At 64.0% G+C, this 230,686-nt stretch carries 144 protein-coding genes, 3 tRNA genes and 45 pseudogenes (1 of these 192 only partly in view); 90 read left to right on the plus strand and 102 right to left on the minus strand.

Annotated features, from left to right (window positions below):
• From OG462_RS00825 to OG462_RS00850, 6 genes and pseudogenes are all read left to right on the plus strand, one after another.
• Positions 1–554: the 3' portion of a tetratricopeptide repeat protein gene (locus OG462_RS00825; protein ID WP_406053614.1), read on the plus strand. 415 nt of this gene lie to the left of the window's left edge; the window shows 554 of its 969 coding nt (coding positions 416–969); its start codon lies beyond the left edge, outside the window; it ends in the stop codon at positions 552–554.
• A gap of 253 nt (positions 555–807) precedes the next feature.
• Positions 808–1,056, plus strand: coding sequence for a transposase (locus OG462_RS00830; RefSeq protein WP_406053615.1), 249 nt, complete (start codon positions 808–810; stop codon positions 1,054–1,056).
• Between the two features lie 177 nt (positions 1,057–1,233).
• Positions 1,234–1,306, plus strand: a tRNA-Arg gene (locus OG462_RS00835).
• A 140-nt stretch (positions 1,307–1,446) separates the two neighbouring features.
• Positions 1,447–1,697 (plus strand): annotated as a pseudogene (locus OG462_RS00840) (integrase core domain-containing protein); the annotation flags it as partial.
• Positions 1,698–3,323: 1,626 nt separating this feature from the next.
• The gene (locus OG462_RS00845) at positions 3,324–4,193 is read left to right on the plus strand and encodes a lanthionine synthetase LanC family protein (RefSeq protein WP_406066287.1); all 870 of its coding nucleotides are present in this window, start codon (positions 3,324–3,326) and stop codon (positions 4,191–4,193) included.
• 168 nt (positions 4,194–4,361) lie between these two features.
• Positions 4,362–4,595: pseudogene (locus tag OG462_RS00850) on the plus strand (IS5/IS1182 family transposase); the annotation flags it as partial.
• 128 nt (positions 4,596–4,723) lie between these two features.
• Here the strand turns inward: OG462_RS00850 and OG462_RS00855 are convergent.
• Positions 4,724–4,876: pseudogene (locus OG462_RS00855) on the minus strand (IS5/IS1182 family transposase); the annotation flags it as partial.
• A gap of 649 nt (positions 4,877–5,525) precedes the next feature.
• Here OG462_RS00855 and OG462_RS00860 point away from each other — a divergent pair.
• Together OG462_RS00860 and OG462_RS00865 are read left to right on the plus strand one after the other, a co-directional pair.
• Complete coding sequence (locus tag OG462_RS00860; protein WP_406053617.1) at positions 5,526–5,834, plus strand: transposase; 309 nt, start codon at positions 5,526–5,528, stop codon at positions 5,832–5,834.
• Entirely contained in the window at positions 5,831–6,703 is an 873-nt protein-coding gene (locus tag OG462_RS00865) for an IS3 family transposase (RefSeq protein WP_406053619.1), read from the plus strand. Before OG462_RS00860 ends, OG462_RS00865 begins: the two co-directional genes overlap by 4 nt.
• An 82-nt stretch (positions 6,704–6,785) precedes the next feature.
• On the opposite strand, the gene OG462_RS00870 is transcribed toward OG462_RS00865, so the two are convergent.
• The 6 genes from OG462_RS00870 to OG462_RS00895 form a co-directional block, all read right to left on the minus strand.
• Positions 6,786–7,634 carry an IS5 family transposase gene (locus OG462_RS00870; protein ID WP_406066288.1) on the minus strand — a complete coding sequence of 283 codons (849 nt, stop codon included), beginning with the start codon at positions 7,632–7,634 and terminating at the stop codon, positions 6,786–6,788.
• 219 nt (positions 7,635–7,853) lie between these two features.
• Complete coding sequence (locus tag OG462_RS00875) at positions 7,854–8,216, minus strand: transposase (RefSeq protein ID WP_406053621.1); 363 nt, start codon at positions 8,214–8,216, stop codon at positions 7,854–7,856.
• A 530-nt stretch (positions 8,217–8,746) separates the two neighbouring features.
• Positions 8,747–8,833, minus strand: a tRNA-Leu gene (locus tag OG462_RS00880).
• 719 nt (positions 8,834–9,552) lie between these two features.
• Positions 9,553–9,780: a hypothetical protein gene (locus tag OG462_RS00885; RefSeq protein ID WP_406053623.1), complete on the minus strand. Its 228-nt coding sequence runs from the start codon at positions 9,778–9,780 to the stop codon at positions 9,553–9,555.
• A gap of 1,763 nt (positions 9,781–11,543) precedes the next feature.
• Entirely contained in the window at positions 11,544–12,152 is a 609-nt protein-coding gene (locus OG462_RS00890) for a transposase (RefSeq protein WP_406066281.1), read from the minus strand.
• Positions 12,038–12,598: a winged helix-turn-helix domain-containing protein gene (locus OG462_RS00895; RefSeq protein ID WP_266977486.1), complete on the minus strand. Its 561-nt coding sequence runs from the start codon at positions 12,596–12,598 to the stop codon at positions 12,038–12,040. Before OG462_RS00895 ends, OG462_RS00890 begins: the two co-directional genes overlap by 115 nt.
• Positions 12,599–13,089: 491 nt before the next feature.
• Here OG462_RS00895 and OG462_RS00900 point away from each other — a divergent pair, with 491 nt between their 5' ends.
• The 4 genes and pseudogenes from OG462_RS00900 to OG462_RS00915 all read left to right on the plus strand — a co-directional run bounded on the left by OG462_RS00900 (position 13,090) and on the right by OG462_RS00915 (position 15,734).
• Positions 13,090–14,130, plus strand: a complete 1,041-nt coding sequence (locus OG462_RS00900) for a 4-hydroxy-3-methylbut-2-enyl diphosphate reductase (protein WP_406053625.1) — start codon at positions 13,090–13,092, stop codon at positions 14,128–14,130.
• Positions 14,131–14,462: 332 nt separating this feature from the next.
• Positions 14,463–14,510, plus strand: a pseudogene (locus tag OG462_RS00905) (hypothetical protein); the annotation flags it as partial.
• Between the two features lie 154 nt (positions 14,511–14,664).
• Positions 14,665–14,830, plus strand: a pseudogene (locus tag OG462_RS00910) (transposase); the annotation flags it as partial.
• A 154-nt stretch (positions 14,831–14,984) separates the two neighbouring features.
• Positions 14,985–15,734, plus strand: a complete 750-nt coding sequence (locus OG462_RS00915) for an IS5 family transposase (protein WP_406053627.1) — start codon at positions 14,985–14,987, stop codon at positions 15,732–15,734.
• On the opposite strand, the gene OG462_RS00920 is transcribed toward OG462_RS00915, so the two are convergent.
• Positions 15,712–16,461, minus strand: a complete 750-nt coding sequence (locus OG462_RS00920) for a transposase family protein (RefSeq protein ID WP_406053629.1) — start codon at positions 16,459–16,461, stop codon at positions 15,712–15,714. The two genes, OG462_RS00915 and OG462_RS00920, sit on opposite strands and share 23 nt — an antisense overlap.
• 127 nt (positions 16,462–16,588) lie before the next feature.
• Positions 16,589–17,338 (minus strand): transposase family protein, encoded by a 750-nt coding sequence (locus OG462_RS00925; protein ID WP_406053631.1) that lies wholly within the window; start codon positions 17,336–17,338, stop codon positions 16,589–16,591.
• 909 nt (positions 17,339–18,247) lie between these two features.
• On the opposite strand from OG462_RS00925, the gene OG462_RS00930 reads away from it, so the two are divergent.
• From OG462_RS00930 to OG462_RS00945, 4 genes are all read left to right on the plus strand, one after another.
• A complete protein-coding gene (locus OG462_RS00930) occupies positions 18,248–18,655 on the plus strand; it encodes an ATP-binding protein (RefSeq protein ID WP_406066290.1) in 408 nt (135 codons plus the stop codon).
• 550 nt (positions 18,656–19,205) lie between these two features.
• A complete protein-coding gene (locus OG462_RS00935) occupies positions 19,206–19,892 on the plus strand; it encodes a FadR/GntR family transcriptional regulator (protein ID WP_406053633.1) in 687 nt (228 codons plus the stop codon).
• Positions 19,889–21,274 carry a hypothetical protein gene (locus OG462_RS00940; RefSeq protein ID WP_406053635.1) on the plus strand — a complete coding sequence of 462 codons (1,386 nt, stop codon included), beginning with the start codon at positions 19,889–19,891 and terminating at the stop codon, positions 21,272–21,274. The genes OG462_RS00935 and OG462_RS00940 overlap by 4 nt, the downstream gene beginning before the upstream one ends.
• A gap of 266 nt (positions 21,275–21,540) precedes the next feature.
• The gene (locus tag OG462_RS00945; RefSeq protein WP_406053636.1) at positions 21,541–23,124 is read left to right on the plus strand and encodes a GMC family oxidoreductase N-terminal domain-containing protein; all 1,584 of its coding nucleotides are present in this window, start codon (positions 21,541–21,543) and stop codon (positions 23,122–23,124) included.
• Here the strand turns inward: OG462_RS00945 and OG462_RS00950 are convergent.
• From OG462_RS00950 to OG462_RS00960, 3 genes and pseudogenes are all read right to left on the minus strand, one after another.
• Positions 23,116–23,373 (minus strand): annotated as a pseudogene (locus OG462_RS00950) (hypothetical protein); the annotation flags it as partial. The gene OG462_RS00945 and the pseudogene OG462_RS00950 overlap by 9 nt on opposite strands.
• A 12-nt stretch (positions 23,374–23,385) precedes the next feature.
• Entirely contained in the window at positions 23,386–23,532 is a 147-nt protein-coding gene (locus tag OG462_RS00955) for a hypothetical protein (RefSeq protein ID WP_406053638.1), read from the minus strand.
• A gap of 240 nt (positions 23,533–23,772) precedes the next feature.
• The gene (locus tag OG462_RS00960) at positions 23,773–24,294 is read right to left on the minus strand and encodes a hypothetical protein (protein WP_406053640.1); all 522 of its coding nucleotides are present in this window, start codon (positions 24,292–24,294) and stop codon (positions 23,773–23,775) included.
• A 1,191-nt stretch (positions 24,295–25,485) separates the two neighbouring features.
• Here OG462_RS00960 and OG462_RS00965 point away from each other — a divergent pair.
• The 4 genes from OG462_RS00965 to OG462_RS00980 all read left to right on the plus strand — a co-directional run bounded on the left by OG462_RS00965 (position 25,486) and on the right by OG462_RS00980 (position 30,866).
• Entirely contained in the window at positions 25,486–25,845 is a 360-nt protein-coding gene (locus tag OG462_RS00965) for a hypothetical protein (protein ID WP_406053642.1), read from the plus strand.
• Positions 25,846–27,128: 1,283 nt separating this feature from the next.
• A complete protein-coding gene (locus OG462_RS00970) occupies positions 27,129–27,923 on the plus strand; it encodes a 3-oxoacyl-[acyl-carrier-protein] synthase III C-terminal domain-containing protein (RefSeq protein WP_406053644.1) in 795 nt (264 codons plus the stop codon).
• 92 nt (positions 27,924–28,015) lie between these two features.
• Positions 28,016–29,059 carry an aminotransferase class I/II-fold pyridoxal phosphate-dependent enzyme gene (locus OG462_RS00975; RefSeq protein WP_406053646.1) on the plus strand — a complete coding sequence of 348 codons (1,044 nt, stop codon included), beginning with the start codon at positions 28,016–28,018 and terminating at the stop codon, positions 29,057–29,059.
• 97 nt (positions 29,060–29,156) lie between these two features.
• Complete coding sequence (locus tag OG462_RS00980) at positions 29,157–30,866, plus strand: thiamine pyrophosphate-binding protein (protein WP_406053648.1); 1,710 nt, start codon at positions 29,157–29,159, stop codon at positions 30,864–30,866.
• Between the two features lie 268 nt (positions 30,867–31,134).
• Here OG462_RS00980 and OG462_RS00985 read toward each other — a convergent pair whose 3' ends face one another.
• Both OG462_RS00985 and OG462_RS00990 read right to left on the minus strand, forming a co-directional pair.
• Positions 31,135–33,813 (minus strand): LuxR C-terminal-related transcriptional regulator, encoded by a 2,679-nt coding sequence (locus OG462_RS00985; RefSeq protein ID WP_406053650.1) that lies wholly within the window; start codon positions 33,811–33,813, stop codon positions 31,135–31,137.
• 771 nt (positions 33,814–34,584) lie between these two features.
• Complete coding sequence (locus tag OG462_RS00990; RefSeq protein WP_406053652.1) at positions 34,585–34,761, minus strand: hypothetical protein; 177 nt, start codon at positions 34,759–34,761, stop codon at positions 34,585–34,587.
• 922 nt (positions 34,762–35,683) lie between these two features.
• Here OG462_RS00990 and OG462_RS00995 point away from each other — a divergent pair.
• The 3 genes from OG462_RS00995 (at position 35,684) to OG462_RS01005 (ending at position 40,436) form a co-directional block, all read left to right on the plus strand.
• A complete protein-coding gene (locus tag OG462_RS00995; protein WP_406053654.1) occupies positions 35,684–37,429 on the plus strand; it encodes an ABC transporter ATP-binding protein in 1,746 nt (581 codons plus the stop codon).
• A 173-nt stretch (positions 37,430–37,602) separates the two neighbouring features.
• A complete protein-coding gene (locus tag OG462_RS01000) occupies positions 37,603–38,649 on the plus strand; it encodes a lanthionine synthetase LanC family protein (RefSeq protein ID WP_406053656.1) in 1,047 nt (348 codons plus the stop codon).
• The gene (locus OG462_RS01005; RefSeq protein ID WP_406053658.1) at positions 38,613–40,436 is read left to right on the plus strand and encodes an alpha/beta hydrolase family protein; all 1,824 of its coding nucleotides are present in this window, start codon (positions 38,613–38,615) and stop codon (positions 40,434–40,436) included. The genes OG462_RS01000 and OG462_RS01005 overlap by 37 nt, the downstream gene beginning before the upstream one ends.
• A gap of 461 nt (positions 40,437–40,897) precedes the next feature.
• Here the strand turns inward: OG462_RS01005 and OG462_RS01010 are convergent, their stop codons facing one another.
• Genes OG462_RS01010 through OG462_RS01020 form a run of 3 tightly spaced genes read right to left on the minus strand, consistent with a single transcriptional unit; the run spans position 40,898 to position 43,535 of the window.
• Positions 40,898–42,487 (minus strand): GMC family oxidoreductase N-terminal domain-containing protein, encoded by a 1,590-nt coding sequence (locus OG462_RS01010; RefSeq protein ID WP_406053660.1) that lies wholly within the window; start codon positions 42,485–42,487, stop codon positions 40,898–40,900.
• Positions 42,484–43,113, minus strand: coding sequence for a DUF5987 family protein (locus tag OG462_RS01015; protein WP_406053662.1), 630 nt, complete (start codon positions 43,111–43,113; stop codon positions 42,484–42,486). The genes OG462_RS01010 and OG462_RS01015 overlap by 4 nt, the downstream gene beginning before the upstream one ends.
• Before the next feature lie 29 nt (positions 43,114–43,142).
• A complete protein-coding gene (locus tag OG462_RS01020) occupies positions 43,143–43,535 on the minus strand; it encodes a hypothetical protein (protein ID WP_406053663.1) in 393 nt (130 codons plus the stop codon).
• Positions 43,536–45,978: 2,443 nt separating this feature from the next.
• Here OG462_RS01020 and OG462_RS01025 point away from each other — a divergent pair.
• Together OG462_RS01025 and OG462_RS01030 are read left to right on the plus strand one after the other, a co-directional pair.
• Positions 45,979–46,332: a transposase family protein gene (locus tag OG462_RS01025; protein WP_406053665.1), complete on the plus strand. Its 354-nt coding sequence runs from the start codon at positions 45,979–45,981 to the stop codon at positions 46,330–46,332.
• Positions 46,333–47,168: 836 nt separating this feature from the next.
• Positions 47,169–47,555 carry an ATP-binding protein gene (locus OG462_RS01030; protein WP_406053667.1) on the plus strand — a complete coding sequence of 129 codons (387 nt, stop codon included), beginning with the start codon at positions 47,169–47,171 and terminating at the stop codon, positions 47,553–47,555.
• A gap of 326 nt (positions 47,556–47,881) precedes the next feature.
• On the opposite strand, the gene OG462_RS01035 is transcribed toward OG462_RS01030, so the two are convergent.
• The 6 genes from OG462_RS01035 to OG462_RS01060 all read right to left on the minus strand — a co-directional run bounded on the left by OG462_RS01035 (position 47,882) and on the right by OG462_RS01060 (position 55,583).
• A complete protein-coding gene (locus OG462_RS01035) occupies positions 47,882–48,214 on the minus strand; it encodes an STAS domain-containing protein (protein WP_406053669.1) in 333 nt (110 codons plus the stop codon).
• Between the two features lie 1,135 nt (positions 48,215–49,349).
• A complete protein-coding gene (locus OG462_RS01040; RefSeq protein ID WP_406053671.1) occupies positions 49,350–49,769 on the minus strand; it encodes a hypothetical protein in 420 nt (139 codons plus the stop codon).
• Positions 49,770–49,854: 85 nt separating this feature from the next.
• Positions 49,855–51,072, minus strand: a complete 1,218-nt coding sequence (locus tag OG462_RS01045) for an IS110 family transposase (RefSeq protein ID WP_406053581.1) — start codon at positions 51,070–51,072, stop codon at positions 49,855–49,857.
• 1,258 nt (positions 51,073–52,330) lie between these two features.
• Positions 52,331–53,566 (minus strand): ABC transporter permease, encoded by a 1,236-nt coding sequence (locus OG462_RS01050; protein WP_406053673.1) that lies wholly within the window; start codon positions 53,564–53,566, stop codon positions 52,331–52,333.
• Positions 53,563–54,255, minus strand: a complete 693-nt coding sequence (locus OG462_RS01055) for an ABC transporter ATP-binding protein (RefSeq protein ID WP_406053675.1) — start codon at positions 54,253–54,255, stop codon at positions 53,563–53,565. Before OG462_RS01055 ends, OG462_RS01050 begins: the two co-directional genes overlap by 4 nt.
• Entirely contained in the window at positions 54,252–55,583 is a 1,332-nt protein-coding gene (locus OG462_RS01060; protein ID WP_406053677.1) for a peptidoglycan-binding protein, read from the minus strand. The genes OG462_RS01055 and OG462_RS01060 overlap by 4 nt, the downstream gene beginning before the upstream one ends.
• A gap of 974 nt (positions 55,584–56,557) precedes the next feature.
• Here OG462_RS01060 and OG462_RS01065 point away from each other — a divergent pair.
• Positions 56,558–57,424, plus strand: a complete 867-nt coding sequence (locus tag OG462_RS01065) for a hypothetical protein (RefSeq protein WP_406053679.1) — start codon at positions 56,558–56,560, stop codon at positions 57,422–57,424.
• Positions 57,425–57,809: 385 nt separating this feature from the next.
• Here OG462_RS01065 and OG462_RS01070 read toward each other — a convergent pair whose 3' ends face one another.
• From OG462_RS01070 to OG462_RS01080, 3 genes and pseudogenes are all read right to left on the minus strand, one after another.
• Positions 57,810–58,013 carry a hypothetical protein gene (locus tag OG462_RS01070; RefSeq protein WP_406053681.1) on the minus strand — a complete coding sequence of 68 codons (204 nt, stop codon included), beginning with the start codon at positions 58,011–58,013 and terminating at the stop codon, positions 57,810–57,812.
• Between the two features lie 181 nt (positions 58,014–58,194).
• Positions 58,195–58,999 (minus strand): annotated as a pseudogene (locus OG462_RS01075) (transposase family protein).
• Between the two features lie 78 nt (positions 59,000–59,077).
• Positions 59,078–59,359, minus strand: a pseudogene (locus OG462_RS01080) (IS701 family transposase); the annotation flags it as partial.
• A gap of 518 nt (positions 59,360–59,877) precedes the next feature.
• Between OG462_RS01080 and OG462_RS01085 the strand changes: the two are divergent.
• The gene (locus OG462_RS01085) at positions 59,878–62,442 is read left to right on the plus strand and encodes a LuxR C-terminal-related transcriptional regulator (protein ID WP_406053683.1); all 2,565 of its coding nucleotides are present in this window, start codon (positions 59,878–59,880) and stop codon (positions 62,440–62,442) included.
• Positions 62,443–62,629: 187 nt separating this feature from the next.
• Here the strand turns inward: OG462_RS01085 and OG462_RS01090 are convergent, their stop codons facing one another.
• Positions 62,630–62,878, minus strand: coding sequence for a transposase (locus OG462_RS01090; RefSeq protein ID WP_406053684.1), 249 nt, complete (start codon positions 62,876–62,878; stop codon positions 62,630–62,632).
• Positions 62,879–63,311: 433 nt separating this feature from the next.
• On the opposite strand from OG462_RS01090, the gene OG462_RS01095 reads away from it, so the two are divergent.
• Positions 63,312–64,061, plus strand: a complete 750-nt coding sequence (locus OG462_RS01095) for a transposase family protein (RefSeq protein ID WP_406053686.1) — start codon at positions 63,312–63,314, stop codon at positions 64,059–64,061.
• Positions 64,062–64,067: 6 nt separating this feature from the next.
• On the opposite strand, the gene OG462_RS01100 is transcribed toward OG462_RS01095, so the two are convergent.
• From OG462_RS01100 to OG462_RS01110, 3 genes are all read right to left on the minus strand, one after another.
• Complete coding sequence (locus OG462_RS01100) at positions 64,068–64,283, minus strand: transposase family protein (RefSeq protein WP_406053688.1); 216 nt, start codon at positions 64,281–64,283, stop codon at positions 64,068–64,070.
• Positions 64,284–64,358: 75 nt separating this feature from the next.
• Positions 64,359–65,030 carry a HEAT repeat domain-containing protein gene (locus OG462_RS01105; RefSeq protein ID WP_406053690.1) on the minus strand — a complete coding sequence of 224 codons (672 nt, stop codon included), beginning with the start codon at positions 65,028–65,030 and terminating at the stop codon, positions 64,359–64,361.
• 100 nt (positions 65,031–65,130) lie between these two features.
• Positions 65,131–67,794, minus strand: coding sequence for a LuxR C-terminal-related transcriptional regulator (locus tag OG462_RS01110; protein ID WP_406053692.1), 2,664 nt, complete (start codon positions 67,792–67,794; stop codon positions 65,131–65,133).
• 526 nt (positions 67,795–68,320) lie between these two features.
• On the opposite strand from OG462_RS01110, the pseudogene OG462_RS01115 reads away from it, so the two are divergent.
• A pseudogene (locus OG462_RS01115) lies at positions 68,321–68,539 on the plus strand (IS5/IS1182 family transposase); the annotation flags it as partial.
• A gap of 73 nt (positions 68,540–68,612) precedes the next feature.
• Here OG462_RS01115 and OG462_RS01120 read toward each other — a convergent pair.
• Positions 68,613–69,100 (minus strand): annotated as a pseudogene (locus OG462_RS01120) (transposase); the annotation flags it as partial.
• Positions 69,101–69,728: 628 nt separating this feature from the next.
• On the opposite strand from OG462_RS01120, the gene OG462_RS01125 reads away from it, so the two are divergent.
• Positions 69,729–72,347 (plus strand): LuxR C-terminal-related transcriptional regulator, encoded by a 2,619-nt coding sequence (locus OG462_RS01125; protein WP_406066292.1) that lies wholly within the window; start codon positions 69,729–69,731, stop codon positions 72,345–72,347.
• A 7-nt stretch (positions 72,348–72,354) separates the two neighbouring features.
• On the opposite strand, the pseudogene OG462_RS01130 reads toward OG462_RS01125, so the two are convergent.
• Positions 72,355–72,899 (minus strand): annotated as a pseudogene (locus OG462_RS01130) (transposase family protein); the annotation flags it as partial.
• Between the two features lie 204 nt (positions 72,900–73,103).
• Here OG462_RS01130 and OG462_RS01135 point away from each other — a divergent pair.
• A pseudogene (locus OG462_RS01135) lies at positions 73,104–73,908 on the plus strand (transposase family protein).
• Positions 73,909–74,502: 594 nt separating this feature from the next.
• Positions 74,503–74,706 carry a transposase family protein gene (locus OG462_RS01140; protein ID WP_406066294.1) on the plus strand — a complete coding sequence of 68 codons (204 nt, stop codon included), beginning with the start codon at positions 74,503–74,505 and terminating at the stop codon, positions 74,704–74,706.
• Between the two features lie 274 nt (positions 74,707–74,980).
• Here the strand turns inward: OG462_RS01140 and OG462_RS01145 are convergent.
• Positions 74,981–75,195 (minus strand): annotated as a pseudogene (locus tag OG462_RS01145) (IS30 family transposase); the annotation flags it as partial.
• Positions 75,196–75,313: 118 nt separating this feature from the next.
• Between OG462_RS01145 and OG462_RS01150 the strand changes: the two are divergent.
• From OG462_RS01150 to OG462_RS01175, 6 genes and pseudogenes are all read left to right on the plus strand, one after another.
• Positions 75,314–75,763 (plus strand): hypothetical protein, encoded by a 450-nt coding sequence (locus OG462_RS01150; protein ID WP_406066919.1) that lies wholly within the window; start codon positions 75,314–75,316, stop codon positions 75,761–75,763.
• 1,189 nt (positions 75,764–76,952) lie between these two features.
• Complete coding sequence (locus OG462_RS01155) at positions 76,953–78,656, plus strand: alkaline phosphatase D family protein (protein WP_406053694.1); 1,704 nt, start codon at positions 76,953–76,955, stop codon at positions 78,654–78,656.
• Between the two features lie 272 nt (positions 78,657–78,928).
• Complete coding sequence (locus OG462_RS01160) at positions 78,929–79,321, plus strand: DUF6632 domain-containing protein (RefSeq protein WP_406053696.1); 393 nt, start codon at positions 78,929–78,931, stop codon at positions 79,319–79,321.
• An 849-nt stretch (positions 79,322–80,170) separates the two neighbouring features.
• Positions 80,171–80,550, plus strand: a pseudogene (locus OG462_RS01165) (transposase); the annotation flags it as partial.
• A gap of 388 nt (positions 80,551–80,938) precedes the next feature.
• Positions 80,939–81,854, plus strand: a pseudogene (locus OG462_RS01170) (transposase family protein).
• Between the two features lie 1,343 nt (positions 81,855–83,197).
• Entirely contained in the window at positions 83,198–83,530 is a 333-nt protein-coding gene (locus OG462_RS01175; RefSeq protein ID WP_406053698.1) for an Lsr2 family protein, read from the plus strand.
• A 1,287-nt stretch (positions 83,531–84,817) separates the two neighbouring features.
• On the opposite strand, the gene OG462_RS01180 is transcribed toward OG462_RS01175, so the two are convergent.
• The 15 genes and pseudogenes from OG462_RS01180 to OG462_RS01250 all read right to left on the minus strand — a co-directional run bounded on the left by OG462_RS01180 (position 84,818) and on the right by OG462_RS01250 (position 104,868).
• Complete coding sequence (locus tag OG462_RS01180; RefSeq protein ID WP_406053700.1) at positions 84,818–85,615, minus strand: ABC transporter ATP-binding protein; 798 nt, start codon at positions 85,613–85,615, stop codon at positions 84,818–84,820.
• 9 nt (positions 85,616–85,624) lie between these two features.
• Positions 85,625–86,617, minus strand: coding sequence for an ABC transporter ATP-binding protein (locus tag OG462_RS01185; RefSeq protein ID WP_406053701.1), 993 nt, complete (start codon positions 86,615–86,617; stop codon positions 85,625–85,627).
• A complete protein-coding gene (locus OG462_RS01190; protein WP_406053703.1) occupies positions 86,614–87,462 on the minus strand; it encodes an ABC transporter permease in 849 nt (282 codons plus the stop codon). The genes OG462_RS01185 and OG462_RS01190 overlap by 4 nt, the downstream gene beginning before the upstream one ends.
• A gap of 141 nt (positions 87,463–87,603) precedes the next feature.
• Positions 87,604–88,557 carry an ABC transporter permease gene (locus OG462_RS01195; protein ID WP_406053705.1) on the minus strand — a complete coding sequence of 318 codons (954 nt, stop codon included), beginning with the start codon at positions 88,555–88,557 and terminating at the stop codon, positions 87,604–87,606.
• 14 nt (positions 88,558–88,571) lie between these two features.
• Positions 88,572–90,449 carry an ABC transporter substrate-binding protein gene (locus OG462_RS01200; RefSeq protein ID WP_406053707.1) on the minus strand — a complete coding sequence of 626 codons (1,878 nt, stop codon included), beginning with the start codon at positions 90,447–90,449 and terminating at the stop codon, positions 88,572–88,574.
• Positions 90,450–90,473: 24 nt separating this feature from the next.
• Positions 90,474–92,435: a S9 family peptidase gene (locus OG462_RS01205; protein ID WP_406053709.1), complete on the minus strand. Its 1,962-nt coding sequence runs from the start codon at positions 92,433–92,435 to the stop codon at positions 90,474–90,476.
• A 271-nt stretch (positions 92,436–92,706) separates the two neighbouring features.
• Positions 92,707–93,000, minus strand: a pseudogene (locus OG462_RS01210) (IS5/IS1182 family transposase); the annotation flags it as partial.
• 18 nt (positions 93,001–93,018) lie between these two features.
• Positions 93,019–94,220 (minus strand): IS3 family transposase gene (locus tag OG462_RS01215; protein ID WP_406053589.1). Its coding sequence is split into 2 segments (ribosomal slippage): positions 93,019–93,935 and positions 93,935–94,220, totalling 1,203 coding nucleotides; the frame shifts between segments, so codons are not numbered across the junction.
• 65 nt (positions 94,221–94,285) lie between these two features.
• Positions 94,286–94,858: pseudogene (locus OG462_RS01220) on the minus strand (IS5/IS1182 family transposase); the annotation flags it as partial.
• Positions 94,859–96,570: 1,712 nt separating this feature from the next.
• On the minus strand, positions 96,571–96,894 hold the full coding sequence (locus OG462_RS01225) for a transposase (protein ID WP_406053711.1): 324 nt from the start codon (positions 96,892–96,894) through the stop codon (positions 96,571–96,573).
• A 1,303-nt stretch (positions 96,895–98,197) separates the two neighbouring features.
• Positions 98,198–98,415: pseudogene (locus OG462_RS01230) on the minus strand (transposase); the annotation flags it as partial.
• Between the two features lie 39 nt (positions 98,416–98,454).
• Complete coding sequence (locus tag OG462_RS01235) at positions 98,455–98,976, minus strand: GNAT family N-acetyltransferase (protein ID WP_406053713.1); 522 nt, start codon at positions 98,974–98,976, stop codon at positions 98,455–98,457.
• A gap of 448 nt (positions 98,977–99,424) precedes the next feature.
• On the minus strand, positions 99,425–102,736 hold the full coding sequence (locus OG462_RS01240) for a S8 family serine peptidase (protein ID WP_406053715.1): 3,312 nt from the start codon (positions 102,734–102,736) through the stop codon (positions 99,425–99,427).
• 607 nt (positions 102,737–103,343) lie between these two features.
• Positions 103,344–104,020, minus strand: a pseudogene (locus OG462_RS01245) (transposase family protein); the annotation flags it as partial.
• A gap of 96 nt (positions 104,021–104,116) precedes the next feature.
• Positions 104,117–104,868 (minus strand): annotated as a pseudogene (locus OG462_RS01250) (transposase family protein).
• Positions 104,869–105,666: 798 nt separating this feature from the next.
• On the opposite strand from OG462_RS01250, the gene OG462_RS01255 reads away from it, so the two are divergent.
• Positions 105,667–107,286, plus strand: coding sequence for a GMC oxidoreductase (locus OG462_RS01255; RefSeq protein WP_406053717.1), 1,620 nt, complete (start codon positions 105,667–105,669; stop codon positions 107,284–107,286).
• Positions 107,287–107,444: 158 nt separating this feature from the next.
• Here OG462_RS01255 and OG462_RS01260 read toward each other — a convergent pair.
• Together OG462_RS01260 and OG462_RS01265 are read right to left on the minus strand one after the other, a co-directional pair.
• Positions 107,445–107,526, minus strand: a tRNA-Leu gene (locus tag OG462_RS01260).
• A gap of 143 nt (positions 107,527–107,669) precedes the next feature.
• Positions 107,670–108,068, minus strand: coding sequence for a hypothetical protein (locus OG462_RS01265; RefSeq protein ID WP_406053719.1), 399 nt, complete (start codon positions 108,066–108,068; stop codon positions 107,670–107,672).
• A 1,603-nt stretch (positions 108,069–109,671) separates the two neighbouring features.
• Between OG462_RS01265 and OG462_RS01270 the strand changes: the two are divergent.
• Positions 109,672–109,761, plus strand: a pseudogene (locus OG462_RS01270) (IS200/IS605 family transposase); the annotation flags it as partial.
• A 243-nt stretch (positions 109,762–110,004) separates the two neighbouring features.
• On the opposite strand, the gene OG462_RS01275 reads toward OG462_RS01270, so the two are convergent.
• Positions 110,005–110,592 (minus strand): hypothetical protein, encoded by a 588-nt coding sequence (locus tag OG462_RS01275; protein ID WP_406053721.1) that lies wholly within the window; start codon positions 110,590–110,592, stop codon positions 110,005–110,007.
• A gap of 837 nt (positions 110,593–111,429) precedes the next feature.
• Here OG462_RS01275 and OG462_RS01280 point away from each other — a divergent pair.
• Both OG462_RS01280 and OG462_RS01285 read left to right on the plus strand, forming a co-directional pair.
• Positions 111,430–111,931 (plus strand): annotated as a pseudogene (locus OG462_RS01280) (transposase); the annotation flags it as partial.
• 30 nt (positions 111,932–111,961) lie between these two features.
• A pseudogene (locus OG462_RS01285) lies at positions 111,962–112,105 on the plus strand (IS5/IS1182 family transposase); the annotation flags it as partial.
• On the opposite strand, the pseudogene OG462_RS01290 reads toward OG462_RS01285, so the two are convergent.
• The 4 genes and pseudogenes from OG462_RS01290 to OG462_RS01305 form a co-directional block, all read right to left on the minus strand.
• A pseudogene (locus OG462_RS01290) lies at positions 112,092–112,402 on the minus strand (transposase); the annotation flags it as partial. The pseudogenes OG462_RS01285 and OG462_RS01290 overlap by 14 nt on opposite strands.
• A 75-nt stretch (positions 112,403–112,477) precedes the next feature.
• A pseudogene (locus OG462_RS01295) lies at positions 112,478–113,265 on the minus strand (transposase family protein); the annotation flags it as partial.
• A 1,202-nt stretch (positions 113,266–114,467) separates the two neighbouring features.
• Complete coding sequence (locus tag OG462_RS01300; RefSeq protein WP_406053723.1) at positions 114,468–115,355, minus strand: alpha/beta fold hydrolase; 888 nt, start codon at positions 115,353–115,355, stop codon at positions 114,468–114,470.
• Positions 115,356–116,033: 678 nt separating this feature from the next.
• On the minus strand, positions 116,034–118,397 hold the full coding sequence (locus tag OG462_RS01305; protein ID WP_406066296.1) for a lamin tail domain-containing protein: 2,364 nt from the start codon (positions 118,395–118,397) through the stop codon (positions 116,034–116,036).
• Positions 118,398–119,561: 1,164 nt separating this feature from the next.
• Here OG462_RS01305 and OG462_RS01310 point away from each other — a divergent pair.
• Positions 119,562–121,094 (plus strand): phytoene desaturase family protein, encoded by a 1,533-nt coding sequence (locus tag OG462_RS01310; RefSeq protein WP_406053725.1) that lies wholly within the window; start codon positions 119,562–119,564, stop codon positions 121,092–121,094.
• 282 nt (positions 121,095–121,376) lie between these two features.
• Positions 121,377–122,124: pseudogene (locus OG462_RS01315) on the plus strand (transposase family protein).
• Positions 122,125–122,815: 691 nt separating this feature from the next.
• Here OG462_RS01315 and OG462_RS01320 read toward each other — a convergent pair.
• Positions 122,816–123,379 (minus strand): EF-hand domain-containing protein, encoded by a 564-nt coding sequence (locus OG462_RS01320; RefSeq protein ID WP_406053727.1) that lies wholly within the window; start codon positions 123,377–123,379, stop codon positions 122,816–122,818.
• 1,033 nt (positions 123,380–124,412) lie between these two features.
• On the opposite strand from OG462_RS01320, the gene OG462_RS01325 reads away from it, so the two are divergent.
• The 4 genes from OG462_RS01325 (at position 124,413) to OG462_RS01340 (ending at position 129,509) form a co-directional block, all read left to right on the plus strand.
• Entirely contained in the window at positions 124,413–125,972 is a 1,560-nt protein-coding gene (locus OG462_RS01325) for a S8 family peptidase (RefSeq protein WP_406053729.1), read from the plus strand.
• Positions 125,973–126,470: 498 nt separating this feature from the next.
• Positions 126,471–128,057 carry a S8 family serine peptidase gene (locus OG462_RS01330; RefSeq protein WP_406053731.1) on the plus strand — a complete coding sequence of 529 codons (1,587 nt, stop codon included), beginning with the start codon at positions 126,471–126,473 and terminating at the stop codon, positions 128,055–128,057.
• A 267-nt stretch (positions 128,058–128,324) separates the two neighbouring features.
• A protein-coding gene (locus tag OG462_RS01335; RefSeq protein WP_406066283.1) for an IS5 family transposase occupies positions 128,325–129,232 on the plus strand; the annotation gives its coding sequence in 2 pieces (ribosomal slippage) (positions 128,325–128,670 and positions 128,670–129,232; 909 coding nt in all).
• Between the two features lie 22 nt (positions 129,233–129,254).
• A complete protein-coding gene (locus OG462_RS01340) occupies positions 129,255–129,509 on the plus strand; it encodes a hypothetical protein (RefSeq protein ID WP_406053732.1) in 255 nt (84 codons plus the stop codon).
• A 213-nt stretch (positions 129,510–129,722) separates the two neighbouring features.
• Here the strand turns inward: OG462_RS01340 and OG462_RS01345 are convergent, their stop codons facing one another.
• The 4 genes and pseudogenes from OG462_RS01345 to OG462_RS01360 form a co-directional block, all read right to left on the minus strand.
• The gene (locus OG462_RS01345) at positions 129,723–129,857 is read right to left on the minus strand and encodes a thiocillin family RiPP (RefSeq protein ID WP_406053734.1); all 135 of its coding nucleotides are present in this window, start codon (positions 129,855–129,857) and stop codon (positions 129,723–129,725) included.
• A gap of 270 nt (positions 129,858–130,127) precedes the next feature.
• Positions 130,128–130,877, minus strand: a complete 750-nt coding sequence (locus OG462_RS01350) for a transposase family protein (RefSeq protein WP_406053736.1) — start codon at positions 130,875–130,877, stop codon at positions 130,128–130,130.
• A gap of 1,384 nt (positions 130,878–132,261) precedes the next feature.
• Positions 132,262–132,516 (minus strand): annotated as a pseudogene (locus OG462_RS01355) (helix-turn-helix domain-containing protein); the annotation flags it as partial.
• Between the two features lie 114 nt (positions 132,517–132,630).
• Entirely contained in the window at positions 132,631–133,155 is a 525-nt protein-coding gene (locus OG462_RS01360; protein ID WP_406053738.1) for a transposase, read from the minus strand.
• Between OG462_RS01360 and OG462_RS01365 the strand changes: the two genes are divergently transcribed.
• A complete protein-coding gene (locus tag OG462_RS01365; protein WP_406066920.1) occupies positions 133,135–133,323 on the plus strand; it encodes a hypothetical protein in 189 nt (62 codons plus the stop codon). The two genes, OG462_RS01360 and OG462_RS01365, sit on opposite strands and share 21 nt — an antisense overlap.
• A gap of 650 nt (positions 133,324–133,973) precedes the next feature.
• Here OG462_RS01365 and OG462_RS01370 read toward each other — a convergent pair.
• A pseudogene (locus OG462_RS01370) lies at positions 133,974–134,072 on the minus strand (hypothetical protein); the annotation flags it as partial.
• Between the two features lie 348 nt (positions 134,073–134,420).
• On the opposite strand from OG462_RS01370, the gene OG462_RS01375 reads away from it, so the two are divergent.
• From OG462_RS01375 to OG462_RS01450, 16 genes and pseudogenes are all read left to right on the plus strand, one after another.
• Positions 134,421–134,681, plus strand: a complete 261-nt coding sequence (locus OG462_RS01375; RefSeq protein ID WP_406053740.1) for a DDE-type integrase/transposase/recombinase — start codon at positions 134,421–134,423, stop codon at positions 134,679–134,681.
• Between the two features lie 532 nt (positions 134,682–135,213).
• A pseudogene (locus OG462_RS01380) lies at positions 135,214–135,502 on the plus strand (ISAzo13 family transposase); the annotation flags it as partial.
• 193 nt (positions 135,503–135,695) lie between these two features.
• A complete protein-coding gene (locus tag OG462_RS01385) occupies positions 135,696–135,869 on the plus strand; it encodes a hypothetical protein (protein ID WP_406066921.1) in 174 nt (57 codons plus the stop codon).
• A 445-nt stretch (positions 135,870–136,314) separates the two neighbouring features.
• Positions 136,315–137,667 (plus strand): YcaO-like family protein, encoded by a 1,353-nt coding sequence (locus OG462_RS01390; protein WP_406053742.1) that lies wholly within the window; start codon positions 136,315–136,317, stop codon positions 137,665–137,667.
• A 12-nt stretch (positions 137,668–137,679) separates the two neighbouring features.
• Positions 137,680–138,309 (plus strand): TOMM precursor leader peptide-binding protein, encoded by a 630-nt coding sequence (locus OG462_RS01395; protein ID WP_406053744.1) that lies wholly within the window; start codon positions 137,680–137,682, stop codon positions 138,307–138,309.
• Between the two features lie 10 nt (positions 138,310–138,319).
• Positions 138,320–139,906 (plus strand): hypothetical protein, encoded by a 1,587-nt coding sequence (locus tag OG462_RS01400; RefSeq protein ID WP_406053746.1) that lies wholly within the window; start codon positions 138,320–138,322, stop codon positions 139,904–139,906.
• 110 nt (positions 139,907–140,016) lie between these two features.
• Positions 140,017–140,646, plus strand: coding sequence for a nitroreductase family protein (locus tag OG462_RS01405; RefSeq protein ID WP_406053748.1), 630 nt, complete (start codon positions 140,017–140,019; stop codon positions 140,644–140,646).
• Between the two features lie 29 nt (positions 140,647–140,675).
• Entirely contained in the window at positions 140,676–140,882 is a 207-nt protein-coding gene (locus OG462_RS01410; protein WP_406066298.1) for a thiocillin family RiPP, read from the plus strand.
• A gap of 36 nt (positions 140,883–140,918) precedes the next feature.
• On the plus strand, positions 140,919–141,116 hold the full coding sequence (locus OG462_RS01415) for a thiocillin family RiPP (RefSeq protein WP_406053749.1): 198 nt from the start codon (positions 140,919–140,921) through the stop codon (positions 141,114–141,116).
• Positions 141,117–141,172: 56 nt separating this feature from the next.
• Positions 141,173–141,373, plus strand: a complete 201-nt coding sequence (locus OG462_RS01420) for a thiocillin family RiPP (protein WP_406053751.1) — start codon at positions 141,173–141,175, stop codon at positions 141,371–141,373.
• A gap of 6 nt (positions 141,374–141,379) precedes the next feature.
• Positions 141,380–141,571 (plus strand): thiocillin family RiPP, encoded by a 192-nt coding sequence (locus OG462_RS01425; protein WP_406053753.1) that lies wholly within the window; start codon positions 141,380–141,382, stop codon positions 141,569–141,571.
• Positions 141,572–141,875: 304 nt separating this feature from the next.
• On the plus strand, positions 141,876–142,910 hold the full coding sequence (locus tag OG462_RS01430; protein WP_406053754.1) for a PqqD family peptide modification chaperone: 1,035 nt from the start codon (positions 141,876–141,878) through the stop codon (positions 142,908–142,910).
• Positions 142,911–142,933: 23 nt separating this feature from the next.
• Positions 142,934–145,315, plus strand: coding sequence for a hypothetical protein (locus tag OG462_RS01435; RefSeq protein ID WP_406053756.1), 2,382 nt, complete (start codon positions 142,934–142,936; stop codon positions 145,313–145,315).
• Between the two features lies 1 nt (position 145,316).
• Positions 145,317–146,156, plus strand: a complete 840-nt coding sequence (locus tag OG462_RS01440) for a lantibiotic dehydratase C-terminal domain-containing protein (protein ID WP_406053758.1) — start codon at positions 145,317–145,319, stop codon at positions 146,154–146,156.
• 110 nt (positions 146,157–146,266) lie between these two features.
• On the plus strand, positions 146,267–147,259 hold the full coding sequence (locus tag OG462_RS01445) for an ABC transporter ATP-binding protein (protein WP_406053760.1): 993 nt from the start codon (positions 146,267–146,269) through the stop codon (positions 147,257–147,259).
• Between the two features lie 20 nt (positions 147,260–147,279).
• Positions 147,280–148,017: an ABC transporter permease gene (locus tag OG462_RS01450; protein ID WP_406053762.1), complete on the plus strand. Its 738-nt coding sequence runs from the start codon at positions 147,280–147,282 to the stop codon at positions 148,015–148,017.
• Positions 148,018–148,546: 529 nt separating this feature from the next.
• Here the strand turns inward: OG462_RS01450 and OG462_RS01455 are convergent.
• The gene (locus OG462_RS01455; protein ID WP_406066300.1) at positions 148,547–149,353 is read right to left on the minus strand and encodes a transposase family protein; all 807 of its coding nucleotides are present in this window, start codon (positions 149,351–149,353) and stop codon (positions 148,547–148,549) included.
• A gap of 936 nt (positions 149,354–150,289) precedes the next feature.
• On the opposite strand from OG462_RS01455, the gene OG462_RS01460 reads away from it, so the two are divergent.
• The gene (locus tag OG462_RS01460; RefSeq protein WP_406053764.1) at positions 150,290–152,965 is read left to right on the plus strand and encodes a LuxR C-terminal-related transcriptional regulator; all 2,676 of its coding nucleotides are present in this window, start codon (positions 150,290–150,292) and stop codon (positions 152,963–152,965) included.
• Between the two features lie 174 nt (positions 152,966–153,139).
• On the opposite strand, the pseudogene OG462_RS01465 reads toward OG462_RS01460, so the two are convergent.
• A pseudogene (locus OG462_RS01465) lies at positions 153,140–153,328 on the minus strand (transposase); the annotation flags it as partial.
• 1,578 nt (positions 153,329–154,906) lie between these two features.
• Positions 154,907–155,602: a 5,6-dimethylbenzimidazole synthase gene (gene bluB, locus OG462_RS01470; protein ID WP_406053766.1), complete on the minus strand. Its 696-nt coding sequence runs from the start codon at positions 155,600–155,602 to the stop codon at positions 154,907–154,909.
• Positions 155,603–156,294: 692 nt separating this feature from the next.
• On the opposite strand from bluB, the gene OG462_RS01475 reads away from it, so the two are divergent.
• The 5 genes from OG462_RS01475 (at position 156,295) to ssuE (ending at position 159,931) form a co-directional block, all read left to right on the plus strand.
• Positions 156,295–156,786 carry a riboflavin kinase gene (locus OG462_RS01475; RefSeq protein ID WP_406053768.1) on the plus strand — a complete coding sequence of 164 codons (492 nt, stop codon included), beginning with the start codon at positions 156,295–156,297 and terminating at the stop codon, positions 156,784–156,786.
• A 143-nt stretch (positions 156,787–156,929) separates the two neighbouring features.
• On the plus strand, positions 156,930–157,538 hold the full coding sequence (locus OG462_RS01480) for a riboflavin synthase (RefSeq protein ID WP_406053770.1): 609 nt from the start codon (positions 156,930–156,932) through the stop codon (positions 157,536–157,538).
• Complete coding sequence (locus OG462_RS01485) at positions 157,535–158,803, plus strand: bifunctional 3,4-dihydroxy-2-butanone-4-phosphate synthase/GTP cyclohydrolase II (RefSeq protein ID WP_406053772.1); 1,269 nt, start codon at positions 157,535–157,537, stop codon at positions 158,801–158,803. The genes OG462_RS01480 and OG462_RS01485 overlap by 4 nt, the downstream gene beginning before the upstream one ends.
• Before the next feature lie 45 nt (positions 158,804–158,848).
• Positions 158,849–159,325 (plus strand): 6,7-dimethyl-8-ribityllumazine synthase, encoded by a 477-nt coding sequence (gene ribH, locus OG462_RS01490; RefSeq protein WP_406053774.1) that lies wholly within the window; start codon positions 158,849–158,851, stop codon positions 159,323–159,325.
• 12 nt (positions 159,326–159,337) lie between these two features.
• Positions 159,338–159,931: an NADPH-dependent FMN reductase gene (ssuE, locus tag OG462_RS01495; protein WP_406053776.1), complete on the plus strand. Its 594-nt coding sequence runs from the start codon at positions 159,338–159,340 to the stop codon at positions 159,929–159,931.
• Between the two features lie 558 nt (positions 159,932–160,489).
• Here ssuE and OG462_RS01500 read toward each other — a convergent pair.
• The 3 genes from OG462_RS01500 to lanL all read right to left on the minus strand — a co-directional run bounded on the left by OG462_RS01500 (position 160,490) and on the right by lanL (position 168,143).
• A complete protein-coding gene (locus OG462_RS01500; RefSeq protein ID WP_406053778.1) occupies positions 160,490–163,171 on the minus strand; it encodes a LuxR C-terminal-related transcriptional regulator in 2,682 nt (893 codons plus the stop codon).
• A 498-nt stretch (positions 163,172–163,669) separates the two neighbouring features.
• Positions 163,670–164,701 carry a hypothetical protein gene (locus OG462_RS01505; RefSeq protein WP_406053780.1) on the minus strand — a complete coding sequence of 344 codons (1,032 nt, stop codon included), beginning with the start codon at positions 164,699–164,701 and terminating at the stop codon, positions 163,670–163,672.
• 712 nt (positions 164,702–165,413) lie between these two features.
• On the minus strand, positions 165,414–168,143 hold the full coding sequence (lanL, locus tag OG462_RS01510; protein WP_406053782.1) for a class IV lanthionine synthetase LanL: 2,730 nt from the start codon (positions 168,141–168,143) through the stop codon (positions 165,414–165,416).
• A 286-nt stretch (positions 168,144–168,429) separates the two neighbouring features.
• Between lanL and OG462_RS01515 the strand changes: the two are divergent.
• A pseudogene (locus OG462_RS01515) lies at positions 168,430–168,880 on the plus strand (enoyl-CoA hydratase-related protein); the annotation flags it as partial.
• Positions 168,881–169,649: 769 nt separating this feature from the next.
• The gene (locus OG462_RS01520) at positions 169,650–171,245 is read left to right on the plus strand and encodes an MFS transporter (RefSeq protein WP_406053783.1); all 1,596 of its coding nucleotides are present in this window, start codon (positions 169,650–169,652) and stop codon (positions 171,243–171,245) included.
• Positions 171,246–172,732: 1,487 nt separating this feature from the next.
• On the opposite strand, the gene OG462_RS01525 is transcribed toward OG462_RS01520, so the two are convergent.
• Both OG462_RS01525 and OG462_RS01530 read right to left on the minus strand, forming a co-directional pair.
• On the minus strand, positions 172,733–174,016 hold the full coding sequence (locus OG462_RS01525; RefSeq protein ID WP_406053785.1) for a PhoH family protein: 1,284 nt from the start codon (positions 174,014–174,016) through the stop codon (positions 172,733–172,735).
• A gap of 838 nt (positions 174,017–174,854) precedes the next feature.
• Positions 174,855–175,478 carry a hypothetical protein gene (locus OG462_RS01530; protein ID WP_406053787.1) on the minus strand — a complete coding sequence of 208 codons (624 nt, stop codon included), beginning with the start codon at positions 175,476–175,478 and terminating at the stop codon, positions 174,855–174,857.
• Positions 175,479–176,585: 1,107 nt separating this feature from the next.
• Between OG462_RS01530 and OG462_RS01535 the strand changes: the two genes are divergently transcribed.
• Positions 176,586–176,867 carry a putative quinol monooxygenase gene (locus OG462_RS01535; RefSeq protein WP_406053789.1) on the plus strand — a complete coding sequence of 94 codons (282 nt, stop codon included), beginning with the start codon at positions 176,586–176,588 and terminating at the stop codon, positions 176,865–176,867.
• A gap of 724 nt (positions 176,868–177,591) precedes the next feature.
• On the opposite strand, the gene OG462_RS01540 is transcribed toward OG462_RS01535, so the two are convergent.
• A complete protein-coding gene (locus OG462_RS01540; RefSeq protein ID WP_406066302.1) occupies positions 177,592–177,804 on the minus strand; it encodes a transposase family protein in 213 nt (70 codons plus the stop codon).
• A gap of 1,151 nt (positions 177,805–178,955) precedes the next feature.
• Between OG462_RS01540 and OG462_RS01545 the strand changes: the two genes are divergently transcribed.
• Positions 178,956–180,920, plus strand: coding sequence for an anthranilate synthase family protein (locus OG462_RS01545; protein WP_406053791.1), 1,965 nt, complete (start codon positions 178,956–178,958; stop codon positions 180,918–180,920).
• Positions 180,921–181,012: 92 nt separating this feature from the next.
• Positions 181,013–181,996 carry an anthranilate phosphoribosyltransferase gene (gene trpD / locus OG462_RS01550; RefSeq protein ID WP_406053793.1) on the plus strand — a complete coding sequence of 328 codons (984 nt, stop codon included), beginning with the start codon at positions 181,013–181,015 and terminating at the stop codon, positions 181,994–181,996.
• 1,292 nt (positions 181,997–183,288) lie between these two features.
• Here trpD and OG462_RS01555 read toward each other — a convergent pair.
• The 4 genes and pseudogenes from OG462_RS01555 to OG462_RS01570 all read right to left on the minus strand — a co-directional run bounded on the left by OG462_RS01555 (position 183,289) and on the right by OG462_RS01570 (position 185,304).
• A complete protein-coding gene (locus OG462_RS01555; RefSeq protein WP_406066304.1) occupies positions 183,289–183,723 on the minus strand; it encodes a DUF6892 domain-containing protein in 435 nt (144 codons plus the stop codon).
• 147 nt (positions 183,724–183,870) lie between these two features.
• Positions 183,871–184,170: pseudogene (locus OG462_RS01560) on the minus strand (Tn3 family transposase); the annotation flags it as partial.
• Positions 184,130–184,383 (minus strand): annotated as a pseudogene (locus OG462_RS01565) (Tn3 family transposase); the annotation flags it as partial. The pseudogenes OG462_RS01560 and OG462_RS01565, both read right to left, overlap by 41 nt.
• Before the next feature lie 249 nt (positions 184,384–184,632).
• The gene (locus OG462_RS01570; protein ID WP_406053795.1) at positions 184,633–185,304 is read right to left on the minus strand and encodes an enoyl-CoA hydratase-related protein; all 672 of its coding nucleotides are present in this window, start codon (positions 185,302–185,304) and stop codon (positions 184,633–184,635) included.
• 77 nt (positions 185,305–185,381) lie between these two features.
• Here OG462_RS01570 and OG462_RS01575 point away from each other — a divergent pair, with 77 nt between their 5' ends.
• Complete coding sequence (locus OG462_RS01575; protein ID WP_406053796.1) at positions 185,382–185,576, plus strand: hypothetical protein; 195 nt, start codon at positions 185,382–185,384, stop codon at positions 185,574–185,576.
• An 814-nt stretch (positions 185,577–186,390) separates the two neighbouring features.
• Here OG462_RS01575 and OG462_RS01580 read toward each other — a convergent pair.
• The 4 genes from OG462_RS01580 to OG462_RS01595 form a co-directional block, all read right to left on the minus strand.
• The gene (locus tag OG462_RS01580) at positions 186,391–187,500 is read right to left on the minus strand and encodes an alpha/beta hydrolase-fold protein (RefSeq protein WP_406053798.1); all 1,110 of its coding nucleotides are present in this window, start codon (positions 187,498–187,500) and stop codon (positions 186,391–186,393) included.
• A gap of 775 nt (positions 187,501–188,275) precedes the next feature.
• Positions 188,276–189,223, minus strand: a complete 948-nt coding sequence (locus OG462_RS01585) for a sterol desaturase family protein (RefSeq protein WP_406053800.1) — start codon at positions 189,221–189,223, stop codon at positions 188,276–188,278.
• Between the two features lie 874 nt (positions 189,224–190,097).
• A complete protein-coding gene (locus tag OG462_RS01590) occupies positions 190,098–190,265 on the minus strand; it encodes a hypothetical protein (protein ID WP_406053802.1) in 168 nt (55 codons plus the stop codon).
• A 296-nt stretch (positions 190,266–190,561) separates the two neighbouring features.
• Complete coding sequence (locus tag OG462_RS01595; RefSeq protein WP_406053804.1) at positions 190,562–191,620, minus strand: TIGR03617 family F420-dependent LLM class oxidoreductase; 1,059 nt, start codon at positions 191,618–191,620, stop codon at positions 190,562–190,564.
• Between the two features lie 514 nt (positions 191,621–192,134).
• Here OG462_RS01595 and OG462_RS01600 point away from each other — a divergent pair.
• A pseudogene (locus OG462_RS01600) lies at positions 192,135–192,362 on the plus strand (transposase); the annotation flags it as partial.
• Positions 192,363–192,664: 302 nt separating this feature from the next.
• On the opposite strand, the gene OG462_RS01605 reads toward OG462_RS01600, so the two are convergent.
• The 12 genes and pseudogenes from OG462_RS01605 to OG462_RS01660 form a co-directional block, all read right to left on the minus strand.
• Positions 192,665–192,847, minus strand: a complete 183-nt coding sequence (locus tag OG462_RS01605; protein WP_406053806.1) for a hypothetical protein — start codon at positions 192,845–192,847, stop codon at positions 192,665–192,667.
• A 352-nt stretch (positions 192,848–193,199) separates the two neighbouring features.
• Positions 193,200–193,994 (minus strand): ABC transporter permease, encoded by a 795-nt coding sequence (locus OG462_RS01610; protein WP_406053808.1) that lies wholly within the window; start codon positions 193,992–193,994, stop codon positions 193,200–193,202.
• A complete protein-coding gene (locus OG462_RS01615) occupies positions 193,994–194,929 on the minus strand; it encodes an ABC transporter permease (RefSeq protein ID WP_406053810.1) in 936 nt (311 codons plus the stop codon). The genes OG462_RS01610 and OG462_RS01615 overlap by 1 nt, the downstream gene beginning before the upstream one ends.
• Positions 194,926–196,074, minus strand: a complete 1,149-nt coding sequence (locus OG462_RS01620) for an ABC transporter ATP-binding protein (RefSeq protein ID WP_406053812.1) — start codon at positions 196,072–196,074, stop codon at positions 194,926–194,928. Before OG462_RS01620 ends, OG462_RS01615 begins: the two co-directional genes overlap by 4 nt.
• 80 nt (positions 196,075–196,154) lie before the next feature.
• On the minus strand, positions 196,155–197,402 hold the full coding sequence (locus OG462_RS01625) for a PotD/PotF family extracellular solute-binding protein (protein WP_406053814.1): 1,248 nt from the start codon (positions 197,400–197,402) through the stop codon (positions 196,155–196,157).
• A 459-nt stretch (positions 197,403–197,861) separates the two neighbouring features.
• Positions 197,862–198,437, minus strand: a pseudogene (locus tag OG462_RS01630) (IS5/IS1182 family transposase); the annotation flags it as partial.
• Between the two features lie 308 nt (positions 198,438–198,745).
• Positions 198,746–199,171, minus strand: coding sequence for a peptidase inhibitor family I36 protein (locus OG462_RS01635; RefSeq protein ID WP_406053816.1), 426 nt, complete (start codon positions 199,169–199,171; stop codon positions 198,746–198,748).
• Between the two features lie 1,288 nt (positions 199,172–200,459).
• Positions 200,460–201,677: an IS110 family transposase gene (locus tag OG462_RS01640; RefSeq protein ID WP_406053818.1), complete on the minus strand. Its 1,218-nt coding sequence runs from the start codon at positions 201,675–201,677 to the stop codon at positions 200,460–200,462.
• 635 nt (positions 201,678–202,312) lie between these two features.
• Entirely contained in the window at positions 202,313–202,963 is a 651-nt protein-coding gene (locus OG462_RS01645) for a class I SAM-dependent methyltransferase (protein ID WP_406053820.1), read from the minus strand.
• A complete protein-coding gene (locus OG462_RS01650) occupies positions 202,948–203,628 on the minus strand; it encodes a non-canonical purine NTP pyrophosphatase (RefSeq protein WP_406053822.1) in 681 nt (226 codons plus the stop codon). Before OG462_RS01650 ends, OG462_RS01645 begins: the two co-directional genes overlap by 16 nt.
• A gap of 2 nt (positions 203,629–203,630) precedes the next feature.
• Positions 203,631–204,668: a hypothetical protein gene (locus OG462_RS01655; RefSeq protein ID WP_406053825.1), complete on the minus strand. Its 1,038-nt coding sequence runs from the start codon at positions 204,666–204,668 to the stop codon at positions 203,631–203,633.
• 45 nt (positions 204,669–204,713) lie between these two features.
• Positions 204,714–205,316: a TIGR00730 family Rossman fold protein gene (locus OG462_RS01660; protein WP_406053827.1), complete on the minus strand. Its 603-nt coding sequence runs from the start codon at positions 205,314–205,316 to the stop codon at positions 204,714–204,716.
• Between the two features lie 1,098 nt (positions 205,317–206,414).
• Here OG462_RS01660 and OG462_RS01665 point away from each other — a divergent pair.
• The 4 genes and pseudogenes from OG462_RS01665 to OG462_RS01680 all read left to right on the plus strand — a co-directional run bounded on the left by OG462_RS01665 (position 206,415) and on the right by OG462_RS01680 (position 212,777).
• Positions 206,415–208,160, plus strand: a complete 1,746-nt coding sequence (locus tag OG462_RS01665) for a 2-isopropylmalate synthase (RefSeq protein WP_406053829.1) — start codon at positions 206,415–206,417, stop codon at positions 208,158–208,160.
• Positions 208,157–209,917 carry a thiamine pyrophosphate-binding protein gene (locus OG462_RS01670; RefSeq protein ID WP_406053831.1) on the plus strand — a complete coding sequence of 587 codons (1,761 nt, stop codon included), beginning with the start codon at positions 208,157–208,159 and terminating at the stop codon, positions 209,915–209,917. The genes OG462_RS01665 and OG462_RS01670 overlap by 4 nt, the downstream gene beginning before the upstream one ends.
• 4 nt (positions 209,918–209,921) lie before the next feature.
• Positions 209,922–210,986 carry a hypothetical protein gene (locus OG462_RS01675; RefSeq protein ID WP_406053833.1) on the plus strand — a complete coding sequence of 355 codons (1,065 nt, stop codon included), beginning with the start codon at positions 209,922–209,924 and terminating at the stop codon, positions 210,984–210,986.
• A gap of 601 nt (positions 210,987–211,587) precedes the next feature.
• Positions 211,588–212,777, plus strand: a pseudogene (locus OG462_RS01680) (dihydrofolate reductase family protein).
• A 612-nt stretch (positions 212,778–213,389) separates the two neighbouring features.
• Here OG462_RS01680 and OG462_RS01685 read toward each other — a convergent pair.
• A complete protein-coding gene (locus OG462_RS01685) occupies positions 213,390–213,641 on the minus strand; it encodes a hypothetical protein (RefSeq protein WP_406053835.1) in 252 nt (83 codons plus the stop codon).
• Positions 213,642–213,786: 145 nt separating this feature from the next.
• On the minus strand, positions 213,787–213,981 hold the full coding sequence (locus OG462_RS01690) for a hypothetical protein (RefSeq protein ID WP_406053837.1): 195 nt from the start codon (positions 213,979–213,981) through the stop codon (positions 213,787–213,789).
• Between the two features lie 1,277 nt (positions 213,982–215,258).
• Between OG462_RS01690 and OG462_RS01695 the strand changes: the two are divergent.
• Positions 215,259–215,781, plus strand: a pseudogene (locus OG462_RS01695) (winged helix-turn-helix domain-containing protein).
• Positions 215,667–216,275 (plus strand): transposase, encoded by a 609-nt coding sequence (locus tag OG462_RS01700; RefSeq protein WP_406066281.1) that lies wholly within the window; start codon positions 215,667–215,669, stop codon positions 216,273–216,275. The pseudogene OG462_RS01695 and the gene OG462_RS01700 overlap by 115 nt, the downstream one beginning before the upstream one ends.
• Positions 216,276–216,291: 16 nt before the next feature.
• On the opposite strand, the pseudogene OG462_RS01705 reads toward OG462_RS01700, so the two are convergent.
• Positions 216,292–216,468, minus strand: a pseudogene (locus OG462_RS01705) (transposase); the annotation flags it as partial.
• 228 nt (positions 216,469–216,696) lie between these two features.
• On the opposite strand from OG462_RS01705, the gene OG462_RS01710 reads away from it, so the two are divergent.
• Positions 216,697–217,899, plus strand: a complete 1,203-nt coding sequence (locus OG462_RS01710) for an IS110 family transposase (protein ID WP_406053839.1) — start codon at positions 216,697–216,699, stop codon at positions 217,897–217,899.
• A gap of 24 nt (positions 217,900–217,923) precedes the next feature.
• On the opposite strand, the pseudogene OG462_RS01715 reads toward OG462_RS01710, so the two are convergent.
• Positions 217,924–218,256 (minus strand): annotated as a pseudogene (locus OG462_RS01715) (transposase); the annotation flags it as partial.
• Between the two features lie 76 nt (positions 218,257–218,332).
• Between OG462_RS01715 and OG462_RS01720 the strand changes: the two are divergent.
• Positions 218,333–218,797: pseudogene (locus OG462_RS01720) on the plus strand (transposase); the annotation flags it as partial.
• Positions 218,798–218,799: 2 nt separating this feature from the next.
• Here the strand turns inward: OG462_RS01720 and tatA are convergent.
• Positions 218,800–218,946 (minus strand): annotated as a pseudogene (tatA, locus tag OG462_RS01725) (Sec-independent protein translocase subunit TatA); the annotation flags it as partial.
• Between the two features lie 1,139 nt (positions 218,947–220,085).
• Entirely contained in the window at positions 220,086–221,135 is a 1,050-nt protein-coding gene (locus tag OG462_RS01730; RefSeq protein WP_406053841.1) for an IS630 family transposase, read from the minus strand.
• A gap of 137 nt (positions 221,136–221,272) precedes the next feature.
• Here OG462_RS01730 and OG462_RS01735 point away from each other — a divergent pair, with 137 nt between their 5' ends.
• Together OG462_RS01735 and OG462_RS01740 are read left to right on the plus strand one after the other, a co-directional pair.
• Entirely contained in the window at positions 221,273–221,830 is a 558-nt protein-coding gene (locus OG462_RS01735; protein WP_406053843.1) for a transposase family protein, read from the plus strand.
• Positions 221,831–223,658: 1,828 nt separating this feature from the next.
• A complete protein-coding gene (locus OG462_RS01740; RefSeq protein ID WP_406053844.1) occupies positions 223,659–224,597 on the plus strand; it encodes a transglycosylase family protein in 939 nt (312 codons plus the stop codon).
• 631 nt (positions 224,598–225,228) lie between these two features.
• Here OG462_RS01740 and OG462_RS01745 read toward each other — a convergent pair.
• The 5 genes and pseudogenes from OG462_RS01745 to OG462_RS01765 form a co-directional block, all read right to left on the minus strand.
• The gene (locus tag OG462_RS01745) at positions 225,229–225,738 is read right to left on the minus strand and encodes a hypothetical protein (RefSeq protein WP_406053846.1); all 510 of its coding nucleotides are present in this window, start codon (positions 225,736–225,738) and stop codon (positions 225,229–225,231) included.
• On the minus strand, positions 225,738–226,004 hold the full coding sequence (locus OG462_RS01750) for a twin-arginine translocation signal domain-containing protein (RefSeq protein WP_406053848.1): 267 nt from the start codon (positions 226,002–226,004) through the stop codon (positions 225,738–225,740). Before OG462_RS01750 ends, OG462_RS01745 begins: the two co-directional genes overlap by 1 nt.
• A 323-nt stretch (positions 226,005–226,327) precedes the next feature.
• Positions 226,328–227,133 (minus strand): annotated as a pseudogene (locus tag OG462_RS01755) (transposase family protein).
• A gap of 216 nt (positions 227,134–227,349) precedes the next feature.
• Positions 227,350–228,021: pseudogene (locus OG462_RS01760) on the minus strand (transposase family protein); the annotation flags it as partial.
• 94 nt (positions 228,022–228,115) lie between these two features.
• Positions 228,116–228,319 (minus strand): annotated as a pseudogene (locus OG462_RS01765) (IS5/IS1182 family transposase); the annotation flags it as partial.
• A gap of 46 nt (positions 228,320–228,365) precedes the next feature.
• On the opposite strand from OG462_RS01765, the pseudogene OG462_RS01770 reads away from it, so the two are divergent.
• Both OG462_RS01770 and OG462_RS01775 read left to right on the plus strand, forming a co-directional pair.
• A pseudogene (locus OG462_RS01770) lies at positions 228,366–228,493 on the plus strand (IS5/IS1182 family transposase); the annotation flags it as partial.
• Between the two features lie 492 nt (positions 228,494–228,985).
• Positions 228,986–229,618 carry an HPP family protein gene (locus OG462_RS01775; RefSeq protein ID WP_406053850.1) on the plus strand — a complete coding sequence of 211 codons (633 nt, stop codon included), beginning with the start codon at positions 228,986–228,988 and terminating at the stop codon, positions 229,616–229,618.
• A gap of 77 nt (positions 229,619–229,695) precedes the next feature.
• On the opposite strand, the gene OG462_RS01780 is transcribed toward OG462_RS01775, so the two are convergent.
• Positions 229,696–230,043, minus strand: a complete 348-nt coding sequence (locus OG462_RS01780; RefSeq protein WP_406053851.1) for an acyl carrier protein — start codon at positions 230,041–230,043, stop codon at positions 229,696–229,698.
• Between the last annotated feature and the right edge of the window lie 643 nt (positions 230,044–230,686).

Genomic DNA, 230,686 nt, shown 5'->3' on the forward strand with positions numbered 1-230,686 from the left:
AGCATGATGCTGTGGCGACGGTGTACCACAACCTCGGTGGACTGGAGCACAGTCGCGGCCATCCGGAGACAGGTGAGCCGTGGTCCGCGTTGTCGGTGGAGATCCGCCAGAGTCTGCACGGTCCCGACCATCCACTGGTGGCCGCCGATATCGCCGCCTGGGCTCCTCTGCTTGCCGGCTGCGGTCGTCTGGACGAGGCAGAAATGCAATTGCGTCGGGCACTGAAGATCTTCGAGGCTGCCGGGGACGACTACGAGAGAGCAGTGACACTGCACAATCTTGCGGCGTTGGAGCAGCGTCGAGGCGCGGTTCGAGAGGCTCTTGCCGACAACGTCCAGGCCTTGACCATCAAGCTGCGGCTACTGGGGGGCGGGCATCCTGAAATTGCGATGACGCTGGTGAACCTCGGAGGTCTCCTGTACCGCACCTTCGACGAACCGGACCGGGCCCGGCGATACCTCAAACACGCGGTTCACATCCTCGTCCCGCAAGTCGGTCCAGACCATCCCACGCTTCTCAAGGCCCGCCGAACCCTGGACTCCCTGCCATGCTGATGAGCCCACACTGGCGACCGGCCGCCACGAAGGTCGAGGTGGGTCGAGAAAGCCCACGGCAGGGTGCCGGTGCCCCGGCATCGGCTGGTGTTCGTCGACCGGGTCGGCGTCACGCTGATTCGTCTGCGGCATGACCTGCCACATGCAATGCTCGGGCTGCGGTTGGGCGTCGGCCGTTCCGCCCTAGTCGAAGCAGACGATCACGGATCGTGCCATGGAAGGGACGGGCGCGGTCACTCACTGGCCTATCCACATGGCCTTGGCGGTCACAGCCGAAGGTCACCGCGACATTCTCGGTTTTGCGGCCGTCGGCGAGGGCGCCAAGCGTTGGCTCCGTGTCCTGACCGAGCTGAAGAGCCGCGGCGTCGGAGATGTCCTCATGCTTGTTTGCGACGGCCTGAAGAGCCGGCCGACGCGGTTGGCCAGGTCCCGCCTGGGACCGTCACGCAAACGTTCGCCGTCCACCCCTTGCGGGTCTTGTCGCGCCAGCCGTCAGGCGTAGGACAAGACCGCCGAAAGCGTTGAAGCCGGTCTGCACCACTCCGACCGAGGGCGTGACGACAGCCCTTTCCTGGAATTGTGAGAGGAATGGGGAGGGAGTATCGACCGCGTACCGTGGCGCTCGGCGGATGTGACTGAGGTATAAGCCACCAGGATCAGCCGCTCGACCACCCAACCGGCCCCCGTAGCTCAGTGGATAGAGCAGGTGCCTTCTAAGCACTTGGCCGCAGGTTCGAGTCCTGCCGGGGGCGCACGACGGAAGACCCTCCTTCGGGAGGGGTCTTTTTGCTGGTCAGAGGTAGTTCTCGGCCGAGGGCGGAGGCGCCAGGGAGAGGGCCTCGGATGGCTGGATCTGTCCGGCTGAAACCCAAGCAGGTCCTTCGCCTAAGCCTGCAGGTCAGCCGGGGTGAGGCAGAGCATGGGCGCGACCGGATCCAGCGCTGACAACGCGCTCGCGGAGTCCTTCAACGCCGCCTTCAAACGACGACGCTCCAAGGCCGCACGAGCTGGCCCAGCGAGCGCACGGCCCGCCTCGACGCATTTCGATGGCTCCACCGCTACAACACCCGCCGACGCCACTCACACCTCGGACACCGCAGCCCCACCGCCTACGAAACCGCAACCGCAACAACATCAACTACGCTGACCAAAGCCGCACAACCCGTGTCCAGGCTTCGGGGTCAAGGCCCCATAGCGCCTGGCCATGACAAGCTGACACCGAAACCAGCAGCGATCTGTCAAGGGTGTCCTGTTTCCGCAGGTAGACCAGCGTGCAGCGAGCCCGGTCGTATGGACACCTGGAGGTGGTGACGATGGCGATCACGTCGCTGGAGGGCCGACAGGTCTCGGAGCGAGCTCCTCGCTGGCATCGCATCCGGCAGACAGGAGGACCCAGGGTGTCTCCGCAGTTCAGACAAGGCGTGGTGGCCGACTAATCCAGCGGCATGCCCCGTTCGTCATGCCCTGTCAACGCTCTGCGACCAGCCCAAAACCGTACGGCACAACGGAAGCGGCTCCAGGAAGCTCATGGGGTAGCAGATGCTCTTCTCGGCGATCCAACTCTGTGAGAATAATAAAGAAGGTGACATTCACCGACTCAATCACTCTCGACCCTGATCATATAACTGGAGCGCTAATGCCTCAAATTGAGGACTTGCAACTTCTCCCGGAGACCGAACCAGTCGAGGTCGGGCTCAACAAGCAGCCTTGCTGGCCAAATTTCACCACGCCCAGCGGCGGTTCTCCGTGTTGCCTACCATACACCTGTGACCAGTGGCAAACTACGCCGAGCGGGCGCGACTGCCTAGTCGTTAAGTAGCCCCGGACCCTCGGAAGTAGGCTTGGTTCGCAGAGGGCTGTCTGCGAACCAATCCCGTTCACTCCTTCTTTGAGGGATTGAAGATGTCGTTCGGCAGATTTATGGAAAAGGTGAAACCATCTCAAAAGCCTGATGGTTCCGCTCGCCATGTCCATTCATACTCGCGGCTCGTGGCTCTGGGCCTCCCGTGCTCGGCTCATGAGCTGGATGGGCGTTGCGCTTCTCTTACGCCTGAAGGTCACCTCACTCCCGACCAGGCGACGCTTCCGTTACGGTCAGCCAGCCTCTGCTGGAACGTAACGGAAGCGTCGCAATTAACGAAGTTTACACACCGCCGGTGCAGAGCTTTCGTCGCCCGTATCAGAGTCAGATGATTACTTCAGGGCCTGCTCTGTGTCGGTGAAACTTGCTCGGCAGAACTGATTCAGCTGCTCGGCATAGCTGGCAATCGCCTCCTGGCAGGCGTCAGTCCCCGGCAGCGGAGAGGCTTCTCGTGCTCTTTCCCCCCGCTCGCCGCAGCTCTGTTTCGGCATCACACGCGGAGGACTGATATGCGGCCCGAACTCGCCACCAGCGCTGCCCAGATTGCCGCCGCAGTGGCCGGACGGCTAGCCGACCCGCAGCAAGTGCTGCTGCGGACCCATCCCGTGCCGGCGCACATAGCGCTACCTGGCTGCGCTCTGCTGGCTGCGCGCTATACACAGAGCGATCCTCACGCCGCGGGGTCCGTCGCGGCCCTGATGCGTACCGTTCTCGGAGAATTGCCCGCGGGGCCGAACAATGTGTTTCAAGGGAGCATCGGCGCCCTGACCACAGCACTCATTCTCGGGAAGACGTCAGACGTCCAGCTGCAGTCTTTTGCTGACTCTGGCAGTGGGTGGCTGAGCCGCTACGTGATCGAACTGTCCGACCAAGCACGGAAACGTACTGTGGACGACGCCTCCGCCGGGATGCTCATCGAGGAGTACGACGCTGTAAGCGGCCTGGCTGGCTTAGGCCGTACCTTGCTTCGTGCCTGGGCTGCCGGACACACGGGAGCCGAACCGGGCATCGCGGCGGCACTACAGAGTGTGACATGGTTGTTGTCTCCGCCTGTCAGACAGATGCCCCACTGGTGGCTGCCCCACGGCGTTCGCAGCCACTTCGCCCCTCAGGCACCTTCCGGAGGCGCGAGTACAGGCATGGCGCACGGAGTGGCCGGGCCGCTTGCCTTCCTGTGTATCGCCCTGGACAGCGGATTCGAGGCCGTAGGAACGCGAGAGTCCGTGAACTATGCGGCCTACTGGCTGCTCGAGCACCGAGTCCCGGGAACCTGGCAATGGCCTCGAGAAGTGAGCGGTGACCGACTGCGGACCGGGGTGGAAGATTCCACTCCGAGCGTGGCCAACGATCGCTGGTGCAACGGTTCATCGGGTATAGCCAGTGCCTTGTACATGGCCGGACGGGCCCTTGGCGATCCCGTGCTTGTCGAGTCCGGAGTCAGTGCACTGTCGGCGCTTGCAGATAAGCCCGTCTCCGACTGGGGCGCCTACGGGCCGCACGTGTGCTGCGGCTATGCCGGCATCCTCCGCTGTGCGGTGAGTATGATGCGAAGCACCTCTGATCCACGCCTGCACGCAGTCACCGAGCAGGCCGCCGAATGCCTTGTGCGACTTTGGGACCCGGACACCCCCTTCGGCTTCCGGCACCTGGCGACCTCGGGAACGGAAATCCAAGGGATGTCCGACCTGCTCTACGGAGCATCCGGTATTGCCCTTGCCCTCCACGATTTCGCCACCGAAGAAGACTCATTGTGGCCATCCCTGCTGCTCCTTAGTTAGCGATTCAGCTAGGGTCTCCTGAGAATTTAGAAAAATGCAACGATGCCCAACTACCTGATCACTTCAGAATGACTTTCGCTCGGGGGTTTGACAGTTGGGCCAACGGTCAGCGGAGTTCTGCAGGTTTCAGATAATCTCGTGTCGGATGCCACAGCCTGCACGAGGTCTCTCCTGCCAGAACTCCGCAAGACGGGCCTGCTGGACATGGACGACGGCTGGCATGGCAGAGCCCTCAAAGAGGAGCGCACACCGGCCCTTCGCTGGTCGACCGCGGTCGACCAGGCAGCAAGCACCACCTGATCACCGACCGGCACACGACTCCCTTCGCAGCGTCGCTGACCAGTGGAAACTTGGCATGACGTCACCCGGCTGATGCCCTTGCGGGACGCGATACCCCGCATCTGAGGCCACCAGGGACGACTTCACCACACCCCGGCCGACCGCGGTTAGGACTGCGACAAAACCGACGCCTGTTCCGCGCCCGCGACATCAGACCTCATACCGTGCCCCATGTGGCGATGCAGGCGTTTTTAGTGGCAGAGAGTGGCGGCGATGCCGAGGAAGGCGAGGTAGCTGGCTGGGGTGAGTTCGTAGCGGATGTTGAGGCGGTGGTAGCCGGTCAGCCAGGGGGTCCGCTCGGTGAACCGGCGATGTCGGCTGAGGCGTTCCTTCAACTCGATGCCTTAGCGGGCGATGCGGGGGGATGTGCTTGGGGCGGAGCCATCTGGTCGTGATTCGTTTGGAGTCCCGCGACCATCAGCTTCAGGGCATTGCTGTCGTGGACGTTGCCAGCGGAGCTGCCACGACAGGGGCAGTCCTGTGCGGTCCCGCAGGGCAGGCACTTCGGACCGGGCCTTCCCCCGGTCCGCGAAGCTCGGACTTGTGCGTTCGTCGCCCTTCTCGCCCCGGGCGTGGGCTGAGTCGAGGACCGCTCGGGACAGATCGAGCAGGCCTGCGTCGTCGAGTCGGCGCAGAACCGCTTCGTGGAGCCGGCCCTCGCTCCGGCCCGCTACCAGATCAGGAACGGGCGATGGACGGTGAACTCCGACATGCCGAAGCAGGGTGGCAGAGCCTGCCAGGAGCTCCGACCAGGCACATAGACGATCGCGGCGAACAGCGTCCTATGAGGGTGCCCTGCGTCCTGCCGCCCTGCGGTCGCACCCGAGCGGGCAGGATCAACGGCTCCGTGGTCTCCCAGAAACCGTCCGAATAATCCAAGGCCGAGAGTCCCCACCCATGACCAGTCCAACGACTCACCGACGCGGTGGGCTTGATCCGCTTTGACGGACATCGGAGATCAGGGGCTTGGGCCCCGGAAGGATGATGTTCATCATGGAGAGCATGGGGAAGAAGAAGGCGCGTCCTCGGCGCTCGTTCACGTGGGAGTTCAAGGCCGAGATCGTCGAGCTGGGCCGGCGGGGTGACCGCTCGGTCGGTCAGGTCGCCAAGGACTTCGACCTGACCGAGACCGCGGTCCGCGACTGGGTCCGCCAGGCCCAGGTCGACGCCGGTGAACGTGACGGCCTGACCAGCAGCGAACGCGAGGAACTGGCGGCTCTGCGGCGGGAGAACCGCCGCTTGCGCGAGGACGTCGACATCCTCAAGCGTGCGACGGCTTTCTTCGCGACGGAGACCCGGTGAACGTGGACCCGTTCACCGAGGCGGAGAAAACAGCAGGTCACACCGTCAAACGGACGTGTGAACTCCTCAAGGTCTCCCGGACCGCCTACTACGCCCGCCGCAACGGCACCCCCGGCCCCCGTTCGGTGAGAGACGCCGAGCTGACCGAACAGATCACAGCCGTCCACCAGCAGTCCCGCGGCACCTATGGCGCCCCGCGCGTCCACGCTGTCCTCCAGCGTGAAGGAGCCGGCTGCGGGCGGCGCCGGGTCGCCCGTCTGATGCGACAGGCCGGCCTGACCGGCCGGCACCGCAGGCGCCGCCACCGCACCACCGTTCCCGACCCGCACACGGTGACCCGGCCTGACCTGGTGCTTCGCGACTTCCAGCCCGACCCCGCCGCGATCGACACCCGCTGGTGCGGGGACATCACCTACCTCGCCACCGACGAGGGCTGGCTCTACCTCGCCACCGTCATCGACATCGCCTCCCGCCGCGTCGTCGGCTGGGCCACCGCCGACCACCTGCGGACCGAACTCGTCGCCGACGCCCTCACGGCCGCCTGCCGAACCCGCCGCCCGGCCAGCCCGGTGATCTTCCATTCCGACCGCGGCTGCCAATACACCAGCAGTGAACTCGCCACCCTGGCAACAGATTTCGGCATCAGGCTGTCAGTCGGACGCACTGGCCAATGCTGGGACAACGCCCTCGCCGAATCGTTCTTCTCCACCCTCAAGAACGAGCTCGGCGACAGCCGGCCATGGCCCAGCCGGGCCGCAGCCCACACCGCGATATTCGAGTGGACCGAGAGCTGGTACAACTTGCACCGACTCCACAGCAGCCTCGGCTACCGCAGCCCCGCCGAATACGAGACCGCCTTGGCGGCCTGACCAACACACCAAAGGTGTCCGTCAAAGCGGAACAAGCTCACCACCTACTGGCGGACGCTCTCAGAGGGTGTTCGGTACTGCTTTAGGCTGCCGCGGGGGGTTTCGGGCGGAGATATTGCCCGGTTTTGTTCGGGCTGGCGGTCAACCGGTTGGCCATGGAGTTCACCATGGACCAGTGGATCATTGACCGGGACCGGGTCGGCAAGGCTTCGTAGTCGCGGTGCAGGCGGCGGTACCGGCTCATGATCCCGAAAGTCTGCTCCCCACGCCATCGGACTTTCTGGACCACGAAGCCCTTCTGCTCCGCATCACGTGAGACGACTTCCACATCGATGCCAAGGTCCGAGGCGTGCGCGATCATTTTTGCCTTGTATCCGGCGTCCACCCAGGCTTTCGTCACGGTGGGCAACTTTGTGGCGAGTTCGTCGGCGGCGAGTTTGCCGCCGTTGGTGTCCTGCACGCCGGCGGCGGTGACGATCAGGACCAGGAGGAGCCCGAGGGTGTCAGTGGCGATGTGCCGCTTACGGCCCTTGACCCTCTTGCCTCCGTCGTATCCCTGCGTGGCCTCCGGTGCGTTCGGTGATGCCTTCACCGTCTGGGCGTCGATCACTGCGGCTGTGGGCAGGATCCGGCGGCCCTTCTTCTTCCGTAACTGTTCACGGAGCGTGTCGTGGATCTCCTCTGTAGTGCCGTCCGCCTCCCACGCCTGGAAGTAGCCGTAGACCGTCGTGTGAGGCGGCAGATCATGAGGCAGATACCGCCACGCGATCCCTGTTCGGGCGACATAGAGGATCGCATTGACGACCTCACGCAGGTCGGTAGTGGGTTCCCGGCCCTCGACCCGAGCAGCCCGCCACTGCAGAAGCAGCGGCTCGACCAGTTCCCACTGGTCGTCCTTCAAGTCCGAGGGATACGCACGTCGTTCGGTCACCACATAGTCAATACAGCCCCGAAGCGCTACCCGCTACGAGATCATAAAGACACGTCCATCTCGCCTCAGCGTAGATCGGGCGGATAGGGAGATACCGCTACCGAACACCCTCTGAGAGCGAGCTGGTTGCAGAGCGCTGATGAGACATGACGAACGGTACATACCGCTGGTTAGCTTGTTTATAGGACCTTCTCCGCCCTGCGGAGACGAGAAGCTTGATCATGCTCTGCACGTAGGCATGGGCAGCGCCCTCGCTGATCCGGAAGCCTGTGGGGTGCGTATCTCGTAGCGGATCCGGAGGCGCTTGAACTGGTGGAGCCAGCCGAAGGTCCGCTCGACGACCCATCGTGTCCTGCCCAGACCGGAGCCGCGCGTGACCCCCCGATGGGCGATCTTGGGCGTGATGCCGCGACCCGCAGGAGGCGGCGGTACTTGTCTGAGTCGTAGCCGAGGCCGGCGAACAGCCAGCCCAGTCTGTGCCTCGGTCGCCCGCGAACCCCGCGGATGCGGGGTATCGCATTGAGCAGCGGCATCGACTGGGGTGTGGCATGCCTGTCGGTGATCAGACGGTGTCTGCTGCACGGGCAGGCGGGGTCGATGTGCGTAAATCCCGCGTGCGCCCCCTTCCGGAGGCCCTGACGTGGGAGCCGTCGACCGCGGCGTCGTTCATGTCCGGCAGACCGGCCGCCCGCAGTTCTGCCGGAAGGACGTCGTGCAGACGGGTCCGGACACGGCCTCGGTCCAGCCCCCGCGGCTGCCGCCAGACCGCCATCCTGCCGCAGCCGGTCCTGTCCGTGTATGCACATCGGCCCGGCTCACGCCCCTGCAGAGGGCACGAACGATCACACGGAGAGTTGCCAGGTCGTCCACAGGCGGGCGGCCGGGGACACCTGCGGCATCTCGATGGGGAGGAGCGGGGCCACACGGCCCCACAGGCGGCAGGCACAAGATCATCCGGAATCGCCAGACTCCGCCGCCACCCGCGCCAAGACCCTGAACCGAACTCATTCTAAATGATCAGTTTTAACGGCAGGAACTCACCCGGCGCTCCAACGAACTGCGGCGCCCTATGCGATGTTCCGTGGTGCCGCACGAGATCGACAGTGCTTGGTTGGTAGGAGTGGAGGGAATCGAACCCTCACGTCGCAATGGACACCGGGACTTGAAGCCGGCGCGTCTGCCAGTTCCGCCACACTCCTATGAACCTTCACCAGGGTAGGCCACCTGACGAAGCCACGCACGTCTGCGAGCCGGTTGATCTCACGAGCACTGCCCGTGAAGCCGCAACGCCCCGTCTGTCAATCTGTGCTTTTGATGCGGTCGGCCTGGCGGAAACGAGTGCCGCCCCGCGGAGGTGGACACGTCCTGCGCTCGCAGTATCCCGACGGTGTCGAACAGGAGGTCTACGGATTCCTCCTCGTCCACCACGCACTGCGCGACGTCGTCTTGCACCACGCGGCATCCGAGGCCGGCTTCGATCCCGACCGGATCTCCTTCACTCGCACCTCAACGCTGCCCGCCGCCACGTCACCGCACAGGCGGCGCCTTCCCCCCTCGCAACTCCACCAAGCCCTGACCCACACCATCCGTGAGCTGCTCGAACGACTCCTCCCGCCCCGCAGACAACGCTCCAACCCCCGTGTCATCAAACGCAAGATGGTCAACTGGCACCTCAAACACACCGACCACCGCAACCCACCCCCTACCACCGACTCACACCGTCACACTGGTGCCACCCGCCAATTGACCAACAGGCGCCTGAAACCCCTTAAATCACCGGTATTGGGTCTTAAGAGGCTGGATCTCTGGTCTCGTCGCGCCATAGGGGGCGATAGGTTCCGTTGCACTCATTACTGCTGAGTGCGAAGGATGGCATGCGCGTCGTGCGTGCGAATCGCGCGCAAGCTTCCAACCTGTGTCAATGATCTCCGCGGACCTCAAGCCAGGCGGCCGGCCCGTACACCACCTCGATGCGGTGTCTCTCCTGCACGTGGCCGTTCTGATCGGCAGAACTCGTCCGGGAATGCACGAGCAGCGCACCATTGTCGCGAAGCTCGTAGAAGTACCGCAGCGAGTTTCCATTCGAACTTTCGTCCGACCAGGTAACGCTTTGTCTCTCACCGATGAGCCTGATCACTACAGTCATGCTTCAAATCTAAGGCCTGATCGGTGGCTCAGCCGTACTCGCGGCGCCGCTTTGGGCAGCGCCAGATCTTCGGCGACGCTCGCGGGATGACGATGCAGGAAGAGCCCGGGTCGGGCATGCCGAGGCCTGAGTAGCCAGTGCTGAGACTGTCGATGTGTCGGGTGGAGCTTGGGACAGCTCGGTCGAGTGTGCGGCGGTCGGACTACGCCGAGTGCAAATGAGGCCGCCCCCTCGCGTTCCGGTAGTCAGTTGGTTCAGACGGCGAGGGCGGCTCGAGGGGGGCGAAAAGGGGATGAGAATTGCAGCGGTGTGTTTGTGGCCTCGATTGCGGGGCCAGGAAGCGCCCTCGCCGTTCGATCATGCCAGAGTTCAAGGCCGAGATCTCCGACCTGTGCCGGCAGGGAGACCGTTCGGTCGGTGTCGCGAAGGACTTCGGCCTGGCCGAGCATCCTCAGACGTGCGACAGCCTGCTTCGCAACGGAGTCCCGGTCAACCGAGGCGGAGGATCCGCCTGCCGCGAACGGTGGGCCGGGCACTACGGTGGGACGCGAAGGACTCCGTGTGTGGTGCGGAGCTCAGACACCCCCACACCGGCGGTCTTCGCCATGATCAAGAACCAGCCCTGTTGAGAACGGTCGTGATCAATACAGTCGGCAAGCCCAGTCCTCGGCATACGCGCCTGCCTTCGCTGGGACGCCGCGGCGCCTGGGAGTGCGATAGCCCGAGTGCCCTCCTTGCTCAAGGCGTGAGCGATTGTCTAGCTCCTGACCTGGGGGAGGCGGCAGCGCCGAAGAAGACGAGCAGGATCATCTGGCGGCACCAAGCTATGCGCGAGGCATGGCTGAGTGGGTGCTCCGCAGCAGCCCGGGCAATCTGCGCTTTGCACCAGCCAGTGATGTCGGTGCCGAGCATGTGCAGTACCTCGCGGCGAATGGAGTCCGGCTGAGGCATGTCGTGGGGGCGCAATGAGGTACAGAAGAGAGCTGCGGAAAGGGCTGTGAGTACGTCCTCACCGATCACGGTGCCAGCCGGAGTACTGAGTTGTATCGACTTACCCACCATAAAATCACCTCCCAAGGTCATCAACTGAGATCAAAGCACGTGGTCGCTTTGTCCAAGTTGCCCTATTTCATCGTCTTGGCAGATGCGGCGCTCCACTTGAGTAACTGCTACCTGTTTCGTTCGCCACACGATCGAGAGCGTGCGGCAGTTGCCACAGCCCTGATTGCCGAGGGGGACACGAGACGGGGCCGTACAACCGTTCGGCCTTGAAGGTGTCGCGCTTCAGGCGCATGGATCTTGGCCTTGGCCTGCCCGTGGTGGGGCGGGTGACATGCCGGTCCCGCTACCTTCGACCGACTCCTGGCCCACTCCGGAACAGGGTGGAGGTCGCCCGGTTGGTCGCGATCGAGCTCACGGCCGTGTGAGCCCCACGGCACACGGCCAAAGTGGACTCCAAGAGCGCAGGCTCGCGCGTCCCACGACGGTTTGAGCAGTACATTCCGCCTCGTATGAGTCGGCCGAGGGCCCCTCGGCCGACTCATACGCTGCTGGCAACTGCGACGCTGCACCCGGACCGCGATCGGCACCGGGCCCGTGAGCGCCGCCGGCCGCTAGGGAAGGCCCTCGGCGCAATCTGCGCACACGTTGCGGAGGATGCCTGACGCCCGCAGTTGCCAAGCCCGCATCAGCCAGCTTGGGACCCGAGGCTACGACGCCTCAACGTAGTGACAATCTTGCAGAACGTTACTGACGTCAGCTCGTCAGGGTGATAGTTGCTCGACGAGGGTCAAGCCGGTCCCCGCTATGAAGCCGTCGAGGGTGTGGGACCGGTATTGAAGGCGTTTGAGCCTGTTACGGACAAGGGCTTCGAGCTGGTCGAGGGCCATGACGGCGAGGTTGGCGAGGCTGCGTTTGACGTGGGCCCATACCCACTCGACGGGGTTGAGGTCGGGCGAGTAGGCGGGCAGCAGGAACACCGTCAGCCATGCCCGCTCGGCCACGAGGGCCTGCATCCTGCGGGACACGTGGGTGTTCAACCGGTCCCAGACCAGCACGATTGGTGCCCCGACCAGCTGGTGGACACCGTCGATCAGCGCGATGAAGTCCCGCTCGCCCATACTGCGACGGGCACTTTTCCCCGCGGGATGACTCCGCAGGCGGTGACACAGCCGGGTCCGGGAACCCGGCCGCATTGCAATCAGCCCGGCCACTGACAGCCGGCCCGAACGGCGGCCGCTGATGGTGACAACCGGGGTCACTCCGCGCCGGCCCCAGGTCCGTCCCCGCGGCGGCCTGCGGGTGAACCCGGCTTCGTCCTCGAAGCAGACGTAGCCCCCGCAGGCCGCCCTCGCCCTTTTACCTCCGCCCAGGTCGCCTCCTTCCATACGGCGACAGCCTGCTCATCGCGCTCCGCGACCCGCCGGGCGGGCACCTGCGGGCTGAAGCCCAGCCGGTGCATCAGCCGGGTCGCACCCGAGACGCTGTAGGAGACATGGAACTTCCTGCCGATCAGCGTGGCCACCCGCGAGGCGGTCCACACCTGGTCCTCCACCCAGCCATGCGCGGCCGGCCCCTGCTCCAGATACGCGGCCAGCTTCTCCAAAGACCGCGGGGACAGCCGGCACCGCGACCCGCTCGGACCACGGGAGGCCAGCGCCTGAACACCGCCATCCCGCCACAACTGGTGCCACTGATAAGCCGACTTCACACTCACCCGCAGCCGCCGTGCGACTTCCGACGGCTTGATCTGCTGCTCGAACAGTTCAGCCGCCTGCATCCGAACCGTCTCCCGACGCCGGCGCCCCGTCGGCGTCAGCCCGCCCCCATCTGCATATCTCACACCTCACGGATACAGCCACCCGCCTTCACCCGTCAGGGACTTCACACAGATTCACCCCGACGAGCTGAAGTCAGTAACCGACGCCCCGACCGGCCCCGGAGCTTCGACGAAACCCTCCACCGGCGATGCAGCGCGTGGAACCCCACCCTCACCGCCTCAAGCAACGGCGTGGGCACCGTCACCAATCACGACAGGCACCCAGACCGCCACCCTGGCCAACCGACCCATGATCTACAGCACGCTTCAGCGGCTCACTTGTTCACCTTGGATGATTGGTAGCTGGGTATCGAATGCTCTGTCCGTCGAGAAGGCGCACCTATGTCATGAAGGCTGGTCTCACCGCGTTCTCTCTCCCACTTTTCGGGAAGTCGCTTCAGCTCTCGCGATCCACGTCTTCCCGATCATTTTCGCGGAGCATTGTCTGTTCGGGAGGACGCGACGGCGGACCAAGGAAGAAGGTTCACAAGATGGCCGATGGAGTCGTTGCTGCCGATCCGGCGGACGCAAGCAGCCCAACCTCGCGTCAAAAGAAGGACGGTCGCCGTGTCCTGCTCGCGGCTCCGCGTGGCTTCTGCGCAGGTGTCGACCGTGCGGTAACCACGGTTGAGAAGGCGCTCGAGCTATACGGAGCTCCAATCTATGTCCGCAGGCAGATTGTGCACAACAAGCACGTAGTGCATGCTCTGGAGCAGCGGGGAGCGATCTTCGTTGAAGAGATTGAAGATATTCCCGAGGATTCCATCGTCATCACCTCCGCACATGGTGTCGCTCCATCGGTTCACCAGGCGGCGAAGCGTTCCCAGCTCGCCACCATCGACGCCACCTGCCCCTTGGTAACCAAGGTCCACAATGAGGCGCGGCGCTACGCCGAGGACGGCTACGACATCCTTCTCATTGGCCAGGAGGGGCACGACGAGGTGCTCGGCACGCTGGGGCAGGTGCCTGAGCATATTCATTTAGTCAGTGAAGCGGGTGATGCCGTGCATGTGAGCGTTCGGGACGAGCGTAAGGTTGTTTGGCTATCGCAAACCACGTTGTCCATGGATGAAACTGAAAAAACCGTTACCCAGTTGAAGCGACTCTTTCCGTTGCTGGAGAGCCCACCCAGCGACGACATCTGTTACGCAGCTCAGAACCGTCAGGGAGCAGTCAGGAGGATGGCTCCAGAATGTGACTTGGTGATCGTGATTGGTTCCAAGGATTCGCATAACTCCAGTCGCTTGGTCACAGTTGCTTTGGAATATGGCGCCGGGGCAGCCTACTTGGTGGACTGTGCCGAGGAGGTAGAAGAGGACTGGCTGAGGGGAGCGAGCGCTGTCGGTGTGACGAGTGGTGCCTCAGTTCCAGAATTCCTTGTGGGTGGCGTGTTGAAATGGCTTGCGGAGCGCGGTTACGACGAGGTCGACATAGTGCGCACTGCTACCGAGTCTCAGAAGTTCGCATTTCCGCGTGAGCTAGGGCGGAGCAGGGATGAACTGCTCCGCGCGGCCCATGGGGAGACGGTGTAACTCCGATCATGGAAGAGTGCACCGGTGACAAGCGAGAACATAGCCAGTCCGTCCGGGGTGGCGGCTGCGTCGGCGGGCGTGGATGACCGGTTCATGAACGAGCCCGTGGCCCGGGCTTGGGGCCTGTAACTGACGGGTGAGGGCGCCCTGTTTCAGCAGCCGGCCAAACTGCTGATCGAGTCCGCCCTCGAAGGTGAGATGACTGATCACCTCAGCTATGACTGGCATGACACGGCCGGGGAGAATGGCGGCAGCTCGAGGGGTGGCAAGCCGTCGGCGCCAAGCACTGGCTGCGCGTGCTGGCGGAGTTGAAGAACAGGAGCGTTGAGGATGTGTTGATGCTGGTCTTCGGCGGCTCGAAGGGTCTTCCCGACGTGGTCGGCGAGGTCTGGCCCAGGACCGTCCTCCAGAACCGTGTGGTCCACCTGATGCGGGCGTCGTCCGGGGCAGGACCGGGACAAGATCGCCAAGGACCGGAAGCCGGTCTGTGCCGATCGAGGACCTGCGACCACCCGCTCCCTCAAGTTCAAGCTCCGAATCGCCCACACCCGGTGGGTGATCGAGCGGACCAATGCCCTGGCTCACCGGATACCGTCGGCTCAACCACCGCTACGAACGCCAACCCCGCAACTACCTAGCCTTCCTTGGCCTCGCCGCCGCCCTCGGCTGCTACAAACGGCTTCTCCACCTCACCACATAGGACACGGCCTTAGAGGGTGTTCGGTAGCGGTATCCCCCTATCCGCCCGATCTACGCTGAGGCGAGATGGACGTGTCTTCATGATCTCGTAGCGGGTAGCGCTTCGGGGCTGTATTGACTATGTGGTGACCGAACGACGTGCGTATCCCTCGGACTTGAAGGACGACCAGTGGGAACTGGTCGAGCCGCTGCTTCTGCAGTGGCGGGCTGCTCGGGTCGAGGGCCGGGAACCCACTACCGACCTGCGTGAGGTCGTCAATGCGATCCTCTATGTCGCCCGAACAGGGATCGCGTGGCGGTATCTGCCTCATGATCTGCCGCCTCACACGACGGTCTACGGCTACTTCCAGGCGTGGGAGGCGGACGGCACTACAGAGGAGATCCACGACACGCTCCGTGAACAGTTACGGAAGAAGAAGGGCCGCCGGATCCTGCCCACAGCCGCAGTGATCGACGCCCAGACGGTGAAGGCATCACCGAACGCACCGGAGGCCACGCAGGGATACGACGGAGGCAAGAGGGTCAAGGGCCGTAAGCAGCACATCGCCACTGACACCCTCGGGCTCCTCCTGGTCCTGATCGTCACCGCCGCCGGCGTGCAGGACACCAACGGCGGCAAACTCGCCGCCGACGAACTCGCCACAAAGTTGCCCACCGTGACGAAAGCCTGGGTGGACGCCGGATACAAGGCAAAAATGATCGCGCACGCCTCGGACCTTGGCATCGATGTGGAAGTCGTCTCACGTGATGCGGAGCAGAAGGGCTTCGTGGTCCAGAAAGTCCGATGGCGTGTGGAGCAGACTTTCGGGATCATGAGCCGGTACCGCCGCCTGCACCGCGACTACGAAGCTTTGCCGACCCGGTCCCGGTCAATGAGCATTTTCAGCGTTGCCTCTCCAGGGTGAGGACCGCGGCGGCGATGTCCGTCGTGCGGTTCGGGCTGCAGCGGCTCCGGCGGAAGATCCGCCAGGACTTCAGGCGGGCGACGCCTCGTTCGACAGGAGCGCGGGCCTGGGCGAGTGCCCGGTTCAGCGTCCGTTCGGTCGGTGACAGTTCGCCGTTGGGCGGGCGGCGGATGGCGGTGGTGACCCAGGAGCCTGCGCCGATGTAGGCGCGGTCGGCGACGATCGGGACGCCCTGGCGTTCGCAGATTCGGATGATGCGGTGGGTGCGTGCGGCGGTCAGATCGTGAGCGCGGCCCGGCAAGGCCGACGAGATCCACAGAAGCTGGCCCTGGGGATCGGTGACTATCTGCACGTTCACGCCGTGGCGCCGGTGCTTGTGGGAGTAATCGGCGCGTGCGTCGCCCAGGCGGTCGCACTCGCTGAGGGTGCCGTCCAGGAGCACGTAGTCCGGGTCGTGCTCGCGCAGGGTCTTGAGCAGGCCCGGCGCCCGGTCGGCGAGGAGCCGCACGACGGCGGTGGTGTAGGCGTGGGCGGTGCCTACGGATATGCCGAACCCGGCGGCGATCTGCGCGAGAGTGTCGTGCTTGCGCAGGTAGGCGAGAGCGACGAGGGCGCGCTTGTGCGGCGGGAGCTTGCAGCGGCGGTCACCCTCACGGGTGACGATAAGCATCGTGACCCACTCGACCAGCGCATGAGGCAGGTCGAGTGCGGCAGGATAGGGAACCAACAGGGCTCCTGGGCCGGCAGGTTGAGACTTCGAACACCTCACCCAACGGCCCGGGAGCCCTGTCCGTTGCGGGCGCCAAGGTCATCACCCGATCGGTGGCCACGCTGAAAATGCTCAGTGAGCGTTTTCAACGTTGCCTCTCCAGGGTGAGGACAGCTTTGGCGATGACGGTCATGCGGTTGGGGCTGATGCGGGATCTGCGGAAGATCTGCCATGACTTCAGTCGTGCCATGCCGCGTTCGACCGGTGCCCTTGCCGCGGCCAGGGCCCGGTTGACGGTGCGCTGGGTGAGGGTGAGTTCGCCGCCCGGTGGGCGTTTGAGTCCGGTGGTGACCCAGGGGCCGGCGCCCTGGTAGGCGCGGTCGGCGAGGACCGGGACGCCCTGGCGTTCGCAGATCCGGATGATGCGGTGGGTGCGGGCCGCGGTCAGGTCGTGGGTGCGGCCCGGCAGTGCGGGCGAGATCCACAGCACCTCGCCGGCGGGGTCGGTGACGACCTGGACGTTCACGCCGTGCCGGCGGTGCTTGGCCGAGTAATCGGCTCGGCTGTCGCCGACGCGGTCGCACTCGGCGAGGGTCCCGTCCAGGAGGACGAACTCCGGATCATGCTCGCGCAGCGTCTTGAGCAGGCCCGGGGCCCGTTCGGCAAGCAGGCCGGTCACGGCGGTGACATACGCGTGGGCGGTGCCGACGGATATCCCGAACCCGGACGCGATCCGGGCGAGGGTGTCGTGGCGGCGCAGGTACACCAGAGCGACGAGCGCACGCTGGTGCGGCGGGAGCTTGCACCGCCGGTCACCCTCACGGGTGACGACGAGCATCGTGACCCACTCGACCAGGGCATGCGGGAGGTCGAGTGCGGCAGGATAGGGAACCAACGAGGCTCCTGTGCCGGTGGGTTGAGACTTCGAACACCTCCCCCAACGGCACGGGAGCCTTGTCCGTTGCGGCCCCCCACCTCAACCTCACCGGCGTCACCCGATCAGTGGCCACACTGAAAACGCTCAATGATCCACTGGTCCATGGTCAACTCCATGGCCAACCGGTTGACCGCCAGCCCGAACAAAACCGGGCAATATCTCCGCCCGAAACCCCCCGCGACAGCCTAAAGCAGTACCGAACACCCTCTCAGAGCGTACAGATGGAAGAGGCTCTTGGAATACCGGCGCTGAGGCGTGTCCAGCTGTTCACGCGCGGGACGTGGTGGAGTAGCGGCCACCCAAGCGGGCACCGAAACCTCGTGTTCGAATCGACCCTGCGAGACGGCTCCACTCACCCCAGTGGACTACTCGCCGTGGGCTGTCTCCAGATGGCGGAGACAGCCCACATCTACGACTGAGGCGCCCGCGCGAGAACGTCAACTCGATGTCGAGGAGCAACCACTCGCCTTCCTCGCGGATCCGCCACTTCTGATGTATGTGCGATCAGGGTCGTCACTCCCTCCACACGTAGGCGGTTTCGTCGATTCAAGGCCAACCACACATGGAGGAGGCACCCGCGGAGCTTTCTGCATGGTCTGGCGTCGCCTGCCCGTACGTACCGAAGGTCGCAGCCGAAACGTACCCTTTCAGCTAGTTGTGTAGCGGCTACTCAGGCAGACGAGTGGCTGGCGGGAAAAGATAGGTACGGTCGGGGACAGGCGAGATTCCTGTCGCTGTTCAGCACAGCCACCACGCCGCCCTCCGGAGGTGATCATCGTGCATAAAGCCAGCGAACCCGGCCAACACAGCGTGGATAGCGATCCACTCACCGGTAGCAGTCTCCTGAGTCACGTTCCCACGTCACGTATGGCAACTGAAGTCGGTCACGGTGACGGTGTACATGAGATTCTCGAACACCGTCCCGACACTGTGGCAGTTGCTCGCGGCACCGCGCAACGGCTGTTGGAGAACTGGCAGGTGAGTAGGGATTGCGTCGAGGCAGTGGTACTGGTCGTGTCCGAATTGGTCACCAACGCCATTGAGCATGCCCTCCCGCCGGTTGTGCTCCACCTCCGCCAGGATTGCGACGATCGGGTATGGGTCGGAGTGAGCGACGGTGGTCCAGCCATGCATGCTGGCCCCTGGACTGCCTCCTGCGCGGACGATGAACACGGCCGTGGTCTCAAGATCGTCGCTGCACTCGCCGAAACACACGGCACGCACACCCACTCCGCCGGTACCACCACCCACTGGGCCAGGATCATCACAGGCTGACCCGTATGCCCCCGCCCCGACCCCCTGACAGAACGGGGCGGCTGCCTACATCACACGGACGCCGCGCGATAGACCCCGCAAAGGGACGGCCCCCCTGTCGCAACCGGTCCCATTCCCTTGTCTGCAGGTGAGGTACCGGCCGCGTCGCCCCGCCCCTGATTTGAGCCTCCGTGGGCCGAAGCCTTGGCGGCTTCACCGCGCGACGCGAATGCGCCGGCAGCTCAGCGAACGTGCCGAACCATCCGTGACCGGCGGCCCGATGATGAGGCCGGAGCCCGTCCGGAATCGTGGCATCCAACCCCAGCCATGCGACAGCCACGGCCCGCCTCGCGCAGGGCGGTGGCAATGGACGCACTCGGCAATCAGGTCGGCCACCCAGCCGGAGGCAAGCCCCTGTCTCCGGCTGCGGGTAGTGGGCATCCGTATTCGCAGGCATCGATCACCTGACAGGTGCCATCCGCTGAGGGCGGTATGGCTGAACGTCTTGACCCTCCCACGCTCTACTGGTTCAGTGGCTGAGCCACTGAACCAGTAGAGCGTGGGAGGAAGCATGGAGGCCCTGTCTCGGCGAACAATCGTCGATGAACTGGAGAACCGGCTGAGGGACGACATCATCGTCGGGTGTCACCCGGTGGGGAGTCTCTTGCCACCTGAGCGGGAACTGGCCCGCAGTTACGGCGTGACCAGAACTACACTCAAGCACGCTTTCGGTCGGCTCGTGCAGGCTGGCCTGCTCGAGACTCGCCACGGGGTAGGTACTCGCGTGCGTGACTACCTTCGGCTCGGCGGGGCCGACTTGCTGCCGGTACTAGTTCGGCACGGCAGCGACTGGCTTGGCGATGTGTTTGAGGTCCGTCGCACCATCGGAGCGCTGATCGCCGAGCGCGCGGCTGTCCGGGCAACACCCCAACAAGTAGCAGAGCTGCACTCGTTGCTCAAGTCAGTCGCTGAGGCAGACGAGACGGCGGCAGTCCAGCTGGCCGACGTGGAGGTCCACAGGGCCCTTGCTCGTGCAACGGGCAACCGCGTCTACCTGCTGCTGACCAATACTCTCTTCCAAGCGTACCTGCCGTTGCGGGCGGCCCTGTCAAGACCGTTCATCGACGCGCAGGCCGCGCATGATCGCCTTGCCGGTGTCATCGCGGCCGTCGCAGCAGGCGATCCGGTCGCGGCCAAGTCCGAAGCAGAATCGTATCTCACCGCTACGGAACGCATCATGTGGGAGTGCCTGCGGTGAGGACGACAACGCGCTTCTCAGAGACGATGCTCGGCACGGTCTCACTCGACGGGCATGAACGATCCATACGCCTGGACCTGGATGTGGAGACCGACGAGCTGCTCAGGCCCTGGCGGACGGTTCACGCCAAGGCGAAGGGCAGAATTCGTGTCACGGGTCTCACCGACGACTCAACAGTCACCGCAGATCTGGAAATCTCACCATTGAAGCGACGTAGGATCCGCTACCGCCTCTCGTTCAATGCCGGAGGGCGGCGCCTGACCCTTGACGGATGGAAATCGGTGACGGCACTGCGTCCGGTGGCGTCGATGACAACACTTCCCTTCACTCTCCACGAGGAAGACGGCACCCGTGCAGGCACTGGAACGCTGCGCTTCCCCCTGAGTACGAGTCTTGTTCCCTTCCTGAGGAGCTTCCGTTTCCCGCGCCAGGCGGCGCAAGTCGCAGTCCACAGTGCCCCGCGGTGGAACGGAGAAAACGGGCGGACGGAGGTCTGGTACACCACCCTGACCGACCCTCTGACTGGAACTGGAATCTGGCTGCACCACGAAGTCGTTGCACCCACCGACGGCAGCCCTCCCTTCGCACACGGCTGGGTTGCAGCCTTTCCCAGGAGCCGGCCCCCCCAGTACGCCCGCTTTGGGCCCCAGCCATGGGGCAAACCGCGCGACGGTTTTCTCACCGACGACGTTCATGCGCTGCCCGACCGGCTGGCAGGGGCTGTAGAGGACTTCTCCTGGGAACTGACGGAACATGGTACCCAGGCACCGCTGTTCACCTTCCCCGCCTGGTCCTGGCGTCACGCCCTGCTCCCAGCCGCCCAGATGCTCCCCTCAGGCCGCTCCACCTATACCGGCACCTTCCGATTCGGCACCACCACTCTGTCCCTTACGGATGCGCCCGGCGCGTCGGCCCGCATCTACGGCCATGGAAACGCCCGTAGGTGGTCATGGCTGCACGCTGATCTCGGCGACGGAGACGTACTCGAGGTCGTAGCAGCCACCTCCATGCGCCCATTGCTTCGCAGCTTGCCACCCATGGTGTTTCTGCGACTGCGTCGCGGCACCACCATCTGGCCACGGCGAGCGGAGCGAACCGCCGTCGGTTGGGCCGGATGGCGCAGGTTCCGCGCCGACCTGGGACTCCCCAGCTGGACCGTGACCGGACGGGCAGGTCTGCGCCGCATCCGGGTCGAGGTCACGCAACCGGCACAACACACCCTGAGCCTCAAGTACGAGGACCCCGACGGCAGCATCGCCGTGTGCAGCAACAGCGAACGCTCCGACGCCCGCATCGTCCTCGAACAATGGCGAGGGGGCTGGCGTACTGAGGCCGAGTGGACACTCAACGGCACTGCGCACGCGGAAGTTGGCCACCGATGAACCTCGCCCCCCTGGTCCGCGCAGTGCTGGGGGACGACCCCAGCCTTCCCTGGACAGCCAGCGTCCCTCACCGCCTCGAGGCGGTAGCAGCCGCGATGCCTCCCGCCATGCGACTGGCCCTACGCAGCGCCGCAGCCGCTGTTGACGTCTACGCGATCGCCCGCACAGGGCGGCGCACCAGCACGCTCCCGGCAGCACAACTCGACCGATTGCTCGCGACTTTGGCCACCAGGCCCACGACAGCCGCGCTGCTGGACGCCGTGAAAATGCCCGTCCTGTTGGCAGCCGGCACCGAGCGGATGCTGGCTCTGGGCAATGGTCAGCAGACCACAGTCGTGTCTCGTCCAGACCCCTACCTGGATTGCACTCCCGCACAAGACTGGCCGTCGCGAAGCACTGCAGACGCAGTCGTTGTCGGTTCCGGAGCCGGCGGTGCCGCCGCCGCGCGTACCCTCGCACAAGCAGGCATGCGCGTGGTCATTGTCGAGGAGGGAGAACATCACACCACCGCATCGTTTGCTCAACAGACTCCATTGGACCGCTTTACCCAGCTCTACCGAGATGGCGGCGCGACCATCGCCTATGGAAGACCGCCGCTCCTCCTTCCCTACGGCCGCGCCGTAGGGGGCACCACCATCATCAATTCCGGCACCTGCTATCGCACACCGGAGCACGTTCTGCGACGCTGGAGCAGAACCTACGGTTTCCGGCTGGCAGATGACATGGAGTCCCGTCTTACCGAGGTCGAAAGCGACTTGCGGGTGGGGGTGCAGCCTGCCGATGTCCTAGGGCGTAACGGGCAATTGTCTCTTCTTGGAGCCAAGCGGCTCGGATGGCAGGCCGCACCGCTGCGGCGCAACGCGTCAGGGTGTGCCGGATCCTGCCAGTGCGTGGTGGGCTGCCCCACAGGCGCCAAGCAGAGTATGCAGGTCTCGATCCTGCCGGAAGCCTGTTCGGCGGGAGCCAGAATCGTCACGCGAGCCAGAGCACTGCACCTGCTTGTCGACGCCGATCGGCCTGGCGGCCCACGGGCTGCCGGTGTGAGGGTACGCCGCGCGGACGGGACCGACCTGGAGATCCTTTCTCCCCTGGTTGTCGTCGCGGCCGGAGCACTGCAGACGCCGCCGTTGCTGCGCCGCTCCGGCCTGGGCAGCCACCCACGAGTCGGCCGCAATCTCAGTGTTCATCCCGCTATCAGCGTTGCAGGCCGTTTCAGTGAACCTGTCCTGGCGTCGAAGGGAGTACTACAGAGCACTGGGATCGAGGAGTGGCACAGCCAGGGAATCCTCCTGGAAGCAACTGCGGCTCCACCGGGCATGGGCAGCTTCGTCCTTCCCGGTGCAGGCGCGGAGCTGCGGCGCGAACTCCTCGAGTCGGACCATCTCGCCACCCTGGGCGCTATGATCGCCGACCGACCGAGCGGTCGAGTCCTGGGGCGCTCCAAGGCGCACGTCTTCTACGACCTTGACCCGCACGACGGCAGACGACTCATCGCAGCTCTGCGTGCAGCCGGCACCGTGCTCTTCGCAGCCGGCGCAGACGAAGTCCTCACCGGAATTCCCGCAGCAGCGCCTGTCAAATCCCTGCACGAGTTGGAGGAGCTCCTTGACCACACCCGGCCCCGGCAGCTCCATCTGTCCGCTTTCCACCCCACAGGCACTGTCGCTGCAGGCGCCCAAGATCAGCTGTCGCCTGCAGATCCGCAAGGCCGCCTTCGTGGGGTTCGCGGTGTCCTGATCAGTGACGCTTCGGTGCTCCCCAGCTGCCCCGAAGTCAATCCGCAGTTGTCCATCATGGCCGCATCGCTCGCCATCACCCGAAACTGGCTCAGTACGCAGGCGTCAACTTGAGCCGGTCCTAAGGGACCGGGCTTGGAGGTAGCGCCCAACTGGCTGTTGGGTGGGTTCCTCCGTCCAGGCACCCCGCCTTGGGGTGGCAGGGACGCGTGATTCACTCCCCGCAGTCCACACGGTCTCGCCCTTGCGGGCGATGTTGTGGGAGGCGTTGTCGTCCACGTACAGGACGATCACGCAGGACCGGCACGTGAACGATGCCTGTGGATGGCGGTCGAGCCGGTTGATGTGCCCACGCTCGGAGCACTGTTGGCTGGTCTACGCCGGATCAACGTACACCAACGGCACTCCGTGGTTGACGTTGTCGGAGTGCCGGGCCTCCTTGCGGGAGCGCTTCTTGAGGAGGCGTTTCGCGGACTTGGTTCTCTTGGCCTGGGGCTTCTTCGCGAGGAGTTCCCCGGGCACATCCGCAAGGACCTGTGGGGCTCACACTTCTGATCGCCGTCCTGATTCGCCGCGTCCCGCGGCGGCGCACCGCTCGCCGTGGTGAAGGAGTACATCGAGAACCAGTAGCGTCCCGGCTGAGGTCAACAGTGTGGACCCGTGGGGGCCGTGCGGGCCAGAGAAGCGAGTCCTCCCGGGCCCCGTTCAACGGCCCCAAAGCTCACGGATCAACGGAGAAGCAAGAGTGGTAGGCCTGCGCCTCTACGGAACTAGCGTCTCCTCATACAAGCCAACCCTCGGAGAGGTCAGAGCATTCAGTGTCTCAGCCAGGTTATTTTGAATGCGCTCGCTCAACGCGAGCACACTCCTCCCAGGAAGAAGATCGTCAAACTTGGTTGCTTCGAGAACGGCTACGAAGGTGCGGCATGCTGCAGCGACCCATGTCGCATAACCGTCCCTAGCAGGACCGGATGTCTCTTCCTCATCAATGGCCTGCAGTGCTTGAAGCAGCCAACCCGAGGTGGTGTGGTCTCCGACCACCGGAGCCATCTTCTGATCGATGAGCTCCCGAATGCCCTGGTGGTAACAGCGGGCAAGAGGTTCCGGAGGCGGCGGAGAAAAGCCTAGTTGCGCAATCGCCCTCAGCATCAACCGAGCCCAGCCGCGGAACTCTTCTCGGTCCTTCTCGGAGTCTTCGAGCTGTACGGCTTGGGAGTGGACGCGCGCCAATACCGCTGCGCACCTCTCAACCGTCCCCATGTTGTGTGTGCCGGATGTTCGCATCTACTGACCTCCGCAGCCGTACCCCCGACTACCTGTGTTCGTCCATCGTCGGAGCCGACACCCGGAAAGTGCGTGAGCAGTACCTACTCACTCACAAATCAGACAAATGGACTCTCGTCTTGAGATCGATCAATCCGCGACACGGTACCTGACGCACAGCCTGTGCCGAGAGCACCGCCACGCACGTTGCGGCAGAACATGCAATGGGCCTGGCGGCGCCGTGGTGTCTGCCCATGGCCGACCTCGTACTACTGATTGCCGCCCATCACGCACGGACTCCCACGGTGCGCCATCTCGCACATCCGTTCGGTGGCCTGCCGGGTGATCAAGCGGCTGCGGCCACTGCTCGCAAGCGAGCCGGTTTCCCGGCTCACCGACACAGTCGACGGCCTGTGGATCGTGGACGGACACGCCCTCTGTGAACGTTCGAGCCTCACTCGATGCTGACACCAGACTCGACGTCACTGAGGTCGGCTGATCCCGTGCTTACGAGCTCGCGCATGGTTGACAGCGATGCGTCGAGGGGCGCGGTTTCGCCGGGTATTTCGCCCACCTGCCGCGAGGGTGAGGGGCTGCTTGTGTGACAGCAGACCGGCATTGGCTTGGACGGCGTAGGTCGCGTGCTCGCGGCGGCACTGATGGTGAGCGGATGTTCGCCAGTTCTTGAGGTGTGCGATGCCGTGCTCGCCCCCGATCCGGCGGGAGGAGTGAGCCTTGGGCTGATGGTGGTGCATCTCCTCGTACCAGTCGGGGGCCTGCTTGAACTTGCGGTGTGCCGGCGTCACGACGTGGCCGCCAGTCTGGGTCCCGCTCTGACTGGGCATCTCCGCGCAGCTGGCCGGCCGGGCCGGGCTGCAGAACAGCAGCCTTCCGTCGGCGTCAGTGACGGCCATGGACGTCACAGCGTTCTGTATTGTCCTTGCCGGCTATGTACTTCTCCCGGTTCTTGCGTCCCACAGCGGCTGCGGACCCTGACCTCTGTGCCGTTGATGATGCCGTTCTGCCCGCTTGCGCCGAGACCGTCGACGGCCTTGGCGAGTCGACGGAGCCGGACGCCGGGGCGATCACGCGGCCCCGCGCAACGCGAGCAGCGGCCGCACCTCACCGACTGCACGCGTGATCCTGGAACGATCGACACCGGACCAGCAGGCCAGCACATCATGAGCGGCACCGTGGCAAAGGTGGACGAGCGTGGCCGTCAGCATCAGCGAAGACCAGCTGGTGCTTCGCGTCGGCGCCTGCTGCCGGGCGCCGTGGTCGCGACGCGAGCCCATCCTGATGCCGTCCATGCCACAACGGGCCAAGCTCGGCGACGAGTTCAGCGACCACGTCGGGCGTCAGCCCCGTGTTCTGTCGACTCCTGACGATCGTCGCACTGCCCAGTTCCCCACCGCACAGGCCATGATCACCGCCTCGGCGCACGCTGCTGGCGCCAAGTTCCTCGCGGCCGCAGAAGGGGATGTAAGGCGCTTCGGAACTGCCGATCGTCCGGCCGGCCTCGCCGGGTCGCCCTGGTGCCCCGAGACTGGGGCAATGTCAGCAGCAACCTGACCGCCCCTGGTGCTCCCGCCGCGGCCGGCAGCGCGTCTTCTACGCATCCGCGCTGATCAGCATCCGCGGCTGCGAAGCATTGCAGCGTTCCTAGGAACCCGAGCGGCCCGAAGGCCAGCGGAATGCCTGGCTGTTCTCGCGCTGACCCGGAGAACGGTAAACGTCTTGTGCGCCGTGACGCGTGACGGACGTCGCCATACCTTCTACTCGGGCCGGAGCGTTTTGAGTCGCGTCAGGAACGGTGCCGGTGAGTACAGCCAGCCGATGCGCTCGGCGAACCGCCGGGGGGATGGCATCGTCGATCGCTCCTATGCCAGGGCCCGTATCTCCAACCTCGCGGCCTCCATGGCACTCCGCCGTGAGGCTCGGCGAACACCGGAAGGTCGGTCGCCGCTCAATCGCAGCCCTCACCGAGTCCGGGCCGCTCGACCGCAGCGCGACCTTTGATCACAGACGAAGCATCTCGGCCTCTCCTCCGCCTTCAGGGCTCTTCAGCCGATCAGGGGGACAACTCTGCGGAGTCCAGGGGGCCGGCCCTCACTAGAGCAGCGGCGCTCGCCTGCACAGTGGACACCGCTCACCCCACACCTGGTAACCACTTGCACCGGCACACGATGGACAAGCCCACTCAGGCTCTTCTCTACCGGCTGACCCGCTCGTGCGCGCACCACGCCGTCCGAAGTCACCCTGCTCAGAGCACATCGCCCCTCCCGGCTTCTCATGTCTCCGCCTGCCTTGAGGGAAACCTGAGTAGTTCCTACTGCTGCAGTGACCGCATAGTCCGGAGAGAGTTTAATCTGAGGAATAATCGACTCTTTCCTGATGTAGCGAACAAAGGAGAAACGATGCGTTCCTTCGACCACTTGCCATACCGATTCAAACCGATACCAGAGGTCATCGAATCTACGACCTGTACAGCGCGCCGAAGCGAAACGATCCGATTTCATGTGCAATTGGGTTAGAATCATCTTCAAATCCAAACCCTCCCCGCATTGCGCCCCACCAGCAATGTCGAACAATGACCTGATCGAGTAACCTCCGGATTCTACTACCGACAAGATGCTACCCTCACCCGGCTCGATAGAACATCGACTGGCACCGCGACCCTTCTCAGGAATTCAATGCATCACGCCCGCATCATCGGAACCGGATCCTACATCCCCAGAAATAGGGTAGACGGCCCCGTATCGCATTCAACTAGCCGACTAAAAGATTCGCTTTCCGACGCATTCGAGGACTCAAACAGACGACACTATGCGTCACCGGACGAAACGTCGGTATACATGGGAGCCCGGGCGGCGCAACGCGCCCTCGAAGACGCAGATGTAAGTCCCACCGACATCGATCTCATTCTCTACTGGTCATTCGTTGCGGATTCCGAGACACCAAACGATGGCACGCGGATTGCCATGGAGATCGGCGCCAGTCAAGCCGCGTGCATCGCCGCAGAAATGGGGCTCAGCGCCACCTCTCTGGCATTGATATGCATGGCTTCAAGCTTTATCGAAAGTGGAACATTCGATCGGGTCCTTGTTGTCACTGTGGCCAACTGGGCAAACAGAGCATTCGAAAAAGGGACGGACATTGGCCCCGTGGGAGACGGAGCCGGAGCGCTGGTGCTCTCCCGAGGAGTTGAACGCTCTCTGCTCGGTATGAAACACGTTAGAGAGCCTCGCTACATCGACGTGATCAGCGCCAGCTCTTCATTGGCCACCGGGCGCCCGGAGTACCTCACAGCGAACAAGGTTGCGGATTTCGATAAGTTCGCAGCTCAAGCACCCGTCTTGTTTCTGAATGACTTCTTAAATGAGCACCAGATCTCACCTGAGGATCTCACCTGGTTCCTCCCTCATCAAACAACTGATCGCATGTGCCGCCACTGGGGCGAATCTCTTGGATTTCACGAGAATCAGCTACTCACCACCTTCCACGAACACGGCACACTCGCAGCGGCGAGCATCCCGATCGTGCTCGATCATTTCCGACGAGAAGTACCTGTAGTCAATGAAGGGGACACGCTCCTTCTGTTCGCGGCTGGCGCTGGGTTCAATATGATTGCCATGCTATGGAGACTTTAAAAGCATGCCACTGACCCATCAACGACAGTCCCGAGATATTTCAGTTCGAAACGAGCACAATGCATAATCAATTTCGCCCCGAAATAAGCAATATGCCTTCCTATCGCCCCATCCCCAACCCGAAGGAACTGGCAAACACTCACGGCCTAGGCAGGGTTGTCAAGCTTGACACAAACGAGGTGCCTTTTGGGCCGCTTCCTGGCATCACGGAAACGGTCGCCAGGGTCGCTGACGACGCTCGCCTATATCCCGACTTGTCAAACACTGCCCTCATTACGCAACTAGCCAGGCAATATGAAATCGATCCATCCACTGTCGCGGTGGGGAATGGCTCGGTAGCCTTGATCGAAGCCCTGATCAAGGGAATCACTCGGCCAGGCGAAGAGGTTCTGCACTCGCAGCCTGCATTCGAGGCATACCCACTGGTCACTACGGTGGCTGGAGCCGTTTCGGTCACAGCCCCTCGCAACAAGCACGCACATGACCTTGATGCATTGCTGACAGCAGTCACAAGCCGGACTCGAATCATCATTATCTGTAATCCCAGCAATCCCACAGGGACGTATATTCCATTGGAGGAATTCGAAAGATTCCTCGACCTGGTGCCCCGCAATATCCTGGTCATCGCGGATGAGGCATACATTGAATTTGTCACACCGCCGCCTCAGCGAGATAGCACCACTCTTCCGGCGAAACATCCCAACTTGGTCGTAATGCGGTCATTCTCGAAGGCCTGGGGACTGGCTGCCCTCCGCGTTGGATGGCTCTGTGCCCACCGTACCGTCACTGCCAATATCCGCAAGTGCATCACTCCATTCTCAGTCAATGCTGTCGCTCAGGCAGCGGCTATTGCGGCCTTGCACCAAGCTCCTGAGATGCGTCGTCGCGCAGCGCAAATCGCCCTGGAACGTGACTCAATGATCAAGGAGCTTCGCCGGCTGCTGCCTGGGATACCGGACTCGCAAGGAAACTTCTTCTGGATGCCTCTGGGACCACTCTCTGCCCGTTTTGCCTCATCGTGCGAGCAGCAGGGGTATGTAGTGCGTTCCTTCGGAGACTACGGCGTGCGCGTAACAATTGGCCTTCCGGAAGACAACGTCGGGTTCCTGCGCGTCGCAGAGGACTTGCTCAACTAGACCGAGCGCAGCCGCTGCAGCGCCTTTCAATCAAAAAGGCTGCGCCAACAAGAGAGTGAACACAGTGCGTCCCCTCAACGTTCCGAAGGAAGAACCGGTGTCGAACTATCCAAACCTGCTCATCGACGTAGCCATGCACCACCTCAAAAATCAGGGCATCACTACGGTGTTCGGAATTCCCGGCGGTCTGATACATCCGTTCTTCGACAGAGTCGAGCAGGACGAAGAATTCTCGGTTGTCGTGGCCCGCCATGAAGGTGGTGCTGCTTTCATGGCTGATGGATACGCTCGGGCGAGTGGAAGAATTGCCGTGGCTGCCGCCACATCAGGTCCGGGCGCTACCAACCTACTGACTGGTGTGGCGGCTGCCTTTGCGGACGGTGTACCTATGCTTGTGATAACTGGACAGGCTCCGAGCCATACCTTGGGCAGGGGTGCGGCTCAAGAAACGGCACGTGAAGATATCGATATCGTCGGGATTTTTGGTCCAGTGACCAAGTACTCCGCTATGGTGCCGTCGCCTGCACAGTTCTCTCGTCATTTTCGGCGGGCCATCACCCTGGCTCTGAGCGGCCGTCCGGGCCCCGTACATCTGAATGTGCCGGTCGACTTCTGGCAACAGCCAGTTGACGAGCCCCTCGTGGCAAGCACCGCGATAGAACCCTCGCGGCCTGTGGATCTTCCTGCGGTCGAGCTGGCTGCAGCTTTTCTGACTCAAGCACAGCGCACCGTCGTCCTCGTCGGGTCGGGTGCTTCGTCGCTCGGAGCCAGGCGCCTAGTGGAAGAGGTGGCCACTCACCTTGGCGCTCCCACGGCCACCACACCACGTGCGAAGGGGGTGTTTCCAGAAGATCATCCGCTTTCCCTGGGGGTCTGCGGTCTGGCAGGCAGTCCAGCCGCGCAATCGGCCCTCGTGGAAGATTCCGTCGACACCTTACTCGTTGTTGGCGCGTCTATGAACGAAACTACTACATTTAACTGGCACGCCGGAATTGGACATGAACGCCGCATCATTCAACTCGATATCGACCCGGCACGCATAGGTCGAAATTACCCCGTGGATATTGCCCTGGTGGGCGACACCGAAGCGACACTCGCAGAGCTGTTGAAGCGTCTCCAAGCACATGACAGTTCCCCTCAGCCGGCCACATCTGCGATCCCGGGTAGCAGAAGCATCCCGGAGATTGTCAATGTATCCGAAGGCTCGTCTGCCGCAGAACTCGGTCCGGCTGTTTGGCGTGCCGAATTGAATCACGCACTACCATCGGATGCCATCGTCTTCTCCGACATCGGCGGACACATGCTTTTCAATCTGCGACACCTGCAGATGCGAAATGATCAACGCTTCATTCTTAACATGGGATTCGGGTCAATGGGACACGGCACAGTGGCCCCTATTGGGGCTTCCTTGGGGTGTCCGGGAACACCGATTATCGCAATCGTGGGTGACGCGTGCTTCACGATGAACGGAATGGATCTGTTGACGGCCCGTGAATATGACATCCCCGTTGTGTGGATCGTGGAGAACAACCAGGGGCACGGAATCTCCTATCATGGCAGCAAACTCGTGAACGGTGGGCGCGCCATGCAATGCATCGTGAACAATAAGCGGATCAGCGCGGCAGCCATTGCCGGTGCCATGGGGATCCCAGTGTGGGAAGTTGATCAGCCAGGTCAGATCGGCCACGTCCTCAGAGAGGCGATCACCGTTTCGGGGCCAACGGTGATCGAAGTTCACGTGGATGCAGAAATCTCTCCCCCGCTGGCTGAACGTGCCAAAACCGTTGCGGGATTCAGAAACGACTGACCCTGGCCGGCGCTCGCCTTCTCCTCGCCGTGCGCAAATTTTAGAAGCGGAGCCTGCGACAACTGCCACGCCGGCAACGGACCGCGCCCGGGTGCCCCTCACTTCCAGCGATTTGAGGGGCCGGTCCGTTGCCGGCGTCCGATGGTCAAGACTCCAGTGGATGGAGTTGCGCCGACTTCGCAGTGCCAGGTGCCTTGGTTAAGGCCAGTCGAGGTCGGGCTGAGGAGCGCGGCGGTGCAATCTTCTGCCAGCTGCAGCTGACCGTCGGTCACAAGCGTAGAACCCGCCGCAGGTCTCGCCGGTTCGTGATACCCAGCTTGGTAAAGGCGCGCTGCAAATGGTTTTCCACGGTTCGTGCAGACAAACTCAGCATCTCAGCGATTTCCTTGCTTGTGAGGCTGCCTGCAGCCAACTGAGCGATCTCTCGTTCACGTGCTGTCAGTGCTGCAGTTGCTTCTGTCAACCCCAGAAGAGGTGTGCGGGCCCCATTGCATCGTCCGGAGACGATTGCGGCGCGGTTCCGCGCTGCAGCGGCCATTCGGGACTCGCCCAGACGACGAAGCGTCGTGGCTGCAGCAGCAGCGGCTTCTGCAGCCAGAAGATCCGCGCCGAGATCCTCGAGTTGATCAGCGGCAGCCATTAGTTCGTCTGGATCGTTGGCTGCCAGAGCTGAGGCGAAGTGAGCCCGTGCTGGCGTGAACGCTCCATCGCAGAATTCTGCCAGCTCAGAAAGCCGTCCGGTCGCCTCCCTAGCGCCACCGAGTCGGGCCAGATCCGTCAGGAGTAGAATCTCAGATGTGAAGAAATGCCCGGCGCGGGCTCTGGCTACAGCTTTCGTGAGCACTCGTCTGGCATCTGCCGTCTGTCCACGGGCTGCCAGTATCCACGCTTCTCCCAGAAACTCTTCCCCAGTGAGCCACCCCGTCGTGGGGTATGCGCGGGTGTCCGGCGGGGATGATTCTGTAGTGCTGAAGTCGCCGAGCACTGCCGCCGTCGCTGCCAGGTACGACAGGGTCAGCGGTAGTGCCCTGAGGTGCTGGCTTTCCCGTGCAGGAGCCAGCGCTTCTGAAAACCATCGGTGAGCCACTCCTGGATGACCTGCTTGCCATTCTGCTCGTCCTGTCAAGAACGCGGTCCAGATTCGTGGCTCTGTTGTGCCAGCAGTGGCCATCAACGCGCGGAACGTCTGCTCCCCCGTTGCGATGCTTTCGGTAAGCATGCCGGATTCTGTCCACGCATGATGAATCAGCTGCGTTGCAGGATGAGGCACGGGGCGCTTTTCCTTGTAGGCTCTTACATGAATGTCATGGGCGTGTTTTCCCCAGGTCATTGCTTCGGCGGTGCGCCCGACTGCAGTAAGCGCGATGGTCTTCATGAGTGCGCCGAGGAGCCAAGTGCTGCAGTCGTGGCTGGTTTCGGCTTCTCTTTCCATGTGTTCTTCGAGGAGCTTCAATCCATGATCCGGCTGGCCTGAGATGACCCGAACGTAGCCTTCGATGATCCGCAGTGTTCGTTGGCCCGAGAGGTTAGTGACATGCAGCAGGGCACTGTCTACGACCTCCAGCGTCTTCTCGGTCTCCTGTCCGAGCCAGAAGAGGTTCATAATACGAGCTAGCGCGACCTCCAGCCTTTCTTGCTCGTCGGCAGCATGTGCGTCACCAACAGAGAGCACACTCTCCGCGGATTGCCATCTCCCAAGTTCGGTCAGTGCGTGGCCAAGGAGAACTCGAGTCGATGTCGTGTGCCTTGCATCGGGCAGGGCCTCCAGGAGAGCGACCGCCTGGGGGTAGTCGTGCGCGTGAAAGCTCAAGGTGGCTGCCTGGATCAGGAGATCAGGATCTACGCTTTCGGACGCGTTCAGTCTCCAGATGGCAATGCGAAGGAGATCTTCTCGTCTCTGGGCACCCAGCGCTTCCTTTCGTTGTGCTTGGCCCCGGAGAAGGTTCCGGCGCCGAAGGACGGAAGTGTTCTTGAGGAGCACTTCTCCGTACAGCGGATGAACGAGGGTTACGGCCGTCCGACTCCGATATTCCATCGTGCGGATCAGCCCTGCCTTCTCCAGTTTGTTGAGCTCTGCCGGTGACGTCACGCATTCTGCATCGTCCAACGTCAGCGGCCCGCACAGCGCAAGTAGCTCCAGCACAGGCCGTTCCTTCGGGCCGGCGGCTGCCAGGCGGAACTCGACCAACTCAGTCAGTGTCGGGAGGACCGAGAGTGATGTAGCGGACAGGCGCCACACTTCTCCGTCATGAACGAGGCTTCCGGTGTCCATGGCTCCGCGTACTAGTTCACGCAGGTACAGGAGATTCCCGCCCGATCTTGCATGCAGCCGTTGCGCGGTGCGCCGGCCCACCGGCCCTCCGAGCACGGCCTTGAGGAGCTGCTCGCTCTCCTTCTGTTTCAGCTCGGACAAATTTACCCGGTGCACGGAGGCGCCAAGGCAGAGTGCTTTGACCGCGTCGCTCGTGGGTTCTCCGGCACGAACAGTGGCGATCAGTCGCACCAACTCGTCGTCCATCAGCTGCCGCAACAGCGTCGCGGTTGTCGCGTCCAGCAGGTGCAGGTCGTCCACCCACAGGATGACTCGGCGAGTGCGCCTCTTCAGACCGGCGGCTACATCTGCCGATGCTGAAACCGGGTCATTGAGGTCGATGCCGTCCGGGACGAGATGTGCGATTGCGCCCAGCGGCATTGCCGCAGCAGCTGCGCTTGCTACAGCGTGAGCGCCTTGGAATCCGGCGCGCACTGCGCTTGCCAGGCACTCTTCGGCCAGCCGTGACTTGCCGACACCTGATGGCCCGCACACTACAAACCCGTAGCTCCGCCGTGCTGCCAGCGTCTCGGCGAAGGCGTTCAGCTGCGTTTGTCTGCCGACGAAAGGCCACCGAGTGAGGTCGGCAGACCTCGCAGAGCCGTCTGTTCCTGCAGCCCCGATCAGACTACTCACTACTTGCTACCTCACTAGAAGCCGTCTGCTGCCCGCCAGTTCGCTGAGAGTCCAGGCGGCCACTGTCGGCATTTTTAATGACAATGTGCACACTCAATTGCTCGCCGGTGTGTCAATGCCTACCGGGATATGAGTAGGTCGACGTGAGTACTCACTACTCCACTCAATTACCTCTCGGCCAAGGCCCCGTCGCGGACCGAAAACCGAGATCCACCTCGGCACAGACAGGCGCTGCCGCCCGCGTTCACATGGTCATGGCCCGGATGCAGATGCCCTGGCCCAGCGGCCGGGCCCGGGACCACTCCCGAACCATGCAGGCTGATGGGCCTTCTGTCGGTATCGGCGTCTGCCTGGCGTCGTCGGCGCCTGTGGTGAACGTAGGCTTGCCCCGCCCCGCCGGGCGCGGCGGCACCTTCTGGTCAGCTCACCGCTATGAACGAAGCCGCAAGTCGATGCCCGCGCTACCTGTTGACGTTTTCAGGGCGAGGCCGGTGGGTTGATGGCCAGGCTGGTGGCGGTGGGGCAGGCGTCGACCACGCGGGGCGGGGCTGGATCCTGCGTAACTCGCGGCGGAGCTTGCGGTCGAGGTCGTCGGGTACGGCGAAGGCAGTGTCGCTTGGGCACGATTCGCCAGACGGCTTCGACGGGGTTCGGGTCGGGCGCGTCGGCAGTCGATGGTGGTGAACCGGTCGTGTTCGGCGTCGTACGGCTGCAGCCCGGCGGCCGGATGGGTGTTGAGATTGTCTGTCCCAGACCACAACGATCGGGCCGTCAGGCATGGATGTGTGCCCCGCACCAGGAGGTCGCGATGGTCTTGCAGGAGAAGCACTTGCGTGCGCCCTTGAATAGAAGATGGGTGCGGGGTCGGTCGATGAGCCGGCTCTTCTCGCCGGGTTTGTAGCTGCACAGGTCGGAGACCGAGGTCAGGCGGCGGAACCTGCCACGCACGCGGATGACGGGAGTGTGTCGTGTCCAGAGTTCCACCGCGTACTCGTCACGCTCCAGGGCTCCGCGGGCGGGTGCCTGCCAGGGGGCAGTCGTGCCGTTTTAGCAGCCGCCGCACCGTTGCCGCCGGCAGACCCACCTGCGGCCGCGGCGGTCACGGTCTCAAGCCGGAACAGGGGCCGGCGTTCGTCGTCGAAGCCGTGCGCTGCCGGGGCCTTTGCCGAGTTTCTCCTCCAGCACGCCGAACCAGGCATCGGCGACGTCCGGGGGGCGCCCGACCCACGGAACACCGGCCCTCCATCCCACCCTCGCGCCAGGCACGACGCTGGCGTTCTGCCGACCGCACACTCACCCGCAGATCCTCCGCGATCACCGCAGTCATCTCACTCACTGCGAACCGCCTGCCGGCCTGAAGCCGGCTCTTCTTGCGAAACGCCCGACGCTCCGTGGCGAGGCTCCCACCCTTCGTATATCTCACCCAGTCGGCACGTGGCAGGGACCATGACGGGTCACGACTGACGGCGGCCCGAAGACCTCAGTGAAGGGTCGAGAAAGCGGTTGTCATCCTGTGTCTGGACGGTGTCCTGCGGACTCGCACCCGGCAGCGGCGGCCAGTGCAGGTAGTTGATACTCATGCCCCCGGTCACGGCGCGGACCGAGAATGGCTGTCTTGTCGATCAATGGACGCCCCGAGCGAACGGCCGCCGATGGCAACCGCGCCAGGCGCATGCTGACCATGGGAACGAGGTACCGCGTGGCGCACGATCCGCTGTACGGGTCCGGTATACGGATGAACGGAGCGTGGGTATCCCACGTCTCGGCTGCGTCAGAAGTTGGCTTCTGGACGACAGCGAGAGCCTTGCCGTCGTTGGCTCGGTTTGCGCTCCGGACCTCCTGGCGCGCTGATCGAAGGGCCTTTCTCGCAGTGGGCCTTGCCCAGGTGGTGCAAGCAGCGGTGAGCGCATTTGGTCTGTTAGCCGTCAACAAAGTGCTGATCGGGTTGCTGGCCGCCGGCCCCACGCCGGAACGTGTGCGAGCAGCTGTGCCGGCGCTGCTGGTGGTCGGCCTTGTCCTTGCTGTGGGTTCACTGACGCGTGCGCTGGCCACGGCTGCGCAGGGCACGCTCGCACCGAAGGTTCAGCGGGCTGCAGAGCAGAGAATGCTGGAGCACGCTGCGCGAGTCGAGCTCTCTGTGCTTGAGGACGGAGCGTTCCAACGCTCGTTGGCCGGCGCCAAGCTTGGTGTGACTGCCACCCAGCAACTGACCTCCAGCGTGCTGTCGTCAGCCGGGGCCATGCTCAGTGTCGCGGCCATGGCCAGCGCGGTGTCTATGATGCATCCACTCCTTGTACCGCTCCTGCTCCTGGCCGTCATCCCGCAGGCCTGGAAAGCAGTCACCACTGCGCGTTGGGAGTACCTCTCCGCAATGAAGTGGATGAACCAAAGCCGACAGAAGAGCGTCCTCGCAGAAGTTCTCACGGCACAAGGTGCTCCGGCCGAAGAGGTAAGGGTGCACGGGCTGGCCGACTTCCTGCTGGGCCACTATCGCCGGCTGGCAGGCGCCCTGGAGGGCGAGCGTTCTCGGCTGGCGAAGCGCCAGGCCGTGGTGGGAGTCATCGCCGATGCCGCAGGTGGGATTGCACGTGTGCTGACGTACGTTGCGTTGGGGTGGCTCCTGGTGACAGGCGCAGTACCGCTGGCTACAGCTGCCACGGCAGTCATTGCGATCACGCGAGTGACAGGACAGTTGACCTCCCTTTTGCTGCAGTTCAACGACCTCTACACACATGGGCTGTTTGTTGCGGACTACACCAGGACGATGGACCAGGCAGCTACCCACGCCATACCGGTAGATGGCCGGGAAGTGTCTGAGTACCCCTCGCACATCGCTGTTCGGAATGTTCAGTTCACGTATCCGGGCAGTGAGAAGCCGGCTGTACAGGGGGTCGATCTGGAGCTGCGCCGGGGTGAGATCATCGCGCTGGTGGGCGTCAACGGAAGCGGCAAGAGCACTCTGGCGCGACTCCTTGCCGGACTGCACCAGCCGGAGCAGGGCTCCATCACCTGGGACGGAGTGGATGTCAGCAGCCTGAACCGCGCTTCGCTGTTCTCTCGGGTGGCGTGGATCGGGCAGGATTTCCATCGCTGGCCGTTCACTGCTCGGCTCAACGCCACGCTCGGACGGCCAGGAACCGACAATGAGGAAGCCCGTTTGGCTGCTGCTGCGAGCTTCGCGGAGGCAGATGAGATCGTGGCCGGTCTCCCCGAGAAGTGGGACACCCTACTGGCTCGAGAATTCGAGGGTGGAGTCAATCTCTCCGGCGGGCAGTGGCAGCGCATGGCCCTGGCCCGAGGGCACTTCCGGGATGCTCAGATCCTGATCTGCGACGAGCCGACAGCTGCTCTCGATCCTCTGACCGAGATAGAGACTTTCGACAAACTGATGCGTCTCGCCAGCAATGGCCAGACGGTCGTACTGATCACGCACAGGCTTGGCTCGATTCGATACGCCGACCGGATCTATCACCTCGACGAGGGTCGTCTCACAGAAGCCGGCACTTACGATCAACTCATGTCCCTTGGTGGATCCTTTGCCCGTATGTACCAGGCGCAACGTCACCAGTACAGTCTCCCGGCCCAGAATTCCCCTCGGCAGGAAAGCCAGGCGTGACCACTGCTGAAAGAGCCAAGTATGTATCTGCCGATGTAGCAGAGCGCGTCAGGGTCACCGCACGTGTCTTGGACCTGACACAGAGGCCGATTCCTGTACATGTGTCTCTGCCGGGCTGCGCAATGCTCGCCGCCAGGTTTGCTTTCGGAAGCCCTCAGTTCGCAGAGTCCGCCGTGGAGCATCTGCGCACGATCACGCAGGTGTTGCCTGCGCATCCAAGCAATCTGTTCCGAGGTGTGACTGGAGCGATCAGTACCGCTCTCATCGTCAATGCAATGACAGGCGATCCTCGGCTGCGACCGCTCCTCCTTTCGGGCACAGCTCGGCTGAGCGACCAGGCCGAGAGTCTCGCGGAGCGATGCAGGGTGCAGCGCCGCGGCGGTGGCCGGCATCTGGCGGTCGCGGACTACGACGCTGTCAGCGGCCTGGCCGGTCTGGGACGGATGCTCTTGCTCGGACTCCACAGTGGCTACTCCCCGGCCGAGCCCGGACTTCAAGCTGCACTCGAGGTGCTCACCGAATTACTCACAGGCTTGGATGACCGCATGTCAGGTCTATGGGCGTCCTCGAGGCAGGATTCCCGCCGGGGCGAGGCGGAGCTGGGTATGGCCCGCGGGGTCTCAGGTCCCCTGGCATTTCTCTCCACTGCCTTGTCTAAAGGCAACTACGTAAAGGGTCAGCACGACGTCATCCGTTCCACAGCCGAATGGCTTCTCGCCCAGCGCTATGCCGGGACCTGGACGTGGCCCGCGAGCGTCGGCCGTGGCCATCCGGTTGGCTCGCCCGCTCCGGATCACCGCTGGTGCGCCGGGTCGACGGGGATTGCGACAGCCATTCATCTTGCAGGCAGGGCATTGAATGATCAACCTCTCGTCGACGCAGGAATCGGGGCACTCGTCTCGCTCGACGCATCCCCTCGAGGCCACTGGGCGGTGAGCGGGCCTGCACTGTGCTGTGGCTACAGCGGCGTGCTCCAGGCCGCGCTGACTGTGATGAGTCGAGACCCTGACCCCCGGCTCAAGCGCCTGGCCGATTCGGCCGCCGAGGGTGCACTGGACTACTGGAACCCCCGCACCACGTTCGGGTTCCCTCAGTTCCGCCAGTCCGGAGCCTTGGACTCACCGGAGTTCCTCGACGGCGCGTCGGGAATCGCGCTGGCCCTGTACGACTACGCACACGGAGTATGCTCCTCATGGTCAGCTCTTCTCCTGTTCCGCTAGAGAATGGCGCATCTCTCTCCGCCGATGGGGCTCTCGTTGAGTCCGGGCATCCCGACACGTCACGTGGCGCCTTCCGGTTCTCGCCCAACGGCAGGCACAGCGTGTGCCTGCTGCTCTCCGGCGAGCGATGGATGATCGAGCGTTGGAGTATTGGGGAACCGGTTCGAAGCTGGCCGCTCAGCGTGCCGGCTGCAGGCTTTGCCCAGGTGGGCGTCGACGATGCCGGGACCATCACTGTGCTCACGCCGAATGGCAGCCAGCACGAGCTGCTGCGGATACCTGCTCTCCATGAGGGCACCATCCAGGGGCCGGGGCAGGTTGTTCCGGCTCTCATTTGTCAGCTTGCCCAAGGCGCACCAGGACTCGCCATGAGCTACACAGACCTTGGCACCATCGTATGGAAACTCAGCACGGACGGGCCGCCGTCTCCACTGATCACCACGCATGGCACGCTCAAGGGTGGTCTCTCTCTGGAACCGTCGGGGCGCCACGTCGCCTTCAACCGGCTAAGCCGTGACGACCACGGTGAGCCTGTCTGCCTCGACACGGACACGGGAATCCTGTCCCCCTTGGTACCAGATCAGCAAGGAGTGCAGATCCTCCTCACCCAGCCGGGCAGAAGCCAGTTATTGCTGGCCGTCGGACTCCCCGAACGGCCGAGGCTGGCCACCGCACAACTCGACCCGATCCTGCTCATTGCGCAGAACATCGTGCTTTTGCCACCGCATGTCAACGATCTCGACGCCGTTATTCGTCCGGTGGCCTTCGACACGCTCGGCTCTGCGCTGTACCTGGCGGTCGACCGTGGGGTGCGTTCCTGTATGATCCGCCATCGGCTCGCAAACGGCTTCCAGGAGCAGGTGCCGATGCCTCTCGGGGTGGTGACTGCAAGCGGTGCCTGCCACGACGGAGTTCTGCGTTTCCCTGTCTCCACGCCCGTCCGTCAGCTCACACTCGCCACAGTCAGCGATGCATCGGCACGTCGGGCCCGCCTCGCCGTGCAGCCTGCCGGCGAATCGGTCCCCTGTCTCTCCGTCAGGACCGAATCGTTCTCCACGCCCGCGGGGTCGGTGGAAGCACTCGTCTACGGGGAATCATGGACCACCGCGCACCGGGTGGTTATCGCCCTTCATGGTGGACCCGAGGCTCATTGGCAGGCCGCCTTCAATCCATCGCTTGTGCACCTTGCCAACTGCGGCTTCACCGTGATCGCTGTCAACCAACGCGGAAGCACGGGGTACGGGCATCGACATCAGACGGCCATTCAAGACGCTTGGGGCGGGCCGGATCTGGCAGACATCCACTACATCGCCGACCACATCGCCACCATGCGTCGGCCTCACCGCGAAAACCGGCTGATGATCTACGGCACGAGTTACGGGGCGTTCCTGGCGCTGCTCACAGCCTCCACGCAGCCCGCCCGATGGTCGCATTGTGTGGCTGTGGCGCCCTTTCTCAGCGGCAAGCGTCTCTACTCCGAGGCCACGACGCCCGTCCGTAACCTGCTGAACCGTCTCGGAGGTCGTACCGAGATCACCGATCGCATCGGCTCTCGTGACCTGCTACGGACCGCTCAGGCGCTGCGCGCAAAAATCCTCTTGGTCCACGGCACCGCAGATTCTATTGTCCCGATATCTCAGAGTCGCACACTCCATCAGCAGCTCATCGACCTCCGATATGGCGCTGATCTGGAGTTCATCGAGGCACCTGATGCCGGGCACAGTCCCCTGCTCGATCAGAACGGGCGCTCGATCAACCATCGGATAGCCGACTTCCTCGGCCGATGACCACTCGGGTTCCGGAGACAGAATGGCAGTGCTCTTCGGACGTCCGAGCCTTCGACACCATCGCTGGAAAGGCCATCTCCCCTCTGCACCCCGACACCGGGCGGTGGAGTTCAAGAAGTTCCTCGCCAAGATCGATCGAGAGGTTTCCCGACGGCCTCGACGTCCACCTGCTGTGTGATAACTACGCCACCCACAAGACCCCGGCAATCCGCTCCTTCCTGGACCGCCACACCGGCATCAGAGCCATCAACAGAGACAACAGCAGTTATACAATCGGCTGGCAACATCCTCCGCCCACTGCTCTCCATCCCCTCCCCTTCCGCCCAGGCTGTGCTGGGAGGACGGGGCCCGAGCAGTCCCAGAGCGTGCGGAGCAAGACGGACAGCGGTTCGCCCCAGCTGCTTCGCAACTCCCCTTACGCTGGCTTCTCGTCTCTCCGTGTCTCACAGGGGCATGCACTCTTATCTCGCTGGCAAGGTGGCAAGGTAGCGGACAGCGACACCGGCCTCGGCCGTCCGGTCTGTGATCACGGGACTCGCGCGCTCGGCCAACGCAGCGATGGTCAGAGACGGGTTGACGGTCAGGGAAGCGGGCACGGCCGACCCGTCTGTGACGAAGATTCCGGGGCATCCGCGCAGTTCGTGATTGGCGTTCAGTGCACTGGTCGCGGGGTTGTCGCCGATGCGCACCGATCCCAGTGGATGGGCCGTGACGGTGCCGGCTACCTGCTCGCTCCAGGGGCGCGCTCGACCGAGTCCGTCCTTCTCCACGATCTGTCGGAGTGCATCATCTGCGACACTCCACGAGTGCCGCGTGCGGAAAGTGGGGTGATACCGCATGGTGCCCTTCCCCAGTCCTGGAGCCAGGCGAGTGAAGCCTCCCGTGACAGGCGGCGAGCCGAAGGTTCCCTCATTGTCGTCTTCGGTCATCGCCAGGAGGGTGAGCCACGACTGCCAGCGAGCGCGCATGTCACGTTTAGCGATCCCGAACCAGCCCGGCGAACCTGCCGCCTGCGCAAGCAGGTTCGTCAGCGGTGGGAAGTATATCTGTTGAAGGGTGAATCGCTCGAATTCTGGAGCGTCCGGGTTCAGGTAGTCATAGGTCGCAGCAGTGATAGGACGCCCAATGGGCAATGCCTGGTAGGCCATGTCATCAGATCGGGACAGCCCCAGAAGAGAGCGCACCCTGCCTTCGTCGATGTCGGCGACGCTGACTCGGTCGCCGTTTCCCGAGAAGTACTTGCCTACGGCAGCCGGCACTCCACCCAGGAACAATGACGAGCGCTGCAGAATCACCGGGGTGCCGACTGCCCCTGCAGCCAGGACGACCACCTTCGCATGAATGACACCTGACTCGACGGTGCAAGTGTAGTCATCGCCATCCAGGACCGTATAGCCGACCGCGTACCGATAGCCGGGAACGTATGACGGTGTAAGGAGTTGGACCTCATGGAGCGGGCGCACAACGGCACCGTGCGACTCCGCCGCCGGTAGGTAGTTCAAAAGCATCGAGCGTTTGGCATCGAACCGACAACCGGACAGCATCCAGTTACAGTTGGTACAGGCCGTAAGATCTACCGCCAGCGGGACAGGATTGCAGGTGTGTCCGGCTCGCTGGCAGGCGGCTGCGAACACGCCACCGGCATAGGAGACATCGTTCCAGTTCGCACGAGCCACGGGAAGCGCCTCCTCGACCCGGTCATACCAGGGGTCCAGAGTGGTGCGCGTCAGCTTGGCAGGCCAAATGCGTTGTCCGATACTGCCACGCCGTTCGAAAGCCAGTGCTGGAGCGCGCAAGGAAGCTGCGAAGTAGACGACACTGCCTCCACCTACACAGTTGCCAGCGAGCACGGAAACGCCGTCCCCTTGGATCACGTCGACGATCCGATTGAACTTACCGAGCTCCATGGACTGTTCGAATTGCCCTGCCGTCAGGCGAGGGCCACGCTCCAGGATCGTGACTCGCGCACCGCCGGCCGCAAGATGATATGCAGGGATCGCGCCGCCGAATCCACTACCTACTACCAGGACATCTGTCGTCTGCTGGTTCATGCCGGGCTTCCTGAAGCGGTCGTCTTCGGATGGAGATCTGCGAGGGCCCTGCCGTAGGAGAACTGAGAGAACCTCCAGAGCCCGTCCGTGTCCGGCGGCGGGAAGCCCAACCAGGCGAGCCCCGAGTGATGCTGCTCGACGGCCGCAGAGGTGTCGAGGTGGCTGGCACTGTCGAAGGCCAGACTTGTCAGAAGGCTCAGCATCTGCCAGATCTGTCGATCTAGGTCGTTGGCGTCGAACAAGCTGCTGACTAGCGCTGTGCGGTGGGCGAATGACAACCCGACGAAGGCCGGTCGAGTCACCGGCAGCCAGATCAGGCGGATCGCCGCATAGGCGGTTGCTCGTGTATTGAGCAGTGCGGCGATGCCCGGCAAGAAGGGGAACAGGGGCAGGTCGGGAGACTGCAGTACCTGCACGGCGCCCGCCTGCACCGCCCCGGGCCCTTGCACCACACCTGCGATCGGCACGTCCCCAGAGAAGCGGCGCTCTCCAGGGACGAGGGTGTCGGCGAAGGCCTCCAAGGTCTGCACCGTCCAATTCGTTTCGTTGACGGCCGCAGCAGCGGGCAGCCAAGAGGCCGGCTGCCCGACCGAGATGCCGACTGCAGCCGTCAACGCTTTGATCACCGCCCGGCGGTCCAACGGGGGCACTGCTGTCACCCCGTCGCTGCGCAGTAGAGATCCATCGGCAAGTCCACCGTCATACCGCTCTCCCCAGAGGTCCTGCCGTAGTCATCGAGGGCATCGGCAAGTTGCGGGAAGCGCGGGCGGAGGGCCAGAACGGCATCACCGATGCCGACCGCCTGACCTTGTACCTTGAAGTTCGTCAGTCGTGCGCCGCCGCGCCGCGCCCGCTTGTCCCACCAGTACTGGCCATCCCAGGTCACCCAGGGGACGGCCCCCGAGGTGGACTGAACACTCCAGTGGTCTTTCTGGTAGTAGCGACAGGTGATCGAGGCCACGGCGAATCGGGATGGTTCGGCCAGCAGAAACTGGGTCGCCCCACCGTTGTCGATCGTGATGTCACGCTTGCTGTACTCGATGCACAACGGATCAGCGAACATCAGTCGCCAGGACGGGCGTTCCCCCTCCCCGAACCTGTGCCATTCGCATGCGCTGGCAAACCCAGGCTCGACGAAGGGCCCTACGTGATCCTCAGATGAAACCGGCAGAGTGTGTGTGGTCGAAGCACCGGACGCGGTGCTGGGAATGAGCGCAGCACATGTCCCTAGAACAAGGGACACTACTGAAGTACGTATGCGCAGCGAAGACATGAGACCTCCCGAAGCGGAGCGGGACAACAATGACTCAGGAACGCCAGTGTCGTGACGTCACGAGGCGTCAGGACCAGCACACAGAGGATGCAGTAACCTACCGTCGGGTACAAGAGGCGGAGCAGTGAGTCATGCACAGATGATGCGATGACTGGGTCCGTCCACTTCATCTCTGCCCCTCAGTCAGATCCCCTGGGACTGGGTGTCAGGCACCGCGGCGTGACAAGGGCGGCGTTCGGGTACGGTCGTCGCCACAGTCGTGGTCGGAGCCTCGCTACGCTCAAGAGGGCCCGAGTACCTGCGTGGGCACCGAGGAGGGCACCGCGTGCAGCGGGCAGAGGCTGGCGCGAGCATAAGGTGGCGGTTCCCGTTCGACCTGCACATCGTGAGGATCGGAGAGCTTTCGCGGCCATGCATTCCCCAGGTCCGGGGGCGACCACGCGGTAGCAGACTGGCTCGGGTTCGAGGACGGTGCCGGGCAGACCGGTGACGGTGCGGCTGGTGTCCGGGCGGTCGTCTTGCCGGCGGTCGTGGTCACGCGAGATCGGTGACTTGACCGTGCGGGTGCGAACGCGTGGCCGCCTGAGTGAGAGGAGCTGGGCCAGGATCCGCTAGCCGATGGCGCCGGTCGTGCCGTGTCCGGTGATGCCTGTGGCCTGGACGACCAGATCCCGGGCGGTGGTGAAGCCGCAGCGGTCCGGGGCAGTGCCCGGCCGGGCTCAGCGACATCCGCCATGACCATGCGCAGGGCCCCGGTAGAGCGGGAGCATGGCCCACACATCGCCTGCTCGACGCCGCCAGAGCGGAGCACGTCGGCCGGTCAGCGAGTGTGCCGCAGCGCGAAGTAGGCGGACTCGTGATCCCACCGCCGACGGCAGAGGGCGACAAGAGGTCCGGCAGGGTGGCGTCGGTCAATGCGGTGGCGAGGCGGTAGGAGCTGGTGAACGAGGTGCCGTCCTTGCAGATCGCAGTGACGGTGACAGTCACTTCGACGATGCGGGCCGCGAGGGACCGCGGAGGGACAGGTAGGAGTCGGCCAAGGAACTGGGCGCCGGTACCGGTACCGGCCACGAAGGCAAGGGCGTCGAAACCCTTGCCTCATAAGGCTGAGCTCGTCGGGGCGCATGGCGCTGCAGCTGGCGAGCGTAGTCAGTCTCGCCCACGTCGGTGAGGCCGGACACCGCGCCGATCAGGGCCCGGATGCCGGTCTCGCCGAGGTATTCGACTCCGCCCTCGGGTAGCCGCCGCGGCTCTGCGACCCCACCCAGTCCACATTCCTGTCACTCTCGGGGACCTTGATGGAGCTGGAGCCGTTGAAGGAGACCGTGTGGAACGGTCCGGTCCACGCCGCGTATCGTCGGCCGGGCAAGCGGCCCAACAAGTACGTCGAACAGGATCCGCATCGGCCCGGCACCGATGTGGCGACGCAGTTCACGCAGGGGCGGCCTACGCGGTCGGCCATACGGCCTCCGGCCCTGCTTCGAGGGGGCGGACCGCGGCCTCTTCCACCCCGGCATCGGTGATGGTCCGCGGAACCGCGGCGGTGACTCGTCCGGCAAGCCACCGAGCCGGTCCCGCAGAACCGGGTCCACCACCTAGCCACCGTCTTACGCTCGATACCCAACCGCGCAGCAAGCGCCGTGTTGTTCCATCCCCACGCACGCGCCAGCACGCTGGGCCGGGCCTTGGGCGATTGAGAGAGCTGGACTGGCAACACCCTCTGAAGACTCTCACCTACATCACATAGAGTTACATTTGAGACCCATATGCCGACACGGCGTGACGTAAGTAGCGTCTGCTCAGGACTGCGAGGGGAAACCCTAGCAGCATAGCGATCAATAAGCGGGCAAACCGGGCATTCTGCCGGCCAATACCGACACTCGCCCTGGAGGATGAGATGGCTCTTCTTTGCAGCATCCGCAACACAGCCGCTTGTCCGTGCCTCTTCCGGCAACGCACAATCGATACGCTCTTCGGTCTCCTGATCGCCTCCGAGCGCAAGGCGCAGCATCCGCCGACCCCCTCGCGGCCCGTTAGGCAAAGGAACCCGCTGAACCGGGACGACTAAGGGCTCGCAGAGAATAAACTTGCGTGTTTTAGGCCTTGACACAGCAGGTCAGCGCGTTGCTCGTCCGCGTGTTGTTCTTCTGCGAGCCCTAACGAGTTCGTGCACGGTAAGCGGTGTGACGTCGGGCTTCGGGTGGTTGATCATGGTCGGGTGGTGGGGACCGTGACTCGTGCAGTGATCGTCAGCAATCGCCGGATCACGGGGCTGTCGGCCGATGTGATCGCTGAACTCATCACCGAGTTAGACCCGTTGTGGCATGAGTGTCACCAGGCCAAACTGACCTCTCGGCCGCGGAAGCGTGCTGCGGGCGCCGGTGCGAAGCACCGGTTCGTGTTCGCCGGCCGGCTTCTGGCCGCCCTCGTCCATCTCCGTCACGGTGCCACTCATGACGTGCTGGCCTGCTGGTTCGGAGTCGACCACTCCACCATCACCCGGGCCATCGGCGAGATACGGCCGTTGCCCGCCGAGCGGGGGTGCCCGATCAGCCCCGGCGTCCTGCTGTGAACACTGGCCGAAGTCATCGGCCACCTCGGCGTCAGTGGGCAGACCGGGATCATCGACGGCACCGGGATCCGGGTCCGCCGGCTGCTGGACGCAAGGACCGGGACACGTTCATCTCTGGGAAGAACGAGCAGAACGCCGTCAGGACCATGGTCCTCACCGACCAGAACGGGCGGATGCTGTTCTGCAGCCCGGCCAGGTCGGGCGCTGCGCGGACATCGCCCATGCCCGCCAGCTGGGCCTGGTCAAGATCCTGGTGGACGGCCCAGCCGTCGATGCGGGGTTGGTAGTACCTCGGCAATGAGTTCAGCGATCACATCGGGTGTCAGCCCCGTGATCCGCCAGATCCCGATAGTCGCTGCACACAGCACGATCTCGTCAGACGCACAGGCAGCCAAAGCCGTCGACTACCCACTGAAACCGACCTGCTACGCCGCGCATCTCAGACGTGGCATCCATTTCAGGGATACACGGCCGGAGCTTACGCACGGTCAAGATGGAAGGGTAGAGCGTTCGACAGGTGTTACGGCGGAACGAGTACCAGGTGCTCTGGCGAGGGGTGTCACCCCGGGCTGATCATCGGGCTGTCTACTCTATCAGCTACCCGACTCGCATCGGGTGCCCCAGCAGGCATCCCCACATGCGCCGACATCTGATTGGCGGATCGCCGGTAGCGTCAGCAAGGAGAGAACGGGCATGGCCTTTCCACCTGCACGCAAGGACCCAGGAGCCGGGTCTCGTGCGAACCATCTGCCTCTCCGGGCCGGTCACCGCAACATCCGCCCGCCGGATCCTGACCGCCTCGGCTCGAAGCTCGAGTATCACGGACTGTTGTACAGATGACCACCGTGACCGACTGGAGCGCCCTGTGGCACCTTCCTCCATCAGTTGACGCCGCTCCTGCCTCTCGGCGTCTTGTTCGCCCGCACCTGCGCCGATGGAAGCTCGACGCCGAACTAGTCAGCGCCGTATGCCTACTTGTTGGTGAGCTTGTCGCCCACGCCGTACATCACGTCGGGCATCCGATACGGCTGCAGCTAGTCTACGCCGATGGTGGAATCACCGTTATTCTCCACCACACCGGCCCTCCGGCGGCGACGCCCCTAACACCGGACGCCGGGGCCGGCTCCTACCGGCTGCAGCTGGTCTCCGCGCTAGCAGATAGTTTCGCAGTCAGCAGCAGCTCGCTCGGCACGTTCGCCGTGGCCCACCTCCACAAGCAGTAGATCCCTCACCAGAGCGTCCGTTCTTCCTGATGAAGGGAAACACCGATGCATGCATGCTCCGCCTTCGATGCCAGGTGCTGCGTGTGCGATCTGCCAGCACACGACGTCACGATTCTCTTTCTCACGCTGATCGAGTCGAACTACAGCGTGCTCGAGGATCGGAGACTGCGGCAAATCGTCAGGACTTCCCCTCGCCACAGCTCCAAGCCACATAGCCCCGACAGCGGCCACCCCACGGATACATGAGCCCGAATTGGCCGGTCAATGGAGAACTGCTTGATGATCACGGTCTGGTTACGGACCGCGTGGAAGGGGTGGCTCCCCCTTCAGCTCAGAGCCATCGGCGGGAGCCAAGGCGAGGCGGATCCAAGCCAGGCCACGGTTCTCCGGACATTGGGATGGATCCCGACAAGGCACAGGGCGACATGGGATGCTTGGGCCAGGTCAGAGATACGCCGCAGCGCTCGAAGTCCCGCCTCGTCACAGAACGTGACGTTCGCCAGATCCAGATGGAGGCAGCGCGCGTCGCTCAGAGGTACAGACACCGCCGCACTGTCGACCAGCGGGGCAGTAGCCATGTCGAGCTCCCCGGTCAGCCGCAGAAGCACTGTGTCCCCACGTCGCAGGCTGCGGATCCGCAGCAGTTCATCAGGTAGCACAGCTACCTCCGGAAACCCTTCGGACAGAAACCTTGGCCTGACACCTCTCGTATCTCAGACAGGAAGACACCAGAGTCCTTCCAGGGTAATGGCGTGCATCAAAACACTGCGCGCCCAGTCTCACTGGGTTCACCAGCCGGTTTCGACCATAAGGCCTGACCGTCTCGCGTGCCGAGGCGAAACCCAGAGCATTCCACCCATGCCTCAATTCCAGGGTCAGGAGACCGCATCGGCTTATGCCGAAGTATCGCTCGCATTGTCAGTCGCGCCTTCCGCCCGGCCTCGCTGTCCGCAGCGGCCGCTGATGGACCCGTCTGTGCTCACCACCACACACGACTGGCTGAAACCTGGGGCAGGTGCATGAGGCGGGTGGCGCAGTCGACGAGGGTGTCGATCGCGGATGCCTGCGCCTTTCCGGCGATGAGGTCTCCGTGCCGGTAACACCAGCTACCTAGATCAGATGCCCTCCTGGTGGAGGGCTCGGCAGACGGTCTCGAGGCACAGGTTCATTGTCGGCTCACCGGGATGGATGCAGGCGAGGTGGCGGGTGATCTGCTGCGGTGACCAGTCTTGCCCCAGCTTGGCGTTGACGAGGTCACGCAGCTCGGAGCCGGTCCGGAGCTTCTCCGGCTTGGGCCGGCATCTGCGCACAGTGGCCCAGCGGGCAGCCGCTGCTGCTTTCAGGCCGCCTCTGCGCAGTTCAAAGTGCTTCTTCGGCGCCGACAAAAGCCCACGACCCGGCGGACAACTCAGCATGCCGCTTCCGACAAGGGGTGCATTCTCACGCACTCCAGCTGGCCTGCGCCGCATCGAGACGTAGGCGGGGCATCACTCGCGGCATGATCCAAATCCACTGGGTTCCAGATCAGCCCTACGCACTCCCGCCGGAGGGGAGCCTCGGGTGTGTGCAGATAGGGGGACGGTCGCAGCGTGACGGAACCTCCGGCCGCCGACAGTCGGAGGTTCCGCCATGCCCGAGGAAGCGAAGGGATAGGGCCTGCCCGACAGGCGAACGCGGACAGGACGGCCGGCTTCACAGAGGGGTAGTTTCACCAACCGAGCAACGTGGCTTCCCCTCACACGTTGCCACCCCGAAACACTGCCGAGAGGTGGGGGGCACCGCCCCGGCAGGACCTCATTTGATCATCAGGCATAACCGGCATCGCGAGTAGGCGCTACTCAATTGAGGTCGGCAGGTCGCGTCCTCCGGAGGATCGGGGACGGTAAAGAAAACGGTGTAACTCCGATCATGGAGGGTTGCGCCTGTGACCAGCGAGAACACGGTCAAGGCGCCCGAAGGTGGGGCCGTGCCGGCGGGCGTGGATGGCCGGTTCCCGAACGAGCCCGGACCCGGGCCGAGGGCCTTCAGCCGACGAGTGCGGGCGGTCTGCTCCAGCAGCTGACGAAGCGGCTGCTGGAGTCGGCTCTCGAGGGGGAGAGGACAGACCCTGTCGGTGAAGTCCGGCACGATCCGGCCGGGGAAGAACGGCGGCAACTCGAGAAACGGCAAACGCTCCAAGCCGTCGTCACCCGTCGCCGTCGCGTCGATCCTCATCGCCCTGAACACCGCGGGGTGGGGTGCCTCTATGTCCTTCGTCAAGGCATCCCTGTCGGGTTTGGGGTGATTCGGCTTGTTGGGGTCATGCTGCGAGTTCGACGTCCGCGGGCGGGCGGGATTCGTAGAAGGTGCCGTCGCGGAGCATGGCGAACAGGACGCTGATGCGGTGGCGGGCGAGGCGGAGGAGGGCTTGGGTGTGGGTTTTGCCGCGGGCGCGTTGCTTGTCGTAGTAGGTGCGGGAGGCGGGATCGGCGTTCATGCAGGCGAAGGCGGAGAGGAACATGGCGCGTTTGAGCTGCCAGTTTCCGCCTCGGGGCGCGTGTTCGCCGTGGATCGAGGTCCCCGACGACTTCGTCGTGGGTGCGAGTCCGGCGTAGGAGGCCAGGTGGGCGGCGCTCGGGAAGCTGGTGCCGTCGCCGACGGTGACCAGCAGGACGGCGGCGGTCCTGACGCCGACGCCGGGCATCGACGTCAGGACCTTGGAAAGAGGGTGGGCCTCCAGCAGGCTGTTGATCTGGGCTTCCATCGCCCGGCGCTGGGTGTGGACGGCGGCGAGCTGGCTGGCCAGGGAAGGGATCACGATGTCCAGAGTGCCGGTCCCGGGCACCACCACGGTCTGCTCGTCCAGAGCGTCGAAGACCTCGTCGACCAGCCGTGCGGCCATGCGCGGGGCCTTGGGGCGGATCAGCTCGACGAGTCTGCGGCGTCCGGCTTTGCGCAGGGCGGCCGGGGAGCCGTAGCGCTCCAGCAGCCAGGTCACGGCCTGGTGGTCCAGGCGCGGCCCGAGGACGCGTTCCAGGCTGGGGTGGAACTGGGTGAGCAGGCCGCGTATCCGGTTGGAGGTGCGGGTGGCCTCGGCGGCGAGGTCCTGGCCGAAGCCGGTCAGCACGGTCAGCTCGGCGGTGATCTCGTCGGTGAGTTCCAGCGAACGCAGGGTGTGCGGCATCGTCCGCGCGGCGTCCGCGATCACGGCCGCGTCCTTCGCGTCGGTCTTGGCCTCGCCGGGGTAGAGGTCGGCGATCCGGCGCATGGCCAGGCCGGGCAGGTAGGCGACGCGGCAGCCGGCGTCGCGGGCGACGGTCAGCGGCAGGGCGCCGATGGAGGCGGGCTGGTCCACGATGACCAGGACGGTGCCGAACTTTGCGGTCAGCTTCTCGAAGACGGCCCGCAGCTTCGGCTCGCTGTTGGGCAGCGGCTTGTCGAAGACCTTCTTCCCGGCCGGGGTCAGTCCGTGGCCGTGGTGAGCGGACTTGCCGACGTCCAGGCCGAGGAACACGCCCACGTCTTCGATCTCGAACATCGCTCCCTTTCAAGGGTGTTGGCGGTACCGGCCTCGGCTCGGGTGTCGTGCTCGCGCATCCACGTTATGCAGACCTGCCGCCCGCGAACCGTCCGGCATTGCGCCGGACTGGGCGGTGGCCGGACCTCTGATCAGCGTCTCCGACGAACACCCCCGGACCCGGTGACACCACCCCCCAGGTCATGCCTTCGACAGGGGGACACAGTCATGCCGGACCCGGAGGCCAGCGGCCCTCTTGCAGGACCGCGAAGAACATAACGGGGAGAGAGAGATCGCGGCACGAACTCTTACGGGCCTGGAGCGCCCCGGACCGGGCGACCGGACCCGCGGCCCGGACCGTGAGTGACGCCCTGGCCGAGGACACCGTCCGGACGCTGGCCACCATCACCAAAGGGGCAGGAAAGCGTCTGCTGGCCCCAGAGGGGCTTTACGGCACAAAATGCTGGCCCTCATCGCCCGAAGCCAGCTTCGGAGCCGTCGACCGCGCCATGGGGGCCCTCGGACTGGCCAGCGTGGTGCGAGGGAAGAAACCCAGAACTACCGTCCCCAACCCAGTCGGCAGCCTGGCTGCGTACCTGCTGAACAGGGACTCCACCGCGCCGACCGCGGCCCAGAAGCGGATCGCCGACTTCACCTACCTCGCGTTCATCGTGGACTGCTTCTCCCACCAGACCGTGGGCTGGCACGCTTTCCGTGAAGCGGAACGTGGAGCTGGTCGACGCGCCGCTCAGGTCGCCGCGATCACGAGGGCACCCGTGCCGGCGGGACCAGCTCACATGCCACTCGGTCGCAATATACGAGCGTACGGTTCAACATCTCCGGCCCGAGGGCATCAGTCCCTCGGTCGGAAGCGCCCGCCACGCCGGACGCCGCCGAGGGCTTCTCCTGGCCGGTCGACGCCGCCTGCGAAGGACGAGCCCTGGCCGTCTCGAGCAACCTCCACCCGTCCGGTTTCGACGAGATCACGCCCATGACCCTCGCCGCTGCGGGCGTCGACCGGCTCCTCCGCCACGCTCACATCGTGGTCACCGATTCGCTCCGGGGAGAACTGAGAAGCTATTGAAACCAGTTGAGCAGTCTCAGCTTTCGCAGATCCGCATGTCGGCGGTGATCCAGTAGCACGGTGTCGTGGACAGCTGGCGGCCAGCGAGAGGGGCGGTGGCGACGGAGGCCGGGTATCTCGTCTGCGGGGGATGATCGATTTACCGCAAGTTCGAGGGCCTCCTTTCTCCCGCGCGAGTCTACGCGGGACCAAGGTTCAGCGGCGCAGGGCTTCTACTGGCTGGATCTGCGAGGCTCGCAGTGCCGGGTACAAGCCGGCCACGATACCTGTGAGCAGTCCGATTCCGGGGGCTGCTGCTACGGTCAGGGGGTGGATCACCGGTGTCCAATCGCGGGCTACAGCGACTGCGACAACCGTCATCGTTCCCAGGCTCGTACCCACGATGCCACCGAGTGTGCCCAGCGCAGCAGACTCGGCCAGGAATTGGGCGACGATGTGGTGGGCTCGTGCCCCCAACGCACGGCGCAGCCCGATCTCGCCGGTCCGCTCCAGTACGGCGACGAGCGTGGTGTTGGCGATTCCGACCGCGCCAATGATCAGGCAGATCGTGGCGAGGAGGAGGAACAGCTGGCTGAGGTCGTTGTTCACCCCGCTTCTCAGGCTGCGTGGGTCCGGGGGTGGGGTCGCTTTCAGGTACTCCGGGTGGTCAGGGCGCAATGCGATCGGTACCTGCTGGGCAACCTGCGTCGCTGCGCCGATCTTGGTGGATATCAGCATGCTGGCGGGTTCGTCGCGTGGTGGTCCCCAGATCGCCTCGGCCGTAGCCCTCGGTATGGCTACGGATAGCAGCAGTTCGGCCTTGCGTTCGACGTCATCGACTATTCCGATGACGGTGAACGGTTGCTCGCCGATGAAGACAGCTGGTTGGGCGGTCAGGGTGGTGATGCCGAGCTGAGCAGCGACGGCCGACCCGATGACCGCTACTTGCTCGGCTCGCCGCTCATGGAAGTCGTCGTAGATCCGCCCCTGTTGGAGATGGGGGACGGCAGCGCGAAAGGCTCCCGCCGACACCGCCATGACGCTGGTTGTCTCACCGCTGTCGGAGGTAGCGGCCAGCGATGGCCTCACGGCAGTGCGGGTGTCCGTCCTTACTGTCCAGAAGACTCCTGCCTCGCGTACGCCCGGCAACCTTGCGACTCGATCGTCGGCGTCTATCGGAAAGGCGGGATCGGCAAACTGGTTGACCTTCTTCGCCACGTCCTCGACAGTCACTTCGGTTGCCGTGAGTACCGAGAACCTTGTGTCGATCTGCGAGGAGGCGGTCGCTGTAAGTCCCAGGATCGCGACGAATGCGCCAACGCCCAAGACTGTGCCTAATGCTGTCAGAATCGCCCGGGCGGGCCGCTGCAGAATCCCTGTAAGTGCCTCGGACATGAGGTCACGCAGGGTGATGGTAGATGGCTTCCGCTTGGCTGCCGTTGATCGCCTCATGTGGCAGCCCTTTCATATAGAGCTCCGTCGCGGATTGAGATGGTTCGATCGCCGTGCTCGGCGACCGTCTGGTCATGGGTGATGACCACAATCGTCATGCCGTCCGCGTGAAGTTCGTCAAGTAGTGCCAGGACTGCCTCAGCGCTGGCCGAATCGAGGTTACCGGTCGGCTCGTCGCACAGCAGCAGTGAGGGCGTGGCCGCCACCGCACGGGCTATGGCGACACGTTGTCGCTCGCCTCCGGAGAGTCTGGACGAGAGGGCTCCCATCCGGTGGGCGAGCCCGACCCGTATCAGGGCTTCACGGGCGCGACAGATGCGATCAGCACGGGGAACTCCGCTGTACATCATGCCGAGCGCCACGTTCTCTTCAGCGGTGCGGTGGGGCATCAGGTGGAAGGATTGGAAGACAAAGCCGATGCGCTGGCCCCGCAGGGCTGTACGTTCTGATTCCTTGAGAGCTGCTGTGTCGATGCCGTCGAAATGATAGGAACCGTGGGTAAGGGTATCCAGCAAACCTGCGATGTTGAGGAATGTCGACTTACCGGAGCCGGATGGGCCGACCACGGTGACGAACTCGCCTCGCTCGATGGTCAGGTTGCACTGTCTCAGCGCCACGACAGGAGGTGGGCCAGCGTACGTCAGACCGACCTGCCGTAATTCGATCACAGGTGGATGCTGGGTGCTCACTTGCCGTCCTCCCCCGTTGTGTCGCCCCTGTCGGCCCCGACGACCACCTCGTCGCCCTCTCGCAGGGTCTCGCCGGCTGAAGGAGACACGGCTATGAAGCCGTCGCCCGACGTGCTTGCTTTCACGACGACGCGCCGCTGCGCGCCGCTGTCCTCCACGACGGTGACAACGCTCTTGCCGTCGGCGCTGGAGGAAATTGCGGACACAGGCACCACGAGGGCCTTGGCCACGGTGGAGGCAGCTTCGACCGTGACCCGCACGTCCTGGCCGGTGAGCGAGCTGGCGATGGCCTGGTTGGGGCGAACGACCATCAGGTATCCACCAGTCTGCTCCGGCGTGCCCGCGTCGCCGTTTCCGCTGTCCGCGTCTTGCCCCTTACCGCTTGCGAGCCGCGTGTTCCCAACTGATACGACGGTGGCTTCCACGTCGTCACCGCTGGACTCCGACAGAACGTGTGCCTTCTGTCCTGCTCTCACCAGATCCTTCTGGTAATTCTGCAGATAGCCGTGTACGACAAGTTCGCCAGAGGACAGGGTGAGTGCAGTATTCGCGACTGCGGCTCCCACCGATGTTGAGACCTGCGTCACCTGTGCCGGAAACTCTCTCACGTAGACGACCTCAGCAGCAGGCAGCATAGGGCCGGAGCTATCACGGAGCTTTGCGAGTTGTCTACGTGCCTTCGCGAGGTCCTCGCCGGCACGGCCGGCGTTCTTGTGCAGATCCCCATCCGGCGTGCTCGCATTCTGGCCAAGAGCGTCCTTCGCGTCCTCCAGGGCGCGCTCAGCAGCGACGACGCCGTCCTCGGCAGCCTCTAGCTGGTCTGCACTCTCAGAGTTGGAGGGGATGGGCTTGTAACCGATCGAATCGTAGAAGGAGTTCAGCGCGCGCTTCGTTCCTGCACCAAAGGTTCCCAGTCCGTCCGAGCCGTACGAATGTCCAAGCATGGACAGGGCCTGCTGCAGCTGTTTCACGTCCTTGCCGACGGTTCCCGGGCTGATGTCTCGGTATGCGGGTAGGCTGCCCTTCAGCACGAAGACAGGTCGCCCCGAGACCTCCAGCACTACCTGACCGGCATTAACTCGACCGCCCATTCGTATCGGCATTCTGGTTGTGACCGGCCGTCCCCCTTCGTTGCCTGCGCCAGTGGGATTCACAAGCACAGATTGACCAGCCGTAACAGTGCCGCGAAGAATCACCGAATCCGTCAGTAGCCGGTGCTCGACCCTCGCCGTTATGACGCCGGGGGGTGGGGCGTCAGTGTCGAGCGCGACCTGGGCGGGAGACTTCACAAGGAACGAGGCAGCCACGCCCGCGGCCGCGAGCAGCATGCCTCCCCCAGCAACTGCGGCGACCCATCGTCGCCGTGTTGCCAGCAGGGATGACCGCCCATTCCTGCGCACCGTAACGTCACTGTGCTCGGCAGCGGCAGACACTCCGCCAGCTTCCTCTACAGAATGGTCGTACATTCACAGTCTCCCTACAGGTGAAACACTCAACCGATCAGCAAGCAGTCACATTGGTCACCCGTCCGCACTTTTGCGCTCGCCCCCAGCAATACTGGAAGCCGCACATCTCGAAGCCACAGACCAATTCTTCAATCCGCGAGCAAATAGATGCGAAATCCGTCATCAACCCGATCGAATCGGATGACCATTTCGTGCGAACTGATGATGCTGCCGACCCAGCCGAGCGAGGTACAGGAAGGGCGCTCTTCGCCTGCACGGCAAGCGCAACAATGCAGGAAGTCTCCGCCTCGGAGAGCGAACTCGATCGATAGCACTCATGCGGTGACCCGGTATATCCGGACGCCCTGGAATCCCTATCGGACATCCTCGGACAATTAAACCACTGCCACCGCGACGACCAGTGGGTACTTAGTACTCAAACGCCGATCATCCAATCGCGATCATGAGCGCTGGCACTGACCCTCGCGGGTCGTCCGATCCTGGAGCGCCGGCAGTCAATCGCCCAGGCGTGCAGCCCTCCCAGCCGGGCTGCCCTCACACCAAGCAACTACTACTCTGCCTGGCTGGCGACGGATCTGAGAAACTCTCATAGCACACTCTGGAGAATTGCAATACCTCACATCACCTCTGGGGCCGCCTCCAAGATACACAAAACACCGGGGCCGAAACAGGTGTATGGATTCTAAAACTCTCCGTAGGCATGGCCTCGCGAAGAACTTAAGCCTCCAGCTTCTACACCTGCATGTGAGGCCCGGTCGCGGACGGTTTGCCATGAGTAGCCACCGGTGAATCGAAGCGGTTCCACCGGCGCGTTGGCAACAGAAGGAGAAACATAGATGAGGATCGGAAGACCAACTGCTGCACTTTCGGTGCTTCTGGCCACTGCGTGTGGTGCAGCCGAAACCGGCGATTCACCGCCTCCTATCGGCGAGGTCAAAAAGGTGATGTCCGCAAACGACATCTCCCTGCCTCTAGACGCCTATGACCTTACTTCCGAGGAACGGAGCGCTCTTCAGCAGGTATACGACCTCATGGGTACTGCGTGTATGAAAGAAAAGGGCTTTAAGGTTACTATGCCCGAGCGTCGCCCAGAGGACGCGGAATCCATCTACGGCCGACGCTATTTCATCATCAACATGGCCGAAGCAGAACGATACGGATATCGACCGTCGAGAATGATGGAGAAAAAGGAGAAGCAATCTCCTTCAGGTCTCGAGTCGAAAGCCGCCTTGACCGCCTGGCTCGGGCATGACCCTGACGATGAAAGCCAAGACCCGAACTCCGGGAAGGGATGCGGAGCAGCCGCGCACTCGATCCTGGAAGAGGGTGTAGGGCAGGACTCGGATGTGGTGATACATGAGCTGAGCGCCGAATCCTGGCATAGGAGCGAGGAAGACAGCCGTATGCAGAAGGTCTTCAAGGCGTGGAGCTCCTGCATGGCGAAATATGGATTTGAGTACACAACCCCGATCCAGTCCAACAATGATAAGCGCTGGCAGCAGAAGGTTGTATCCGATCTTGAAATAGCGACCGCGAAGGCTGATATTTCATGCAAGCAGAAGACCAACCTTCCGGGAATGTGGCTCGCTTTGGAGAGTGCATATCAGAAGCGTGCGATAGAAACGCATTCAGAGGCTCTTCGCATCAGGCGTGAGGCCTGGGACAAGCGGATGAGGAACGCTCACAAGGCGCTCGGCGGCTAACCACGGACTCCGAGCGCGAGCGCGTCTAGAGTTACACTCCGGCAAGGTTGATCAAGGGGTCCACGAGTCGGTCGATGAAGGTCGGCTCGTGGGCTTCGCGCCGGCTCCCACCGAGGGGCCATGGCGTGGGAGGGGTACCTCAATTCCCCCTCCGCACATAATGCCTGCCTCCGCGGCCATCGCAACGGTTGCAAATGAACGTGAGCCCGGAGGGATGCCAGATCCGAGTGATCGCCGCTCTCCCAAAAGGTCCCCCACACCGCGCGGGCCATCCACGAGCACGTACCGCTGCATCACTGCCAGCCTGGGCTTGTTCGAATGCGTCAGGCGGCGCCGGGTCCCTGAGCTCTTCTTCAGCGTTGCTTCTCCAGGGTGTGACGGGAGTCTATTGGGGCTGGCGCGTGCCTTTCGGAAGGATCTGCCAGACCTTGAGGCGTCCAAGGCTCATGTCAATGCTCCCGCTGATCCGGAACCCGGCAGGGATCAGGGCCAGAGTGTCGTACTTGTGCAGGTACACCGGCGTCACGAGAGCCGCCGGGAGGCCGGCAGCTTGAACCGGCAGCCACCCCTCACGGGTGACGATCAGCATCGTGACACACGCCACGAGAGAATGCGCAAGCTTCAGTTCGGCAGGACACGCCACCAACCAGGCTCCTTGGCGCACGAGTTGAGATGTCAAATCTCTGCTCAACCGCCCGGGAGTTGTCCGTCACGAGCCCTCGCCGGCCACCCCGTCAGTGCCCAACTCGAAGAAGCTCACTGAGGCGTTTTCATCCTGAATAGCTGCAGGTCAGCAGGGTGTGGATGGCCTGAACGATGGTGCTGATGCGGCGGGTGGAGCATCTGGCTCGCCGGAGCAGTCTCCAGGACTTCAGCTGGGCGAAGGCGCGTTCGCCGGGGGCGCGGAGCCGGGCGTGGTCGTGGTTGAACTGCTGGTAGTGGGCGGGCTGTTCGCGGTGGCGGTAGTAGGGGGTGCGGACGGTGGCGCCGGCGCCTTGGTAGGCGCGGTCCGCGAGGACGAGGATGTGCCTGGTGAGGCAGGCCTGGGTGATGCCGTGGGCACGGGCGGCGGTCAGGTCGTGGGTGCGTCCCGGCGTGGCCCGGGAGAACCAGAGCGGTGTGCCGTCCGGCCGGGCGATGACCTGGACGTTCATGCCGTGCTGCTTGTGCTTCTGTGAGTAGTACGCTCGTCCGCCGCGATTCGGTCGGTGGCGATCAGGGTGCCGTCGACGATGACGAAGTCGCCCTCGCCCAGCCCGGTCAGGGCCTCGTGCAGGCCCGGCGCCCACGCCGCGAGGACGTCCAGGGTCTCGTCGACGTAGCGCCAGGCCGTCGCGGTCGAGACGCCGAACCCGGCCGCGAGCTGGGCGAACGTCTCGTTCTTCCGCAGATGGGCCAGGACGAGCAGCGCCTGCTTGAAGCAACCGAGCCGTCTCCACGGCGAGTTCAGTTCACGCCTTCGGGCGTAGATGAGCCAGGAGACATGCTCGACGAGCTCGTACGGGACGTCGGGCATGGAAGGATATAGAACCAACAGGGCCCCTCGGTCGCCGGTGTGATGAGTGAGATCACCACGCAAACGACCAGGGGCCCTGCCCCGTCACACCCCCGCCCACCAGGTCATTCCACCCTCCCGGCACAGGATGAAAACACCTCACTGAGATGCTCGACGGCGCACCCACGCGTGTCGTCGAGGACTTTCCCGGCATTCCGAGCCAATCTGTTCATAGTCGGCCGGTGGATCCGGTCTGGACTCGCATGACCGGCCTCCTGCGCCAGAGCCCAGCCCTTCCTCCGCCCCAACCCAGCGATCAAGGCGTGCATATATGCCATCGCCGACTCGCGAAGCTCAAACCTGGCGAAACGGTACACGAACCGCTCATGCAGAGCCTTCAGTTCACCAGCCCACGACCGGCATCGCCGCGACCCGCCGATGAACAGATCAACGACCCACCTGCCCGACCGGCACGGCAGACCGTTCCAGTATCAGCAGCAAGCTGAGCACCAGGGAGTCGCCTTGAGTGACCCATGTCAGCGCCACCGCGCAGGCTCGCATGTAACTATAAGTGATGCCCCGACCACATATGAATGAGTATCAATTACTCATGGATCTCTACTGCAGTGCGCACAGGCTCTGTTGTGCGGTATCGGGCCAGAACCCCCGTCTGGCACGGGAGCCGCGGCGAGCCTGCCGCACACCAATAGGCGTGGTGTGCGGCAGCGCGCGTGATCTGGCCGCCGCTACATGGCCAGATCGAGGATGCTGAAGACTGAAGAGGGTTAGGGAGCTGAGAAAGTTGGATCCGGCCCGACGTGGCGAAGTGTCGACAACGGTCGGAGTGCCCCTGTCGTCTCGCAGTCCTGCAGGCCCTACCTCAATTGGTAGGTGCGCACCGCAGGCCCACTCGGCCATCGGCGGTGGCGAGGGCTCTTTTGCACTACCCGCGCAGGAAGTGGAGTTGGTAGGGCGCCAGGTCGAGTTGGCCAGGCTTGTACGCTTGCTTGCCCAGCGCAGTCACCATAGCGGCGTACTGCTGGCTGGCGCCTCAGGTACAGGTAAGACCCGACTGGCGGCGGAAGCGCTTCGGGAACTTGGGTCGGAGATCGAAGTCGTTCCGGTGGTGGCGGCTTGGCCAGACCGTGATCGTCTCACCGAGGAAGAGCGATTCCAGCAGACCCCATCGGAAGCACATGCCAATGGCCTGCCAGCGTGGGAGCTCAGGCAAGCACTTGAATCGATCCGTAACCGGCAGCGCAGTGTCGTGCTCTTGATCGATGATGCTCACCTGCTTGAACCAGCCGCAGCCGCTCTCGTCCTCGAGCTGGCCCAGCGGCGTTCCGTTCGCATGCTGTTGACCCTGAACACCGACGAACCTGCTCCCATGGCGATCACTACGCTATGGAAGGATGACCACCTGCACCGGATGGACATCGGACCGTTGAATGTCACCGCCACGCGTCGCCTGGTTGCTGCACTCTCCGGACGGCGCCTGGCACACAAGACGGCAGCATCGCTCGCCCGGCTGGCGCAGGGAAACCCTCAGCTCCTGCGTGAGCTGATTCGGGCAGCAACGAAGCATCACCTTTTCGAGCCCTCGCCGGCAGGCTGGACCCTGTCCGGCCAGATTCCCCTTTCTGTGCCGCTGTGTGAACTGCTCACGCGAAAGATCAGCCGTCTGCGCCCAGACGCCTTGGAGGTCCTTGAGCGTGTAGTGGTCGCCGAGCCTGTGCCGCTCCCTCGACTAGAGGCCGTCGCTACCCAGGACAGCCTGCTCAACCTGGAGGACGAAGGGTTCATCCGTGTGACCCCCTCAGCATCACTGGGGCTTCACACAGCACCGTTGGTCGAGGTGGCTCATCCCTTGATCGGCTATGCAATCGACCACACTCTTCCTGTTCTACGCCGGCGCGCCCATCTCGAAGCATGGCTCAAGGCGTACCCAGCGCTGGAGCAGTGCGCAGGGCAGGACGCCGTCACTGTTGCCAGCTGGATGCTGGAGACAGGAACGCCTATCTGCTCAGACGAACTGTTGCGGGCTGCCCAGTGTGCAGAAGAGGTCCAGGATCTGGATGGTGCATCCCTTCTGACTGCAGCCGCCTGGAGCATCTCCCCGTCTCCCAAGACGGCTGCTGCGCATGCACGTGCGCTCATCGCACTCGCGGACTTCACCACTGCCGCAGAGGTGCTGGACGCTGCTGAGGCTACCGTCTCGCCAAATTGGGAACTCACGGCTGCTCGGGCCCGTAGTTGCCTTCTTCAGGGACGTTTCGACGCCGCTGAGTCCGTGATCGCCCGCCTTCCAGAAGATCAACGACGCCTCTACATGGGGATGGCTGCCTACTTTCAGGGGGCGATTGGCACTGCCCTCGAGCTGTGCCGACCCCTGGTCGAAGATCCGACGTCCGATCAATACCTGGAGGCCGCGATCTTCTATATGGCTTCCTTGCTCCACGCCGGCCGTCCCCAGGACGCCTTAACGATCTACAAACGGCTCCCCGCCAGCCCCGAGAAGCGGAGGTTTTTCCACGGGGACTCGCTCAAACAGATCTACGCTGTCATGATTGCCGACCTGGGCCAGCTCAGTGACGCCGTCGCTCATCTCACACAGGCCCATCGCAGTGCTGTCAGGGACGGCCGGGCCCGCATTGATGCCCAGCGTGGCCTTGCCCTTGGTGCTGTCCTACTGGAGAGAGGCCGACCTCGCGAGGCATTGAACCTGCTCACCTTTCATCCTTCCTACCAGGTCGGGTGGCAGCTTTGGCATGACCGAGCCCGCACCCTGAGGACACTCGCCACAGTGACGCTCGGTCGAAATAACGAGGTAGACCTGCCGGAAGAAAATCCCAGCCACTTCCTGATCTTCCAGCAAGTCGCCCAGGCATGGATCAGTTCGCTTGACGGCAATCGAGAACGCTCTGCCGCAATCCTCATCCGTGCCGCCGAAACTGCCGTGAAACAAGGAGCGTACGCGCATGTAGCCATCGCAGTGCATGAGATGGCACGCATCGGCGTGGCCGCAGAATCTAGTCCGTACTGGCAGACGCAACTACAAGGGGCATACCTCAACGCCCGCATCAACTATGCTCGCGGCCTCGCCACAGATAACATCGCGATGCTGCGACGGGCGGCCGAAGCCTTCGCCAACAGTGGGGCCGAACTCTACGGAGCAGAAGCATATGCTGAACTCTCTCGTTTGCTGCGTCGAACCGGTCAGGGGAGGGCAGCCACTGCAGCGACCCGGCGTGCGCAGGAGCTCGCAGAGCGATGTGAGGGAGCGAAGACGCCAGCGCTGTGGCTGTTGAGTTCCAGCGAGCCGCTCACTTCGCGAGAGCAAGAACTCGTCACGCTCGTTGCTCAAGGACACAGCGACAAAGAGATCGCGCAGCAGCTCACCCTGTCGGTCCGCACCGTGAGTAACCATCTCTACCGGGTGTATCGAAAACTGGGAATCACCAATCGCCGTGCACTCCAGCAGCAGGTCGGCCTTGCGCCGCGTAGCCCCGGTTCGGAGGAATAGGGCTGCTTCCCTCGGATCGTCGGATCGCCGGGCCCTAAGGGCTCGCAGAGAATAAACTTGCGTGTTTTAGGCCTTGACACAGCAGGTCAGCGCGTTGCTCGTCCGCGTGTTGTTCTTCTGCGAGCCCTAACGAGCTCGTGCATGGTTGGCCGCTGGTGCCTGGTGAGGTCTGGTTCCGCTCCGGTGTTCACATTCGCTGACCAGCCATGAGGATGGTGGTCTGTTGGTGCGACAGCAGCCCGGCGATGGCTTGGATGGTGTCGGTCATGTGCTCGCAGCAGCCGTGGTGGCGAGCGAGGGCTCGCCAGTTCTTCAGGTGCGCGATGCCGTGCTTGACGCGGATGCGGCGGGAGGAGTGAGCTTTACGCTGCCGTTCGTGCATCTCCTCGTACCGGTCCGGAGCGTTCTTCTTGAAATTGCGGTGCGGCGGCGCCACGACTCGACCGCCCTCTGGGCACCGAGTCCCTGATAGCCCGCGTCGGCCAGGACCTCCACGGCGGGCCCGTCGGCAAGGAGCTTGACCAGGCCTAACCGTCGGCCATGAGTGATGTCGGCACAGCTCGCCGGCTCGGCCGGGCTGTCGGAACAGAAGCCTGTCGGCGGCGTCCGTGACGACCATGGACTTCACGACGTTCTGCTTGCCTTGCCGGAGATGAACTACTCCCGGCCCTTGCGCCCCGCTGCGGGTCTGCGGACCCGGATCTCGGTGCCGTCGATGATCCCGGTCTGCCCGCTCGCGCCGAGATGCTCAATGAGCATTTTCAGCGTGGCCACCGATCGGGTGATGACCTTGGCGCCCGCAACGGACAGGGCTCCCGGGCCGTTGGGTGAGGTGTTCGAAGTCTCAACCTGCCGGCCCAGGAGCCCTGTTGGTTCCCTATCCTGCCGCACTCGACCTGCCTCATGCGCTGGTCGAGTGGGTCACGATGCTTATCGTCACCCGTGAGGGTGACCGCCGCTGCAAGCTCCCGCCGCACAAGCGCGCCCTCGTCGCTCTCGCCTACCTGCGCAAGCACGACACTCTCGCGCAGATCGCCGCCGGGTTCGGCATATCCGTAGGCACCGCCCACGCCTACACCACCGCCGTCGTGCGGCTCCTCGCCGACCGGGCGCCGGGCCTGCTCAAGACCCTGCGCGAGCACGACCCGGACTACGTGCTCCTGGACGGCACCCTCAGCGAGTGCGACCGCCTGGGCGACGCACGCGCCGATTACTCCCACAAGCACCGGCGCCACGGCGTGAACGTGCAGATAGTCACCGATCCCCAAGGCCAGCTTCTGTGGATCTCGCCGGCCTTGCCGGGCCGCGCTCACGATCTGACCGCCGCACGCACCCACCGCATCATCCGAATCTGCGAACGCCAGGGCGTCCCGATCGTCGCCGACCGCGCCTACATCGGCGCAGGCTCCTGGGTCACCACCGCCATCCGCCGCCCGCCCAACGGCGAACTGTCACCGACCGAACGGACGCTGAACCGGGCACTCGCCCAGGCCCGCGCTCCTGTCGAACGAGGCGTCGCCCGCCTGAAGTCCTGGCGGATCTTCCGCCGGAGCCGCTGCAGCCCGAACCGCACGACGGACATCGCCGCCGCGGTCCTCACCCTGGAGAGGCAACGCTGAAAATGCTCAATGACCTCGGCAAGGGTGAGGAGCTTGACGCCGGGCGCGATGGTGCACCCCTTTCGGGGAGCAGCGGCCGCACCTCACCGATCGCACGCGTGAGGTGCACCGGTCGATACCGAACCAGCAGGCCAGTACGTCATGGGTGGCACCGTGGCGAAGCTGAACGAGAGTGGCCAGCAGCCGATCGACGACTAGCTTGCGCTTCGCCCCTGCGCCCACTGGCCGGTGCCGAGGCAAGCACGGCCTGATGCCGTTTGTGGCACAACGGGCCGACCTTGGCAACGAGTTGCGCGATCACCTCGGGCGACAGCCTCGATTTCGTCGAGCGGAGAGACGCTTCGCGATCGGTGTACGTTTCACGAGTTCAGCGCGGACCTTGAGCGGGACAGCCGGGTCTTCCAGGAGGGACAGGTAGAGGCTGTGGGCACGCCTCGGGTCTCGGCGTTCCAGCCACCGGGCCGCTTCCCGCCTGATCGACTCCTCTTCGTCGGTCACCGCAGTTGCGAGAGCCTGCAAGGACGCAAGGTCAGACCGACGACCCAGACCTCCGACCGCTCGTGCGCGTGTCTGCTGGTCCGAGTGTTTGACGAAGGGAGCCAGCAGGGCGGTTACCTGCGGTAGATGGATGGAGTCGAGAATCATGACCTCCAATGTCGGGCTGCTCCCCAGACGCACCCGGCCAGCTTCGAACTCTTCTAGGTACACAGCAGGGAAAGTGGTCGCCAGCTCGGCTAGCAAGGTTGCCCAGGCGTCGACGATCGGGCGGTCCTCGCGAGATCTCAGGGCAAGGGTGATGGTTTCCGAAGCTGCGCCCTCGTAGTAGATATGAATTGCCCGACGTAGTGCCTTCGGACCTAACTCGGCCAGCCTTCGCATGCTGTCCGTGGTCTCATGTGCGAGCCAGCGGGCGATGGCCTGGTCGGAGTCTGCTTCGGCGGGTTGAACATGGTGTTCTTCTGGGCTCATGCTTGACAGGATACGTGGGCAGTGTTCTATGCAGCAGGCTAGAACGGGTTCGACTCCGATGCATCTCGTTGGCATCGGTGGTGGCGTGAGCGGGCGCCGGCTACGGAGATCGCCGGTATTTGACATTCATCGCAGCAGCCAATTCTTGTCTCGTCGATACGCCGAGTTTCGTATATGCGTGATGAAGGTGGTTGTCGACGGTGCGGACTGAAAGCGTCAACTTCTGTGCTATTTCCCTACTCGTGCTTCCTGTGGCAGCAAGCATCGCTACCTCTTTTTCCTTTCCGGTAAGAGGTGCGGTCTCCTCTGCCAGCCCAAGGAGTGGGGTGCGCGCCCCCTTGCAGCGTTCGGTGATGGACGTCGCTTTATGGCTCGCTGCGGTGGCTCTCCGTCCTTCTCCTCTACTGCGAAATATGGCCGCCGCCGCTGCCGCAGCCTCGGCAGCCATGACATCGACCCTAAGATCAGCAAGCTCTTGCGCGACCAAAAGGAGTTGCTCCGGGTCGTCTGCCGCCAAGGCCTGGGCGAAATGAGCACGACATTGGGTGAGTAGTCCGTCGGATATTTCTGCCAGCTCTGCGAGGCGCTGCGACACTTCTCTTGCTCCGCCGAGGCGTGCTATATCGGCGAGGATCAGCGCTTCAGAAGACACGTGTCCGGTGTCACGGGAATATCTGGCTGCTTCGGTCAGAACTTGACGGGCGCCAGAAATGTTTCCTTGAGCTGCCAGGATCCACGCTTCCCCGAGTCGCTCTTCTCCTGCGAGAAGCCCAAGAACAGGATACTTCTTGTTCTGGTCGTGTACAGATACCGCTGCCTCGTAATGTCCCAATGCTGCGGTAGCTGCTGCCAGTCCGGAAGCTGCAAGGCGAATAGAAAGTATTGAGTTTTGATTCCTCGAGTTAGCCAGGGCTTCTGCATAGAGAGTACGCGCTTCTGCGTAATGTCCCGCCACGAGCTCGTTTCGAGCCGACCAGAACGACAGCCAAAGATAAGGAACGGCGGCCTTGTCTTGAATTGATTGATGCATGGCGCTCCGGGCCATGGACCGGGCCTCCTCTATCCTCGCTCCTTCACACAGGGCTGCTGTCCATGCTACAAAATGGGTCGTTGGGTGGTAGAAACGAACCGAGTTGCTTGTGTGAAAATCGTATGCGCCTTGGGACAGCTCGACAGCATCGGCGATCCGGCCGAGAAACACGAGTCCGTTCGCCTTTGCCGCAATTGCGTGCGTCCATGCGTCGGCGGCAACTGGCCCTTGCTCTGCGCTTTGAAGATCTGTAAGGTCCTGTATTTCCCTGACACCCCGTCGGGGGTCGCCTGTCAGGGCCCGTATGGCACCGTCGGTTACATCTATAATCCTTCGCCCAAGTGCGCTCTTTATCGTCAGTCGCGCATCTTCAGTGACTCGTAGTGCATCCTCCGATCGGCCACTAATAAACAGATTCAAGGCCCTCGTCCGAACTGCCATGATTTTTTCCGGTTCGCTGGCAGCTGATTCGTCCGCCAGCGTCAGTGCTGTTTCAGCGTCACCGAATCGCTGCAGGTTCGAGTATGCCTCGCCCAAGATGAGGCGCGTCTCTGTGCTGTGGTGCGTGTCAGGCACGGCTTCGAGCAAGGCGACCACACTCTGGTAGTCGTAGGCGTGTCTGGCCAAAGTGGCGGCCCGGACAAGGAGGCCGGGCTCGGCAGAACCCGTCGCCGCCAGCCGCCAGGTCGCTATGTGCAGGAGGTCTTCGCGACGCCGTGCGCCGTGGCCCTCGGCTCGGGCTACTTGTTGCGTGAGCACTTCACTGCGCCGCATGTAGGGGATCGTGCTGCGCAGGACCTCCCCGTACAGCGGATGGGCCAACTGCACGGTCGTCCGCCGACGGGCGGTGACAACTTCGACCAGTCCTGTTTCTTCCAAGTCGGCCAGTATTTCCAGCGAGACCACGGCAAGGGCGTCGGTCAGGGATACAGGTTCGCAGAGCGCGAGCAACTCCAATACTGGCCGGGTGTGCAGGCCCTGGGCTGCCAGTCTGGCTCCGATCAGCTCTGTCAGTTTCGGCGTTCTGATCGACCCGTTGCCAGTCAGTTCCCAGATCTCCCCGTCGCTTGCGAGAGTTCCTGAGTGCAGTGCCCCGAGAACCAATTCTCGCAGGTACAGTGCGTTGCCGTCGCTGGCGTTGTGCAATTGGTGCAACGTACGGTGCCCTACCGGCCCGCCTAGCGCAGCCTGCAGGACGGCGTCCGTCTGTTCCCGGCTAAATCGCGCCAGATCGATCCGGTCTATGCCATCGCCACCGGCCAGGGCCTTCACAGGGTCGCTGATCGGTTCCTCGGAGCGAACGGTGGCTATCAGCTTTACCACGCGAGCGTCGAGCAGCTGTCGCAGAAGTACCGCAGACGCAGCGTCTAGCAAGTGGAGGTCGTCCACCCAGAGCACCCAACGCCATCGGCGTTGCGGCCCCGCGAGAGCCGTGGCGACCTGAGCGAATCCCTTTACTGGATCGGACAGGTCAACCCCGTCCGGAATCAGGTGCGCGATCGCACCCAATGGGACTGCTGCAGCGGAGGCAGAAGCCGTCGCACGGAAGCCCTTCGAACCATCGCGAACTGCAAAGGCCAGGCATCCCTCGGCAAGCCGAGACTTGCCCACGCCGGCCGGCCCGGAGATCAGCACTCCCTGGCAGCGGCCACTCGACCATGCCGCCGCGAAAGCCTCCAGATCATGATCCCGTCCAGCGAGCGGCCACTGCGACGCCCGGTCTTTCATATCCATGGCAGCTCCTGCGGCAGTCGGGCTGGCGATGGTGGTGCAGAGCCAACGCGTACGTTCAGGCCTAGCGGCCGTCGCCTGGGAGCGGTTCGCGGCCTCGAGACCATAGTGACCAGGGGGCGATGTGCAGGCCGCTGTCGCTGATGCGGGCATAGGCGCGATTGATAGAGACACGGAGGGATGCAGGCTGACGGGTGGGGACTGTGTGAATGATGGTGCTGGCGGTCCGCCAACGGAGAGGCAGGGACGGCCAGGCTTGATGCCGTGAGGTGAAGGGCGCTGGACGCAGGCTCCACGCGTCGGTCGAGCGCATGCTCTCCGCCTGGGGCGGTGCCACCGCTGAGGTGTAGGTACCGAATGCAGGGAATCGAGATCGTCATCGGGATCACTGCCTGTCCGAGCCGGCGCTGGTCAGTCGGCTCTAGCTTTTCCAATGCACTGCGGTCGAGCACGCGGCCTCTGGGTAGATGTTACTCGCATTGCAGGAAGGCGAAGTGTGACCTGCGACTGCATGGGTCCTGCAGGTCGTGACGCTGTTGCAGTGCTTGCGGGTCGGGCTCGCAGCGCGGCGGAGACAGTGTTCCGCCGCGTCTCAATGACGCGATATAGCCCCTCGGGGCCGCAAGCCGGTGAGCCGGACGATCATGCCCTTGGCCGGTCGCGTGGCGGCCTGACGACGAAGGTCCATCTGGCTGCCGATGCCGGCCTGGCATTTGTGTTCGCACCTGGCCAGGCCGGGGATGCATCAGCGATGCTGTGGGCTTCCCTCTAACATAGGCCGTTGCTTGTGCTGGGCGAAGGCGTCGAGGGTCGCCAGATAAAAACTCTCTGAGCCGGGAGCGAAGTTTGTTGTGGGCCTGACCGCGGGGCCAGACGGCGTCCTGATGGGCCGGGGCGAGCGCGGCGACGGCCTGGACGAGCTCGGAGTCCGCTGGCAGCGGGCGGTGGACGGCCATGTCGGTTCGCAGGAGATTGGCCAGGGCCGCGGCGTCGGTGGCGTCCGACTTCTTGCGCGCGACGGAGTGGCGGTCCCGATAATGGGCGACCGCCAGTGGATTGATCGCGAGGACTGCTCGGCCGGTGGCCCGCAGACACGCGACAACAGTCCGCGTGACGTCTTGATCGCCACCGGAATGGGGGTGTCCTCGCTACTGCCGTGCCCGGCCAGCAGAGCAAACCCCGCGGCATCGTCGCTGATCCGCGCCTTTGCGGGCTGCCGCCTACTCGCATCGACCAGTGCGATGTCGTGGTGAGCTCCGGCCCAGCCCACCCCGCAGAACACTGGCGCCGGCAACCCGGTGATCTCCATCCGATCCTCCTTAGTGACAACTCTCTTCCCAGGCCAGAGCCTGCGCAGGGTGCGCGTACTCCCTAGTGGAAGTGCTCAAGACACGTCATCCCGCCAGGCGTTCGCAACCCCAGCGAGTCGCGCGGTCCGCGGTTCGCGCCAGAGCTGCAAGCTCAAGGCAGAGGTGAACCGTGCAACCAGCTCTTACTACGAGCAGCCAAGCGCCCGAGAGCGGCAGACGGACCGTCCCGCAGTAGCAGGACCCTTTCGAAGCTCATGCAGAACGCACGGCACCTGATTTCGAACACTCCGCCCGGACTGCTGGCGCGAGCCGGCCTCGTCCCAGCTGGCTGCGCCCGCGCAGGTGGGGGAACAGGCGAGTCATGGCCCGCGGGCCTTTCGAGCCTCGCCGGGGGGTGGTGTGCGTGAGCGTTAGCCCGGCCCACGGGCGGCAGCGACGCGGTCACGGCCATGCGACATCAAAGCCCCGACCTGCGATCCGATCACTGGAGAGATGCCTCCGGACCAAAGGGCATATAGGTCTATTCCTAGGCGTTTGCGGTAGACCGGTGCATACTATGCACCTACCCGATATATGGTTGTGCTGGTGGGCTGGTGAAGTGTGTCCCGCTTGGAGGTTGTCGTGGTGGTGCGGCAGCGTTTGGCGCGATGGCCGTTGGTTGGACGCGAGGCCGAGTTGGGCGTGCTCGAGGTGGCCTGGTCTAAACCACGGTGCCCGGGCGTGGTGATCCATGGAGCGGCTGGGGTGGGAAAGTCCCGTCTTGCCGAAGAGTTTTTCGCTCAGATGGTGCGTTCGGGATGGCAGGGCGGCAGGGTGACGGCGTCTGCGGCCGCTGCGGGCGTGCCACTGGGAGCGATCGCTCACCTGATTCCGGCAGGGGTGGATCTCGCTGACCCAGGCCACGGGTTTGCCGAGGTCGTGCGGGTGATGAGGGCAGGCGGCCGCCAGCGGGTGGTTCTGGTCAACGATCTGCACTTGCTCGACGCTGCGTCGGCGGTCCTGTTGCGCGAAATGCTGGAGGCCGGAGTGCTGCGGCTGGTCGGGACGGTACGCAGCGGAACCAGGATGAGTGAGGCTGGCGAGGCCCTGTGCAGTGTCGGGGGGATGTGCGGCATAGAGCTCGGTGCGCTCGATCGCGACGGTATCGGGGCGGTTCTGCGGGCGGCTCTGGGAGGCGCTGTAGGGCGCCAAACAGTGCACGAGCTGTTCGCCGCTTCGGCGGGCAACCTGCTGTATCTGAGGGAATTGGTGACAGGCGCGCTGGAAGCCGGCACTCTGTCGAGCGACGGGGAGATCTGGGAGCTGGCCGGAGGCCGCAGTGCGGGAACGCCGAAACTGACCGAACTGATCAGTACGAGGCTGACTGCAGCTGGCCCGGATGCACGGCCGGTCCTTGAGTTGATCGCCGAATGCGAGCCGCTGTCCCTTGCCGACGCCACAGCAGTCGCCACTAGCGAGCTTGTTGCAAGACTCGAGGATGAGGGGCTGGTCTATCTCAGCCACGACGCGCATCGAACAACCATTGCACTTGCTCACCCATTGTACGGAGAGGTTTTGCGAGCGGGCACTCCTATGCTGCGGCGCCGGGCACTGCTGCTGAACCAGGTCCAGAGGGTCGAGGCTCACGGCGCTCGACGACACGATGATCCGTTGCGGATTGCCACATGGCGACTGGCAGCCACGGGCACCGCAGACGCCGAGCAACTGGTCCTTGCTGCCAGCCTTGCCCGCCACGCCCACGACTATGAGCAGGTCGTATCGCTCCTGCAAGCCTTGCCTGCAAGACAGCACACCACGGCTACTCGCCTGCTCTACGGCGAAGCCCACTATGAACTGAATGACTTCACTCGGGCCGAAGACGTCTTCGCAGATGCCGCTGAGCATACGACGAGCGATGAGGAAGCACTCGCGATCGTCATGGAGCGCACGCAGAATCTCTTCTGGGGCCTGGGCAAGGTGCATGAGGCAATGAAGATTAATGAGGCTGCCGAGGCCAGCGTCAGTCATCCAGTCATGCAAAACGTGCTGGCCATCAACCATGGGGCCATGCAGATCTTTGCCGGGGATCCAGTGGCAGGGTTGGGATTCCTCGACGGTGTCGAGGAATTCCCCGACATCCGCGCTCGCACCTATGGGATGGCACTCAAGGTGGTTGGTCTGGGTGACGTAGGCCGATCAGCAGAGGCAGTGGAGTTGGGGGAACGCGCTTACATCGAGCATGCCTCTGCTGATCCTGAGGTCGTCGTTCACCATTCGACGGCTCAGCTGCCAGGGCTCATCGAGGCGTACACAGGACTTGGGGAGCTGAGTCGTGCACGGCTCCTTGCCGAGCAGGGCTTGGAAGCAGCGGTGGATACAAGGACAAGAACGTCGTTGCTCTACGTACTGGCTGGCACGGATTGGTTGACTGGCGATCTGGGCGAGGCGAGGCGCTCGTTCGCCGAGGTCAGCCGCCTAGCAAGAGACCGCAACACTTGGTTGTTGCGGTCTGCGGCATCTGGATTGGCTGCTTGTTCGGCACTCCTCGGCGACATTCCAGCCGCTGAATCCGCCATCGCAGACCTTGAGGCATACGCTCAGTTCTCTCATCTGGCCGCCGAAGAATGCTCCGGTAAGGCTTGGATACTTGGTGCTCGTGGGCACGCTGCCGAGGCGCGAGCCACGTTGCACGAAGGAGCGAGCACGGCTAGAAAATCCGGCCGCCTCATCTCCGAAGCACGACTGCTGACCGACATTGCTCGCCTCGGTGGTGCAGCTGAAGTCGCTGATCGGCTTGCAGAGTTGGCTGAGATCTGTGTCGGCCGCCTCTCTGCCGCACGAGCCGCCTTCGCTGCCGCCCTCGCTGCAAGTGACTCCTCTGGCCTCAATAAGGCAGCACATAAATTTGGTGAAATCGGGGCAAATCTTCTCGCTGCCGAAGCGAGTAACGCAGCCGCGGTAGCCTTGCAACAGCAGGGACAATCGAGACAGGCCGCCGCCGCAACGAATCAAGCCAAGACATACGCGGCCCTCTGTCCGGGGGTTCATACACCCCTACTGACATTCGCAGATGCCGCCATACCGCTGACTCCGCGCGAGCGTGAGATCGCAGTGCTCGCCGCCTCAGGCAACTCCAGTAAGGCGATCGCCGACTCGCTCCAGCTCTCGATTCGCACCGTCAACAACCATCTCCAGCATGCCTACACCAAGCTCTCTGTCACCACTCGCCAGGAGCTCGTCAAGGCAATGAAGACGCAATCACAGTGAACCTCTTTCATCCCGAATAGCCGCAGGTCGCTAGGGTTTGTATGGCTTGGAGGGTGCGGCTGATGTGTCGGGTGAGCGGTGGGCTCTGTGCATGAGGTGCCAGGTTTCGGTTGGGTGAAGGTCCGTTCGCCGGGAGCGTGTGGTCGGGCATGATCGCGGTTGAACGGTTGGTGATGCTCGGGCTGTTCGCGATGGTGGTGGCACGGGGTGCGCAAGGCGGCGCCGGCGCCTTGGTGGGAGCGGTCGGAGGCGATGGGGTGGGCCAGGGCCTCGGTCAGATCATGGGTGCGGCCGGGTGCCGCGCGGGAGAAGGCAGAGCGGTGTGCCGTCCGGGCGGGCTTTACCTGCAGGTTCATACCGTGCTTGCGATGTTTCATCGGGCAGTACGGATCGTCCGTGCGGATCCGGTCGGTGGGAATCAGGGGAGCCGTCGAAGACGACGTGATCGCTCTCATCCGGGCCGACGAGGGCCTCCCGCAGGGTCGGCGCCCACGCTGCGAGAACGTCTAGGATCTCGTCGGCATACCGCCAGGCGGCGGCCTGGGATAGACCCGGGATCCGGGACCAGCAGGGGCTCCTCGGCTGCCGGTGTGCTGAGTGGGGCCCTCCTCGTCACCCCACCCGCTGACCAGCCCACTTTCCGCCAGCCAGGATGAAAGATGAAAGAGGTTCAGTGAGGTGTTTTCATCCTGTGCCGGGAGGGTGGAATGACCTGGTGGGCGGGGGTGTGACGGGGCAGGGCCCCTGGTCGTTTGCGTGGTGATCTCACTCATCACACCGGCGACCGAGGGGCCCTGTTGGTTCCGCATCCTTCCATGCTCGACGTCCCGTACGAGCTCGTCGAGCATGTCTCCTGGCTTATCTTCGCCCGAAGGCGTGAACTGAACTCGCCGTGGAGACGGCTCGGTTGCTTCAAGCAGGCGCTGCTCGTCCTGGCCCATCTGCGGAAGAACGAGACGTTCGCCCAGCTCGCGGCCGGGTTCGGCGTCTCGACCGCGACGGCCTGGCGCTACGTCGACGAGACCCTGGACGTCCTCGCGGCGTGGGCGCCGGGCCTGCACGAGGCCCTGACCGGGCTGGGCGAGGGCGACTTCGTCATCGTCGACGGCACCCTGATCGCCACCGACCGAATCGCGGCGGACGAGCGTACTACTCACAGAAGCACAAGCAGCACGGCATGAACGTCCAGGTCATCGCCCGGCCGGACGGCACACCGCTCTGGTTCTCCCGGGCCACGCCGGGACGCACCCACGACCTGACCGCCGCCCGTGCCCACGGCATCACCCAGGCCTGCCTCACCAGGCACATCCTCGTACTCGCGGACCGCGCCTACCAAGGCGCCGGCGCCACCGTCCGCACCCCCTACTACCGCCACCGCGAACAGCCCGCCCACTACCAGCAGTTCAACCACGACCACGCCCGGCTCCGCGCCCCCGGCGAACGCGCCTTCGCCCAGCTGAAGTCCTGGAGACTGCTCCGGCGAGCCAGATGCTCCACCCGCCGCATCAGCACCATCGTTCAGGCCATCCACACCCTGCTGACCTGCAGCTATTCAGGATGAAAACGCCTCAGTGAACATTTTCAGCGGTGAGTCTCCAGGGTGAGGATGGTTCTGGGGGTTGACGTGCGCCTATTGGGGGCTGAGTCAGGCTAGGTAAAGATCTTGCATCCGCGCGATGGCTCTTTCGCCGGGCCGCCTCGGGTGGGAGCAGGCCCGGTTTCAGATCTCTGTTTGATGGTGAGGTCCTTGCCAGGCTCCTGTGACGGAAAGCCGTCATATCGTCGACCGCTCCCTGGCAGGCCTTTCCGGTAGATCACGGGGCTTTCGCCTGCGGTGATTGCTGAACTCGTCTCCGAGGTCAGCCCGTTGTGGCAGGAACGGCATCAGGTCGGGCTCGCCCCGGCGAGACGTCGGGCCTTGGATGGGTAATCATGGGCAGGTGGTGGAAACACGACTCGCGCAGTGGTCATCAGCAACCGCCGGGTCACGGGTCTGTCGGCCCACGTGGTTGCTGAACTCATCGCCGAGGCGGGTCCGTTGTGACATGCGTGTCACCAGGACAGGCCTGACTCTCGGCCTCGGAAGCGGGCCGAGGGCGCCGGTGCGAAGCACCCGGCTGGTGTTCATCGACCGGCTCCTGACCACCTCGTTCATCTGCGTCACGGCACCACGCACGATGTGCTGGCCTGCTGGTTCAGTGTGGACCGCTCCACCATCACCCGCGCCATCGGCGACGTGCGGCCCCTGCTTGCCCAGCGGGGGGTGCACCGTCAGTCCCGGGGTGCGGCTGCGGACGCTGGCCGTGGTCGTCGAGCACCTCGGTGCGAGCGGGAAGACCGGCAACATCGACGGCACTGAGACCCGGGGCCGGCGGCCTGCCGCCCCGGACGTAAAGACCGGGACAGGTTCGTCTCCGGGAAGAACAAGCAGAAGGCCGTCAAGGCCCCGCCTCGGACGCCTTGCCAGGCTGACTGCTCTCATCGTCGGCTGGCACGCTTCGGCCAAGCAGGGTCTGAGGCTGGTCGACCTGCCCCCGGGGAGTGACGCTGTGGTGTCGCAGCCACGAATGCACCCCTGCCCGCCAGGCGGGACCAGCTCATCCGCCACAGCGATGCCAGATCGCGATCCGGACTCAACCGGTCGTTTGCAACACCCGCTTCTTGGATCGAGAGCGGGTGTTCGTGAGGGCTTCGGCGGGTGCCTTCCATCCGAGGGTTCGCGGGGCTGGCAGTTGAGGGCGAAGGCAACGGCCTCGAGGTCGTCCGCCTGCCACGGGGGCAGGTCCGTGCCCTTCGCGAAGTACTGCCGCGCCAGCCCGTTCGTGTTCTCGTTCGTGCCGCGGTCCCAGGCCAGCGACAGGTGCAGGTCGAAGAGCTTGATCGAAGACGAGTACTCCGTGCTCACGCGGTAAGAGAGTTCCAGCATTATCTTGAGGTGTTGGCCAACAAACCAGGGGATTGGGAGCATGAAAAAGAGAAGGATCATTCCGGCACTGCTCACCTCGGCGATAGCAGCTGGGGCGTTTATCGGAGCTACCGCTGGAAACGCTCAGGCGGCTAGCGGAACTTCATGCAGCAGCTGGACAATTAACCAAAACGTCTGGATGCGTGGCTGCATTCAGTGGTCGGGGACCACCGCGGATCGTGCCTACACCGAGGTGGAAAATAGATCAGGATCTTCCAAAGAGGTTGCCATTACGGCGACCCTCCGGGATGACGACGGAAACCAACTTGCTTACAAGCGCGAAGTGAAAGCACTCGCGATTAATGCTTCAACAAAGGTCTATACCGTCTGGGTTGACGACTTCACCTGGGGCCCCGAAAAGGCTTCAGGATCTACCTCGGTCCGGTACTCCTGGATGGAAAGCTTCCCAACCCCCTTTGCCACCGGGTGGGCATTCGAGCCCTGGTACTGATTGGGCACACCAAGTGCCTCGGGTGGCGAAAATGACCGCCAGTTGGATTAAATTGAAATTAATCCACTCAGACTTCATCTTAGCTGCCGTTGACCGATCCACGGAATCATAAGCCGCTCACTACTACAGGGAGCTCAACGGGGCGAGCAATTCCCACTCCTGATTAGTAAGTTCAATACGGCGTATCATGCCACCATGATCCACCATCGAACGAGCTTGTCAGAGGTGGACCCTTACTGACACGGAGCGCACTGTGCTGTCATTTGAGGTTCCAGGATTTCACCAATAGCCGTCGCCGATGTGAACTGAGCGATCGACTTGCGAGACGGACATGCTGTGGAACTCCTCTTGCCACACCGATCGCAGCGGTCAACGACAACCGAGGGCTGATGCGCAGCCACTCCAATCGCACTTCTGCCGACGGGAAGAACTAGGGTGCGGAGTACTCACGCCGAAAGCAACCCGACCTGCCACTATTGCAGCAGTGCCGAGTCCGGGCATCGCCGTTGCTGAGGCAGGTCTCCGTCTTCCGGTGTAGAACCTCCACTGGCATTCGGGCGTCACCGATGAGCCATCTAGCCACAAATCCGTAAATGAAGTATATCGCGAGCGAATAGGGACTATCATGCCAGAAATTGCCAACCTAGAGATGCTTCCCAGCGAAGAAGTGGGACTGTCCGCCCATCCCGGGTGTGGCTTCTTCACACTCGTAAAGACGCTCTGCGGCGCATCAGCCACGCAGTGTCGCGACACGGACTACACCCACTGCGACACCGATTACACAACGCCGTCCGGTGCTGAAACCTGCTAGACCGACTAGTTGCCGGCAGTCACCGGGCACACGGTGACCTTTCCACGTCCAGTGCCCGGTGACACCCGGCGGAGTCCGCGATGCCACGGGAACGTTTGCCGCCGTGGATGATACGGCGGACTGATCGACAAGTGTTCGATGAAAAGACTTCCGCGCCAAGGCTTTCGCTAGTTCCTGTTGGATAAACGCTCGCACCATCGCATGCGTCCACGCCAACACCCTGCTGCCCTAAGCATCAACAACTTGGCCGACCGGTTGACTGAGATCCCTCTTGATCCTCCTGTCCGACCGGGTCAATCGTCGGAATCTCCTGCCTGGCCGAAGCCGGCTGATGAGCGGGAGCAGCCGCTGCGGGTATGAGCAATTTGCCGAAAGCGCATGAGTAGGGTGTACTCATGCCGATCCGGTTACCTACTGGTAATTTCTGCGCCTGTGACGCATACCACACAGAATTCGGCGAAGCCCACTCGGCGCTCGGTCGTGAAAGCCGCCACGGGAGTCGCGCTCGTGTCCTGCGCAACCGCTCCCGGCGTTGCCCATGCGACCTATACGGCTCCGGTGTTCCTGCATGGCGTCGCCTCCGGCGACCCGTTGCCCGATGGCATCATGCTGTGGACCAGGGTCACCCCGACACCAGATTCTATTCCAGGCTCAGGACGGGGCCCTGCCGCCGTCGTGGACTGGAGCGTAGCGACTGACCGTCAGTTCACTCACATCGTGGCCTCCGGCTCGGTAAACACAGGGCCTGAGGCCGATCACACGGTCAAGATCGATGTTCGAGGTCTCGCGCCCGCGACCACATATTGGTTCCGCTTCCGCATGCAGGGAGCGGAGTCTCCCGTGGGCCGGACCCGCACGGCCCCGGCCATCGATGCGATGGTCGATCGGATTCGTCTTGGTGTGGTGTCGTGCGCCAACTGGGAGGCCGGCTACTTCTCCCCGTACAGGCACTTGGAGGCACGTGGTGACCTTGATGCTGTGCTCTTCCTCGGCGACTACATCTACGAGTACGCCTCAGGCGAGTACACCGCCCGAGATCAAGTGGTCCGGCCACACCAGCCCTCGCACGAGATCGTCAGCCTTGCCGACTATCGTCTGAGACACGGCACTTACAAGACCGATCCAGACCTTCAGCGTCTGCATGCCTCGCTGCCCGCCATCGCAATTTGGGATGATCACGAGTTCGCGAACAACGCTACTGCGGAGGGAGCCGAGAACCATCAACCCGCTTCCGAGGGCGACTGGTCAACACGCATGGCGGCTGCCAAGAAGGCGTACTTCGAGTGGATGCCAGTCCGGCAGTCCGTCGCAGGCACGACCTATCGCTGGATTCGCTATGGAAGGCTGGCAGACATCGCCCTGCTGGATCTTCGCTCTTTCCGCTCTGCGGAAGGTGACTGGGGTCCAGGAAGTGATGTGGACGCTCCCGATCGGACAATCACCGGCAGAACCCAGATGGAGTGGCTCAAGTCCGGTCTGACTCAGTCCAATAGCGTCTGGCGTCTCGTCGGCAACTCCGTCATGATGTCACCCGTCCAGTTCCTCTCTCTGCCAGCATATCTGGCGCGTCCCCTGGCGAAGCTCCTGGGTCTTCCGCAGGAAGGCTTGGCGGTCAACACCGACCAATGGGACGGCTACACGGCCGATCGCCGTGAGCTTCTCGGACATCTCAAGAAGTTCGGAATCCAGAACACGGTCTTCCTGACAGGTGACATCCACTCTGCATGGGCGAGTGATGTGCCTTTCGAAGCAGCCACGTATCCCTTCTCTGACTCTGTGGCCACTGAGTTCGTTGTCACTTCGGTGACGTCCGACAACATCGACGACATCCTGAAGGTGCCGCCCCACACTGTGTCTCTTGTGGGCACCACTGCTTTGCGGGCAGCCAACCGTCATCTGAAGTGGGTCGACCTCGACTCCCACGGCTTTGGAGTCCTGGATGTTTCCGCCGAGCGTGCCCAAATGGACTACTACGTCCTCTCCGATCGCACCGATCCCAACGCGACGGCAACCTGGGATCGTTCCTACCGGACTCTCCACGGAACCCAGAAGTTGGAGCGGGTGAAAACACCACCGCGTTGACCCGTGTGCTGGTCGCGCCTGAGACGGCGCGACCAGCCGCTATCCGGTGTCTGTTCCACAAACCGATCTTCTGGGACTCGAACCCGGCTGGTCAGACCTGATCCATGCCAAGCCGATCGCTCCAGGTCACGAACCAGGTTAGTCGGCCAGTATCGAAGTGGCTGGGCATCCAGTAGGACTGCCGAGTTCAGCTCATACCTCACAAGAGCGCGGAGGAAAGAATGGGTAGTCGCCTAGAAGGCACTGCGATACCAAGGGAGTCATGCATAGCCATGACGGTGGCAGGACTTGGCTACGCCGTCTTCTACCCGGTACTGGTGATCTCCGCCACACCGGGGTGGGTGTGGGGCGAACCTCACAGAATGCCAGCCTTCGAGCACATGCTTTTCGCCATCTACGTCCCCCTGGGCTTCTTCCTCGTCTGGGGGGCGCGGGACCCGCTGCGCTACAGGCCACTCGTCGACTACGTCATCGCGTCCAACCTCTTGCACGCCACGGCCATGCTCCTCTCCGCCTCAGCCGATCACTCGGAGCATGAACATCTGCTGGCCTGGGGAGACGTGGCCGGAACATACGCAGGTGCCATCGTCCTACTCGCGGGGCATCCGACCCACGGGATAGCAAGCTACCTTCGTCGGCGTCGTACCTCGACATCAGCAGGCTGAGTCCCAGCCTGCTGGCTTCCAATCAGCGGTGCGCGGGGTCTTCGAGGAAATCGACAAGACCGTCCGCCACGGCCGTGTGTGCCCGCCCCGGCCGGGAAGTGTCCTGGACACTGCGGACCAGCGCGCCTGCATACATCAGATGCCCGGCCGTGGCCCGCGACGCAGGCTGCCAGGTCGGATACCTGCCCGGACTCGCATTGGGCGGATCGCGGCCGGAGCTGACTGTCGAGATCACCGCTGAACCGAGCGTGCTGACCGGCTTCGGCCGAGGCGGCCCGCTCCTCGTCTTGAGCGGGCTCAGAGCCCACGATTGGATCACCCCGCCGTCACCTGGCTCCTCGAGCAACGGACCGGTTGCTCGGTTGCTCCTTCGGTTCTAGCGCTTGTCGCTACATTCTTTGATCATGATGGGTGGGTTGATCGCGAGGCGTGGTCGGTCTTCCCCAAGATGCCTCTGTACTGTCGGCCGACCCGGCCGCGGTGGATCCCCTCTTGATGAATTCGATGTCGTCGAGATCACACACACCGCCCGGTCCGATCCGCTCGTCGACATGCTCCCCCACGTCGTCACAGACCGCATCCGCGTCCCAGACCACCAAAGCCCGTCCCAAGCTCGTGGCCTACGCGACGCGACGAACACCCCGCACGTGAGTTCAACAGACTCTGGAAACCATCCGGGATGCGATGACCTGTGTATTCGGCCAGCTGCCAACCGTTCTTCCGTGCCACCCGCCAGCAGACCCCGCAGATAGTCGCGCCGCCAGTGCGGATCAGCCTAGGCGAACCGGCCCGCCACCTGTACGAACACGGCGTCCGACTCCGCAGCCCACACCTGGACCTCAGCCATCCATGTGGGCTGGGATTGTTCCGGATGGTTTGCTGGAGAATACGGAGCCGTTGATCCTGCCTTCTCGGGTACGGCCGCAGGGCGGCGGTACGCAGGACACGCCTGATGAGGCGCTGTTCGCCGCCATCGTCTGCGTGCTGGTCGGCGGGTGTGCCTGGGGGCGCTGCCACCCGGTTCGGCGTCTTGAGGCCGACCGTGCATCGCCGGTTCCCGATCTGGTCGCGGGCCGGCGTGGGGGGCCGACTCCACGAAGCGGTCCTGCGCCGACTCGAGGACGCCGGCCTTCTCGACGTGACCCAGACCGTGCTCTACTACGGCCCACGTCAACGAAGCCGCATTCGGTGGTGGACCTGCCGCCGCTGCGAGAGCAGGGCCGGGCGCCGTCACGGTCCTGGACCGAGGCCGCCATGACCGGTACGACCAAGAGCAGGCTGAGGGCGTCGACCGCGGTATGCCGCTTGCGGCCCCACCTTCTTGTCGGCGTCCCACCCTCGGTTGACGACGGCGGCGGTCTCGGGCGGCGCGGACCGACTACGAGCCGGTCACGGTTGCGCTCGGCTCGTTGACGCGTCCCACCTTGCGATGAAGGCGATCACGGAGTGCGTCCTGGAGGTCGTCGAGGTGCTGCGTGCGCTCCCACTACACAAAGAAGGCATACACGGTGGAATGCTGTGGGAAGTCGACCGGCAGAGCCCGCCGCTTACGAGCTGGTGCGTGATTGCGGGTGAGGCGTCCGTGCTGGTGGGTGGCATGATCCGAGTGTGGCGATCATGGTCAGTCGGACGGTGCTCGTGCATCGGTTGTTCACGGGCGTCTCCCGGCTTCATCTCGCTTGCTTGGTCGCGGAGTTGGACGGCCCGTGGCAGGCCGGTGCCGAGGGCCGTCGTCATGAGGCACGCGGCGGGGCCAGGAAGCGGGCCGCGGGTGCCGGCGCCCGGTACCAGTTGGTGTTTGCCGACCGGCTGGTCGCCACTCTGATCCATCTGCGGCACGATCTCCCGCACTCGGTCCTTGCTCTGCTGTCCAGTGCCGGCCGTTCCACTGTCACCCGGGCCATCGGGGAAATACGGACGGCTCCGGCCGAGCGGGGATGTGCGGTCCCCGGCCGTCCTGGCCTGCGGCTGCGGACCCTGGCCGATGCGTTCGGCTATGCCCAGGCCGAGGGCACAAAGCTGTTTCTGGACGCCACCGAAATCCAGGTCCGCCGCCCCTTGGCCGGCCGCGGCGGACGCGGCGCGTTCGTCTCAGGGAAGACGAAGCAGAACACGATGAAGGCCACCGTCATCGCAGACCACCAGGGCCGCACATTGTGGACCGATGCCCTGCGGCCAGGGCGGATGCATGACGCGACTGCCACGCGCAACGAAGGCATCAGTGTCTGTTTCCAGCACTTCCCCGATGTGGAGGTTTCTCCTGAACGACGGATGTCCGGGCCTCCGCCGCGACCACCCCGGCCAGGCGATCACCCCACCCAGAAAGCCAAACAAGGTCGCCCTCCCGCACGTGTATGCCGCCCGAGAGGAAGCCCGGCACCAACACTCATCGAAACGCATCACCGTCAAGCACGCACTCGCCGACCACAAACGCTGGAAGCAGCTGACCCGCTGGACCCACCGGCGCGAGACTCTGCCCGACACCTGCCGGGCCATCGCCGACCTCGTCTCCGGCCGCACCGCCAACGCCTGACCACGACCTCGATCAGGCAGACACGGCTCCACCTCTATCACGCACCAGCTCGTTAGAACTGCTACCGAATGACTGCAGGCGCCGCCGGCAGATGAGTGAGCAAGCGAGGCTGAGGAAGGCCTCGTGGATTTCGACGCGTACTTCCCAGCGGATCCGTGGTCGGCGGAACCGGTAGAGATGGGCGAACGTTTGCTCGACGATCCAGCGGTCGGTGCCGAGACCGGATCCGCAAGGGACACCACGTCGGGCGATGACGGGCTTCACGCCCAGGGCCCGGGCCAGACGCTCGCGTATGGGAGAGCCCTCGACCGTCGGACGTGAGGGGTCCAGACCGTTCGCTCCGCGGAGCCGAGCGAGAAGGGCCTCGGGCAGCCGTGGCGCCAGCCTCGGGCCACTCGGCCAGACGCCGCCGACAGGTCAGGCCCGATCCGAAAACCAATTCCTGCGGGAGGCGTTCCCACACGATCCCGGCATACAGGACGAACAGGTGCTGCCCTGGAACACCAGTCGGCCCGGATGCCACATCCGCCCCGGATGACAAACCCCACGCTTCACCCTCGACAATGAGCGATCCGATCACCGCCGAGATCCCATCATCCACTTCCCACGGCTTCCGCCAAGCCACCCCGCAGATCCAGATCAAAGATCTCAGAGCCATCCAACCAGCCGAAAGATCATTTCGTTAGGGGTCGTTACGCCCGTTGCCCACCACATGCCGGGACAGCATCGACGATTTTCCGCCGGCGGCGCTCCTCCCGAGCGCCCGCCTCGCCCCCATCGACAGGCAGGCAGCAATAGCTCGATGAACCGCCACTCGACATCCGTCATGTCGACGAATAGCGCCACCTACGAGTAGGTGAGGCGGCACCGCGGCCGACGCGACGTGCCGGTCGCGGACAGCACGGAGAGGCAACCTAGTTGGCGTCGTCGGCTGAGAACGGTAGAGCACCACTACGAGGCTCCTTCTGGTTCGCAACCGCTGTTGTCACGGAAGCCTGCTGCGTTCGCGGAGCTTCAATCTGCGATGTCGACTCGAGCCATCCGGCAGGACTTCGAAACACGCCCTACCAGCCACCTGGTTACCGCTAGGTGGTTTCCTCCGACCCATCGGAACGCATTACCGGGCCATCCGGCACATCACGTATCATTCGCGGGATAACCGATAAAAGGCGCTCCTCGCGCTCAGCCCTCAAGGTGACCATCGGTAACCGTGCTCTAAATCCGGACCGGTGTTTGGCGTAGAGTCCTGATTCTCTGGCACACAGGACCCTTTCGTATCACACTCTTCGAGTCTCCTCTTCCCTCGAGGTTTCATTGCGCGACAGAAGGTGTACTCTGCCCTTATGGCACAGAAGCACGTGACGATTTATATCGACGACCTGACCGGACAGGAAACGCAGGAGGGCTCGACCCACACGTTTGCGCTCAATGGAGTGCAATACGAGATCGACCTCTCTCCGGACAGCTACGACCAGTTGCTCGATGCCTTGGGCCCGTACCTGAAGTCGGGCCGAAGGGTGCGCGGTAAGGCGAGGAAGCTCACTTCCCCTCGCAACCAGGTAGAGGGGCCGTCCACCGCCGAGATCCGTGAATGGGCCAGGCAGAACGGCTTCGAGGTCAACGAGCGCGGTCGAGTGCCCGCCGAAGTGCGCGAGGCGTACGAAGCAGCGCACTGAAACACCCTCTTGTTCCACTCCGGCGTAGATTCGAGAGCTCCTGGGCCGGCCCGTTGAAGTTACGGGTCGTTCCTCCCAGATCAACGCGTTGGTGGGAGTCCCGAGTAATCTGGGCTCCCACCAACACACCGGTCGATAGGTGAGCATTTGAACCTAGGTCACTTATCGGGTGGGGGTGGAGTGGGCTGAGCCCCACGGATGTTGAGTGAGGTGTTCGGCCTCCGCTCTTCATCGGTGGGGCTCTGTGGCTGCTTGCACGCTGCTGATCGTCGCCCGTGAGGGTGACCGCAGGTTCAAGCTGCCGCCGTCCCGGTGTGCTCTGGCCGGCTGGTGTACCTGCGCAGGAACGACACGCACATCGCCGTCGGGTCCGGCATCGGTGCGGGCGCCGCTCGCCTGCATCCGTATGGTCATAGCGCTTCCGGCCGGCCGGGAGTACCACGCCTGACCGCAGCGTTGAGCAAGCACCGCAGGCACGGCGTGACCCTTCAGGCCATCACCGCTCCAGACGGGACATTCGTGTGGATCTCACTCGAGGTGCCGGGCCGGCCCATGATCCGGCCGGGGCCCGTTAGCACCGGATCACCGCCACCTGTACCCGGCTCGACGTCCCCGTCCTGGCCGGCAAGGCGCACCAGGGAGCCGGAGACGGTGCCGCGTCGCACAAGGCCCGGCAAGGACCCCGCCATCGCGCAGAAATGCGCCGCCCGGGCACACTCCCGCCCGAGACAGCCGGTGGACAGAGCGACCGCCCGGATCAAGACCTCCCGCGTCCCCAGAAAAACACCCTGCACCCCCGACAACCTCACATCAATCGCCAAGGCCGTCCCCACCCCGACGACTCACCGGCTGAAAATCCCCGGCGTACGCCCGCCGAGGCTGGCGACCAAGGTGAGCGGCTGCTGTGGTCTCGCTCCCTGCAGGGGTTCGCGCCGCGGTTGCCCGTCTCGATTCTCGCGGGGCACGTCCTGTCGAAGCGCGGGCCAGTACGACACTTCGTCGGGCACCTCAATGGCTCGGTGGTCGTGGGCCACATTGCCTACGCCACACCTCGGCGGCGTTCACGGCTCGATCCGGCCTCAGGCCCTATCAGTGATCACGCTGAGGCTACCCAGTGCCGGCCGACGAGTCGCCGGGAAGTTTCCATTACTCTGCGTACTGCAGAATGAGCCCCGGCAGATACCAGGTGAAGCACCCATGAGTCGATTGCTCCCATAGCGCTCTGCTGCGGTTGCAGATCCGCTCGTGTGGCATCCTGATCAGAGTCGGGATTGTGTTGAGGTCTGCTCAACCGTGTCGCAGCGGCCGTGGCATGGCTGCCAGAAGCGCGCGCGTGTACGACGCCTGAGGATCTTTCAGTACCGCCTCGGTTGCACCGCATTCGACGAGCTGCCCTTGATGTAGGACAGCCAACCGGTCGCAGAGGGCCCATGCGAGTCCGACATCATGCGTGATGAAGAGCAGGCCTATCCCGTGATCTGAGCGGAGTTGCTTGAGTACCTGCAGTACTTGGCTGCGGACCGAGACGTCCAGCGCGGATACCGGCTCGTCACACACGAGTGCCTGAGGACCCAGCGCGAGGGCTGCGGCGATGACCACTCGTTGCCGTTGCCCCCCGGAGAGTTGATGCGGGTGGCAATGCCAGTAGCGGTCAGCGGGGGTGAGTCCGCTCTGTTCCAGCGCAGCGACCGCAAGGGCTGTTCGTTCCAGTCCTGGTGTGCCGATCCGATGGATGTCCAGTCCCTCCGTTACCTGTTGCCCGACGGTGCGGCGCGGGTTCAAGGATTGATATGGGTCCTGGAAGATCATCTGTACATCGCGGCGGAAGGAGCGGGCGGCCAGTGCTCTGCTCAGGGGTTGTCCCTGATAGGTCACGTCGCCTGTAGTCGGTTGTTGCAGCCCGACGAGGGTCCGCCCGAGTGTGGTCTTACCGCTGCCTGAACCTCCGAGCAATCCGAGGATTTCTCCCTTGTTCCACTGGATGTCGATGTCGGCTAGGCCTGTAACGGTGCCGGAGGCTGTGCGTGCGACGTACTCGACACCGAGGCCGTGCGTTTCGAACAGAGGGCGGTCTGCGCTGAGCATGTCGAGGTCCTATCTCGGGCGGTGGCAGCGTGCCGTGTGGTGTGGTGTCACGCCCTCGTGGAAGGCTGGCTCCGTGGTAGTGCACAGGGTGTCGGCCCGGTGGCAGCGGGGGGCGAACGCACAGCCGGCGCCTCGTGGTTCAAGGGGGCTTGGGGGGTGGCCTGGGATGGGAGTCGGTATCTGTCGGACAGGGCCAAAAGTCGGCAGCGCTGCCAGGAGACGCTCGGTGTAGGGGTGCCGGGGGTTCGTGTATACGTGATGGGGCGCCCCTTGTTCGACGACTTGTCCTGCGTACATCACGGTGATGTCGTCGCACACCTCGCTCAGCAGCGAGAGGTCGTGTGAGATGAGCAGAAGGGAGAGCCCGAGGTCTTTCCGTAGCTCGTGCAGCAGGTCGAGGATCTGGCGTTGAGTGATGACGTCCAGGGCCGTGGTCGGTTCGTCTCCGATGATGAGGTCGGGACGGCAGGCCAGGGCGAGGGCGATCATGAGTCGTTGCCGTTGCCCTCCGGAGAATTGGTGAGGGTAGTCCCGGGCCCGGGCGGGGTTGAGGTGGACTTGCTGCAGGAGTTCGCCGACTCGTTGGTTCGTCTCGGGGCGGTCCAGTTCCGGTTCGTGGGTCTGGATGGCTTCGTGGATCTGCTCGCCGACGCGCATGACGGGGTCGAGGGCGTTCATCGCGCCTTGGAAGATCATGGAGATGCGTCTCCAGCGGATCGAGCGCATGCCTCGTGGGGAGAGTGTGTGCAATGGGCGGGGGCCGGCAGGGGTGGCGAGGTGGATCTCTCCCGCTGTCCGATGCAGTCCTGGCGGGAGAAGGCCCATGATGGCGAGTGCTGTGGTGGACTTCCCGCAGCCTGATTCGCCTGCGAGTCCGTGGACTCGGCCCTTTTGGATGTCGAGGTCTATGTCATTGACGAGGGTGGCTCCGGGGACGGTTCTGCTGGTGATGGTCAGCCCGCGGATGGAGAGCAGGGTCTCGGTTGCGCCGGGTCGGTTCATTTTTGTTCTCCCAGCCGAGGATCGATGCGGTGCTCGATGGCGTGTCCGACGAGTGAGAATGCGAGGACTACGAGGGCGATGCACAGGCCTGGTGGGAGGAAGTAGGTCCAGGCACCTGATGTCAGAGCACCTGCGCTTTGCGCGGATTCGAGCATTCCTCCCCAGGAGTATCGGTTGGGGTCTCCGAGGCCGAGGAAGGAGAGCGTTGACTCGGTCAGGATGGCGAGCGAGACGTAGATGACGGAGTTGGCGAGTACGAGGGGCAGTAGATTGGGGATGAGCTGTTGGCGGATTACGCGTAGGTGGCTGGCTCCCAGGACGCGTGATCGTTCCACGTAGGCACGGCTCTTGAGGGAGAGGGCTTCGGCTCGGACGATGCGCGAGGTGCCGGCCCAGCCGAAGACGCCTATCACGGCTATCAGGACGCCTGTTTGCCCAAGGGGTACGGAGGATGCCCGGTTGCCGAGCAGGGCGGCGGCCAGGACGGCTACGGGAATGAGAGGAAGGACGAGGAACCAGTCGTCGAGCATGCTCAGCGCACGGTCCATGGCGCCGCCGAACCAGGCCGAGGCTATGCCGACGGCGGTTCCTATGACGGTGGATACGAACGCGGCGGCGAGTCCCACGAGCATGGATGCTTGTGATCCCAGAAGGAGTTGGGACAGGACGTCGCGGCCGTTCTCATCGGTGCCGAGCCAGTAGTGTGCCGATGGTCCGGTAAGGATCTCGCTTGAGAACGACGATGCCGCGTTCGGGTCTTGCGGCGCGAGTATGGGGGCCAGGAGGGCCATCACGCCGAACAGAAGCAGGATGATTCCGCCTATTGCTCCGCGTGCGTCGCGCATCACTGACAGAGTGGCTGGGGCCATCCTTCCGATGGGTCCTCGTCGATTCGCAGTAAGGATCTTTTGGGCTGTGGCGCGTTGCTCTTCCGTGAAGGTAAGGAGCTGACGGGGTTCTGAGGATTCGCTCATGGCAGTCTCCGGTCAGTTCCTGATGCGGGGGTCGAGACGGCTGTAGATGAGGTCAGTGGCCACGTTCATGAGGATGACCATTGCTGAGGAGAGCAGGAACAGGCCCTGAAGCAGGGGATAGTCCTTGCCTTGGATGGCTTGCATCGTGAGAGTTCCGATGCCTGGCCAGGAGAAAAGCGCTTCTACTGTGATGGCGCCGCCGAGGACGAAGCCGAGGTTGAGTCCGATGACGGTGACGACAGGGAGGAGGGCGTTGCGCAGGATGTGGCGTCGCCTGATGGTTCGTGGTGGGAGGCCGATTGCTCTGGCTGTGAGTATGTGGTCCTCTTGCATGGCTGTGACGACGGAGCTGCGCATGTTCACGGAGTACTGGGCCAGTAGCCCGAGGGTCAGTGTCGTGATCGGTAGTACGGCGTGTTTTGCGATGTCGACTGCGTGTGCCATGCCCTTTGCGGTTGATCCTGGTTCCGTGGCGTGGCCGGTCGGTAGGAGAGGGATGGCCTGGGCGAAGGCGACGATCAGCAGCATGCCGAGCCAGAAGACGGGTATCGCGTACAGGACCACGGAGCTCTGCGTGAGCAGGGTGTCCTGTGTTCGCCCGCGCTTCCAACCCGCGTGGAGACCGATCCAGGGGCCGATGAGGGACGCGAGCACGGTGGCTACACCGACGATGAGCAGGGTGTCGGGGAGTGCATCGATGAGTTCTTCGACTACGGGCCGGTTGGTGACGAAGGAGCGTCCGAGATCGCCGGAGAGGGTGTCCGCCACATAGTGCTTGAACTGAATCCACTGGCTCTGGTCGAGGCCGCGTTGCTCGATGATGGCGTCTTGTGCCGCTTTCGACAGCTTGGGGTTGCGCGCGAGGTCCTGCTTGGGGTCACCGACGGCGCGGAAGAGAAAGAAGTTGAAGCAGAGAACGAAGGCCAGGGTGCTGCCTGCGGTGAGCAACTTTTTCAACATGTTCATGGCGCTCGCCTTTCTCAGTCCTCATCGGTCCAGTCGCGCAGGTGACTTACTGACGGCTTCCTGCGTCGTCCTAGGATGAATCCGACGCCCGCTGCTGCCGCAACGAGCACCGCTACCGAGGGGAGCGACAGTTGCCGGGGGCCCGCATTCGGGCGCTGGCTCTTCGCGCTTGCCGTGTCGGGTCCTGGCCGCAGGTGAGTCAGCTGCAGCCAGTTCGTTCCGAAGGGCGATCCGTTCGGCTGCGGTGATGTGAGGTATCCGTGCCATGTGTCGTTGCGGGTGAGGGTGAGGCTGTGTGAGTAGACCGTGGGGATGTAGGGCAGGTCCTTCATGGCGATCTTCTCCGCCTCGTGCATGGCGGACATGCGTTCTGCGGGGTCTGTGCTCTTCAGGGCTTTCAGGGAAACGCGGTCATAGGCGGGGTTGGAGTAGAAGGAGTCCTGCCAGGTGCTGTCTGTGCGGAGGACTTCGAAGTTGAAGTCCGGGGTACCGATGTCTCCGGACCATGCCCAGTAGAAGGCGTCGAAGGTGGGCGCGTAGTGGTCATCGTCCTTGCCCGGTGCGTAGATGGCATTGTTGAGGGCGTCTTCGGTGACGACGGCCATGTCGATGGTGATGCCCAGGTCTGCTGCCCAGGCACGGATGCGACGTACGGCATTCTGGTCCTGGTCTTCGGTTGATCGCACCATCATCTCGAAGCGTGCGGGTGTGCCGCCCTTGGTGCATGGATGCCGGGTGCAGTCCCAGCCGCCGGCCTTCAGGATGTCTCGCGCCTTGGCAGGGTCGTACTGGTAGCCGATCTCTGCGTCGCGAGAGTGGTCTTTGAAGTATCGCGAGTAGTAAGGGGAAATCAGTCCGTAGGCAGGGGGGTTCTGGCCGCCGTAAACCGTGCGGGAGAGGGCTTCGCGGTCGATGCCCCATGCGATGGCCTGCCGGATAGCGGGATCCTGCACTACGGAGACCTTTGCCCCCTTGCCCGGTCCTGAACATGCCCCGGCTCCCTTGGGCGGGCAGGAGTTGAAGGCTATTTCGGAGAACCCGGGGGATGCAGCACCCCAGACCTTGATGTCCTTGGCCGTCTTGAGCTGTTCCACCCATCGGCTGTTGCCCTCGGAGACCATGTCGAGGCCCTTGAGCTTCAGATCGCGCAGTGCGGCCTCGCCGTCGTCATAGTGGACGAAGAGCACGCGCTTCATCTGAGGTTTCTCGCCACGGAAAGTTGGATTGGGGACAAGTTCCGTGGTGCCGTTTTTGTTCCATTTCTTGATGCTGAACGGTGCCGTGGTCACGCTGGGAAGTGGTACCGGCGCCTTGTCGATCTTGTCGATGGGCACGCTGGCGAAGATGTGCTTCGGAAGGATCGGAATGAAGACGGAGTCGAGTCGTGCGTCCGGTTCCGTCAGGCTGAGGCGCACGGTGAGGGGGGTGGGTGTGGCGATTTCACGGACGCTGGTCGTGTACCCGCTGAGCATGTTGGTCTCGTTGGTACGTACTGCGTCGTAGGTCCACTTGACGTCCGCGCTCGTAAAGGGCTTCCCGTCGGACCAGGTGACACCGGATCTGAGTTTGAACGTCCACGTCTTGCCGTCCGGGGAGAGCGAGTAGGACTCGGCAAGCGAGTGCTCCAGGTCTGGGCGACCGTCCAGGGTGCGGTAGTTCAGCAGGAGGTCATAAGACAGTTGGGAGACGGTGTTGGCGATGATGTTCTGCTGCCCCAGAGGGTTGATGCTGTCGATCGGTTGTTCGTGGCCGATGCGGTAGTCCCCTGTTGACGGCGTTGTGGCGAGCGACTCGGCGGGGATCACGTAGTTCGCGCCTACGGTGAGGCCGATCGCGGCGGCAAGCGGAGCGGTGAGCCGAATGAGTCGGTGCAGGCTGAAGGATGCGGGCATGGCGTGTGCGGGCCTTCCTGTCTTTCAGGTGCGATGAAGCGGCAGATGGCGGCGGAACCAGTCCATGACGCGTCGATGACGGTCGACGCGCCGGTCCAGCCGTGCCGTGCCTTGCATCAGGTGGTCGGATTCCGGGTAGAGCACATAGGCGACATGCCGGCTCAGGCGGCGTAGCGCGATGAACATCTGCTCGTTGTCCGCGGGGGGGCATCGGAGATCGTCCTCGGCCTGCAGGATGAGGAGCGGGGTGTTCAGGTGTTCGGCATGGCGCAACGGCGAGGCCCTCCACAGGCGGGCTGCTCCTTCTTCGCTGGTCGGGTCGCCCAGCCCTGCGGCTTCTGCGTACGTGGGGCCGGTGTCGCAGGCGCTCCACGCCGTGATCTGATTGCTGACCCCGTTCTCCGCGACGGCCGCGGCAAAGCGAGGGCTGGTGGCGGCAAGCCAATAGGTGAGGAAGCCGCCGTACGACGCTCCGCACACACCGATGCGGCCGTGCTCGGCAAGACCTGTCTCGATGAGGTGGTCCAGCACGGCGTGAGCGTCGGCGGCGTCGACTTCTCCCCAAGCACCGTGCAAGCTGCCGGCCCAGTGACGGCCCTGGTCAAGGGATCCTCTCAGGTTCGGCATGGCCACTCGGTAGCCGGCAGAGGCCAGAATCATCGCTTCCAAAGTGGGATACATGCCCCACTGGAGCGTCGGACCGCCGTGGAGGGCCAGGACGAGCGGCACCGCTGTCCGGTCCACCAGACCGGGAGGCTCTGCAAGGTAGACGGTGATGCTTCCGGCCGGGCCCGGCACTTGTCTGCGTTCCACAGTAGGAAGCACGTAGCGGTCCAGCCAGAGCGAGCCGTGCTGGGTCAGACGGCGAGATCCTGAGCCCTCCAGGGCGTAGACCTCCGGTGCGCAAAGAGCTCCTTGCACCAGTACGGCGACAGTGCGCCCACCGTGCTCCGCTATGGAAGACACCTGGCATCCATAGCGGGCGTCCAGCAGGCGTTCCCCGCTGCTGAGGCGGACAGGAAGCACATCGCCGCCAATGCTGACCGTGGTGACATCCGCCGAGTCGTCGCCATCGGTCCACCAGTCGTGCAGATCGCTCTCACCGCCGAGCTCGCCGACCCAGAGGTCCGCCACGGAGTCGCCGAGCAATGGCACATGACTCAGGTCGGGCAAGATCCGGTACGCCTGTGAGGGCTCGGCTGAACGCGGGGCAGCGACGTCGTGACCGATCGCGACGATGCTGCCATCAGCCGCGAGATGATAGCGCCGCACTCCCCCAGCCAGGAATGTGACTTGCTCCCACTCCTGTGTGCCTTGCGGCCCCGGCTGCAGCTTGTGCACCTGGGGGCACGGCGCAATGTCTGCGTCCTCCCGCAGGTCGGCCAGAACATGGATCACACCGTCACGGTCAACGCGTGGACGAGATAGGAACTCGGGGCCGAACGTCAGCTGACGCGCTGAGGTGGAGTCGGCACTCACAGGCACTCGGTGCACATGGAACGGGCGCAGCCTCAGCCCTTCCCCGTCAAAGCGCCAGTTCGAACGCTCGATCACACGACAGACCACACCGTAGCTGTCTTTGGCATCCGCGTCCGCTGACGGTGGCGCGGCCGCCACTTCGAATGGAGAATCCACGTCCTGAGCGAGTACGGCGAGCCACCGCCCGTCAGGGGACCAGTCGAAATCGCGGACTCCTCCGGGAAGGGCAGTGAGTTGATGCCTGCTGCCGGTCTCCAACGACACCACGTCCACCTGTGCCGGAAGATCACCGTCATCAGAGATGAACGCCACCGATCCACCGCCTGGCGCGATCCGGGGGTGGGTGTCGATGGAAGGACCGTCCGTGAGCCGACGGGGTTCCCCTCCGTCATAGTCCACTGCCCACAGATCGATGCGATCCAAGCCGTCACGGATCTCCCGGCGCGTGTACACGACCGTGCCTTGGCCGTCACCGGAGACGTGCAGGGCAATCTGCCCAATCGCCACCTGCTCCTTGAGCGCGTCAGGAGACAATAGACGGGGCGGAGCCGTGGGAACACCCACCATGGAGCAACCTTCCGATGAATCACGTGGCATGCGCACCGGTGCGGTATCACTGACGCAGGCCGGTGCCTTGGAGCAGACCACGTTCGGCACAACAAAGGCCGCTTCCTGAAACCCGTCAGCTTGAACAGGGCTGCCGGCGCAGGTTCCAAATATGCGATGAGTCCCGGCGCTTCTTCATGAGCAGCCGGTACTTAGAGCGTCCGCCAGTAGGTCATCGGATGCGGGGTGTGCGGGGTCGTGTGTCCCATCGGTAGTGGGTCCAGGCCTTGCGGATCGGGTGGCGGATGGTGACGAATATGCAGGCCAGGGCGATGTAGAACCCGATCGCGGCTTTGCGTCGCTCGGTGCAGCGGCGGAGTTTCCCGAAGCTGTTCAGCCAGGAGTTCGTCCGCTCGACGGCCCAGCGTCCACCGGCCTGGATAGGGACCTTCATTCCGCGGCGAGTGATCCGGGCGTCGATGCCGCGTTCGGCCAGGTCGTCGCGGACGGGCCGGGGGCCTTGACCCCGAATACTGGACACGGGTTATGCGGCTTGGGCCAGCGTAGTTGATGGTGTTGTGGCTGCTGTTTCGTAGGCGATGGGGCTGCGGTGTCCAAGGCGGGAGTGACGGCGCCGGGTGTTGTAGCGGTGGAGCCACCGGAATGCGTCGAGGCGGGCTTCGCGCTCGCTGGGCCAGGACTTTCTGCCTTGGAGTGTTTCCCGTTTGAAGGCTGCGTTGAAGGACTCGGCGAGTGCGTTGTCCGCGCTGGACCCGATCGTGCCCATGCTCTGGATCACCCCTGCTGACCTGCAGGCTTCGGCGAATGCCCGACTCACGTATTGCGCGCCGTGGTCGGTGTGCATGATCGCACCGGCGAGGCTGCCGCGGGTTCGCTGGGCGGCGGCCAGGGCGTCGGTGACGAGCTCGGTTCGCATGTGCTCCGCGAGTGCCCAGCCGGCCAGACGCCGTGAGGCGAGGTCGATGACGGTGGCCAGATACAAGAACTTCCCGCCTTCCAAAGGGAGATACGTGATGTCACCGACGTACTTACTGTTCACCGTGTCGGCCGTGAAGTCCCGTTTGATCATGTCGGGGGTCTTCGCGGCCGCCTCGTCCGGGATCGTGGTGCGGTGTCTGCGACGCAGCCGCACTCCTTGCAGATTGATGCTTCGCATCACGCGGGCGATCCGCTTGTGGTTGACATGTTCGCCGTCCGCGCGGAGCTCGGCGGTGATCCTGGGAACGCCGTAGGTGCCATCCGATTCGAGGTGCACGGCCCGTATCCGGGCTGCGAGGCGGGCGTCGGCCGCCTGGCGGGCGGCCCGGTCGGGGGCTGTCGCGCGCCAGTGGTAGAAGCTGGAGCGGGCGATACAGAGGATGGTGCACAGCCGCTTCACGCCGAAGCGGCGCTGATGGTCGGCGACGAACTGGAAGCGGTTCACCAGCGCGTCTCCCCGGCGAAATACTTCGCCGCCTTCCGCAGGATCTCGCGTTCCTCCTCCAGCTCACGGACCTTCTTGCGCAAAGCGGCGTTCTCCGCCTCCAGGGGCACCGGTGGCCGGGCCGGTTCCTCCGCCCGGTGACCGCGGGGACGGCTCGCGCCGCCCGCCCGGATCCAGTTGCGCAGCGTCTCGGGGTTGATCCCCAGATCAGCGGCGATCTGCCTGATCGTCGCTCCGGGCCGCGACTGGTACAGCGCGACAGCGTCCGCCTTGAACTCCGGCGGATAGTTCTTCATGACCACGAGATGTCCGTCCTCAGATCCACAGGATCCAGTCTCTCGTGTGTCCAAGATCAGGGGTCAAGGCCCCGGTAGTCGTAGCCGGCGTCCAGACCCAGCCGCGGGTGTTCCGGCAAGGGGCCCAGGACGTTCCCAAGGCCGCGGTAGGCGTCCAGAATGGCTGGCAGCAAGGTGTGATCGCGGATGTTCGCGGGCGCCGGCTCGGTGACGAGCGGTATGCCCTGCGCTTCGGTCAACTGCGAGCGTTTGAGGCCCTGTTTGCCGCGGTCGACCGGGCTTCTTCCCGCGCACTCGCCGCCGGCGGGCGCCTTGGTGATGCATCCGTCCGCGATGAGATGATCGAGTTCGAGGCCGATCATGCGGTCGTAGGCGGACAGGACCAGCAGCCGAAGTTGTTCCATCACCCCGAGTGCGATCCATTCGTCTCTGCGCCGGCGCAGCGTGGTGGCAGAGCAGCGGCCATCGGCCACCCGTTCGTATCCGCAGCCGAACACGAGCACTTGCACCAGGCGGTCGAAGACGACCTCGTCTGCAATCCGGGGGTTGTGACAGCCGAGCGGATGATGGTCCTCACGGGCAGGCAACAGTGCCAGGAACTGGTCGCGGACTGGTTTGAGCAGGCATGATGGAACAGCAGGCACGGACACCCCGAGTGATCATGAAGCGTGAAGAACTCCATGATCGGGGACCGTGCCTGCACCACTTCACCCACCTACTGGCGGACGCTCTTATACAACCCCTGAGTGAAATGATCTTCGGGCTGGGTGGGTGGCTCTCAGAGCGTTGATCCGGTCGTGTGGGGTGCGCCGGCGTAGGCAGTGGGACGTCGATGACACGTGTGGGCGGTGATCGAGCCGCTGTTGCCGAGGCGTAGCGGCTCGGTTCGTCATCCTGGGCCGAAGCCGCATCCGGACCGGCTGGTATTGCAGCATCCTGTTCGTGCTGCACGCAGGGATCATGTGGAAGCGCCTTCCGCAGGAGCTGGGCTTCGGTTCGGGCATGACCTGCCGGGGCGTCTGGCCGAGTGGCCTGAAGCCGACGGTTGGCCGCGGTTGCACGAGACTCTCCTGGCCCGGCTGTGCGGAGCGGATGTTCCTGACTGCTCGCGCGCAGTGAGCTTCTTCAGCGGTCACTCCAGAGGATGAGTGGCTGGCTGAGGTTGACTGCCCTCTGAGCTGCGGCAGCGCAAAGCTCTCGTGGGCCCAATCGTCACCCGATCGGTGGCCACTCTGAAGAAGCTCAGTGAGTCAACTCCTGCATACACGCGGCAGAGAGGGGGATCCAAGAGAGGGCGAAGCCCTGTCGACCGGGCAGGACGGCAGCAAGTATCACCTGGTCGCTATGCCTCAGGCAATCCGCCTGCGGTCACGCCCACCGGAGGGAACCGCACCGCCGTCACGCAGTTCATCCCTTGCTCCAGGCAGCGTCCCACCGGTCCGTGGCAACTTCGGCCGCCCGCGGCGACGGCCCGACCCGTGTCAGGCGACCGTGGCCACGACAGGCACCGTCGCCCGGCATGGGCCCTGGACGTGAAACGCGTCCATGCCGGACGTGGCGTCTCACACGGATCCGGGCCCGGCGCCCGCCAGCAGGTCGGCGAGCACGCCACCGCCCCAGAAGCCTCGCCCGCTCACCTGCTGGCGACTCCAGAAGGGCTGCATGGAAGAGCGGTATAACTCCGGTCATGGAGCGGGCACCGCGTCGACGGGCGTGGATGGCCGGTTCATGAACGAACTCGTGGCCCGGGCTCAGGCCGAGGGCTTGCAGCTGACGGATGAGGGAGGCCTGCCCAGGCAGCCGCCAGGGCGTGTGTTGGAGTCTGCTCTCGAGGGGAGATGAGCGATCCTCTCGGCTGTGACCGGCCGGCTCCGGCAGCCAAGAACGGCGGCAAATCCAGGAACGACAAGCGGTCCAAGCAACCAGGCCTGAGCTGGCGATTGCCCGCGCAGGCCTGGCAAAGACACAACTCTATGCGTGGATGCTCATGAGCCACTTGAATCCCTGGACAGTCACCCGCCCGTTACGTGGATGATGTAGCCAGTCGTAGGCCTTGGCGGGTCAAGCTCGTCGCCCGCGACTACAGCGCTTCGAAGATCCCCCTTGGCGGATGAGGCGACGGCAAACCCGGAAAGAGCAGCAAGCGCGATCCCTGCCGCTATCCCCATACTGGTGATCCTTAATTGAATACGCAATTTCATTCCTTACCTATTGCCCTGCACACTGCTCCTACAGCGGTTCCTACCGTGAGGCGGCAATGCCCATGGGTCGATTAGCTCGTATGAATTATCTTGACAAAACATAGACAATCTCCCGAGCAGTGAGTACTCAATTTCATCAGTCAGGCGCAGCAGCTTCATGATCCATGCAATCTGTTCGCCCCATTTTCCACCGGCCTAGAGCTCTGCCGTCGCTGCTCCGGCCACCCCGCCAGGGCATGTTCGGCGGGTGGTTGCCGGTGGCGGTGGGCGTCTTGCCTGCCAGGGGCGGTCGCGGCCTGATGACAAGAGGCCGCCTGGAGGTCGTGGGAGCGAATGGTCAGGATCCGGCCTGCTTTGGCTTTGGTGCACCGCTCGCGCGGATAGCACCCGCTGCACAGGTCCCTGAAGGCTGCTTTGCGCTGGTGGTGCTGTCCGCCGGGGTCCGGCAGCGGGACTGTGTGCCCTTGGGAACAGGTCACGGTGGCGGCGACGGCGAAGCAGCCGGTGCCTGACCCGCTCCAGCACCTGGCGGGCGTTGCCGGTGAGGCAGGCGATGTCGCCGAAGGCGTGAACCGGCTCGTCCTCCTCGGCGAGCAGATCCAGGCGACAGCGGCCTCTTGGTGTTCCGGCCCGGCTCCGGGAGCGAGAGCAACGGCGGTGAACGGGCCGGTCTCGGGCTCGACGGCGAGGTGGGCCTTGTATCCGTCCTGCTGATGGGATTGAGTCTTGCGACGTGGCGGGCTTCGGGATCGACCGTGGAGACCATGCGGCCCGGGGCGGTGGCCCGGGCCCCAGCGCCCGTCGCGGCCGTCCGGAGTCCCTCAGCCGGTTCGACGCCCTGCCCGGCGGCCGGGATGCCCACCGCGTTCGCGGCTTTCTCGCCGAGCCGCTTCTCGGGCAGCTGTCCCGCCCGAGCAGCCGCAGTGCATCCGTGACATGGGATTCCACCAGCGCGGTGCGGGCCTGGGCGTCGTTCCAGGCGCTGCGGGGTTTGCCCGGCTCGGTGTAGTCGTGGGCGGTGCACTGCAGGCCGCGGCCCGGCCAGCTGCCGGGACTTCCCGGATGGCCGCCCGGATAGCGGCGATGCACTCGGATTGAGCTTGTCCTGGGACTCGGCCTTCAGTTCCAGATCGGCCGCCATCTTGACTCGCCGCGGTCGACGGAACCGCTCCCCGGGATCGCTGATGGGCCAAGCCGGCGTCATAGACGCCGTTGTCATGACGACGGCTGTTGCAGCGCAGCCCGCGCCTGGCCGTCGACGGCGCCCGTCCGAGCCGCCCGGTTATCTCGCGGACGCCCAGGCCGCGCTCGTGCAGGGTGGCGATCCCATTGCCTGCCAGCAGCGAGAGGCAGCGGTCCGAACGGAATGCTCCGGAGGGGGGCCGGCGGGACACCGCCGCTCTCCTCCCTCCAACGGCAGCTGGTCTTCCTGCCAATCCCGAGCTGCCTGCGCGCCTTGACCGTGCCCTTACCCGACGCCAGCAGCCGCCAGTACTCAGCCTCAGGGGCCGGCCTCCGCTTCCTTCCCCGCCCCGCCATCGACGCACCCATCATGATCAAAGAGTGCTACGACAAGCGTCAGAGCCCGAGAGCCCCGGGAGGGGGCAAGATGAAAGAGTCGTTGACAACACCGCCGCCCGTGACCTCGCGCAAGTCGAGCAGCATTTCAGCCAACGTGCCCGCCGGGTCGTCGGAGACCGCACCCCGGCCGAGGCATGAGACGCTGGCCAAGCGACTCACCTACTGCTGATTCGAAACGATCACTGGAAACCGCCCCTTGCCGAGCGGGCGCGCCTGCCATTCGGCCACGCCCTCCATCACCGAATCCGTGATCGTCGAGATGGTCTGCTTGGAGACCTCGGCTCCCTGGACGTCTGGCGGAGGTGCGGAGATCTCGCTGCGGGTCAGGCCCCTCGCCGCGAGCGACAGGATAATTCGTCAACGCCGGTCAGCCGGTGTTGGCGCTTCTTGACGATCTGCGGCTCGAAGGTGCCTTCGCGCTACGGTCCCTCGGGCCGACCAAACAACCGCCACATCGCTCAGTGCCCAGGCGCATTGCTGGGAAGCGTCGTGGCAGATGCTGGCATCCGATTCCCGTGCGCTGGCTGAGAATTCCACGCGAACCTGTGGGCGAGCAGGCTCCGCCCTGTGTCGACGAATCCGCGCTGGGCATAGTAGTCGAACAAGTGCCGAACGTCACTTCCATTCGGGGCGATTACCAACTCGACTGCGCTGCAGCCATGCGCAGAGGACCAACGCAAGGAGTCCTTGATCAGCTGACTACCGTAGCCGCGTCCGCGAATGTTTGGCGTCACGTAGAGGTCCTGGAGCTCAGCTACCAGTCCTCCTTCGAGCCCCAAGGTCGTCGTGGTGATCGCGAACCCTAGGATGTCATCACCTTTGGCCTGAACCGCCACTCGAGCGATGGATGAACCGACCAAGACGGCGAGGTTGGCGCGAAGGGTGGATTCCGGTGTGGTGAATCCACCTTCTTCGTAGAACGCGATGGCAAGTTCCAAGACGGACGGAAGATCGTCAAGGACAGCAGTGCGTACAGCCACGGTTCTAAGTCTCCTTTGAAGTGCCACGGGGCGCTTGCCGCTGCCGATTGGTGAGCTCGCCCCGTTCCAGCCAGGGTCGGCGCGAGAAACTGCGTCCCGGGAGTGGGCATGGCGGCGGGGCCTGCGCGCATTAGAGGCTATAGGGCTCTCACCTCGCACAATGGAGTAGCGGTACCCATGCTAAGCCGGGGTGCAGCTCTCACTTCGTGATCTGCACGAAGCAATCCATGGTGGCGCAAATCGCTGAGCGCCCTGACAACAGTCGAGGGCGCTAGATGCGAGAGACAGCTCTGGCCCGCCCGCCTACGCGGAGGCCTCCAGTTGAGCAAGGCAAGGCGGGTGAAGCCGTGCTCAGAATGGCGCCATGCTGGACGCGCCCACTCTGCGGCAACGTGCGCGGGTGGGCACCCGGTAGCCCAGATGCCCACCCTTGCTATACGCAACGCTCCTACGGCGTGACCTTTTCGATCACGACGTGACCCGTGCCAGCGGGCGTGCCATGGGCGTTGAGCAGCTGAACCTCGCCGAAGAACCGGCGTCCTTCGGGGGCGGGGGCGGCTGCAACCACATCGGCAGCTAGCTGGGCTGTTGCACCGTTCGCGAGCACTACGGGCTGCGCATCGTCGACGTTGACGCTGCCGAGAGAGGGCGCGAAGTACACGTCCTGGTAGTCGAACTCCGTCGAACCAGCCGGTACGGCATAGCCCACCACACGGATCGTGTATGTGCCGGCAGCGGGGTTGTCGATGCTGACGGACTCCTCCGAGTCGCCGTCCGCGGACTGTCCCACCAACGTGTCGCCCAGCCAGAGCTCAAGGTCGAGGTCGGCCGCGGCATCCGAGACACCGCCGATGGAGACATCCAGCCTCTCGACGCCGCTCGCGAGAGTGACGGCCGTCTCCTGGGTCTCCTGGTCCTCGATCGATGGACGGGTGACCTTCGCCGAGCCCAGCGGGCCGCCCCTCAGCTTGCCGTTGATGCCGGCGAATCCGTTGCTGACCGTCCACTGGACCTGAGTCGGTGCACCGACGTGAACCTCGGAGAGGGTCTGCACAGCGGGGTCGAAAGCGGCGCCGAGCAGTGTGACGTCAATTCTGAACGGGTTGTCCAGCAGCGGGGATGTGCGGCGGGACTCGACCTCGATCTCCCAGACTCCCGGCTGCGGGTCGCTGTAGGAGCGCTGGTCGGGACGGCAGGTGTTCTCTGGGTTGGTGTAGTTCGGGTAGCAGTTGATCGTGGCGCTGTCCTCGACGCCCACACCGTACGGATGAATGGAGATGAAACGGGTCTGGCTGCTGTCCTTCAGCCCGCCGAGGGCAACCTCCAGAGTCTTGGCGCCCTCCGGAACGGTCACGAAGTACGACTTGTGGCTGTTGCGCTGCACGGAACTGGAGGCCGAGAAGGAGTACCCGGGCTTGGTCAGCTTCTCCGAGACGACAACGGTAGCGAGAACCTGCTTGTCCACACCGGCGGTGGTGGTGTCGTCCAGTTCCAGGATGGCGCTGCGAACTCCCGAAAGAAGTGGGTGCGCACCGACCTTGACGGTGACCGGCGTGTTCAGAGGGAGCTCCACGGAAGGCGCACCGAGCAGCCTGAAGGTGCCGTCGTTGTACTTCCAGCGCATCTCATGACGAACCGGACGGTCCGGCCCGGTCGTGCGGACGACCGTGACGTTGTACGTCTTCTTCTGCCGGACCTTCAGACCGCCCTCGCGATCGTAGATACCGGTACCAAAGCCAGGAGTCTGCAGGAACTCGTCGATCGCGGTGTCGACCGGTGCCATGACCTTGTACTCGTGCGCCGTGGCATGATCCTCTACCGCCGCCCAGGCTCCGACGACGTTGATCAGCCCAGAGCCCTGCTCATGCGCCTTTGCCCCGACGATCCTCTTCGCAGTGCTTGTGAGTGCCGTGCGCAGATCTGCGGGCGAGAGCTCCATACCACGCTGCTTGGCAGCAGAGAGCAGCAGCGCGCTCGCACCAGCGGCCTGAGGCGAGGACATCGAGGTTCCCTGAAGCATGCCGTACCCGGCCGGGAGCTGGTAGCCGGCCTCCTTCACCGGCGCGCCGGGGAGCCAGGTCTGGATGGTGTTGACCGCAGCACCGGGTGCCGTGAGGGTCGGGGTGAAGCCGCCGTCCTCGCGCGGCCCGCGCGAGGAGAAGGGGAACATGGCGTACGAATTCGTCACGACCGAACCGTAGTTGGCGGCCCACGTCTCCTTGGAGACCGCAGCGCCGACGGAGATCACCTTGTCGGCGAGGCCGGGGTCCCCGATCGTGTTGAGACCAGGCCCCTCGTTCCCGGCCGAGATGACCAGCTGAACGCCGTAGGTGTCAATGAGCCGGGAGTAGAGCTCAGCGCGCGCGTTGTTGCCGTCGTTCAGCGCGGGCAGACCGCCGATCGACATGTTGACGATGTCGACACCGCGATTGATGACCAGATCGGCCATGCCCTCGGTGAGTGCGACGTTGGTGCAGCCACCGCTCCACGAGCAGGCGCGGGACGAAACAAGCTTGGCACCGGGTGCGGCGCCGTTCATCTTCCCGCCGAACAGGCCCTTGGCGGCGGTGATGCCGGCCACGTGAGTGCCGTGCTCGGATTCGATGATGCCGACGTTGACGAAGTCGGCCTTCTTGCCCACCCAGGTGCCGCCGAGCGGGTCCATCGGGACGTCCTTGCGGATTTCAATGACGAACGGGATCCGCTCGGCCACCGGGGTCGCCGGGTTGTCCGTGCCGAAGTAGCCGACCTGGTACCCGTCCTTGTACGGCTTCATCGGCACGTTGTCCGTGAAGTCGCCGTTCTGGTCGGTGTCGACCCGTACCGTCCCCGCAGCCGGATCGTAGAGCATGCCGAACCGGTCAGAGGTGTCTCCGTCCCGGTTGACGTCGCCCGCCATGTCACCGGTGGCTGTTATCGATTCACTGAACCGACTGAACTGGTACGAACCGGCAGGGGCCTTCCAGGAAGTGCCTGATGCCGTGAACGTCGGGCCCGTGACAGGCGTTGTTTGAGCCCGCCACGTCCCGTCGTTGTCGGTGATCGGGTCCGTGGCAGTTACCCAGTCGACGATCTTACGCTCGCCGGTGGTGGTCTGCTGCAGGGCAGGGTGGCCCAGATCGACGCCGGAATCCAGGATGCCGATGGTCACGCCGCGGCCGTCGTATCCGGGGTGGCTCTTGACGAACTCCACCGCTCCAGTTTCGAAGGACGGGTTGTAGGGGTTCGCTGCAGGCGTGTCCTTGCCAGGGGCCGGAGAACCGGCTACCGGCAAGGCCAGGAGGGCGTTCTTGGCCCGGTCCGCAGCCGGCGTCGGATCGTCCAGCTCGATCTCGTGGCTGAGGTCGATGCCGTGGACAGCCGAGAGTTTGACAGCCGCCTTGATCGCGGCTTTCGCGCCCTCGGTCGGTAGCGTGGCGCGAACGTAACCGAGCTTGTCATAAACCTGGCCTACGGAACCTCCCTTCACTGCGTCAAGCTGCGCGGCGACCGCCGCAGTGGAACCGGGCGCGGTCGCGACCATCAAGGTGACGGTCTTTTCGCCCTTGGCTTCCGCCTGCGCCAGTAGATCCGCGTCAGCCTTCCCCAGCTTGTCGGATACCGCCTTGAACGGGACGGATCCTGACGGGGCGTCGACTGCTGCAATTGAGAACGCGGGAGTGACGCCGGCGCCGACCAAAGCGGCAACAAGGCTTGCCGCGGCTGCCACAAAACCGCGGCGCCGCCGCCGGGTTATGGATTCCTGGGGTTCGGGGGTCATGTGCATCCCTGCATGTAATGAGAGAACCGGAATCGGTATCGGACGACGGCACCCTTGCCTATCCGTCTTCCCGACAGAAGCCCGTGCGGCAGTACTTGAGTAGCAACTACCCAAGCCGTCTGCGTGGCGCGTTGTCTCCGGCCGTGGATCACGACTGGTGGACGCACAGCGAATCGAGGTCTGTGGCGGGCTTGAAGGACGCATCAGATCGCAGTTTCACCCGTAATCGTCAGGTTGGAACCCTTGTGCATGCCCGCTTTGAAACGCGGCCGTCGGCGAGTCAAGGTCAGCGCTCAAGCGGCGTGACTTTGAACACAGCCCTCGGTAGATGTGGGTTTACACCCAGCCGGTCACGGGGCGCGGCCTGCACCTGCTGTCAGCCTGAGAAGCAGAGTGAGGCGAAACGGCGGGAGACCACTGAGCCGTTTCAGCCGGTGAGTCGTCGGGGTGGGGACGGTCTTGGCGATTGAGCTTCTTCAGCGGTCACTCCAGAGGATGAGTGGCTGGCTGAGGTTGACTGCCCTCTGAGCTGCGGCAGCGCAAAGCTCTCGTGGGCCCAATCGTCACCCGATCGGTGGCCACTCTGAAGAAGCTCATTGATGTGAGGTTGTCGGGGGTGCAGGGTGTCTTTACGGGGGACGCGGGAGGTCTTGGTCGGGGCGGTCGCTCTGTCCACCGGCCGTCTCAGGCGGGAGTGTGCCCGGGCGGCGCATCTCTGCGCGATCGCGGGGTCCTTGCCGGGCCTTGTGCGACGCGGCACCGGCACCGTCTCCGGCTCCCTGGTACGCCTTGCCGGCCAGGACGGGGATGCCGAGCCGGGTACAGGTGGCGGTGATCCGGTGCCAACGGGCCCCGGCCGGATCATGGGCCGGCCCGGCACCTCGAGTGAGATCCACACGAATGTCCCGTCTGGAGCGGTGATGGCCTGAAGGGTCACGCCGTGCCTGCGGTGCTTGCCCGAATCATCGCCCCGGTCACACCCGGCGAGCGTCCCGTCGGGCAGGACATACCGGGGGTTGACGGGTCTCAACGCTGCGGTCAGGCGTGGCGCTCCCGGCCGGCCGGAAGCGCCACGACCATACGGATGCAGGCGTGAGCAGCGCCCGCACCGATGCCGGACCCGACGGCGATGTGCGTTCGTCCTGCGCAGGTACACCAGTCGGCCAGAGCACACCGGGACGGCGGCAGCTTGCACCTGCGGTCGCCCTCACGGGTGACGATCAGCAGCGTGCCCCACTCCACAAGGACCTGCGGGACGTCGAGTGAGTACGACACGACAAGCAACCACAGATCCCCACCGATGAAGAGCCGAGGCCAAACACCTCACTCAACATCCGTGGGGCTCAGCCCACTCCACCCCCACCCGATCAGTGAGCATTTTCAGCGTTGCCTCTCCAGGGTGAGGACCGCGGCGGCGATGTCCGTCGTGCGGTTCGGGCTGCAGCGGCTCCGGCGGAAGATCCGCCAGGACTTCAGGCGGGCGACGCCTCGTTCGACAGGAGCGCGGGCCTGGGCGAGTGCCCGGTTCAGCGTCCGTTCGGTCGGTGACAGTTCGCCGTTGGGCGGGCGGCGGATGGCGGTGGTGACCCAGGAGCCTGCGCCGATGTAGGCGCGGTCGGCGACGATCGGGACGCCCTGGCGTTCGCAGATTCGGATGATGCGGTGGGTGCGTGCGGCGGTCAGATCGTGAGCGCGGCCCGGCAAGGCCGGCATGAGATCCACAGAAGCTGGCCTTGGGGATCGGTGACTATCTGCACGTTCACGCCGTGGCGCCGGTGCTTGTGGGAGTAATCGGCGCGTGCGTCGCCCAGGCGGTCGCACTCGCTGAGGGTGCCGTCCAGGAGCACGTAGTCCGGGTCGTGCTCGCGCAGGGTCTTGAGCAGGCCCGGCGCCCGGTCGGCGAGGAGCCGCACGACGGCGGTGGTGTAGGCGTGGGCGGTGCCTACGGATATGCCGAACCCGGCGGCGATCTGCGCGAGAGTGTCGTGCTTGCGCAGGTAGGCGAGAGCGACGAGGGCGCGCTTGTGCGGCGGGAGCTTGCAGCGGCGGTCACCCTCACGGGTGACGATAAGCATCGTGACCCACTCGACCAGCGCATGAGGCAGGTCGAGTGCGGCAGGATAGGGAACCAACAGGGCTCCTGGGCCGGCAGGTTGAGACTTCGAACACCTCACCCAACGGCCCGGGAGCCCTGTCCGTTGCGGGCGCCAAGGTCATCACCCGATCGGTGGCCACGCTGAAAATGCTCAGTGACCAAATCGAAAATTCTCACTGCGTGGGCCCGTGTCGCTACTTGAGCGAGAGAATTGCGCGATGGATGGAGGCCGGACGGTAAGTGGTGATCCGAAGCACCTGAGATGCGCCGGGCTTGCAATACTGCAGAAATGCCTGGCATCGCAGTCCGCACCGTGGTGGAGATCCGGCGGCTCGCGCAGGCGATGCCCCGTGAGGCGGCAGCCGTCAGCTCCACAAGATCGTCCGGCCCCTGACGTCGCCGTTCGTCAGCATAACCACTAAATCACTGAGCTTCTTCAGAGTGGCCACCGATCGGGTGACGATTGGGCCCACGAGAGCTTTGCGCTGCCGCAGCTCAGAGGGCAGTCAACCTCAGCCAGCCACTCATCCTCTGGAGTGACCGCTGAAGAAGCTCACTGAGCCGAATTTATTGTGATGATCGGCAAGAGCATTTTCAGCTCGATGATCCACGGAAGTGCTTGCAGCGGCAGACGGGGGCTGTGAGCCCGAAGGGGCGGTAGTTGGCCGGCGCCAACTCACCGCGATTGGCTCAGACCTGCTGCGTGACACGCTTCTCCTGCGGGCAACGGTCTCGATGTGTTCGGGGAGCGAGAGTTCGACGCGGAACGCTCATCGGGTATCCGCTCAAGTCCCAGAGGTTGCCGGAGCGCCCATCTGGCACCCATGCTCCGCACATGACAAACTATCTGACGAGACGTCACATGCTAGGTGTTGGCGCTCTCCAGGCGGCCTCGGCATTCGGGTTCACTCGTATCGGCCTTACCGCGGCAGCTGCGGTGGAGCCTGAGGCGACCCAGTACGCTCCCGCTGTCGTCGTCGGCTCTGGCTACGGTGCAGCAGTTGCCGCGCTTCGCCTCGGCGAGGCAGGCGTCGAGACACTGGTCCTCGAGATGGGCCGTCTCTGGAACACGGCAGGCCCGGACGGGAAGGTCTTCTGCGCCACCCGAACACCCGATCGTCGTTCCATGTGGTTCCGTACTCGCACCGAGGCGCCCCTCGCCACTTTCCTGTGGCTGGATGTCGTCAACAAGGACATCAACCCCTATCCAGGAGTCCTCGATCGTGTCCGCTACTCCGACATGTCTGTGTTCATGGGCCGTGGTGTGGGAGGGGGATCACTTGTCAACGGCGGCATGGCGGTGACCCCGAAGCGCTCATATTTCTCCGAAGTGCTGCCTCAGGTCAATGCTGCACAGATGTATGAGACCTGGTTCCCCAAAGCGCGCCAAATGCTGGGCGTCAATACCGTGGATCCGTCATGGTTCAACTCCACGAATTGGTATCGCTTCTCACGCGTCTCCCGCAAGCATGCAGAGAGAGCAGGGCTAAATACTGTCTTTGTCCCCAGCGTCTACGACTTTGCTTACATGCAGCGCGAGGCGGCGGGCCTTGCGGTCAAATCTGCCCTCGCCGGCGAGGTCATCTATGGCAACAATCATGGTAAGCGCAGCCTCGATAAGACGTACCTGGCTGCGGCTCTGGGCACTGGAAATGTCACGATCCGGACCATGAGTCGAGTCAGAGGTGTGCGGAGAGAGCCAGACGGTACCTATGTACTGACTGTCGACCGGACTGACGACCATGGACGGGTCGTGGCCACTACCGAAGTCGGCTGTCGTCAGTTGTTTCTCGGCGCGGGAAGCCTCGGGACTACCGAGATTCTTCTGCGTGCACGCGACAGGGGCACTCTGCCTGACCTGAGCCTGGAGGTTGGCCGAGGGTGGGGAGGCAACGGCAACGTCATGACTGCCCGTGCTAACCATCTCTGGGACACGGTAGGAAAGAACCAAGCGACGATGCCTGTCATGGGCATTGACGACTGGTCAAATCCCACACACCCGGTATTCGCAGAGATTGCGCCTCTACCGATGGGGTTCGAGCACTGGATCAGCCTTTACCTTGCTATCACAAAGAACCCTGAACGAGGCACTATCGCTTACGATTCTGCATCCGACACCGCAAGACTGCAATGGCGTCGGTCCCAGAATCAACCGTCCGTAACCGCTGCAAAGTCGCTTTTCGACCGCATCAACCGAGCGAACGCAACTATTTACCGGTACGATCTGTTTGGCGAGAATAAGACTTTCGCCGATGATTTTACCTATCACCCTCTGGGTGGTTGTGTCCTCGGCCGTGCGACCGACAATTATGGCCGCGTCAAAGGGTCGCCGCGGCTGTACGTGACCGACGGGTCACTCATCCCAGGTTCCCTCGGAGTGAACCCGTTTGTCACGATCACTGCTCTCGCCGAACGGAATATGGCGAGAGTTCTGGCGCAAGACGAAATGGACTGACGCCAGCACTCCGAGCTGCTGCAGATGCCGGGTACGAGCGAGATCCGCTTGAATCCGCTCTACGCGATCCGTTCCCGAGCCGCATGCGAAATGACCGGTGAATCGAGATGTTCGATGCCCCGCAGCGTCGTAGTGGCGCTGCGGGGCGCCATGCACAGTGAGCAAGATGGGATTCGAACCCACACGTCTCGAGGACTGCGGATTTTAAGTCCGCCGCGTCTGCCTTTCCGCCACTTGCCCAAGCTTTTCCCAACATGAGCCCTCGCATGCGACGGCTCATGAGCAGTCAGTGCTTACTTAGCCCTTCCTCGATGCCTGAGAGCCTGTTGGCTGCCAGCACGACCGGAATGCCGGTGCCGGCGTCTGTAAGTTCCACCAAAGGCTCAGGCAGTGCGGTCCCGTCTCGCGGCTCGGCGTGACGGGCCTCCGGTCGAGCAAATACCCATGTAGTCCACTGCGGTGGGCGAGGCCGTGTAGTACGCGCGGACGACACCAGCCTCGGCCAGCCCGTCCTGGCAGCGTGGGCACGGGCGGGCAAGGAGAGAGGCCCCGTCGGAAGCAACCCGAGCAACGTAGATGATCGCCCCGGCGGCGTGGCGCACTCGCCTGAGGACAGCCTCTTCCGCATGGAATGTGGCATGCCGGAAATCGATCATCGGGTCATTGCGGCGAAGGTTTGGTGAGGCTGCCATAACACGCCGTCCTGCCACCAGTACTGCCCCCACCCTGTGGCGGCAGTCGGAACGCAGAGCCTGGCGTATTGCCAGATCGATCATTGACATGGCGATGCGGACGTCCGTTCTGCAGTGACAGCGGATACGTTCCTTGCCACAGTGATCTGGCCTGCCGTCCTGGCGCCTGAGTAGTCACTACTTGGACAATTCCGACGAATCGTACGTCTAGGATGCGACCATGCGCTTCTCTTGCCTCGGCATCACGGTCGTGTCCGAGACGCCGACGAGGAGCCCTGCGAGCTTGCCTACCCGCTTTCGCCCTCACGTGGTCCGAGTCGAGATCGAGCAGGCCGACGTCGTCGAGGCGGGCGGGATCTCCTTGCACAGTCGGCTCTGCGCTCTGGCCCGCCGCCGGATCAGGAACCGCGGCAAGCCAGCGATGCCAAGACTTGGAAGCGGGACGACGGAGCCCGTCAGCAGCCGGACACCAACACGTGGGTGATCTCGGCGAACGACGCTCGCCAGAGGTGTTCCACCTTCCAACACCCCGCGGCCACCTAATCCCGTATGCCGATCTGAACGATCACCTCACGAGGTAGAGCCCGGCCCTGCTCCGCTCTTCGCCCGCTTGGTGGCTTCGGTCCCTTGAGCGCATGCGGGCTGCCAACCACCCAGTCGGCTGGAAGTCTCTGCAGATTCAGCGCCCGACCGGCGGGGCGTAGACAGAGCGCAGGCTTGTCCCCGGACTCGGCAACGAACCTGCCCAAGGCCGCGGTCCGGGATCTCCCGAGCCCAGGCTCTTGGCCGAGACAGCACCTGGCTGACCTTGAAGGAAAGGGCCGACCCAAGTGCAGGTCGGGATCCCAGTGAGGTGTGCATGCCAGGCTGTTAGTGACCTGGGTCAGAGCGGCGGCATTGAGCCGTGGCCTTGTCGAGGATTTTCGTCAGCTGCCTTCCTCCAGGCGAACGGCCGCGGCTGGTCTTTCCGGTCAGCGAGCGAGGCCCGGATGTCACGCTCGAGCGCTCGGAGCCGTGAACTCCATGCCTGAGCCTCTTCTGAGTGAGCTCGGCGAATCACCGCTCGACCAGGTTCAGCCACGAGGCACTCTTGGGCGTGAAAGTGCAGATGGAACCCGCCGATGCGCCATGTCAGTGACTCTTGGGCTGACGGTGCCTGTCCCTGCTGAACGCAAGAGGATCGCGACGCTACGCAAGCGCCGCCTGGGCATAGGCGAGGTCGCTTCCCGTTTAGGCAGGACTCCGTAGGCAGGCGAAACTCAGGCTCGATGCGGAGCTTCGTTCCGAGGTCCAGGGCCAAGCTCGACCTGGAGTGGGGCCCCGAGCAGATCGTCGGCCACCTGGCACGCGCTGTCGCCGGAGAATCCAGAACGGCACCTGTGCCAACGAGCCATCCATGGTGGGAGTGGCTGAGCGTCTCGGATATCGAATCGGTGGCGGATGCCCCGCTGGCCGCAGTCGACGGCCCAGGCCCTCCAACCCGTTCGACAATAGTCCGCATGCCCCGAAGAGGTTCAGCCTGGCCCGGCCGGAGCCACTCCCGTTTGGAGAACCTACCTTCGCCATCAACTTGACCCGGCCCTGAAGGGCCGGGCTTGGAGGTAGTGCCCAACTGGCTGCTGGGTGAGCTCCAGACACCCCTATGGGGTGGCAGGGACACCACATCCGCAAGTACCTATGAGGCGCACACTTCTGGTCCCCGTCCTGCTTCGCGGCCTCCTGCGGCGGTGCGCCGCTCGCGGTGGTGCAGGAGTACATCGAGAATCAGAAGCGCCCCGGCTGAGGTCGACGGTGATGACCCGTGCGCCAGTGCGGGTCACAGCAGCCCAGAGAAGCGATTCCTCCCGGGCCTGAAGGCCCGGGGTTCCTCGCTAGGACCCGCTGAAAGCCCCCGCTCCCGGAAGACTCAGGCCAGCGGATTCCTCTCGGCCCGCACTCATGCTCGGGCCTTCTGGCCAGTCTGGGTCTCCCGATAGCGGAAGTTCGAATAATCACTCGCTTCCAACAGCGAAGATGTCGGATGCGATCAGGACTGAGTCACCGACATCCCGTCGATGATTGAGTAGAAAACAGACTTCTGCTGCTTAGTCCGCGAAGCTTCACTCTTGGCCACCAGGTTCTCGAGAGTGTTGCGCACCACAGCGATGCTGACATTGCGCTCGGGGTGAGCCTCCGAAACCGCAGCAGCGACCTCGGCTGCGGACCGCGGCCCCTCGTGCTCGGCCAGATGCATGCTGACAAGCTCACGAAGAGGCAGGCTGCCATCCGCGCGACGGTACTTGGCCCGCTTCTTGGGGGAGCCCGTCTCCTTGACGGGGTTTCCTGCGCCGTTGACTGCCGAAGCCGGCGCGCGGCCACCCTCGGCAGGCTTGACGTGCCCGTTGCTTCCGTTGGCTTCACCGTCCCTGCCTGCGGCTGAGAGCGAGTTCGAGAGGGACTGCTCCATGTGTACGAGCAGTGTGTGGTCGTTCTGGAGAGCCAGCAACTGATCCTTGAGTGCGGTCAGTTGCGAGCTGATCTCTTCCTGCTCTCGAGTGTTGCGCTCCAAGTCCGCGGCGATCTGCGTGGCGTAGTGCGACTTGATTCCGATGGCGTCGGCGGAGAACTTGGGCATGATGGCCGCTCCCTGGTAGACGTGATGACAGGTAGATGCTACTCACATTCTCTACCAGACGCTTTACTGTTGTTCCACCGAACTGCAGAGATTCGCTGGGCGCACCTACCTCGGCGCGCTCTGAAACACCTTCAGCGTGGCTCTCGCCGTCACCGAAGACCGGTCCCCAAGGCTCCGTCGCTGAAGTCCATGGGGTCTCTACGGCTCGGCATTGGCTGAGGTGAGGAGCTTGGGGCTCTGCATGGCCAAGACGTCCCGGATCTAGGCACTGGACCGCTCTCAGGCGGCCCTGCCGAGGATGCCGGGCATGCCCGAGCGGCGCATCCACGACCATCCGAGGCCCGGTGGGCACCAACCTCTTCGCGGCCCTCAGCATCGCCGATGGCACCGTCATCCGTGAACTCCACCGCCATCGAGTTCAAGAAGTTCCTGGTGAACGCGGATCAAGCGGACCCGCGACCTTGACGTGCACCTGGTCTGAGACGACTATGCCACCCACAACATATGGAGATCAGAACGTGGCTGGCCAAGCATCCCCCACTTCCGCATCCGCTTCACGCCCCCATGGATCGTCCTGGATCAGCCAGGTCGAGCGGTGGATTCGGCCTACTGACCTACAAGCTCATCCGCCGTGGTGTCCACACCTCGATGCAGCCACTCAAAGATTCCATCCGGGTTTGGATCGAGACCAGGAACCAGGACCCGAAGCTCTTCACCTGGACAAAGTCCGCCGAGGGGATCCTCAAATTCCTCACCAAGATCACCCCAGCAGCCACCGATATCCAGACGCAGGCTTTAGACCGTGCCCCATGTAGTGAGGCGGTCGTTGAAACCGACATAGGGCGGGGTACGTGGAGTTGGATTGTTCCGGACGGGCTGTGGGAGATCAGCGAGCCGTTGCACCCACCCTCTCGGATGCGGCCACAGGGTGGCGGAATACGGGACACACCTGATGAGGCACTGTTCGCCGCGATCATCTACGTGTTGGTGTCCGGCTGCGCCTGGCGGCCACGCTTCGGTATGTCGAAGTCGACAGCCCATCGCCGGTTCCTGATCTGGTCGCGGGCCCGCGTGAGGGGCCGACTCCACGAGGAGATCCTGCACCGCCTCGGCCACGCCGGCCTGCCCGCCTCTCCCGTGCGGTCCTCGACTCCGCACACGGCCGGGCGAAAGAAAGGGGGCAAACTCACAGGTCCGTCCGAGCCCCGTGAACCTGGGCAAGCCGGGTACCAGGACGCACCTCCTGCCGGACGCGAACGGACTGCCCCTCCTCATCAACGTCCCGGCCGCCAGTATCCACGACAGCCAAGCTCTGAAGCTCATGGCGCTTGGTCACCAACCGGGACGCGCCCTGCGACATACTCCAACTCGGAAATGACTCCGCGGCAAACGCACCGGTGTCCCCACCGCCTGCAAGGGCGCCGAGTCATCAGAACGGCTCGGACGCCGCGGCCGGGCGATCGAGCGGACCATGTCCCGGCCCACCGGCCACCGCCGCCTCAACCACCGCTGGTTCTGTCTGGCAAACGATCTCGGGTGGGTTCGCGGAGCCAGAGGATGAGCGAGGCGAGGTGGACTCCGGCTTTGTACCAAGTGGCCATTTTGCCGAAGCGGGTGGCGATCGCGCGGAACTGCTTGAGACGGCCGAAGCAACATTCGATTACGTTGCGGGCCCCTGTAGAGCTCTCGGTCGAAGGCCGGCGGCCTGCCCGCGCAGTATCCGATTGGCCTTCTGGTCCGACCGCTCCGGGATCACCGTCCGGATGCCCCGACCGCGCAGGGACTGACGGATCGCCCTGGACGAGTACGCCTAATGGGAGGCGAAGGCTGGCGGATGTTGGCCTTCGTGGGCGCGAGTGGAGCCTTTGAGTATGCCCGGGCCTGAGACGCTGATACGTCGGGACGAGTGCTGGTGGCGGGCTTGCAGGCGGGCTTCGTGGAGGGGTGGGCTGGTCTTGTTGGCTTTCCTGGGTGGTGTGATGGCCTGACCGGGGTGGTCGCGTCTGAGGCCGGAATAGCCGTCGTCCAGGAGTGCTTCCTCGTCGGGAAAGTGCTGATAGCAGACGGCGATGCCTTCACTGCGTGTGGCGGTCGCGTCATGCATGCGCCCTGGCCGCAGGGCATCGGTCCAGAGCATGCGCCCCCGGGCGTCGGCAATAACTATGGCTTTCACCGTGTTCTGCCTCTTCTATCCCGGGACGGATGCGCGCCTGCCGCCGCAGCCGGCTGCGGGCTGGCGGACCCCGGACTTCGGTAGCGTCCAGACGCAGCTCGACACCCTCGGCCTGGGCATAGGCGAACACGTCAGCCAGGGCCCGGAGCCGCAGCCCAGGACGGTCGGGGACCGTGCATCCACGCTCGGCGAGAAGCCCGCGTATCTCACCGGTCGCGCGGGTGATCGTGGAACGGCCGACACCGGACAGCAGACCCAGGACCGCGTGCGGCAGATCGTGCCGCAGACGGATCAGCGTGGCCACCAGCCGGTCGACGGACACCAGCTGGTTCTGGGCGCCGGAACCTGCCACACGCTTCCTGACACCACCGCGTACTTCGTGACGACGCCCCTCGGCCACGGCCTGCCACGGACCAGCCAACTCCTCAAGCAGAGAAACGAGATGGCGCCGGGAGATCCCCCGTGAACACCCGATGCGCGAGAACCATCCGGTTGACCATGATCGCCACATCCCGATCATGCCACCACGCAGCGGCCACACCACCAGCCGCCGCTATCACACACCAGCTCGTTAGAAAGTCGCTCAGGGGTCAGCTTTCACGCCTCGACAACAGGCGTAGAGGGCGAGGTCGGTAGCTTTCGGCAGGTACTCCCGCAGAAGTCCCTTCGGATTCTCATTCGTGCCGCGCTGCCAGGGTGAGTGGGACTCGCGGGATGGGATTCGGAATCCGGTCAGCTCCTCTGCCTCCTGGTGAAGGTGGAGCTCGCGGCCCTGGCCCCAGGTCAGGGGTTCCACGCAGAGAGGCGGGCAGCCGGCGGTTGCCCGGCGAGCGCGTCGCGTATCTTCGGGGCTTTCCAGCCGTGGGGCAGCTGGATGAGGCGGGTTGAAGGGCTGCCCGACGCCGTCAGCGAGGTCTGGCCCCACACCGTCGTCCAAATCTGCGCGTCCGCCTGCTGCGGCATCGGTTCCGCTATGCCGGCCTCCAGAGCCGGGGCCAGGTCGCCAAGACCCCCAAGCCTGGCTGCACCGCACCGACCGATGACGCCGCCACCAGCAGCTTCCTCAAGTTCTGTGAGGATGCGGGACAGAAGCGCCCGGCCATCGTCCAATCGCGGGGAAGATGCCTGGGGCGATTTCGTACCGTTCCCGCAGTTCGATGCAGAGATCCGCCGGATCGTCTGCAAACCTATGCGATCAATTCCCGTCAACGCGAAGGTCCGCCGGGTGGTTACACCGTCTACTGGACAGACCGCCCCGCGACCTTCCGGTGAGCCTCTGCCGAATATCAGGAAGGATCCTCGGAGACGGATCGACGTCAGGCGGTTGAGGGCAAGGCTGGTCCGCAGCGTCGGGTGGACAGCGGGTCGCCGAGCTGGACTGCGGCCTTGTTTCCCCATCTCCTGGCTTTCAAGCACAAGATCGGGAGATCCGCCAAACCACCCGCATCGGGCCTAGATCATCGCGTCGACGCCTGGGGATGGAGGTGATTCCGGGCACTGAGTTCGTTGCCGGCGCGGGCGACTTGACTGACCATCAGTCGCATATCTGATTACCATTTCAGTTTGGGCTGCAGTCCGGGACTGCCACCGCCTGGATGGCACCTACGATCGGCCCCAGCCGACCAACGGTATGCGGCATGTACTTTTCCCTTCTGTACTCCAGCGCGATCGGCCCGGACGCCTCTCCCCCGGTTTCGAGACATCAGCCATCGGAGTCTCCCGTTTGAGTGCGGGCGCCGTTCCCATTCATCCACGACCGCACGTACGAGGCGATTTCCGCCCCGTCACGTACCCACCTGACGTGGTCGGCCTTCCCTCCCTCCCTCGGTTCGTAGTGCCACCGCTCGACCCGTGAAGTCGGCAGCTTGGAGCAGAGACGGTCCACGGCAGCTGGCGGCGCCAGGGAGTCGCCAGACAGTGATATCGCGAGAGTGGGCAGGCCGCCACCATTCGCCAGCAGCCGCTCGTAGTCGATATCCGATCCTTCTGGACGGAAACTGCCGGTGCGCGCGGTGCGCGCCCAGTCGCGCATCAAACGTGCGGGCTGTCTGCCGGCGAACCCCAGAAGGTGTCCCGGCCAATAGCCCAGAAGCGTTGCAACACCGGCAATGAACTGAGTACCCAGTAGGACTTTGAGCCGTGCTAGTCCGCTGAAACCGCGATAGTCCACCGATCCGGAGGCAACCAGTACCAGTCCATCGACCTCGTTCTTGGCCAGCGCACTGTAGTGGAGGGAGATCTGCCCACCGATGCTGTGGCCCAGCAGGAATAGGCGTGCTTCGGGCCCAAAGCGCTCGCTCGTCCAGGCGACCAGCGAGGGCCAGTCCCGGGAGGCGAGAAGGTGGTATCCGTGTCGGGTGGTCCGGCCGGCTCGCGGGGCACTGTCGCCCTGGCCTCTCATGTCGGCAACCACCACTGCCACACCTGTCTCTGCTATGAGCTCACAGAACGGTGTGTAGTAGTCCGCTCTCACCCCCAGCGCGGGGCACACGAGCAGCACGGCCTCTGGGTCTCCGGGCGGAAGAGTGACAGTAGCTGCCAGGTATCCACCTCCCGAGGATTCGATCATCACCTTCTCTGCTGAGTTCATCGCCAGCCGCCTTCATCGTTGACGAGCGGGGAGACGTGCACCCCTCGTGTCGTGCAGTCAGTCATGCTCAGCTCTCCCTCGCAGTCGGCGGGCCCTGGTCTCGGACGGAATCGGGGCTTCATAACGGGTTCGAAGACCATCGGAACATAGCGCACCTCTCACCCCATTTAACAGAATTGTTAGGCAAATCATTGATCATCGGGTGATGGTTCTCGGATAAGTCACAGCTCAATATGTCTACCGTCGCGGTCATGGCCGAGGCTTCGCAACGTCGACTCATGGCCGAAGCGGGAATGCACCCTCCCCGCGCAGGGTTCCGCATCTCCACACTCAGTCGAGCCGACCGTCCGCAGCAATCTTGCGAAGCGGGCAGCGGATTCAAGTCGCGCCACCTGCTGCCGGACAGTGCACCAGCGCTGGCCTTGTCACTGCCGAACAGGCTTACGGTGTAGTCGAGTTGCTGGGGGGTGCGATCGGGTGCAATGGACGGCATCCAAGATGGCATCGCGCCGGACTCGACTCCGATTGCTCAAGTCCCACTGTCTGTCTCTCAGTGTGGTGGCGGGGAAGGCACGGAGTAGAGGCTGTTCAGGGCCCGGCGGATTGCTGCGGGCCTGGGATGCCTGATGGGCGGGGTACTGGCGTCCCCCGCCCATCAGCCGCCGCTCGCCTGCGCTATTAGTAAGCGCGCGGAGGGTTGTAGCGAATTATCTGAGGGTCGTGGTCACTCGCCTGATCGGAGAACTCCGCGTTGATGTGTACCACGTCGTAGCTGAACTGTCGGATGGCCGGGCTGGTCAGGATGTGGTCGAGGGTCTGTGCATTGCCATCGAAGACGTAGCTGTAGCGTTCGTTGGCTGGCAGGGTGTTGATAAGCGGCTTGAGGGTGCCGCCACCGGTCAGGATCTTGGTGGTCTGCGAGAATTCGAAGTCGTTCAGGTCCCCGAGTGTGATCACCTGAGCGTGCTTGTCGGCTGTCAGGATCTGCCGGACGAACGCGTTGACCTCGGCTGCTTGCAGGTGGCGTTGGGTTTCCGATGAGCGTTCGGGCTCCTGGTTGTGCCCGTGTAGTGGCTGATCGCCGCCCTTGGAGGCGAAGTGGTTGGCAATGACGAAGACGCTCTTGCCAAGGAACTCGAACTCGCCCACGAGCGGCTTTCGGCTGTTCGCCCAGGCCTGGCTGGTGGGGTTGATCCTGCCTGGCGAATGCGAGAGCTGAACAGCACCCTTGACTGTGAGGGGCGTTGTCGCCGTGGTGGCGTTACCGCCCGGGCGGTCGGAGAAGGTGACACGCTGGGCGTTGTAGAGAAAGACCTGGCGGATGTTTCCGCCGGGCTCGCCACCGTCCTGCAGGTTCTGAGGCGCGATGTAGCGCCAGGTGTAGCGCGGTCCGCCGGCCGTGACGATCGCGTCGGTGAAGCGCGTGAGCGTCGCCTCGGAGGTGACAGTACCGTCGTTGGTGGCTCCGTTGTCGTCCTGGATCTCTTCAAGAGCAACGATGTCGGGAGCCGCCAGGTTGACGGCTACTCCTGAGGCGAGGCGGTCGAACTTGCTCTGAGGGTCTCGTGCGTCGAGGTTCTCTACGTTGAAGGTGGCAACAGCCAGCTCAGTGGGGCGCTGCTTACGGGTGATCTCTCGCTGAAGGTGGTGGTCGACGTGTGTGCCCAGGGTGGTGGCCTGCAGGCTGTACCCGCCGAAGTTCGAGTAGTCCACCGGGCCGGCCGTAACGCCCGCCAGCTCGTCTCCGACATTGGCAACCGGGAAGGCACTCTGGCTACCCAGGTACGCCACCTTGATGCGGCCGGTATTGGGCTGCGCGTACGAGCCGTAGACGGTGCCGCCACGCGGTGTCCGGTTCTCCTCCGGCTTCGATGTCACCCACAGTTCGTGGTACGTGTTCGTTGCACCCACGACGTGAGCTTCCGTGATCTCGGCACGGGCACCTTCGATGGACTCGTAGAAGTCCATCGCATACACGTCCGGCTGAAGAGGGAGCCCGTCGACGCTACCGCCCCCTGCAGTGGGGATGTAGCTGTCGGGAACGGAGGCACTGTCCAGGACAACAGTTGCGGGAAGAGGGTTGCCGCTCGAGAGTACCGTGACCGTCGGGATAGTGATCTCGGTCAGGGACTGGGCCGGACCGGCGCCGCGGTACTCATTGACCCTACCGCCGACCAGAACCGAGTCGCCTGCCTTGACCGATGGGGTGACCGCTCCTGTATGAACGAATACGCCTTCGCTCGTTCGGGCATCGCTGTCAGGCACCGGGTCCTGAATCCAAAAGCCCCTCGATCCGGATGTCCGTACACCTGTCACGATGCCCGGGATGGCAGCGACATTCTGCCCGACGAACGGGGAAAGCCGGGTGTGCCCCTGGATGTCATGGATACGGAGACTGCCCGGCTCTTCGTCACCCCCGCCAGGTGCCTGTCCGGCGCTGTTGACCGGGGAAGGCTGCCCTGCGCTGAAGTCCGCCGCGTTGTTGTCCGAGTCAAGCAGAGTTGCCGGACGCGAGACGCTGGAGGTGCTGCTGGCGCCTCCGGCCGGCCCTACCTCGCGTACCACCGCGTTGCCGTAGCCGACCAGGTCCACCACGCGAGCATCGGCTGCGCAGTCGAGAGCAGTCAGACAGGTGAGGGCTGCTGAGCCGGAGACGAGAGCGACTGTGCCCGAAGTGGCTCCCACCGCTATGTTGCCCGCCGCATCGGGGGCAGGCAGCGCCGTCACTCCGCTACTCCCCCCGCCCTCTCTGATCAGGTAGCGCCCTCCAGGTGCCAGAGAGCCGGTGAGTGGTGTGACGCCCCATGCCGAGCCGGCCGAGGGAGAGCCGGGTAGGTACTGGACGCTGTAGCCGGTCAGGTCACGCACGGTCGAGCCTGCGTTCGCCAACTCAATGAAGTCGTGCGTTAGCAACGCCCCCGCGTTGCCTCCGCCGCCATAGACCTCCGCAATCACGAGACTTGTGGACGGAGCCGCCTGCGCGGCAGGCAACGTTGCAAGAACGAGGGATGTGGCTGCTGTCGACGTGACGAAGGCCCATATTGCTGCTCGTCGGAGGGGTTTGCGGTGGTCTTTGAAGCGGACGACGGACACGAAGGGGTCCTCCTAGGGAAGCGCTGCCCGGTAGCTTTGCAGCTGGGCAGTTGTGCATGGCGCATGCGGCGATCCGGTGTATGGCCGCAGACTGCGCTGCGGCACGAGACATGAAACGCGCGTAGAAGAGCTTGGACAAGTCCAGAGTGCATGCAGGGATGTCCTTGAGTGTCGACTACTCACGGACCATTGTGGTCCACAAATGGATCTTGTCCGCGTATCGCCGTGATCCTCGCGTCCCCGGGGGGATTTGGCGAGCGCTCAGAACTGCACGCAGGGCAGTGGAGATGAGCTCTGCCGACCGCTCCTCGGCGGGATTGGAGATAGGGTGTTTTATTGCGATGGGTGGCGATCCGGGGCGCTGTCGGTGGCGGTGCAGGGGGCATTCGACGATGCCGCCTTGCGGGTGGCGGCTCTTCCGGGCCTGCGGGGCGCGTCGGCAGTGCCGTCTGTGTTTCGCGACGCGTTGTGGGTCCTCAGTCCTGGTGCCCCCCTCGGCCGAGGGGGCCTGAAGGTCCAGTCCTGCTGTCGTCGTCCGCGGTTGACTCTGCCTGCTGTGGGTGGCGGAGCCTGCCGCTCGGGGCTCGTAGACCTGTCCGGGTCCGGCGTCCGTTGATCCAGCTCTCAGAGCAACACGCCGGTCGGCCTGGACGATCGTGTGATCCGAGCGCGTTAGTCACCGCCCTACGAAGGCCTGTGGGTTTCACTCGATTCGTGCCCACCTGCAGGGTGCACCACTGACGGATACGCCCCGCGGGGAGAAGTCCCCCTGCGGCACAGGCCACGCAGTGATGGTCTTTCAGTCGTCGGGTCCGGTCGCGAAGACAGTCCCAATCCGCCTGGGTTTGAGTATCTATTGCTCCTGAAATAGGGATGCCAAGGTGGCACGATGAGAAGATCCTTGCGCCGCTTCAGGACGTCTCGTCGGAGTTATCTCAACTCAGGGCGGCTCGCATCTACCCAGGCCACGGTGTTCTGCCTGCTCAATGCGTCGACCATAGCGATTGGCTGCATAACCTCTAACAAACAAGTAAGAATAAATTCCAGAACACCAGCGCAATCGACCACCATTCCTGTGGTGGCGAGTACAGAATTCGAATCAAGGGGTCGAGCATGCTCGCACACACCTCGTACGACGTGGTGATCGTAGGGGGAGGCCACAACGGTCTGGTCGCCGCCGCCTACCTGGCAGGCGCAGGTCGCTCCGTACTGGTTCTGGAACGACGCGCAGCCATCGGTGGAGCTGCGGTGTCCACGCGCCCGTTCCCAGGTGTCGATGCACGACTGTCTCAGTTCTCCTATCTCGTCTCCCTGCTGCCTGACAAGATCGTGCGTGATCTGGGGCTCGGCTTCGCAGTCCGCAAGCGCACGGTGTCCTCTTACACGCCGAAGGGAGACAGTGGTCTCCTCGTGGGTGCTGGCCGCACCCGGGATTCGTTTGCGGCACTCACAGGTGGCGAACAGGAGTACGCGGCCTGGGAGGAGTTTTACGGCCGCACCCGCGAAGTCGCTGGGCGGGTATTTCCGACGCTCACCGAACCATTGCTGCCTCGAGCGCAGCTGAGGGCCGTCGTCGATGACGACGATGCCTGGCGGATGCTGTTCGAGGAGCCGATCGGCGTCGCGATCGAGGAGCGCTTCACTGACGACCTGGTCCGAGGGGTGGTGCTCACCGATGCCTTGATCGGGACGTTCGCCGATGCCCATGACCCGTCGCTGGTGCAGAACCGTTGCTTCCTCTACCACGTCATCGGCGGTGGCACCGGGGACTGGGATGTACCCGTCGGTGGAATGGGAGCGCTCACCGACGCACTTGCTACCGCGGCGCGGGCGGCGGGTGCGGAGATCGCGCCGCTGCACGAGGTTGTCGGTATCGAGACCGATGGAGAACGGGCCGAGGTCTCCTTCTGTTCGGCTGACGGTGAGGGCACCGTCGCCGCCCGGCATGTTCTGGTCAATGCCTCGCCTCAGGCTTTGGCCACTCTGTTGGGCGAGCCTGCGCCGGAGCCTGCGGAGGGATCCCAGCTTAAGGTGAACATGCTTCTGCGCCGCCTGCCCCGGCTGCGTGATCGCTCGGTCGACTCCCACCATGCTTTCGCCGGCACATTCCATGTCTCGGAGGGATATGGCCAGTTGGCAAGTGCCTTCCGGGAAGCAGCGTCGGGACGGCTTCCCAGTGCGCCGCCGTCTGAGATCTACTGTCACTCGTTGACGGACCCGTCGATCCTCGCACCCGAGCTGGTGGCGCAGGGGTATCAGACCCTGACGTTGTTCGGACTGCACACCCCGGCGCGGCTTTTCGCAGCGGACAACGACGCAGCGCGCGCGGAGTTGCTGGCTGCAACGCTCGCCGAACTGGATTCCCATTTGGAGGAGCCGATCGCCGACTGCCTCGCCCTGGACGGGAACGGTGCTCCGTGCATTGAGGCCAAGACCCCGCTCGATCTCGAGCACGAGCTGTCGTTGCCTGGCGGTCATATCTTCCACCGGGACCTGTCATTCCCCTACGCGAGCGAGTCGACGGGAAGGTGGGGCGTGGAAACGGCGCACCCCAATGTTCTGCTGTGCGGGGCAGGTGCCGTACGTGGCGGGGGAGTCAGCGGCGTGCCCGGGCACAATGCCGCGATGGCGGTGCTGGGCCGATAGGGCAGCCCTCCCTGGTCGGTCGCAGGACGCAGTCAGTGAGCTTCTTCAGAGTGGCCACCGATCGGGTGACGATTGGGCCCACGAGAGCTTTGCGCTGCCGCAGCTCAGAGGGCAGTCAACCTCAGCCAGCCACTCATCCTCTGGAGTGACCGCTGAAGAAGCTCAGTGAGCATTTTCAGAGTGGCCACTGATCGGGTGACGTGAGGGCGGCTGTGGAACGGACGAAGCCGCAGGGCTGTTGGGCGAGTTGTCTACGCTCAGCTCCTCAGCCTTGGGGCTCCGTTGGTTCCTTATCGTGCCGTACTCGATGTCCCGCATGCCCTCGTGGAGTGGGTCACGATGCTGATCGTCACCCGGGAGGGTGACCGCCGGTGCAAAGCTGCCGCCGTCCCAGCGCGCCTTGGCCGCACTGGTGTACCTGCGCAAGAACGACACGCTCACACAGATCGCCGCCGGCTTCGGGATCAGCGTGGGCACCGCCCACTCCTACGTCCACGCCGTCATCGCCCTTCTGGCCGGCCGGGCACCGGGACTGACCGCGGCCCTGAGGGCTTCCGCGGCCCAGTACGTTCGGCTCGACGGCACGCTCATCAAGTGCGACCGGGTCGGTGACGGCCGCGCCGACTACTCGGACAAGCACCGCCGACACGGGGTGAACCTGCAGGTCATCACAGCTCCGGACGGGACATTGGTCTGGATCTCGCCGACCCTCGCCGGCCGTGTCCACAACCTCACCGCTGCCCGCCGGCACCGGATCATCGCCACCTGTATCCGCCTCGGCATCCCGATTCTGGCCCACAAGGCCTACCAGGGAGCGGGCAGCAATGTGGCCGTGCCCTGCCGGAGAAAGCCAGGCAAAGACCTCACAGCCAAACAAAGATCCGTCAACCGTGCGCACTCCTGGCTGCGATGGCCCGTCGAGAGAGCCATCGCCCGGATCAAGACCTGGCGGATCCTCCGCAAAGCCCGCCTCAGCCCCAACAACCTCACGTCAACCGCCAAAGCCATCCTCATCCTGGAGACTCACTGAGCTTCTTCAGAGTGGCCACCGATCGGGTGACGATTGGGCCCACGAGAGCTTTGCGCTGCCGCAGCTCAGAGGGCAGTCAACCTCAGCCAGCCACTCATCCTCTGGAGTGACCGCTGAAGAAGCTCACTGAGCTTCTTCAGAGTGGCCACCGATCGGGTGACGATTGGGCCCACGAGAGCTTTGCGCTGCCGCAGCTCAGAGGGCAGTCAACCTCAGCCAGCCACTCATCCTCTGGAGTGACCGCTGAAGAAGCTCACTGTTGAAAATGCTCAGTGTCCCGCGGCCGACTGCGTGAAACGGCGCCTCGGACCAATGTGGTGTTGCTGCCAGGAGACGGCGCGCCTTGCCGAGCCCAGGCTGGGGTGTCGCACCGATACGCTGCCACTCTCCGCTCCTGCGATACCTGATCGGTCGCACCACCCAAAACCGTCGCAACGGTCCGACAGCCAGCCGGGGACCCGAGGCTACTAAACATCGACGTGGAGCACGCCTATTCGTCATCGGCTCGCTCGCGCGTTTCTGGAGGGTTCGGGTCCGGGGCAGTGGTGATGCCCATGGCGCCGCCTGGGACGGCCGCGGCGACAACTCACGCAGCGGTCGGGTTCCCGCGCTATGAATCGGTGCGGCCGGCTTCAGCTTTTCGAACCCGACGCGATCGTCGAGCCGCGCACAAGATTTAGTCTGCTGCCCCTCACTCAATCAGGGCAGAAATATCTCCGAACAACCAGTTTCCAGGATCTGAGGGGTCGTCTCCGCAATAGAAGTTCCGGCTGTGGTGGACAAATTCCTCGTGCGAGATGAGATCGGTGGGACCGATCCCCAGACGTCGCGCAGCAGCGATCACTTCGCACTCGGAGACGGCGTAGGAGCCCAGGAAACGACAGAAGTCGGACTCGTCCAGATAGTGGTCGCGATCGATGTCGCAGATGTCGACGATGAGGTCGACGATGGGCTTCATCCCTCGGTCAAAGACGTCCGGGCGGCCAGCCAGTTCACCTCCCATGAAGTCGACGAAGGTCTGGAGATCCACTCTGGCGTCCTCAACTGGCCCACAGTCCCTGGCCAGCCGTTCGAACGCCTGCCGGCATGCACTCACCAAGGATGCGCCGAGGGTGCTGTTCGTGGCCACTCCGGACGCGTGGCACATCCTTACAGCCACCGTGACATAGTCCGAGAGCTCCAGGAACCCTGAGCCGTTCACATCGAGGGTGGTGAATCGGTGCACATACTTCCGCCGCTGTAGTTCGCTGATCATTTGATGGGCCTGTTCAGTACGCGCAGCCCCGAGAGCATTCATCGAAGAGTCCAGACCGACATGTACGGCTGCGTCGAAACTCACCGGCACTAGCGGGCTAGGACGGGCCGGCTGCACGCTCCCGGAACGACAGACGGACGATACGGAATCAGGTTCCAGGGAACGTCGCCCTAGTCCGGCTCGCCTGAGCAATCGGTACTCGGGCGATGACGGTGAGGCGGGACGCCTGCGGGCTGATGTCGTGGTGCCGCAGGCCTGGATGCCCACCCGACTGAGCCGAAACGCCGAGGTCCGGCAGAGGAATCCGCAGGGAGCACCCGAGACGATCGTCGGGGGTGCACCCATCGCGTGATGACGGTCCGTGATGTTCGTACGCTTCCGGACTCGAGTCGAGTGCTGCCGATCATGTGATTGGTGGTGGAGTTGTGGCGTCGGTGGAGCGGACGGCCTGGCCGCGGTTCAAACGGATCATCTCCGACCGCGAGCTGGCTCGGTTTCTTCACCGCCCCCAGGTGTCACCCTGTGTAGTCAGTTGATGCGGAGGGCGCCACATCAACGCCGTCCCAGATCTTGGGAGGGATACATACCGCGCCGACTAGCCCGCCACTGTCCGCGGCCTTGAGCTCTCGGCCGTCTCGTGAGCCCCCGCCCCACACGGGAGCCGCCCCTCCGTGGCCTGCCGTCGGTGTGTCTGGAAGCCCTGACAGGGACGGTGCGCCCCGGCGGTGTCGGGGCGCCCGCCTGAAGCTGCAAGCGAACTGCGCCGCAATGGCTCATTCGATGTTCAGGGTCCTGTGTAGCGCAAGGGCCCGTTGGTGGGATCGCTGACCAGCGTCGACCCAGCAGTGTGTGACCTTCGAAGAGCGGAGGTCTGACTCGGCTTGGTGTATGAACCACTGCGCCACCCTTGCGCTGGCGACAGGTTGTCGGCACTCTTTGAGACCAGTAGCTGACGCTCAGTCAGATGCATGTGTGGCTCTTCCCAGTCGGCTACTACCCATATTGCGCACCACCTATGAGGAGGATCCCTCTGATGGCAGTGATGCGTACCACCAAGGTGACTGTCTGCGGGACCGCCGCGGGCGTACTCCTTGCTCTCGGTGCAGGATTGGTCCAGCCCGCGGTCGCGGCCGACCACGCGGACAAGCTCATCGCCAACGCCGGCCAGCCAGGCGTGATCAAGGACAGCTACATCGTCACCTTCAAGTCAGACCGACTCAATGTGCGCTCGCCCAAGGCGAAGGATCTCGCGAGCCACTTCGGCGCCCGCGTCGTCAGAACGTTCGGTTCGGCCCTCAACGGCTATTCGGTGAAGGTGACGGAGCAGCAGGCGAGGCGCTTCGCACAGGACCCTGCGGTGCAGTCAGTCGTCCAGGATCAGGTCGTCTCGGCGTCGGCAACCCAGCCCAGCCCGCCGTCATGGGGCCTCGACCGGATCGACCAGCCTTCGTTGCCCTTGGACAGCCGCTACGTGTACCCGGATTCAGCCGGCGGCGGGGTCACTGCATACATCATCGACACCGGTGTCCGTATCAGCCATCAGGACTTCGGCGGGCGTGCCTCCTACGGTTACGACTTCGTCGACAATGACGCTGTGGCCGACGACGGAAACGGCCACGGTACGCATGTCGCGGCCAATGTGGCCGGAACCGCGCACGGCGTCGCGAAGAACACCAAGATCGTGGCGGTTCGGGTGCTCAACAACAGTGGGTCCGGAACCCTCACGGGCGTGATCGCAGGTATCGACTGGGTGACGCAGAATGCGGTGAAGCCGGCAGTCGCCAACATGAGCCTGGGTGGCGGCGGCAACACCGCTCTTGACGATGCGGTACGGAACTCGATCGCTTCTGGCGTCACCTATGCCGTCGCGGCCGGTAACTCCAACGCCAACGCCGCCAACTACTCCCCTGCTCGCGTGGCGGAAGCGATCACTGTCGGGGCCACCGCCGACACGGACAGCCGCTCCTCATTCTCCAACTGGGGCACCTCGCTCGACATCTTTGCGCCGGGTACTGCCATCACGTCCGCGTGGAACACCGGAGACAGCGCCACAAACACCATCTCCGGAACCTCTATGGCGGCCCCGCACGTGACAGGCGCGGCCGCGCTCTACCTGGCGGACCACCCGGCGGCTCTGCCCACCGAGGTCGCCGCTGCGTTGACGTCAACAGCCACTGCGGGCGTCGTGGGCAACCCCGGTACGGGCTCTCCGAACAGGCTGCTCCGTGTCATGCCTCCCGTCGCCCCTCCGGCCCGTTTTGAGAACGCCACCGACTACCCGATCTCCGACTTCGTCACCACGGAGTCCCCGATCAAGGTCGCTGGAGTCTCCGGCAACGCACCGTCCGGACTCCGTGTCTCGGTGGACATCAAGCACACTTATATCGGCGACCTTCAGATCGACCTGGTCGCCCCCGACGGATCGGTCTACACGCTCAAGAAGGCCGGCGCCGGCGGCAGCGCTGACAACGTCCTCGCCAGCTACCTCGTCAATGCCTCCTCCGAGGCAGCCAATGGTACGTGGAAGCTCCGTGTCAGGGACAGCGCCATGTTCGACCGAGGAAAGATCGACTCCTGGTCCCTCCGATTCTGACCCGCCCATATGAAGCTGGTGCCTTCGAAGAATCGGGCTCGATTCTTCGAAGGCACCAGCTCGTTCGTGCCGAAGAAGCGCTCGATCGGCCTCCGGTGTCCGATCCGCTGTGCGCGGACTCCGCGCCATCGCGCACCTTGCGGACCCGTCGCCCCGCCAGAATCAGGGATACAGGGTGGCTGACCAACTGTCCCCGGAACGACAATCGTTGAGGAGTAATTACTCACTCCAACAAGCATTTCCGGGAACAGGGTGTGGCCACCAAACCACCTCTCACCAGAGGGATCCACCGTGCCCAGACTTCAGGTACACAGACGCCCTGTACTCAGCATTCTAGCCGCAGGGGCAACCATGCTCGCGGTTCTTGGATCATTTCCCGCCGGCGCAGCAGCTCTCGCCCCCGCCCTCCCATTGCCGTCATCTTCGCCTCCAATCACCATCCACGAGATCGGAGTTCAGGAGTTCATTGTCGGGTACCGGCAGGGTGCGGCTGGCGCTGTGTCGGACAAGGCGGCGCGCGACACGGCGGCGAACTCCTTCAAGCAGGCGGGCCGTAGAGTGTCATTCGTCCGCCGACTGGGCACAAAAGGAGCGCTGCTGCGCACCGACTCTTCCTTGACTCCTCGTCAGACGGCTAATCTGATAGCCGACTTGCGCAACCGACCCGACGTGGCCTACGTCGAGCCCAACAGGCGCCTGCACGCAACAGCAACCGTCGACGACGCACGCTTCTCCGAGCAATGGGACCTTGCAGACCCTGTAGCCGGCATGAACGTCCCCGAGGCATGGAAGCGCGCCACTGGAACCGGCGTGACCGTGGCCGTCATCGACACAGGCATCACCGCACACTCAGACCTGGCCGCCAATGTCGTCCAAGGCTACGACTTCATCTCCGACGCTGCCGCGGCCCGAGACGGCAACGGCCGCGACCTCGATGCGAGCGACGAAGGTGACTGGACCAGCTCCCCCGGCGAATGCACCGGAGACCCGGACGAGGCGCCGGACACCTCCTCCTGGCATGGAACCCACGTCGCCGGGACCATCGCTGCCGTCGCCAACAACGCCAGGGGCACCGCAGGCGTGGCCTTCCAAGCCAAGGTCCAGCCCGTCAGGGTCCTCGGCCGATGCGGCGGTTCGACTGCCGATATCGCCGATGCGATCATCTGGGCCTCGGGCGGCTTCGTATGGGGTGCCCCTCTCAATCCGACGCCCGCCAAGGTCATCAACATGAGCCTCGGCGGATCCGGATCGTGCTCAGCGACCTTCCAGAACGCCATCAACTCTGCAGTCAGTCGTGGCACGACGGTCGTCGTGGCCGCCGGCAACGAAGCCGCCGACGCACGCGACGCCGAACCGGCGAACTGCGACAATGTGATCGCTGTCGCAGCGTCCGACCGCCAGGGCAACCTCGCCAGCTACTCCAACTACGGTGCGGCAGTGGATGTGACAGCACCGGGAGGAGAGACCCGCCCGTCCCGTGCCGACGGCATCCTTTCCACTCTGAACTCTGGGACGACCCGACCGTCCGCGGAGGCCTACGACTTCTACCAGGGCACCAGCATGGCCACCCCACACGTCGCCGGTCTGGTCGCCCTCGTGCTTTCCATGAAGCCACTCGCCCCGGCTACCGTCGAGGCCACCATCAAGGCGCACACACGTCCTCTACAGGGACAGTGCCCCGGCGGCTGCGGCACAGGCCTGGTCGACGCCACCAGGACTCTGCAAGCGCTGGCGGACTCGCAGATCTTCGAGAACACCGGCAACGTGGACATTCCCAGCCACGGATCCGCCGTGGAATCGCTCATCCCGGTAACTGGAGTTGCAGAGAAGGCTCCCTCCGACCTCCGTGTCGCCGTGGACATCAAGCACCCTTACCGCGGCGACCTCACCATCAGCCTCGTGTCACCTGACGGGAGTGTCTACCCGGTCAAGGCAGCTGCCTCTTGGGATTCTTCCGACGACGTCAACACTACGTTCGTCGTGGATGGCTCATCGGAGACAGCGAACGGCATCTGGCGCCTCCGGGTCCGAGACGTGGCCTACTTCGACAAGGGCTTTATCGACTCCTGGTCACTGCACTTCTGACACGTCAAGGACCCCACAGCCCAAGATCGGCATGGCCCGAGCGCGTATCGCTCGGGCCATGCAGGCCTGTTCCCACCCACTCCCCCAGGAAGCCCGGCCTACAGCCCAAGGCAGTGAGGTTACGGCCCGGGATCCGACGTCAGGATGTCGATGCTGATGGTGTGGCTGTCGACCAGAGTTCAGGGCGATGGAGAAGCTGCAGCGGTAGGGATCAGCACCGGATGCTAGGTGGCGTCGGCTAGGACCTGTCTGATAATTGATCTTGTGGTGGGTCGTGGTGAGCTGACGGATGCGGCATGGGAGCGGATAGCGCCTCTGCTGCCGGGTGTTGATGGGCGAGGTCGGCCGTGGCGAGATCATCGGCAGGTGATCAACGGGGTGTTGTGGCGGTTGCGGACCGGTGCGCCGTGGCGTGACCTGCCGGAACGCTATGGGCCGTGGCAGACGGCCTATGAGCGGTTCGCTCGCTGGGAGGCGGACGGAACCTGGGCCCGTCTGCTCGAACAGGCCCAGGTCCGGGACGACTCCGTCGGAGCCGTGGAGTGGACCGTGTCGGTCGACTCCACGATCAACCGAGCTCACCAGCACGCCGCCGGCGCCCGCAAAAAGGGGCGGCGGCGGGGGACGAACTGGAAGATCCGGCACGTCCGTCGGCTGGCCAGGCGCTCGGTCGGTCCCGCGGCGGGCTGACCACCAAGGTCCATCTCGCCTGCGACGGCAGGGGCCTGCCCCTGGCCGTTGTCGTCACGCCGGGCAACGTCAACGACTCCACCGTCTTCGACACGGTCATGGACGAGTTGAGGGTGCCCCGGACCGGTGCCGGGCGGCCCCGCCGCAGGCCCGACGTGGTCATCGCGGACAAGGCGTACTCCTCCCGGGCGATCCGTCAGACCCTGCGGCGCAGGGGCATCCGAGCGGTGATCCCTGAGCGGTCGGATCAGAAGGCCAACCGTGTGCGGCGCGGGCAGACCGGCGGCAGGCCGCCGGTCTTCGACCGCGAGCTCTACAAGGCACGCAACGTGGTCGAACGCTGCTTCAACCGCCTCAAACAGTTCCGTGCGATCGCCACCCGCTTCGACAAACTGGCCGCCCGCTACAAGGCCGGAGTCCACCTCGCCTCGCTCATCCTCTGGCTCCGCGAACCCACCCAAGATCGTTTGTCAGACAGAGCCTAGGGCGATCCGGATCGCCTGATAGATGAGCCTGATCCGCTTTGACGGACGGCTGACATCAGGGCTTCGGCCCCGGAAGGATGATGTTCATCATGGAGAGCATCGGGAAAAGGAAGCCGCACCCTCGCCGCTCGTTCACGCCGCAGTTCAAGCCGAGATCGTCGAGCTGTGCCGCAGAGTGGACCGCTCGGTCGGTCAGGCCGCCAAAGACGTCGACCTGACCGAGTCCGCGGTCCGCGACTGGATCCTTCAGACCAAGGTCGGCGCCGGTGAAACGTGACGGCCCGACCAGCAGAGAACGCGAGGAACTGGCCGCTGTACGGCGTGAGAACTGCAGGGTATGGGAGGACGTGGAGGTCCTCAAGCGGGCAACAGCTTTCTTAGCGACGGAGACCCGATGAACGTGGACCCGTTCATCGAGGCGGCTCCGTCAATCAGCTCATCGCCGAAGACCAGCCCCGAGGGGTGGTGCCCACGGGTGCCGTATCAATATCTACCGAGTGAGGGTACCCCAGCAGGTTCCGTGACAAGCTGCAGACGACACGGTGCTGAGTGAGCTTGATTCAGGAAGCTCTTCAACGCCGAGTCCGTCTTCGAGCGCGTAGAGGTCGAGATCAGATTCCATCATTACTATATCCTTATCGTAAGTAAGGGACGTACCGCCCACAGTGATGTAGTGCGACTGGTTTTTTGACTCTAGAATGCCCTCACGACCGACTTCCTGAGCAGTATTTGCTCAATTCCAAATGGATGCCTTGATGGCGAAGCCGAGTAAGAACTGCTACCGGCCTCAGGCGTCGCCAGCAGATGAGTGAGCAAGCGGGGCTGAGGAACGCCTCGTGGATGTCGTCCCGTACTTCCCCAGCGGATCCGCAGTCGGCGGAACCAGTGAGCATTTTCAACGTTGCCTCTCCAGGGTGAGGACAGCTTTGGCGATGACGGTCATGCGGTTGGGGCTGATGCGGGATCTGCGGAAGATCTGCCATGACTTCAGTCGTGCCATGCCGCGTTCGACCGGTGCCCTTGCCGCGGCCAGGGCCCGGTTGACGGTGCGCTGGGTGAGGGTGAGTTCGCCGCCCGGTGGGCGTTTGAGTCCGGTGGTGACCCAGGGGCCGGCGCCCTGGTAGGCGCGGTCGGCGAGGACCGGGACGCCCTGGCGTTCGCAGATCCGGATGATGCGGTGGGTGCGGGCCGCGGTCAGGTCGTGGGTGCGGCCCGGCAGTGCGGGCGAGATCCACAGCACCTCGCCGGCGGGGTCGGTGACGACCTGGACGTTCACGCCCTGCCGGCGGTGCTTGGCCGAGTAATCGGCCCGGCTGTCGCCGACGCGGTCGCACTCGGCGAGGGTCCCGTCCAGGAGGACGAACTCCGGATCATGCTCGCGCAGCGTCTTGAGCAGGCCCGGGGCCCGTTCGGCAAGCAGGCCGGTCACGGCGGTGACATACGCGTGGGCGGTGCCGACGGATATCCCGAACCCGGACGCGATCCGGGCGAGGGTGTCGTGGCGGCGCAGGTACACCAGAGCGACGAGCGCACGCTGGTGCGGCGGGAGCTTGCACCGCCGGTCACCCTCACGGGTGACGACGAGCATCGTGACCCACTCGACCAGGGCATGCGGGAGGTCGAGTGCGGCAGGATAGGGAACCAACGAGGCTCCTGTGCCGGTGGGTTGAGACTTCGAACACCTCCCCCAACGGCACGGGAGCCTTGTCCCTTGCGGCCCCCCACCTCAACCTCACCGGCGTCACCCGATCAGTGGCCACACTGAAAACGCTCAGTGAAGGCGGGCGAAGGTCGGCCCAAGCATCAAGGTCGACCACCACACCTACAACGCCACCATCAGCATCGACATCCAGACGGCGGATCCCGGACCGTGACCTTCACGGCCTTGGGCTTTGGGTGGTCGGCTCCGAGGAGTAGGCCAGCGAAGATCCGCACGAGGTACAGGGACTCGGCCCAACCTGCTGAGCTGTGGGGCGCCCGAGTGGCGCGGCCGGTTCCGTATGCTTCGGCACTCGTGCGCCTCCCTATCGGGTGCCGGAACGGTAGACCGAAACCAGCGAAGGCAGGTCCAGCGGCATGGGGAGACGGTGTCCGCCGGGCAGGCGGCCCCTGCCGTCGGCCTGCTGGTGGTGGCTCAGCTAGGCGCGGGCAGCCTGCAGGACCATGAGATGCGCGAGCGGGCCAAGCGTTGCGAGTGCGTAGCCGGTGGAGATCGGGTCGCGGGGCCGACCGTGGCGGACCTGTGTGTGTCTGGGGGTGAGTAAGCAATGCCCAAGACTCGCTCGGCTAGGGATGCGAGCATTCACTGCGGGGCAGCCTTGACTGACTACGCACCCAAGAAAACCACTTCGGCAGAAGAAATCAATATGTTATGCAGGATTCACAGACTGACCTTTACGTCGTTGAAGACCTCGCCACGGAAGGACTTCCAGATGGAAACGCCCCGGCGAGCACTTTTCTAACCGCACTGACTACCAGCTCGACTGGAACCGTCGCATGCATCGGCACACTCTCGAGTGCCAGCCTGAGCCCTAATACCGCCTCGTAATTGGGATTCGCCAGCGAATAGCCTCGTCGAGCTGGTATGTACCCTGCCCAGGTAGGAAGATATTTTGGTGAAGAAGGTCCGGCTGCGCGCTCGGCTCAGCGAAGTCTGGTGCTGTCATTCTATCAAAGTTGCCAAAGGAACTCGACACCGCATAGAAGTAATCCTCCGGCAGGGGACCTCTTTCATCCTCCCTTGTGCGTGAAAGGCTCTGGTCGAGTTGGCGGTGACGCAACAGAACCCCCGGTCTTTGGCGTGTTGAGACCATTCGATCACGCCAAAGACCGGGGACTCTGTCACGACAGCTGTAGTTCTATTGTTTCGCGGTTCAGGGAGACGTGCTGGTCAAACGCTGCCAGTTCGTCGAGGACCACCAGGCGCCGATACGGCGTCCAGCGGCTGTGCCGCATCCCGGGAATCGCCCGCTCAAGCTTCCACTACTGGCGGACCGCAGCTACGAGCTTCGGCGTCTTCGGACACCATCCATCAGCTCCGCCTTCCACTGCGCGATTGAGGCCCGGCAGTTGAGCTGTCCGCCGCGTGTGGTCACGTTGCGCCGCAGCTCCCGTGAGGCGGTCGACGGGTTTCTGCCCAGCCGACGCGCAATCTCGCGCGCGCCTTCGCCCTGGGCATTGAGCAGCGCGATCTCTTCGCACTCCGTGAAGAACAGGTACCGGCCTGATAGCCGACTGAGCTGGTCCGTCGGCATGCCGCCACACTCACAGAACCACCGGGCTCCACCACCGGGGATACGCCGCACGTGATCGCCGCATCCCGGCTGGCCAGCCCCTAGAAGACTGATGAAGATCTTGTTGCGGGGCTGTCCGGCCGGAGGCCGGGCAGCCTCGCGTGGTCATGTGCCGGCTGGGGCGAGGTGCCAGGTGTCGTTGTTGTAGGTGAGTCCGAGGTTGATCAGCCGGCGGAGATTGAGGGCGGCTGCTCGGGTGCGGAGCCAGGTCGTTCTTGATGGTGCCGATGTATCGGAGTCTGCGGTTGCCTCGGCGGACGATCCAGGCGACGGCGCGTTCGACGGGGGGCGCCAGCGGCGGTAGTCGGCTTGCCAGTCGGGGTCGGTGGCGGCCTGGTGGCGGGCGGCCGCCTGCTGGTCGTGGTGGGGGCAGATGGTCAGGATCCAGCCCGCTCTGCCTTTGGTGCACTTTTCCCGCAGGGGGCATCTGGTGCGCAGGTCTTTGAACGCTGCTTTGCGCTGGTGGTGCTGTCCGCCGGGGTCCGACAGCGCGACGGTGTGTCCTTGGGGGCAGGTCACGGTGGCCGCGGTGGTGACGATGGCGAAGTCGTCGAGGGTGAAGCCACCGGGAACGGCCGCCCGCAGCGGGGCGGGTTTGAGGAACAGCCGGTGTCCGGCCCGTTCCAGCACCTGGCGGGCTTCGCCGGTGGAATGGGCGGTGTCGCCGAAGGCGTGCACCGGCTCGTCCTCCTCGGCGAGCAGGTCCAGGCCGACAGCGGCTTCGTGGTGCTCCGGCCCGGCTTCGGGAGCGAGGGCGACAGCGGTGAACAGGCCGGTCTCGGGCTCGAGGCGAGGTGAGCCTTGTATCCGTCCTGCTGGTGGGAGCGGGTCTTGTGGACGTGGCGGGCTTCGGGATCGACGGTGGAGAGCATGCAGCCCGGGACAGTGCCCCGGGTGATGCGCCAGCGCCCGTCGCGGCCGTCGGAGTCCTCGGCCGGTTCGACATCCTGCCCGGCAACCAGAGCCAGGATGACCACCGCGTTCGCGGCCTTCTCGCCGAGCTGCTGCTCGGCAGGTGCCCCAGCAGCCGCAGTGCATCCGTGACGAGGGCGTCGACCAGCCCGGCGCGAGCCTGGGCGTCGTTCCAGGCGATTCGGGGTTTGCCCGGACCGGTGTAGTCGCGGGCCGTGCACTGCCCGGCCGCGGCCGGGCCGGCTCCCGGGACTTCCCGGATCACCGCCCGGACAGCGACAATGATCTGAGTGACGGTCTCCTGGGTTGCGACCGCATCGTCCAAAACGGTGGAGTCCAGCGCCCGCCGGTGCCTGCCCCTCAGGACCCCGGTGGCCTTGACGACCTCGCGGACCGCTTCGAAAACCCGGTTCGGGCGCGTTGAACGAGCCAGCCGTCGACGGAAGTACGCCAGCAGCGACTGATCCAACGCCATTGTCGTGCAGGCCGAGCCCGCAGGCGGCTTTCCACCGCAGGTCACAGCGTAAATCCTGGACCGTCTCGAAGTCCGACAGGCCATGCAAGGCCTGCACCGTAGTCGCGGCGGCCAGGATCTGCGGCGGCATCGACGGCCGCCCGTTCACCGACGGATACATGTCCGCTTTAACATCTCCGCGGGAAACAGCCGGCCACGATGCCCGGCCAGGAACGCGAACACACACTCCCAGCCGGAATCAACTCCCGGCACGTCGCCCACACATCAGGCCCGACGGTCTCCCCGACCCACTCCCCTTGAACCACAACAACTAGTCTGGCCCCGCCGCTGACACGGCGGGGCGAGAACCCAACATCTTCATCAGTCTTCTAGGCGATCTTCACAGGGAAAGCGCTCCAAATCGCGACGGGTCGGGTCCTGCCTGGCGAACGCATTGCCGGAACAACATCCCGGCCCAGGGCCGCGGCGAAGGCCGTCGACGTGATCGGCCGCGACTTCACCGCGGCAGGTGAACACGAAGTACGTCGGCGACATCACCTACCTGCCCCTGGACGGCGGGAAGTTCTGCTGCCTCGCCACCGTCATCAACCTCGCCTCACGCCGCCTGACCGGCTGGGCAATCGCCGGTCATATGCGAACCGAACTCGTCACCGACGCGCTCGCCGCCGCCCAGCGGACGCGCGGCAGCCTCACCGGCGCAATCATGCACACCGATCACGGCCGCAATACAAGAGCCGAATTCGCCGAAGCCTGCAGGTCAGCGGGGTGATCCAGAGTATGGGCGCGAGCGGGACCAGCGCGGACAATGCGCTCGCCAAATCCTTCAACACGACCTTCAAACGCGAAACGCTCCAAGGCCGCAAGAGCTGGTCCAGCACGAGGCCCGCCTCGATGCCTTTCGACGGCTCCACCGATACAACACCCGCCGCCGTCACTCCCGCCTCGGACACCGCAGCCCCACCGCCTACGAGACAGCAACCACAACAACGCCAACTACGCTGGCCCAAGCCGCATAACCCGTGTCCAGGATTCAGGGTCAAGGCCCAGGTGTTGCTCCCGTAGTTCAGCTCATTGAGCTTCTTCAGAGTGGCCACCGATCGGGTGACGATTGGGCCCACGAGAGCTTTGCGCTGCCGCAGCTCAGAGGGCAGTCAACCTCAGCCAGCCACTCATCCTCTGGAGTGACCGCTGAAGAAGCTCATTGGTGTCGTGTGCGTATATCTGGCAAGGTCCGTGGTCAACTCGGCCTGACGTTCGCGGTGTTGTTCCCGCACCTGGACGAGCGGCAGCGCCGTCTGCTGATGGGGGCTGAGGCCAGGATCCTGGGCCACGGCGGGATCCGGGCGGTCGCCCGGAAGCCGAGGTCATCGAGACCACCGTACGCAAAGGCGTGGACGAGTTGGAGGCGGGGGCGGAACGGCTGGGCCGTGCCCGCCGTCCCAGTGGCGGCGAACGCAAGCGGGCGGCCGAGGTGGATCAGAGCTGCGGCCCGCACTATTGGCGCTGGCCGAGCCCGATATGCGAGGGGATCCGATGTCGCCGCTGCGATGGATGACGAAGTCGACCCGCAGACTCGCCGGCGAGCTCACCATTGTCCAGCCCCTCTTGGCCGAGCACGGCCACACCGTCCGCCCTCGACAGCCAGGTTCCGCATACCCGCCGACGTCACCGCGTTCATCACCAGCAGCAGCCCCACGAAGATCAAGTCAGCATGTTGATCCTCTGCGAGCCCTTACTTCCCACCTGTCACCACTCCCTCTGGACCTCACGTCCCAGTCTCCAGGTGTCCACGATCAAGGGGGAGGCTTCATCGTCCGGATGCAATCCATCAGCCGCGATCGACTACCTCGCGCGTCACACCACCGAAGCCAAAACAAAACGGGAGATCATCCGCTACGTCATCCGAGAGGTTCATGCCCTGATGGAGAGCATGATCACCTGTTCAAGACCGAATTGATCAAGCCTCAGCGGCCCTGGAAGGCACCATCCCAGGTCGAGCTCGCCACCGTCGAGTACATCCACTGGTACAACACCGGCGACTCCACGTTGAGACAGGCCACGTCCCGCCGCCGACTACGAAGTCAGCCACTACCGAGCGACCACGAAACCCCAGGTCACAACCAACGTCTGAAGTCTCTACCCAACCCGGAACGGTTCAGGTGGAGATCTTGACGCTTTCGGCTTCGATCCGCAGGCTGAACGGCCAGCGACCCGCCCTTCCTTCCCCCGGAGGAGTTGCCCGAAGAGGCCGTTGAGCTGGGTAAACACACGCCTGCACTCAAGATGAGCATGACCTGCTCACCCGATTGCTTGGCCACACCCTGCACGATCGCATTGCGAGCACGCCTCTGGGCGCGTGAGTCATCCCACCCTGGGACATAGCGACAACAGGAGCACGCGGCATGACGACGCTCAACGAACCAGTACAAGCATCAACAATCCCCGCATCGCTCAAATCCATGATGGACCTGGTCTCCCCATTCGGCTTGGTCTCCAGGCTGTCCTGGCTGAAGGCGACGGAGGGAGAGCCGGAGTACCAGATCGTGTCGGGATCCCTGGGGAACCCTGGCGAGGTACTAACCGCCCAGAGCAGTTGGTCGCACGATCCCGCTTCGGGGAATTTTGATGGCGCCGGCGGCGCCCTGGACTATGAGCTCGCCTCGCACCTTGCGGTCGCCGAGTCGCTCGAGCGTTACTCGTCTTGCGCATGGGATCCGGCAGACATGATCTGGGCTACCGCTGCCGAGCTGGGTGATGATGCGATCCCGCCGTGGGACTGGCCTCAGTGTTCGGAGCGAGAGTTCACTCACCCCAACTGCGGTCTACTCCCGCCGGATCCGCGTATTCCCCTTCGGTGGGTGAAGGGGTGGTCCCTGACACGCGGGCGCGCAGTGTACATCCCGGCCGTGCAGGTGTACCTGCGCTGCATGCCTGAGTCCACAGCCGAGCGTTTCGTCCACCCCGTCTCAACTGGGTGCGCAGCACATGGTGACCCCGTCAGCGCAGTCGTCAACGGGCTGCTGGAGGTCATCGAGCGTGACTCTATTTCACTGACATGGCTCCAGCGGCTACGCCTCCCGCGGCTTGAGTTCGAGCTGGAGGAGCTGCCTGCTGAGTACCGCGCTTACGTTGAACGCGGCACATCTCGCAACCTGCGAACACTGTTGTTCGATGCCACCACCGACCTCGGCGTCCCCGTCATCTATGGCCTGCAGCTAGCGGACCATGATCCCGTATTGGCGCAGGTCGTCGCTGCTACCTGCGATCTCGACCCGGCCAAGGGCGTTGCCAAACTCTACCGTGAGACAGCATCGCTTCGCATCGCTCTGCGATCCATGGCAGGCAGAGCACCGGATGTGGACCCACAGGATACGCAGAGCGTGGTAGGCGGCGCACTGCTGGCAGGGCCGGTCGCGCAGCGACACCTGTTTGACTTCCTGCTGGAGGGAGACCGCCCGGTCCGAAAGCTGTCCGATCTTCCAGTTCCCGACGCTTTGTCAAGTCCCCTGCCCTGGTTGCTGGAGCGCATGGCCAGAGCAGGGTGTGAAGTGTTGGTAGCAGACCTCACCACTGATGAGGCCAGGCAAGTCGGCGCCAGCGTCGTCAAGGTCATGGTGCCGCAGCTCATGCCGCTGTCCTTTGCCCATCGAGCGCGGTACCTCGGTCACCGTCGCCTCTACCAGGCTCCCGAGGCCATGGGGCACAGCGTACATGACGAGGAACACATCAATCCCAACCCTCAGCCCTTCGCGTGAAGACAGGATCTCATGAAGTCTATCTCTGAAGGCCCTCGTCTTCTCGTGCTCACGGCCGGCGCTTTCGGTAAGGATGTAGCCAGCCGCCTGGAGGATCAATATCACGCCGTGGTCCAGGATGTTGAGCCTGCCACACATCCCAGCTTCTGGCCATACGCAGACATGATCGTGCTGGCAGCCTCGCACGAGCGCTCTGCTCTGGCCGACAGCATCGACCAAGTGTCTTTCGTCCGGCGCATTCCGTGGCTTCCTGTCTGGAGCAGCCCCACGGAAATCCAGTGTGGACCACTGGTTGATCCCGGCCGCACCGCCTGCTACCAGTGCTTCGTCCGTCGCAGGAATCAGCACGCGGCGGCCAGACGCGAAATCAAACCGGACGGTGCGACTCACCCGACGGGCTATCCCGATCATCATGTAGGCATCGCCGTTGCGTTCGCACGCCAAGCAATCAACGAGGCCTTCAGCGGAAACTCAAAGGGCCTCGGCGGCACGGTACGGCGGTTCGACCAAATCAACGGGATCACAAGCAGAGCATCTGTAGCCCGAGCGCACCGATGTTCAAGGTGCAGCCCTCCTAGTCTTGCAGGCGGCGAAATATGGAACGAGCTTGAGCTGGCGAAGAGGGGAGAAGGAAATGAATGACAAAGCGGCAATGACAGCCGACGTCATCGGGGCCGCGGCAAGGACAGATCCTCAACTGAGGATTCCCCTGAAGCCACGTGTACGCAGAGGTCTAGTCATCACCGCTGAGGAAGACCAGATCGTAATTGAGGGCGGCCCCAAGAAGCAGCTCTTGCGGGGCCGCACGGCAACCGATCTGCTTCCCAGCCTGCTCGCGCAGCTCGACGGCACACGTGATCACCCTTCACTCGCCCGTGAGTTGGGCCAGTCCGACGACGTGATCTTCAAGGTGCTTTCCCTGCTCTGGACGTGCGGAGTCATTGAGGAGGGACCGCCCGCCGAGTCGTTGGCCGAAGTACATGATGCACTGGCTGACTTTCTTTCCCGGATGGGCGACTCCACTGGGGCCAACCCGACTTGGGAGCAGGCTGCAGCGCGCCTTCACGGAGCGCAGGTCGAGGTCTTCGGAGACCGTACGCTGGCAGGCCTGGTCCAGTCCGAGCTTGCCAGGGCGCTTCCGGTCGTAGTCTCTGATCGAGAGCTACCGCAGCCTGGAACGACGCTGGCCGTGTGTGCGGGCAGTCCATCCGCGGAGTTGGTGCAGCACTGTTGGACGCATCGGCTGCCCCTGATCAGGCTGCGGATCGACGGGCGCCTCGCTGATTTCGGGCCTTACGTGCAAGCTGGCGTCACCCCTTGCTTCAGTTGCCTGGTCACCGAGGACAAGAGCGACGAACGTGTGGCGACCGACGGGGACCATGCGCTCGCCGCAGCTCTCTTCGCCAGAGAGCTGTTCGCCTTGGTCTCCCGCTCCACCCCGACGACCCTACCGCTTCGGTGGCGTCGTGTGGATCTTGAGACTCTCCGTATCGCTGACCTCTCGTCAGCGACACGCTCAGGGTGCCCGAACTGCTCTGTCGTCGACGGGCCGCTCGCGGAGCAGGCGTCCCTGGCCGCCAGATTCGAGGCGCATGTAGCCATACCGCCCAAGCAGTATGCAGATCCCAAAGCACACCAGATGCACTACCGGCCATCAAATCTGGCCCTGCAGCATGTCTCGAAAGCCTGGCCGGTCGCACGGGTTGTCAGTCTTCCAGAGCCGCCTTTCGAGCACCTGGCGCGGAAGCAGCCCACAGCGGCACTGGGTACAGAAGAGCTCTCCCTGCTGCTCAAAGTCACCGCTGGCATCCAGGGAGAGGAAGCCGGCAAAGTCCTACGGTGGACCGCAACCGGAGGCAATCTCGGCTCAGCAGGCGTGTTCTGCATAGTGCGGGATGTACCAGGCCTTGATTCTGGCGTGTATGCCTATATTCCTGCCGAACACCGGCTCGCCAGCCTCTCACCCTCGGTGGAGGAGGACCCGCATGGTGCACCACTCACCCTGGTTCTGACAGGTGACTACGGCAAGGTGGCATCCAAGTACTCGGCCTTCGCTCTGCGGATCATTCTCCTGGACAGCGGATGCGCCCAGGCTGCTGCTCGCGTCGCAGCGCGTGCACTGCGTCTTGAATTCTCGCCGCGAACTCGCTGGGACGACGATGCTCTCGCCGCTGCTGCCGGAGTTGATGCCGACCATTACCCGATCACTGCCGTCATAGACCTCGGAGTGCCAAGATGAATGATGCAACTGGGCTCGCGGCAGAGTTCATTCGTGCTTTCCGCTCGCCACCCCCGGCATCCCCTGTGACTGAGAGGTCGCCGCGTCGGCCGCATCCGCTCGGACCAGCGATGCAATTCAGGCCGGGGGACTGGAAACAGGCAGATCTGCTCACCACACTGTGTGCCCGGAGGTCGGTCAGGACGTTCGCCCCGGACCCGGTTCCGGCTGGGCTTGTCAGCAGGATCATCGGCCGCGGGTTCGAGGATGATTGCGGAACCTGGCCGGACGAACAGACCCATACTTCCCTCCAAGCCGATGTGGTTGCTATGCGGGTCGGCGGCCTACCACAGGGGATGTTTTCCTTTTCTTCCCAGACGTTCTCGTACACACCGGTGGCACCGCTTCCCGACCCTGAGACGCTCTACGACATGACGATCCAGCGAGAGTTCTGTGACTCCGCCGTCATCATCTCAATTGCGGCGGACCTGGATGGTGCTCTTGAGGCGCATGGCCCGCATGGATACCGACTACTTCTTGGCCGTGCCTCGGCAGCAGCATATTCGATGTGGCTTGAGGCCGTTTCTCATGGTCTTGCAGGTGGCGTCTTTGCAGGCCTTATCCAGGCATCAATCCGTGAGCCGCTATGCAACGACGGTGCAAGTCGTCACCCGATCTTCGCTCTGGCGTTGGGTGTCCCACCATACGCCGGGGATGAAGTGGACTCAGCTCATACTGGCGAGTCCATTCAAGAGAAATGAATCCCAACGATTCCCAGAAGGGAATGACAATGCGCGAACCAGAGATTGACCTTTACGCGTTCGAGGAGGGACTGGAGCTGGAGTCTCTCGCCGAGAGCAGCGCCCCATCGGCGTCCGTTTCCACCACTACCAGCGTTAGCTCGGCCTCGTGCCCTGCAACGTCGGCTGGATCGTTCTCGACGTGGGGCTGCTACACGAGCGACTTTGCACCCGCCCCGGCGCTCTCCGCCAATTAGCACCAATCAGTCATTAATTCATCAAAGCGAGGATCAATGAACACTCAAATCGATCTGCACTCTGTGGATCTACCGGATGACGGACTGTCGCTGGAGACGGTCCCGGAAGGCACGGCCCTCTGCACTTATAGCTCCACCGGCACCGCGAGCACGGCCAGCTGCCCTGTCAGTTCCGCAGGATCAGTCTCCACCGCAGCTTCGGTCTGCCCCCCCGCCGGCGGCCTAACCACCTAACCCCCTCATGAGCGGATGGATATATGCCGCTCGTAAGACGAAAGAGAGAATTCCACATGCCTGAGAATCAATTTGATCTCTACTCTGTGGAGGGGGACGTCGGATTCGAAGAGCTCCCCCAGGGCAATGCTCTCGACTGCTGGTTGAGCGCTTCCACCCTCTCAACGGCTTCCTGCCCGGCAGGAACCGCCGCAAGCGTAATGAGCGCATCGACGTACGAGGGTGGCGTAGCCCCCGGAACCCTTACTCAAAGGTAGGTAGTTATGGGAAACGAGTTCGACCTCTACGCAGTGGAAAGCGACCTCGGGATCGAAGCACTTCCCGAAGGAAATGCTCCCTCCGACTGCTTTGCAACCTATGGTAGTGCCACAACTGCCTCATGCCCTCTCACATCGGCCTCGTCTGTGAGCACGGCATCCACCCTCAGCGGTGGTGGCGATCTAGTCCCACGGTGATAGCAGGGGGCTCGAATCAAGCTAGGCGCCTGGGAATACTTTCCCGCCGCCCAAAAGGGGAATCACGGCATACAGGGATCGAGCACTACTCCATGAATCGACTCCCCTGAATTCCCTCTAGTTCGCTTTTGAGATCTGCCGATTTGAAGGTCGGGCCCGGAGTCTGACGAAAGGCCTGAGGCTCCGGGCCCGTACCACATGTGAAGAGATTTCAGGATCCCATGCAACAAGCGATCCGGAAGGTAGTAGACGAATGGCTGACTCACTAGTTCAGATCCGAACCGAACTTCAAGTTATTAGCGGAATGGACGATATTCCACTAATCTTTGACCCGGTCACCGGAAATTACCACAGGATCACGCCGGCCGCCGTCAAGGTACTGTCGTTCCTGGATGGCACTCGTACCACTGAGGAGCTCATTGAGTTCCTCTCCCGACACAATCCGAGCAGATCTGAAAAAGTGGGCAAGCAGGTAGGTTCGTTCCTTGTTACGCTCGAGGAAAGTGGCCTGCTAGTTGGATCTCAGCTTCCAAAGAAGGACGCCAAGAAGGCGGCTGGCGGCCGTTTCCGAGGCGACATGCTGATGCCTCGTTTCGTCATCTCGAAATCTCTTCCAAAACTACTCGAACCAATAGCGAGTGCACTAAGAAGCGGCCCCCTCGGGCTGATATGCGGATTGTTCGCAGCTGGTGCAATCCTCGGATTCGCCTTCGCTTTCCATGCCCTCTTCACCAGCGTTCCGCCGATTACTCCAAAAGTCGGCTTGGCATTTGCATGCGCTGGCGTGATTCAGATAGCCATCATGTTCGTGCACGAGAGTGCGCACGCTCTAGTAGCACAGGTTCTCAAGGTCCCGATTCGCGGACTCGGCGTGGCCCTGCTGTTCTATTTTATGCCTCTTGCTTACGTGGACCGCACCGACGCCTACCGAGTCCGTGGCAGGAAGGGTCGCGTCGCACTTGCACTCGCGGGCATAATGAGTGATGGCTGGATCACGGGCGTGGCAGGTCTGGTGGCCGTCAATTCGGATGGGCTTGTGCAGCACGTGGCGACATATGTGGTGGCCATGCAGATGTTCGGGTTGGTTATCAACCTTAACCCCCTGTTCCCGAGTGACGGCTATTCGGCCATTGAGGCCAGCATCGGATCAGTCGACACCCGCGGGCGGGCCTTTACGCTACTTAAGAGCCGCGTGCGCCGGGCCGAACTCCCGGCTCACCTGGAACACCTGAGCAAGCGCGCCAAGGCTGCCTATACCGTATACGGACTCGTATCGGGCGCCTACGTCCTCGGGGCAGCCTTCAGCATGCTTCGCGGAATAGCGACGGCGGTGATGTAATGACAATTGTCTCCTCGCCGGTCATGACCAGGATCGCCGGTCTTCCAGCAGATGTGCTGGACATCGTCAGCTCGTCCACCCGAGGATTGCTTACCGAACTGGCCGAACACGACGAGCAACTCAGGAATGCGGCGCCAGCTCTCATCGACTTTCTCTATGGTCTTATCCCCCTCCTGGACGACGATGTGCCGCTGCGCCGTCAGGTCCTTGCGGGCAAGCGAGCCGTCGGCAGGCTTGCCCCCCTCCCCTGGAACGCGCAAGCGCACCAGCGACTGGCAGCCCGGGCCACGGCGCAGGAGTTCGCCCAGGTCGAGGCATGGATGGATCTGGCTCAACACCAGATGGACCTGCGAGAGGCACTCGGCCGCCAACTGGAGGCTGACCGCACCGAAATGGTCGAACGATTCAGAGCCCTCATGGAGTCAGATCGGTTTGCTGAGTCGCTGGCACTGGCTGCCCCTGATTGGATGCGGCACGGCAAGCATCGTGCCGCGTCTCCGAAAAGTATCAGGACGCTGTACTCCTATGTGTCTCGGACGTCAGCGAAGACCAGTCCGTTTTCGGGACTGACCGCCGTGGGGCAGGCCGGCGCCCAAGGGCTCGGCCGCGCCCAGAGCCGGGTTTCCGCGGCCACGGCCTACGTGGCGCTGGAATACATCGCCCGCACAAGGGAGACTGCAGACCTCATCGAGTACCGGACAGCGCCGGTACGCCCCGGGGGTCCTCAAGAGCCCAACGGGCTCATGCTGCAGGCGGAGCTGACCGCGGCGGCCGGTGCCATCTGGCGCCAGGAACGCGTCGTCGAAGCCGATCATGCTCTGACATGGATCAGCCGACTCCCCGAGCGCTTCACACTGAGCGAATTCCTCAGAAAGATGGGCGGCAAGCAGCCTTTCTCCCGCTTCCTCCGGCTCCTCGACTCGGGTGTGATCTACCCCATAGCGCCTTGGCGCCAGGGGCAGGACCCTCTCCTCGCTCTCGAAACCGTTGCGGCATACGTGCCGGAACTGGCTAAGGTCCTGTCGCAGGTACGCCGTACGGGCGCAACTGCTCACCACATGGACGTTCAGTCCCGGATCGATGCAGTCGAGCGGATTCGGCGGCTCACAGCCGACTGGGGAGCGCGCGCCGGGGGGCAGCGTGAGCTGGACACAGCCCTTCTGTATGAAGACAGGGAGACCGAGCTCCTCCTCCCTAACCCTTGCGACTCAACTGAAGTCCACGCCGGTCTCGAAAGTCTCGGGGAACAGGTGCGGCCCTACGTCTTCCGGTCCCATGTCTACGATCTTATCGTCGACCGCTTCCGGGATGAATTCGGTCCGGGAGGTACTTGCCGCGACGTGCTGGGCTTCCTCATGCGACTCACTGTGGACCGTGATTCGAATCCGCAGTTCGAAGCCGCCCTGGCATCGGACGCCTCGACCAGAGGGAAGGAGACAAACCATCGTTCCCGACTCCCGGTCGGACCTACGAGCGCACCTCCTGGCACGAGCGTTCTATTTCAGGTTGAGGAGCTCTCCGAAGAACCAGGAAGTCACCGAATAGTCGTTAATCAGTTCAATCCAGGCAGCGGCGGGCTCTTCACCAGGTTCAGCGCACTGCTGGGAGAGGAATTCCGGGCTGAGCTCACCGGCCATGTCGAACGCAGTTGGAACGGCCTGCAGTGTCTGGAGCTAGTTGTCTGGACTGATTGCAACACGGCCCAGGCCCAGTGCTCAGGGCTGCTGCCATCGCTGATGATTCCAGGTGAGATCGAGGCTGAGAACGGCACCTCGCTAGACGACCTTGTCCTGAAGCATGATCCTGCCACCGACACCGTGTCGCTGTACGACGTGCACGGAGCGCCCATTGGCCTTGTGTACCTGGGACTGATACCACCGCACATGCTGCAGTCGTATGTACGACTGCTGGCAGTCCTGGCGGACCCCTGGATCAACGGATCACCGCACTCCGACTACACCATGAGCCACAGTTTGTATGAGCACTGCTCTGAGGACGTCAAAGCGCTTCCTAGGATCTCCAGTGGTCGGCTCGTCACCAGGCGCGCTTCGTGGGTCGTGCCTGTCACTAGGATTCCTCGGCCTGAACCCAGCCGACACCGCGAGGCCGAATTTGCCATGCGGCTGGACGAGTTCCGCCGGGCCAACAACATGCCGGAAGAACTCTTCGTACACCAGTTGACCGGCGCAGGATCACCGCTCGGAGCCGACCGCAAACCCATGTGGGTTTCGCTGGCTTCGCCGCTGTCCGTTGAAGTCCTCCTGCACTGGCTTGGCTCCAGCACCGGGCATGTCCGCATGGTCGAGGCTCTGCCCCAGCGTCACCTGCAGCCGCAGGCCGACCTCGGCGGCCGGCGCCGTGTAACTGAGCATGCTGCGCTGCTGTTCTGGCCGCGGGAGGTGTGAGATGGACTGGTGGTATGTCTGCGCTTATCCCGGACGTGCAGAGCTGATGGACGAGGCGACCCGTGTCCTCATCCCCTGGCTCAAGGTTCAAGCACGCCAAGAGTCAGCAGCGAAGTGGTTCTTCATTCGCTACTGGGACACTTCGGGTCATCACCTAAGAATGCGTGTCCAGTGCACTGCAGACGGGGCAGATCGTTTGTACAGTCGCACTGAGGAGATCGCCGGCCTGCTCAGAACCCTGAAACCCGGCACACCCAGTGAACGGCTCGTTCCCGGGGCCGCCTTTTCCGGTGTACCCCGCAGCAGTCTCGTTCGGACCCGTCTGTACGCACCCGAGCTCGCCAGGTACGGGGGTGAGAGAGGTGTGCATCTTGCAGAGAAGCTATTCACGGCCTCAACCTCCTGGTACGCCGAGCAAGATCTAGCAGGATTGGATCACCGCCTCGGCCGTGCGGCTCTTGCCATCGAGTACATGCAGTCAATTGTCAGCGAGGCCCTGCCACTCGATGACCAGAAGGCATTCTGGGCAGAGCACAGGCGGCACTGGGGATGGCAGCTTCGGATGGTCATTCCAGAGCGGGAAGATCTGAGAGCGCTGCTGCGCCGCCGAGTGTCTGAAATCGAGTCGAGCACCGAAAACCAACTCGATTACCAGCCGGGGCTACGGAAGCATGTCGATACCATCCGTAACGTCCTGGATATCGGTCAGGCTGCAGCCTTGCCAGTCACTCGATCCCAACTGCTTCTCTATTACATGCATATGGACCTCAACCGCTGGGGCTTCCTCCCCGCCGAAGAATGCCTGTTGGGGCTTATTTCCTCGTCCCAGATACCCACCTAGCCCCCATAACGAAACCAGGAACCGAAAGTGATCAAAGAAGGCACTAACCTCGGCGAGACTGCACGCAAAACCCAAATTTGGCTCCACGCACTCAAGGAAGGCGGGTAGCGATGAGTGATCATCTGATGATGCCTCAAGCGGCAATCCTGATGACCAATGTGACGAAATGTTACAGAGGGCCACAGGGCGACATCACCGCCGTCGATAATGTCAATCTCGGTGTTCTCCCCGGGGAAATCTTTGGCCTCCTCGGACCTAATGGTGCAGGCAAAACAACAAGCATCGAAATCATGATGGGGCTCCGCGCACCGAGCAGCGGAACTGTCCGCATCCTGGGAATTGATCCGTCGAGAGAGCGGGACAAGCTGCGTAGTTGTGCTGCTATTCAACCTCAGCAAGCAGCACTATTCGAGAACCAGACTGTAGCCGAGCTTCTACGCACTTGGGCATCACTGTACCCGGAGCCAGACAGCGTCGATTCAGTCATTTCGCGGATGGGTCTACAAGGCGCCAGGGACGTCCGGGTTTCCAAGCTATCAGGTGGTCAGCGACAGCGGCTCCTGGTTGGAACCGCGTTAATTTCCCGACCGAAGGTTCTCGTTCTTGACGAACCCTCAACAGGGCTAGACCCCAACGCCAGGCAGGAACTCTGGGATGCTATCCGCATGCATGCCGATTCCGGTGGCACCACACTTTTGTCGACTCACTCGATGGAGGAGGCAGAGATGTTGTGCGATCGAGTCGCCATCCTCTTCCAAGGCAGGGTGGTCGCGTGCGGTGACCCTCATACACTCATGCGCAATCATGCTCCTGAGCAGGAGTTGCACTTTACTGTGTCCCCGGACACTGATCTGACATTCCTTAAAGATCACAGTGCGGTTTCGCATCTAGTGGCGCACGAATCCGACACCGGTATTCAAGTACGGCTCCGGACCATGGATTCAGACTCGGTACTGGGGATTCTCACCGGTCCCGTGGCGGCGAGGAAGATTCAAATCCGAGAAGCCAGCCTGGATGCGGTCTTTCGTAAACTCACTGGCAGAGCATTTGCCGAGGCTGACCACACAGAGTCCGCCGAGCGCACCAGGAAGGCGAAACTGTGATATCAACCGCGACTCGAGAGATGACGCTACTTCACGCCCGCGAACTGGTCCGGGACAGCAAATACTTCTACTTCGCTCTGGTCTTCCCGTTCGGAATGCTCGGCATATTCTTGGGTATAAATGCACTTCTCCCGAAGGGTCCCAGCGTTCCGGACTTCACGGCTACAGTCATTCCCATGTCACTATTCCTGGCGGTTACGAGTAGCGCCCTGACCGTTACCGCGGGGCCGCTGACAGAGATGCGAACCAAAGGAACGCTGAAACTCCTCGGGACAACTCCGCTTGGCCGAACTCGACTTATCATGACCCATATGGCGATACGAGTAGTGATGGTGGCTTTCCAATCGGTGCTACTTCTGACCGTGGCAGTCGCTATCGGGGCGGTAGCCATCTCTGCAGTGCCGGTAATGTTTGGTATCACGTTGCTCGGCATGGCCATGTTCGGATCCATCGGCTATCTTATCGGCGGTCGCTTGAAGTCCGCGAACGCCGCGGCAAATGTCGGCAACCTACTGCAGCTCGCGTCTCTCTTCCTGAGTGGTTTGGCATTTCCGCTCTGGCTGATGCCATCAGCCCTTGCGAATGTTTTGAGCTTCTTGCCCACTACATTCTACGCAGACCTGATGATGACACAGATATCTGAGAGTAAGTCGTCTCACCCTGCATGGCTTTCAGTCCTGGTCGTCGTCAGCGTTGCCTGCATGGCGATTTTTGCCTCTATCAGGACATTCAAATGGGATCAAGGCGAAGATCAATAGAAATCCAACTCGGAGAAAGCTTGTGTACTGAGGGCGAGTCGGCGGGAAGGCTTCTACCTTCACAGATTGGACATCGCCGATAGCAGATCCCATTCGGTGATCCAGGGAACCACGGGGATCAAAGTCAGATTCTGGTTCAAATGAGAGTAGGCGCAGGCATTTCGGCTTGAGCTATCCGGGCTGGTTATCCAATCCCGATGGAGGGATCAAATCCCCCGGCTCTGACTCGTACCTGAAGCACCGGAGATACCGGGAGTGTCATGAGTTACTGAGGTTGAACTCGTGGAGTCGTAGAGCTGCCGGCCGGTCGTCAGCTGCGGTATCCGGGAAGTGACTACGCTACGGCTCAGGGCGGCTGAGAGGTTCACTGAGCTTCTTCAGAGTGGCCACCGATCGGGTGACAATTGGGCCCACGAGAGCTTTGCGCTGCCGCAGCTCAGAGGGCAGTCAACCTCAGCCAGCCACTCATCCTCTGGAGTGACCGCTGAAGAAGCTCACTCAGGGAGAGGCGGTCTCAGTGAGCCGTTTTTCATCCTGAATAGCCACAGGTCAGCAGCGTGTGGACGGCCTGAACGATGGTGCTGATGCGGCGGGTGGAGCACCTGGCTCGTCGGAGGATTCGCCAGGACTTCAGCTGCGCGAAGGCGCGTTCGCCAGGGGCTCTCAGTCTGGCCTGGTCGCGGTTGAACTGCTGGTAGTGCTCGGGCTGTTCGCGGTGGTGGTAGTACGGGGTGCGGACGGTGGCGCCGGCGCCCTGGCAGGCGCGGTCTGCGAGGGCAGAGATCTGCCTGGTGAGGCAGGCTTGGGCGATGCCGTGGGCGCGGGCTGCGGTCGGGTCGTGGGTGCGGCCGGGTGCCGCGCGGGAGAACCAGAGTGGTGTGCCGTCGGGCCGGGCGATGACCAGCACGTTCGAGCCGTGCTTGCGGTGCTTCGTCGAGCAGCAGGGCTCGTCGGCGGCGATGCGGGCAATGGGAATCAGGGCGCCGTCGGCGATGACGAAGTCGCCCTCGCCCAGGCCGGTCAGGGACTCGTGCAGGCCCGGCGCCCATGCCGCGAGAATGCCGGGGGTCTCGTCGGCGTAGCGCCAGGCAGTGGCTGCCGGGATACCGAAGCCGGCTGCCAGGGCGGGCAGCGTCCCGTTCCTGTGCAGGTGCACCAGCGCGAGCAGGGCCTGCTGGAAACACCCCGGCTTCCGCCACCGCGAACGGCGTTCACACCTTCGCGCGCAGATGAGCCAGGAAACGTGCTCGGCCAGCTCATGCGGGACGTCGGCCGTGGCACGGGACGGGACCAGGCGAGGCTCCTCGGACGATGCGTGGTGCGTAGAGAACACCACCACAACGACCAGGAGCCCCGACTCGTTGCGCACCCCTACTGACCTGCTATTTCACCCCACAGAGACAGGATGAAAACGGCTCAGTGATCGCCAAAGACCTGCGGGTCAGAGTCCGCCCGGTGCAGCGATGGCGGCAGATGTGGGACCAGGGCGGTCCGCGGGCCCTGCGGTCGCAGGGGCCGGCGTCGCTGCCGAGGTTGAGGCAGAAGCAGTTCGCCCAGCTGGAGGCGGAGGCGGCCAAGGAGCCGGCCGCTCACGGCAGGAAAGACCAGCGCTGGACCCTGAGCTGCGTGAAGGCGGTGTTCGACCGGCGCTTCCACCTGACCTGCACCTCCAGAGCGTGCGCAAGCTCCTGGTACGCAACGGCTGGTCCTGCCAGGTACTGGCCCAACACGCGATCGAGCGGGATGAGGCGGTGGCCGGGTAGGCCAAGGAGGCGTGGCCCTGCGCGGAAGACTCGCGGCGGCCAGTGGACCTGGCTCGTCTTCGAGGGCCAAGTGCACTCCACGTCGTACTGCAGGGCACCGGCCGGACGCAGTCCGTGCCGGTATAGGTCGACGCTTGCTGCATCTCGGTGTCTCGGGCGGGCCCCATCCGGCGGGTCCGGTCCCGCTCATCCAGGCACTCGACATTCGGGGGCCCCAAGACTATCGGTCAACTAGGTAACGACTGCTCATCCCCCGACACTCTGCTGATCCCTACGTTGCCCTTGGCTGCCATGGCTTCACACCGGCAGCCGCCGAACGATGCGCGCCTCAGCCGGTGGGAGGACTGTGAACAGCGGACGGGACCAGATCACACACAGGCGCCGACTGTGACGTGTGCGGGCATTCTCTGTACACCCACTCTGGCGCGCTGTCTTGAGCAGAGCAGTGTTAAGCGTGCAGTTTCGGGCCATTCTCCTCAGGCAACCGGGCACGCCGAGAGGAAGTCGTCGTGAACACGCAAACCAGGACCGCGCAGTGGCCATTGGTCGGCCGAGAGACCGAGCTCAAGGGCTTTCAACAGGCATGGGCGGCCAGGCGAGCCGAGGGAACGGTGATCTTCGGGGTTGGTGGAGCCGGCAAGTCCCGGCTGGCAGATGAGTTCCTCTCCTGGGCGAAGCAGGACGGCTGGAAGATCGCTCGGGTAACCGCATCGGCAGCCGCTGCCGCGATACCCTTGGGTGCTGTCGCCCATTTGATCCCGGACGGTGTGGATCTTTCCAATCCGGTCAAAGGCTTCGCCGATGTGGCTCGAGTGCTGTCTGGCACGCAGCGCAGCCGATGGGCGGTACTGGTCGACGACCTGCATCTCCTGGACGCCACCTCGGCAGTACTGCTGCGGCAACTGCTGGACGTGGGAGTGATGCGGCTGATCGGCACGGTGCGTAACGGGGAGCCGATGAGTGAGGCAGTGCAGGCCCTTTGTGGCGGAGACGCCATCTACCGGGTGGACCTGAGCGAGCTCGACCGTGAGCAGGTCGCCGTGGCGCTCCGGAGCGCTCTTGGCGGCACGGTGGGGAAACGCACCGTGCATACGCTATACACCACATCGGGCGGGAACATGCTCTACCTTCGGGAGCTAGTTGAAGGTGCATTGTCGTCCGGGACGCTGACCAACGACGGACAGATTTGGGAACTGTCCGAGGATCAGCCGTTGGGGACTCCCCGGCTGACCGAATTGATCGGCGCCCACCTGGCATCGGCGGATGCGCGGGCCCGGCCGGTGCTGGAGATGCTCGCCCTGTGTGAGTCGATGTCTCTGGCCGATGCCGAAGCATTGGCGCCGAGGGGCGTTCTCGCGGAGACCGAGGCGGCCGGACTGACGCACACCCTGCAGGAGCGGCGCCGCACCACCATCTCCCTCGCGCATCCCCTGTACGGGGAAGTGCTGCGGTCCAAGATTCCCAGCATCCGCCGTCGTGGCCTCCTGCTCGAACTTGTCCACCGCATCGAGTCCCACGGGGCCAGACGGAGGGACGATCAACTGCACATCGCAAGCTGGCGGCTCACTGCCACCGGGACAGCTGACCCGATGCAGCTCATCCAGGCTGCCGCCCTCGCCTCCCATTCACTTGATTTTCAGCAGGCTGTCACTCTGCTGCGTGCCATACCCGCCGATCAACACATATTTATGAGTCTGCTGCTGCTCGGCAACTCGCTCTTCGAGCTGGGTCACGCTTCGGCAGCCGATGAAGCGCTGATCGGCGCTCACAAGCTGGCGAGCAATGACTCCGAGAAGCTGAGTGCAGTCTTTGCCCGGACCACAAGTCTCTTCTGGGCGAAAGACCGTACCGCCGAGGCCTTCGCGGTCAACGAAGAAGCCGCTGCGGAGCTCTCCGGTCCTTCAGAGCAGGCATGCCTTCGGGTGAACGAAGGCTTCATGAGGATATTCGCCGGCCATCCAGAGCGTGGATTGACGCTGCTGCAGGATCTCGGGGACGACCCGCTGACATTTCCGAGTCCCAACATCTGGGTGATGGGGGCCGCAGTCAAGCCCACGGCGCTGGCTCTCATCGGGCGCACCAGTGACGCGGTGAGGGAGGCCGAAGAGGCGTACGCACGGCATTCCCGAATCAGTGACCAGACACTGTTGCGCCCGGTCGCACAGTTGATACCCCTCGTATTGGCGCTTGCCAAGGCAGGGCGTCTGGATGAAGCACGTGAAATCGGAGGGCGCGCCCGGCAGGAGCTCGACGAGGTGCACAGCCCCCTCGTCGGCATTTGGCTTGCTTTCTATCAGGCCCATACAGAATGGCTGGCCGGCCACCCAGAGGACGCACGCCATTGGTTCGCCGAGGCAGCCGCGTTGTCTCGCGCCTGCCGCAACTACCGTGGGCTGCGGCCTGCACTTGCAGGACTCGCTGCTACTGCGGCTGTGCTGGGCAGAGTGGACGAGGCGGAGGCCTTCGTAAACGAAGCCGCCTCCTACCCCAGCATGGGCTTCCACAACGGCGAGGACCGCCTGGGCGAGGCATGGCTGCACGTCGCCCGCGGCAATCTGCGTAAAGCCCGCACTGTGTTGGCAGAAGCAGCAGAGGAAGCCAAACGCAACGGCCACGTCGCCTCCGAAGCTCTTCTCCTGACCGACATCGCTCGACTCGGGGGTGCCAAGGATGTCGCCAAGAGACTGGCCGAGCTCACCCGCACCTTCGACGGTGCGCTGTCCGCCGCCTACGCTCACCTGGCAACGGCATTGGCCGCGGACGACCCCGACCAGTGCTTGGCTGTAGCGGAGGAACTAACCGCCGTCGGTGCCGATCTCCTCGCTGCCGAGGCCGCCAGTGCGGCCGCCGCTGCATTGAGGCGAGTCGGCAAAACTCGCCGCGCCACGGCAGCAATACAGTGCGCGCAGGCGTATGCCTCCCGCTGCCAAGGTGCCCGCACGCCCTTGATAGCCATCAGTGAAGCCACACTCGCTCTTACTGCCCGTGAGCAGGAGGTCGCCCGGCTTGCCGCTCATGGCACCACCAGCAAGGACATCGCCGAAGCCCTGCACCTGTCAGTGCGCACTGTTGACAACCATTTGCACCACGCCTACACCAAACTAGGCGTCACCACCCGTCGAGGCCTCGCCCAAGCCCTGGGGCTGAAACCCTCATCGGGTGTTGCTCTGAAGCCGGTCCGCTGACCAATCGGACGGCACAGCAGGCCTCCCTCCTCATCCTGCAGGCGCAACGGTGGCCAGAGGCTGAGATGGTCCAATGGCCAACTCCGCGGCTCGAGCACCCCGGGACCGTCAACAACGAGAACAGCATCAACACGAGACCCTGGAGTCCGGGGTGCCCGGATCGGGCACCCCGGAGCGGCCGGCGAACAGCCTGCGGGGCCGATGGCGGGGCCGGCCTCTTCAGCAGTGGCATGAACTGGGTGACGTCATGCCTGTTTCCCCTCTCAGGGAGACGGCGAACGGGGTCCGGTGTCGGTCGACGATCAGGTGGTGCTTGCTGCCCGGCCGCCGCTGGTCGACCGACGAGGGTCCAGTGCGAGCCCCCTAGTCCGTGCTGTAGACGGTTCGAACTCGTTCGTGCAAGGGCTCGATCCGCATCACGCCTGTGACAGATGTCAGCGTTCACGTAATTCCCCATCCCGGCCTCCTTCGTCCCCATGCGTCGGCATCGACACGACCGTGCTGGTTGAGGGGGCCGCCCGATCTCGAAGTGTGCGGGCCGAGCCGGGCCGTCAAGGACGCCTCCGGCGTCGCCAAGGCCATGAGCTGCGCTCATCCTTGACTGCCCGCCCCGACCCTGAACCTCGGGCGGCCGGGGAAGATCTGGCCTCCCCATGGGGACGACGGTGCACCTCCGCGATCCCCATGGCCTATTCCGTGACGCTGGGGGTGGGGAACATCGGCGTCGTTCACAACAGATGCCTTGAGTCCGCCAGGCCCCGCCGAGGCCTCCTCAAAGGGCGGCACCGTCAGCGGACTTCGCGGAGTGACGGGCCCCAGGACTGCGGCCTCGTTTCCGGGGTCTCCTCCACCACCGCGAGACCTATGGACGCCGTCCAAACGTTGAGGATCACGGCGCGGGTCCTCTCCGGGTCCGGTCTCTTGCAACACCCGCGAGCTCTGCAGGCAGATCGAGCCCTGGTACGCACTGGTGTCGCAAACGGCTGCTGAGATGGCCGACCAACACGTCCTGGGATCAGGGCGCCACGTGAACCCCGAATGTGCTCGTGACCTGTATAAACGAACAGATCTTGGAGGGTGTCTTTGACCGTCTTCTGCGGACTCGACTGAGCGGACCGACACTACGACGTAGCATTCGTCGACGACACGGGCACCCTGCTCGGCCAAGATCCATATCACCGGCGATTCAGCCGGCTACAACAAGCTCCTGGGACTCCCGGCCGAACACGACGACAGCCCCAAAGGACCGCCAAAGACAGTGCTTCGCGTCAAGCCAGGTCAGGGGTTCCTGCCCGCCCGGTGAAAACGGGCAGGACGGCCGGCACAGGGAACAGCTGCCTGGGCCGGCCAGACCGCACGCCCCCCGGCTGCGACCACCCCTCGCCGTCGAAAGCGCGAAACCCGCTCTGACAGCGGGCCTATTCGATCACGCCATGCCACACCGGGCCGGAGTAACAAGTACTCCAGCGCCGTGTGTGCGCGGGCGAGTTGCGACCATCGCCGCCCAACGTGGCATGACCGGCATCGCGCGCCGGATCATCACAGCAGGCACCCGGTAAGGACATCGATGGGGTCATAAGGAGCACGGGCCACGAAGCGGCAGGAATTCTGGGGTGAAACAGGACCAAGCCTCCTCCCGCACCACCCATCACCGTCTCTGTGGCGCATCCGCTGCCTCACGATCACCACGGCCTCGCACCCTGAGAATTTAGTCCTTGCACCAGCCGTGGCGATGCTCTGCTGGCGGCGTCCGACCGAGGTCGCCATCCGCGAAGCGGAACACCCCACGACGGCGGAGCCGTCGTGGGGTGTTCCGCCGATGGCCGTCCGTCCCACCGGCCCGGCAGCAGAAACAGCATGTCCAATTCCAGCGGCACAGCAGGGCTGGGCTCAGGGCGCGTCGCGCACCGGCCAGGTGCTTCCCAGGCGCTGCAGCACCGGTCATCGCTGCAATACGCGGCGCCCAACCGGTGTGCTCTGCTGCCAGCCGACCCGATGCAGCTCGGGTGTCTCGTGCCGGTCGAGCGGGCGCCCCACACAGAGGTAAGCGACCAGTCGCCAGTCCGGCGGTACTTCAAGCTGCCTGGCGACACCGTCGGGGTCCAGGATCGAAACCCAGCCCACGCCGATGCCGTGCGCCCGCGCGTGCAGCCAGAACGAGAAGACAGCGGTGACCACCGAGTAGCGCAGCATCTCGGGCATCGTGCGCTGGCCAAGCCCGGCCCCTTGCGTGGTTCCCTCATCACAGAACACTGCAAGCTGCCGCGGCGCGTCGCGCAGTCCGGCCAGTTTCAACGTCGCATACAGCTTCGCACGTTCTCCGGAGTAGCCGGCCAGTGCGTCAGCGTTGGCCCGAGTGAAGTTCTCCGCCACGGCGGTCCGGTTGTCCGGGGCATCGACGGATACAAAGCGCCAAGGCTGCGACAGACCGACGCTGGGCGCCAAACAGGCAGCGTCCAGACACTGCTCCACCACATCGTCCGGAATGGGCTCGGTTGAGAAATGGCGTACGTCCCGTCGCCATCGGAACAGCTCGTACAGCGTCTCGCGGAAGCCCGGACCGAACTCCTCGGGCCCGGCTGCTGCCCCGTTGGCGGCGGGGGGCATACAGCCCTCCCGGGTCAGGTCGATCTTCAAAGCGTCCTCCTTGGAAGGGGATCAGCTGAGCACCATCCACAGTTCGCGATCACTTGCTCCATCGAAGTGAGCAATTGCTACTCAATGGAATGTATCGGCAGATAATGATTGACGCGCTCGCCTAGAACGCCACTCGAATGACGTACAGGGAAGTGACAGAGCGTCACCCCGGGCTGCCGCCAGGGCCGAGCCGCGGCCGCACGCAGGAGCACTGATCGTTCGCGGCGGCCCGGGATTGCCGGCGGCGTTGTCCAGTCGGGTCGGAGGCTTGCCCGATGGCATGATCACCCAGCTGCGCGGCGCCACCTCTCCCCGCATTCCGACACCGACGTGGCACCCGCTCACCGCGCCGGCCACCGCACCGAACCTGTCTCCGTCAGGCCGCCAGATCGGATCACCGTCACTCATCCGTAGAGCCTCCGCGACCCGGGCCGGACGTCACCACCACGGCCGGACATGCCCCGAACCGGGCGAGGGCGCGAAGACCTCCAGCCCGACCGCTCCCGGCAGCCGACTGATGGCCTGCGATGGCTACACAGCGATGATGAGTATCTTTTACTCAGTCCCATTTGCCGCCTTTTGGATTCAGTAGGCATATGCGCTCCATGCAGCCTTCCTCGACATGGCCGCACAGTTTCTCTACCCATTCCATTCGGTAATCAAGTGGTTATCTCTGACCCGCCGAGGATTTAATGAGTAGCAACAGAGCAGAGCTTAGAAACGCCATAGACATTCCCGCTGAGGGTGTTCCGGCGGACGAGCCGCAGCGCTACATGGACGAGGCCACCCGAGTTGCGGGTTCGATTGTTCACGGCGACAAACTAGGGCGCATTCTCGGATTTCCGACAGCCAACATTGCCCTAGAGGCAGGTTCCCCCTCACTGGTGGACGGCGTTTATGCCGGATGGCTCGTACTGGATGAGCATTACATGCCAGCAGCGATTTCCATTGGGGTCAACTCCACCTTTGACGCAGCCGAGCGAAGAGTCGAAGTGCACGTTCTGGATCGAACCGATCTTTCGATATACGGGAGAAAGGTCACCGTAATTCTCGGGACACGGCTCAGAGAGATGCGCAAGTTTCCGGATGCCGCAACGCTGGTTGCCAAGATCGAGGAAGATGTGCGTCTCGCCCGAGCATGGCTGCAGAGCAACGCGCACCATTCAGGTAAGTATTCACCGTGAAGGCGAATGGCGGTCAAGTCACATTCCCGTGACAGAACGCACAACATTCCGGTTCGGGAATCAGGATTCTGCCGCCGGTGAATTTGGCCGATCCCAGACCCTATCTGTCGCACCATAGTATTTCACAAGCTTAAGGGGCCGTAGTGTTTACTGGAATCGTTGAAGAAGTGGGTGAGATTACCGCCGCGGACGACCTTGGCGACGCCTTCCGCTTCACCTTGCATGCGTCGCTGGTTACGGAAGATGCCAAGGCTGGTGATTCCATCGCAGTTAACGGTGTCTGCCTGACCGTCGTGGACCTGGAAGAGGGCACTTTTACCGCCGATGTCATGGCCGAGACGCTTGCCTGCTCAGGACTCGGCAGGCTCCATGCCGGCTCTCGCGTCAACCTGGAACGCCCCATAGCTCTGGGGGGGCGGCTCGGCGGACATCTGGTGCAAGGGCACGTTGACGGAATCGGCACAGTTCTCGATCTCATCCCCTCCGAGAACTGGACGATCGTCAAGGTCTCACTACCCGCCAATCTGGCCCGGTACGTCGTGACGAAAGGCTCTATCACCATCGACGGGGTCAGTCTCACAGTCGTCGATGCCTCTTCGGATTTCTTCACCATCAGTCTCATCCCCACCACACTGGCGGAGACCACACTCGGATTCAAGCAGCCCGGAGACCTGGTCAATCTGGAAGTCGATGCAATCGCCAAGCACATCGAGCGCCTGATCAACCTCAATCCCCAGGAGCCCACCACATGAGCACGAGCCAGGACACCTCCGAGAATCTCACTCTCGACCCCATCGGACAGGCGATATCCGACATCGCGGCCGGCCGGCCCGTCGTCGTTGTCGACGACGAGGGCCGCGAGAACGAGGGCGATCTGATCATCGCTGCAGAAAAGGCCACTCCCGAGATCGTCGCATTCATGATGAGCGAATGTCGCGGCCTGATCTGCGCGCCGTTGCCGGGGCCCGAATGCGACCGGCTGGGCCTGCCGCAGATGGTCGACAACAACACGGAGTCCATGGGTACAGCCTTCACGGTCTCTGTAGACGCCGTCGGACAGTACGGCGTCACCACCGGCATCTCCGCCGCCGACAGGGCCACCACACTGCAACTGCTGACTCACGGTACGACGAACGCAGATGACTTTGTGCGCCCGGGGCACATTTTCCCCTTGCGTGCAAAGGATGGCGGCGTACTGGTCCGTCCAGGACACACGGAAGCAGGCGTAGACCTGGCGCGTCTCGCAGGCCTGAAGCCCGCCGCTGCAATCGTCGAGATCGCAGGCGAAGACGGCCGGATGCTACGGCTGCCTGAGCTAGTACCTTTCGCCCGCAAGCACGGGTTGTCGATCATTTCCATCGAGGACCTGATCGCCTACCGACGTGGCTGCGAACCCACGGTCCGCAGGGAAGCGGAGACCAGACTCCCGGCCGCGTTCGGCGACTTCACCGCCTTCGGCTACCGCTCCCTCACCGACGGCGTCGAACACATTGCCCTACTCCGAGGCGAGATAGGAAACGGTGAAGACGTACTCGTGCGGGTCCACTCCGAATGCCTCACCGGGGACATCTTCGCCTCCCAGCGCTGCGACTGCGGGGCACAGCTGCACGCCTCCCTCCGACGCGTCGCCCAAGAGGGCCGCGGCGTGGTCATCTATCTGCGCGGGCACGAAGGCCGCGGTATCGGCCTGACATCCAAGCTCCGCGCCTACGAACTCCAGGAACGAGGCCGAGACACCCTGGATGCCAACCTCGAGCTCGGCCTGCCCGCCGACGCCCGTGACTACGCGGCCGGCGCCCAGATCCTCCACGACATGGGTGTACGCAGTATCCGTCTGATGACCAACAATCCCGAGAAGACTGCCGCCATGTCCAGGTACGGGCTTGAGGTCAAAGAGCGCCATCCCATGCCTGTCCAGGCCGGTGAGCACAACCTCTTCTATCTGCAGACCAAGCGAGACCGGATGGGCCACGAACTGCCCTGGCTCGACAACCAATCAGCGCACGACGCTCCGTGACACCCCTAGAGCCTGGCCCCAGAGACCCGAACGGAAGGGAAAACCATGAGCGGCAACGGCGCACCCGAACTCGTAGTTGAAAGCTGCACCGGCCTGAGAGTCGCAGTTGTAGCGGCCCAGTGGCATGAGAAGGTCATGAATGGCCTGGTCGGTGGCGCCCTGCGGGCCCTGGACGAGCTCAGGATCCAAGAGCGAACCATCCTGCGAGTGCCTGGCAGCTTCGAGTTGCCGGTCGTGGTCAAGGCCCTCGCGGGCCAGGGCTACGACGCCGTCGTCGCTCTCGGGGTCGTCATCCGGGGCGGCACCCCACACTTTGACTACGTATGCCAAGGCGTCACCCAGGGCCTGGCCAAAATCTCCATCGACACCGGCGTCCCGGTCGGCTTCGGCGTGCTGACCTGCGACACCGAGGAACAAGCACTGGACCGGGCCGGCATCGAAAACTCGAACGAAGACAAAGGGTACGAGGCTGTCACGACCGCAGCCGTCACCGCCACCATCCTGCGCTCGCTCCCCACCTGAAAACGAGGGCCCATGGCCTCCGTCCTGTCCGTCTGTGGAAGCCCCTCCGCCTCCTCCCGCACCGCCCACCTGCTACGGCAGCTGGACAACCGATTGGCCGCGCATGGCCACGAAGTCACCAGCCTGGACATCCGAGCCCTTCCGCCCCAAGCCCTCTTTCACGCCGACACCCGGCACCCGGCCATCGCGGCAGCCGTACGCTACGTCGCTCAAACAGACGGCATCGTCATCGCCACACCCATATACAAAGCGGCCTACTCCGGTGCCCTCAAAACGCTCCTAGACCTTCTGCCCCAGCACGCGCTTGCCGGCAAAATTGTTCTGCCCCTGGCCACCGGCGGTTCCAACGCGTATGTCCTCGCCATCGACTACGCCCTGCGCCCTGTCCTCAACTCCATGGGGGCGGCGCATATAGTCCAGGGCCGCTTCACTCTCGATGAAGACATCACCGTCCACGAGGACGGGTCCGTCACCATTGAGCCCCCTGCCGCCGACGCCCTCAACCACGCGGTCGATCAGTTCGCTCACACGCTCAACCAGGGGTCTGCAAGGGCCTGTCAAGAGAACGGCTCTGTCCGCATTGGGGCTGCAAAAAAGACGGTGTGACTCTGATCGTGGAGGGTTGCTCCTTTGACCAGCAAGAATATGGCCAAGGCGTCCGAAGGTGGGGCCGTGCCGACGGACGTGGATGGCCGGTTCCCGAACGGGCCCGGGCCGAGGGTCTTCTTCAGCCGACGAGTGAGGGCGGTCTGCTCCAGCAGCTGACGAAGCGGCTGCTGGAGTCGGCTCTCGAGGGCGCGAGGACAGACCCTCTCGGTGAAGTCCGACTCGAGGAACGGCAAACGCCCGAAGGCCCGGGGTTCCTCGCTAGATCACGCTGAAAACCTTGCCTTCGACCGCGCCCCAGGCCGCTTGCCCGGCGCATCGTGAATCCGCAGGCTGACCGCAGTCGCTACTGAACGCCCCTACGTACCCGGCCGAGTATCTCTGTCTCGGCAAGAACGGATGTCTGCAGCTGCTGACACACGCCGCCAGCGAGAGGCAAGCACTGGCCTGATGTGATGTGCACTCTTCAGCTCGGTGACACCGTGGATCGATCCATCCCAAACACCTACCGCAGCCGGTACTTTCGTGGACGAAGAAGACGACGCTGCTCGTCACTCGTCAGGACGATTGCAGGCCAGATGCGTTGCCTTTGGCAGTGTCGAGTGCCCTGCGGAGCTCACCCCGGGTAGTGACACCAAGCTTTGTGTACACGTGGTGCAGGTGGTTGTCGATGGTACGTACGGAAAGACTCAGCATCTCGGCGATATCCTTGCTTGAGGTATCGGCCGCTGCCAGCACGGCGATCTCACGTTCGCGCTGCGTCAATGGGGCAGTGGCTTCGGCCAGAGCCAACAAGGGTGTGCGCGCGCCCTGGCAGCGTGCTGCCGCGTCGGCGGCCCGGTTGCTTGCCGCGGTTGCGCGCCGAGGCTCCCCTCGGCGGCGCAAGGCCGCTGCTGCAGTCGCCGCCGCCTCGGCGGCCAGCAGATCCGCACCGATGTCTTCGAGTTCGGCCGACACGGCCAAAAGTTGATCTACGTCGTCGGCAGCGATGGCCTGGGCGAAGCGCGACCTGGCGGGGGTGAAGACTCCGTCACAGGTGCGTGCGAGTTCGACGAGCCGTTCCACCACGTCTTCTGCACCCCCCAGGCGAGCGACCTCCGTCAGGAGCAGAACTTCCGAGGTGAGGTATTGCGCGGTGCGGGCGTCTTCGGCAGCCTCCAGCAGTACCCTTCGGGCTCTGCTCTCTTGGCCCTGCGCTGCAAGAAGCCACGCTTCCCCCAACCGCTCTTCTCCACGCAGATACCCCCTGACCGGGTACTGCTCAAGCTCGGCAAGGGCTGATCGGGCAGCGCCGAGGTCACCGAGCTCGGCAGCCGTCGCCGCCACGTAGGACGAGATCAGGCGCAGGGCATTGATGTGGTTGGCCTTTCGGGCCGGCGTGAAAGCCTCGGCGAACCACAGTCGCGCGGCACTGGGATGCCCGGACTGCCATTCGGCCCTGCCCAGGCAGAAGGCGACCCAGATACGAGGAATCATTGTATCTGTAGAAATCATCAGGTCGCTGAATGCCTGCTCCCCCACAGTGAGTGCTTCGGAAAGCCTTCCTTCCTCCGTCAGGGCCGTGGTGCTCAACTGCGTCGCCGGGTGCGGCACCAGCTGTTCCTCGGCCTCGGCGCGCACGTGAGTGGCGTAGGCAAACTCCGCCCAAGCCGTGGCCTGCGTGGTGCGACCGACCGCTGCCAGTGCGAGAGTCTTCGCCAGGGCTCCGCGCAGCCATGTGTTCAGGTCATAGCTCTCGCTGGGGTCTGGCTCCAGCTGTTCTTCGAGCAGGGTCAGGCCGCGGGCAGGTTCACCGGAGATGACGCGCACGTAGCCTTCGATAGTGCGAAGCGTGCGGCGACCCGCCTGACTGGTCACTTGTTGGAGTGCACCTTCTACGACCTTCAGCGTCTCTTGAGTGCGCGAGCCCAGCCAGAACAGGCTCATGATCCGGGCGAGAGTGACTTCCAGTTTCTCCTTCTCGTCAGCGGCCTGCTCGTCGGCATCGGACAGGATTCGCTCCGCCGATTCCCACTTGCCGGTCTCAATCAGCGCGTAGCCCAGTAGGAGCCGGGTATCGGTGGTCTGGTGCCGTTCCGGCAGGGAGTCCAGCAGTGCGGTGACCTGGGCGTAGTCGTGGGTGTGAAATCCGAGTGTTGCGGCTCGGATCAGCAGGCCGGGGTCGGCGGTACCCGTGGCAGCCAATCGCCAGGTAGCAACGTGAAGCGGGTCATCGTGGCGCCGTGCACCGTAGCGCTCCGCCCGCTCGGCATGCTCCCGAATCAATGCCTGCCGTTGCGGGTCAGGAATCCCCTTCCGCAGCACTTCTCCGTACAGAGGATGTTCAAGGGCCACTCTGGTCCGTCGCTGGTCCACCGTGATTTGAATCAGCCCGGCCTGCTCCAAGTCGGCGACCACTTCAAGTGAAGCCACCGCTTCGGTATCGGCCAGCGAAACGGGCTCGCACGAGGCCAGCAGCTCCAGCACAGGGCGGCCGGCCTGGCCGGCCGAGGCAAGGCGTGTGCTGATCAGCTCCGTCAGCCTGGGCGTGCCCGCCAGCGAAGCCTCGGCGAGCTCCCATACTTCTCCATCGTGAATCAGGTTGCCTGAGGCGACAGCGCCGAGCGTGAGCTCGTGTAGGTAGAGCACGTTCCCGCCGGAGCCTTCGTGCAGGTGGCGCAGGGTGCGCCGTCCGACGGGGGCGCCGAGCGCCTCGTGCAGCAGTCGCGCACATTTCCTCCGGTCCAGCGCTTCAAGGTCCACTCGCTGTATGGCATCCCCGTGGCAGAGTGCGTTTACGGCGTCGCTCGCCGGCTCTCCCGTACGGACAGTTGCGACCAGCCGTATCACACCTGCGTCCATAAGCTGTCGCAGCAGCACGACAGAGGTGGCGTCCAGAAGATGGAGGTCGTCCACCCATACGGCCCAGCGGCGGCCTCGTCCAGGGCCCATCAAGGCTGCCGCAACATCGGCGAAGCCGCGCACCGGGTCGGATAGATCGACACCTTCGGGAATTAGATGTGCAATCGCGCCCAGAGGCACGGTGCCAGCCGCCGCGCTAGCCGTCGCGCGCATGCTCTTGTAGCCAGCACGCACCGCCTGGGCCAGGCACTCCTCCGCCAATCTTGACTTGCCGATGCCAGCGGGCCCGTAGATCACGAATCCCCGTCCCCGGCCATCCGCCAATGCCTTGGCGAATGCGTCAAGCTCCTCTTGTCTGCCCACGAACGGCCAGCGTTGCATCCGGCTGACAGTGCTCACCTGGCACCTCCTCAATGGCAACGGCATGGAACCAGCTGGCTCGTCGTGCCGCATCACCCATACAGGCCAAGAGTAGCGGGGATTCTGTTCATGCCACTGCGGAGCCGACGCGGTGATCCTTCCTTGCCGCATCGCTCGCTGCACACTTCGACCCGACGGATCCCGACTTAGTGCTTGCTGTGCTTCGGGCGCTGCATGAGACGGCAGGTATGTTCTGGCAAACGGAGTCCCATCGAGTCGGCCCAGACACGGCGCCCTTCGGACCTGGTGTCCCGCCATGGTGACCGCAGCCTGCCGCCAACCGGACCGGGGAGATCGCCGAGGTGGCACCCCGTACCGCTCGTCGAGCATGCTCTGAAGCAGTCGGAGACTGGCACTCCCGAATACACCAGCAAAGCCACAGCCCGAGCAGATGACCGCCCCAGCAACCCGCGAGGCTCTCCCCCTCGGTCTCCGGGCCACCGTCAGCGTGTTCTCAGCACGCTGACGGTGGGTGCATCAAGGGCAGCGAATATACGTGTGAAGCTGATCGGTCACTGTGAAACCGGCAGCCTCGTGGAGGTGGATGGCCGCCTCGTGGTGAGGCTTGTCAAAATCGGGAGCGTCCAGACACGTGGTGACATGGCGAACGCCACGGTCGGAGAGGTTTGTCAGGCATTGCTCGAGCAGGATGTGGCCCAGGCGCCGGCGTTCAGGAGCCAGAGTGACCCACTCCAGGGCAGCTACGCCGCCGACCGGGACACTGACACAAGCCTCACCGATCCGAGTGCCGTCCCGCTCCCGCAGATCGAGCTGCCAGCCGCCATCTACGTGCTCGATCAGGTCCGCGATCGCATACAGGCGAGGGCTAAGCGTGTCCAGGCTGTGGTGGAGGTACCGCCATCGGTCAGTCCCGGAGAAACCACACGCCTCCAAGGCACGCCGAGTGCCAGGTCTTTTCCGCATCGGTAGTCCGGCAGGTGCCATCGCCGTGGACACGGCATATGCGTGCACAGTCCGCCGTCCCAGCTGGGTCAGCGTGTGATCAATCAGATTCTGTGCGAGGCCCTGCTCGTCCTCCATGCAGTGCAACCACAGCAGCACTCCAGCGCCGTCGCCCTTAGGCACACCATATGACACCGCCCCCAGAACCGCATCGTCCGCAGAGACCAGCACGTCACAGCCGGCGTTTTCAAGCCCTTCCTCTGCTCGCAGAGCATGACTGAGCACGGTCGGACTAACAGCCGGTTGGCCTGGCAGCCGGTCTTCGTCAATGAGCCGAAGCACCGCCGCCCGGTCTTCATCGCTGAACCGGCGCACCCTCACACTCGAACAAACGGACGTGACCGACATACATCCACCTTCCTGACGTGACTGTCTCGCAGCATTGCCCACCTCCTCTCTCACGAGCGGGCACGCCACGCTCGACTTACATATTTTTCTGGCCCGGTCGTCCGAATCGGCAACTCCGATGTCATCAGGAAGCACGCCGATTTGCACCGCAGGCGAGAGAGTTACCTGCCGCCATGCCGCATTCTGCTCGGCGCGCATGCAAGGAGGCTTGGCGACCACCCGCAGGACCTCGGCACTTGGGGGTGGCGGATCCGGCTGCCAATTCCGGGATCGTGCACCAGATCCCGGAACTGCACCGGCAGTCGCGGTTCGCTCGGCAGTAGTACGCCTTGCCCCCATGTACTCGCAGGGTCGGCTCCGTGGCCGGCCCCTGGCCGTGCCTGGCAACCCGGATCGTGGACCGGCTCGGACTGCGGACTGTCACCCCGTCGGCCCATCATGACCAGCAGCGAGAACGGCTTCTGGACGTGTTCGCATGCCAGTGGATCTTCACGGTGAACCCTCCCTGGGACCTGCACAGCCCGTGGTCGTCCGGCTCGTGCCCGACCCGCCGGGCGGCCCCCTCTGCCGGCGCCGTTCCTGCGGATACCAGCTGCGTGCCGTGGGCACGCCAGACAGTGGAGTCGACATCGGTCTCCCAGGTGAACGGCCCTGCCGCATAGGCCTGCACCTGCAACAACAACATCAGCCGGGCCCTACCCTTGCCTCTGGCCACCCGCGGAACAGCCCGTAGACGGCCTGCCAGGGCCCGCACCCACACGACAGGTGACGCCACAGAACACCGGGTCCGCGCCCACCATCGGCAGCAACAACCCCTGCACCGACCACTCCCACCAGAAGGATCACCATGCCCACACCGTGATCATCACGGCATGAGGCATGGACCGGCACCCCGACCAAAAAGCACGGCCTAACCGAGCGGGGCGATTTCTGCGTGTGGTGGTGTCCAGGGATGCTGGTCGTGGTGGCGGAGGCGGAGGTGGAAGCGGAGGGTTCCCGCAGTGCCGGTCTGATAGCTGTAGTCAGTCTGGGGGTGCTGCGGATCGCGGGCGGCAGCGGTTTGAGCGTCGATGACTGCGGCCAGGGTGCGCGCTTGCTGGTAGTAGGTGTCCTGGCCGGTGTGGTGGGTCATGTCGAGGAGGAAGTGGCCTGCGCCGGCAAGGCCACAGCAGGCACCGGCGGGGTGGGGCCAGGGGTTGTGAGTAATCGCGGCAGCTGCGTGTTCGGCAAGATCCGCGAAGCGTTGTTCACGAGTAGCCGACCACAGGCGGATGAGGAAGGAGCCGATGCCTCCGGATCCGTTGCACCAGAACATCCTGCTCTCGGTGTCCGGGGTGGCGTCGGAGTCGTCTTTCTTGGTACTGCGGGGCCAGGACGCGCCAGTCTCGGTGATCTGTGCAGCACGGACCAGAGTGTCGCCGGCACCGAGGGCGGCTTGGTGGAAGCGGTCTCCTGATCCGGGCATGTGCTGTTCGGCTGCCTGTGCGGCGGCTAGCAGGAAGTCTCCGACACCTGCGACCCCGTGGGCGAATCCGTAGGATTCCAGCCCGGCGAGAGCGGAGTCGATGCCCTCGGGGATAGGCCAGGACCAGTCGTCACCGTCGCGGTGGGCTACGGCAAGTACAGCGTCGGCACATGCCAGCGCTTGGTCGAGTTGTTCGGACTTGCCCGTGGTATACCACAGATGCAGGTGGGTTACGCCGGCGCCGGACAGGCCGTGAGTGACGTCCGCGGTGTGCCATCGGGTAGGAAGCTTCTCCGCGAGTTCGATGGCACGTGCCTGAAGTTCGAGGTTCTCCAGCAGGCGGCCGGCATCGTGGAGTGCCCAGGCGGTGCCGGCGCGACCGAAAGCGAGGCCGGGCAGCAGGCGGGGGATTGCGAACAGCCTCTGATCTACCCATGCAGCGGCCTGGGTGAGGGCCTCGCGCAGTGTGTCGTCGCCGTGGCCGTGGGCAGCTGCTTGAGTGAGTGCGGACAGCCCACCAGCGGCACCCTGCCACAGTGCGCAATCGTCCCGGTCGCCCTCGGTCTGCTTCCACAGCTGTTCGGCTTGCGGGGTCATAGAGGTCTGCAGCAGGCGGACCTGTTCGTCGATGATGGTGTCGAGACGCTCGTCGGTGAGTACAGGCCGGCGCAGGGTGAGTGCGGCCAGGGTGCTGTCACCAACGGCGAGAGCGGTGAGTCGTTCGCGGGCCTGAGGCAGTGTCCAGCGCTGCTCCGGGTCCGGCTCGGTCAGGTTGAGGATCAGGTCGGCGAAGTCGGGCAGAGCAGGATAGGAACCGACGATTTGAGCAAGGGTCTCCTCAATCTCCTGCCGGGTCGCGTCGCTCTTGCGTGCCAGCCAGGAGGGCGAGAGTCCGGTGATGGCATGGAAGAGAGTGGCACCCAGGCTGTAACAGTCGGTGGCCGCCGTGGCGACCTTGGATGCCTCGTCCTTCTTCGCCAGTTCCGGGGCCATGAAGTGTGGCGTGCCGATGGGGCGGCACACGGTGTCGATACGGGTCACGTATTCGACGTCGATGATCCGCAGGTCGCCGTCCGGGAGCATCATGAGGTTGCTGGTCTTCAGGTCTCGGATCACGTACCCCCCCTGGTGGATCTTCTCCACCAGACCCACGAGGCGTGTTGCAGTCTCCAGGGCCTCAGCACGGGACAGCCTCGATGCGCCGCCGTTTCCCTGGGCCCACTTCTCCATGGTCTGGCCGGGGACCTGTTCCTGGACCAGGAACAGGTCATCCTCCAGCTGCATGAGCTCCAGACAGGCGGGGGCGACGTCGAGAGGCTGCAATTCCTGCAGCATCCGGGCCTCCTGACGGAGTCGGTCGCGCACGTCCGTGCCATCGAGTTCGGAGCTGACATGGGCGCGCGCCTGCTTGATCACCACGTCCGAACCGTCTCGCTCGTCGACTGCCCGGTAGACGCCGCCCTTGTTCGCATGCCGGATCGCCTTCAGCACCCGATACCGGTCGCCCAAAAGCACTGATGCTGGCGTCTGCGGGGTCTCCACCTCTTCGTCGGGAAACGGCGAGGTCGCCCACGCCGGCGGCGAGAACCACGCGTTGCGCTCGTCCTCGACAGCCGTACCGTCCGGCCCCACCATGCGCCGCTCGAACGTGCCGTCGTCGTTGAAGAAACGCTGGCCGCTGCCACTGATCTCACCGTAGCGGTAGTAGACGAGACTTCCCGGCCGCAGACGCTTGTCCGACAGGATCCCTGGCCCTGGCAGCCCTGCGGTCGCCTCGTGCAGCTGTTCGGCCAACTCGCGGAACTGTGCGTCGTCCTTCGGATACACCGTGATGAACTTCCCCCCGCCCCCACGGGAGTACCACTGATTAACCAACTGCGCCACCCGAGGCAGGTCCGTACCGAACTTGAACGCGCACCCTGCCTTCACCAGCACCTCCCCTGCACGCGCCAGTACCAACGGCGCCGACAAGGGCGTTGCCGACACATGCAGCTTCCAGCCGTGCTCGCGCGAATGCCCATCCGGTGGAGACAGATAGCACCATGCCTCACTCGGCTTGATAGACCACCGCTGTCCACCACATCGATCCAGCACCGCACGTGCGACATCGATCAACAGAACCGAATCCGCCGACGTCGAAACAGAACTCTGATCGCCAACACCACTGCCTGTCATACCTCTGCCTCTGGTCGCTCTGTCTGGCCTGCCGTCGCCTCTCCTCAGGTGAGGCGTCCCTCTCACACTCCTTCTCATCCGGACGCACCTGCTTGAGCACTCGGTACTCACCCCTCTTCGCCAGGCCCACCGCTTGCAAGCAAGCCCCCTTGCATGCCAGGTGCGCGACGGGGTGGACCCAGAGGCATTGCATCTGCGCTGGACGGTCTCGCTCGCAGCAGCCTTCTTCAGAGACGACGCGTCTGGATGCCGCGAAGAGCCGGCCTGGCGGATCAGCCTCAGTGGCGTGAGGGGCACCGCTGCGTTCTCTGGTACCGCACGGCCCGTCTTCGTTCTCGATCTGAGGGGACGGCGAGAACCGCCTCCATCCCGACTGGACGGCCTCGGTCCAGGTCGCGCTCGACGCGGTAGAGAAGGCCAAGGGACCGCGCGCTCTGATGACCTGCACCACGGGAAAGTTCTACTCGACCGGCCTGGACCTCGACTGGCTTCTCGCCCATCCCGACCAGCAGCAGGACTACGTCAACACCGTCCACGGACTCCTCGCCCGGATGCTGACCCTGCCGGTGATCACCGTCGCAGCACTCCAAGGGCACACCTTCGCCGCCGGCGCGATGTTCTCCCTCGCGCACGACTTCCGCATCATGCGGGCCGAGCGTGGATTCTGGTGCCTGCCCGAAGCCGACACCCCTCGGTCGTCGTCCACCGGGACATACCGGCCGGTGCGATCCCGGATTGGCGCAAACGACCCCGTGACCTCGACGCCGAGAGGCCGACCCCGCCTCCACCACCAGTGCCGAGGCTGCGCCCCGGTCACATCCACAGGGCTTGGCCCTGGCAGTCCCACCGGCTACCGCACATCCATCGAACTGGAGTACGACTCGCGCAATTTACACCGCTGGAGGTATGTCGGAAATGTCATTGCCGTCGATTGATGGTTCCCTGGTCCGTGTCATCGCTGATGCGCCGAGCAGTCCCGACCGCGAGCGGCAAGCCACTCGCTCCACACCCCCTTCAACAGTCGACTCGAGGAGAAATCCCAGTGTCCGTATCCCGATGAGAACGTGGGCGGCGGCCCTGCAGCCCCCTCAGGCAAGGCTGTGGATTCAGGGCTCAGGGGCAGCAGTAGGCGGCTCCGGGGCACAAGCGCGCCACCTGCGAACGCCTGCCGCATAGCGGTAAATCAGCCGCACAGGGACATCGCCACCATAGTCCTGGACGACACCGGTCAAGCCAGCGGCGGCGAGGTGTTCACCCCTCGACCCTGCCTTTGATTCATACGTCACGGGCAGCATGGAAGGCCAGCAGCGGGCGTGAGAAGCAAACTTTTCGCGTCCGAATAAGCGGCGAGAAATGCGACACCGGTGTTTCCGCAGCGATCACTCATCGAGATGACACTGATTGCCGGAGCGGAACCCCATGGGATCCCGCGGCCCGTCACCATCCCACCCGACTGCCTCCTTTCTGCATCCCCTAAACAAACCCAATCTCAGGAGAATTTCCCCTATGACGCTTCAGAGGATTCCACTTGACAGTGAAGGCCGACTGAAGAATCCTTCCAAATTTCAAGTATTTGCCATCATCGCGGTAGTTATCGCCTTTGTCGAGATTGCGCCTTTGCAGTTCACGATGGTATTCGCGGCGATCCCGCAGATTGCGCCATCTTTCCCTGAGGCGGGTCCGAACATCAGCTGGATCCTCATCGTATTCCTGCTCATTGGTGGTTCAACAACGCCCATCATCGGCAAGATGTCCGACATGTGGGGAAAGCGTCGCCTATTGCTGATCGTTGGAGCAGCATTCTTTGCCGGGAATCTGATCTGTGCCATCACCACATCTTGGCCCGTCTTCCTTGTGGGCCGCGGTGTAGCAGCTCTCGGGTACGCGACTCCCGTTCTCGCCTTCGGTCTTTTCCGCGATATCCTCCCACGCAGATACGTGCCACTCGCGGTCGGTTCAGTGGCCGGTGGGTTCGGTCTTGCCGCCGTCATCGCTCCACTGCTCGGGGGATGGATCCTCAATCATTACAGTTGGCGCTGGCTGTTCTGGAGCATGCTGATCTTTGTCGGCATCGTGGCTCCACTTCTCTGGATCGTAGTTCCGGAGAGCAGGCTTCGGCTCCGGCAGCGCCTCGATTTCGCAGGTGCATTCCTCCTGGCATCAGGAGTGGCCCTCGTCCTCCTTTACCTGGCCAATGGGGCTACGTGGGGCTGGGCGAATGCAGCCTCACTGGCCTGGCTGCTCTCAGGCGTCGCGTTGCTCGTCGCATTCGTCGTCACAGAACGCATCGTCTCGGAACCGATCATCGACCTCCGCCTTCTCTTCAATCCTAAACTCTCCCTAGTGCTCGCCAATTCACTGATCACCGCCGTCTCTATCGGCGTCATGACTTACTCCATCCCTTATATGATGCAGTCACCTACCGAGGATCAGATCACCGGTCGAGTCATCAGTGAAGTGTCTAATAGTTCCCCTACTCCACCGCCTGCGTCCCTGCTTGAGCAGATCCATGTCGGAGTCATCGGAGACATCAGCTTTGCCCTCGGCCTTACCCTCTTGGGATTCGCTACCCATGCAGCAGTCTTCGGCTATGGAACCTTCAGCGTCACCGGGGTCGGGGCAGGCGCTTGGTCCAGAAAAGTGGGACCGAGGCTGCCTCTTATCATTGCAACAGTCACTTTGGTGGTGTCTCCGGTCCTGTTCGCCCTCTTCAATCACGTCTGGTGGCAGTACGCCATCATCTCGGTGATTCAGGGAATCGGGCTGGGAGGCTTCTACTCCTCGATCCCGAACCTTATCGTGGAAGCGGTCCCGGCGACGCAACAGGGAGTGAGTGCCGGAATGTACGGCGTCACAAACGCCGTTGGCCAGTCAATCGGAACGGCTGTCGTGACTGCCTTCCAGAGCGCGAACCCTCTGAAATTCGTCGTCGAAATTCCCGGAAAACCGACGAGTCCCGCCCAGACAATTCCACAGCTCTACACCGCCTCGGCCTACGAACTAGCGCTCTACGTGGCTGCTGCCGCTGCTGCGGTCGGTCTGATTATCGCTGTACTGATGCGCCATGGCCGCGCCCCCGCGACTGGTGGCGCAGCCGTGTAGGGCCGGCGTAGTCCGCAGCGTCCGCTTCGGATTGTGTCCGGCAGGCAACGACGGGCCAACTCTGATGCCGTCGAAGGCCTCAGGATGGCCGCAACGGATTGGCGAGAAGGCGAGCAGCCCTCCTTGAGGGGAACCAAGCCGTGGCGCACGACGGAGCCTTCTGAGAAGCACGCCCCGTCGACAGCACCTGCTCTGGAGAGGACTGGCAGGCTGTCGCGCTTCCGGATCCCTTCGCGCATCAGATGTCGGCGTGGGGACGGGCCGCTGTTGTTACCGATCGTTTCGGAATTATGTTCGGGGTGCTGAGAGCGGATGCTCGGCTCTTGCGCATCAGGTGTTCACGGCGGTTTCCCGGCAGCATGCGGCCGTCTGGTCGAGGAGTGGCCGATCCATGGCAGGCCGTGGCCGAGGGTGTCGTCACAAGGCTCGCGGCAGGGATCGGGAAGCGTGCGCAGGGGCAGGTGCCGGGCGCCTGCACGAGACCCTCCTGGCCCGGCTCGGCGCATGTTCCGAACTTCTCTCGCGCGCAGTGGTCGACGGCTCCCGCATAGGGCCGTCAAAGGAGGATCCAGGACGGGACGAAGCCCCGTCGGCCAGGGCAGGAGGCAGCAAGCACCGCCTGATCACCGGATGCTTCAGGCATGCCGCCTGCGCTCACGCCCATTGGCGGAAACCCCAACGACGCTACCTGGTTCTTCCCCCTGCTCCAGGCCGTCCCACCGGCCCGCGGCACCTCGGCCGACCGCGACGACGGCCCCCGTACCGGGCGACCGGGCTACGACCGCGCAAGGCATCATCGGCCGCCAAGGGCCCTGGGCATGAAACCCGTCCACGCCCGACATGGCGTCCCACATCGATCCGGGCTCGATACCCACCGGCGGATCGTCGAGCGTGCCTCTCCCCATCTCCACTGGCCCCGCCTGCTCGCTCATCCGCCGACGACGCCAGGAGCCATTCCGATAGGAATTCGTGTGCTGGTCCACCGGAAGTCTCTCTGCCGGATTGCCTTGACCAGTACGTGGAGAACGTGAAGTGAGCCTCGAGCGGGTCTCGTGGCCCAACTGGCTGAAGTGCCACCGCGTTACGTGGGGTATCACTCCTCGAGATACGCTGCGCATCGCTGACCAGCGGGGGCGATGCCACACCATCGCCTCTATGCGAACCCGCCTGTCTCACATGCGAATCAATCGCCGTGCGTGTCCGAACCGAGACTCCCACCCGCCGCCTGGGCAGGATCAGAGGTCCCGGAATCCCGCGCATCCGCCGCGATGGACGGTGGCGTCTGTCCTGGGCCTCCTGAACCAGCCATGCCGGCTCATCATCTCGACAGCTTGTCAAAGGGCGTGGGGTCCCCGCCACGTCGATGCGGAAGCAGGCCGATTGGCCGGCCGGACGTGGACCGGGAGGCCCCGGCTGGCCTCCTTTGTCGCAAGGCTCCGAAGTGGACGCGGCCGCGTCTGGTCTCCTCTGGAGTGACTCGCCGTGAATCAGTGCAGATCGCCGTGCTCGAGCAGCTGTGTCACCAGGGCAGCAATCGCGGAGCGCTCAGAACGATTCAAGGTTATATGGGCAAAGAGCGGATGGCCTCTCAGTTTCTCGACAACGGCAACGACGCCGTCATACCTGCCGACCCTTAGGTTGTCACGCTGTGCTGTGTCATGGGTGAGAACCACTCGCGAGTTCTTCCCGATCCTTGACAGCACCGTGAGAAGTACGTTGCGTTCAAGCGACTGGGCTTCATCGACAATGACAAATGCATCATGCAGCGAGCGGCCACGAATGTGAGTGAGCGGCAATACCTCAAGCAATCCCCGAGACACTATCTCTTCGATCGTTTCCGGCGCGGCAAGGGCACCGAGCGTATCGAAGACGGCCTGTGCCCACGGTCCCATCTTGTCGGCCTCGCCGCCGGGGAGGTACCCCAGTTCTTGCCCACCCACGGCGTACAGAGGCCGGAACACCATGACCTTGCGATGCTGTTGACGCTCCAGGACGGACTCCAGCCCTGCCGATAGCGCCAAGGCCGACTTCCCTGTGCCTGCGCTGCCCCCCAGGGAGACAATCCCAACTTCTTGGTCGAGAAGTAGATCGAGCGCGACTCTCTGTTCGGCGCTGCGGCCGCGCAGCCCGAACGCCTTTCGCTCGCCTGGAACCAATCTGATCCGTCCGTCGACGGTGACCCTGCCCAATCCCCGACCGCGGGGAGACGTGAGTACAACGCCTGTGTGTACAGGCAGGTCGTCTGCTTCGGGCACGTCGATCGCCCCCTGCTCGAAGAGCGTGTCGACCTCGTCTGCGTCAACCGGCATGTCAACCATGCCGGTCCAACCGGTAGGGGCAGTGAGCTCTGCCTGGTACTCCTGGGCAGCCAGCCCCATCGAGCCAGCCTTGATCCGCATCGGCAGGTCTTTCGAGACGACCATGACGCTGCGCCCCTCGGCCTGAAGGTTGAGGGCCACAGCGAGGATGCGGGTGTCGTTGGTGTCGAGACGGTAGCCAACGGGGAGACGGGAGAGGGAACTGTGGTTCAGTTCGATACGGATGGTGCCTTCGGAGTCTCCGATAGGCACGGGCTCGTCGAGACGGCCCCATCTGGTCCGGAACTCGTCTAGTAGTCGCAGGGCCTGACGCGCGAAGTAGCCGAGCTCTGGGTGGTTTCGTTTGGACTCGAGTTCGTTAACCACGGTGATGGGAATCACGACGTCGTGCTCAGCAAAGCATGTCATTGCCCTTGGGTCGGACAGGAGCACGCTGGTATCGAAGATGTACACCCGCTTGCCTCGTCCCCCCGATCGGTGGGGGTGGTCGGGTGCAGTCGGGCACCCTCCTTCTTCACCCCTCATCGAGCGCTCCTGCCGCCACCTGCAGTCGTCTCGCCTGGTCCGAGAAACCAGGCGAAGGTGACCCTGGGTAGGGGCTGAGGGCACCCCCACCCACCCTTGGCTGGAGCGATCTGCGGCGGCGATGAGATCACGGAAATCACGGCTCCTGGTAGTGAAACGCGCCAAATCACAACTTCTCTTCTCCAGCCCACTCCTATGCCCACCCCTACACCTGAGCACTAGATACCTATTTAGGTCCATTTATGCAAATAGCACCTCTTGCTCGTGCCTGGTACCTGTCTCTCGGCTCCTCCGCGCCAGCGCCAGGGGCACACTGCCTCGACGGCGGCAGCGCCAGCCGTCGCGGCACTGCCGGTGGACCGACCCGCACTCCTTGAGGGCTGCCAAGGACGGGGGCTTCGCAAGAAGCACCGCCACAGTCCCGACCGCCCCAGCCTGGTCCGGCGATGGCCGACGCTTCCCATGGCTGCAGGAGACAGGCGGCCGTGCCCAGGATGACCCAGCCCGCCCGGTACCTTCGGCCAGAGCCGGCGTTTTCCGACGACTGCCGAGAGCGACGAACCGTTGCCTGTCTGGGCCCTGGAGGGTAGGAGATTCGTCGATGCCGACGCAGTCAGCAGTGATCACCGGCAGGTCGACCGCAACCGCGAAAGCTGGCGACAGGCCCGCGGAGACGCTCACTCCTGCCTGCTGACAGCGCCTGCCCAGGGCCGAGTAGGGCTCGCCGGCAAGCTGGAAGAAGCGCAGCGACGGCCGGCAGACGAGCTCAGTCGATACCTTTGATCTTGATCCAGTCCCGGCTGCGGCGGCCGGGCAGGTAGGGACTGCCGAGGCGCTTGGCGATGATGCCGTCGTAGCCCTCTTGCAGCGCCTGGGCCAGGGCTTCCGCGCCCATGGCAGGCCAGCTGGCAGGCACCGCAATGTGGTCGTGCTTCAGAGGTAGGTCGTCGAGGAGGGCGCGGCGAGCGGTGTAAGGCAGATGAAGGACTGGCTGCCACAAGAACAGCACATCGAAGATCATCAGATGAGCAGGCTGCTCAATCATGGCATAGGCGACGGCGCGTGGGTGGTGCAGGCTCATGCGTTGCTGGAGCCGTTGCACTGACGGGCGTCCCGCGTGGTCGAGGGTGATGATCTCACCGTCGAGCACTGCTTGTATCTGCGGCAGCAGTCCGGCCGGCGGGGTGAGTTCTGGGTAGTCGGCGGTGACGTCCAGACCGGCGGCCGTGATCAGTCGCATCGTGCCGTCACCGGGCAAATGAACAAGGACGCGCGCACCGTTCCACAGCGTCTCATAGGTGTACTCCGCTTCTTTGGCGGGGCCGGGTAGAGAGCCGACGGACGCGTACATGGGCGACCACGACGGAAGCCCCTCGGGAACGTCACCCATACATCCAGGATCACCCCGAGACGGGCATCGCGCCCGCGGAGGCAACACCGCAGAAGCGAGCAGCCTGGCGCACGCGCGAGCCGTCCGAATCCATAGGCAGACGCAGAGGAGGAAAAATCCACGGGAGTTCCGAGGCACAAGGTGCTCGCGCCTCGCCGGGCGGCGGGCCTGCTCAACCCGATGAATGCTTGACGATCCGCACCGACCGGAAGGATGACGGCTCGTCTTCTGCTGCTCACCTGCCTCCTGCCTGACGAGCCCGCCTCCGGCTGGCAACCCGCCTCTACCTATGCGACTGGATCAAGAGACCCGGCAGCCGACAGGTCCGCTGCCCGTTCCACCCAGCCGCCGCCAGGGGGAGGAAGGGAGGGGGGAACTCTGCCCGAGGATCTGACTGGATGCAGTCAGAAATTTGCTTCACGACGCACCATCCGCCAGCTGTTCTGTGAGGCATCGACAGCCGAATGCCCTTGTTAACCGTCAGCCACGTGGTTGATGCTGTTGATGTGACCCCTGATGTCTCCGTCAGGTACTGCGCCGGATAACCGAACTGCGCACCGGCAGCAACCCAGGCACCCTCGGGTAGCCCATGATCACGGACGGCGTGCGAAGAACGCCCAAATCTGCGCATAGCGGTGCCGTCATGAACACGACGGCACTGCTAGCTGCGGCTTGGCCGGATTCAGGCAGTTGGATCGCGCATCTGGGATGCCCGTGCGAGCGCATGACCAAAGGAACTCATATGGACACGAAAACGAGAGCAGCACTCCCCTTCAAGGCACCTTACAAGCCAACGACGGCCTTCACTGCCGACCCCGGCAGCCCACGGCAGCGAGACGCCCTCCGATCCGTTGCCAAATTCCATGATCCCGATTCCGGTGCAAGGTTCCAGACCGGCCGGATGACGTTTGCTCGGCGGCCAGACGACCAGGACCCCTTTCCCGAGCCAGATCTGGAAGTCTTAGCAGCCGGCGCTGAAGGCACCAAGACGACCATCGCGTGCGCCGACCGGGATAGGGATCCCACTCGTAGCCATGGCACGACTCCGTGCTACGACTACGGGCGGGCCCCCTTCCTCCGCTCCCCCGAGAAGGCAGGAACCCGCTGATGTTCGTGATGCTCGCCGTCCATCACCCCCGGCCCGAAAACAGAGACGACGTGCTCGCCTCGATGCAACGAGTCGTGGAAGCCGCACAGGGTGCACCAGGGCTGGTACAGATCGATGTATGGCACGACCAGCGCAGCGGCCGCCTTGTTGGCCTGGCACTATGGGAATCACAAGGCGCCTTCGAGGCCTCCCGCGACGAGATCTTCCGAGTCGTGGCAGGTACTCCCTTTGCCGAATGGGAGCAGCAGCAGCCGGACGTCTTCCTCCTTACCCGTCCCTGACCACGCAGGTACCCAGGTAGCCGCCGTCGGTGATCACTCTCATGGGTCCTATGGCGGCCGTCGCTCCGGAAGACTCTCATGAATTGCAGCCGTTTCGGCTGCCTACAACGGCCGGCTGGCCGCGACGGCCAGCCGCGGCCAGGTGCCGGCGGCGCGGACCTGACGGTTTACGCAGTACGGGTAGCTCGAAGAGGTCACAGGTGAACCCAGGCGTGTGAGTGAAGGGCCACCAGACAAGGTCGAAGCCTGCCGCCGTTCTGGGACTGAATCCCTCTGTTCAGACCGGTCTTATCTCGCCCGCTCCCTGCCTGGCGCAAACCTTCTGTAGTTCCGGGGCCTTGACCCCTCGTCAAAAACCGGTCCCGCCCGGCAGAGGCTGGAATACCACCAGCTTTCATGTCCTCAGCCCGCTGGCAGGGCCGGCCTCTCAACAGTTCGCGAGCCCATGAGCTCTCCAGCAGACCGAGGCCCTTGCGAGTGGCTCCTGGCAACCTTCACCGCCGACTATCTGGACGGCTGCCGCAGGTCGAGGAGGCCCTGGGACACCGGGCAGTAACACTCATCCGCCAGCTCGATGCCTCACACAACAGCGTCGCTCCGCTTGTTCTTGCCGGAGAGGCAACTGTCCCGGTCCTTGAGTTCCGGGGCTGGCCCCCGGACCCGGATCCCGGTGACGTCAATGCCGCCGGCCTGCCCGCTGGCGCCGCCAAGGTGGTCAACGACCTCAGCCAGCGTTCGCAGCCGGGCACCGGGGCCGACCGTGCACCTGTACTCGGCGAACAAGAGTCGGTCTCTCGCCGACAGCCCGGGGGACAGTGGAGCGGTCCACGCCGAACCAACAGGCCGGCACATCGTGAGTGGCCCCATGGTGGAGATGAACGAGCCCGGCGTGGAGCCGGTCAACGAACGCGAACGGGTGCTTCGCACCGGCACCGATCCGGCGGCCGGCTGGCGGCCCTCACCGCGCTCCAGCGTACCGAAGTCATCGACCTGTCGTTAAAGGGCTGCGCACATGACTGCACGATTGGCAGTGCTCAGCGAATGCACAAGGTGCAAGAGGTAGTTCAGTACCTGCCTTCGTAGCTTCCCCCACGGGAGCTACGAAGGCAGGCGGGCGGCGGAAGTGTGGGGCGACTGCCGCCCGCCCGGGATCTGCGCCCCCGGGGTCGTAGGAGCGCGTCCGCACCGGAATCCCGGTACGCCTGAACATAGCGCCTCAGCTGCATAGTGGAGTGAGTACTGCGTACTTGAATCCCGGCCGGTGCTGCAGGTTGTTCAACGGGCACAGACTCTCATCGGTCCCGGGCTCCATCACGCCCCGCGATCCTGAAAATCGCCTGCTTCGGCACTTCGGTCCCCGCGGTCCTCGCTGGCCACGGCGGCAAAACTCGTGTGCGGTTCTCACCGCAAAGCAAGTAGCAAACTACTCATCAGCGGTGGCAGTGCGCTCTGGAGCTTGAAGGCTCCCTGTCGTGAGGGTACGGACTCTAGAAGGAGGCCTCCGTGTCCAGGATTCGCAGTCTTGCGGTCGCTGCCGGACCGGCCTTTGTAGCTGTGGCTACGTCCGACATCTTGTCGGCCCAGGAAAACCCAGGTGCGGACGGCATGAGCAGCTCGGGAGTGAACGTCATCCTCGGAACCGATGGGGCCGAAGGCGGATCCCGAACCCAGAGGGTAAGCGCCTTGGAAGCAGCCACCGTAGCACCTGGTGCACGTTTATGTGCTACAGCGCCCGAAAAGCTGGTTAAGTCCGACTCGGTGAGACAAGTTGATCACCCACCCGTGTCGGACCGGGCAGTCATCGCTCTTGAGCCATGCGCAATGGACTCACCGTGATTGCGTGACGGTCAGACTTCCACATCACAAGTCGCTGTGACCTTCCGTGCGCCATACACACCATTCATGATCCTTCGTCAGGATGAGTATCTGATACCGGCGCGGCAACGGCCATCGGCGGCTTTCATGAAGGCCCCACGCTGCTCCGCCTCAAGGGCAAGGGTGCGTGCTTCACGAGTATTCTCTGAGGCACGCCCCCAGGCCTTCTCTCCGTGGATACGTGTGCACGCCACCGCGCCATGAGGAAGCCCCATGACTCTGCCTTTGTCCGTCGCCGAGCTCGTCGATCGACTCACCTCCGAGGACGCACCTCCGTTCGCATTGCTGCGCCGCAATGCGCCGCACGTGACACCCGGCACCATCGAGGTACTCACAGGCACGATAGGTACTTACGAGCGGCTGGCTCAGCTGCCCGTTGTTCCTGATGCACCTGCCTGCGGCGGTCCAGTTCACGATCTCCTCGCACTTGTCCCCTACCGGCAGATACGCGAGCGGGGTTTCGAGGCACAGGACGATGGAACTCCGCTGCAGGCCTTGCAGGTTACGCAGCAGAGAACCCTTCCTGTGGCACTTCTGCTGGCTGCCCTTCCGGAGACGGAGGTTGATCTTGCTGACGGAGGGTTCGTCACATCCGACCATCAGTACGCGGAGACTGTCCGTCGGATCATCAGCGACGAGATCGGGCAGGGCGAGGGAGCAAATTTCGTGATCCGGCGGGATTTCACAGCCACGATACGAAACTTTTCGCTGCATTTGGCGCTCGGCCTGTTCCGTCGGCTCATGGAGCAGGAGCGCGGCGCCTACTGGACATACCTGGTTCACACCGGCGAACGCGTTCTGTTGGGTGCCAGTCCCGAGGTTCACGTCCGTCAAGCCCAAGGCACGGTCGTGATGAACCCGATTTCAGGGACATATCGTTACCCGGATGGCGGTCCGACGTTGTCATCGCTGATGGAATTCCTCCAGGACACCAAAGAGTCCGAGGAACTGACCATGGTGGTGGACGAGGAGCTGAAGATGATGTGCTCCGTCGGTGACCGCGGCGGCCAGGTGATCGGGCCGCGTCTCAAGCAGATGGCTCGCTTGGCACACACGGAGTACGAGTTGCGCGGGCGGACGAGCATGGATGTGCGTGATGTCCTGCGTGAGACGATGTTCGCCGCTACAGTCACGGGCAGTCCCCTGCAGAACGCTGCCAGTGTGATCTCCCGGTACGAACAGTCCGGACGTGGGTATTACGCCGGCGCGCTGGCCCTGATAGGCCGCTCGGCCAGCGGCGGCCAGACGATGGATTCCCCAATCTGCATAAGGACAGCGGACATCGATGTGTCCACGGGGCGCACGGTGGTACGAGTCGGAGCCACGCTCGTCCGCAATTCCCATCCGGAGGCCGAAGTGGCAGAGACCCATGTCAAAGCCGCTGCCATCCTCGGAGCGATCGGAGCGATCGAGTCATCACCACAGCACCAGACCACTCCAGGTGAAGGACACACGCTTGCCGAGAGTTACCAGGTACAGGCTGCGCTGTACAAGCGCAGAGGGAAGCTGGCCTCGTTCTGGTTGAAGAAGCAGGACGCCTCCCCACCGACCATTGCCAGCCGGGCTCTGGTCGTGGACTGCGGAGACGGCTTCACCGCTATGCTCACGCATCAGCTCCGCTCTCTCGGCCATCCTGTCGTCGTAGAGAGCTACGACTCTCCTGGACTGAGTGAGAGCGTCGCATTCCACGACGGCATCGTCCTGCTCGGACCCGGTCCCGGTGACCCCACCAGCACAACCGATCCGCGGGTACGGACGCTGAGAACGATCGCCCAAGCAGCCCTTCAGCGAGACGCCGGCGTCCTGGGTGTATGCCTGGGGCACCAAATGCTTGCCACCGAGCTTGGTCTACCGATACGTCGTATGCCGAAACCAAGGCAAGGAACCCAGGAGGAGATCACGCTCTTCGGCCGACGTGAAACCGTCGGCTTCTACAACACCTTCACCACCTGGTGCGATGATCTTGCGGAGGGTGCCCTACTCGATCAGGGGATCGAACTCGCACGTGACCCGCGCACAGGCGAAGTGCACGCACTACGCGGAAGCGCTTTCGCCAGTGTGCAGTTCCATCCCGAATCAGTGCTGAGCACCCGCGGAATCGGTGTTGTCGCCGAACTGGTGCACCATGTCGAGCGTTCCGCGCACAAGAACCTCCGGAAGGCCTGGTCCGCTCGGTGACGGCCCAACACCCACATGCGCGGACCTGGCGGCATGTCATCCAACACCTGATTGAGCGACGCGATCTCAGCGTCGCAGAGGCTGCTTGGGCCATGAACGAAATCATGGAGGGCAACGCAACTCCCGCACAGTTAGCGGGGTTCGCGGTCGCACTGCGGGCGAAAGGAGAGTCAGTCACCGAACTGCACGGCATGGTTGAGGCCATGTACACCCATGCCGAACTCCTGGACGTACCTGGCCCGAGCGTGGACATCGTGGGCACCGGTGGAGATCAGGCTCAAACAGTCAACATCTCCACTATGGCCGCTGTCGTGGCCGCAGGCGCCGGCGCGACCGTGGTCAAGCACGGCAACAAGGCTGTCTCCTCTTCAAGCGGGGCTGCGGACGTACTGAGGGAGCTGGGAGTCGAGATCTTCCTACCGCCGCGTGCTGTCGAGCATGTGGCCCGCACAGCAGGCATCACCTTCTGCCTGGCCTCCACGTTCCACAAGGCAATGCGCCATGCCGCCCCGGTCAGAGCGGAACTGGGCGTACCCACCACGTTCAATTTCCTCGGTCCTCTCGCCAATCCTGCCAACGTTCCAGCGTTAGCGTTGGGATGTTCCGACGGTGCCCTTGTAGGAAGGTTCGCTTCCGTGCTGGCTCACCGAAACAAGCAGGGCCTGGTGTTCCGAGGGCAAGACGGACTCGACGAACTCAGTGTCTGCGCCTCGTCCGATGTTTGGATAGTCAAGGGAGGCGCCGCACACCAGCAGACTCTCGACCCTCGAGTTCTGGGTATCCCACGTGCCGGGATCGACGCTCTCAAGGGTGGCGACGCCCGGCACAACGCCAAAGTGGCGCGCAGCGTGCTGGCGGGGGAACGAGGCCCCATTCGCGACACAGTACTACTGAACGCAGCAGCCGCTATCACAGCCGTACAGCTCACCGATGAACCGCTCTTGCATCAGTTACGCTCTTCGCTCATCCAGGTGACCAAGTCTATCGACTCAGGATCAGCGACACGGAAACTCGAGCAATGGGTCACAGCCACGCAAAACGCTCGGCCGGAGAACTCGATCGCGGGTACGCGGTGAGCACCGGACGAGCCTCAGCTGCGTCTGATCAGCTCCCCATACGCTCAGCCAAGGCCCGAATAACGAGAGTTGGCCCGCGCGATCCGAACCGTGCGGAGCATAAGCGCAAAGAACCCCGCTTGATCGTAGAGTTCACACGATACGCAGGCCTGTCCCAGCGCAGCGAGGAACGCGAAATAACGCGCACTTCCGGCAGTGGTGGACGCCGCGCTGGCCCAGCGCCGATCCCGAAGCTCACGCCTGACCACTGCTCGAGAACGGCCCCTTAACACCGGTTCTCGGACATCAGGAAGCACAAAGGGAATCGGCTGACGCTCCGTGTGACCAACGGTCTCGAGACGAACCCCCTCGCCCATCCTTGGAGTAGCTTCTACTCATCCCGACGCCATCCCTGCATGATCCAATCTTTCCAGCCACGGAAGGCCTTCTCGCGGCGATGGTGGAGTGACGACGCTTACCCCGGGGGGGTGCGTTGTCAGGGCCGGCACAGTCCAACCCCCCTGTGTCGGTTCACCCGCCCGTTGGTTGTCCCAACGGGCGGGTCCCGCTGCAAAGAGGCTGTGCTGACGGCACCCCTGGCCAACGCCTGCGACCATACTGGCGAGTTCGTACCGGCGAAACCGGCCCTCCGTGTTTGTCGATCTCGATGGTCTGCTCGTTGAAGGCCATCACCTGCTCGGCCAGGATGCGGGCCAGTTTCGCGGTGATCTTCTCCCCCGGGGACGGAGGAGTGCTGGCGTTCGGCCGCCCCGAACACATTCGGCAAAGGTTCTGGTGTTGCAGGCCTTACAGTTGGCCAGCCACTTCGCCAGTCGGACGACGCCGATGCGGCGGATGGCGGGGGCCGGCAACCGGTCGGTCATCCCGAGCGGGCCGGGTACTGGTCACGTCCAGAGCGAGGAACATGCTCAGCAGGGTGTCCCGTCCAAGTCCCTACTGTGGCTGCTGTCAGCGGAATCGGAGTCTGCGGATACGTCAGGCGGCATCGGAGCTTCAGGGACCGAGCAAGCAGAGTCCCGACGGTCCGACCCACGCATTCCGGGTTGACCTGTCCTGTTGGGTCGAGGTCGGCCCCAGTGGTCGATGAGGCCGTCGTGTCCGCTTACGGTGTGACGCGCCGGCGCGGTAACGACTCAGATCCCCGCGCCGGTTCGCTCCAAACGCCTTGTGCTTCACGGGGGTACCAGGCGTTCAGCTTCGCGAGGATGTCCAGGTGTCCGTTGCACGAGGATCTTGGATCCCTTGTACGGGGCCAGTCGAAACCGCCCCGCGCAAGGGGTCGCGCAGGGCGCTTAGGTTGTAGCTATGCCGCGGCGGGCCAAGATCTCAAGCTTGTCGGGCACATCGAGCATGCTCTCGTCTGCGCCGAGGAACCGTTTCAGATTCGGAAGAAGAACGAGGTCGTCCAGGGAGCGGACATCGAACATGTCGTCCTCACCGTCCCAGTATGGACAGCACTCCAATTGTGCCTGGAGGCCACCCTCGATGTAGATCTCGTCCACTGTAGCAAGGAGCTCGTCGCCGATCTCCAGCTGTTCGAAGTACGCCCGCGATTCATCGAGCACATCGTACAGAAGGCCCCCCTCATGGAGGTGCCCCCAGGGGTCAATTATCCCACGCCCCCGCATCCGCTCGATAATGTTGTATACGGGGGCGAGTGATCCGTCTTCGTACATAAGCTTTTCAATGACGAGAAGTTTGAAATTTAAGTCTCGGAATATAGCCATACTGCATCCTAGCGAGGAGTCAGCACTGGCATCCACGCGAGATCTCCAACAAGGGCCCCACGAGCAGCTACCCTCCGGAAGATTATCGGTCTCAGCTCTGCTCGCTTTTAAGTAATATCTACTCGTAACGCAGGTCTCGCGCCGGTAAGGGCTGAGTATCGCCAGATCGCTCCCTCTCAGGGGCCAGCCCCCGCGTCCAGTCTTCCGCACGGTGCGGGTCATGTCGATGGTGGTGGAGAAGATCACGCTCACCGCGATGAGGCCGAGGATTTGATCGCTTTGTCCTGTAGCTCGGGGTCGCAGCTGGTCAGCCGGCCCGGCGTTGCCGAAGTAGAGCTGCTTGGCGAATCCGCTGTAAGCCTTCGGCCGTGTTCTGGGTCGCTGGATCTGCTCGTGTAGTGCGGAGTCGGATCCTGGGGAGCAGATCGATCCCCAGCAAGTGCGCAAGCTCGAAGACAGGGAGCAACTGGCCTTGCTTATCAGCGTGGACCTGCTCCGGCTGTACCGCCGAATGGTTCTGGAGCAGGGAGTCCGATCAGATAGACGGCTTGCCACACTCCACAGAGCACGAGCCGTGAAGAGAGCGAACGTAGGTATCGGCGACCAGATGATGGGCGATCCCGCCGTAGCCTCGTACCGAATCGAGGTTTCGGCGAGGAGAAATGCCGTCGCACCAGCATCCCCCGGCTTGTCATTCAGACACACCGCCGTGCGCCACCGCTGCGAGCCGACTGCATACGGTCGGCCCTCAGGACGCAGCCTTGACGCCCACGGCGTGCCTCTTTGACGCATCCAGGGGCCCGCTCAGCTGGATGCGTCAACTGCAGCCTGCTCCGGATCGCAGCGTCTCAGCTGGTCCTGCTTGTGAGTCGGAAGCATTCCGTTAGCGGTGAGTGCTGCCAGGTGGTGTCAGCTATGGGGGCTGAGTGTCTGGTGGAGGGCGTTAACGACCCTGATGTACATGCGGTTCTTGATGGTGTGGAGGGTGTCTCCGGCTTTGGCAGAGTGCGCGTGGGCGAGTTGGTGTGCTGCCGGTCCGAGGGCGTGTTCGGAGACTGCCTGGTCGACGATGTCGGCGGTCGCTGCATCGGTCCCGCCGTAGCGGTGAGCGGTGAGCATTGCCTGGTGGGCGGTGCGGGGGGACAAGCGGGCCTGGATGAGTGCGCTCATGCCGGTGGTGAAGGGGATATCGATGTCGGCTTCGGGCAGGCACCAGAATCCACGGTCGGCCCGCATGATGCGGAAGTCGTGCGCGAGGGAGAACATCGCGCCGGCGGCGAAGGTGTGCCCTTGGAGTGCTGCGACGGTGATCATCGGCAGGGTCAGCATCCTGGCGAGGAGTCCGTGGACTGAGTTGACGTAGTCCTGCTGCTGGTCAGGATGGGCGAGAAGCCACTCCAGGTCCAGGCCGGTCGAGTAGAACTTTCCCGTAGCGCAGGTCACCAGAGCGCGCGGTCCCTTGGCCTTCTCGACCGCGTCGAGCGCGACCTGGACCGAGGCTATCCAGTCGGGATGGAAACGGTTCTCGCCGTCCCCCAGATCGAGAACGAAGACGTCGTCTTTGCGGTCCAGCGTGGGCATGACTCCTCTTCCAGACAGATTACAGCGGTCGGTGCGCGACACAGCGACCAGCAGACGAATCACAGCGCAACACCAGCATGAGCGATGCCGACGAAAAGAACGACGCCCCTGTTCATGGGCAGACCCTGCCGGACGGACAGGGCAAGGAGCTCCCCGACTCGCATCCGGTCAATGCACTATCGTCCGGACACTCTATGCGTCACGAAGAGACGCTGTTATTCGGTTTCCCCAAGGACACCAGTATGCCATCGGCGTACCTTGAACTTCGTTGACATCTACACTCTCTGCGCTCGGGTCGATTGGTCATCAAACGCGTCCAGTCTCTGGACGCGAACCTGTGGGCAACCAGAGCAGTCACCACTCATACGCGGTGCGATGGCACGGCGGGTGCCGATCGGCAGGACTCCGCACGTCTCTGCTGTTCGATCTGGGGAGAGCGCTCCTGGTGGGGCTTTCCGTAGGAGAGGAGGCTCAGTGCTCAGTGCCGAGATCCGCCGCCTGTTTCGTACGAGTCACTGAGCTTCTTCAGAGTGGCCACCGATCGGGTGACGATTGGGCCCACGAGAGCTTTGCGCTGCCGCAGCTCAGAGGGCAGTCAACCTCAGCCAGCCACTCATCCTCTGGAGTGACCGCTGAAGAAGCTCACTGCCAGAACGCGACCACGCTTGAGCCAGTTAGGGCTCGAAGTGCCGGTCAAGGGAGATGGACTGCACGTCGCGCTGGCGGCAGCGGCTGGCTCTTGGTCATGCAGCCTTCCGCCTGCCACGGTGGAGAAGTGGCGCTGTCACGGCGCGGCGGTACCGCGATGAAGTCTCCGAGCGCGTCGCGTCCCTGGTCGGGCCGTCGCCTAGACGGCGTCCCTCGGGAGCACAGCCTGGCGGAATCCGTCCCGTCGTGTTTCGTTCGCGGCCGGGCAGGGGCCAGCTGCCGGAGGTTTCACCTGCCATCGCAGGTCTCCGTGAAAGCCTGGCTGTGGGGATCCACCCTCTCGGGACATCGTCGATGCCCCTTCCAGTCGTCGGAGATTGTCACACCGGCTGCTGCCTCCGCGCTGTCGATCAGGGACTCTGGAGACTGCCTTCAACGTCAATCTGCGCGCATTTCTGCATCAAACGGCAGAAGATACTGCAGCGCCGTGGGCAATCGCCGCGCCCAGGACGACTCGGTGTGCTTTCCTGAAGGATCATAAACGTGCAACAGGTCGACGCCACTGACATGACCGTCGGCGAGTAGGGCGTCGCGGAAATGCACCGTCTCGGTGAGGCCGTCATTGTTGCCGCCGGCGTCCATGTAGAACCGCACCGGCCTTTTTCCCTGATAGGTCTCGACTCCGTGCGTGAATGCCTCTGCGTCCCACCAGAAGCTGCTCGACATGCAGCCGACTCCTCCATAGATCGCGCTGCGGGTCCAGCCGGCGTAGCAGCTAAGAAGGCCGCCCAAGGACGACCCCACCATGAGTGTGTCCGGTGCACCGATCAGGGTGCGGTAGTGGGCGTCGATGTACGGCTTCAAGGTCTGCTGGATGAAATCGAGATAGGCATCGGCGTTACCTCCCCCGTAGCGAGGGTCGACGCTCGGAGTGTATTCGCTGATTCGGCTGGACGTATTGTTTATTCCCACAACGATCGTCTCCCGTGTGGAGCCCTGGCCGATAGACCGGTCGATGGCCTCATCCACCTGCCATTCGATGCCCCCGAATGCAGACCGAGGGTCGAACAGGTTCTGTCCATCGTTCATGTAGACCACCGGATAGCGCTTGGCAGGATTTTCGCCGTAGCTCGGCGGAAGATAGAGAGTGAGATTACGACGATTATCTAGCTGCGGCGAGTAGAAGTTTGTAATCGTCACCATACTGCCGCGGGGGATGCCGAAGAACGGGTAGATATGGATTGAGCGTGAAACGGCCGTCGTGGTTTTGAAATTGCTTCCGGTGGACCAGGTTTTGTCGTTGATCAGCAGTTTGAACTCGAAGTCTCCGATCGTGGAGGGTGCCTCCCACGTCCAGACGTTCCCACTGGTCCAAGTCATCGACTTCCCGGCAGTCCAGCTCAGAGGTGCCGAACTACCGCGGATGGTCAGCTGGTTTCCCCATCCTGTGTCGTAGTGGACGAAGACCCTCACGGTATTCGGCTCAGCCTGTTCGGCGTTCGGCTGCGCTGGCCCCAACAGTGCATGAAGGAGCATCATCACTCCCATGCGTAATATGGCCCTGCGCCATCGAGTATGCATGTTCCGGACCTCCTTGATCAACAAGGGACGTCGCATTCCGGTGAGCGGCGACGTGAGCTGTCATGGCACACACGACGTGACTGTCCGGGTTGAGCCAGGCGGGCCGTAACGATGGCAACCCGCCCATGAAGGATCAGGCTCATCTCGGCGAGCTCGCCGAATTCGCTCCATGGGGGCATTTTCCCGAACCGTGGAAACAAGTCCATTCGGACGGCGTGACAGCTGGTTGCGCCGTACTTCAGTTCTGCGCGTTTGGCAGTCTCCTGGTGTTGGCTGCCTCGGCCCATCCGGCTAGGCGATGTGCCGCGCCACTGCTGCGTAAGGGGCGAGCCGGCGTCTGTCCTCTCACCTTGCTGACGCGCATCGCGACTCGGTTGTCAAGCCAGCGAAGCATCGGCTCGAACCGACGTCAAGGCACACACCAGTAATCGACTTGAGTCGGGGCGCTGACTGTTGAAAGCGTGTCGCGGGAGGCTGTGGTTCCGCGGGCTGGAGCTGGGGTGCGGGTGGCCTGTCATCGAAGCGGCGATCCGGTCCGGGGGTACCTCACTCCGAAGCGCCGAAGAGCGCAGGCAGCCTCGCACTCAGGAGTCGCTGCGAACTGCTCGGGTGCTTCCCGAGCGACCGTCCGAGACTCATGGGCATGCTCGCCGCTGATGCCCCTGCGCAAGCACTTCGGGTCGCTCGGCGGGGCCGCGCGCAAGGGCGCGGCCCCGCCGGGCTGAAGGGCCCAACTATCGGGCTACGCAGTTCGCCGACCCTCTGAGGACAAGTCAATGCCCTTCGCCCCCAGCGGTCCCGTGGACGCGGCCGGCTCCGGGGTGGTGATCCTGGTTCCAGCGGCTCCGTCGTCCAGCCGCGTCTCCGGTTGCCAGCCCGGTCTTCCAAAGACGTTCCCAGCGCGCTCGCGCCAGTGACGTGCGACTCGGACGTCTCTCGCGATAGCGGCATATTCGTGGGTAGCGACCCGCAGCGGGTTGTGGGTTGAGATGTTCTTGGTGAGACCGAAGACGGGCCTGCCGGTCTCACGGGCCCACGAGCCGAACATCCGGTCCCACACGATAAGGATGCCGCCGAAGTTCCGGTCGAGGTAGCCGCCCTGCGAGGCATGGTGCACGCGGTGGTGGGACGGCGTGTTAAGGATGTACTCGAACGGGCGCGGCAGCTTGTCGATGCGCTCGGTGTGAATCCAGAATTGGTAGACGAGGTTGACCGAGTAGCAGAAAGCCACGGTGGCCGGGTGCACGCCGAGGGCGATCATCGGTAGGTAGAAAGGCCAGGATGTGAGCGCGGTCCAGGGCTGTCGCAGCGCAGTGGTTAGGTTGAATCTGCGGCTGCTGTGATGCACCACGTGGCAGGCCCACAGTATGCGGATGACGTGGTGCGCGCGGTGCTGCCAGTAGTAGAGGAAGTCCTGTGCGATCAGCATCAGGGGAAGCGTCCACCACAGCATGGGGACACGCATGGGTGTCAGCTCGTGGACGGCGGTGTAGATCGCGACGGTCGGTAGCTTCCAGAGGAGGTCGAAGACGAGACTGCCGAGTCCCATGCCGACGCTGGTTGCCGCGTCCTTGGCGTCGTAGCCGGCAGCGTCCTCGTCGGGATGGAGCCGGTAGCTGACCATCTCCAGGATGGCGAGCAGGAGAAATGCTGGTATGGACCAGAGCACGGCATCGGGTAGGTGAGACATGTCAACGACGGTAGAGGTGGGTGCGGGGGTGCGACCAGATGCGGCTACCACCAAGTACGGGAACAGCTTGTCGGCCGGCTTTGGCGCCTTTTGACATATCAAGGCAGGAACCGGCCTATCGGATGACGTCGTGAGTCGACGAGAAGAGTGCGCACCCTGGAACGGCTTCAGGGTGCGCGCACACCGGCCACACCTCCGGCCCGGAAGCAGAACGACTCGATCGCCGCAGCATGGTACTCCTGGCCAGGCAGGTGAGCCGGGGTAGAGGCACGACAACTGGGCTGACTCACCAACTTGAGTCCCACACGATCAAGTAGGTACTCACCACTCAGGGCAGGCCGAACGGGCCAGGTGAGACTTAGGGAAAGAGAAGTCAACAGCAGAGGACACCAGCGATGCTTACTGGCACAACCTACCGCAGCACCGTTCAGGTCGGCCCCGACGTGGCCGTTCCTGACAGTGCCCACCGTCATGAGGCCAGTGAGGCAGCTACAGTTGCCGCTCGGCAAGCGATGTCGCATACGGGTGGGGGCCCTCGTGTGCTGGTTTTCCGCGGGGAGTGGTGAAGTTACTGCCACGCTCGATCTCGTACTCCGGGCGTTGTGCAGGACCCCGGCCGCGCCATCTTGAGCAGTCGACGGATTTTCGGGTTCGGTGAGGTTCATCGCCTTCGCCGGACGAACGGAGGCTCACGCCTTCGTCTCATGACCGCCGACTGAGATCGGGCTACAGCATCAGGTACTGAAGGGGGCTCGGTCACTCAGGTTGGTGTCGAGATCGGGGTATCTCCTATCGCCGCCCAACGATGACCGAGCGGCTGGCCACTCACAGTGGATGGGTCGGCGGGCGCCTTCGGGCGTCCGCCGATCGTCTGTTAGGTGATGTCGAGGTCGGTCCAGGGGTCGAGGAGGCCGTCGGTGCCGTCGTGTCCGCTTCCGGTGTGACGCGCCGGCGCGGTGACGATCAGATCCCCGCGGGCGTGCTCGTCGGGCCGGCGGGCAGCCCACGGCTCGGGAGCCTTCCGCGGACCGCCGTCACTCACATGAACCTGGACCTGCTGCTGGTCAGGATGGGCGAGTAGCAGGTCCAGGTCCAGGACGATCGACCGTGTCCGGCAGTGCGCGCACTCACTTCCAGGGCAAACGTGCTGGCGGGGAACGTTGCCATCGTGGCAGCGATCTGGACCTCAACCAGCCGCCGGAACGACTTGTGCGACTGGCTGGTCACTGCAAATAGAAACCACCTTGCCCCGGCCATAGCGCCCGGGGCATGCAACCCAACGCGACGTCCGAAAGCTCCGATGCACCTGCACGGGGCGTGCCCAGTGCCGGGCACGCATCACTCTCGGGCACCTGCCATCACCTCAAGCGCGAGACTCAGGTCTGACCCCCCACAAAGCGATGGCGAAACGCGGTGAAGCAACCCGGTGCAGCGCTCCCGGATAAGACGTCCCGCTGCTGCAGGTGACTCCGCTACCACGGCGAAGGTGCGAAGCATCTCGTCGTCGATGAGACGACCCATCTCCGACCACCTCCCACGCCTTGCCAGCGCATGAAGCTCATCCTGTAGGGGTCCCCACCCATGATGATCGAGCACCGGCCGGTAGGCTGGCGTGGACGCGTAAAAGGCGATACGTTCACGGGCTGCCCTCACGGAATCGTTGTACTCCTGCCGCGTCCGGCCGGTCGCCGTGATTACACTGCCGGCGATTTCGAAGGGGAAGCGGCTCCATGGAGCACTGTCCGCCTTTTCTTCCAGTCGTGCTTCGATCGCGCGAGGGACAACGCATGCAGCGAGGTACGAAGTTGAGCTGAAAGGGTGGCACAGCAGTCCGTCACCGACTTGCCCAGCCGTGCGTGTCATGGACGGGCCCACTGCGGCAATCAGCACTTTTGGTGGACCTGGCTCCAAAGGCGTCGGCGTGAACGTGGGTGTCATCAGGGTGTGGGTGTAGAACTCCCCTCGGAAGGTGATACTTTCCCCGGCCTGCCAACTGTCCCAGATGGCCCGAGTCGCCATCACGAACTCTCGCATGCGAGCAGCAGGGTTACTCCACGGCATCGAGAAGCGGCGGGTGATATGAGCCTTCACTTGTGATCCAAGTCCGATCACCGCTCGGCCGCCGGACATCTCTTGCAGGGTCCACGCACTGCTTGCCAGCGTCATGGGTGTCCGCGCAAACGCGACGGCAACACCTGTAGCCAGCTCTATCTTCGACGTGCGTCCGGCGGCGACGGCGAGCGCCTGGAAGGGGTCGTAAGCCGCCTCTGCCACGTACAGCCGTTCGACACCATGCTGTTCGGCCAGTTGCGCAGCCGCGGCGACGCCCGCTGGCGGCCCTGATGCCGTGACCTCCACTGCGAGAGGTGTCGCTGCTGGACGCTGGACACGGGTCATCCGATCACTCCTCGAGGAGCCGATGGCTCCCTATCGAATCGCAGCCTCGTTCTTGCGGTCGTCTCGATGCTCCACAGGTACCTGAAGTCGAACGGACGACAAATCAGCCCGGCACAGATTGTCCTGCTGCTGGAGCTCGCGTGCGATGTCGAGCGCTGGGAAAGTAGCGGCAAACGCAGAAACTGTCCAGGGGTGTTCCTTGGACAGAACGCACACATGAATCTTCGTCTGCGTTCAGTCCTTACGCCTCCCCCATCGCAGCCCGCACCACTCAGGGCGCCGGCGCCCGTGCTCGTAGTCCCCATGTCCGGCGCGACCCGTCACCGGACCCGTCCGTCCGACGCTATGCCACCGCTATCGGCCTGTGGACCAATCCCTACATCCTCAGGCACCGCCGTCGGCAGATCCGTCACCGAGCCCTGGCACTGGCCCTGCTAAGAGGCCATCTGATCTAGGTAGTTGGTGTTTTGGGATGTTCTTGTGACTGCAGACGGTGGCACTCATTGGCCAGGGTGTGACTCCTCGACGCGCGTATCGCAGTGATGTCTCCGATGCCCGCTGGGCATTGATCGAGCCGGTGTTCGTCGCCTGGCGGGCCGCCCGGTCTAGGCCCGGGACCGCTGCGCGGGTTCATGATCTGAGAGAGATCGTGAACGCGATCCTCTACGTCAACCGCACCGGGATCCCGTGGGAGTACCTGCCGCACGATTTCCCGCCGTTCAAAACCGTCTACGACTGGTATCGGCACATCACCTTCACAATGCTCGCGCACGCCTTCCTGGCCGCCACGGCGGACTACCTACTGGTCCAGGCCGCGTTCGTTCCTTCGCGGCCTGGAAGCACTCCTCGATCGCCCAGCGCGTCCCGGCGATCCTCACCAGCAACGGCTCAGTAGGCGATCTCGTCGGGCTTTCGGATGCTCCGACGGGCCAGTGTGCCCCACCGCATGCGGTAAGCAGCCTGCCCCGGTAATCGAACTCGCCGCACCGCTGCCCAATGGTAGACACGAGGGCCCTTCACACCGTCACCGCACGAGACTTTCTCCTACGCTTCGTCCGGGGGCCTGCGCGATACGGGGCAGCCCGCGGTGAACTGGGACTTGGACACGACCAGCACGTAGCCGATACCCGGCTGCTGCAGCAGCCGGCGGAAGCGGCTCTCCCCTTCGCAGGCGATGTCCGCGGTGACCCAGGCGATGGGCAGCAGCGAGGGTACGGACCGCAGCACGATGCGCCGGGCCAGTTCGCCCTTTCGTGGCGCACTCCCGCTCGTCGGGGAATCTGGTCGCGCGGCAGCGGATCCGGTCCTCGGCCCAGGACTTGGGCAGGTAGAGCTCACAGCTCCACCAGGGCCCGGCCGCAGGTGGTGGCGTAGGAGGCGAAGACGCCAGTTCTCATTGCTTCCGGCTGGTGCTGGATCCCAGCGGAGGTGATGCCCTTCTTGATGAACCCGGTCTCGTCGATGCACCCGGTCTCGTCGATGATGAGGCGGCGGCGCAGCGGCGCTCGCGCCGGGGCATAAACCCAGGACTGGAGGGGCCCACACCGTTCGCCATCCTCCCTTGCGTGGCGGGGCGTGCTCAGTGTGCTGTTCGTCTACTGCGCTGGTTCGTAATGATTTGCCCGGCCATGACCACCAGTACCGCGAGAACGAACATCGCGGTGCCGATGACGTTGATCTGAACGGGGGTTCCTCGCTGTGCCGAGCCCCAGACGAACATGGGGAAGGTGACGGTGGAGCCCGCGTTGAAGTTGGTGATGATGAAGTCGTCGAACGAGAGCGCGAAGGCGAGCAGGGCGCCGGCGGCGATGCCGGGCGCGGCGATCGGCAGGGTCACGCGCAGGAAGGTCTGCGTGGGTCCCGCGTAGAGGTCGCGAGCCGCTTCCTCCAGGCGCGGGTCCATGGACATGACCCGGGCCTTGACCGCCGTCACGACGAACGACAGACAGAACATGATGTGGGCGATCAGGACCGTCCAGAAGCCGAGCTCGATGCCCATGTTGAGGAAGAGGGTGAGCAGCGAGGCGGCCATGACGACCTCGGGCATGGCCATCGGCAGGAAGATCAGCGAGTTGATCGCGCCTCGGGCCCGGAAGCGGTAGCGGACGAGCGCGAAGGCGATCATCGTGCCGAGGACGACCGCGCCGACCGTCGCCCAGGCGGCGAGCTGGAGCGAGAGCGAGAGCGACTCGCACATGTCGGCGACGCCGCAGGGGTCCTTCCAGGCGTCGAGCGAGAACTCCTGCCAGGAGTAGTTGAAGCGTCCCTTCGGCCTGTTGAAGGAGAACGCCATCACCACGAGGTTCGGCAGGATCATGTAGGCGAGCGTCAGCAGGCCCGCGATGACGACGAGGTTCCGACGGATCCAACGCATCAGACCAGGTCCTCCGTTCCCGCTCGGCGGATGTAGACGGTGACCATGGCCAGCACGATCGCCATGAGGATGAAGGAGAGTGCGGCGGCCGTCGGGTAGTCGAGGACCCGCAGGAACTGCGACTGGATGACGTTGCCGACCATCTTGGTGTCGGTCGAGCCGAGCAGTTCGGCGTTGACGTAGTCGCCGCTCGCCGGGATGAAGGTGAGCAGGGTGCCGGAGACGACGCCGGGCATCGACAGCGGGAAGGTCACCTTGCGGAAGGTGGTCGCCGGGGAGGCGTACAGGTCCTGCGCGGCCTCGTGCAGCCGGCCGTCGATCCGCTCCAGGGAGGTGTAGAGGGGCAGGATCATGAAGGGCAGGAAGTTGTACGTGAGACCGCAGACGACCGCCATCGGGGTGGCGAGGACGCGGTCGCCCTCGGTCCAGCCGATCCAGCTGGTCACGTCGAGGACGTGGAGCGCGTTGAGCGCGTCGACGACCAGGCTGTCGTCGGCGAGGATCGTCTTCCAGGCCAGCGTCCGGATGAGGAAGCTGGTGAAGAAGGGCGCGATGACGAGGACGAGGAGCAGGTTGCGCCAGCGGCCGGCCTTGAACGCGATCAGATACGCGAGCGGGTAGCCGAGCAGCAGGCAGAGCAGGGTCGCGGTCCCGGCGTACAGCAGGGAGCGTATGAACTGCGGCCAGTACTCCTGGAAGGCGTCCCAGTAGGTCTGGAAGTGCCAGGTGACCTTGAAGCCGGCTTCGAGCGAGCCCGTCTGGACCGAGGTCGAGGCCTGGTAGACCATCGGCAGCGCGAAGAAGACGAGCAGCCAGATGATGCCGGGCAGCAGCAGCCAGTAGGGGACGAGCCGCTTGCGGGTGGAGGGCTTGCGCAGAACCGGTTCCTCGACCGGCTGCGGCGCCTCCTCCTTCGTGAGCGTGGACGTAGTCATCCGGCGTCCTCCACCGTCTCCACGCCGGCGTCGATGTCCTGGGCGGCGTCGAGCCCGAACGTGTGCGCCGGGTTCCAGTGCAGGACGACCTCCGCGCCGGGGACCAGGCGGGTGTCGCGCTCGATGTTCTGCTCGTACACCTGGAGCTCCGCGCCCGCCGGCGAGTTCACCACGTACTGGGTGGAGACGCCGATGAAGGAGGAGTCGACGATCCGGCCGGTGACCCGGTTGCGGCCGTCGGCGATCGAACCCGCGTCGTCGGCGTGCGCGAGCGAGATCTTCTCCGGGCGGATGCCCACGAGCACCTTGCCGCCCTGGCGGACGGCGGAGGTACAGCGGTCGCCGGGGACACGGAGCTTGCCGCCGCCGGCCGTGACGAGGACGTCGGTACCGGTCTCCAGGACCTCCGCCTCGATGAGGTTGGAGGTGCCGAGGAAGTTGGCGACGAACGTGGTCTGCGGGTTCTCGTACAGGTCCGCCGGGTTGCCGAGCTGCTCGACGCGGCCGCCGTTCATCACCGCGACCTGGTCGGCCATCGTCATGGCCTCCTCCTGGTCGTGGGTGACGTGCACGAAGGTGATGCCGACCTCGGTCTGGATCCGCTTGAGCTCCAGCTGCATCTGGCGGCGCAGCTTGAGGTCGAGGGCGCCGAGCGGCTCGTCGAGGAGCAGCACCTGCGGGTGGTTGATGAGCGCGCGGGCGACGGCGACGCGCTGCTGCTGGCCGCCGGAGAGCTGGTGCGGCTTGTGCCGGGCCTTGTCGCCGAGCTGGACGAGTTCCAGCATGTCGTCGACCTGCTTCTTCACCGACTTGATGCCGCGGCGGCGCAGGCCGAAGGCGATGTTCTCGGTGATGTCCATGTGCGGGAAGAGCGCGTAGGACTGGAAGACGGTGTTGACCGGCCGCTTGTACGGCGGGAGGTCGGTGACGTCCTTGTCGCCGAGGAAGACGGTGCCCGTGCTGGGGTCCTCCAGGCCGGCGATCATCCGCAGCGTGGTGGTCTTGCCGCAGCCCGAGGCGCCGAGGAGGGCGAAGAAGGAGCCCTGCGGGACGGTCAGGTCGAGCGGGTGGACGGCGGTGAAGGAGCCGTACGACTTGCTGATCCCGGTGAGACGGACGTCGCCGCCGGTGTTCTTGTCAGTCATGGGTTGTGGTCCCGGATCGTGGTGAGGAGTGGACAACGTGCAAGGCCTTCAGGCGCGGGCGCCGGTCTCGTTGCCCGGCCTCAGGCGCCGATGAGCTTGGCGAACTTCTCCTCGTACGCCGTCTCCTCCGCGCTGGTGAGCGAGCGGAAGGCGTGCGACTTCTTGGCCATGGCCTTGTCCGGGAGGATCAGCGTGTTGTTCGCGAGTTCGGGGTCGATCCTGGCGAGCTCGTCCTTCACCCCGTCGACGGGGCAGACGTAGTTGATGTACGCGGCGAGCTGGGCGGCGACGGGAAGCTCGTAGTAGTAGTCGATGAACTTCTCGGCGTTGGTCTTGTGCCGGGCCTGGGCGGGGACGAGCAGGTTGTCGCTGGAGGTGATGTAACCGGCGGACGGGATGGAGAACTTGATGTCCGGGTTGTCCGCCTGGAGCTGGATGATGTCGCCGGCCCAGGCGAGGCAGGCGGCGATGTCGCCCTTGTCCAGGTCGGAGGTGTAGTCGTTGCCGGTGAAGCGGCGGATCTGCTTCTTGTCGACGCCCTTCTGGAGGCGCCCGATCGCCGCGTCGTAGTCGGCGTCGGTGAAGTCGCCCGGATCCTTGCCGAGGTCGAGCAGCGTCATGCCGACGGAGTCGCGCATCTCGGTGAGGAAGCCGACGCGGCCCTTGAGCGCGGGGTCGTCCAGGAGCTGGGTGACCGAGTCGACCTTCTTGCCGCCGGTGGCCTTGGAGTTGTACGCGATGACGGTGGAGATGCCCGTCCACGGGTACGAGTAGGAGCGGCCCGGGTCCCAGTCGGGGCGCCGGAACTGCGCGGAGAGGTTCGCGTACGCGTTGGGCAGGTTCGCGGGGTCGAGCTTCTGCACCCAGCCGAGCCGGATCATCCGGGCGGCGAGCCAGTCGGTGACGCAGATCAGGTCGCGGCCGGTGTCCTGGCCGGCCGCGAGCTGCGGCTTGATCTTGCCGAAGAACTCGACGTTGTCGTTGATGTCCTCGGTGTACTTGACCTTGATCCCGGTGCGCTTCGCGAACGCCTCCAGGGTCGGGCGGGACTTCTCGTCCTCGCTGACGTCCATGTACTCGGTCCAGTTGGAGAAGGCGAGGGTCTTCTCCGTGGCCGACGCGTCGGTGGAGGCGGGGCCCTGGCCCTCCCGCTTGGCCGGCGGGATGCCACAGGCGCTCAACGACGCGAGGCCGCCGACGGTGAGCGCGCCGACACCGCCCGCGCGCAGCATCGAACGGCGGGTGAGGGCTCCCCGGCCGCTCGTCAGGCTGCGACGTATCGCCGCCGTCTGCGCGGCGGAGAGGCTGTCGGGCTCGTACTGCTCCATGCGCCGTGCCCCAATCCTGTGAGTACCAACTCTGTGAGGGGCGTTCTCCCCTCCGACTCTCCAAAGTGCAGCGAGGGACTGCTCTGCAGGCCCTGTCACGCGCAGGGACGACTTGGCTCCGCGCCCAGCCCAGAAGCAGAGGTCGTGGGGCCGCGCTGCAGCTGTCCGTCTATGATCAGGATTTTCTGCGTCCCGCATCGAGCAAAGGCTGAGCAATCACTACTCGGATGCGTCGCGCGTCAGGTGTACACGACAATGCAGTCGGCCAGCGTCCCGGCGTGTTTCAAAATTCAGCGTTTCCTCCGATAGAACGGCTCTATGCATAGCCGATGCCCGGGACCCGAAGCCCGGGATTCACCGGCAAAGAGTGCGGCTTCGCCGCGGATCTCCTCAGCAACGGTCTGGGTGTGAGGGGGCGTGCGAGGTGTCGTATGAGCGGCACTTGGAACGTGCTGCCGGCCCTGACGTAGGCCAGGCCATGTCGGCGAGGACGGGGATCCGCAGCCGTTCACGAACGGTGACGATGCGGTGGGTGCGGGCAGCGGTGATGCCGACTGTGCGGCCCGGCAGTGCCGGCGAGTGCCAGAGCAGCTCACCCTCCGGGCTGGTGACGGCCTGGATGTTCACTCCGTGCCGTCGGGCCTTGCACGAGTAGTCCCGTTCGTGGTCACCAGCCCGGTCGTACTCGGCGATGGTGCCCTCGGCCAGGACGTACTCGGGACGCACGTGACGCAAAGCCTGCGTCAGGGACGGTGTCTTCGAGGCGAGGAGCTTGATCAGGCTCGGTACGTCGGCATGGCGGTGTCTTCGCTGATGCGGAAGCCTGCGGCGGGCTTCGCACAGGTGGTGTGCTCACGCAGGCAGACCAGGGTGATGATCGCGCGTGGTGAGGGCCTCAGCTTGCAGCGGCGGTCACCCTCACGGGTGACGATCAGCATCGTGACTCACTCCACCGAGTGCGTGCGGCAGGTCGAGTGCGGCACCACAAAAGGAACCAACGAGGCCTCCGGCTGCAGCAGTTGAGACGGCAGACATCTCGAACCACCGCCCGAAGGCACCGTCTGCAATCCATCCTCTGCCGTCACCCGTTCGGCGACCACTCTGAAGATCCTTAATCATCCTGAAGGCGTCACCTGGTCCTACGAGAGCTTCACGCAGGCCTGCGGTTCCACATGGAAAGATACGGAACCACCAGAGCCCCCGGGTCCTCGGCCGTGTCGAGTTGAATCAGCACCGCCAATAGCCGGGGGCTCTTGCACTCAATGCGCCAGAAGTGGGGTGCTAGTGGCGGGGAGGTCGAGATGGAAACGAAACTGGATCACCCCCGCCAGGAGGCAGGTGGCTCACAGGAATAGGTGCGAGCTGAAGTGGTTGTTGAAAGTTCCAAGGTCGGAGTACTTGTTGCAATAACCGCCACCGCAGATACCAATTGAGGCCTGGTGGTAAACACTAGCCCCACCATAGTTCGACTCGACATAGGCGCGAACCGGGTTGCCCACCGACTTGTTCCAGCTGCTCCCGGCGTCATCGTTCACAGAGTCACCCGTGTTGACAAAGTAGGGCGCCCCCGCCGGCATGTACTGGGCGTTACTGCCGGTGAAGTCTGCGATGCCGTTGGTGTAGTTGGTACCCTTATAGATGCAGAACTCTGCCGTCTGGCAGTTTCCGTTGAACGGAGTGGCGGCGCTGCTGACGCCTGCAGCGGTGGCGACAATGGAGAGTGCGGCCACAACAGTTGTTACTGCACGCTTAAACATGATCATTTCCATTCCGAGATGATATCTACAGGAAAGACGAACCCGCTTTTATACTGCGATTGCCCACAATGCGTCCGAGAGGGTTCTTCTCAGTTCGGACAGATCTACAGTAAACACCTAGAGGCGGCTTCAAGTCCGAGTATCTGCTACTCGAATCGCCTTCCAGGAAGACGAGAAGAGCTCCTTGATATGCTCACTTCCAGAACAAGGCACCCATATATGGCGAGATCATCTGACGGTTCTGCTTGACGGCATGGAATGTTGAGCGGCGGCGCGGGTCGTGCTGTAGCCGCACGACCCGCATCCCGAGATCTACGACGTCAGAGACGGCTGCGGGATTTGCAGGATCGCCAGAACACCCCCACGACCCGCTTACGGATCGTGAGGGGTGCGGGACCCGGAGTGTCCAGTAGCGGAGCCCGGGAGATAGCGCGTGTCGACCCGCAACCGGGGCCGTGCCACCCGCCCACCCAGTCAGTGAAAGCCTTACTCGGGCGGCGTCGTGACAGGGATCGACAACCACAGCTTGACTCCTGCACGCGCTGCCTTGCCCGTTGGCACCGCGTGATCTGCAGGGCAGAGGGAGCAGCCTGTCTCCCTGGCGCGGTACTGCACCGGCGTAGCGGCCCGAGTCGCAGCATGCGGGCGGCCACTGGTCAGCGGGCGTGGTGAGGCAGGGCCAGCCCGTCATCGTTGGCGTGGTGGTTCCGCTCAGCCGACCGAAAGGCTCTGTTGGTTCCGTATCCTGCCACGCCCGACGTCCCGCATGAGCTCGTCGAGCATGTCGCCCGGCTGCTGTACGAGCACCGTCGGACCCGCAACATCCGCTGGCGCAAAGCTCCGAGCGGAAGCGCGGGGCGTGGCCGCGACGATAGTACACACCGACCGCAGATCGCAGCACACAAGTCGGGCATTCGCCGAAGCATGCAGGTCAGCAGAGCTGCGGCAGAGCATGGGCGCGATCGGATCGCGTGGACAACACCGCTGCCGAGCCGTTCACCCGACCTTCAAAAGAGAGACATACAAGGGCCGAAAGGGCTGGTCAGGCGAGCATGAGGCACGACTCGACGCCCTTCCGCGGGCTCCATCGCTACAACACCCGACGTCACCACTCCCACCTCGGACAACGATCGCCGATCGCCCTACGAGAACATTTTCCACCCAACCTCGGCTACCCTGCCCCAAGCCGCATAGACGTGCTCAAAGTCCGTCCGGGTCAAGGCCCTTTCACCGGTGGGGTGCCTCTATGTCCTTCGTCAAGGCATCCCTGTCGGGTTTGGGGTGATTCGGCTTGTTGGGGTCATGCTGCGAGTTCGACGTCCGCGGGCGGGCGGGATTCGTAGAAGGTGCCGTCGCGGAGCATGGCGAACAGGACGCTGATGCGGTGGCGGGCGAGGCGGAGGAGGGCTTGGGTGTGGGTTTTGCCGCGGGCGCGTTGCTTGTCGTAGTAGGTGCGGGAGGCGGGATCGGCGTTCATGCAGGCGAAGGCGGAGAGGAACATGGCGCGTTTGAGCTGCCGGTTTCCGCCTCGGGGCGCGTGTTCGCCGTGGATCGAGGTCCCCGACGACTTCGTCGTGGGTGCGAGTCCGGCGTAGGAGGCCAGGTGGGCGGCGCTCGGGAAGCTGGTGCCGTCGCCGACGGTGACCAGCAGGACGGCGGCGGTCCTGACGCCGACGCCGGGCATCGACGTCAGGACCTTGGAAAGAGGGTGGGCCTCCAGCAGGCTGTTGATCTGGGCTTCCATCGCCCGGCGCTGGGTGTGGACGGCGGCGAGCTGGCTGGCCAGGGAAGGGATCACGATGTCCAGAGTGCCGGTCCCGGGCACCACCACGGTCTGCTCGTCCAGAGCGTCGAAGACCTCGTCGACCAGCCGTGCGGCCATGCGCGGGGCCTTGGGGCGGATCAGCTCGACGAGTCTGCGGCGTCCGGCTTTGCGCAGGGCGGCCGGGGAGCCGTAGCGCTCCAGCAGCCAGGTCACGGCCTGGTGGTCCAGGCGCGGCCCGAGGACGCGTTCCAGGCTGGGGTGGAACTGGGTGAGCAGGCCGCGTATCCGGTTGGAGGTGCGGGTGGCCTCGGCGGCGAGGTCCTGGCCGAAGCCGGTCAGCACGGTCAGCTCGGCGGTGATCTCGTCGGTGAGTTCCAGCGAACGCAGGGTGTGCGGCATCGTCCGCGCGGCGTCCGCGATCACGGCCGCGTCCTTCGCGTCGGTCTTGGCCTCGCCGGGGTAGAGGTCGGCGATCCGGCGCATGGCCAGGCCGGGCAGGTAGGCGACGCGGCAGCCGGCGTCGCGGGCGACGGTCAGCGGCAGGGCGCCGATGGAGGCGGGCTGGTCCACGATGACCAGGACGGTGCCGAACTTTGCGGTCAGCTTCTCGAAGACGGCCCGCAGCTTCGGCTCGCTGTTGGGCAGCGGCTTGTCGAAGACCTTCTTCCCGGCCGGGGTCAGTCCGTGGCCGTGGTGAGCGGACTTGCCGACGTCCAGGCCGAGGAACACGCCCACGTCTTCGATCTCGAACATCGCTCCCTTTCAAGGGTGTTGGCGGTACCGGCCTCGGCTCGGGTGTCGTGCTCGCGCATCCACGTTATGCAGACCTGCCGCCCGCGAACCGTCCGGCATTGCGCCGGACTGGGCGGTGGCCGGACCTCTGATCAGCGTCTCCGACGAACACCCCCGGACCCGGTGACACCACCCCCCAGGTCATGCCTTCGACAGGGGGACACAGTCATGCCGGACCCGGAGGCCAGCGGCCCTCTTGCAGGACCGCGAAGAACATAACGGGGGGGGAACCGGGCTACGGCCTGCGTGCCGGAAAGCCAGGGCGAATCAATGCAGTTCGGCCTCGTCGCAGCTGATTGCCGCTCGGAGGCGGACACAGCAGGCCGACTCGACGCACACGCAGATGGAACAGTTCCCGCATCTCATCCGGTTCCGAGGTCATGCGCATGCCGGGCCGGCCGGACGGGCGCCACGGCATCGGGGCGTAGCCGTTATCGTTCGGTCTGGTGCAGTGATTCGTCGCGCGTCTTTCTCGCCGGCCAGCTCCCCGCACGGGCCGGCAGGACGGTGCCGAGGACCGAGTCCTCACCGGCTCTGGCGCGCTCGATGCCTTGAGCGGTAGCAGCCTGCAAAGGGCGACCTGAGTGCCGACAGTCTCACGGATGGTCTGCAGGGCTTGCGGCTCCTTTGACGAACGGGGCGAACCAGGGGACGACCGGCAGCGGTTTCAAGGTTTCGGACTGCAGGACGGTAAAACCGGCTCTCTCGATGTCCCCTTCGGTGTCCCGGTTGGGGTGACACCCTGCTGCGAAGCGTCGGATGACGGGAGTGAGGAGGTCTTGGACGCGGGACGCCAGCCAGCCACCGCGCACGTGCTCGAGGAATGCGAGGGTCCCGCCGGGGCGGAGTACCCGCTGTATCTCTGCGAGTGCGGCATAGGAGTCCTCGACCGAGCAGAGGACGAATGTACACACGACAGCGTCGAAGCTGGCACCGGGGAAGGGCAGGTCCTCCACGACCGCGTCGACCACCGTCGTCGCTACCCGGGCATCGCGGGCGACTTTCTGATGCAACTGTGACCGCATGGCGGGCCAGGGCTCCACAAGCACCACGTGGTCCGCATTTTTGTAGTGGGGGATGTTGACCCCGGTTCCTGCACCCACTTCCAACACCCTGCCGGTCAGCCCGCTGAGAAGCTGTCCACGGCTCTCGTACGCCCAGCGGCGCTCGGCGGCAGCCATGAAACGGTTGTAGGTCGCAGCGAACCGGTGGTCGAGGCGTGCCTGCACATTCATCCTGAGGGCCATTTCCAAGCTCCGTCGAATCCAGGGGGTGCATCAAAGGGGCGATTTTTCGAGGACCTTCTGATATCGCTCCTCACCACACCGGGAAATCGACGTACCCAGTCGGCGAACTTCCGGTATGCCGAAGCTTCGGTCCAACTCTTGATGAATCTCGAGTAGTCGGACGGAGGAAGGTTCGATATCGTTTGATCATAACCGTCAGGAATGAATATGGTCCGGATGTCGCTGCTGGGACCGCGAGCCATATCGACGGGAACCATGCGGCAAATACGACCTTCGGTACGGCTGACGAAGGCTCTGACTTTCTGTCTTCCTGTCACGTATACAAGGCAGTCGACCAGAGCGCATGACCGGTCTTCTGATCCGTTGGCCATCCGGACGAGGCTGCATGCTCCGGCTCGCTCCAGAAGTGGCTTTAGGAGTGCTCCCGGGAATCCCATAAGTGCAGGAACGTCAAGCCCGCTGTCAACCACTATTACCGGTCGGCCAAGGCTTGCGTGCGCTTGCTTGGCTTTGTATACGGCGACATGCAAGGGGTCGACTGACTGTATTTCAGGGATGGGGAGTGGAGACCTAGTCAAGGTGAATTGCGTGCCGGACATCTCGGCCTTGGCTAGGAGGAATTTGTCCGGGCTCGTTGTCGCGAAGAGAATCCCATGGTCAGTCACTGTTATGCGTCTTTCGTCACGACAGGGCGGCTGAATCCTGCTACTCGGTCAAGCCATGTCTGCCCGGCGCGGCGCATCAGTTTCTGCAGATAGACGGGGGCGGCTTGCTCGCATGTCTCGACATCCGCTGCGATCTGGTCGATTACTGGCATAACGCCATGGGCGAGAATCGAAGTGCGGATCGATCGGTGAAGATTGTCGAGCCTTCGGAGTCTCGTTTCGGTGCGCAGGTGCCAGAGCTCGCGCAGCTCCACGGCCAGCTCGGGGCGCTGGCGCAGGGCCTGGAGCAGTGCTGCGGTCACGAGCCCCTTCCTCAGGTCGTCGTTTTCTCCTTGCTTCTCTCTGTCCTCGATCACGTTGACCAGGTCGTCAACGTCCTGTCCGATACGGGCGAAGGGAACCATGGAGGCGCGGGGAAAGTCAGCTTTCCCGTTCAGTCTCAAGGCGCTGCTGATGACGAAGTGGTAGCCGTCGATTGCTTGCCCGTAGCGGTTCTCGAGTATTCGGGGGAAGTCGTCGAGGTGTCGAGGGTACCTGTCGAACTCCTCTCGGAGTTCTTTGGCCCCTATGCCGCGTACGGACTCCAGTGCCAGGTCCAGGAGCGAGGGGAAGCCGTTGGCGATCTGTTGCATGAGCATGGACATGAGAACGGCGACGCAGGGCGTCGAGCTGTGTGCACCCCATCGTCCGGGGAAGGTGAGATGTTCCGACCTTGCATTTGAACCGTCGATTGTGTCGTCCATGACGGCAATCATTTCCATGGACAGCATCAGGACGGGGAGGAACTCCTGATGTCGCTCCGTGATTCCGCCGGATTCTCGGGCCACTTCGAGAAACAGGATCGGAAGAAGAATGAAAGAGGGTTGGCTGCGTTCAGTAATGAAATCGAAGAACGTCCGGAACCCTTCGGGGATCGGCATCTCGCAAAGATCCCTGCGTGCGATCGTCAGGCGCTCCTCATACCATCGCGCCTCCGGTTCGAATATTCCCTTGAAGTTTTCTGGGAATCTGATCTGGGAATTGTTGGAGATGTACTTCATTGCGACCTCCGGAGGGATGGTTGCCCTTTACGGCTCAAGACGCTTTCAGGAGTTCCGGGGCGGATTGCCGTCCCGACCTGTTCCGCAAATTGACCCGTAATGATGCGACTCGATTTGAGAGAGCAAGCGACCGGCATCGGATTCCTCGATCCATCGCGCACGATCCTTCGGGCGCATGAACCCGAAAGAGGTGACGCGATCCAGGAATCTGAACAGGTCGTCGTAATATCCACTCCCATTGAGGATCCCGAACGGCTTTCCGTGCATGGAAAGCTGACCTGAGGTTGCTACTTCGAAAATCTCGTCCATGGTTCCCAGCCCTCCCGGAAGGACGACGAACGCATCGGACATCTGCGCCATGAGAAATTTACGCTCGCTCATGGAATCGACCAGATGCATTTGGGCTGCGCCTTCGAAACGAATGCCGGGGACGGCCAGCTGCCGGGGGAGCACCCCTATGACCTCGCCCCCATTGGAGGAGACTTCTGCAGCCACGGCACCCATCAGGCCGACGCGTGCGCCGCCGAAGACCAGGCCGATCCCCCTCCGCGACAGCTCACGTCCGAGCTGTGCAGCCTCCGCCAGGAACGCGGGTTCGCCCCCGGGGGACGATCCACAGAAGACGCAGATACGTCGCACCGAGTTCATTGCCTACTCCCGCGGCTGCGCCGAGGGGATCGCAGGCTGGGCCGACCGGCGAGTTGAACCCACCGGTCCTCGGTCGGCTGGTCCATGTTCGTTTGATCCGGGGTGGCCTTCGGGATGCTCGGCAGATCTCGCATGCGTTCAGCACAGCAGGGGAGGTCCAGTCTCGTATGAGCAATGACTACCTAGACATTTCCGTTGCTTTCCCCTCATGTGGAACATATGGGGCAGGTTCCGTCGCTCCCCCGACGCCGGAGTAGCGGTATCTCATGCCTATGGGCCTGCTCTGGCGAGCCTGCCGGACTGCAAGCACCGACGCTTGGCTCGCCTGGGCCGGACTTCCGTCCTGCGTGATCGAAAGCCCACGGGGCGGCCAGTGAGCTTGCCCCGATTTGACGGACACCTTTGGTGTGGGCAGGCCCCGAGTGCGGTCTCGTGTTGGCGGGACTGCGGTAGCCGAGGCTGCTGTGGTGCCGGTGCACGTTGTACCAGCTGTCGGTCCAACAGATGCAGACCGTCCACATAGACGACTCCACGCCGCCGGTGCGCTCCGCGGTACCACCGCCGCGCGCCCCAACACCGCCGCCACCTGCGCGAAGCCCGGTGTTCGGGCATATCCGCCCCGCCTGGCAGTAGATGTGCGTTGGCCCCCAGCGGCACGGGCGGGGCGCTACCGAGGCCCTCGCCCGGCCATGCGCATCCGGCTTTCGCCGCTTGCCAGGCACTCCTCGGCCGGCCGCGGCTTGCCTACCCTGCCGGCCCGGCGATCACCACGCCGTTGCGGCGGCGGTCCGTCCACGCCGCCTCGAACGCCGCTAGCTCCTGCTCTCGCCTCACCGGCGGCCACTGTGCCCATCGCAGGCCTCCAAGTAGCGCCTGCCCTATATCCCAAAATCATACTCATGGACATTCGAGTACGAAGCAACATACCGTACATAACACCTCAAAGTGGGATGCACCTGCAGCTCCGAGCCACCGCACCGTTCCATCCACGGTGCGGACTGGCACCACACTCGAAAGGGACGCAGAATGCGAGAGATTCCAGTGGCACCGGGGGGCGGAGGCGCGCAGCCCTGGTGGAACCCTCAGCAGCCGTCAGGGATGCCGACAACGCGCTACGCACGTTCAGGTGCAGGCTCTTCGGCTGGGTCGCGTGAGCGGCATTGGCCTGATCGCGTTCCTGACCGGGCTCCGTTGTGGGCTTCTGTGGACCTGCGGGACGGGAATCAGGCTCTGCCCAGTCCTATGGACACGGTGCGCAAGGCGTCGATGTTCGATCTCCTCGTGCAGATGGGCTTCAAAGAGATCGAGGTCGGCTACCCTGCAGCCAGCGAGGCAGATTTCGCATTCGTGAGGGATCTGGTCACTCGAGATCGGATTCCGGACGACGTCACCATCTCGGTTTTCACGCCGGCCCGAATGGACCTGATCGACCGCACCTTCGAGTCGATCCGCGGGGTGGACCGCGCGATGGTGCACCTGTGTCTGGCGACCGCCTGCCTGTGGCGGAACGTCGTGCTCTCGATGACCTCTGCTCAGTTGCAGGGGCTCACTGTCCGGGCGGCGGAGCACATGGTCCGACTGGCGGAAGCGACGCCGGCGTCGCAGCTGCGTTTCCAGTACTCACCCGAGACGTTCAACGTCACCGAGCCGGAGTTCGCTCTGGAGGTGTGCGATGCGGTGACTACCACCTGGGATGCCTCACCGGACCGCCCGGTGACCGTCAATCTGCCGACGACCGTGGAGACCGACTCCCCCAACGTCTTTGCCGACCAGGTCGAATGGATGCACCGCAACTTGAGCAGTCGGGATTCAGTGATCTTGTCGGTGCACCCCCACAATGACCGGGGCACTGCTGTGGCATCGGGCGAGCTCGCTGTGATGGCCGGCGCCGACCGGGTCGAGGGCACGCTGTTCGGGAACGGCGAGCGCACCGGGAACGCGTGTCTTGCAACTTTGGCGCTGAACCTCTTCACCCGGGGCGTCGACCCGCAGCTGGACTTCTCCGACATCGACAGCATCCGTGACACGGTCGAGCGGTGCAACCAGATGCCCGTCCACGCCCGTCATCCTTACGCGGGCGATCTGGTCTACACCGCGTTTTCCGGCACCCATCAGGATGCCATCGCCAAAGGTCTCAACTCCTTGGCGCAGGAGGCCGACCGCACAGGCCGAACGGTCTCCGAGCTTCCGTGGAGGGTGCCCTACCTGCCAGTCGACCCCAAGGATGTCGGCCGAACGTACGAGTCAGTCATCCGTCTCAACAGCCAGTCGGGCAAGGGCGGTGTCGCTCACATCCTGAAGACTCGCCATGGCCTGGACCTGCCGCCGGCTCTGCGCGTGGAATTTGCAGGACGCATCCAGAAAATCACAGACGAGACCGGGACCGAAGTGACCCCTCTACGCATGTGGGAAATCTTCAGCGACACCTATCTCGAGAGCATCCCCTGGCTCGAGCTGAAAGAGCTGCACGAGCAAGAGCACGACGCCGGAACCTTGGTGCACACCACACTCGTCACACCCCAGGGCCGGGAAATACGCCTCAGCGGGGTCGGTGCAGGCACCGCCGAAGCCCTCCTTGACGCTCTCGCCCGAAGCGACGGAAGCCACTCACAGCTGCATGACCACCGATGCCATTCCTTCGGCAGCCCGAGCGACCTCCGCACGGTCGCGTACGTCTACCTCACCACCGAGGGGACTTCCGCCCACGGCATCGGCATCGACAGCGACCCTGCAATCGCAACTGCGACCGCCGTCGTCAACGCCATGAGCCGCGCCCAGTCCCCCGACGGCCGCACGCGTCGCAGGCCACTCAGCGATGTCCGTGAGCGAGGCGTCAAGCAATGAGCACTCATCCGACGAAATCGCCTGAACCTCCCGGCCGGGAAGCCGACGAGCCTCAGTCGGTGGCCGGGTTCATCGTGCGGGCCCTGTCCGAGGCGGGCGTCACCCACGTCTTCGGAGTGCCGGGCGGTCCGCTGATGCCCCTTTACGAAGCGCTGGAGGACTGTCCGGGCATCGAGCCAGTGCTGGCCAAGCACGAAGAGGGGGCAGCCTTCATGGCCCTGGGGCATGCTCAGGTCACCGGCCGCCTGGGGGTCGTTTGCGGTACCGCTGGGCCCGGTGCGCTGCACGCGCTGACCGGGGTGGCCAGCGCGACTGCGGACGGAGTGCCCGTGCTGGCGCTCACCGCGCAGGTGAGCTCCTCGTCTTTCGGACGAGGAGGGCTCCAGGACAGCAGCGGGGGCAGCTGGGGTGTGGACACCGTGGACGTCTTCCGGTCCGCCACCAAGCTTTCGGCACTGGCTGCCACGCCCGCACAGGTTCCCCGGCTCTTGGCTCTCTCTGTGCGCACGGCGTACCTCGGGCGGCCCGGCGGGGTGCACATAAGCCTGCCCGCGGACGTGCTGTCCGGATACCTCGAAGTGGCCACGCCGCTGCCCGACCTTCGCCGCCCCTGCATCGGCCCCCCGGATCCTTCGGCCGTCGCGAAACTGGTCGGAGCCGTGCGAGCCGCACACCGTGGGGTGGTACTGGCAGGTCAGGGCGCCAAGCTCTCCGGGGCCGGCAGCTCATTGGTCCGGTTCGCAGAAGCACTGTCCTGGCCGGTGGCGACAACTCTGAAGGGCAAGAGTGTCTTCCCCGAGGACCATGCACTCTCGGCGGGAGTCTTCGGTTTCGGCGGCGGCGCCAGGGCTCACGAGACAGTGCTCGCACCTGACGTGGACGCGTTGCTCGTCGTCGGCAGCGCGCTGGGAGAGCTTGCCACACACGGCTGGGAGCCTCGCCTGGTGAAAGGTCGCCGTCTCCTGCGTATCGACATCGACCCCCTGCACGCGGGTGCCGGTTTCGAAGCGGACGTACACGTCTCCGGAGACGCCACCGCGGTGATGGACGCTTTGCTGGCCGAGGTACGGTGCCGCCCAGCCTCGACCAAGCCCGTCATCACACCACCCCCTCCAGCCGCACACGCATCGAAGGATGACGTCCCACTGCGCGCTTCAGCGGTCGTGACCCACATGAGCCGTCTCCTTCCGCGAGACACCATCCTGTTCACGGACAACGGCAACTGCGTCAGCTGGCTCGGGCAGGGCTTCATCAGCCGCCCTCCCGGCGCCATTCACGTCTCGCTCAACATAGCCTCGATGGGCTCCAGCGCGGGATCAGCCATTGGAGGCAAGATCGCCGCCGGAGACCGGCCCGTCGTCGCTCTGACCGGCGATGCCGCGTTCGCCATGGTCGGCATGGAGATCCACACCGCCGCTGAACTGGGCCTTCCTGTCATATGGATTGTCCTCAACAACGCCGGCAACGCAATGGTCCACAACCTTCATCAGGGTCTGTTCGGGCGCTCCGTCAGCGCCATGTACGGCACACCGATCGACGTCGCCACCGTCGCCCGTGGCCTGGGCGCTGAGGCTTTCTCGGTTCACACTCTCGAGCAGTTCGATTCTGCCTTGCTCAAGGCGCTGGCGTCTCCCCTGCCATCGGCGATCGACGTGCGCGTGGACCCGGAAGAGGTCCCCTGGGCGCTAGCCGGAAGGATCGCAACCCTGAGCGCAGCGTTCAAGCGAGGAGAGTCCGGCAACAAGAGGGAGGGCTGAAGCAATGCCCCATGCATCCGAGCCCTGTTCCTCGGCCGGGATTCTCGGCTGCGGCCACTCCCTGCCAACGGCCATCCGTCACAACGACGACCCCGTCTTCAATCGTCTGCCGCGCGATCCGGGGAGCAGCGACACATTCGACACGGTCTCCTTCTTCACCGGGTCGCAGGAACGGCGGCACCTCTCCGACGGCGAAACCATCGAGCCCCATATGGCCGATGCCGCACTCCAGGCCCTGGCGCAGGCCGGAATCGGGCCGGAATCGGTCGACCGACTTTACGGATACGCCTCGGTACCCGACCACACCACTCCGAACTCCCTCTACCGGGTCCACCACATGCTCGGGCTGCCACGTGAGGCTCTGGTAGTCCCGATCAACAGTGAGTTCTCGAATTTCCTGGCCTCGCTGGTGCTTGCGACGGAAGCTGTGGCAACAGGCGGTGCCCGGCACGTGCTGATCGCATGCGGATCGAACTGGACGCGGCATCTCGACTATGCCAAAGGCCATGCATTCGCCGCCGGCGACGCGGCGGCTGCGGCAGTCGTCGGCCCCACCGGCCTGTTGCGGGTAGTCGACCATCTCTCACAGACACACAGCGACCAGTACCTAGGCTTGACCATGTCCGTTCGATCCGTGGACATCGACGGCCACGCCCATCTGCCACTGGATGCACGAGGGCTGCCGACACCGGTGTACAGCATGGAAGCCGCCGGCAGTGAGATCTACCAGAAGCTCCTCCTGAACGGACTGCCCGACCTGGTGAACCAGCTCCTGGCCCGCAACGCCGTCCACAGTAGTCAAGTCTCCCTCATCACACACCAAGGATCACGACGACTCCTCGACCATTGGGCCAACACAATCCGTCCAGGGGCCTACCTGGAATCCCTTCGGGACCTGGGCAACATGACCCTCGCCACCTACCCCGTCAACCTAGCCCGCCACTTCACCTCGATCACTACCCCCTACGTAGTTCTGGCCGCAGTGGGCGCAGGCTTCCACCTCACCGCACTCCTGCTGGAGAACCACACCCGAGCCGAGGCGGCCGAGGCAGCACTCTCCGCGCCTTAAGGAGCACGCGTGGTCCAACGGTGTCGCCACCCGCGCTGTCGGATGCAAAGCAGATTCGTGAACACGCCCGGGCCATGACCTTGCCTCGGAAAGCGGCTGCATCGCGCGGTTGTCATGCCTATCGCCGCGGAACAGCAACCACGACCGTGTAGTTCCTACCCGGTCACCGCCGGCCACGCCTCGGCCCCGGCCGCCCCAGGAATACCCTGGAGGAAAGCCGAAGCAGGCGAGGCCTGGTGACGTCGCAGCTACTCGATCCAGGTGCAGTTGCCCCGACCCGCACCTCGAACCCACCACGATTCCCGGATCAGAGCGCGGGACAATCAATGTTGCATCTGAAGGTTCTCGCTCTGCTTCTTCTTGAACTTTGCGAGATCGGAACCGGCGAGGTTACCGTCGCCCACCGAGGTACCGCGAACCGTCCGCGGCAGATCAAAGTGGTACTTCTGCCGAAACATGACAACCCTGCCCCGTCGCCATTAGAGCATCGTTCAGAGGAAGCATGAGGAACTCACAGATGACGGAACCGACTCCAGACCGTCGGCGTGTTCCGCGCACTCAGCCGGATCCTCGTGCACCCCTCCTGAATTCCGGAGTTCCCGTGTCACGCCCGTACGTTCTGCTGTCTGCCGCCGTCTCCCTCGACGGCTTCCTCGACACCCGGCCAGGCCAGGACCGGCTCCGGCTCTCCAACGCCGCCGACCTGGATCGCGTCGACTCCGTGCGTGCATCCGTCGATGCGATCCTCGTCGGCGCCGGCACCCTCCGCGCCGACAACCCCCGCCTCCTCGTCAACTCCAGGGAGCGCCGATCAGCCCGCGTCGCCACCGGACGGTCGGAACACCCCGTGAAGATCACCGTCACCCGTACCGGCGACCTCGACCCTGCCTGGAGGTTCTGGCACTACGGCGGCGAGAAGCTCGTCCTGGCCGTCGGCAAAGAGGCAGCTGCGAGGGCCGAAGCGAACCTTGGCGGCCTCGCAACCGTCCAGGGCGTCCTCGCCGAGGCCACCTGGCCGGCCGCCCTCGACATCCTCGGTGCGATGTACGGCATTCAGCGCCTCATGGTCGAGGGCGGCGGCAGCATCCACACCCAGCTGCTCGCGGAAGCACTCGCCGACGAGCTCCAGCTCGTCATCGCTCCGCTCCTCGTGGGCCAGCCCGACGCCGTCCGAATGCTCGGCCCCGCGCACTACCTCGGCGGCCCCACCGCCCGGCTGCGCCTCATGGAGACCCGGCAGATCGGCGACGTGGTACTCCTGCGGTACGCCCCCAAAGACATCTCAACGGAGCCCCTATGAGCAGCATCCCCTCCAGCACGAGCACTCCCGGCACCGGCCACGACGCCAATGCAGCCGACCGGGCCTGGCTCTCCCTCGCCTGCGAGCTAGCCGCCCTCTGCCCACCCTCGACCACCGCGTTCTCCGTCGGCGCGGTGGTCGTCGGCGCCGACGGCACCGAACTCGCCCGCGGCTACTCGCGCGAGACCCACCCTGCCGCCCACGCCGAGGAAACCGCGCTCGACAAAATCCCTACAGGCGACCCCCGGCTCGCTGCCGCCACGATCTACAGCTCATTGGAACCCTGCGCCAAGCGCGCCTCCAAGCCCCTTCCCTGCGCCCGGCTCATTCGCAACGCCGCCATTCGGCGCGTCGTCACCGCCTGGCGCGAGCCGGACACGTTCGTGCCCGGCGCCGACGGCATCGAACTCCTCGAGGGTGCCGGCGTGGCCGTCATCGAAATCCCCGAATTCGCGGCCGCAGCTCAGGGCCCGAACCGCCACCTTCTCTGACGAGCTGGGGCATGGCAGGGATGATCCATCCTTACCGGGGGACGGCATGATCCGCGTGCGGCGAACACAGCCATCGGGCCGTTCCCACCGTCTCATCCAGCTGCTTGAGGAGTCTGACGGGCCGTGGCAGGCGGAAAATCGAGAACTACGCCATGACAGTCGGGGCAAGGCGCGGAACGCCAGGCCGGTATCGAATGGTTCTTCGCGACCGGCCGGTGGTCGCGCCGACCCATCTACAGGACGGCGGCATGCGGTGCCAGAGCTGTTGTCCGGTGCCGACCGCTCGACTGCCATTCGCGCGACCTGGTAGAACCGCACCCCTCTGGCCAAGCTCCGTCGTGGCGGTCCCGCTCCTGCGCCTCGTGGACTTCCGGCGGGCAGATCTTGTGCGCCTTCTGCTGCAGGATGACCGCCTGGCCAGGATAATCCCGTCGAAGGTCCAAGTATATGTATTTCAGGAGGATTTGGATTTCGGGAAACTGGCAGAACAGGAGGCCGTCAATGCCTTCGCCTCAGATGGTGGCGGCGTGCGCGAGCCGAGGGTCGCCAGCCCACAACACCTGGCCTTGCGCCTCGGCGGTGGCGGTGATCTTCATGGTGCTCTGCTTATTCCTACCGGAGACGAACGCCCGTCGGCACCGCATGCGGCAGCTCGTGGCGCAGATGGGTCAGCGTCGTATCCACTCGGTCGAACACCAACCGGTGCTTGGCGCCCGCACACGCGGTCCGGCGCCGCACGCTGCCCCGTACCGCGTGTCGCCTGCCCTCAACCTCCGCCTGCCACGGCGCGGCGAGGTCGACGACCAACTCCGCCAGGTGCCCGCGCGTGAGGCAGGTCAGCATCCGATGGCCGAGGACCGGCATGGTTCGTCATGATCATCACAATGGAAGATCATGCCGTGTCCGGGTCAGGCAAGCTCAACCCGCCACGATCACGCATCAGCTCATCGCCCGGGAGTCGACGCGACGGTCCGTCGCGGCTGCGAGCCCTCGGCAAGCGAGCCCGCGCTCAGTCACCCAGAGATTGTTCGCTGATGCTGACATGCGTGGCCGGCTTTGCGCCCTCTACGTGAACATCGCTGGCGGATGACCCCCCAACGGCTGCCGAGATTCCGCCACCCACATGCGTGACAACAGGAATGAAGAACAGTGCGGCTACTGCCGCAACGGCAAGGTGCTTATAAGTGACGGAAAGACTGGACACTCCGGCTCCTTCAAAATCAAAGCTACACTGGATGTTATAAAAGCGCGTACGAGCTACTTTCGCTGAGTAGCACGCTCAGCCCTCTGGATTCACGGCAGTAGAATACTGGATTCATTTCGCAAGGTATCCGCAAAGAGGCTGCGCCGGACCGCAACAATGCGATCAGCGGCGCGCTCGCATACTGGTACTAAAGCAGTCGCCGTCGATTTTCCGTAAGAGTAGGGTCTGCTCCATCTCCGGGTACCCCTCGCCCCTCCGGACAGCCGCCCGCGAGGCGGGCGGCATCCATGCAGAGAACGCCAATGCTGGGCGACGAGTCCCAGAAGATCACCGTCGAGTTATGGCGCAAGGTATACATTTCCGCCCTGCTTCGGGACATCGAAGTCGACCGCGCACCGCCGGTTCCTGATCTGGTCCAGAGCCTCCGCACACGTCCGCGCCGAAAGGGGCGAACTCACAGGCCCGAACCCCATAGACCTTGTAACACGATCTTGGCTATGGGGCCGGGTGCTTTCTGCAGTAGGTGCTCACGGTACTGGCCAGCTTTCGCTGGATCGCTCGGAGGGCCGGGAGGGTGGTCTCGTCGCTGAGCCCTGTGGTCGTCTGCCACTCGATGCCTGAACCGGCGAGGTCACTGACGAAGACGATCTCCGCAGCCAGGAGAGTCCGCGCCCAGTCGACGGGCTTGATCGGATCATCGTTTACCCAGAGCGCGGCTCAGGATCCTGCACTGATCGAGCAGATCGCGAGCGTCCGCGAACCCCATACCGAAGGCGAGTTGGTCGCTGCACCGAGCCGACCCGCCCCACTCGCCGAGAGCTCGTCGCAGCATTCGGACCTCACCTTCAGCCAGGAGCTCGCTTGGTCTCGTCACTTGCTCCGACACCCGTCCCGCCCTTCCGTCCTTGCCACAGGACGATCAAGCTACCTCTTCTTGAGCCTCCTCCAGCAGATGAGGGAGCAGGCAAGCGAGGTAGAGGCGTCGTGGAGGTCAAGGCGACGTTCCCAGCGGCCCTGGATGTTGGGCTGACCCCTCCGGGAGATGACCGGCAGAATCCCACGCCGCCGCAGTGCCTTCCGATTCGGGTTGCTGTCGTAGCCCTTGTCGCCCAGGAGCGTCTCGGGGCGCTTGTGGGGGTACTGACTTCAGCTCGTCGGGGTGAATCTGTGTGAAGTCCCTGACGGGTGAAGGCGGGTGGCTGTATCCGTGAGGTGTGAGATATGCAGATGGGGGCGGGCTGACGCTGACGGGGCGCCGGCGTCGGGAGACGGTTCGGATGCAGGCGGCTGAACTGTTCGAGCAGCAGATCAAGCCGTCGGAAGTCGCACGGCGGCTGCGGGTGAGTGTGAAGTCGGCTTATCAGTGGCACCAGTTGTGGCGGGATGGCGGTGTTCAGGCGCTGGCCTCCCGTGGTCCGAGCGGGTCGCGGTGCCGGCTGTCCCCGCGGTCTTTGGAGAAGCTGGCCGCGTATCTGGAGCAGGGGCCGAGCCGCGCATGGCTGGGTGGAGGACCAGGTGTGGACCGCCTCGCGGGTGGCCACGCTGATCGGCAGGAAGTTCCATGTCTCCTACAGCGTCTCGGGTGCGACCCGGCTGATGCACCGGCTGGGCTTCAGCCCGCAGGTGCCCGCCCGGCGGGTCGCGGAGCGCGATGAGCAGGCTGTCGCCGTATGGAAGGAGGCGACCTGGGCGGAGGTAAAAGGGCGAGGGCGGCCTGCGGGGGCTACGTCTGCTTCGAGGACGAAGCCGGGTTCACCCGCAGGCCGCCGCGGGGACGGACCTGGGGCCGGCGCGGAGTGACCCCGGTTGTCACCATCAGCGGCCGCCGTTCGGGCCGGCTGTCAGTGGCCGGGCTGATTGCAATGCGGCCGGGTTCCCGGACCCGGCTGTGTCACCGCCTGCGGAGTCATCCCGCGGGGAAAAGTGCCCGTCGCAGTATGGGCGAGCGGGACTTCATCGCGCTGATCGACGGTGTCCACCAGCTGGTCGGGGCACCAATCGTGCTGGTCTGGGACCGGTTGAACACCCACGTGTCCCGCAGGATGCAGGCCCTCGTGGCCGAGCGGGCATGGCTGACGGTGTTCCTGCTGCCCGCCTACTCGCCCGACCTCAACCCCGTCGAGTGGGTATGGGCCCACGTCAAACGCAGCCTCGCCAACCTCGCCGTCATGGCCCTCGACCAGCTCGAAGCCCTTGTCCGTAACAGGCTCAAACGCCTTCAATACCGGTCCCACACCCTCGACGGCTTCATAGCGGGGACCGGCTTGACCCTCGTCGAGCAACTATCACCCTGACGAGCTGACGTCAGTAACCGACGCGGCCGGCGACCGGCGGGATGCCATCGCCCAAGGCGAGGGTCTGGGTGATGTCGTTGATGTTGGCCGCAGTGGTGATGGCCTTGAGCGGAGTGCCGCCGCCGTCGGTGATCAGGTGGTGCTTGCTGCCGGTCTTGCGGCGGTCGACCGGTGATGGGCCCGTCGCGGCGCCCCGTTACCGTTTTCGTGGCCTCGCAATGGGGCTCCCGGCCTTCGGCCCCGGTATGACTTGAGCCCCCAGTCGAGATGATCGAAAAGGTGGTGTCGCCGGTGTCGGAGGCATTGGCAGACCGCTGATTAGAGGCACGAGCGCCCTCGGGCAGTCTCTTCGTAACGTGGATGCTGGCACGCTGATGCCGCAGGTGAGGCCGGGGAGAACGCAAGCACGGGAGTAAAGGGCATGGCGGACGAGACGGGCATCGACGTCTATCTGGGCCTGGATGTCGGGAAGGGCGATCACCACGCCACCGCCGTGAACCGGGCGGGGAAGAAGGTGTTCGACAAGCCGCTGCCCAACAGCGAACCGAAGCTGCGGGAGCTGTTCGACAAGCTGAAGGCCAAGCACGGAACGGTACTGATGGTCGTCGACCAGCCTGCTTCCATCGGGGCCCTGCCGCTGACGGTCGCCCGGGACGCGGGCTGCCAGGTCGCCTACCTGCCCGGACTCACAATGCGGCGGATCGCCGATCTCTATCCCGGTGAGGCGAAAACAGACGCCCGTGACGCGTTCATCATCGCGGACGCCGCCAGAGCGATGCCCCACACCCTGCGGACGATCGATCCCGAGGACGAGACGGTTGCGGAGCTCGCGATGATCGCCGGGTTCGACGACGACCTCGCGGGCGAGTCCACCCGGATCGCCAACCGGCTCCGCGGCCTCCTCCCCCAGATCCACCCGTCCCTGGAACGCGTCCTGGGCCCGCGGATCCAGCACCCGGCCGTGCTCAAACTGCTGGACCAGTTCAGCTCCCCGGCCCAGATCCGCAAAGCCGGACACCGCCGCCTGGTGACCCTGATACGTCCCAAGGCACCGCGAATGGCCGAGCGGCTGGTCGAAGACATCTTCGCCGCACTCGACGAACAGACCGTGGTGGTTCCCGGAACCGATGCTGCCGCGCTGATCGTTCCCAGCCTCGCGAGTTCGCTCCAGTCCGTGCTTGACCAGCGCAAACTCCTCGCCGCGAGGATCGAGGAACTCCTGGAGGCCCACCCTCTTTCCCAGGTCCTGATCTCGATGCCCGGCATCGGGATCAGGACCGCGGCACGCATCCTCATCGACGTCGGCGACGGCAGCGGCTTCGCCACCCCCGGCCATCTCGCCGCCTACGCCGGCCTCGCACCCGTGACCCGCAGTTCCGGCTCCTCCATCCGCGGCGAACACCCCTCCCGCCGAGGCAACAAACAGCTCAAGAGAGCCTTCTACCTCGCCGCGTTCGCCTCGCTCTCCCAGCCCGAGTCACGCGCCTACTACGACCGCAAACGCCGCGAGGGCAAACACCACATCGCCGCCCTCATCGCACTCGCCCGACGCCGCATCGACGTCCTCTTCGCCATGCTCCGCGACGGCACCTTCTACCAACCACCCACACCCGCTACAGCTTGACGAAAACCATAGAGGCACCTTTTTCGCACGCACGTGGGAGGCGTCCACGCACGCGCGACTCCAGTCCAGTTTGCCGACGGCGTTCAGCTCCGCCAGCAGTGTCCGGTGGAGCTGATCGAAGACCCCGGCTTCCTGCCATCGCTCCAGACGCCTCCACCAGGTCTGTCCGAAGCCGAAGCCCAGCTCCACCGGCAGCTGCTTCCACGGGATCCCCGTGTTGAGCACGAACAGAATGCCCTGTAAGCACAGCCGGTCAAGGACTGGCTTGGGTCCGGGCAAGCGCTCAGGCCAGGGCGGCAGCATCGGCTCAATCGTCGTCCACAACTCATCGTCCACGACCCACGGCTTGACGCCCACGTCCCTACGGAACGGCTCAATCGTCGTACCGGTTAGGGCTGGCCTCCAGTGGCCCGCAAGATCGTGTTACGAGCTCATAGGCCGCGGCAAGGCGGGCTCCGAAATGCACGACATGTCGGACGCGAACGGACTGCCCCTCATCGTCGGCGTCACCGCGGCCAACACCCACGACAGCCAAGCCCTGAAGCCCATGGTGCTCGGTCACCAAAAGAGACACGACCCCCACCGCGGTCGCCACTTCAAGCCCCAGCGTCTGCATGCCGAAAACGCATAAGACGCACCTGGGCTGCGGAAATGGCTACGCGGCAAACACATCGGTGTCCGCATCACCCGCAAAGGCATCGCGTCCTCCGAACGAATCGGAGGACGCAGATGGGTCATCGAACGCACCATGCCCTGGTTGCCCAGCTATCGCCGGCTCAATCACCGCTACGAACGCCATCCCCGCAACTACCTGGCCTTCCTCGGCCTCGCCGCCGTCTTCTGCTACAAACGACTCTCCACATCACCGAATAGGACACGGTTTAAAGATCAAGCCTAGCTGTCGTCCTTCATCGCTTTAGCCTCGCTCTTGAGGATGCGAGCCGATTTACCCAACGAACGGGCCATGTCAGGCAGCTTCTTGGCGCCGAACAGCAGCATGATCACGGCTAAAATGATAATAATTTCCGTAGGCCCAAGCCTGCCCATAACTGTCTCCCATCTCCACCGAGACACGGGGCGCGTACCCGGTCGGTCGCACCTGGTCGCCGCGGAGTTCTTGAATGAATGCGGCCCACGGAAGCGATGTCTTACCCATGGTCCGACTTACCGCACCCTCCGCCTGCCGCCTACCCACTGCATGAGCAATCACAACTCAGTCACGGCAGGTGTAGACAGCGCTGAGTCTTCTGATCATGGTGCGATGTCGGCGCAGGTGTGCCAGCGACAGCGGCAGAGGCGGGCACGATGCCGGTCGCGGCGCCAGGTGGATCGCCGCGCGCAGGGCAGGTACGTAAGAACGTCCGCCAGTAGGTGCGTGAAGGAGTGCAGGCACGGAGCATTTTCAACTTGGCCACTGATCGGGTGACGCTGCCGTGTGAGCATGTGCTGCTCAGGAGATTGTCTGTGTGCCGAGGACTGTTGGGACAGGTGGGATCGTGCTCATGCTGCGTATTCGTTCGTCGCCGAAAACACCCCTCGGTCCGCATCAAGCTGAAAGGGAACCATGATGCTCTTCACCCGCACGAGGCCTATGTCCCAGGTCTCCCGCCTCTTCGCCGCTGCTGCTCTTCTGTCGGGGGTAGTCCTCGGGATCAATTCCACTGGGGCGGGCGAAGCAGGGTCTCACCCGGCGTCCGCCGTCCTGGCAGATGGGAGTCACGACGCCGTTCATGTCCGCATTGGGGGAACGATGTAGTAAGGGCTCGCAGAAGAACAACACGCGGACGAGCAACGCGCTGACCTGCTGCGTCAAGGCCTAAAACACGCAACTTGATTCTCTGCGAGCCCTAACGAGCGGGTGCGTGATAGCGGTTGATACGTCGTTGCTGGTGGGTGGCATGATCCGGGTGTGACGATCATGGTCGACCGGGCGGTTCTCGCGCATCCGTTGTTCACGGGGGTTTCGCGGCATCATCTCGCGTGACTGGTTGAGGAGTTGACTGTCCCGTGGCAAGTTTTGCTTGCCATTCAAGATGAGCATGGGCTTGTCACTCCCGATGAGTATGTGGGGCGATGAGAATGCCCTGCCGGTGGGATTCCGGCAGGGCATTTGATGCTCACGGTGTGAGCAATAGTCAAGAGTTGTGGATCGGTTGACGGCGGCCATGACAGTCTCCCCATATTGATCAGAAACTCATGGGGTTCTCGTCCAGGACGTAGCGGACATGTGGGCCGCCGAAGTAACCGCGGACGATGTGCGGCTGACGCTGGCGTCTGCGGAAGAAGCGGCGGGTCTCCGCGGCGAGTTCGGCCTGGTCCCGGGCTCGGTGCTGCTTGGGCAGGCTGTGCTTGAGATCGGCGTTGACCAGCTCGTCAGGGTTCAGCTCGGGCGAGTACGGGGGCAGAAAGTGCAGTTCGACGTCGTCGGGGTGGGCGGCGAGCCGGTCCCGGACCTTCTTCGGGCGGTGCGCGGAGTGTCCGTCGACGACGAGATGGACCTTGTGGTCGAAGTGGCCGGCGAGCCGGTCCAGGAAGCGGCACATCACCTCAGCGGTGAAGCTCTCGGTGAAGACCATGAAGTGCATCCGGCCCTTGGTGCTGATCGCCGACATCGCGTTCACCGAGAACCGGTTGCCGGTCCGCCGCGCGACGGGGGTCTTCCCCTTCTCGCCCCAGGTACGGCCGGTGACCTGGTCGGAGCGGATGCCGACCTGGTCGGCGAACAGGACCTCGCCGCCGTCCTTCCCCGCCTTCGCCCGGATCGCCGGCCAGGTCTCCTGATGCCAGCGGCGCACGGCCTGCGGGTCCTGCTCGACGGCCCGCTTGTCCGGGCGCTGGAAGGACAGTCCCCACCGCTTCAGGTACTTGCCCAGCCCCACCTCCGTCAGCCGCACCCGGTACAGCTTCGCGATCAGCTCGCCCACCAACCGCCGCGTCCACAGCTGACCGGAAAGCCCCACGTCGCAGGGCCGGTGATCGAGGACCGCCTGCCGCACCGCGGCCTGCTCGGCCTCCCCGAGCACCTGATGCACCCCGACCGGCTTGCCTCGCGGGCGCATGACCAGCGCCTCCCGGCCACCGGCCTGCCACTTCGCCCACCAGGTGTCGACCGCCTTCAGCGACACCCCGAACACCGCCGCCACGTCCTCACGGTCCCGCCCCGCCACCAACGCGGCCACCGCCCGCAGCCGCAGGGCCTCCTGCGCCGACGGCGACAGATGCCGCGCGTCCCCCACCAGATCGCTCGCACCCCACCAACGACCCAGAACCCAAACCGTTTCGGATCAATAGGCTCAGCTCTTCACCAGTGAGGCTCTGTGGTTCCTTTCGTGCCGTACTCGATGTCCCGCATGCCCTGGTGGAGTGGGTCACGATGCTGATCGCTGCCGGATTCGGGATCAGCGTGGGCACCGCCCACGCCTACGTTCATTCTGTCGTGGCCCTGAGAGGTGTGGACGCCCGGTATGTCCTGCTCGACGGAACGCTCGCCGAGTGTGACCGGGTCGGTGACAGCCGCGCAGACTATTCGGGCAAGCACCGCAAGCATGGCGTGAACATGCAGGTCATCACCGATCCCGACGGGACACTCGTGTGGATCTCACCCGTGCTGCCCGGCCGGGTGCACGATCTCACCGCGACCCGCCGGCACCGGATCACCGCCACCTGCATCCGCCTGGGCATCCCGATTCCGGCGGACAAGGCGTACCAGGCCGCCGGTGCCGGTGTCGCGGTACCCCACCGCCGGAGCCCCGGCAAGGACCTCACGGTCACACAGAAATGCGTCAACCGGGCACACTCCCGCCTGAGATGGCCGGTGGAGAGAGCCATCGCCCGGATCAAGACCTGGCGCATCCTCCGCAAAGCACGCTGCAGCCCCAACAAGATCACGTCAATCACCAAAGCCATCCTCACCCTGGAGACTCACCGCTGAAAATGCTCACGGTCACCGATCATGAAGCCCTTCGGGCTTCACAATCACTCGAGGTGTCCGTGCCTGCTGTCGTTAAGCAGGACTGTCCATCGGCGTCTGACCTGAACCGGTAGCGGCGGACCACCTCTGTGGTGGTATCGGGCCGGGCAGTCTCGGCCCCCGCTCGAGCGATACCCGGCGACGTCCGGCACCCCTCCGGCGTTACTCCCAAGCTGCGCTTTCGGCGAGCACCAGGTGCAAGCCGGGTGCCGTCTACACCAGCTTCGGTGATCTGGCCTTGCCCGCTCGCCGCTGCGACTGCCGCTGCCGTCGCGCCTCAGTCAGGCGGATCGATGATGGAGAGGCCCAGCATGGTGGCACGCCGTGCGCCGCGCCAGGCCTGCCGGTAGGCGCGCTGCTTGAGCTGGGGCATGCACACCTCCTCCCGCGAGCCCGCGCGGCGCGGCCCGGGAGGTCATGGCGGCAGCGGCCGGGCATGTCAAGGTGGCGGTCGCGCGGGACCCGCGATCCGGCAGCGATGCCGCCATCTAGTGCACCGTCACCACAGCGACGGACCGGTGCGGGCCGGCCTCACCGCCGCCCGTATCGCGACCACGCAGGGGCAACTCGTGGCGAAGCAGCGCTGGTGATGCAAGAAGTCGTTCGCCCTGGGGAGCAGTCCACGTCCCGGACGGCGGGGACCGTGGCAGGCGTGCCCTCGTGGAGGGGAGTGCGTTCGGGGCCCGAGTGCATCCCTGGCAGCCCGATGTGCGGCCCGCGCCGTGCCGCACATCGGGCGCAACCGGGTCGGGCACCGAGCCGCACCAGATGGTGTGCAGGCACCACTTCATCCGCTCACGTCACGTGAAATCTCATGCCGCACAAGATCATAAACTTGGACAAATAAGCCAACTCAATAGTTAGTAGACATTGGCTTGCTGTACCGGTTTGCCGTTACCAAAGCATTGGTTACTCAGCCGCCCGATCGGCGCTGCCGCCTACGATTCCGCTTACCGGAGGAGGGAACGGCGCCAGGAGCAGTCAGCCGGACGTCTCGCCCCCGGTCCGACACTCCAAGGAGGACTGGCCTGACCATGCTCACGAAAAAACACGGCAGTTGCCCTGGCTCTCCCCCTCTGTTCTACGGATGCCGCAACGACCGCTAACTCGGCCCGGCACTGCGGCGTTTACGGAAGCCGAGACCTGCGTCTCCGCAACGGCGACGAAATCGTCTCGGCAAGTGCTCGGGCTACCGGTACGCCGATGCCGGCCAGGGCGCGAACTCATCACTGATTGCGCCATCTCGGCACACAACGTCATCGAGCAGCACGTCGAACGGGCAGGCGAGCGGCCTCCTTCCCGGACGCAAGAACGCCGCCGGAAGACGCGCACAGGCACCACGATGTCGCGCCCGCTGTACCAGTAGTGCTTGTGTCCCCCGGCTCCAGCGACCCTCGGCCGGGCATCGCCTGCCAGGTGACACGGCACACACCAGTACTACGGGATGGCCCCGTCCTAATCGTCACGACCAGATCCGTCCTCACTCATCGACTAGAAGAAGCCGTATCGGGCGGCAGGTCATCACGTCCGGTCGGACAGCGGCGCCTGTTGCGCGGCGCAAGTACCCGGCCGGAAAAGATGTCTGACTGCTCCTCCGAGCAATCGCCAGGATCCATGCCTGTACCGAGCGGCACTGTTCCGTCGGAGCCCTGCGCCACACCACGTGCCACCGGGACCGTTCAAGGTCTGCCGCCCCGACCCTCTTAACATCCTGCCCGCACACCCCACCAGATCGCCATGTGCCCCGGCTCAACGCATGCACCGGTCACCTCCTGTCAGGAAGTCCCCCATGCTCCACATCCCTGCCTTCCGTGTGCCCCGCCGCATCCTGGCTTCACTCTTCACCGTCGGCACCATCGTCCCGACCGCTGTCGCCCTCTCCGCGTCCGGTGCCTCCGCAGCAGACCTTCAGACCTGGGACCGGGTCGCCTCCTGCGAAAGCAGCGGCGACTGGTCCATCAACACCGGCAATGGCTTCTACGGCGGCCTGCAGTTCACCTCCAGCACCTGGGCCGAGTTCGGTGGCCACCTCTACGCAACAGACGCGCATCTGGCTACCAAGGAGCAGCAGATCGCCATAGCAGAGAAGGTTCTGGCAGTCCAAGGCTCCGGTGCCTGGCCCGTCTGCTCGATCGAGGCAGGCCTGACGGCCGAGGCCGGGCAGCCCCTCACACAGCAAACACCCGAAACCGCCGAGATCCGCAACCACGTCCGGACAGCCTTAGCGTGGCCCGCCGACCAGCCGTCTCAGCCTGAACCGACGACAAGCACCCCGCAGCAGCCGAGCACGACACCGACCACATCCGACGCCGCCATGCCTGCCACGGGCAAGGGCTCGGCACCCGTCGACGCTCCGATCACCACCCCCTACCGCACGCCCGGCTCCTGGGCAGCCGGGTTCCACACCGGCTCGGACTTCGCCGTACCCACCGGAACACCTGTCAAGGCCGTCGCCTCCGGCACAGTCGTCTCTGCCGGCTGGAACGGTGCATACGGCAACTCCGTCGTCATCCATCACACCGACGGCATGTACTCCCTCTACGCCCATCTGAGCTCCACGGAGGCCGTCCCCGGGCAGAGGACCGCCCCCGGGCAGCAGCTCGGACTCTCGGGCAGCACCGGAAACTCCACCGGGCCCCACCTCCACCTCGAGATCCGCACCGAGAACACCTACAACGCGCACATAGACCCTGTCGCCTATCTCCGCAGCATCGGCGTCACCATCTGACTGTCCGGCACGGACCACAGTCCATCCGCCCTCCCTTGCGGAGAAAGAGCTCAAGAACACCCCCAGTCGACCATCCGTACCTGAACCTCGCCGCGGCAGCTTGGGACGGAAGCCGTCAGCCTCGCCAGAGGTGTGCTCTCGGCATAACGGACGCAGACGGCGTAGGTAAGGTCCCAGCACCGTTCTGCCCCGGCCAGCATGTCGGTGTACTTATCGAAGTACTCAATCAGGTAGCGATGTAAAACACCTGGCCTCTTACTCCTGTGGCGTGCATATGGCCTGCCTTGGGCCTGACCTGTACTCCAGGTCAGGCCGGGGCGGGCAACGACGGTGTTGTGGCCATGGAGAGTCCGGCCATACTTCGACGACTGCAGGCCGTACTTAGCGAAGCGCCTGGTAGATGCGTTCTCAGTCGAGACCGCAGGTATCCGCCAGGAGCTGCGCGTTCTGTTTCACCCACCGACTATTACACCGTTTACTGGGCAGACCCTCTTCGTCCCAGGCCGCAGAGGCGATCCGCGGGAAGTCGAGAAATGCGGCAGCTCCCGGGGGGATCGTGCCGGTTGAACACCCACCTCAGCTCGCATCAGCCGGCCTGTTCTGTGGTGGTGGCCCTTCGGGGCCGGCTGACTCAAGGCTCCAGATCGCCCCATCGAACGTACGGTTCCAGATTGCCTGGGCAGAGCGTCCCCACATGATCCTTGTGACAGTTGATCGCGTGGGCTGCACCGCCTTGGATGCGCAGCCGGTTAATGGCGTAGCGAAAGCCGTCGAGGAGTCCGTTGGTGATGGTGTCGTAGTTGGCTGGTGCACCGCCGACCAAGCCCAGGACCGCGTACCAGTTCTGATTTCCTGACGTGCTGCCGTTCGCTGCCGAGCGTACGTGTTCACCACGCCCCTGGAAGACGTAGCCGTGGGAGCAGACGATGTGGCTGTAGGCGATGTCGGCCCAGCCATTCACATCCATGTGCTGGTTCTGGATGTTGCGGACCGAGTTGTCGCAGTCGGCGTGATTGGCGCGGGCAACCTTGGCTCCGCCCGTGTGGTGGATGGTTACTCCACCATTGGCCGGGGTGATTCTGTGGTTGACAAGTTTGGGGGTTCTGGCGCCCCACTGAGCTCGAGTAATGAAGGTCGCCATTATTTTCCCTCCCCTGTCAGTGCGCAGTCCACCGTGGCATTGAGGGGCTCGCTGTTCTTGCGGTCAGTGCCCCTTACGTACAGGGCGGCGGGGTGATCCGCGCGCGTGACCAGCGGCACCTCCGGTACTGCCGCATAGGACGTGCCTGGCAGGGCAACAGCCGAGACGGCCGCGGCTCCGAGTGCCCCGGCTGCCGCACCCAGAAAGCGCCTGCGTGAAGAAGAATCTGACAAGGTCCTGCCTTCCGCTGTGTGAAGCTTCGACAAGGAGTCAACGGAGTCAGGGAGCTTCTTCAGCGGTCACTCCAGAGGATGAGTGGCTGGCTGAGGTTGACTGCCCTCTGAGCTGCGGCAGCGCAAAGCTCTCGTGAGCCCAATTGTCACCCGATCGGTGGCCACTCTGAAGAAGCTCAGGGACTTGCGTGGCCTGCTAACCGTGCACTGCGCCCGGAGATCCGATGTCGTCCGATCTTCTAGTAGAAGCTCGGAGCAGCCCGTGTACATGAGTAGACCGTGCTCCACACACGAGCGACTCATCTTGAGCGGTCGGACACTAGAGGCATTGCGCAGCTGCCGTCAGTGAGGCGTTTTCATCCTGAATAGCTGCAGGTCAGCAGGGTGTGGACGGCCTGAACGATGGTGCTGATGCGGCGGGTGGAGCATCTGGCTCGCCGGAGCAGTCTCCAGGACTTCAGCACGGCGAAGGCGCGTTCGCCGGGGGCGCGGAGCCGGGCGTGGTCGTGGTTGAACTGCTGGTAGTGGGCGGGCTGTTCGCGGTGGCGGTAGTAGGGGGTGCGGACGGTGGCGCCGGCGCCCTGATAGGCGCGGTCCGCGAGTACGAGGATGTGCCTGGTGAGGCAGGCCTGGGTGATGCCATGGGCACGGGCGGCGGTCAGGTCGTGGGTGCGTCCCGGCGCGGCCCGGGAGAACCAGAGCGGTGTGCCGTCCGGCCGGGCGATGACCTGGACGTTCATGCCGTGCTGCTTGTGCTTCTGTGAGTAGTACGGCTCGTCCGCCGCGATTCGGTCGGTGGCGATCAGGGTGCCGTCGACGATGACGAAGTCGCCCTCGCCCAGCCCGGTCAGGGCCTCGTGCAGGCCCGGCGCCCACGCCGCGAGGACGTCCAGGGTCTCGTCGACGTAGCGCCAGGCCGTCGCGGTCGAGACGCCGAACCCGGCAGCGAGCTGGGCGAACGTCTCGTTCTTCCGCAGATGGGCCAGGACGAGCAGCGCCTGCTTGAAGCAACCGAGCCGTCTCCACGGCGAGTTCAGTTCACGCCTTCGGGCGTAGATGAGCCAGGAGACATGCTCGACGAGCTCGTACGGGACGTCGGGCATGGAAGGATATAGAACCAACAGGGCCCCTCGGTCGCCGGTGTGATGAGTGAGATCACCACGCAAACGACCAGGGGCCCTGCCCCGTCACACCCCCGCCCACCAGGTCATTCCACCCTCCCGGCACAGGATGAAAGAGGCCCAGTGAACCTCTTTCATCCTGAATAGTCGCAGGTCAGGGGGTTTGGATGGCTTGGACGTGCGGTTGATATGTCGGGTTGAGCGGTGGGTTCCGCACATGATGTGACAGATTTCGGGTTGGGTGAAGGTCCGCCGAGAGCGTGCAGTCGGGCATGGTCGCGGTTGAACTGCTGGTAATACTCAGGCTGTTCGCGATGGTGGTGGTACGGGGTGGGAAGGCGGCGCCAGCGCCCTGGTTGGCGCGGTTGGCGAGGGCGTGTATCTGTCTGGTGAGGCAGGTTTGGACAGTGCCGTGGGCCTGGGCCTCGGCCAGATCATGGGTGCGGCCGGGTGCCGCGCGGGAGAAGCCAGAGCGGTGTGCCGTCCGGGCGGGCTTGACCTGCATGTTCATACCGTGCTTGCGATGTTTCATCGGGCAGTACGGTTCGTCCGTGCGGATCCGGTCGGTGGGAATCAGGGAGGCTGTCGACGACGTGATCGCCCTCATCGGGGCCGACAAGGGCCTCCTGCAGGGTCGGCGCCCACACTGCGAGAACGTCCAGGATCTCGTCGGCATACCGCCAGGCGGCGGCCTGGGATATCCCGAAACCGGCTCCGAGCTGCGAGAACGTCTCGTCCCTTGCGCAGGTGAACCAGGAGCAGCACCCGCTTGGAGCAACCGAGCTTGCGCCAGCGGGTGTTGCCGGGTCCGGCAATGCTCGTACAGCAGCCGGGCAATATGCTCGACGAGCTCATGCGGGACGTCGAGCATGGGGACACGGAACCAGCAGGGGCTCCTCGGCCGCCGGTGTGCTGAGTGGAATCACCACGCCAACGGCCAGGGCCCCTCCCCGTCACCCCACCCACTGACCCGCCCATTTCCCCCCAGCACAGGCTGAAAGGGTTTATTGCGCCTTTCCATCTTCAGTCTGAGCTGGTCAGGTGCAGGGTGAGGATGGCCTGGGCAATGGTGGTGATCCGCCTGGTCAAGCAGCGGAGCCTACGAGCAGTCGCCAAGACTTGAGGGTGGCGACGGCCTCCTTGACCAGGCCCCGGAATTCTTGCGTGAGAGCCGGTGACGGCCTGCTGAACTGCGGAAAGTCTTCCCCGTCGGCCGTGGTACGGCACCCACCCCATGCCGAGGCCGGCAACGGCCAACCTAGGTTCCCATTGGGCCTACGACGTACCTGAGCTGCGGAAATGCCTACGCGGCAAGCGGTTCGGTGAGCCTGTGTCGCTCGCAAGGGCGTCGAGTCATCAGAACGGCTTGGGCGCCGTCGGCGGGTGATCGAGCGGACCATGTGCCCGGCCGTCTGCGGCCGCGGTCCTCCGCCGAGCAGCCCTGATACGGCTGGAGTCGACCGCTGGCTCTGCCGACCGCAGCCTTTTCGCGCAGAACCGCATGGAGCCGGTCCTGCGCCCGGCTTCGTTCCACTCGGCAAGCCAGCGTCGAAATGTCATGCCAGACTCGAAGCCAAGCTTCTGGGGCAGGATCCCTCACGGAACCTGCCGGTCGGCTGTCCGTTACTGTGTCGCCACCAGCTTCTGTGCCGGAATGGCCGCAACGGGTCGCCGGTCCACAGTCGAGCATCCGCCTTCCCCACGAACCGGCCGACGGGCATTCGAGCTGGCAATCACAAACATCAGCAGCTTCTGCTAGGACCTCTAAAATAAACGGGTGACTGTTGCACACCAGGCCTTCGATGAGAGAGGTGCCCCTTTGTTTCGGCTCCGTCAGCCGCTCTTCAGGTCTTGTAGTGTCACGCTGGTCGTACCGGGCCGAAGGAGGGTCCTATGTCAGCCCCTCACACTGTTAACGACGTGATGTCCCTCACCGTCATCGCTGTCGGACGCCATGCTTCGCCCGCGGAGATCTCTGAGCTGATGCGCGAGTGGGACATCAGCGTAATTCCCGTGCTCGAAGGAGAGGGACGCGTCGTTGGTGTAATGACCGCGGCATCCCCTGCAGGGGGGCGTCCGCACCCCCGGCAGGGGACACCCGATCAGGGCACCGGTAGAGAAGACATCGTGTCTGTACCGCCCCGGACGGTCCGGTCGCATGCGACGCTGACGGAAGCAGCACGGCTGATGGTCCGAGACCGCATCGATCATCTCCCGGTCGTCAACCGTTTCGGCCTGCTCGAGGGAATCGTCAGCCGTGGCGACATCCCCGTCACGTTCTTCCGCTCCGACGCCGAACTCGCCGACGAGATTCGCAGCGCCATCCTGCCGCGTTTCACTCCATCGTCCGAAACAGATGTGACCGTGGTCGATGGTGTCGTCACCATCCGCAACCTTCCCCGGGACGGCGCCTTGGGCCCTCGGCTCATATGGGCGATCCGTGCTGTGAACGGTGTCATTCGCGTGCGCGCAGAGCACAGCGGAAACTCGGGGACTGACCTGGCATCCCCGAGTCACGCATGGTGAGCGCCTGACTGAGGGCTCCTGGCGCCCACAAGGCCGCTGGTGCCGAGCCACAGCCAGACTGACCATCTACGGTGGCACTACTCGTGCGGCTCTGTGCTCGACGAGGGATCCTGCTGGGAGATCGTCACCCGTCCCAGGCCGACAGGCGGCCTGGACGGGGTCGCTGTTCTCCCGCCGCGGTCAGAAAGGAAACTGTATAGCGCTCTCGGTGTCTTCAGGCCTTCCAGCCGCCTGTGATCGATCCCGATTCCGTACTGGCTCTCAATGCGCTCCACGGCGTCGATGAGTGTCAATGAGTCGAAACCAAGATCCACAAAAGGCGTGTCGGCGATCTCCTGCACAGCTTGCACGCCGGATGGTTCCGCTGTAGCAGCCATGACGCGCCAGAAGTCTTTCATCGACATCATCCCGGCACTTCCCTTCATCACAGGCCCAGCCCTTGGCCGGTACACAACGCCCCTTCACTCACCCACGCAAACGCATTCGAACGGCTGCCGCCCGGACCTTGAAGAGGTCAAGAAGTGACGGCCTCCTCCCCCGCGACCGTATGCCGCAACCTCCTGCGCATCTCCCTGCGATATAGGCACTGGGATCCGCTGATTTCCATGCCGGCGCCGCCCTGCACAACCGGGAGACGACGAGGGGCGCGCCGACCTTCTCATCACTCTGCGTGTGATGTCTGGCCCTCGCCTGAGCAAAGCATGCTCACTGCTCTTATCGCCCATAAGCTGCCGCGACCGGCCTCCACGACATGCCTGACAGCGGAATACCCTCCACAAGGCCCGCGGGAAGGTAGTCCCCGAGAAAGACCCGTCGGAAGCCCCAATGAGCCGACGTCCCGCCCCGCGCGCGGGGCGATCCGGTACGGCGGGAATCGCCCTGTGCATGTCGACACCCGTGCTTATGAGTCGAAGACAGGAGGAGCCCTGGCCGCCCTAACGAGGCCGCAGGGGTGCACTGATGAAGGTGCCCTCCTCAAGCAGCTGAATGACGAAGGCACCCAACGAAACGGGACACCATTCCCACTCCTTCAGCCGCTGAAGTATGCGTGTGAAGAGACGCCAGGCC

Source organism: Streptomyces sp. NBC_01077, assembly GCF_045162855.1.
GTDB lineage: Bacteria > Actinomycetota > Actinomycetes > Streptomycetales > Streptomycetaceae > Streptomyces.

Coding starts and splice junctions, on each gene's coding strand:
- OG462_RS00830 (WP_406053615.1), top strand. CDS start 808: ATGGCCTTGGCGGTCACAGCCGAAGGTCACCGCGACATTCTCGGTTTT.
- OG462_RS00845 (WP_406066287.1), top strand. CDS start 3,324: ATGCTCATCGAGGAGTACGACGCTGTAAGCGGCCTGGCTGGCTTAGGC.
- OG462_RS00860 (WP_406053617.1), top strand. CDS start 5,526: ATGGAGAGCATGGGGAAGAAGAAGGCGCGTCCTCGGCGCTCGTTCACG.
- OG462_RS00885 (WP_406053623.1), bottom strand. CDS start 9,780: ATGACTGTAGTGATCAGGCTCATCGGTGAGAGACAAAGCGTTACCTGG.
- OG462_RS00900 (WP_406053625.1), top strand. CDS start 13,090: ATGGCCGATGGAGTCGTTGCTGCCGATCCGGCGGACGCAAGCAGCCCA.
- OG462_RS00930 (WP_406066290.1), top strand. CDS start 18,248: ATGGCAACTGAAGTCGGTCACGGTGACGGTGTACATGAGATTCTCGAA.
- OG462_RS00935 (WP_406053633.1), top strand. CDS start 19,206: ATGGAGGCCCTGTCTCGGCGAACAATCGTCGATGAACTGGAGAACCGG.
- OG462_RS00945 (WP_406053636.1), top strand. CDS start 21,541: ATGCCCGTCCTGTTGGCAGCCGGCACCGAGCGGATGCTGGCTCTGGGC.
- OG462_RS00960 (WP_406053640.1), bottom strand. CDS start 24,294: ATGCGAACATCCGGCACACACAACATGGGGACGGTTGAGAGGTGCGCA.
- OG462_RS00970 (WP_406053644.1), top strand. CDS start 27,129: ATGGGAGCCCGGGCGGCGCAACGCGCCCTCGAAGACGCAGATGTAAGT.
- OG462_RS00975 (WP_406053646.1), top strand. CDS start 28,016: ATGCCTTCCTATCGCCCCATCCCCAACCCGAAGGAACTGGCAAACACT.
- OG462_RS01005 (WP_406053658.1), top strand. CDS start 38,613: ATGCTCCTCATGGTCAGCTCTTCTCCTGTTCCGCTAGAGAATGGCGCA.
- OG462_RS01010 (WP_406053660.1), bottom strand. CDS start 42,487: ATGAACCAGCAGACGACAGATGTCCTGGTAGTAGGTAGTGGATTCGGC.
- OG462_RS01030 (WP_406053667.1), top strand. CDS start 47,169: ATGACCACCGTGACCGACTGGAGCGCCCTGTGGCACCTTCCTCCATCA.
- OG462_RS01040 (WP_406053671.1), bottom strand. CDS start 49,769: ATGAGGATCGACGCGACGGCGACGGGTGACGACGGCTTGGAGCGTTTG.
- OG462_RS01045 (WP_406053581.1), bottom strand. CDS start 51,072: ATGTTCGAGATCGAAGACGTGGGCGTGTTCCTCGGCCTGGACGTCGGC.
- OG462_RS01050 (WP_406053673.1), bottom strand. CDS start 53,566: ATGAGGCGATCAACGGCAGCCAAGCGGAAGCCATCTACCATCACCCTG.
- OG462_RS01060 (WP_406053677.1), bottom strand. CDS start 55,583: ATGCTGCTCGCGGCCGCGGGCGTGGCTGCCTCGTTCCTTGTGAAGTCT.
- OG462_RS01065 (WP_406053679.1), top strand. CDS start 56,558: ATGAGGATCGGAAGACCAACTGCTGCACTTTCGGTGCTTCTGGCCACT.
- OG462_RS01070 (WP_406053681.1), bottom strand. CDS start 58,013: ATGCTGATCGTCACCCGTGAGGGGTGGCTGCCGGTTCAAGCTGCCGGC.
- OG462_RS01105 (WP_406053690.1), bottom strand. CDS start 65,030: ATGAGCCCAGAAGAACACCATGTTCAACCCGCCGAAGCAGACTCCGAC.
- OG462_RS01110 (WP_406053692.1), bottom strand. CDS start 67,794: ATGGATATGAAAGACCGGGCGTCGCAGTGGCCGCTCGCTGGACGGGAT.
- OG462_RS01150 (WP_406066919.1), top strand. CDS start 75,314: ATGAAAAAGAGAAGGATCATTCCGGCACTGCTCACCTCGGCGATAGCA.
- OG462_RS01155 (WP_406053694.1), top strand. CDS start 76,953: ATGAGTAGGGTGTACTCATGCCGATCCGGTTACCTACTGGTAATTTCT.
- OG462_RS01160 (WP_406053696.1), top strand. CDS start 78,929: ATGACGGTGGCAGGACTTGGCTACGCCGTCTTCTACCCGGTACTGGTG.
- OG462_RS01175 (WP_406053698.1), top strand. CDS start 83,198: ATGGCACAGAAGCACGTGACGATTTATATCGACGACCTGACCGGACAG.
- OG462_RS01180 (WP_406053700.1), bottom strand. CDS start 85,615: ATGCTCAGCGCAGACCGCCCTCTGTTCGAAACGCACGGCCTCGGTGTC.
- OG462_RS01185 (WP_406053701.1), bottom strand. CDS start 86,617: ATGAACCGACCCGGCGCAACCGAGACCCTGCTCTCCATCCGCGGGCTG.
- OG462_RS01190 (WP_406053703.1), bottom strand. CDS start 87,462: ATGCGCGACGCACGCGGAGCAATAGGCGGAATCATCCTGCTTCTGTTC.
- OG462_RS01195 (WP_406053705.1), bottom strand. CDS start 88,557: ATGAACATGTTGAAAAAGTTGCTCACCGCAGGCAGCACCCTGGCCTTC.
- OG462_RS01200 (WP_406053707.1), bottom strand. CDS start 90,449: ATGCCCGCATCCTTCAGCCTGCACCGACTCATTCGGCTCACCGCTCCG.
- OG462_RS01240 (WP_406053715.1), bottom strand. CDS start 102,736: ATGACCCCCGAACCCCAGGAATCCATAACCCGGCGGCGGCGCCGCGGT.
- OG462_RS01255 (WP_406053717.1), top strand. CDS start 105,667: ATGACAAACTATCTGACGAGACGTCACATGCTAGGTGTTGGCGCTCTC.
- OG462_RS01265 (WP_406053719.1), bottom strand. CDS start 108,068: ATGTCAATGATCGATCTGGCAATACGCCAGGCTCTGCGTTCCGACTGC.
- OG462_RS01275 (WP_406053721.1), bottom strand. CDS start 110,592: ATGCCCAAGTTCTCCGCCGACGCCATCGGAATCAAGTCGCACTACGCC.
- OG462_RS01300 (WP_406053723.1), bottom strand. CDS start 115,355: ATGAACTCAGCAGAGAAGGTGATGATCGAATCCTCGGGAGGTGGATAC.
- OG462_RS01310 (WP_406053725.1), top strand. CDS start 119,562: ATGCTCGCACACACCTCGTACGACGTGGTGATCGTAGGGGGAGGCCAC.
- OG462_RS01320 (WP_406053727.1), bottom strand. CDS start 123,379: ATGATCAGCGAACTACAGCGGCGGAAGTATGTGCACCGATTCACCACC.
- OG462_RS01325 (WP_406053729.1), top strand. CDS start 124,413: ATGGCAGTGATGCGTACCACCAAGGTGACTGTCTGCGGGACCGCCGCG.
- OG462_RS01340 (WP_406053732.1), top strand. CDS start 129,255: ATGAGCCTGATCCGCTTTGACGGACGGCTGACATCAGGGCTTCGGCCC.
- OG462_RS01345 (WP_406053734.1), bottom strand. CDS start 129,857: ATGATGGAATCTGATCTCGACCTCTACGCGCTCGAAGACGGACTCGGC.
- OG462_RS01390 (WP_406053742.1), top strand. CDS start 136,315: ATGACGACGCTCAACGAACCAGTACAAGCATCAACAATCCCCGCATCG.
- OG462_RS01395 (WP_406053744.1), top strand. CDS start 137,680: ATGAAGTCTATCTCTGAAGGCCCTCGTCTTCTCGTGCTCACGGCCGGC.
- OG462_RS01400 (WP_406053746.1), top strand. CDS start 138,320: ATGACAGCCGACGTCATCGGGGCCGCGGCAAGGACAGATCCTCAACTG.
- OG462_RS01405 (WP_406053748.1), top strand. CDS start 140,017: ATGCAATTCAGGCCGGGGGACTGGAAACAGGCAGATCTGCTCACCACA.
- OG462_RS01410 (WP_406066298.1), top strand. CDS start 140,676: ATGCGCGAACCAGAGATTGACCTTTACGCGTTCGAGGAGGGACTGGAG.
- OG462_RS01415 (WP_406053749.1), top strand. CDS start 140,919: ATGAACACTCAAATCGATCTGCACTCTGTGGATCTACCGGATGACGGA.
- OG462_RS01420 (WP_406053751.1), top strand. CDS start 141,173: ATGCCTGAGAATCAATTTGATCTCTACTCTGTGGAGGGGGACGTCGGA.
- OG462_RS01425 (WP_406053753.1), top strand. CDS start 141,380: ATGGGAAACGAGTTCGACCTCTACGCAGTGGAAAGCGACCTCGGGATC.
- OG462_RS01430 (WP_406053754.1), top strand. CDS start 141,876: ATGGACGATATTCCACTAATCTTTGACCCGGTCACCGGAAATTACCAC.
- OG462_RS01435 (WP_406053756.1), top strand. CDS start 142,934: ATGACCAGGATCGCCGGTCTTCCAGCAGATGTGCTGGACATCGTCAGC.
- OG462_RS01440 (WP_406053758.1), top strand. CDS start 145,317: ATGGACTGGTGGTATGTCTGCGCTTATCCCGGACGTGCAGAGCTGATG.
- OG462_RS01445 (WP_406053760.1), top strand. CDS start 146,267: ATGAGTGATCATCTGATGATGCCTCAAGCGGCAATCCTGATGACCAAT.
- OG462_RS01450 (WP_406053762.1), top strand. CDS start 147,280: ATGACGCTACTTCACGCCCGCGAACTGGTCCGGGACAGCAAATACTTC.
- OG462_RS01475 (WP_406053768.1), top strand. CDS start 156,295: ATGAGTAGCAACAGAGCAGAGCTTAGAAACGCCATAGACATTCCCGCT.
- OG462_RS01485 (WP_406053772.1), top strand. CDS start 157,535: ATGAGCACGAGCCAGGACACCTCCGAGAATCTCACTCTCGACCCCATC.
- ribH (WP_406053774.1), top strand. CDS start 158,849: ATGAGCGGCAACGGCGCACCCGAACTCGTAGTTGAAAGCTGCACCGGC.
- ssuE (WP_406053776.1), top strand. CDS start 159,338: ATGGCCTCCGTCCTGTCCGTCTGTGGAAGCCCCTCCGCCTCCTCCCGC.
- OG462_RS01505 (WP_406053780.1), bottom strand. CDS start 164,701: ATGCGCGCCGAGCAGAATGCGGCATGGCGGCAGGTAACTCTCTCGCCT.
- lanL (WP_406053782.1), bottom strand. CDS start 168,143: ATGACAGGCAGTGGTGTTGGCGATCAGAGTTCTGTTTCGACGTCGGCG.
- OG462_RS01520 (WP_406053783.1), top strand. CDS start 169,650: ATGACGCTTCAGAGGATTCCACTTGACAGTGAAGGCCGACTGAAGAAT.
- OG462_RS01530 (WP_406053787.1), bottom strand. CDS start 175,478: ATGGGTGACGTTCCCGAGGGGCTTCCGTCGTGGTCGCCCATGTACGCG.
- OG462_RS01535 (WP_406053789.1), top strand. CDS start 176,586: ATGTTCGTGATGCTCGCCGTCCATCACCCCCGGCCCGAAAACAGAGAC.
- OG462_RS01545 (WP_406053791.1), top strand. CDS start 178,956: ATGACTCTGCCTTTGTCCGTCGCCGAGCTCGTCGATCGACTCACCTCC.
- trpD (WP_406053793.1), top strand. CDS start 181,013: ATGAACGAAATCATGGAGGGCAACGCAACTCCCGCACAGTTAGCGGGG.
- OG462_RS01555 (WP_406066304.1), bottom strand. CDS start 183,723: ATGGCTATATTCCGAGACTTAAATTTCAAACTTCTCGTCATTGAAAAG.
- OG462_RS01570 (WP_406053795.1), bottom strand. CDS start 185,304: ATGCCCACGCTGGACCGCAAAGACGACGTCTTCGTTCTCGATCTGGGG.
- OG462_RS01575 (WP_406053796.1), top strand. CDS start 185,382: ATGAGCGATGCCGACGAAAAGAACGACGCCCCTGTTCATGGGCAGACC.
- OG462_RS01580 (WP_406053798.1), bottom strand. CDS start 187,500: ATGGGAGTGATGATGCTCCTTCATGCACTGTTGGGGCCAGCGCAGCCG.
- OG462_RS01585 (WP_406053800.1), bottom strand. CDS start 189,223: ATGTCTCACCTACCCGATGCCGTGCTCTGGTCCATACCAGCATTTCTC.
- OG462_RS01595 (WP_406053804.1), bottom strand. CDS start 191,620: ATGACCCGTGTCCAGCGTCCAGCAGCGACACCTCTCGCAGTGGAGGTC.
- OG462_RS01610 (WP_406053808.1), bottom strand. CDS start 193,994: ATGCGTTGGATCCGTCGGAACCTCGTCGTCATCGCGGGCCTGCTGACG.
- OG462_RS01615 (WP_406053810.1), bottom strand. CDS start 194,929: ATGACTACGTCCACGCTCACGAAGGAGGAGGCGCCGCAGCCGGTCGAG.
- OG462_RS01620 (WP_406053812.1), bottom strand. CDS start 196,074: ATGACTGACAAGAACACCGGCGGCGACGTCCGTCTCACCGGGATCAGC.
- OG462_RS01625 (WP_406053814.1), bottom strand. CDS start 197,402: ATGGAGCAGTACGAGCCCGACAGCCTCTCCGCCGCGCAGACGGCGGCG.
- OG462_RS01635 (WP_406053816.1), bottom strand. CDS start 199,171: ATGGAAATGATCATGTTTAAGCGTGCAGTAACAACTGTTGTGGCCGCA.
- OG462_RS01640 (WP_406053818.1), bottom strand. CDS start 201,677: ATGTTCGAGATCGAAGACGTGGGCGTGTTCCTCGGCCTGGACGTCGGC.
- OG462_RS01645 (WP_406053820.1), bottom strand. CDS start 202,963: ATGGCCCTCAGGATGAATGTGCAGGCACGCCTCGACCACCGGTTCGCT.
- OG462_RS01655 (WP_406053825.1), bottom strand. CDS start 204,668: ATGAAGTACATCTCCAACAATTCCCAGATCAGATTCCCAGAAAACTTC.
- OG462_RS01660 (WP_406053827.1), bottom strand. CDS start 205,316: ATGAACTCGGTGCGACGTATCTGCGTCTTCTGTGGATCGTCCCCCGGG.
- OG462_RS01665 (WP_406053829.1), top strand. CDS start 206,415: ATGCCGACAACGCGCTACGCACGTTCAGGTGCAGGCTCTTCGGCTGGG.
- OG462_RS01670 (WP_406053831.1), top strand. CDS start 208,157: ATGAGCACTCATCCGACGAAATCGCCTGAACCTCCCGGCCGGGAAGCC.
- OG462_RS01675 (WP_406053833.1), top strand. CDS start 209,922: ATGCCCCATGCATCCGAGCCCTGTTCCTCGGCCGGGATTCTCGGCTGC.
- OG462_RS01685 (WP_406053835.1), bottom strand. CDS start 213,641: ATGCCGGTCCTCGGCCATCGGATGCTGACCTGCCTCACGCGCGGGCAC.
- OG462_RS01710 (WP_406053839.1), top strand. CDS start 216,697: ATGGCGGACGAGACGGGCATCGACGTCTATCTGGGCCTGGATGTCGGG.
- OG462_RS01735 (WP_406053843.1), top strand. CDS start 221,273: ATGCTGATCGCTGCCGGATTCGGGATCAGCGTGGGCACCGCCCACGCC.
- OG462_RS01740 (WP_406053844.1), top strand. CDS start 223,659: ATGCTCCACATCCCTGCCTTCCGTGTGCCCCGCCGCATCCTGGCTTCA.
- OG462_RS01745 (WP_406053846.1), bottom strand. CDS start 225,738: ATGGCGACCTTCATTACTCGAGCTCAGTGGGGCGCCAGAACCCCCAAA.
- OG462_RS01775 (WP_406053850.1), top strand. CDS start 228,986: ATGTCAGCCCCTCACACTGTTAACGACGTGATGTCCCTCACCGTCATC.
- OG462_RS01780 (WP_406053851.1), bottom strand. CDS start 230,043: ATGAAGGGAAGTGCCGGGATGATGTCGATGAAAGACTTCTGGCGCGTC.